Raw genomic sequence first — 170,376 nt, 5'->3', positions numbered from 1 at the left:
CACGCCGGAATTCGGGAGGGTGCTGCCTTCGGGTTGCTTTCTTCTTTCCTGCCTTTTCTGTCATGGTTCACCTCTGTAGCGTAGCTTACTCGCTTAGCAGGGTGTCCATCATTGGTGGGCAGGATCATCCGGCTGGCTCATTGCCGTCCTTTCTTTACTTATTCAAACAAGGCTTTGGAACATACGTTTAGAAGATATTGATGTCAAGCTGGTATAAAGCCTCACCTCACCTGCAAGCACGCCGTCAACGGGAATCAAGAACACAAAAACAGGGAGCCAGACCCGATGATTCATCTGATATGAAAGAGTACTTTAGCGTCAATTTTTTAGACTGTTTTATTATCTGCCCGACTGTCTGAATAGCCCTGCGGAGTAAGCTTCGTGAACAATTTACCGACGACTTTAAAAACACCTTTGAAATTAATACGTTAGCTCTCCCCCATAAATCGGATGAAATACAACCAGATTGAGTTACTTTTACAGACTAAAATGACAGGCTTTCAACCCCCTCTTCAAGAAGGTATGTTTTGATCATAACCAATAAATTTTATTCACCCATTATCCAGACAAAGACCAAACACAACATCAAGGTTTTGAAATCACAATAGAAAATTAATCAAGACTCAGAAAACGGAAGGTAACACCACATGGCCACTACAAGCCCAAGTTCGCGCGCCATTATCGGGGAATGGTATCAGGATATCGTCGAAAATCTGTATTTTGAGGTTGTTGCTCTCGACACCCGATCAGGGACGGTCGAATTACAGTATCTCGACGGTGAAGTTGGCGAAGTTGATTTGGACACCTGGTCTGAAATGTCTTTGATTCCGGCATCTCCCCCCGAAGATGCCAGTGCCGCCTTTGAAATGTCCATGCCAAACAGCTGGAACGACGAATCGAATCTGAACCCTTGTAACTGGAACGACCCTTTAAACCAGATTGAACCCGATCTGTTTCAGGGTTCGGACGAGCTTTAAGGGTCTGCGTGACCTCAAGGCAGTTGTGCCCGGCAAGCCAGATGATCTTTTAGAATATCGCGCACCTCTTGGACACTATCCACCACACTGAAGAGAGCCAACTCTTCCGTGTCGATACACTTCTGCTCAACCATGGCACCCTTCATCCAGCTCAAAAGTCCCTGCCAGTAGTCTCTCCCGAGCAACACAATAGGAAACGGCTCTACTTTTTGAGTCTGCACCAGTGTTAATGCCTCAAATAACTCGTCCATTGTCCCGAAACCTCCGGGAAATATGACGAAACCAACAGCATTTTTCACGAACATGAACTTTCTGACAAAAAAGTATCGAAATGTGAGACTGACATTCTGATAAGGGTTTGCACCCTGCTCTCTCGGGAGAGTGATGTTTAACCCTACTGAGGAGCCATCACGCTCAAAAGCGCCTCGATTTGCACCTTCCATAATGCCCGGGCCGCCTCCGGTTATGACCGGAATCCCTTCTTCTGCCAGTAACTGCCCCAATTCCCGAGCCAGTTGATAATAGTGACTGCCCTCCCTAAATCGGGCACTTCCGAAGACCGTAACTGCCCCCTTGAGCTTGATCAGCTGCTCAATACCATCAACGACTTCCGACTGAATACGCAGCACCCGCCACGCTTCAGGCATTTTTGCATCAAGCATAAAACCTCCTGAACCGAATTTAAATTCTCCTGAAAACAAGGAGTTACGGAGCATTTATCCTAAGTATAGTTAACTTCACCAAAAAAACTTGCACAGTGCCAAACACTGTATATAATCACAGTCACTGTATAAAAAATCAGGAAAGGCAAGTTCTTATGATCAAGCTCACCTCAAGGCAGGAAGAAGTTCTCAATCTGATCAAACGCAATATTGAAGATACCGGCTACCCGCCCACCCGTGCTGAAATCGCAAAAGAGCTTGGGTTTAAATCCGCCAACGCGGCAGAAGAACATCTGAAGGCCCTGGCACGTAAAGGCGCTATCGAAATGGTTGCCGGTGCATCTCGGGGAATTCGCCTGCCAGAAGAAACAACAGGCATTCCTGTTGTGGGTCGTGTCGCTGCCGGTAGTCCAGTATTGGCCACGGAACATATCGAAGAATACTGCAGCATCCCTCATGACTTTTTTTCTCCAAGCGCCGACTTTTTGCTACGTGTTACCGGTGAAAGCATGAAGAACGTGGGCATTATGGACGGCGACCTGCTGGCTGTTCACAAGACCGATCAGGTTCGCAATGGCGATATTGTGGTAGCCCGTATCGAAGATGAAGTCACAGTGAAACGCTACCAGCGCAAACGGGGCTCCCACCTAATTGAGCTTTTCCCCGAAAACGAAGAATTTAACGTCATTGAGGTGGACTTGAAGGATCAGGACTTTGCCATCGAAGGCCTAAGCGTAGGGGTGATCCGGAGGGATTAATCCCTCCGAGCATCCACACTCGGACACCTCGGCGTTATCAAATACCTCTATCAACAGCCGCAAATCACAGACTGGAGAACATAATGCCTACTGCAAGACAACTTCAACCTGCCATAAACGCACAGGAAAATACATCTGCTGCCGGCTCCGGTCATGGTGTGTTTCAACCTGTTGATACTCAGACTCAGGCAACTAACAGCTCCGGAATCACGGAACTGGTACTTACCCAGCACAGCCCTGACGCACAAATGCTGCTACTGCCGATGCTCGCGCACCTGAGTCGCAACGCTGAGCGCTGGATCACCTGGATTGCAGACGCCCCAGTGGACAGAGAGGTGCTTGCGTCTTACGGTGTGGAAACCGACAAGGTACGCATCATTCGAAGCAATTGTGATGAATCGACTCGCTGGATTTTATGGGAAGCACTGAATACAGGTACCAGTCACACAGTGATTGCCTCACTGGATGAGTTGAGTGAAAGCGTGTTTTCTCATTTGGAATCAGCGGCACAAGCGGGTAAGAGCCGGGCATTACTGATCCGGTATCGGTAAATTGAGATTTTGGATGCTTTAAGGTTCTATTTGGCCAGATGTCTTTATATTACCACCAGCCGGAACGAAGAGAAGTCAGCAGGAAACTGCGAAGACAAGTAAGAAACTTAGTGTAACGTACGCTGCTCGGGCTCCAGCTCGAACTCAGCGTAATTTTGCTCAGCCAGATCCCCGACCGTTTCGAGTCCAGCTTCAATCATCGCCTTAACAACATCAAAGCGGGCTTCTTTCAGGAATTCTTCGGCTTCTTTAGAGAATTTGATGCACACCAGCGGCTCACTTTCGTCCTCACCTGCGCGACGCAAACCGACACCTCCGTCAGCTAGCTCGACAATTTCGTACAGGGCGGAAGACATAACAACTCCAAAAGAAGAAAAACATGCCAAAGGAGTTGATCAGCAGGTGTTCCCCTGTCTGCCCAAGCCAATGCAATCAAATAAGAAGGGTGGATTCTAACATTTTTCCGGTACGGAATTCCAATTCGGCCGCCCCCGTGACCTGCAAACTCCCGGTTCGCAGATTATTCTCGTGATCTAAAGCAGCTAAATGACACCTGAATAGGCAGAGGAAAGCCAATAACAGCTCTGATCAGTACTCTTCGAAAGACAGGCGCTGACGTTCAACCAATTGAGACAACTCATTCAAGAATTGCTTTACTCTCTCTATGGTTACCTCTGAAGTACCAACGGCCCTATCAGCAGCAATAATATGAGGCCCTGGAGATGCTGACGGCCCCTGAACTGTAGGGTTAAGAATCTCCCGCTCTGCAGCAAAAAGCGGTGCAATCCATTTCTGCCCCCTCAGTTCCTCAACGCCGGCACCAGCCGGGGCAGCGTCTACCAGATCCAGAACCTGATAAATTCTTTCCGGGGTTGTCACTGACAAGTTGTATGCCAACTCTCTTAAATACAAACGACAGGCAATAGCCAGATGCACCAAAGCTCCCTGAAGCAATGCTTCCTCCTCCTGTCGCCCAACCCTTTCAGAGGCATCGAGCCACTGCAAGCTCATACGGCAATGGGACAATTTCTGCTGCACTCTTGGTTGGTATGGATTACTCATGGCGGACCTTCCATCTCAGACAATACAATGAACATTGTGGGCATACATACGCGGCTCTGAGTCTGTAGGAAAACAATTAACTACAGACAACACTGCGCTACTGACAACGCTCCATTTCAGCTGCCAGAGCATTTGATCCTCTAGCTTTCAATTCAGTTATTACCTTCGCCCTATCCTCTGCTGGGCGGTTCTGGCTGAGTTTGTAAGTACAATGAATATCGCTGATCTTAATTTCAACACCAACGATAGCGTTCAGCATGGCCTTATTATATTCCGGTTCCCATGATTGAGTCAGGCCTGACTCATATTTTCGGGTTAATGTATCAACGACACTTTTAAGCTTATCGGTATCACTAAATACTCTTCCCTCACCATAAAGGCTCAGAGATTGATAGTTCCAGGTAGGGACTCCCGGTGATGTATACCAGCCAGGCGAAATGTAATCGTGAGGCCCCTGAATACTGATCAAAAGCTCTTGCCCTTCAAGCTCAATATGCTGAGGGTTATTTTTAGCTAAATGACCATAGAGCCTGGTTTTATCATCAGAAAGTAAAAATGGCATATGGGTCGAAAACAGTCTGCCATCAACTTTCGAAATCAACTGACCAAAACCATTCGTCTCGATAAAGGCGTACGCTTCTTCCCGATCCGAGACCTGGAAGTATTTAGGGGTGTACATAGCTTTTCCTTAAATGACCAAGCTGTTGACATTGGCCAAAACGAAAAGTGGCGCTCTAAGCGCCACTTATCTTCATTCACTGATTTGGTTGCCGGTCTATATGTTTACGAGGCCTTAGTTGCTTTTTTCTTCTTGGCAGGCGCCTTACTCTTGCTGCCTTTGGTCGTCACAACCCAGCCACCATTTTCATAGAAGGCCTTCCATCCAGTGGCCTTGCCTTCAATCTCGGATTGAACGTACTGCTCCTTGGTTTTACGACTGAAACGAACCAGTGTCGGGTTACCCTCATCATCCTCGGTTGGAGCTGAGAAAAGAAAGCTGTACTTGGGATCGATCTCTGATTTGTGAGGAAGCAACTCGGAAACCAAAGGTGCGCGTGTCTCACGGTTTTTAGGAAATTGACTCGCGGCAAGGAACAAACCCGATGCACCATCTCTTAAGATGTAGTGATCCTCGACTTTCTGGCACTGTAATTCAGGCATCGGAACCGGATCCATTTTCGGCGGCGCGGCCTCACCGTTTTTCAACAGCTTGCGGGTATTCTTACAATCTTCACCGGTACAACCGAAGTATTTACCGAAACGTCCGGTCTTCAGTTGCATCTCCTTACCACACTTGTCGCATTCCAGGGTCGGACCATCATAACCCTTGAGCTTAAAGGAGCCCTTTTCAACTTCAAAACCCGGGCAATCCGGATTGTTACCACAGATATGCAGCTTGCGAGATTCATCCAGCAGATAGCTGTCCATTGCCGTGTTACACAGCTTACAACGACGCTTATTACGTAACTGCTTGGACTCGGCTTCATCGTCCTCATCCGCATTGACCGCCTCATCTCCAGACACGAGATTCATCGTCGATTTACAACGCTCTTTCGGAGGCAATGCATAGCCGGAACATCCCAGGAAGACCCCGGTTGTCCCTGTGCGAATCTGCATTGGTCTGCCGCAAGTGGTACAGGGGATGTCGGTTTCTGTTGGCTCATTCGGGCGCATACCGCCCTCATCATTTTGAGCATTCAGCAGTGTTTCGGAGAAGTCTTTATAGAACCGGTCCAGCAGACTGTGCCATTCGACCTTGCCGTCAGCGACATCATCCAATGACTCTTCCATGTTGGCGGTAAAGCTGTAATCCATTAGATCGGTGAAGCTTTCAGTCAAGCGTTCGGTGACGATATCACCCATTTTATCCGCATAAAAACGACGTTTGTCCACATGCGCATAACCACGATCCTGAATTGTGGAAATAATGGAAGCGTAAGTGGAAGGGCGACCAATACCACGCTTTTCAAGCTCTTTTACCAAACTGGCCTCGGAATAACGCGCAGGCGGCTTGGTGAAATGCTGATTCGGATCTATCTCTTTCAGTGTCATGGTATCGCCAACCGCCAGCTCTGGCAGGACCACATCTTCGTCCTTTTTACCCGCAGGCGGCTGTACCTTAAGAAAACCATCAAAACGAATAACACGACCGCGGGTCTTCAACTCGTAATCACCGGCGGTTACTGTCAGAGAGGTACTGGTAAATTCAGCGGGCGTCATTTGACAGGCTACAAATTGTTGCCAGATGAGGGTGTACAAGCGTTCAGCATCACGCTCCATACCCTTGAGCTGGGTAGGCTTGGTTGTTACAGAAGAAGGACGAATAGCTTCGTGCGCTTCCTGTGCGCCCTCTTTGCTGGAGTAACTGTTAGCAGACTCTGGCAAATAAGGTTTTCCGAATTGCTCGAGAATAAACTCACGGCAGGATTCGACGGCCTCTTTACTCAAATTGGTTGAGTCCGTACGCATATAAGTAATATAACCAGCCTCATACAAGCGCTGCGCAAGCATCATGGTTTTCTTGACACTGAAACCCAACCGGGTACTCGCTGCTTGCTGTAAGGTCGATGTGATATACGGTGCTCCGGGCTTGGACTTGGTAGGCTTGTCTTCCCGAGCGCTGATGCTGTAAGCGGCTTTCTTCAGCGCCTCAACGGCAGCCATGGCGTCTTTTTCGCTCAGGGGTTTGAAGGCTTCCCCTTTGCAGCGTTTAACTTCAAAGCGAACATCATCGCCACCGGCAGACTTAAGGTCGGCAAAAACATCCCAGTACTCTTCCGGTATAAATGCACGAATTTCACGCTCACGCTCGACCACAAGACGTACTGCAACTGACTGCACCCGACCTGCGGACAAGCCACGCGCAACCTTTTCCCACAATAGCGGAGATACCATATACCCCACCACGCGATCCAGGAAACGTCGGGCTTGTTGAGCGTTTACCCGATTCTGGTCGATGGGTCCCGGCTGCTTAAAAGCTTCCTGGATGGCGCTTTTGGTAATCTCATTAAAAACTACCCGACGGTAACGGGATTCATCACCACCGATTGCCTTCTGCAAGTGCCAGGCAATGGCCTCTCCCTCTCTGTCCAAGTCCGTCGCGAGATAGATTGTGTCTGCTTTTTCTGCGAGTTTTCTTAATTCATCAACAACTTTTTCTTTGCCGGGCAAAATTTCGTAATGGGCTTCCCAACCATTTTCAGGATCGATACCCATACGCTTGATCAGCTGTTCTTTGGCTTTTTTACGTTTATGGATCACCTTTTCTTCAGGTGATAGCTTACGGGTGATAGCAGCTTGACGCGCCCTTTCTTTAGGATCGACTGTGCTTTTTGCTCCACCACTGGTAGGCAAATCCCGGATATGACCGACACTGGACTTAACAATAAAGTCATTGCCGAGGTATTTGTTGATTGTCTTCGCTTTTGCGGGTGATTCAACAATAACTAAGGATTTGCCCATATCTTCCTTCTATTTATACGTACAGTTACCGGCTTTTATGAACCGCTAACCATTAATTCTTTACTACCTGACGCTTACCGATGGTCAGTGCCTGTTCAATAATGCGTCTTGGGAGACGTGGCCAATCTAGCGCCGGCCTCAGGATGCGCATGTATAATTGCTAGCTGCCTGAGGGTCAAGCCATCTTGAGGATTTAAGTGCAAAAAGTCGAAAAAACCAAATTTTTAAGGCCAATTCTTACTTTATCCTTGCCAGACCACACCTTCCCGACTCTCTGAGCTGTTGCTCTTTTTTAGAGATAGCACAGTTTAAGGGCGATTGAAAAGACCTGGCTGCAGTAATAAAAGAGCGACACATCACCCAGCTCCACTAAAGATCCCTGCAATCAGGCCGCTAAATCAGGTATTAGGGACAATTCACTTTCAAGATATCACTATGTCTTCACTGACTTATCTGTTCATTTTCTGCGCACTCGCTACCGGCTCTCTCATTGTCGTCAGCATTGTGAACGAAAAGGAAAATCGTCGGCGAATTGTGCAGCAAAAACTGCGTCAACTCCGCTTTCAGGTACAGGATATGGAAGAAGTTGTGCTTGAAATAGACCGACTTGTCGAAAACCGTCTCATAGCCAAACTGCTTAATGATGAGATACTGGAAAAAGTACTGGCTATGAAACAGGCTCACCCGGACACGGGCTATCTGAATGCCATTCACCAGACCGCTTTGGCCCGTCTTGAACAATACGAAAGCGACCTGGCTACAGCACAAAAGCCTGCTCTGGACAGACGTAAACACAGTGACGCGCAGATTGCTCGCTCGAAAAGAACCGTCGAAGAAGCCGGCCTGATTCTGAGGCGACAACAAAGTAGCGGGAAGATCACACTGGAAGATCTGGAGCCACTGATGTCTGATCTTCGCTGGGCTCACCTGATGATTGATGTGATCTCACACATTGGTCAGGGCTACAAAGCCATGCGACGTCGGGATCTTCTATCAGCACACGCTTTTTATAAAAAAGCGCAACAAATGTTGATTCAGTCTTCCCATCCTGACCCTCGCCGACAGGATTTCATCAAGGAGATTTCGGACGTTCTCAATAACAGACGCAACGGGTTTTCCCCTCGCCTTATGCCGGAAATTCACTCAATCCAGAGCGAAAACTCAGGGTCTGCAAATGATGACGACTCACTTTTTAGTGCATTGAGCACCACATCCATTGCCGGGCCAGAAGAAGAGGAAAGCAACCGCAGCCTTGATAATCTGGATGCCCTGCCAACCTAATCTCTATCTTGCTTACTGTTTTTTCACAACGATCCTCAGAAGCTAGCGGCCAAAACCTGCCAGCTCTCCCGAAGTCCGTTGAAGCCAGGCATTGATCTCATCCACTACGCCCTCTCCCCCCAACTCATTCCAGTAACAACACAGCCCCTGAGGCCCGGAGGCGATGGCAATAATTCGCTCTGGAACAGTATCAAGACTTTGCTCCAAAGCAGTCAGATTCACACCTTCAGCCTTTTTATTCCAATCCCAGCGACCGCTGAAGTGCAGACCATGCTCGTACTTCTTTTTCACCAGCACCCAGGCATGCTGTGCGTCTTTTTTATCAGCCCAAGGCAAGCAGTAACTGGCAATAGTTTTCGTCCTGCCGTCACTCTCGGCCCCTTCAGGGTACTGCTGCAGATGCACTCGCAAGCCATGATCAAGTGCCAATTTGCGTAATTTAGCTTCACGACGCTGAGAGGCCGTCGGCTGCATCAATAAAATCGGACCTAAAAACAAGGCTATTGCAGCCAGACATATTGCGACAGGGATCCACATCGATATCGTACCTTTCCGTAACATCAGAACTCCCGCGGACTGCAGCAAAGTTAAAACACTTGAAACAGTAGGGATATTCTCTAGTTTTTTTTAAAACAAGGGTCTAGTATGAACTTTATCTATAACCTGAAACGTTAATAATAAGGCCATAAGTCGGTTTTGTCGGTGATTACGCGCAACTGTCGTAGCCAAATACAGGAGTTAACCATGACAAATTACACTCACATACTCGTCAGTCTGGACCTCAGCGATGAATCACAGCAGGTGCTGGATAGAGCGGTCACTCTCGCCAAAGCCAACAACGCCAAGCTATCGCTTGTCCATGTCGTTGAACCCCTGACATTCGCCTATGGAGGCGATATTCCCGTGGATCTCACGGATATTCAGGAACAGCTTCAAACACAGGCCACGGAGCAACTGGCCACACTAGCCAAACCCCACAACATCCCTGCTGACGCGCAAAATATTCAGGTGGGACAACCCGTCGCAGAAATCCATGATTTGGCTGATCAGCTGGGCGCAGACCTGATTGTGGTCGGCAGCCACGGCCGAAAAGGTCTGGCCCTGCTGCTCGGTTCAACAGCCAATGGTGTACTCCACGGTGCCAAACGGGATGTTCTGGCTGTCAGAGTACAGGATTAAGTTCAGAATGAACGAACGGAGGCTACATAGCCTCCAGTTCATCCCAGCGGGCATATTTAGCTTCCAGCTCTGTCTGAACATCGGACAGCTTTTGAACAACAGCATCGATCGCCTGATGATCTTGCTCATAAAACCCCGGCTCTGCCATTTCAGCCTCAATTTCGGAAACTCGCTCTTCTAGCGACTCGATTTCAGCCGGTAGAGAATTTAATTCTCGCTGGAGCTTGTAGCTTAACTTGGTCTTGGAAGGTGCCGTTTCAGCAGCGCCCCCCCCTTCATTTATGGACGTTTTTTTGTCTTTTTCCTGAGTGTCGACGGGCTTAGCGTTATCCGCTCCGGCTGTAGCTTGCTCAGAATTCCAGCGCCCCCCCTGTCGGATCCAGTCTTCATAACCACCAACGTATTCACGGACCTTGCCGTTACCCTCAAAGGCAATCGTGCTGGTCACTACGTTATCCAGAAATGCCCGGTCGTGGCTGACCAGTAGAATGGTACCGTCAAACTGCGCCAGGATCTCTTCCAGCAGTTCCAGCGTTTCAACATCCAGATCGTTTGTTGGCTCATCCAAAACCAGCAAATTACTGGGCTTACTGAACAGCTTGGCCAAAAGTACCCGGTTGCGCTCACCACCTGAGAGTGCCTTCAAAGGGGTTCTGGCCCGGTCACCTGTAAACAGAAAGTCACTTAAATAGCTGATGATGTGACGGGTTCTGTCACCAATTGTGATGCTATCGCGGCCTTCAGAAACATTGTCGACGGCGTTTTTTTCCAGGTCGAGCTGATCACGAAGCTGATCAAAATACGCAATTTCGATATTGGTACCGCACTGCACCTTACCTTCTGTCGGTGTCAGCTGGCCCAGTATGATTTTCAACAAGGTACTCTTTCCGGCACCATTGGGGCCAATAAAGCCTATGCGATCTCCCCGAATGACCGTAGATGTAAAACGATCAATGACCCAGGCAGCCTCATCGGAGAAACGATGACTGACATTTTCAAGCTGGGCGACCAATTTGCCAGACAAACCTCCAGCATTGATCTCAATTTTGGCATTACCCTGTCTTTCCCGACGCTCTGAACGCTCCACCCGCATCGCTTTCAGCGCCCGGACACGACCTTCATTGCGGGTTCTGCGCGCCTTGATCCCCTGACGAATCCAGCTTTCTTCCTCGGCAAGACGTTTGTCGAACAAGGCATTATGGCGCTCCTCTTCCAGTAATTGTTGCTCCCGGAACTCCAGAAAACTCTTGTAGTCCCCATGCCAACTGCGGATGTGTCCGCGGTCAAGCTCAACAATATCGGTCGCCAGGCTTTGCAGTAAGGACCTGTCGTGGGTGATAAACACCACTGCACCACGGAACTCCAGCACCTGCTTTTCAAGCCATTCAATGGCCAATACATCCAAGTGGTTGGTAGGTTCATCAAGCAACAATAAATCCGGCTCAATCACCAGGGCTTTTGCCAGAGCCACCCGACGACGCCAGCCTCCGGACAACTCAGCCATAGTCTTGTCTGCCGGCAGATCCAGTTTTGTGATCACCGTTTCGACTCGCTGTTGCAGGCTCCATCCGTCCTGACTGTCGATGCCTTGCTGCACTCTCGCCAGTTTGTCCAGCGCACCTTCTTCTTCGATGTGTGACAACAGGCGGTGATATTCCGCCAATAGTGCCCCAACTTCATTCAGGCCACTGGAAACCACATCGTACACACTCAAGTCATCGGCTTCCGGAAGATCCTGTTCCAAACGAGCCACCTTCAGGGTGGGCTGTCGCCATACACTCCCGTCATCCAAAAGCACATCGCCTGACAACACCTTCAGAAGGCTGGACTTTCCTGCCCCATTACGCCCAATCAAACAGACCCTTTGTCCTTTGTCGATGGACAGATCGATACCGTCCAGCAAAATCCGGGTGCCGTAATGCAAACTGGCTTTTTTCAATTCAATCAAGGACATATTTTGTACTACCTGAAACGTAATAATCGGTGCCTGAACCTGTTCAATTTCTGCTCACTTCAAGGAGCAGACGACATCAGGGACGCCATACTACCTGCAAAGCCACGGCAAAGCACCTGTAGCCCAATGAAGGCAGAAAAATCAACAATCCCACACCCAAAAAGCAGAGCCAAGTGCCAAAAAAGAAGACCCACCCGCTTTTAAAATATTATTGATGAACTTTTTCACACTGACATGGACTATAAAAACGTACTATGCGGCATTACTCGCTGGCGAAGGATACATCTACGGCAGCAAGCCAGTCTTATGACCATAAAAACCTGAAATGAAAACTGACAAGTGCCTTACCAATAACTAACATCTATCATAGGCAATATCTGGTTCACCAATAGCGGCCAGTTAAGCGGCTTTCAACCACGCACGACTCTGAGAATTATAGGTATATGAGTCCATTGAAATACATGAACAGCCATCTGGGCATCCCCACACTCCCGGCAAGCGAAATACCTCATCGCAAACACATTCAGCGAGCCGTACTCATCAGTCTTTGCTCTTTGTTGGGAGCAATGCCGGCATGGAGCGCAGAGGAAACCTCGGCCTCGCAGACCACTGAATCATCATCCACTCAGATTTCAACCACCGAGTCATCCGAGCCCAGTGCGGCAATCCCCAGTCGAACCGAGGCAGAGATTGCTGCAGCTAAACTGGCTTTGGAAAAACAAAGGGCTGATTACAAAAGCGCCCGCATTGCACTACGGCGTGGCCAGTTAACCACGTACAGAGAATACCGCGACCGCCTGAACACCTACCCTCTGGTGGTTTACCTGGATTATTACGAACTGCAGAGAAATCTGGAACGACGCCCATCCGAAGAGGTAAAGCACTTTTTGGATAGCAACCAAAACTCTTACTTAAGTGATCGGCTTCGTACCAACTGGCTAGAAGTATTAGCAAAGCAGTCCCGCTGGACTGAGTTTCAGGAGTTTTATGACCCCCGCATTGCCACCACAGAACTCCAATGCCAGGCACTTCAGTCTCGTCTCACAAAGGGAGACGACAGCGCACTACAGGAAGTAGAACCACTGTGGAATGTCGCCGAGTCACAGCCGAAAGAGTGCGACCATCTGTTTGATCTATGGATGCAAGCCGGAGGCCTGACACAAGAAATCGCCTGGAGCCGCTTCCAGAAAGCACTGGATGCCGGCAAGACGTCACTCGCTCAATACATTTCCAGGAAATTCACCCCCCCATACAACTCTGCCGCTGCCCTGGCCATCGAATTGAGACATGCTCCTCATATCATTCGTCATCATCGTCGATTCCAGGTCAAGAACCCGGCCATGCGTGATGTGATCGTCTACGGCCTGTCCCGTTACGCTCGCCAGAACCCTGTCCGGGCCGTGAAAGAATGGCAGCACTACGACAGACGGCAAGACTTTACGTCCGAGCAACGCCTGAAAGTTCAGGAAAAGCTGGCCATTGAACTGGTAAGAGACGACCAACACGAAGCTGCGGATAAATTGATGGCCAATGTGCCACAAATTACTGACACTTATGTCGCCGAGAGACTGATCCGCGAATCGCTGAAAAGGATGGACTGGGCACAGGTTTATCGTTACCTGGACCAGTTACCAGTTGAGGAACAAAAAACTGAGCGCTGGCAGTACTGGCGAGCCCGTGCTCTTGAGCATATGGATATTAAAGCCGAAGGTAACAACGATCCTCAGCAAATTTACAGTCAGCTTGCTAACGAACGCAGCTTTTATGGATTTCTTGCAGCAGATCAGCTTGAACGCCCCTATAAGCTAAGCGACATTCCTGTCTCACCATCCCCAACGGTTATCGCGGCTGTTGCAAACAATCCCTCTCTGGTCAGGGCAAAAGAGCTGTATGAGATTAAGGATTTCCTTAACTCGAACCGCGAGTGGTATTACATGGGGCAGAATTTCTCGACAAAAGAAGAACATCTCGCGGCAGCCAAGCTGACCGATTCGTGGGGCTGGCACCAGAAAACCATTATTTCCCTGGCAACCGTTAAGGCCTGGGATGACCTCAAACTCAGATTTCCGCTGGCTTACAACAAGCAGTATTTCACTGCGGCCAAAAAGAACCAGGTGTCTCCGCTGCTGTTGTTTGCCATAAGCCGCCAAGAGAGTGCCTTTTATGCCAGAGCCCGCTCACCGGCGGGCGCAATGGGCTTAATGCAACTGATGCCGGCTACCGCAAAGCAAACTGCACGTAAGGCCGGAGTCAGGTACCACAAGAACGACCTCTATCAGCCCGACACCAATATTTTGCTAGGCAGCGCCTATATCACAGAATTACTGGATCGATTTAACGACAACCGGATTTTGGCTACAGCGGCATACAATGCTGGTCCGCATAGAGTGAATCAATGGCTCAAGCGGTCTGACGGCCAACTGCCCTATGATGTGTGGATTGAGGTGATTCCCTTTAAAGAGACCCGAAAGTACGTACAGAACGTACTCGCTTACTCGGTCATCTACGGCTACCGAACCGGTACCGTTCCTCCGATGTTAAGCGCGAAAGAAAATCAAAAAATGCTATAACTCTGACCACCTGCTGACACAGCCTTTGGTATCCACCCAAAAGCCCAAAGGCTGCTGTGATGCTGTCAAACCCAGACAGTGCTTTTATTCAGACCAAACGTCCAGACTGAATCTGTTCACGCAAAAAGTTCTGCACTTTTTGCGCAAGCTCATCAGGCTGGAACTTGGATAGGAAATCGTTACACCCTACTTTTTCGACCATAGCCTGATTGAAACTGCCCGATAATGACGTGTGCAGAATCACGTGCAGGTCTTTTAAAGCCGCATCCGAACGCACTTCATGGGTGAGGCGATATCCGTCCATTTCTGGCATTTCCGCATCTGTCACCAGCATCAGGTATTCACGGGGAATATCCACGCCATTGCGAGCTTGCTCTTTCAGGCGATTTAAAGCTGTTAAACCATCCGGGCAATACTCGGTTTCGATTCCGATATTTGACAAGGTAGCACTGGCCTGCCGATAGGCGGTTAAGGAATCATCCGCCATCAGAATTTTAAGCTCTCTGGACAGCGCAAAATCAACAAGATCACGATCGAGAACATCTTCCGATACGCTGGTTTCATAAGGGACGATATCCGCCAATACTCTTTCAACATCGAGAATCTCAACGATGTCGTCATCCATGCGCGTAATCGCCGTCAGAAAGTGGCTCCGACCGGCCCCTTTTGGTGGCGGCAATACCAGTTCCCAATTAAGGTTAACAATACGATCCACAGCGCCCACCAGAAACGCCTGAATACTGCGATTGTACTCAGTCACAATCAGATTACAGTCTTCGCGATTCCTCAAAGGCGGTCCGCCAATGGCAGCACTGAGATCAATCACCGAAATCGTTTGATTGCGCAGATGGGTGACCCCCACCACATGGGGACAACTGTGCGGCAGAGCTGTTAACTTCGGGAGTTTGACGACTTCTTGAATCTTAAAAACATTCAGCGCAAACAATTGACGTCCGGCTAACCTGAACATCAACAGCTCAAGACGGTTTTCTCCAACCAGCTGGGTACGTTGATCCACCGTTTGCAATATTTTTGACATAGAGCGCGCCTTTGACTTGATTCAAAATAGGACTATCAAGATGCTTTAAACACCTTGTAACGTCATCGGCCAAAGACTGAAAAGCTTAAACAGAAACCTGAAACATCCCAAATCACCTACCGCAGGCTAATCCGCCAGTAACTCAGCTAACTGCTCCTGACTGAACGGCCATCCCAGCTCCTGGCCGGAATCTTCCCTTTGAACCACAGGAATCCGGATCCCGTAGCGTTCTACCAATTGATCGTCATCGGCAATTTCAATCTCGTGCAACCGATAACCAAAATGTTGCATAACGGGCCACGCCAAAGCCTTGGCGTCTTCACACAGGTGGCAGCCCAGGGTTGTATAGAGAAACAGGGTCTTTTGCATAAACGGACAAACGTCGGAAAAGGAAATGTGGATTTTAGCAAAGCCCGCTACTCACACCAACTTAACGTCACTTGAGGCAAAAACTCACCACAGAAAGGTTTCACTCATGGGGAAACGGGTACTGTGGCCAGTGATCAGTCTTGCTTGGCCAGCAAAGACGCTGTCAATTGTTGCAACCTTGCATCTCCATGATCAAAAACCTCGCTGATCCTCACCAGCAACTCTTCCGGCTGCTGAAACACGGAGGCCATCTCCAGCGACTGTTGTAACCCCAGAGCGAAATCGGCCAAAGGCTTCAAACTGTGGCTCATATTCCCGCTGTCTGTGCCCGCAAAGGATTGAACTTGACCATAGGTCTGTTGCAAACGATGGGCAGAAGGATGATTGAGACCCTGAATAAACTGACTGATTTCCTGACGGTCATATCCGAGGGATTGAGCGTACTCAAAGGCCTCCGGCCCACCACTGTGCTGGAATTTTTCTGATATGCCGGAAAACTGATCCAACAGGCTTGCCACTGACGCAAGATCACCTTCAGGCAGAGATTCTGATGCAGAGAGGCTGTATCGATCACGGATTTCGGAGTAATCCAGCAATGCCTCAACGCCCTGCAGTTGATTCAAGATGGATTGGGATAATCCATTTTGGTTACTCAAAACCTGAATGTCCGCTGTGACACCCTCTTTGGTGATCAGAGAAAAACTAAAATCCCGATCCACATTGATCGCAGAGCCAGCACCTGCAGCCCCCTCCACGAACTGATCCTGTAACGCTTCACTTCCGCTTAACAGGTTATCGAAGGTCAGCTGCAACTCTTGATTCAGCTCTGGAGTCATCAGCCCCATCTCTTCCAACTGCTGGCTGGCCTGAGTAAAACCCAGTTTCACACCCTCCAATCCAGCCTGCAGTCGAGAAGCCAATTCCTCGGCCGTAGCACCGTCTTCCATGTCGCGTTTTAACTGAGCCTCAATAAACCCCAGTATGGTATTTGTTGTTTCTTGAATTCTCGCAGTGCTACCGGATAAGGGAGACACTTCCGTATCCGCCCCGGAAACGTTAGTGGATGAATCCACAGCGGATGTCTGCTGAAGGGCTTCATAGCGCTCTGAGCGAATAAAGATGGCGGAAGGAGTGGATACGCCCTGACCGAGCCCTGCCTGAGGCTCTGTCTGCTCAGCGGCAGATTTCACAGGCTGGGCACCTGCCGATGAGTTCAATACCCCAAGGGATACACTGGATGAAACAGGCGTTAACACAAGATCCTCTTCTGTATGAAAATAGGTTTAATACCCTATTAACGGCAGAAGCAGGAATAACTTAATGAGGATTTATCTTTACGGTATCACGGCCTAATTTGACTGATACTGCTCGCCAGTCAGATTAGGCCGTTTTGCCAAGCCAGATAGACACCACCGCCAATGACCACCAGTAAAATCATTCCGGTAAGAATCCCCGCCGACGACGATTTGGCTGTTGGTTCAATTGTTTCTACCGCAGGATCCAGGCTGGGCGATGCTTGACGGCCAGTCTCAGGGCGTCGGACCGTATCAGCCGCACGAGGGCCCTGCGCCGCAGACGATGATTTTGCACCTGAAGCCCCTGTGGGTTTTGGCGGAGACGGACGGGGCCCACCTCTCGGAACAGTCCGCAGAGTGGTTTTATCGAGATCATCAGAAGGACCAATAACACCAAAACTCAGAGTGTCAAACCGCAAGTCATCCCCGCGTTTGACTCTGGACTCGGTCACCCGACGACCATTGACGAAAGTGCCGTTGGAAGATCCGAGATCTTTCACATACATCAGCCCCTCTCTGACAATCAGCTCGGCATGACGGCGGGAAAGATGTGCTGCTGCCAGGGTGATGTCACATTCATTGGAGCGGCCGACTACAGTATTCGACTTTACAGGGAACACACGATTCGCAAGCGCTGAGTGATTTGCCTTGAGCGCCCAGCCCGTTGTTTCCATCTGGCGAGGGATGGTCGGTGTAAGCTGTGTCTCCTGCTTGGGATCGATAATCTGTAATTCGGTATCGCCAATACGAATACCGTATTGTGGTCGCAGAATAACCAGCCGTCCCTTTGGTACTGGTTTGCCGTTAATAAACGTGCTGTCGGAATCGTTCAGTAACAAAAAGTGCAGCTGTTCATAATTTACTCGAATTTCCGCATGAACATCGGCTACTGAAGGATCATCCAACACAAGATCACAGCCGGTATTACGCCCGATTGTCACTTTAGGCTCAACAAGCCACACCGCATTTTGTTTATTATTGGTAAAGCGGAGCTTGAGCATAGACGGTCGTTCCCTAATTACAAATGTCTCAAAATGCGTTCGATAATGCATAAAAGCCTTTAGTCTATCAATAGGTTAGGTGAAATAATTCACTTTATTGCCTGCCAATACCCAGTAATATACGATCTAGGAAACAGGCGGGGTTGCTCTAGTGGTTGGTCATCCTTCGTATCGGTTGAGATTCATATGGGCTCAACAAACTGCCATGTGCAAAATAACAATGCGCGACGATATTTTGACATGCGCCTGAATCACCTTTAGCACGCAAAATGAGCAACACTGAAAAGACCTAACGGACTGATTATGCCGCCATTACAATCCCACTCGGTTACGGACAAGGGACATTACCGAGACAACAACGAGGATTGCTTTCTCAGCAAACCTGAAGAAGGCCTGTGGGCGGTCGCAGATGGCATGGGTGGGCACGAAGCCGGTGAAGTTGCGAGTGCCATTGTCCGACGCACACTCGACGAAGCATCCAGTCGGGGACGCACTCTGGAAAATGCCATTGTCACCTCTCATAAAGCAGTCCTCAAAGCTGCCAGCAAAGGTGAAGGCGTCTCGGGAATGGGGTCTACCGTTGTAGCTCTGAACAGCGACGACAATGATTACCAGGTCTCATGGGTCGGTGACAGCAGAGCTTATTTATGGACAGAAGAACGAGATGGCGGTCGCCTTGAGCAACTCACGGTTGATCACTCCTACGTTCAAATGCTGTTGGCATCCGGTGCCATCGGTGCGGATGAAGTTGACCATCACCCGGACAAAAACATCATTACCCAGTGCATCGGTTCACTGGATACCCCTCAGATCAAAGTGGACACTGTTCGCGGCCAGTGGCAAAAACAGCAATGGATTATTCTCTGCAGTGACGGCCTAACCGATGAAGTGGACAACGCCAGCATTGCCCAGATTCTGTGTCAGGCCCGCAACCCTAGAGAAGCATCACAGGCCCTGCTGAAACAAGCGCTGGATAATGGTGGTCACGACAACATCACCATTCAGGTTATCGAATCTCCTCTGTTTTCACGCAGCCTGCTTTACAAACTGCGCGACTGGTTACCTCGAATCACGGGCCACGACTGGATAGATTTCAGCCTCTATAGCCTGGCACTGTGCAGTGCAGCGCTGATTGGCTACTGGACACTTCGGTAAGTCAGGAAACAAAAAACAAATGCAGATTCCAGGCTATCGAATCATTCGTAAAATCAACCAGGGCGGCATGTCCACCGTCTACCTTGCCATACAACTCAGTGTGGGACGGGAAGTTGCCCTGAAAGTGATGTCCCCTGCCCTCAACGCCGATCCGGTTTTCAGCGAACGGTTTCAGCGCGAGGCCAATATTGTCGGTCAGCTATCACACCCCAACATTGTTTCGATCTACGATATCGGCCGCTATAAAAACCTGAACTACATTGCCATGGATTATCTGGCGGGAGGTTCGGTTCACGACAAGATGAGTTCAGGCCTCAGTGCTACCGAAGCCCTGCGCATTACACAAGAAATAGCCAACGCGCTGGATCACGCCCATGAAAAAGGCTATATCCACCGTGATATCAAGCCGGAAAACATCTTGTTCCGGGAGGATGATACCGCGGTATTGTCCGACTTTGGTGTCGCCAAGACTGTCAGTAGCGCATCAAGAATGACCAACGCCGGTACAGTGGTCGGCACCCCACACTACATGAGCCCGGAACAGGCTCGCGGCAAACCCATTGACGGTCGATCCGATCTCTACAGCCTGGGGGTGGTGTTTTATGAGATGCTTACCGGTAGCGTTCCCTACAAGGCAGAAGAAGCCGTAGCCATTGCCATCAAGCACCTGACTGCGCCCATCCCCAAACTGCCAGCTCAGTATTCGCTGTTTCAACCCCTGCTCAACAAATTGCTGGCTAAAGATCCCGATGATCGCTATCAACGTGGTCGTGAAGTGGTTGAAGCCATTCAAAGCATTCAGGGAAATCGCAACAACACCAACCCTCGATATCTGACTGAGACAGAGCCGACTGCACTGCAAATCATGTCGCTGTTTAAGGCTCTGGTTCTGACCAGTTACGCTGCCATTTCTACCCAGCTGGGCATTTTCGGCCAGTGGTTATTCAGTTGGCGATGGACTCCCCGACGAGGCGTATTTCGGCATCCGAACGTTACGGTGACAGAAATCCGCACCAGTGCTGCCACCGAAGAGGATAACCGTGCAACGGTGGTCTCTACACGGGTTCAAAAAGCAGCACACTACCAATCAATGCAAAATCGCCGCATCGGACAGGTTTTTCGTGGCATTTCCCTGGCCATATTATTAAGCGTCATCTGGGTCGCGATCAGCATGGCCACCACTCGCTTCAACATCCCTTTTAAAGATGCTCTGCCATCAGGGTTTCTTTCAGCAACGGAATTTACTGATTTGTGGGTAAACGGCAAACTGATCGCTCCAGAAGCCGACAGGGCTGCCGACTCAACCACTACGCCCGCAATACCTCAGGCAATTACTCAAACACCGTCAGAAAGCATATTAGCCCCGGATTCTAACGGGATATCTGAAGGCAATGACGTTGAAGCACTACCGGTAACAGAAGCACCGCCTGTTACTCCTGAACCTCCCCGCTATCAGCTGACTGTAGATGCAGCGCCCATAGAAGCACGGGTTCGAATCCTCAACATCCCTGAAGTTTACTATCCAGGGATTCCTCTACTGCCAGGCCGATACCATGTTGAAGTTACCAGCAAGGGTTTCGATCGTTATGAAGAATGGGTAGAACTGACTGACGAAGATAAATCCCTTGAGGTATCCCTGCGAAAAACCCCGGTACCGGGCGCCACCTTCTACAACGATCTGGCTAATGGAAACAAAGGTCCATCAATGGTCATTGTCCCATCGGGAAGCTTTGTTATGGGCAACGCGGGAGACAGCACCACTTCCCCGAGCCACCGAGTACGCTTTAAAAATCCTTTCGCTGTAAGCCAGTATGAAATCACCTTTGCCGATTACGAGCATTTCGCCAAAGCCACAAAGCGCCCTATGCCCAGCGATAATCGCTGGGGCAAAGGCAGTCGCCCGGTAATCAATATTACATGGCAGGACGCCAAGGACTATGTAGCCTGGCTTCGAGATACAACCGGACGCAAGTATCGACTACCAACTGAAGCTGAGTGGGAATACATTGCCCGCGCCAAAACTACAGGCGACTACTGGTGGAGCGGCAGCAGCGAGAAAAAAGCCAACTGTCGCCGTGGCTGTGCGAGTGATTTCAGCAACTTTTTCCGAGCTAAAACAGCCCCTATCGGCACCTATCCCAGCAACCCGTTTTCGGTTTTCGACACCTCGGGAAATGTCGCGGAATGGACTCAGGATTGCTATCAGGATCACTACCTCGGGGCCCCTAAGGATGGCTCAGCGGTTGATCAGGAGAACTGCCAGATGAGAAGTGTCCGCGGCGGTTCCAAAGACAGCAATGTTACCGAGATCAAGAACTACTCGCGGGATAAACGGGACCCTGGGCTCGGGTATGATGACGTCGGGTTCAGAGTGATCGTAGATCTTTATTGATCAAATCACTCCTTGAAAAAGCCTGGTCTTCGGACGGCCGGCGCTTAGGGCTTACCGCCTTCAGACACTTCGTCTCGGTTAAGCCTGCGAAGCCTTTAACTTGCTGATCTGATCCCGCAAACGGGCGGCCTCTTCAAATTCGAGGTTCTTGGCGGCCTGGAACATCTGCTCTTCCAAAGTAGCCACGTGTTTCCAGACATCCCCGGTAGCCAGTTCCGCTTCGTATTTGCCCTGCTTTTCCGCTGCTTTACGGCTATTGCGCTGCGCTCTGGCGCCAGGCACATAGGTGCCTTCCATAATGTCAGTGACGTTTTTACGAATGCCTTGTGGCGTAATACCATGCTTCTCGTTGTGGGCGATTTGCTTGGCCCGGCGACGTTCGGTTTCGTCAATGGAACGACGCATTGACCCTGTAATCTTGTCTGCGTAGAGAATCGCCTTGCCATTGACGTTCCGGGCAGCACGGCCAATGGTTTGTATCAAAGAGCGGTCAGAGCGCAGGAAGCCCTCTTTGTCCGCGTCAAAAATAGCCACCAAAGATACCTCGGGCATATCCAGCCCTTCCCGCAAGAGGTTGATACCCACCAATACGTCAAACTCACCGAGACGCAAATCGCGAATGATTTCTACCCGCTCAACGGTATCGATGTCCGAATGCAAATAGCGCACACGCACACCGTGCTCCTGCAAGTAGTCGGTCAGATCTTCCGCCATGCGCTTGGTCAATACGGTGATCAACACCCGCTCATCCAGTTCGACCCGCTTGTGGATTTCGGACAGCGCATCATCCACCTGAGTGCCGGCTGGACGAACCTCAACTTCAGGGTCGATCAGCCCCGTAGGACGTACCACCTGCTCAACGGTTTGCCCCGCATGTTCTTCCTCATAAGAGCCGGGAGTTGCCGATACAAAAATCGTTTGAGGCGCTAACCGCTCCCACTCATCGAAACGCATGGGACGGTTGTCCAGAGCTGAGGGCAGACGGAAACCGTATTCTACGAGGGTTTCCTTGCGCGAACGGTCACCCTTGTACATTCCGCCAATCTGGGGGACTCCAACGTGAGATTCATCGATCACCAACAAGGCATCTTCCGGCAAATAATCGAATAACGTTGGAGGAGCCTCTCCAGGCGCGCGTCCTGAAAGATAACGTGAGTAGTTTTCGATGCCGGTGCAATAACCCAGCTCCTGCATCATTTCCACATCGTATTTGACTCGCTGTTCGAGACGCTGCGCCTCCACCAGCTTATCGTTATCACGAAGCTGTTTAAGGCGTTCCTTCAACTCCTGCTTGATTTCATCAATGGCATCTACGATGGTTTGCCGCGGTGTAACATAGTGAGATTTCGGGTACACCGTAAACCGGGACAGCCTTTGCGTCACTTCACCTGTCAGCGGATCAAACAGCGACAACTGTTCAATTTCTTCGTCGAACAGCTCAATACGCAGAGCCAGATGGTCAGAGTCCGCCGGGAAAATATCAATAACATCACCGCGCACGCGATAGGTCGCGCGATGGAAATCAATATCATTGCGGGTGTATTGCAGCTCAGCCAAGCGTCTTACCAGCTCGCGCTGATCAATCATGTCGCCCCGAACCAGGTGCAACACCATTTTCAGGTAGGAATCCGGATCACCCAAACCGTAAATGGCGGAAACCGTTGCAACAACAATGGCGTCTTTGCGCTCCATTAGAGCCTTGGTGGCCGAGAGTCGCATTTGCTCGATGTGCTCGTTAACCGACGCGTCTTTTTCGATGAACGTATCCGATGACGGCACATAGGCCTCGGGCTGGTAATAATCGTAATAGGATACGAAGTATTCCACCGCATTATTGGGAAAGAACTCTTTGAATTCACCGTATAACTGGGCCGCCAGAGTTTTATTTGGCGCCATGATCATGGTGGGTCGCTGGATCTGCTCGATGACGTTAGCGATGGTAAAGGTTTTCCCAGAACCGGTAACCCCGAGCAGAGTCTGGTGTGCCAGCCCCGCCTCGATTCCCGCAACCAGGCCCTTGATGGCCGAGGGTTGATCACCGGAAGGCTTGAATGGACTGGATACAGTAAATGGCTTGCTCATGGGTTACATCTTCATCTATCGGGCACAGTGAATCACATATAGTCGCAAGAAACCGGCGACCGGACAAGATCACCTTGCCCGGATCAACCAGCACTGATGGATTTTGACATTGCGCTTAAAATCGGGGTCCAGCGTCTGCTGGGTAATATTTTCCACGGCATAACGCGCTTCGATTTCTTCATCCAGCTTGAAGCTTCTCAAGTTGTTGGAGAACACCAGACAACCACCGGGTAGCAGGATATCCATACAGCGGGTCACCATATCCAGATGATCTCGCTGGATATCCAGCACCCCTTCCATTCGTTTGGAGTTGGAAAAGCTCGGTGGATCCAGCATGATCAAATCGAATCCTTCACGGCAGTCCTGCAACCACTGCAAACAATCCCCCTGCACCAGCTGATGCTTGCTGGTGGAGAGATTATTCGCTTCAAAATTCTTCTCAGCCCAACGCAGATAGGTTTTCGACATATCCACACTGACCGATTCTTTTGCCCCTCCCAGCGCTGCGTGAACACTGGCGGTCGCGGTGTAGCAAAACAGATTGAGGAATCGTTTGCCGCGAGCCATCTGGGCGATGCGCTGGCGCACAGGTCGATGATCCAGAAACAGACCGGTATCCAGATATTCCCAAAGATTAACCAGGAAGGTTGCCGGTCCCTCTTTTACGGAAACCAACGGGTGACGCTCTTCGGTTTGGCGCTGGTATTGCTCTTTGCCACGATTACGACGGCGCTGCTTGAAGCTGACATGTTCATGATCGACACCCAGCGCAGCCGGAACAGCCGCCTGAATCTCTTCAAACCGGGCAATCGCTTTTTCTTCATCAACACTTTTGGGTGCAGCGTACTCCTGCACATGAACATAAAATTCATGGCCACTGCCGTCGTGAACCTTGTCACTGTAGATATCAATGGCGGCAGAATATTCGGGCATGTCGGCATCGTAGAGGCGATAACAACAGATTTCGTTTTTCTTGACCCACTTTGACAGCTGTTTGAGGTTTTTACGCAGACGATTGGCCAGCATTTCTGCCCCGGCAGACAAGGGCTTGGGCTTATTCAACTCAGCCGGTGGCGCATTCACATACTGTGAGGGCTCAATATCGACCATCAACAATTCGCTGGGCAGCGCGCCATTAAAAAGCTTGTACCGCTTTTTCGCACGCAACCCCATGCTCTTGCCCAGATCCGGGTTGCCGGTAAACACACCCAGTTTCCAGCCTTCGAAGTGTTCGCGGCACTTGTCCCCCAGCTGGCGGTAAAGTCCTTTCAGCGCTTCCTGCTCCCCCAATCGCTCGCCGTATGGCGGGTTTGTCAGAATCAGGCCAAAATCCAGGGTTGTGTGGGTTGGCTTAACCAGTTCTTCCAGCGGTTTACACACCACTCTTACGTAATTATCCAACCCGGCCATACTGATGTTGGATTCCGCGGCAAACAGGACTTTGCGATCGGCATCGTATCCACGGATTTCAGGAATTTTGCGCTTCAAGCCTTCACGATAGCGGCTTTGCGCCTCGTGACGCAGTTCTGACCAGGCTTCTTCATCGTGATTTAACCAGCGCTCAAATCCAAACGTGGGACGATCCAGACCCGGCGCGTAATCCAAAGCCATCATGGCTGCTTCAATCAGGATGGTTCCGGAACCACACATGGGGTCGATCAAAGCGCCACCGTGTTTGGCGATTTCCATCCAACCTGCCCGCATCAACAGAGCCGCTGCCAGATTCTCTTTCAGAGGCGCGGCACCCTGCTTGGTTCGGTAGCCCCGACGGTGAAGACTATCGCCACAGAGGTCGATACTGAGGGTCACATGGCCACGATTGAGCCGGGCGTTGATCCGCAGGTCAGGATCTTGTTTGGCCACACTGGGTCTCGCCCCGGCGCTTTCACGAAAGCCATCCACAACGGCATCCTTGATTTTCACCGCGCCAAACTGAGTATTCCGGATCACATTACTGGAACCCGTGAAATCCACCAGCAGTGTGCCTGTAGGGTTCATATGCTCGGACCAATCGATCTTGAGTGCAGCATCGTAGAGATCTTCGGCGCTGTTTACCTCAAATCGACCCAGAGGCAGAAACACCTTGTTGGCAATACGCGACCAAAGGCAGGCACGATATGCCCCTTTCTGGTCGGTGGTGAAATAGACCCCAGCCACGGTTTCTCTCAGCTCTTCGAAGCCAAAAGACCGCAGTTCTGCCATTAATGGGCCTTCCAATCCTTTCGGACAGGTAGCGAAATATTGTTGAATGGTCATTTTGCCCTTTAGAAAGCCTCGATTTTCAATGTGATAAATCCAAGCTTTTCAATTAGTTAAATCATTAATTGAATACATTATCGAGTATCTAGATCACACCCGACTAAACAGCCTCAGGATTATAAGAAATAAATCATTCACAAGACTGTCATTACTTTGTTGTACTGCGAGTTCGTGACTAGGGTTCTTGTCGCCCGGCACGAGCAGTACTTTTTCTCAGGCATTCAGGAACGGATCGCTCGCAGGAATGCGTCCGGTTCAGAAAGCGTAGACAACTCATCAAAAAACTGAGAGGTACCTCTTCTTATGAAAACCCAAAAACGCAGTCAAACTACACGCGCCTTCAGCAAAGGTTATCAAGCTGGTATCGATGGGCGTTCGCGCAGTCTCTGCCCTCACGAAAACGAACTCACACGACAAACATGGCTCAGCGGCTGGAGAGAAGGACGCACAGACCACTGGGACGGTTTCAATCGAGCCGCCAAGGCTCAAAAGCTCAGTAACATGTAATCCGAATTGGCCTTTTTGAACACGGGGGCTCAATTCAGGGCTCCCGGTCAAATCATGACCTGAAGCCAGCTTAATCCCCTCACCTCTACCACCAAATCCTTACCCCAGGCCATCTCACCTATCAGTCAGATCATCACTCAAGAACGGTGTTTTAACCTGGCAATGGCTTTGGCAGATTCTGCGATCAGTTCGGGCCCACGGTAAATAAAGCCGCTGTATACCTGAATCAGGCTGGCGCCGGCTTCAATTTTTTCAGCTGCATCGGCACCGTTCAGGATACCACCTACACCTATAATCGGTAGCTTGCCGCCCAGCGCTTCAGACAAACGGGCAATGACTTCAGTGGACTTGTCACGAACCGGTGCACCACTCAGCCCACCAGCCTCATCGGCATTTTTGGATCCTTCGACGCCTTCACGAGAAATGGTCGTGTTGGTGGCAATCACGCCATCCAGACCGCTATTGATAAGGACCTCAGCAACTTGCTGTATGGCGACTTCATCCATATCAGGCGCAATTTTAACGGCGATCGGGACATAGCGGTTGTGTGCTTTCTCCAGGGCAAGCTGCTCTGCCTTTACCGTCTCAAGCAATGATTTCAGGCTTTCACCAAATTGCAGATCTCGCAGTCCCGGGGTATTCGGAGAGGAAATATTGACAGTAATATAGTCGGCGTACTCATACACTGCCTGCATACAAAGCTGATAATCATCAGCCGCCTTTTCCACCGGAGTATCGAAGTTTTTACCGATATTGATACCCAGGATGCCCGAGTAGCGACGACGTTTCACCTGCTCGACCAGATGGGCAACCCCTTTGTTGTTAAAGCCCATGCGATTAATGATGCCCTGATGTTCAGGCAGGCGGAAAAGACGCGGCTTGGGGTTGCCCGGCTGAGGCCTTGGGGTGATAGTACCAATCTCAACAAAACCAAACCCCAGCTGTCCCAGAGCGTTAAAGCAATCACCGTTTTTATCGAGCCCGGCCGCCATACCTACAGGATTGGGAAACGTCAGCCCCATAACCTCGACTGGGTTGGCCGGAATGGGCTTAACAAAGGGCCGAATCAACCCCAATCGCTCACCAGCACCGAGCATATCCAGTGTGAGTTCATGAGAGGTTTCTGCATCCAGGCAAAACAATGCTTTTCGCGCCAAATTGTACATGAGCGGGATCCTGAGAAGTGATAATTAAGATGGCCGCAAGGATACTGTAAAGCGTAAGCCAATGCGAGGTTGAGCCCCATTATTCAAGGCCTTGAGCGCAACTCTCCCGGCGCGTCCAGAGACAGTGAGCTCAGAGGTTAAAGGCGCTTGATGGATTCAAAGCGGTTATCCGCTGTAAAACGAATCATGAAACGCCCCCTGACCCCGTCCCGAGTCACATAAGGGCGTAAAATATTGGCAGGAAACTGCACCCTTCTGCCATCAACAGATACCGCAGACACATGCTTGGCAGCACCCGCGTACATACGCTGGTACTCTTCCGGAGCAATAGTCAGATTGACGACAAGGGCGGGCATGGCTGGTTTTCTCAAACAAGTAAAACAAGCGCCATGTTGCAAGGGCGGCACGGGAAAATCAAGCCTCCTCTACCGCCCTAAAATCGATTTACTGCCCCAGAACGCACATCATGCTGTCGTCATCCAGGGACGTACAATGCTGGCTGGCTTGCGCCAGATCCAACAGTTCCCTGAGCGCCACTGAAAACATGGCAAAATCAATTCCCGGGGTTGCCTGCAACTCATTCACCATCGAATGCCAGCGTCCTATTAACAGACTGTGCTGAACCATCCAACGATCCAGGGTTGCATTCACATCCATATTGTCGCCGGCGAGCCGAATGATGGAAATGGCCAAAGTACGCATCTGTGACTCAACATCATCCATAAACGTTTCTCTCGCCATGGCCTGCCAGAATGTGTCTACTTTAACTTCAGACATCTGGGTAGCGAACCAATGCAAACCCAGCCTGTCACTCAGGGCAAAATAAACACTGGCCACTACCACTGGATCGGCGTTGGTCACACTCGCAGCCTCAACAACATTCAACGCCGAATACAGGGTTGCCGGCAACGCTGCCCAGGAGGCCAACGACTGGGGTACTCCCTGATCCATCAGCGCTTTTGTATCCCGATCCCAGTCCTCACGGGGAGCGCCACACATCACCGAGGGTAAATTAACCACCAGTTGATCCACCGCGTCAGAGAACTTTTCCACCTCCTGTTCTGGAGACAAAAAGCCTCGACGGTTACGCAAGAACCAGCGCGTTGCCCGACGCATGCGACGCATCATTTTGGCCTGCATTTGATACTGCAGCTCCGAGTCCCGCTTTGAATCCAGCGCCTCCACCGCGGCAAAAAATTCATGCAACTTATAGATATCCCGTACGGTCACGTAGGCTTTGGCGACATCAATGGCAGTGCAACCCGTTGCCTCGACCAGGCGGTGGGAGAAATTAATCCCCATATAGTTGATCATGTCATTTGCCACTTGCGTGGCGACAATCTCCTTACGCAGACGGTGCTGATAAATCTGATCGTGGTATTTTTTACGCAATTCCAGAGGGAACGCAGATTCTACCGCTTTCATCATGTAGGCATCATCCGTCAGCGCATTATCTGCCAAGGCCTCTTTCAACTGTACTTTGGCGTAAGAGATCAAGACTGATAGTTCGGGCCTTGTTAGCGATTTACCTTGCTGCTGACGTTCAACCAGAGCCTCATCCGTTGGCAGGAATTCCAGAGTGCGATCCAGATGTCCGTTGTCTACCATATGATTGATGAAACGACGATATTCTCCAATACGATTGAATACCTGATACTCAGCCAGTGAGATAGCCTGAGTCTGTTTATAGTTATTGCTTAGCACCAGATCTGCAACGGTGTCCGTCATTTTTTCCAATAAAGTGTTACGTTGCTTGACAGTCATATCACCGTTCATCACAACACCATCCAACAGGATTTTGATATTGACCTCGTGGTCCGAGCAATCCACACCGGCAGCATTATCAATAAAGTCCGTATTACAGCGACCGCCATTAAGGCTGTATTCGATACGCCCCAATTGGGTCATGCCCAGGTTTCCGCCCTCACCAAACACCTGACAGCGAAGCTCATCCCCATTGATACGCAAAGCATCGTTGGCTTTATCACCAACATTCGCATGAATCTCCTCGGAACCTTTCACATAGGTACCAATACCGCCATTCCAAATAAGATCCACAGGCATTTTGAGCAGTGCGGTAATGACTTCTGCAGGCGTCAAATGATCGGCTTCTACACCCAGACATTCCTTCATCGCTTTGGACATGGGAATGGATTTTGCCGAGCGGGAGAAAACACCTCCCCCTTCGGAGATCAATGATTTATCGTAATGCTCCCAGGTCACCCCTGGAGTATTGAACATCCGTTGACGTTCCTGAAAGCTCTTGGCGGCATCGGGTTTCGGATCAATAAAGATATGCAGATGGTTGAACGCTGCTACCAGTTGAATATGTTCGGACATTAACATGCCATTGCCGAACACATCGCCGGCCATATCGCCTATTCCAACAACGGTAAAGTCCTCGCTCTGTACATCAATGCCCTTCTCTTTGAAGTGTCTTTGCACAGACACCCAGGCACCACGCGCTGTAATCCCCATTCCTTTATGGTCATACCCCTGACTGCCACCAGAGGCAAAGGCGTCACCCAGCCAGTGGTTGTAATCTTTTGAGATGGCATTGGCTATATCAGAGAAGGTAGCGGTACCCTTATCCGCTGCCACCACCAAATAGGGATCGTCACCATCTCGCCGTACAACCTGCTCAGGCACCACGATCTTGCCATCGACAATATTATCCGTAATGTCGAGCAGACCTTTAATAAAGGTCTGATAACAGGATATGCCTTCTGCCATATAGGCTTCCCGACCGCCACTGGTGGGCAATCTTTTGGCCACGAATCCGCCCTTGGCGCCACTGGGTACAATGACTGCGTTTTTCACCTGCTGGGCTTTTACCAACCCGAGCACCTCTGTACGATAATCCTGCAAGCGATCTGACCACCGCAGACCGCCCCGGGCTACGGCGCCGCCACGCAGATGCACGCCCTCCATTCTTGGAGAGTAGACAAAGATTTCATACATCGGCCGCGGCTCAGGAATGTTGGCAATCGCCCTCGGACTAAACTTGAAGGAAATATAAGTCTTGGGATCGCCATTCTCATCGAATTGATAGAAATTGGTTCGCAAGGTCCCCTGAATGAACTCCAGGTAGCGACGAATGATACGATCTTCACTTAAGTTGCCAACCCGCTCGAGGCTCTCAATAATTTTATTCGTCAATCGGCTGATGCGGGTATTGTCCTTGTCTGACTTTTGATTAACCCGAGGATCAAAGGTTGTCTTGAACAAAGCGACCAGATTGCGAGTGATATCCAGATGGTGCGACAGGGTATTGGCAATATAACTCAGACTGAAATTGAACATTGTCTGCTTCATATAACTGGCATAGGCACGCAACATGGCCACTTCCCGCCAATTCAAACGCGCGCCCAAAACCAGACGATTGAACGCATCGCTGTCGGTCTTTTTGTACCAGGTTGCAGCAAAGGCTTCCTGGAAATTATTTCTCACCGAATGCACGTCCACTTCAGCATTCAGATCAAATCGCAAATTAAAGTCCTGCATCCAGACACAGCGACCGCTTTTGGTCACAATTTTGTAGGGATGCTCACCAATCACTCTCAAGCCCAGGTTTTCAAGCACAGGAATAGCATCTGACAATTCCAGAGGTTTATCCAGATGAAAGACCTTAAAACGCATGTCCTGTTTTTCAGCACCAAACGGCTGATAAAAACTCATTGCCAAAGTGTTGTCTTCATCCAGCCCGGTGGTGATATCAATATCCTGAACCGCCACTCTGGCTTCATAACTCTCTTTGTAACTGGACGAAAAAGCATCTCCATAATCTGAAAACAACCTCGACCCTGCCTCTTCACCGTGACTTTCACACAGGGACTGATACAAACGCTCGGTCCAGGATCGGGTGATATCAACAATCTGATGCTCCAGTTTTTTCACATCAATATCGATATCTTTATCGGGATCAACTTTAAAGACGATGTGAGAGCGGGCCAACACAGAGGCAGAAAAGTAGGTGGTAAATTCGTGTTCTCGGGCGTGGATCGCCTCGCCTATAAGATCCTGAATTTTGACCCGGATCTGAGTACTGAACTCATCCCGTGGCACATAGACGATACAATTGACGAACTTGCCATAAGGATCGCGACGAACAAAAAGCTTCACTTTATGCCGTTCTTTGATTCTCGCCACACCCATAACCGTGTCAAACAGTTCAGACTCACTGCTTTGGAATAACTCGTCCCGGGGGAAAGTATCCAGTATCTGCCTCAAAGCCTTCCCATCATGGGAATTCAAGTCCAGCTCGGAACGCGCCAATACGTTGGAGATCTTTTGCTTGATCAGAGGAATATTACTGGGCGATGCAGTATAGACCGGAGATGTGTACAACCCCATAAACCGACTTTCACCACAGACATCACCGTCCTCACTGAATTGCTTCACCACCACATAATCTGAATAAGAATGGCGATGCACTCTCGACCTCACAGAAGACTTGGTAAATGAGACGATGTCTGAACTGGAGTGAAAGTGGGTCATGCCCGCATTGAAATCGGAGACCTTGACGCTGTCGGGCTTGGTGCCATGCATTCGAAACAACCCCAACCGGGAATCGGTTTTCTCCTGCAACACCCGATTTTTACCCTTGCCGGAAAACTCATACTCCACGTAACCCAAAAGCGTGAAATGGGCATCCGCCATCCATTCCAGAAAGGCATCCGCTTCCTGAGCGTTTTCAAGCAGCGACCCACTTTTGATTTTACTGAGATTATCACGAGAACGGCTCACCTGATCCAACAGAGGCTGGTAATCCGCCACGACCACTTCGACATCGCGCAACACCGAACGCAGGCTATCAGACAGGGATTGCATCGCCGATTCGTTTGTATGGAGGTTGATTTCCAGATAGATCATTGCCTCGTGATGGTACTCACGATTTTTTGACTGACGACTGGTATCGCCTTTAGCTACCAGATCCAGCAGTTTTCCATGCTTGTCTCTGGCAACACTAACGACAGTACTACTAATCGCATGCAGAGCAATGTTGCGACGATTCACTTCGATACGCACTGAATCCACAAGGAAAGGCATATCCCGCTGCAAAACAGACACCACGGTATGGCCACACAACCAGCCATCCTCTTCCAATCCTGGATTAAACACCCTGACTTTGGCCGCCCTTAGCGGCCCATCCTGTATAAAATTCCACCAACCCAGGAGACTGCCAAACACGTCGTTCAGGGATTTACCCTGAAGCTCATCGAGATCTGCCTGACAGTAATATATTTCGGCAAACGATTTCAGCTTGGCCGCTGGCCCGCTGGCTAACTTTTCATCAATACACTCAAACAGCTGTTGCAGGAATGCTTCTTGTGAATCAGCTACTACCGAACTAATACGCACTGTTTACCCCTTATTTTTGCGAAATCACCGTAACTCTCTGACATAAAACGGTGTGAATAGCCTTCCCATAGCATAGACCATGGCATTTGCCTTCACCCTATACGAATTTTTACGATTCATCGGCCGTAACTTCTTCAAAAGTGGAACCGATGCCACACTCTGTGGTCTACTCACACTCAGATAGTGGAAGCACTTGATACACGTTTCTCAAGCGGTAGAATTCCATGTTAATTCAGTGACTTACTTATCAGCGTTTAAGCGTCAAGCAACGCTTTGGAGAGCACCACAACATCATGAATACCCAATCACCACTCAACGCCTTAAAACAGTGGCTTCAATCTCAGATCATTGGTCAAAGCCACCTTGTAGACAGTCTGCTCATCGCCCTTCTCGCTGATGGCCACCTGCTGGTTGAAGGCGCCCCAGGATTGGCCAAGACCAAAGCGATTAAAACCCTGTCGGATGGAATTGAAGCCGACTTCCACCGGATTCAGTTTACGCCCGATTTGCTTCCGTCTGATGTCACCGGTACGGATATTTACCGCCCGGAAAACGGCAGTTTTGAATTCCAGGCCGGTCCTATTTTCCACAATCTGGTACTGGCCGATGAAATCAACAGGGCCCCGGCCAAAGTGCAATCCGCACTGCTTGAAGCTATGGCAGAGCGCCAGATCAGTGTCGGCAGCACGACCTATCCCCTGCCTGAACTGTTTTTGGTTATGGCAACACAGAACCCGATTGAGCAGGAAGGCACCTACCCTCTGCCGGAAGCTCAACTGGATCGCTTTCTGATGCACGTTACCGTGAACTACCCCAACGCCAGTGACGAACGAGACATTCTCCGTCTGGCCAGAAACGAGGCAGCCCACACACCTATTTCCCAGCCGCCAACCCTGTCTCAGGAAGACCTGTTCCGCATGCGTCAGGAAGTGCTCGATCTGCACATGGCCGAAGCTGTTGAGGATTACATTGTCAACCTGACCATCGCCAGCCGCTGGCCCTCCACCTACAGTGAAGAACTCGCCAAATGGATTGAGTTTGGGGTCAGCCCTCGTGGAACTATTGCTCTCGACCGCTGCGCCCGAGCTCGAGCCTGGTTGAATGGCAAAGATTTTGTCAGTCCCGATGATGTGCAGGCAGTACTTCCTGACGTGTTCCGTCACCGTTTGCTGCTTAGCTTTGAGGCCGAAGCCTCTGGCGTAAATGCCAATCAGGTGATTGAAGAGTTGATTCAGCGGGTACCTGTGGCCTGATGAAACAGCTGGACTTTCGCCAACCCGCTCAAGGGGCCTATGTCAGCCTCGATGATTTGCTCGGTCTTCGTTTTGCCGCCCGCGAGTTGCAAATGAAACCTCGAAAGCAAAGCCATTCACAGATGAGTGGCGGTGTCCGCACCCGTTTCCGCGGGCGTGGCATGGAGTTCGAAGAAGTCCGGCACTATCAGGCCGGGGACGATATCCGCAGCATTGACTGGAGGGTTACTGCCCGGACTCAGGTCCCACATACCAAATTGTTTCGTGAAGAGCGTGAACGTCCGGTAATCATCATGCTGGACCAAAGAGCCTCTATGTTTTTTGGGGGACAACACTGCTTTAAATCCGTCGTTGCCGCTCACGCTGCGGCACTCATGGGGTGGGTCGCACTGGATAACAATGATCGCATTGGTGCGCTGGTGTTCAACGACCTTGAGGAGCGCGACATCCGTCCCAAACGGAGTCGTCATACGCTGTTGAGCGTGCTGCAAGCAGTACAGGGATATAATGAGCAACTTCAATCCCCTCTCCCTCCCGCCAATCATATTCCATTGGCCCAGCGGCTGAGTGATTTGCGCCGAATTGCCAAGCCCGGCAGTGCGATCATCATCATCAGTGACTTTAATGACCTTGATGAGGCCTGTGATGAGCAGCTCTACAAACTTGCCCGTCACGGAGACGTTTCTTTATTGAACGTATCGGATCCCCTGGAAATGCACCTGCCTGACAATTTACGTCTTACGGTAAGCGACGGGCAACGTCGACGGACGATTGATACCAGCAACCAAATGTTCAATCGTTCCTTTGAACAAAATTTCAGCAGCCATATGGAACATTTGCACTCCCTGGCAGGTCAATTGGCTTTACCTCTGCTGAATATCAGAACAGACCAGGCTCCACTGTTACAACTGCAAACTCTATTTGGAAAACAGTCATGCCGACGCTAAATTCTCCGCCATCGGCACCTCAACCACAAACTCCGCCAGATCCCCTGGCCGGATTAAGGGATATTCATACTCCTGCAGAAATTTCTGGTCTCCCTATTGCTCCTGGCTGGTGGATTCTTGCTGCCCTGTGCCTGGCAACACTGATACTCGGAGGATATTGGCTGCACCGATGCCGCCAACAAAACCGCTATCGTAAAGAAGGCCTGTATCTGCTCCAACAAACGGTGGAAGACACAGACAGCGACGACTCGAAGCGTTTGCAGAATATCAACAGCCTGCTTAAACGCGTGGCACTTGTAGCATATCCGAACTCCGGCGTGGCCAGTTTTCATGGCGATAGCTGGACACACTTTCTGCAACGGTCAGCACCGGATCTACAGCAACCGCCAGAGTTACCTGAAATTTTGAGCACGGGCCTTTACGCATCACCCTCACAGCAAACAAAGCAGGTCCAGATACTGGAGGCTTACGCCTCAAACTGGATCAAACAGCACCTTAAAGAATCCAAACTGTCTGTTCAAACGGAGACCAGTCATGCTGCAATTTGATTGGCCCTGGATTTTTGTATTATTGCCACTGCCATTATTGATTTACCGTTTTTGGCCTGCTGCCAAGCAGGAAGACGCCGCTTTGCTGGTCCCTTTCTATGACCGCCTGCCAGGCACTGAAGGCTCCGGTGGAACACATCGATTTAACCAGTGGTTTCGTCTGTTACTGCTCAGTCTCATCTGGGTTGCCACCCTGACAGCCACTGCCCGCCCCATGTGGATTGGCGACCCCATAGCCATGCCAGCCAGTGGACGGGACCTGCTTCTGGGGGTGGATATTTCCGGCAGCATGGAAACCCCCGATATGGAATGGCAAGGCGAAAACTACGACCGCCTGAGCATCGTTAAAGCCGTCGTCGGTGACTTCGTCAAGCGACGACAAAGCGATCGCCTGGGACTGGTTCTGTTTGGCACCCGTGCATATCTGCAGGCGCCTCTCACCTTTGACAGAACCACCGTCAACCAGCTCTTGCAGGAAGCTCAATTGGGTTTCGCCGGGGAGAAAACCGCCATTGGCGATGCGATAGGATTGGGTGTTAAACGCCTGCGTGACCGCCCCAAAGATAGCCGCGTGATGATTCTCCTCACCGATGGTGCCAACACCGCCGGGCAGGTTACGCCTTTGAAAGCGGCTGAACTGGCAGCCAAGGCCAATGTCAAAATCTACACCATCGGGATTGGCGCTGACGAAATGATTACCCCGGGCTTGTTTGGCAGCTCCTTCGGTGCGCGACGGGTCAATCCATCGGCCGACCTGGATGAAACAACGCTTAAAAAGATTGCCAAACAAACAGGCGGCCAATATTTTCGCGCCCGCTCACCTGAAGACTTACAGCTGATCTATGAACAACTGGATCAGCTGGAGCCAATAGAGCAGGAAGCAGAAGTGTTCCGCCCAACGCAATCCCTCTTTTATTGGGCACTCGGCTTCGCACTGGCTCTGTGCGCACTGATGTTTGTACAACGGCTGTTACTGGATGCAATGAACCGATTATCAAGCTCTCCGACCACGGCACAGGCTAACGTCCAGCAGAGCACCTCCCATCAGGAGGACAGCTCTAATGCCTGATCTGGATTTCGCTACTCTGCAATCGCAATTTCACTGGCTGCGCCCTCTTTGGCTGCTAGGAATTCCAGTTGCATTGTTGATTGGTGCTTACCTGCTACGTGGCCGGGCACACAACAGTCAGTGGAGTAAGTTCATCAACCCACAGTTACTTCCCTATCTATTGCAGGGAAAAATCAGCAAGCAACAACGCTGGCCGCTGTTCATGCTGACTTTTGCGCTGATTCTGGCCAGCCTCGCTATGGCTGGCCCAAGCTGGGAAAAACTGCCACAACCAATTCATAAAACCGAAAGTGCACTGGTGATACTCTATGATATGTCACCATCCATGATGGCCGAAGATCTGAAACCTTCACGTCTTGTCCGATCGCGGTTAAAACTCATCGATTTGCTCAAGCAGCGACAAGAGGGACTCACAGCGTTGATTGCCTATGCCGGCGAAGCTCACACCGTGACACCATTGACTGACGATACCGACACCATCAGCAGCCTGCTCCCCTCATTGTCTCCCAATGTTATGCCAATGAGTGGCAGCAATACTGAAATGGCCTTTGATCAGGCCCTGACCCTGTTCAGGGATAGCGGCCTCACACAGGGAGATATTCTTCTGGTTACGGACGGTGTTGCCATTGATGCCCAGCAATACATCCGCAGAAAACTCCCTGTGGGCTTCCGCCTTTCCATACTCGGCGTCGGCACTGAAGCTGGGGCCCCGATTCCAGTCAACATTGGCGGCTTCGCCAAGGATCGCAATGGCGGCATCGTATTGGCCCGCCTGAATGAAGGAGAACTTTCTGAGCTGGCGACCAAAAGTGGTGGCAAATACCGCACACTGAGTCATGACGACAGTGATATTGAAGCACTGAATCCAAAGCCCGAATTACTGGACAATCAGACCCGTGAACTGGAGCGGGAATTTGATTCCTGGCTCGATCGCGGTGCCTGGCTGGCCTTACTGCTGATTCCCTTTGTCGCTTTTAGTTTCAGACGTGGCTGGCTTTTGGTTTTGCCTTTAATCCTGATACTTCCCGAGCGCAGCTACGCTTTCGAGTGGAAAGACCTTTGGCAAACAAAAGACCAGCAGGCTCAGGAACTGTTGCGACAAAACAAGGCCAGCGAAGCTGCTGAAACCTTCACCCGCGAGGACTGGAAAGCCACAGCCCAGTATCGCGCCCAACAATACGAACAAGCCGCAGAAACCTTTGCCCGACAAGAGACGGCCGATGGGCATTACAATGCCGGTAATGCCCTTGCCAGAGCCGGAAAGCTGAAAGAAGCCATCGAAGCCTATAACCAGGCACTTTCGCAACAACCGGATTTTGAGGACGCCAAGGCAAATAAGGATCTGGTTGAGAAACTGCTGGAACAACAGCAGCAAAACCCTCAACAAAACTCCTCTGACAATCAGAACCAACAAGGCGATCAGCAGGACTCACAGGGTGATAATTCACAAAACCAGCAAAACTCTGGACAGCAAAATCAGGACTCAGGTGATCAGGAGTCGCAGCAAGAGAACCAACAGCAGTCTCAAAACAATGACTCTGAGGGACAACAGAACGACGGATCTCAAAATCAACCGAACCCGGAGCCCTCGGATGATTCAGAACAATCGGATGGTTCACAACAGGACGGCTCGCAGCAGGAAAGCTCCGGCGATAATGATAAGGAGCGCACTGGCGACAGCCCTACTCCACCAGCCCATGAAAACACGGATCAAGAACAGCCATCTCAACAGGCCGAGCCCCAGGGCAATGGCGATGAACAAGGCAAAGATTCCGAACAATCTGCACAAGGCATGCAGGCTGCCGAAGAGGACGGACTGCAGGATGAAGAAAAACAGGCTATGGAGCAATGGCTCCGAAAGATTCCGGATGACCCCAGCGGCTTAATGCGCAAAAAGTTTGAATATCAGTATCGACAGCGTCGCCTGCAGAACCAACAAGAAAACTGGCAACTACCCGGCGGCCAATCTGAACAGCGCTGGTAATCAGGCGAAAGCGATCAACCAAACAATGACTGTGCTCAAAACATGACAATGACTTTTAAGACACAAACCATGAAACACTATTGCAACTATCTTCTGAAAACGTCTCTAGGCACATTATTAATGCTGACGCTGTCAGTTTTTGCAATCACAGCTCACGCACAGAGTGTCTTAACCGCAACCGTTGACCGATCACAAGTGAGTCTTGAAGAAACCTTGAAGTTGCAGGTCAAATTCAACGAGCAGGTCATGTTTGGCGAACCTGACTTTTCCGAGCTGGAACAGAACTTTGACATTCTGGGAAACAGCCGAAGCAACCAATATCGAAGCATCAACGGCAAAGTAGAATCATGGACACAGTGGACGCTGACACTGGCGCCCAAACGCGAAGGGAAATTACTGATTCCATCGTTCAAATACGAAGGCAGCTTCAGTGATGCCATTGAGATTACCGTCACCAAGACACCCGCCGCTGCATCAGCCAGTGACAAGCCTGTGTATATCGAAGCAGAACTGGACAAGCAGCAAGGTTATGTCCAGGAACAATTTTTGTACACCATTCGACTGTTTACATCTGTGGATCTGAATGGACTCGACCGGGGTGAATTAAAGATCAAAAATGCCCTGGTTAAACCCGTTTCAGAAAGTCAATTCCAGCGCACCATAAAAGGCGTACCTTATGGGGTAGTTGAAACCACCTACGCCATATTTCCACAACAAAGCGGCTCGCTTGAAATACCTTCAACCATCTGGACCGTGTCTGTCCAAAACCGCCGCGGTTACTCCTACGATCCATTCTTAAGGCAAGGCGGCCAGCAGCTGCGCCTGAGAACCTCCCCTGAAGTTATTCAGATTGATGCCAAGCCGGGCAATTACCCAGCCGATGAATGGCTGCCAGCCAGGAATATTCAGCTCACGCAAAGCTGGAGCCAGTCCCCGGATGACTTCAAGGTCGGCGAACCCATCACTCGCAGTATCACCATTCGGGCAGAGGGTCTGATGGCATCGCAGCTTCCGCCTCTGGAATTGCAGGATCTCAGTGATGTTAAATACTATCCGGATAAACCTCAGTCGGATGAAAGCATCGCCTCCGATGGCGTAACCACCACCAAAACCGAAAGTTACGCGATTGTCCCCAGTCAAGCAGGAAAGATTACCCTGCCTGCCATCACCCTGCATTGGTGGGATACTCAGGCCAAACAGGTCCGGGAAGCCAGCGTGCCCGCCCAAACGATCATCGTTACTGATCCGCTTGCAGGCCAATCTCCATCAGAGTCTAACCTATCTGAGGGCAGTGCATTTCCAGACGTGGCTCAGGATGTCCAGCCAACTACCACCGGCGGGACCTCATCCCTTTCGGGTCAACCCCTGTCTCAGGATGACCGCTGGTTTTACATCTCCATGGCCCTGCTGGTAACCAATCTGATGTTGTTGGTTTTGTGGTTACAAGCGCGCAAACCTCCTTCATCGACCAACCCCAAGCCTGAGCCTAAGAAAGACCAGCCCAGCGAAAAACAGGCCTATAAAAGTCTGAAAAGCGCATTGCAGAAACAGGATCCAGCTGCCATACGGTCGGCACTATTAATCTGGGCACGTATTTACGAGAACGATCCGAGCCTGTCCTCATTGCAGCAATTGGCAGAGACATTGCCGCCCTTGGCAGCACCTATCCGCCAGATTGAAGCCGGGATCTATGGACAAAATGAGACTCAGATTGACACCGAGAGCCTCCAACAAGCTCTCGTAGACTTGCGTCGCAATGGTTACACTCCTGCGTCGGCCAATAAGGCATCAAATTTGCCGCCGCTGTATTCCTGAATCATCAGTGTGACCAAAGCTAAAACAGGATGTCTGACAAGTTGTTAAAAAAATGAATCTTACAATGGAGAAATTATCCAATAACACACAATAAATTAGACACCTACTCAAGAGTTTCTATAGTTATGGGTGGGCGTTTTAATTATCCGGCTTACAAATATCAGGGACAGTGAAACACTATCAGCGGGGATGCTATGAGTTCGTTCAATGGGTGGTTCAGAAAGTATTTGCTTTTTTGTGGTGCCGCCGTAAACGCAATATTCATTGCCCTGCTGATCTTCAAACCCAGCTGGCTATGGAAGGCTTCGGACATTCTCTTTACAAAAGTAATGCCAGACAGGCATCACTCTCAGCCGGTGGTCGATCAGGATCATATAAAAAAGGAATTAGCCGCCAACTTTCCTCCCTGGCAGCCGCTTCAATCGCCCACCGCCAGCCTTTCCAACAAGGTAATCAGCTCTGACCAGTTTCCGTCACTGCAGGCGGCCGCCAACGCCCTTAACGATGGTGATATTCTGCGTATAAGCCCCGGAATCTACAACGAAGCGTTCACGCTAAAAGCAAACAATGTTGTCATTGAAGGCCTGGGACACGTCGTTCTCGAAGGTAAGGCTGCCGGAGGCAAAGCCGCGATAGTCAACATCGGAAATTTTAACCAGATAAGAAACATTGAATGCAGAAACATTAAAGTATCTGCCGGAAATGGCGCCTGCATACGCCACCAGGGCTCTAACCTTAAATTGGTTCATGTGTATTTTCACGACAGTCAACAGGGCATTCTCACCGTGAAAAAGCCTGGGCTGGTAGAAATCGAAGACAGTCGCTTCGAAAATTTGGGTCATCGGGGGCAGGCGCACGGAGTCTACGTAAACGGCGGCCAATTGAGAATCAGCAACAGCCTGATGCTGGCCGCCAAAAGCGAGGGTCACGAAGTCAAATCACGTGCTGCCATGACATTTATTGAGGACACGATCATTGCGTCTCTGTCTTCTAAAGACAGTCGACTGGTTGATGTACCTAACGGTGGAGTTCTGGTTATAACCCGCTCGATACTCCAGCAAGGGCCACGTTCATCAAATCAGGACGTGATTGGTTATGGACTCGAAGGCTTAAAGCATGCTGAAAACAAAGTCACCTTGAGCGAGAACATCTTTTTGCTCGAACGCCAGGGCGTCAACAACCTGTTCCACACTCGAGAATCCAATGCCGAAATCATGACAGACAAAAATATCATTATTGCCGAGCGTGACCCTGAACTTACAGGCATGAACCTATTTTTTGATTCAAGATCCAAAGCCGGGCTGGAGGACTTCCCGATGCTCCCAAAACTCGCAAAATAACCACAAACTATCTGTGGGAAAATGGCAGTTTTTACTACGCCGTCCGATCATGGTGTACAATCCCAGCGCTTAGCGAAAGACAAAGACAAAGACAAAGACAAAGACAAAGATTCTTATATCGATATCGCATAGCACGTAGCACGTAGCACGTAGCACGATGTAACTTAGCGCAATCCGCAACATAGTGAATACCTGTATCTTACCCGACACTCACTCCATCTGGCCGTCACATAAGTTTAACAATACCCACCAGCCCTTCACTTCAAAATGACTGCAACTCTTGGCATATGAGCCCGTAGAAAAATATTGGCGCCGTTATCATCACCCACAGCCAAATCAAGCCGTTAAGCCGAAGTATTTGACACATCCACTCTTTTTTTTAGATATAATTGAGCAGCCGTTATATAACTAATCAGAGTTAAAAATCGAGAAATAACAACCACTCATCTTCAGGCAGAGGCTTTGGCCCAGGTTGACTGATTAATGCTAAAACAGCGCGTAAGCTTGCTTCACAAACCCTTTTATTCTGCAGCGCCGGCGTCAGCCTCAACAGCAGCAACAATTCGCGCCGGACTCAAAGGCCTCCCCTTCCGAACCGGAGCATTTCTCAGCGCCTGCGCTCTTGTCCTGTTTGGGGCCAGTACGGCATACGCCAATGAAACAGAGGCACGCAATATCGCCGAAGAGATGAGCACACTGGTGGTTGCTGCCAATACCACAGGCGACATCGAAACAGTTGAAACCGGACCTGGTGCACGCCAAACCACCTCTCAAAAAATTGAGTCTGTTAGCGCCTCAACTGCAGCACAGGACAGTATTCAAAACTTTTCTGACAACAGCACATCTCATTCAGACACGTCTGCAGAAGATCACCCCGAACAACTGATTGCCTCTTCAGAAAGCAACAGCATTCCTAAAGCCAAGAGTGTCGATCTGGCTCAACCTATTTCCAACAATGAACTCAATGCGGTAGAAGAACCCGCCGCCACAAAAGCAGAAACTACAGAGGAAGCGGTAACGGATCCCACCGAAGAACCGAAAGAAATCGATTCTGACACTCAGACAAAAGCAAAGGCAAAGGCAAAACCAGAGCCACAAGAAACCGTACAAGCGAGTGAAGAGAGTCCAGAAGCAGACACTGAAAAAGCGATCGGTACTGACGGCTCTGCGGAAACAACCTCAGTGACATCTCAACCATCCGTTGAAGACAGCAATGCACTTTCGCAGGATGATACTGACACGCCAGAGCCTGCTGCCACTGAAGAGGCTGAATCGCTGCTGATCCTGGGAACCAAGGTTCCACCGGCAACCTCCACCCGCCTCGCCTGGTCGCCCAGTCAGTCATTTGAAGGACTGTCTTTGCCAACCCCCGTGCTCGTGGTCAACGGCGCAGAGAATGGCCCAACCCTGTGTTTGACCGCGGCGGTACACGGTGATGAGCTTAACGGTATCGAAATTGTACGTCGTGTGCTTTACGGGCTGGACCCTGACAAACTGAGCGGCGCGGTTATTGGTGTGCCCATCGTTAACCTTCAAGGGTTCCGTCGTAACTCCCGTTACCTTGCGGATCGACGCGATCTGAATCGTTATTTCCCAGGAAACCCTAATGGCAGCTCTGCATCCCGTATTGCCTACTCATTTTTCAACAGTGTCATCAGTCATTGTGATGCACTAGTTGATCTTCACACAGGCTCCTTTGACCGAATCAACTTGCCGCAACTCAGAGCCGATTTGCGAGATAAAGAGATCGCCAAACTGACACATAACTTTGGCGCAACCGTCGTATTACACAGCGCCGGTGCACCGGGGACATTGCGCAGGGCAGCAGCCGAAAGCGGCATACCTGCGGCCACATTGGAAGCTGGCGGGCCATTGCGTCTGGAAGAAGACAGTGTCAGTCACGGTGTTGCTGGCATTCAAACTCTGCTCAACAGCATGGGCATGATCAAAAAGTTCAGTTTTTGGGGCAAGCCGGAACCCGTGTATTACCAATCCAGCTGGATTCGGGTAAACCATGGCGGAATTCTTTTCAGCAACGTTGAGCTGGGTAAAAAAATCAAGGCTGGTGATGTTCTGGGAACAGTGACAGACCCCATCACCAATGTTCGCCATGAAATCGTTTCACCTCACGAAGGTCGAATTATAGGAATGGCGTTGAACCAGGTCATGCTGCCAGGCTTTGCAGCCTACCACATTGGCATTGCCGCAAAAGACGAATCCAAAGTGGTACCGGAAGATGAAGAAAATCCACTGACGAACGATTCCGACCTTTCTCAGGGTGACCCGGAAGACCCGGATGAGCCAGGAGCCAGCGCCCCCAAGTCGGTGCCATCGTCATCGCCCTCGACAGTAATGCCGACGGAGAATGCTGAGGAAGATACCCGCCTCAGCAATGCCCAAACCCAAAAAACTCAGCCCATCGTCGAGTCCGAAGAGTAATCTGCAGCATCAGCCTTAAGACTCCCCACCCATTTATTTACTAGTGAATAAATGGGGTCGCACGCTCAATGATGGCTTTGCAATCGATGCCTTCAGGCAGGGTCCCATAAACCCAGCCTGAAGTATTCTTACCCAGTCTTGAACGGCAAAAGGCATCGGCCACTATCTCGTTGCCAAACTGCAATAAAGTGGATGCCTGAATGGCCAGTGCCATCTTTCCAACGATAGTACGGGCACGGTATTCCATGTTTTCCTGCGACTTAAACTCCTGAATCAAATCAGACACGGCCGGTGCCATCTGTGGATGAAGATCCTTCGCTTTGCTGATCTCCTGAATAAAAGCCTCAAGTGATCCCGGGGTTTTGGACATTGCCCGCAACATATCCAGACACTGAACATTACCACTGCCCTCCCAAATGGTATTGATCGGCGCTTCACGGTAAAGACGAGGCATTATGCCATCCTCCATAACACCCATACCGCCAATACATTCCATCGCCTCATAGGCGTGGCCCGGTGTGCGCTTGCAGATCCAGTATTTACCCACCGCAGTCCCCATTCGCACCAACAGCTTTTCCTGCTCGTCATGAGCACTGTTATCCAGAGCCCGTCCTATGCGCATGGTCAGAGCCAGCGCGGCTTCCTGCTCGACAATCAAGTCCGCCAGCACATTTTGCATAAGTGGCTGCTCTGTCAGCAACTTGCCAAAAGCCACCCGCTGCGAGCAATGATGGGTAATCTGCGCCACCGCCTGACGCATGCCCGCGGAAGAACCAATCATGCAGTCAAAGCGGGTCATCGCAACCATTTCCAGAATGGTTGCAATACCACGCCCCTCTTCACCAACCATCCAGCCCAGAGCGCCACGCAGCTCGGTTTCACTAGATGCGTTGGAAACATTGCCCATTTTGTTTTTCAGTTTCTGAATCTGTATCGGATTTTTGCTGCCATCAGGACGCCAGCGAGGTACCAGGAAACAAGAAACGCCAGACTCCGTTTGAGCCAGTACCAAAAACGCATCACTCATGGGAGCCGACACAAAATACTTGTGGCCTACCAGCTCATATTCTTTTCCGGGGCCGGGCTCGTTTACAGGATAAGCACGGGTGCTATTGGTTCTGACATCTGAGCCCCCTTGCTTTTCCGTCATCGCCATACCAATGGTCAGACCAGCCTTTTCGCCATCGGGCACATTGCGAGGATCGTACTCCGAAGACAGGATTTTGGGAGCCCACAGTTCAAATAAATCCGGCTGATGCTTGAGCGCCGGTATTGCCGCCGAGGTCATGGTGATCGGGCAGCCGTGCCCTGCCTCTACCTGACTGATCAGGTAGGACTTTGCTGCGCGAACCACATGCCCAGCGGGACGGGTTTCTGTCCAATGCAGTGAGTGAATGCCTTCTTTAACGGATAAATTCATCAACTGGTGGTAAGCCGGGTGAAACCTTACTTCATCAACACGTGCACCATGACGATTATGGGTGTGTAAGACAGGCTTGTTCTCGTTCGCCTGAAATCCCCACTCAATCACTTCTGCAGAGCCGGTTATCGCCCCAAAGTGTTCAAGATCGGCTTGCGCCCATTCCCCGCCCTGAGCAACGAGACTCTCCTGCAGCCCTGCATCACTGGTGAAGGCGTTGTAATTCTCCAAAGCCGGCGGCTGGTTTTCAACTTCGTGAGTTTCAGCCCAGTAGCGGGTACTGGGAGTAAAGTCAGCATTCTTGGCCATATGGCACCTCATTGAAGAATTATCAACACATAAAATGAATCGGAATTCACACCTTCTATAAAGTGAATCATGATTCACACTTATAGTCAACGAACACCACACCCGTTAGAATAGACCAACCAAACCACCAATCAGACTGAAGCCAGGGACCATAATGGCCTACCGCCCTACTGAGAAAACAAAAGCCCGCCGCGCAGCCCAGCATGAGCATTTGTTGAGAACGGCTCTGGCTATTGTTGCGAAAGAAGGTTTTCAGGGGCTCACCATCAGCGCGGTAGCACAGGAAGCCAATGTGGCCACAGGAACCCTGTACAAGTATTTTGATTCCAAGGCAGCGCTCTGTACTGAAGTATTTAAATTAGCCACAGAGAAAGAGGTGAACAAAGTACAGCAAGCTGCATTTCCGGCGCCGACAAGCCAGCCATTACCTTGCCGGCAGCGCCTGATAAACGCCATCACGACCTTTGCCCAACGCGCCATTCAGGCAAGAAAACTGGCCTATGCCCTTATCGCTGAGCCAGTAGACCCGATGGTAGACACCCAGCGCCTTGTCTATCGTCAGGCTTACGCTGATATTTATTCCGAGTTGATCGCTGAAGGGATAAAAGCAAAGGAATTCCCTATGCAATCGCCTGCGGTCAGCTCTGCGGCACTGGTGGGTGTGATTGCTGAAACCCTCATAGCCCCCTTGGGGCGAGACCAGCAACCCCCTTTAGATATGGAGGGCGAACAAAAACTGATCAATGACATCAAACAGTTCTGCCTTCGGGCCGTAACAGGTCTGCCAACCTGAATTGGCATGCAGGCTTCCGTTTTTGTTTCTGACTAGTCGCCGCACCTGCTTTCAACTTCACTGGCATACAATTCCAGCTTCTTTTTAAGCGTTTGCTTGGCGCTTGCCTTTAACCATGTGCGTCGCTGAACGTCATATCGCGTTTCTGCATCAGCCAACTTCTGCCGCGCTCTCTGACAGCCCTGATGTTTTTTGTCGCTAGCACGAGCTAACCTGGCCTGCTGTTTTGCTCGACGAGCTTCTTCGGCCCTACGCTCTTTGGAACGCTGCTGAAACCAGCGCCTGTTTTCTTCCAGCCGTTGCTGGCTTTCGGCGGAATGTTCAAGTATGGGAAGCCTCTCGATCTCAATGGCTTCAACATCCTTACTCCCCTGAACAGGCTGATCAGTGAAATGCGACCGCCCCTTTTCATCTACCCAGCGGTAGACTTTTTCCGCGCTGACTGGCTTATAGACACCGCTCATCAACAAAAACACAGAAATACATCCAACTCTCTTCCATGGATTACTCCGCATACAGCCACCACTCCTTGGTATGAAAATTTGCAGACACTCTCAGAATAACCACCAATGGCCTGCACTCCCACCCCATCTTGCACCCAAGGGCTGGTACAATGTCCGGCTCATACACTAATTGCATACGAAAGAATGACTTCTGACGCCGCCCTGGCCTTGCTCCAAAATACTTACGGCTATGACTCGTTTCGCGGCCAGCAATCATTGGCCATTGAGTCCGCACTGAACGGGCAAGACAGCCTGGTACTGATGCCAACGGGTGGTGGCAAGTCACTCTGCTATCAGATCCCGGCGCAATTACGTGAAGGCACAGGGATTGTGATTTCTCCACTGATTGCGCTCATGCAAGATCAGGTGACAGCACTGAAAGAACTCGGCATCAATGCGGCCTACCTCAACTCGACGCTATCGCCGGACGAACAGAGAAAAGTCACCCGGCAATTTGCCGCCGGGGAACTGCAGATGCTGTACATTGCTCCAGAACGTCTGCTCAAACCCAAGACCCTGGCCTATTTATCCAGTCAGCCCATTTCTCTGATTGCAGTGGATGAAGCACACTGTGTGTCGCAGTGGGGTCACGACTTTCGCCAGGACTATCTGGGCCTTAGCATCCTAAAGGAGCATTTCCCCAACACGCCCCTTATGGCATTGACCGCCACTGCGGATCAAAGAACACAACATGAAATTGAACATCGCCTGCAACTGCAATCGCCGGTAAAGCTCAATGCCAGTTTCGACCGCCCCAACATTCGCTACCACGTCAGCATCCGCCAGGATGCGCGCAAGCAACTGATCAAGTTTCTGGCACAGCACAAACAGGAAGCCGGGATTGTTTATTGCCTGTCCCGCAAAAAAGTCGAGAGTACCGCCGAGTGGCTTGTCAGCCGTGGTGTTAATGCACTGCCCTATCACGCTGGTCTGCCTGCCGCCATGCGCGAAACTCACCAACAGCGTTTTTTGCGGGAAGACGATGTTGTGATGGTAGCAACGATTGCGTTTGGCATGGGTATCGACAAACCCGATGTGCGCTTTGTCTTTCATATGGATTTGCCCAAAAGTCTCGAAGCTTACTACCAGGAAACCGGTCGCGCTGGCCGAGATGGCGCGGCATCAGAAGCACATATGGTGTACGGTCTACAGGATGTTGTGCGTCTCAATCAGATGCTGACTGAGTCACAAATGAGTGAACAACAGAAACAGGTCGAGCGACACAAGTTGAATGCCTTGCTTGGATGGTGTGAGATCACTCATTGCCGACGACAAGGCCTGCTTAACTATTTTGAAGAAGCAGCACCAACTTTTTGCGGCAACTGTGACATTTGCCTGTCACCACCAAAGACTGTCGAAGCCACAATTGAGGCACAGAAGTTTCTATCGACCGTTTATCGGACGGGTCAACGTTTTGGTACGTCCCATATCGTCGATGTACTGCGGGGGCTTGAAACCGAAAAAGTACAACAGCACGGTCATCACACGTTAAGTACATTTGGCATAGGCAAGGAGCTCAGTGCCGCGCACTGGCAATCCATTGCTCGTCAACTGCTGGTACAAGGATATTTAAGCAATGACTTTGAGCGTTTTGGAGCCCTGACCCTGACAGAACACAGCCGTGCCTTGCTGAGAAGCGAAAAAACATTCCACTACCGGGAACAACTGGCTGAACCACAGGAGCGCAAAAAAGCTTCAATACGCAATGGTGTTTCGGAGGCGGATCGAGCTCTGTGGGAAGCTCTGCGAGAATGTCGAAAGCAGTTGGCCAACGAGCACGACCTGGCGCCTTATATGATTTTCCACGATGCCACACTGATGCAAATGATGGAGGAGCGCCCACAGGACACCCATGCGCTCAGTTTCATTCACGGGGTTGGAACCAGCAAGCTGGAAAAGTATGGTGATGCGTTTTTGGAAGTCATTGAACAATTCAATGACTAACACCCTGGGAATGAGATTGCGTAAATCATGCCAGCCATTGCGGTAAACCGCGACTAGCCACGAATTCCGGTTCCGGCAACTTCCACTCGATTACGCCCCTGATTTTTCGCTTTGAACAAGGCTTCATCCGCTCTGGCGATCAAGCTGTCTTGTGTTTCATTCTCTTTAAGTTCTGCAACCCCCAGTGACAAGGTCACGGATACGTCCTGACCATCCACATTGATGGTCTGATCTTCCAGCATTTGCCGTATATGCTCCGCGACCCTTGCAGACTGCTTCAAATTACAGTCAGGTAACAAAATCAAAAACTCTTCTCCGCCCCAGCGGCATAACACATCCGCTTCGCGGGTTAATTCTTTCATCAAAATGGCTACCGATCGAATTACCCGGTCACCTACAGGGTGTCCATAGGTATCGTTAACCCGTTTAAAATGATCAATATCCGCCATAATCAGAGACAAGGGCAAATGATGCCGTTTACTGGTCCTGGCTACCTGCTGGTATAACCGGTCCATCACTTGCCGGCTCACCAACCCCGTCAACTTATCGGTTGAGGCCATTTCTTCCAGTCTTCTCTGATAACGACCCAGGGTTATCCAGGCAATAAAGAGAACCACAGCAGAAACCATCAATGAGACCAGAATATTGTTGATCAGGGTCTGGTAAATCCGTAAATCTGATGGATTCTCCACCTGCCGCACCACCAAAATCCAGTTAAGTTCAGGTACCAGGCGTGTACTCAGAAAAACCATTTTTCCATCCCAGTCAAAATGGAATGAAGTACTTGGAGAAGTGAGGATCCGGGTCGCATAGACAGCCGTTTCCGGATTGTCTCTGAGACTTTTTCTCCCAGTGTAGGAAGCCCCATGCAAAGCCACATCACCTTGACGATCGATAAAATAAATCTCCCGGTTGTATCGGGTTTGATAATCTTCAATCAGGCTCTTGAGCATGACAGTCGATAACCCGACCCCAGTGGCTCCTAGCAGCTCGCCTTCATAATCGTACATTTTGTAATTAATGAAGACCGTCACGGCATCTTTGATAGCCGTGTCTGTATCCACATTAACTTCATAATCTTCAATCCCCTGACGCAGCCGGAAATACCATTCATCCTGAGGATCGTCACGAGACAATGTTTTAATGATACCGCGAGGGTGATAATACTTAAGTGTTGCTTCAGACACATAAAAGCTCGTTACCGTGTCGTAACGCTCTTTGAATTCTTTCAAATAATGAGTGACTTTTTCAGGCGTTTTTTCACCAGCAATAACCCAGTCACGCAGGAACGTGTCATGAGCCATCAAAGAGGAAATAAACAGCGGTTTCAAAAGATCCCGCTGAATTTCTGAGTAAATATTATCGCTGGTAAGAGGTAGAGTATTCTCTTCAATTTCTTTCGACAGGGATTCCCGAGCAGCCCAATAGCTCAGGACACTGGTACTGATAAATCCAATTAACAAGATTGCGCTCAGCCCGAGCATTATTCGGGTTTTGTTGCTCACGGGAATCCTCTTTTCCTTTATTCTTCAGGCAGTTCTGCCAGCCCTGCCATCTTTGTACTGCCATTTTTATCGAGATTCTATTGAATCAGCCTCATCAATTTATGAAGCAGTTTTACCACCAGATTGACCACCGGCACCACTAGGCTTACGTCGAGGCGATCTTCTGCGTCCCGGTGTTGCCGGCTTGTGCCCTCGCGCATTCTCTCCTGAGCGCTGACCATCGTGATGTTCTTTCGGCTTTTTCGGTTTTTTCGGCTTGCGCGGACGAGTGTCCAATCGAGACTCTGGCAACTTGTGAACCGGAGCAAAACCTTCCAGCTCCCGTCGTTCCAGTAATTGATTCGTTAAACGTTCAATGGCCGACAAGAGTTTAAACTCTTCAGCCGTAACCAGAGAAACCGCCTGACCCACTGCTCCCGCTCGACCTGTACGTCCGATTCGGTGCACATAGTCCTCAGCAACATTTGGTAAATCATAGTTGACTACCTGTGGCAGCTGGTCAATATCCAATCCCCTGGCGGCAATATCCGTCGCCACCAACACTCGAATTGACTTGTCTTTAAAGTCAGCCAGGGCTCTTGTACGTGCGCCCTGACTTTTATTGCCATGAATGGCAGCAGCAGTGATTCCTTTGGAATCCAGCTGTTTGGTCAAGCGGTTGGCGCCATGCTTGGTTTTGGTAAACACCAGCACCTGCTCCCACTGATTGTCCTCAATCAATTGAGTAAGAGCCGCAGCCTTCTGATTTTTATCGACGCCATAGATCCATTGGCTGACACTTTCTGCTGTGGTGTTGCGCTTGGCCACCGATATCTCTACAGGATCATTAACCAGCCCTTTGGCCAAGCTGCGTATTTCATCGGAAAACGTCGCGGAAAACATCAGGTTTTGCCGCTGCTTCGGCAAAACTGCCAGAATCTTTTTGATATCGTGAATAAAGCCCATGTCCAGCATGCGGTCAGCCTCATCCAAAACCAGGACTTCCAGCTGCTGAAACCGTACGGCATTCTGCTGATACAAATCCAGCAAGCGCCCCGGTGTTGCCACCAAAACATCAACACCTTTGCGCAAACGCATCATTTGTGCGTTGATCTTTACTCCACCGAACACCACGGTCGAAGTCAGGGGAAGGAATTTGCCATAAGTGTCGACACTTTCCGCTACTTGCGCTGCCAGCTCACGAGTAGGAGTGAGAACCAGTGCCCGTACTTGATTTGGCTTGACCTTGTCACCTTTCGACAACAATTCCAGTAATGGCAGAGTAAAACCGGCGGTTTTCCCTGTTCCTGTCTGGGCGGCGGCCATGACATCACGACCACCCAATACGGCCGGAATGGCCTGCTCCTGAATCGGCGAAGGAGTGTCATAACCTTGACCTTCTACCGCTTTTAAAATGGACGCTGACAAACCGAGGGAATCAAAACTCATAGGGAGGGGAACTCTTCAAAATACATCTGGGGAATGCAGTTTCATGAAAAGCCAGTCAATACTGCCCGTCAACACTAATAGCCGCCGCATTCGTCAAGCCGTGCAGCTTACAGTAAAGCAGCCCTAACCGCCACGTTTCAAGGGCTCTCCAGCCTGGTCATGGCACGGGAGATGTAAAGGATTAGGTCAGATTCAGACGCAGATTATTGTTAATTTCTTCCTTGAATCCCTCAAACACGTCCGCAGTCTCGGCATAATGTGCCCACTCTGAAACCACCTCAGTCACCTGAGCAATGATTCTTTTTGCCTCCTGACGAAAATTGCCAATCAACGAAGCAATTGCCAGCAAGTCTTCATGCTCAAAGCTATCTCGCTTACCATTCAGGGAAAGTTGATGGCTATTTACCCAGGGCGAATCCGCCTTATAGCTGTACGCCACATCAAAAGCTGGCGCCAAACGCCAGGCATCGTTAGGTGAAGCCAGGATAAAACCAAAGTTTTTGCTGTGATCGTCATGATTTCGGGCAACGACATTAAACACCATACGCCGGAATATCTCGACGGCATCCTCACGAGGCAACCTCAAGCGCCGCGCCAGTGTCAGCATTTCTTCATAACTGTAGCTACCGGGGCGTTTGTAATCTGCATGATCCATGGCACATAAAGAAGAGTAGTGCAGCTTTCTATTGCCTTCTCGATCAAATCGCCGGGTCATAAAATGGGCCCGCTTCCCTTCCATTAACAGCTCTGACGGGGACATATTCAAACCCGCATCACAGGCCATCAGATAATAGGCATATTCCATACGCCCAAACCCCTGAGGATCGCCAAAGACCTCGCTATCCACCTTATGCTCTTCGACTCCATCGAACTTCAACAGGTAGTGCTCAAAGCCTTCCGGGGCATCGAGCTGTCCAGACCGGATTTCTGTGCGCTCGCGGTTAATGGCTATCACGGCTTTTGGCCTGGCACCACCCGCAGAGGTACCCACCTGCAAGATCGCAGACATGCTCTGTGAGTCCTGTTTTTGCAGGGCGGGACTCAAACTCACATCCAGATTGGCTCGTTGATCCAATACTGCCTGCGCCATGGCCACAAGCGATGACAATTCCAGCGAACTTTGGGGGGCATCTTGCCCGGCGCGTATGGCCGGGGCATATTCCAGTGCCCCCATACCTCTTTGACCGCTATACAGTAAGCGCTCCAGAGGGGAAAAACTTTCACTGCTACGACCATTACGCGCCAACCACGCATTGATGACGGCATTGCCAAAATCATCTGGCAAGGTATCAGCAAACACTGCCGGCAACCCTTTGTAAGTGTCAGGATTCAAACCGGGGAACTGAAATTTACCCCTGGACAGCGGCATATGAATCGGGGCGATCTCCACGCCTTTCGCCAACCACTCAGGCGAATACTCAAATAATGCCGTCCGGGTTTTGGGATCGAAGACTAAAGCTCCTACCTGCTGTTGCCACAACCGCACTTCCGCGAGATTTTGCATTTACCAGTCCAACTCCTGCTTGCCATCCCCAGACACACCCTCTGTGCCACTCTGATCTCCTGCCGTATCAGCTGGTCTGGCACGTTGGCGCTGCCTGCCTTTTAAGCGTAGCAATTCCATGGGACTAAAACCCACCTCTGGTACAAAGTGTTCCACCAGCTCCAATGCATCCAAGGCCCGTAAAACGGCAATCACATTGGTAAACTTCCCCTGCCCTCGGACCAGCTTGCCATAACTCACTCGGGACAAGCCCACGGCATCTGCAACCTGCTGTTGCGTGAGGTTTTTTTCCAGCCTCATCTGCTCAATACGTGCACCGATTTCGGCGGCAATTGCCTCATCAGTCATTGTCCGAAAGCTCATTTTCACCTCTTAGAAAGCTACAGCGCGACCACAAAGATAACTTTTCTTTATATAATAGCCAAAAAAGTCAATAAAGATAAGATTTCTAATCAGATGTTAGTCTTCAAACACTAAAGTGACAAGATTTTTTAACACTAAGAAAATAAAAGGCATTAGTGATCACTTTTGTTATCACTAAAAAGGCTTCAGCAAACAGAGATTGTCAAACGCTGAACTTCAGCTGCCGTCAACGACCTGGATCGCCCCTGGGGTAAGGAGGAATCCAGCGTCAAATCGCCTATGGCCTCTCGATGCAAATCCACCACCTTATTATTGAAATGGCCAAACATTCTTTTGATTTGATGGTAGCGTCCTTCTTCCAGCACCACTTTCACCTCAAAAGGACTGATGATCTTGAGAGAGGCTGGTCGAGTGGTGACGCCCTCATAAGCAAAGTAAATCCCATTGGCAAACGCCTCAATATAATCATCTGTCACCGGTCTCTCCAACCATACACGGTAGTGCTTGGGAACCTTGGTTTCCGGTTGGGTTAAACGGCGGGACCAATGGCCGTCATTGGTCAGTAGCACCAGGCCCGTTGTATTAAAATCGAGCCGACCAACAAGGTGTAAATCGTCATTGTTATTGCCCGGTAAAAGATCAATCACGGTCGTGTGGTGATCATCCCGGGTAGCGCTAACCACGCCCTTGGGCTTATTGAGCATGATATAACGGGGGGCATCTGCTGAAAGCAGCCGACCATCAAACTCAACCCGGGAAAATTTGTCCACTACCTGATGGATTGACTTTGCCACCTCACCATTAACCATGACCCGCCCCTGTGCCAGGATCAAACGCATATTTCCACGAGGAATCTCAAGCTGTTGACTTAAATAACGGTCTAAACGGGTACGGAAAGTAATCATATGGCAGTGATGTGGTGACAATAAATTAAATGGTGTTCTGCTGAAGAACAGGCTACCACAGAAAAAGTTAAGACGACGAAACGGCTACGAAAAAAACAGGCGGCTCAAGGCCGCCTGAAGAGGACTGATTCACAGAGAAGCCAGATTAAGTACTCACAGGTTCATTGGTCGCCCATTCCTGTGGGAAATGTCTGCGCCAGGCCGGACTGGTTAACCGCAAAGTAAAGGACAGCGCCAATGCCAGAATCAATCCGACAAATACCATCCACGCAGTTTTTGGCCCCAACTCCAGCACGATGATAACCACATACTGAGCAACCACCATCAGCCAGTGAAGCAAAACTGAGGTCACCATCAACCAGCGAGTGTCCCCTGCTCCACGAAGCACACCACCAGACACCAAAATAACAGCATCTGCCATCACGTAGCTGGCCATGCCAATCATCATCCAGCTGGCCAACTGATTGATCGCCTCGCCGTCAGTTGCCGATGTGATAAAGACACCCACCAGCTGCTCACGAAATACAATAAACAGCAGCGCCAAGGTTCCAGAATAAGTCAGCCCCAGCAGGAACCCTGAGCTAATGACCGAATTGAGCCGCTGATGATCCTGCGCACCAATACAGCGTCCAACAAGACTGATAACCGCTATATTCAAACCCACCATAGGAACGAAAGACAACAGGTCCCAGTTAAGGACAATCGCTGCCGAAGCCCCTGCTGCAACACCATATGACTGGAACAGCAAAATAAAAGCGTTAAATGCTGCCACATTCAGAAACAATTCAAGCCCTGAGGGAAATCCCAAACGCCAATAACGTTTGAACAGCGTTTTATCAAAAACAAACGAGCCAGCTACTGAATATTCACGATTGTTTTTAGCCGCACGATAAAACGCAAAGAACAATACCATCGCGATCAGATTACTTAGTACTGTTCCCCATGCTGCACCGGCAATACCCAATTCAGGCAGTCCCCAGACGCCAAATATCAGCCCGTAAGATAATGGGATATTTAGAAACACACCTAAAACATCCACAACCATGACCACTCTAGTGTTGCCAATGCCTGCAAAAAATGAAGAGAAGCAGGTTTTGATCAAAGCCAGAAAACCACAAGCCAAAAGTATCTTGAAATACTGTTTTTCCAAAACCAGCTGGACCGGATCATGCCCCAATGCATCAAAACCAACGTAGACACCATAACCCATGAGCCAAAGCAACGGCGTACACAGCGCTGTAATCAACAACCCTTGAGTCACAACTTTGGAGCATAAGGCTTTTTGTCCCGCCCCAAGAAACTGTGCGACCAGAGCATTACCGTAGGACAGCAAACCAATCCACAGGGACATACACATAAAAGCCGCAACACCACCACCCAAACTGGCAGCCACATGAGTAGGACCAATCAGGGACATGAAAAAGCGGTCAGTGAAAATCATGGCCGCAAAAGTTCCCTGAGAAATAATCATTGGCAAAGCAATGGCTATCAGTAATTTTAAAGTTTGTTTGTCAGTACGAATAAATGACAGCATAGATCCATCCTCATGCGACACCGCATGAACAGAGTCTGTTTTACCCTCCGTCCCGGAGGCTTTAGTTGTTGCTTAATATGGCAACTTGGTCGATATCATCATCATGCTCCATCATCCCTCTCCTTTTTGAACATTAAATTAAAAGCCCGGACACTCATCAGGGCATAAAATTCAGACATAAAAAAACCCGGTAGATCCAAGACCTACCGGGTTTTCCAGAGAAACTAACCGGGAGGCCCTAACGCCTCCCACATATGAGAGACGTTATACAATCACGATACGCACCAGCGCAAAACACGGTTTTGAACCGTGGCGCGTAGCTGCGACAGCATTCATTGCTGCAGATTGTTTGGTCTCAATCATGTTCATGATCAGTTTCTTCGTATCTGTAAAGGTTTGTTTAATAAAAAAACGAACTGCAAGATTATAGATTACCGATAGAAAGTCAACCAGTTTTCTATCGATAATTTTGTGTGTCGGTAAAAAACACAACAACGAACTAAGTGGTATACATCTGACACTTACATCAATCTGACATCTATCTAATAGCCACAAAAAATGCCAGCGACAGGCTGGCATTTTTAACGTTCAATCAGACAACCAATATCTATTTGGTCAAGTACTGTATCCCTTTATCCAACCCCTCCAGCGTCAACGGATACATTTTTCCATCCATCAACTTGCGGGTCATATCAATAGTCTGGGTATGATTCCAGTATTTCTCTGGCGTCGGATTCAGCCAAATTACTTTATTGAAGGTCTCCGTCAAACGTTGCATCCAAACGTAGCCCGGCTCCTCGTTCATATATTCCACACATCCGTATTGAGTACTGATTTCATAAGGTGCCATTGAGGCATCCCCCACAAAGATCACCTTATAATCACTCGAGTAGGTGTGCAGAACATCAAATAATTTAGTGGTATCCGTGGTCCGGCGACGATTATCTTTCCACAAATACTCGTAAATGAAATTGTGAAAATAGAAGTACTCCATATGCTTGAATTCTGTTTTGCAGGCAGAAAACAGCTCTTCACATACTCGTACATAAGGGTCCATAGAACCACCCACGTCAAAAAACAGCAGAATCTTTACGGCATTATGACGTTCAGGCACCATTTTAATGTCAAGAAAACCAGCATTATTGGCTGTTGAGCGAATCGTATCATCCAGATCCAGCTCATCCGCGGCCCCGGTTCGGGCAAACTTGCGCAACTTGCGCAGTGCAACCTTGATGTTGCGCGTCCCCAGCTCGACATCATCAGCCAGGTTTTTAAACTCGCGCTTATCCCACACTTTGGCCGCGGATTTGTTTTTGCTTTCACCGCCGACCCGAATCCCTTCCGGGTTGTAGCCACTGTTGCCAAACGGTGAAGTACCGCCGGTGCCGATCCATTTATTGCCTCCCTGGTGGCGTTTTTTCTGCTCTTCAAGGCGTTTATTAAACTCCTCGATCAGCTTCTCCAACCCACCCAGAGATTCAATTTTGGCCTTCTCTTCGTCACTTAGGCTCTTCATGAATTCGGCACGGGTCCATTCATCGGGAATCAGAGCCTCGACGATCCCGTCGAGATTCTCCAAACCTTTGAAATAAGCGCCAAATGCACGATCGAACTTATCAAAGTATTTTTCATCTTTGATCAAACAGGTACGGGCCAGCAGGTAAAACTCGTCCACGCTACCAAACGCCAATTGCTTTTCCATTGCTTCTAACAGCACCAGTAACTCCTTGAGGGAGACTGGCACTTCAGCCTTGCGCAGGCCGTAGAAAAAATTGACTAGCATTGAATACTCCTTTTAAGAGTCTGTTTGAGTTTTGCTCACAAACTTAAACAGACCGGTGATCAGGCGTTTTTACGGCGAGTCATAAAGGCCAGACGATCCAAAAGATGCACGTCCTGCTCGTTTTTCAGCAAAGCGCCATACAGGGGTGGAATAGCCTGTCTGGTATCGCCACTTTTGAGGACTTCATCAGGAATATCATCCGCCATCAGCAACTTGAGCCAATCGACCAGCTCTGAGGTAGAGGGCTTTTTCTTCAGGCCAGGAACCTGACGTACGTCAAAGAAGATATCCAGGGCGTCACGTACCAGGTCGGCCTTGATTGACGGGAAGTGGACATCGATGATCTTCATCATGGTGTCTCGGTCAGGGAAGCTGATGTAATGAAAGAAGCAGCGGCGCAGGAAGGCGTCCGGAAGCTCCTTCTCATTGTTACTGGTGATGATGACAATGGGACGGTGTTTGGCTTTAATCACCTCACCGGTCTCGTAAACAAAGAACTCCATCTTGTCGATTTCCACCAGCAGATCATTCGGGAACTCTATGTCGGCTTTGTCAATTTCATCAATCAGCAGAACCACCTGCTCGTCAGATTCAAAAGCCTCCCAAAGCTTCCCTTTTTTCAGGTAGTTGGAAATGTCGTTAACCTTGTCGTTACCCAGCTGAGAATCACGCAGACGCGACACAGCATCGTACTCGTAGAGGCCTTGCTGAGCCTTTGTGGTCGATTTGATGTGCCATTGGATCAGGCGCATGCCCATGGAATCAGCAACCTGCTCTGCCAGCATGGTCTTACCGGTTCCAGGCTCCCCTTTGACCAATAGCGGACGCTGCAGGGCAACGGCCGCATCGACAGCCATTCTCAAATCATCTGTTGCGACGTAATTCTGTGTACCTTCAAATTTCATCAATCTCTTCCTCGGGTTTTCAATGCCCCGAGTCTACCACAGCCCCCAGAGAGTCCATCCTCTCCAGCCCGGCAGAGCCGCAGATTGCGCGAAAATGAACAGCAAATCGGCCATTTTGTCCTTTTTTGCTACATTGAAAGGGCAGATTTGCCAATTTCTCATCAGGAAAACAGCAAATCTCGTCCCCCAGGAAACGGCACTGACATCACCGCAACTGCTGGGGAAAACTGGAATTTTCAGAGGGAATACTGGAATTTTCAGAGGGAATATAGAGGAGTTAAGGGCTACTAAGCCCCTCTAACATCGCTTCCATATTGATACTGCGGCTTAACAGGGATTTGCCATTGAGATCATAGGCTCTAAAGTAGGTCACCACCTTGTCGTCTGGATCTACATAGCAATAGAGCTTCGCCTGCTCGTTTTGCTGATAATCGCCAATCGTGCCATTCAACAAGACCAGATAAGTTTGCTTTTTCGCCTCGAAACGGGTGGAACGCCAATCGGTATCGGTACGGACAAGCCTTTCGCCAAATTTACTCTCAGCTTTCTCTTCACAAAGCCTGACCGCATCCTGCTGATCAAAAGGAATTTTATGATAATAGGTAGCTTCCTGTTCATCCGCAGAAAACCATGCGAAGACATTGGCGCCGAGTAATGTGAGCAAAGAAGTCAGTGTGGCAATGATGAATATCGCCAAAGCGTACTGCAGCGTTACCTGAAGAGTGGATTTCTTGGGAATTTTTTCAGGCATCAAGCCGACCTTATTTCGGTAACCGTTCGACCCGGGAAAGAAACATCCAGCTCTAATGGTGAAAGAACTGGTCGTTAGCACTGCGGGCACTGGCTTTGCGTCCCGGAATTACTCCCGGTTTGCCGTTTCGTTTAATCAGACTTCTGTTCGAACGCCAAACCTACAGGATTTGGCGATAAGCTGGGTATCAAGTGTTTATTACTTACCATGACAGTAAGGGAGTTTGCCACGCGTTACCAGGCGGGTCAATGTAACGCAGAACAGCTATTTGCTGGCTATGTGGCTCATCACTGCGGGATAATCCTGCAAGATCCAGGCGAAATATCCCCCACGGAAGTAATAGACCTGGCGAAAACCCCAATAAACAGAGACGGCAACAGCATAAGCACTGCGCAAACAATTTGAGCTGTTGCAGTAAATAACAATGGGGGTATCGCGTGAGACATACTCTGAGTTATAAAGTTTGGAAAAGTCCTTTTGAAAGTCCATATGGAGTGCGCCATCAATATGCCCAATGGTCCATTCTTCATCACTCCGAACATCGATAAACACTGCGCCTCGGTCATAGAGCTCTTTGGCTTTAAAAACGTTGATTGTTGTGGCACCAGACACACCCAAGGGTGTCTCATCCGCTTTTGCCGACAGAGTGAAAAACACGCACAAACACAATATAAAGTAACGTTTATAGCCGTTTAAAAAGCCCATAGTGCCCTCCAAACCCACATAACTTTAAAAAGTGTAGGTGAGGAAAGACCTGAGCCTTAGTGTCTTTTTAACTAAAAAGGCACTGGAAGGTTGAGCAAAAGGGAACAAGCAGAAAAAGTAATCAGGCCAAGAATGAATCAGGCGCTTGGGGGAGAATATCCCCAATAACTGTCAAGCTGCCACAGATTGCTGTGCATGAGTCCGCATGAGTTTCATCAATGAGGCCTCAGCCTTTGAAATCCCACAACGTCGGGCCACCTCTTCCGGTGGCAGCCCGGCATTCAGCAACGAAAGCGCATCTTTCAGGCTCTCATCCAAAACTACGTTTGAAGATGGATCAGGCGTCTCTCGGGAAGCAGCACTACTGCCCTGCTCCACCGCCAACAACTGTTTTTCGAGAGCGACCAAGCGCTTGCCAAGGCGGACTGTGTTGCTGTTGCTCATTTGTTGGCTTTTCTCCAGCTTTTGGAAAAGTTGAATATTGGCTGCGGCCTGTTTCCGCAGCAGAGAAAAGCACAATAGCGCAGCCGCCAGAGAAATCACGCTGATACCCAGCGCCGAAATCAAGAGTACATCCACCAATAAGCTGTCGGACACTATCACTGTATTCTCCGCTCAATAAGTTCCATCAATCACCAACACAGTTTTCTGAAGCCCAGCAACCAGGACTGTATGCGCTTGTTGCTGTTAAACGTTCTCGATCTCGGCCCACTCTTCGTCGGTCAGTAATTTGTCGAGTTCTACCAATATCAGAAGTTCATCATTTTTATGACACACACCCTGAATGAACTTCGCACTTTCTTCATTACCGACATTCGGTGCGGTTTCAATTTCTGACTGCTTCAGATAAACCACTTCTGCAACACTATCCACCAATATACCGACAACATGATTATCAGCTTCAATGATTACAATTCGGGTATTGTCTGTCAGCTCTCCATCTTCAAGGCCGAATCTGTGGCGGGTATCAATAACCGTAACCACATTACCACGCAGATTGATAATCCCCAGTACATACGACGGTGCGCCGGGAACAGGAGCAATTTCCGAGTAACGGAGAACTTCCTGTACCTGCATGACGTTAATGCCGTAGGTTTCTCCAGCCAATTTGAAAGTGACCCACTGCAAAATCGGATCATCACTGGTTTTACTCATTGCAGCGTTGTTTGCCATAAATCAGTCCTCAAAGGATCTTGTCGTGTTGTGTCTTATGCTGCGCAGCTCCTGCCCGCCTCTGGCAAAACCAATGCCAGGAAGCAAACACCGGGAAGCGTCAAAAAAACATCAATTTCACACGGTTGCAGTATAAGATTGCAGCTTCTATGCCAGCATATCGGCCAGCAGGAAAAATAATTGAACAAGAAAACGTTCTTTCAGTGCTTAAGTTTTCAGCGGATCTTGTGAAGACTTTTTACGGTCAGCTGCATTGAGCAACATCCCCATCGCCGGAATATCCAGCAAAGCGCACATATGCTGCTTTACCGTACCCGCCAACCAGGGCCGTTTACTCCGCTCACCACGCCACTTCACATCTTCCGGTTGCAGGGTAATAGGCTGGTTAACTGCGTCCACAGCCAGACCCCAGGGCAAACCATCGATAGAAACCACGTATTTGGCGTTATCGGCAAACTTCTCTTCATAGCGCTCGGGCATGACAAAACGGGCCGTATTGATCGTACGAATTTTGCCAACCGGTGTCGGCTGCAACCCCATAAACCACTCTGCCTGGCCAAATAATGGGGTCAATTCATCTGTCAGAGGCTGAATTTGCCCGAGAGATATCAAAGGAACAGCCAATGTCAGACCAGCCACTTCAAACAGGAGGACTTCAAATCGATCCTGAGCCCAGGACGGGCGGCCGTTTTCCATCCATTGAATGGTGGGTTCGTCCTGCTCAGCGTGGGTTTCTTCTACCTGGTCCTGGATTACAGCGGCACTGACCGGCTCGGCGACCTCCTCGATAGATGATGGCCGAGCGACAACCTGAGCTGTCGTTGGGCTTTCGTCTATTGAGGTGGTTTCAAGAACAACAGACTCCGCAGCCACCTCTTCCACCACCGGAACATCAAGGTGTTCGGTGGATTCAGCAACGGTCAGAGGTGATGATGCCAGTAATTTGGCCAGTTTCTCCCGTGCCAGATCCTGTTCATTGGGCTCAACGACCGATTCACGGGATAAAATGGCCGTTTTGATTCTGGCTGCGGGCTCGTGACGAATATCAAGATCATTGGGTTCAGACGTCAACAAATCGTCGAAATACCCTTGCAAGACATCATGGGACACATTACTCACGACACAACCCCATCAGCAGAGGCTTCAACTGGACGCATTGATGCTCGACGGGACAGTTGCCATTTAAGCAATGAACGATAGGCATCTACAGCCCGGCTATCAGGCTGAAACAGGTGAGGCGGAACCCCCGCCTTGCTGGCATCCCGTAATTTGGTATCGACAGGGATTTTGCCTGGCCAGACATTTGACTCGTAGTTATTGCGTATAGAACGGAGACTCACCACAGAGGCCTGAGTCCGTCGGTCAAACATGGTCGGCACGATACTGTATTGCAGAGGATGCTTGCGGGATTTGCTCATCATATCCAGGGTTTGAGTCATTCGCTCAAGCCCCTTCAGGGCCAAAAACTCTGTCTGCACCGGTATCAAAAGTTGCTGACACGCAGCCAGAGCATTAATCATCAAAATACCCAGCAATGGCGGGCAATCAATCAGTACAATATCGAATTCGCCCTTGATAGCGGCTAACGCGCGACTGATGACCAGCCCCATCCCGTCCTGACTGATAGCCTGACGCTCCAGTGTGGCCAGCGCCATCGACGAAGGTATCAGGCCAATGTTTTGATAGCCTGTTTCGACGATACACTCACGAACAAGATCAATAGACAGCTCTTTGCGTTTCTGAAACAGGGTAAACGTGCTGTTTACAACCTGGTCTGGCTCATGCTTGAAATAGCTGCTTAATGAGCCATGAGGATCCAGATCCAACAACAACACTCGTTTACCCTGTTCGGCACAAAGCCCTGCCAGAGCAACCGTAGTGGTTGTTTTACCAACACCGCCTTTTTGATTGGCTATAGTCCACGCAAGCACGTGACACCCTCTCAACTGTAAACAGTTAGCTTAAAATTAGTTTGGCAAACGAGGGAGTTCAGGGTTACTGCTGAACAACCACCCGCCCCCATTGGTTTCTACCGGCTCAATTTGTTCATCCGTGGACGACCTCTCAACCGATGAAGTAACGTTTTTCAGGCGTTCCCTCTGCCCCTCACGGGCGATCATCAAGACCACACGTCGGTTGGCAGCTCGTCCCTGCTCAGTCGTGTTGTCTGCAATGGGCCGATGAGAACCGTAACCAACAGCTGACAACCGATGAGGCTTAATCCCGGATTCTGCCAACAATTTGACCACCGTAACCGCCCGCGCTGAAGACAATTCCCAATTACTGGGAAATTTATGTGTCGCTATGGGGAGGTTATCGGTAAATCCCTCTACCCGAATCTCATTATCGTAACCCTGCAGTAGCGTCGCCATATCCCTGAAAATTTCAAGAGCCCGGGAACTGGGAACTGCATCTGCTGAATCAAACAAAATGTTCGACTTCAGCTCTACTTCCAACCAGAGTTCATTGCCCTGTATCAGAATCAATTCCTGATCTATCAGATCCGGAAACTCCTGCCCAAGCCGTTCAGACAATGAATCCATCACAGCATCATTCATACTCGCTGCGGGCTGAGGTAAAGCAGTTTCAGCGGCATCCCCTGAATCATCGCTCACTATTCCCGGGCTGGAATGTCTTTCAGGGTGCCCCACCTGAATCGGCTTCAATGTCAGAGGTACCTTATTGGCCTCCGAAGAATGCGTAAAAGCCGAGTTCAGTGTTTCAGATAAAACCCGATACTTTCCTTCATTGACCTGCGATATTGAATACATCACAACAAAGAAAGCAAATAACAGCGTGATGAAGTCCGAATAGGAAACCAGCCAGCGTTCGTGATTCACCTCTTCCTGAAGACGTCTCCTGGGCATGCATTAAACCTGCGGCAGGAAGCTTTCCAACTTCGTCTGGATCGAGCGCGGATGCTCACCCTCCGCGATAGCCACAATGCCCTCAGTGATCAACTCCTGATATTGGGATTGTTGATACACACAGTTTTTGATCTTGTTGGCTACAGGCAGCAAAAACAGGTTGGCAAAAGTCACACCGTAAATCGTCGCGACAAACGCGATAGCAATACCTGAACCCAACTGATCAGGATCGGCCAGATTCCTCATCACGTGAATCAGGCCCATTACCGCGCCTATAATACCTACCGTAGGAGCATAGCCCCCCATCGCTTCAAAAAATTTGGCCGCATCCAGGTTTCGTTGTTCATTGAGCACCATATCCGTTTCAAGAGTCCTGCGAATCGCTTCCCGCTCCTGCCCATCAATCAACAACTGTAGACCTTTGCGGGCGAAAAGATCCGTTTCCGTTTCGGTATAATGCTCAAGCCCCAGCAGGCCTCGTTTACGAGCGGTATCAGCCCAGCCGACGACGGATTGCAGGCCGGCTTTATAGGGTGTTTGCGGCGGGTAAAATACCCAGGGAAAGATCGATAACGCTCGACGAACCTGCAACCAGGGGAATTGCAAAAGGGCCGCTGCCAGGGTCCCGCCGATGACAATCAGAGCCGCAGGGCCATTTACTAACGCCTGCCAGCTTCCACCTTCCAGAAAATTACCGCCGATCAGGGCAATTAACCCCAGTAGCAATCCCAGCAAACTCAGGATATCCATGGCTGACTAAAATTCCTTAGCCAACACTGAACCTATGTCACGCAGAGGTAACACCCGATCAGTAAGCTGTGCTCTGGCGACCGCCATGGGCATGCCATAAATAACGCAGCTGTCTTCGTCCTGACTCCAGATTGCACTGCCTTTCTGTTTCAACAGTCGTGCACCTTCACAACCGTCCGAGCCCATTCCCGTCAAAATCACACCCAGCGCCTGATTACCAAACGCATTGGCTGCTGAACCAAAGGTTACATCGAGGCAGGGTTTATAGTTCACCCGGCTATCACCCTCCAGAACCCTGACAGTTCCTGAACCCCGTTTGTCAATCATTAGCTGTTTGCCTCCGGGAGCCAACAGTGCCAGTCCGGGCTTTAAGGAATCACCATCCTGAGCCTCTCGAACTTCAATTTTGCATTGTCGATTCAAACGATCTGCAAAGGCTTTGGTGAAGTTCTCAGGCATATGCTGAACAAGGACAATAGGCAGAGGAAAACGCTCAGGCAACTTGCTTAACACGTCTGCAAGAGCAACCGGACCACCAGTAGAAGCACCAATAAGCAGTAATTTCACTTTACCTTTCAGGTCGGGAGCGGGAGTGTTACGAACCGCGCCACGTGAACTGGATGACAAAGAAATCACACTTCGGTTAACACTATCAACTGGCTTGGTGTCTGCGTAACTGGCTTGTCTTGTCGGTCTTGATAAAGATGATTTGGCCTGAGATGCTATCGCCAACAAACGACTGTGTAGCCTCTGTTTCAGTGAAGCAGAGTCTTTGGATATCTCGGCAAAGTTCTTGGGCAGGAAGTCCACGGCCCCTGCCTCAAGAGCATCCAGCGTGGTGCGGGCACCCTCATAAGTCAAAGACGAAAACATCAGAATGGGAGTCGGCTGCTCGGACATGATCTGCCGGACAGCACTAACGCCATCCATTATAGGCATTTCGTAGTCCATGGTTATAACATCAGGACGTAAACTCCTGGTCTTTTCCACAGCCTCTCGCCCATTAGCGGCCAGCCCTATGACCTCTAGCTTAGGATGCTCATTCAACATCTCTTTCAAGCGGTGCTGAAAAAAATTGGAATCGTCGACCACCAGAACCTTCAGGCTCATAACTCTCTCACTGGCCAAGTACTAAACGATGGAGACTGCAGTTGCATTATGCCAACCCTACATAGCGATCCAGCATGCTGGGAACATCCAAAATCAAAGCAATAGTGCCATCGCCAGTAATAGTCGCTCCGGCCATGCCGGGAGTTCCGTGTAACATTTTTCCAAGGGGTTTAATGACCACCTCTTCCTGACCGATCAGTTGATCAACCACAAAACCGACCCGTTGCGTGCCCACAGACACAATAACAACGTGAGACTCTTCCAGATGCTCATCGTTAACCGCACCCCGAACCAACCAGCGTTTCAGGTGGAAAATGGGGACCGCTTTATCGCGAACCGTAACGCACTCCTGGCCATCTACAACATGGGTCTGTGTCAGGTCCATGTGGAATATTTCATTAACACTGACCAGCGGCAAAGCGAATGTCTGCTGACCAAGCATAATCATTAATGTCGGCATGATGGCCAGCGTCAAAGGCACCTTGATACTGATTCGGGTTCCCTCTCCCATGACAGAATCAATATCAATGGAGCCATTAAGCTGGGTGATTTTTGTCTTTACAACATCCATCCCCACACCACGACCTGACACATCTGAGATTTCTTTCTTGGTCGAAAATCCAGGAGCAAAGATCAAAGAAAAAGCTTCTGAATCCGGCAACCGTGCAGCGGCGTCCTCATCCATCAAACCTTTTTCTACAGCGATGCTACGTAACTTGTTGGGATCCATACCGCCGCCGTCATCAGTGATGGATAACAGAATATGATCACCTTCCTGCTCGGCTGCGAGTATTACTTTACCTACGCGCGGCTTGCCTTTGGCTTCACGATCATCCGGCAATTCAATGCCATGGTCGACTGAGTTTCGAACCAGGTGAACCAGCGGGTCGGCCAGTGCTTCAACCAGGTTTTTATCGAGATCAGTATCTTCACCCTGAAGCTCCAGGTTAATCTCTTTTTTCAAACTCCTGGCAAGATCACGCACCACCCGAGGGAAGCGGCCAAAAACCTTTTTGATTGGCTGCATGCGGGTTTTCATGACCGAAGTTTGCAAGTCGGCAGTGACTACATCCAGATTGCCAACGGCCTTGGACAGCACTTCATCATTCGCTTTTAACCCCAGACGAACCAACCGATTGCGAACCAGTACCAGCTCGCCCACCATATTCATGATGTCATCGAGGCGCTGGGTATCAACACGCACTGTCGTTTCACCAGCAGGAGCAGTTTCCCGTGCCACCGGAGCTGTTTTTGGAGCAGGCTGGGGAGCTGTACTCGATGTAGGTGCTACTGTTTTCGCAGATTCTGCCTTATCGCTGCTGATGCTGGCAGTACTTTGGGCAGAGTTATTGACCACAGGCGTCGGTGACCCACCCTTACCATGCAAATCATCCAGCAACTTTTCAAATTCATCATCGGTAATCAAATCACCACCGGATGATGTTGATACTGCTGCCTGCTTAGGTACATTATTCTGCACCTCACCGCCATTTGCACCGGGCCCCTTACCCTTGCCGTGCAGCTGATCGAGCAATGCATCAAATTCATCATCGGTTATATCATCATTCGATGATGTGCCTTGTTTGAGCGTGATATCCTGGGCAGCCACTACTGAAGCTTCTGTCCCTGGGCCTTTACCGGCACCATGGAGCTGATCCAGCAACGCCTCAAACTCATCATCAGTAATGTCATCACTCGATTGAGCAGGGCTGGATTCACCCTCAGCTTTAGATGCTTTTTCCAAAGCGGTGGATTCACTAACGAATGAGTCGCCTTGAGAAATGGCGTCTAACAATTCCTCAAATTCCGCGTCAGTGATATCACCACTCCCCTGACCTGATCCAAGCGTAGAAGACGCTTGTACCGCTGAACTTTGCAGTTCAGGATCAGACTCTGATGAAGGAGCGGCTGCAGTGGCTTCAGAGAGGTCTTCGCAGGAAACCAAACGCTCGAGAGCGACCAATAATTCTGGCGCAGCGGGATCGGCTTCGACTCCTTGCGATATTTGTGAGAATTGGCTATTCACCGTATCCAGAGCCTGGAGTACAACATCCATCAGTTCGGAGGTCACAGCACGTTTGCCGGTTCGCAGAATGTCGAACAAGTTCTCGGTTACGTGGCAACAGTCCACCATGGCATTCAACTGAAGAAAGCCTGCGCCACCTTTAACCGTATGAAAACCACGGAAAATAGCATTCAATAAATCGGTATCGTCTGGGCGCTGCTCCAAATCCACCAATTGCTCAGAGAGAAGATCCAGGATCTCTCCTGCTTCAACCAGAAAATCTTGAAGAATTTCTTCGTCTTCACCGAAACTCATTCACCAGCTCCTCAGAACTTAAATCAGAAACCCAGACTTGATAATAAGTCATCTACTTCATCTTGCCCGGAGACCACGTCTTCACGTATATCACTGTGAATTTGAGGGCCTTCAGCTTCGACAGCTTTTTGTTGGGCGGTCATTTTCTGCTCTACTTCTGAAAATGTACTCAACCCGGTAATGTCTTCTACCTGGCTCGCGATACGAACCAGATCGACCAAATTTTCTTCAACATCGCAAATCAGGCCAATCACACGCTTGAGCACCTGACCGGTGAGGTCCTGAAACCCTTGCTCAAGAACGATATCCTGCAAATTTTTATTCAGTTCGCTGGTGCCATCGCGCATGTCGCCGAGAAAACCATCAATACGAACATACAGCTCACGAAATTCATCTGCCGTCATTTCACGACGTCTCAGACGTGCCCACTCTTCATGGAGTGACGCGGCTTCTTCCCCGAGGTTTAATGCGATAGGCGCTGATGCTTCAACCATATCCATGGTCTTGTCTGCAGCATTCTGCGTCATTTCGATGACGTAATTCAGGCGATCAGATGCATCCTGAATTTCAGAGGACTCAATATCAGGTGGATCTGCGTTCAGATCACCGTCCACATGAAAGTTGACAATGGCACTGTGAAGACCTCTGGTCAGTTTACCGACCGCTTTATACATATTGTCATCACGAACCCGAACGAGTTGTTCGATCAACTGTGACGCGCCTTCAATGTCATCGCTACTGAGCTTGTCAGAAAGTTGCTTGGCACAATCCTGAAGTTCTTTGATAAATACATCATTCGTGTGCGGTTTGGGTTGCATTTCCATCATTCAACCTTTCTGGTTATTTATTAACTACCCACACGTACGAAGATTTTTTCAATCTTTTCTTTCAGTGCTGCTGCAGTAAAGGGTTTAACCACATAACCATTAACACCGGCCTGGGCTGCCTCGATAATCTGATCACGCTTGGCTTCTGCCGTTACCATCAACACTGGTAAAGAGGACAGTTTTTCATCAGCCCGCACGGCTTTTAACAGGTCTATCCCGCTCATGCCGGGCATATTCCAGTCCGTTACCAGAAAGTCATAATCGCCACTTTTCAGCATTGGCAATGCTGTCAGGCCATCATCTGCCTCTTGGGTATTTGAAAAACCCAGGTCCCGTAGCAGATTCTTGATAATCCGACGCATTGTCGAGAAATCGTCGACAATCAGAATCTTCATGTTTTTGTCCAATGCAACCTCCATCGTCCCCGGCATGGGATTTACTTTAAGTTCTGTCACTGAGGTGAATCATCACCATCAGCTGTATTTCCGTGTCGATTTTTTGTACAAACCCTATGTACGTTATTCCGCTTTTTCCTGCCAATCGGCCAATTTGGTACGCAACCTCAAGGCTGCTTGCGAGTGAATCTGACTGACTCTGGACTCGCTTACACCAATAATTTGACCAATCTCTTTCAGGTTAAGCTCTTCATCGTAGTAGAGCGCCAACACCAGCCTTTCTCTTTCCGGCAATTGGGTTATCGCCTGCGAAAGCGATTGCTTTAGCGATTCTCTTTGAAAATCTTCCTGAGGGGGGATAAAAGGCATGCTGATACTGTCACTACCGAAGCCAGAATCGTCATCCCCATAGCTCTCTTCAAAGCTGAAAAGTCGACTTGAGGCCGTGTCGTTCAGCATGGCATGGTACTCATTGACATCCACACCCAGCTCTTCGGCGACTTCCCGATCCGTAGCGTCACGGCCTTTTCTGGCCTCAACATTACTGATGGCTTCACTTACCCGACGTCCGTTGCGGTGAACCGAGCGGGGAGCCCAATCGCCTCTGCGCATTTCATCGACTATCGATCCGCGAATACGGATTCCGGCATAGGTCTCGAAGCTGGCTCCTTTCGAAGCATCATACTTCTGAGCGGCTTCCAGCAATCCCAGCATACCGGCCTGGATAAGGTCCTCAACCTGCACACAGGCCGGCATCCTCATCATCATATGATGTGCGATGCGCTTCACCAGATGTGCGTATTCTTCTACCTGAATGGTTGTCAGGCCGCGTTGTGTTTCATCATACATAGCTAAGCCATCTGCTGCTGGCATGGTGTCAGTCCTGTTTGCTTTATACCCGGAACGTTACAGGCAAGCCCTTTGGGGAGCCGTCTGCAAGAGCCGTTCAACAAAGAATTCCAGATGCCCTCTTGCACTGCTGGGTAGAGGCCACTGATCCACTTGATCCGCAATCTTCCGCACAGCGATCGCCGCCTTGGACTGGGGAGCATATTTGAGTAGCGGCTGTTGCTGCTGCACCGCTTTACGCACGTTTTCGTCAAACGGGACATTCCCCAAATACTGCAGGGACACATCCAGAAAACGCTCACATACCACATTCAATTTATTGAATAGTCCCTGGCCTTCCTGAACACTTCGGGTCATATTCGCAATCACCCGGAAACGGAAGAGTCCATGTTCTTTATTCAGTAGTTTTATCAGCGCATAGGCATCCGTTATTGAGGAAGGTTCGTCACACACAACGACCACAACCTCTTGAGATGCCCGTACAAAACTGACCACGGTATCGGAAATACCCGCTGCCGTATCGACCACCAAAACATCCAGCTGATTGCTTAATTCACTGAAAGCATGAATCAAAGCGGCGTGCTGCTGAGGCCCCAACGCGGCCATTTGCTGCACACCTGATGTAGCTGGAACCACTTTAATACCAGACGGTCCGGTGACCAGAATGTCCGAGAGGCTGCACTCTCCACTCAAAACATCAGCCAGGTTTTTGTCTGCCTTTAAACCCAGCAAGACATCAATGTTCGCCAGCCCCAGGTCTGCATCCAACAGCACTACCCGACGGCGCATTTCCGCTAATGCAATGCTCAGGTTGAGGGAGATATTGCTCTTTCCTACGCCACCTTTACCGCCTGTTACGGCAATCACTTGTACTGGTCGTGTTGAACTCATTTAAGTTCACTCTCCTAGCTAAATTTGTTTTCGTTTTATGCCGAAAACGTAATCAATATCCGGGTAAATACCTGACAACAGCTAAATGCCCGCCGGATTAATATCTGTCAAAAGCCCCTTGGGCTTCATTTGCCGATGCCTGACTGCCCATACCGGTTTTCATCAAAGCGACGGCCTTTGCGACCAGTTTGTGTCCTTTGGCAACCTCAATATCCTGCGGGATTTCCTGTCCATTGGTGGTGTACTGGACAGCCAGCTTGTGCTCGAGAAGCACACTCATGGCTTCACCCAGACTGCTGCTTTCATCCAGTTTTGTCAGTACACAACCTTGCAGTCGGGCACTCTGATGGGCATGAACGGTCGCTTTCATCATTTGCAGCTGGGAGTTACAGGCCATGACCAGTAACGTCTGGATTTCTGGAATTGAATCCAGCGCCTGCAACTGCTCTTTTAATTGAGCGTCACCCAATCGGAAACCGGCGGTATCTATCAACACCAGCGGACAGCCTTTAAGACTTCTCAACACTGCAGGCAGATCATTGTGATCTTCCACCACCTTGACCTGAACATTCAGAATTTTGCCCAGAGAACGCAACTGATCATGTGCTGCGATACGGTATGTATCGGTTGTAATCAATGCGACATTTTCGGCTCCGTGCTCCAGCACATAGCGAGCGGCCAGCTTGGCAATTGTGGTGGTTTTGCCCACGCCGGTTGGACCAACAAAGGCAAAGACACCGCCATCCATCACCCTATCATCTGCCGATGCCGGCAAAAATCGAGACAGAGTAGCCAGAGTATCCGCCCAGGCTTCCTGAATGGTGCTGTGCTTTTTGATACGCTTCACAATGGCTTCTGCTGGACGATCACTCAACCCCATATGCTTTAAACGGCGCATCAAGCCTGAGTGTAAGGGTGTCGACATTTGCGGCGTATTGGCCATACGGGTCAACTGCTCTTCCAGCAACAGGCGCATATCCGCTAATTCTGACTGCAATGCCTGAAGCTGCATTTGCTGTTCTTGCTGTTGCTGATTTTGTGGATGAGACTGTTGCTGCGGGGTTTCACGAACACGGTCATACCCATAGTCACGCTGTGACTCGTATGACTCCTGTGGCCGATGAGATTGCAGTTGCTGTTTGCTTCTTGCATCCTCATAAAAACGGCCATCTGCATGGCTCGGGTTTCTTGAATAACTTTCGGGTGCTTCTTCATGCTGACGCCCGATCATCTGGCCAATGGGCAGGTCCGCCTGCTCTTGTTGCTTTCTGGCTGCCAGCATTTTCATACGAGCTTGTTCGATCTCATCGGCCAGCTCCGCAGGCGTTTTGCCCGAAGCACTGCCACGGAAAGCGGGAGTCGTTGTATTGGGAGTAAATTGTTGTGCCCGGAACTCTGGAGCACTGAGAGAAGACTCCAATGCCGGCTGGCTGTTGCGCAAGGGATCGTGACGATTAATCACTTCATCCATCGCCAACTGGTCTCGCCAGGCGCCATCGCTGCCCATGGGAATGTCGCTGCCTGCAGCCACATCAGCAAAACGTCCATTGATTGAGGACACTGATGACACGTTCTCCGCCTGCGGTTGAGCACTGGTCAATATTTCGACACCCTGTTTCACCCTTCTGCTGGACAAGATAATGGCTTCCGGTCCCATCTCCTGACGAACCAGTTCCAGCGCCCGGCGCATATCGCTAGCAACAAAACGTTTTACTGACATAAGTTTTCCCCATCACTCTCGTCGCTGATGATTGCGAAGAGCTGGCCTTAAACGCCTGACCACTGACTGCCGTCAATGGTCAATTACTGATCTACACCTACAGAGGCTTCAATCGTTACTTGTTTGTTATCCGGTATCTCTGTGTAAGCCAGCACCGACATGTCGGGCAAACTGAAGCGAACAAACTTCGCCATCACATTTCGAATCGGTGCAGCGACCAACAGAACGACCGGTTTTCCTTTCATTTCCTGCTTCTGCGCTGCGTCAATCAATGAGCGCTGAAGTTTTTCTGCCAGTTGTGGTTCTATGAAAGCACCGCCACCGCCAGATTTTTGTGACTGCTGAATGGACTGTAGCAATAACTGTTCCAGACCTGCTTCCAGTGTTACTACAGGGACCTCAGGGTCTTGTCCCACAATGGATTGCACGATTTGACGGGAAAGTGCGACACGGACCACAGAAATCAAAGCGTCGGGATCTTGACTCGCACCGCCGGCTGACGCCAAAGCTTCGGCTATCGTTCTCATGTCACGAATGGACACCCGCTCATGCAACAAGCCTTGTAAAACCTTCAACAGAACATTGAGATTGACCGCCCCCGGGACCAACTGCTCTACCAGCTTTGGCGAGGACTCTTCCAGCTTGTCGAGCAACTTCTGAACTTCTTCATGCCCCAGCAACTCGTAGCTGTGTTTGTGCAAAATATGATTGATTTGCGTGGCCACTACGGTACTGGCATCCACCACCGTGTACCCCAGAGTTTGCGCTTTGTCTTTTTTATCCGGATCAATCCAGACAGCTTCAAGCCCAAATGCAGGATCCGTGGTATTGATACCATCGATCTGACCAAACACCTGACCGGGGTTAATCGCAAGTTCCTTTTCCGGATAGACTTCTGCCTCCCCCAAAGTCACGCCCATCAGACTGATTCGGTAACCATTCGGCATAAGGTCGAGGTTATCCCGGATGTGGACCGACGGAACCAGAAAGCCCAGATCTTGCGAGAGTTTCTTGCGAACGCCTTTAATGCGTCCCAACAACTCACCACCCTGGTTTTTATCCACCATGGGGATCAGTCGATAGCCAACCTCAAGTCCTACAATGTCCACCGGCTGGACATCATCCCAACCGATATCAGCGGATTCTTTCTGCCCACCGTCGTTATCCAGAGTCACAGGACCACCCTGCTGGGATACTTGAGCCGGCACCTGTCCATTTGCAACATTTGACTTAACGGCTGGCAAGCCGGATTGCGAACCTGCTGCTATTTCGGCCTGGTGCTGTCGGTAATACAAATACAAAGCCAGGCCTGCGGCCAAAAAGGCCAGCCCCAGAAAGGACACATGCGGCATTCCGGGTATAGCCCCCATAATGAACAGTACGATAGAGGCGACCCCCAAAGCCTTGGGTGAGTCAAACATCTGCCGCATCACCTGATTGCGCATATCCTCCGAGCTGTTTACCCGGGTAACCATGATTGCCGCAGCGGTTGAGAGCAACAGAGAGGGAACCTGTGCAACCAGACCATCACCAATGGTCAACAGGATGTATTTCTCCAGCGCATCCTGAAACTCCAGCTGGTGCTGAACCATTCCGACAATCAGGCCACCAAATATATTGAGCACCAGAATCAGAATGCCCGCCATGGCGTCGCCACGGACAAATTTACTGGCACCGTCCATCGCCCCGTAGAAATCAGCCTCTGAAGCAACATCTTCACGGCGCTGGCGGGCTTCGTCCTGATCAATAAGACCTGCGTTCAGATCCGCATCGATGGCCATTTGCTTACCGGGCATGGCATCCAGGGTAAAACGCGCACTGACTTCAGAAATACGACCCGCACCTTTGGTCACAACCACAAAGTTGATGATCATTAAAATAATGAAGATGATGATACCGACAGCATAATTACCACCAATAACCACTTCGCCGAAGGCCTGAATCACTTTACCGGCAGCATCACCGCCTTCGTGCCCTTCCAGCAAAACCACCCGGGTTGACGCCACATTCAAAGCCAGACGCAGCAGCGTTGCCACAAGCAGAATGGTTGGAAATGCGGCAAAGTCCAAAGGCCTCAAGCTATAAACACCAACCAGCAGAACGACGATAGACAGCGCAATATTGAACGAGAAGAACATGTCCAACAGGAAAGGTGGCAGCGGCAAGGTCATCATGCCCAGCAGCATCAACAGCAGGATAGGAATACCCAGGTTGCCCTGCCCCACACTGAGAACATGGTTGAAGGCTTTTTGCGATCAATGCCACGGGCAAATTGGCGGAATTCTGTCAGTTGTTGTGAGGCCATGGAAAACGGTTTCTTGACGTTGCGTGTGGTTTTTTAAACACATCGCAAGAAGCGTACCTATTTGAACTGATTCACAAAAAAACTGATTTGGCGAGAAAAAAGTCAGATCTTTGCTAGCGGTTTTATTCGACCCACGACAAAGGACAAGAAATGATCAGGGGTCGAACTGCATATCTTTTGGCACGGTAATGTTACGAGGGAAGTCAGGCTGTTCCGCCTGCCCTTTACGGTAATTACGCAACTGGAATACGTAGGCCAGGACTTGAGCCACCGCCATATATAAGCCCGCCGGGATTTCCTGATCGACCTCGGTGGTGTGATAGATAGCCCGCGCCAATACTGGCGACTCCATGATTTGAACATCATTGGCTTTGGCTACCTCACGGATCTTCAGAGCAAAGAAATCCACCCCTTTGGCGATGACTATGGGGGTCTCCATGGTTTCCGGGTCATATTTGACGGCTATCGCGAAGTGAGTCGGGTTAGTGATGACCACATCCGCCTGAGGCACCTCGGCCAGTTGACGATTATTAGCCATTTCCCGTTGCAACTGACGGATTCGCCCTTTCACTTCGGGCTTGCCTTCGGAGTCCTTCATCTCATCCTTGATGTCCTGCAAAGACATCTTGAGCTTGCGATTGTTATCCCAGATCTGGAATGGCACATCCACGATGACAATTAAAATCGTTACTGCCGACAAAATAATGGCAGCCCAGCCGGTGAGCGTCATGGAATCCATTATCGACGGAATTACAGCCTGATTGGAAAGTTCCAACATATCCTGCTGCATCGCCAACAACAAAAGAATGGCTACCCCCAGGATAACCAGGACCTTCGCCAAAGATTTGACCAGTTCCACCAGTCCTTTAACACCGAACATCCGCTTTAGACCTTCAGCGGGATTCATCCTGTTGGGCTTTGGCGCCATGCCTTTGGGATTCCACAACCATCCACCCAAGGCAATAGGCCCGACAATGGAGGCGATCGCCAATACCGCAAACAAAGGCAACAGGAACATGATGGCATCGGCAAAGGAGCTGCCCAGGTGTGAAAACATCAATTCGGTATCAAAAGCTACTTCACGCTCGAGGGTAAAATTAAAGCGCAGGATATCCATCAGGCGCTGGGACATGAAAGGTGCCCAGACGAACAAGCCTATGCTGCCAATGATCAGAATCGCAGAAGTCGTCAGCTCCCTTGATCGCGGAACCTGCCCGTCCTCACGGGCTTTTTCTAACCGTTTCGGCGTGGGTTCTTCTGTTTTTTCCTGACTGCTGTCATCCGCCATCAGGGAATCCTCAAGATGTTGTAAAGCACATTAAAGCCTTCATCCATGAATCGTTGATAATTCGGGAAGAAGCTGGGCATGCTGAACCAGATGATGATCAGACCAAAAACCAGAGTAATCGGGAAACCCACGGCAAACACGTTCATTTGCGGAGCTGCACGGCTCATCACACCGAACGCCAAATTGACAACCAAAAGAGAAGTCAGTACCGGCAATGCAATCAACAATGCCCTGCTGAACATCCAGCTGCCACTGGTGGCTATCTGTAAAAATACATCTGCACTTATCCCTGTTGCAGATATCGGCATGGTGGTAAAACTTTCAACCAGCATCTGGAACACCACCAGGTGACCGTTCATGCTCAAAAACAATAAAGTCGTCAGGATCATGTAATACTGGGATAGCACAGTGACTGAAACCCCACTGGCGGGGTCATTCATCGCGGCAAAGCCCAAGCCCATTTTCATTGCCATAAATTGCCCGGCAAGGACAAATATCTGAAAGACAACCTGCAGGAAAAAACCAATGGTGATACCAATGATCAGTTGCTGCACGATAATCACCAGACTACCCAGCGACAGAGGTGGCACAGCTGGCATTGGTGGTAATAAGGGGACAATCAGAATGGTCAAACTGAAAGCCAGAACAATGCGAATTCGGGCTGCAACAATGCGTGTTCCCAAAATCGGCATGGTCATAAATACCGCAGAAATACGGAATAGCGGCCAGAGATATCGCCCCACAAACTCCATAATTTGACTGTCAGTCAGGTAGAACACCGAAGGCTACCCAATCAACTGTGGAATTTGTGTAATCAAGCCACGAAACAAGTCCATAAACTGGGTCAACAGCCAACTGCCTGCCACCATGATGGTCCCAAGCGTAATCAGCAGACGCGGTAAAAAACTGAGTGTCTGTTCGTTAATCTGTGTGGCAGCCTGAAACATGCTGACCAATAGGCCCACAGCCAAACTTGGGCCCACAATCAAGGCCACAATAGTCACGGTCAGCAAAAAGGCATCTGCCAACAAATCCATTACCACTTCAGGTGTCATAACGGTGACCTTTACCCATTAGGAATTTGATAACACGGTCAACCATAGCTGGCAGCCAGTGTCCCTATGATTAATGCCCAGCCATCCACAAGAACGAACAGCATGATTTTAAAAGGCAGTGAGATAATCAACGGCGAAAGCATCATCATCCCCATCGCCATCAATACACTCGCTACCACAATATCAATCACCAGAAATGGAATAAAAATGACAAACCCGATCTGGAAAGCGGTTTTTAATTCGGAAGTAACGAATGCCGGTACCAGAATGTGTAACGGCAAATCCTGAGGCGTTTGGATATCCGTCTCATTGGCAATCTCCATAAACAGACTGATATCCGTCTCACGGGTTTGCGCCAACATGAACTCATGAAATGGCCGGGTGGCTTTATCAAAAGCATCCCGGGCAGTGATTTGCTCAGCGATGTACGGCTGCAGGGCCTCTTCGTTAACCTTGTTAAATACGGGCGCCATAATGAACATCGTTAAAAACAAGGTTAAGCCAATCAGAATCTGGTTTGACGGTGACTGCTGTAAACCCAGTGCCTGTCGTAAAATCGCAAACACGATGATGATCCGGGTAAAAGAGGTCATCATCATCAGCAATGCTGGCAACAGAGACAAAATTGTCATAATTGCCAGGATTTGCAGGGTTACTGTGTAGTCCTGAGTTCCATCGGGATTTGTCTGCACAGTAACGGCGGGCAAGCCTGGAATACCTTTCATACTCGCCACGGGAACATTACTGCCGCTGGCAGTTGTCGTTGCTGACGACGCAGCAGGAACTGTACTCGCCGGAGCTTCGGCCTGCGCAAAAACTGCTGACGACACAAGCATCAAACACAGACAAAACACCCACCTCAGAAGCGCAAAATAACGATCCGATAGAATATTGAGGCCAGAATCCTTATTTCTGCACTGTATCATTTGGGCTTCACCATGCTTTTTGCCATAACTTCACGTATTTTGCTGGCAAAATCTGAGGATCCTGGACTGTTGTCCTGACTGATCACCGGCTCGTCGAAGGCGTGCAGTGTATTGATAGACGTTGGCGTTATTCCCAATAGCAACTGTTGCCCACCGACATCAACCACAGCAATTCTTTCCCGTGTTCCCATCGGTAAGGTGGCAACAATTTTCATATGGCTGTTGCCTGTCAATCCGCCCTGTCCTACACGTTTCAACAACCAGGCGGAGGCAAACACCAGCGCCAATACAAACATCAAACCCAACAGGACCTGCAGCAAATAACTCCCCTGATCCGGCATTGAAGTTGCCGCTTTACCTACCTGAACAACCCCACCCTCAGATTTCTCCGCCGCCTGGAGTGTGGCAGAGAACAAGCACCCTAGACCCGTTAATAATTTCACGGGCAGGCCATGGAGTTCACGGCGCTCAAACTTTCCCCGAAAAACCTGAAATGAAGCCATCGCAGATACCATGGCTTTCAGCGCAGACGCTTGATGCGTTCGGCCGGACTGATCACGTCCGTCATACGAATACCGAACTTTTCGTTCACGACCACAACCTCACCGTGGGCAATCAGAGTACCGTTCACCAGTACATCCAGAGGCTCACCGGCCAGACGATCCAGCTCAATGACAGACCCCTGATTCAGCTGCAAAAGGTTACGGATGGTGATCGATGTAGAACCCACTTCCATCGAAATGGTGACCGGAATATCCAGAATCACATCGAGGTCCGGGCTTTGATCTCCGATGGAAGGTGTGGCCTGATCGGTGAACTCACTCAGTTCCATTTGGCTGACATCGTCATCAGATTGGCTTGCAGCTTCTGCTTCGGCCATAGCTGCCGCCCACTCGTCTGCCATAGCATCCTGATTCACATCGCCGCCCTCTTCTAACAACTCGTCCTGCATAAGATCATCGTTACTCATTACTATCCCCTGACCTGGCGTCCAGGTTGTTGGTATTCTGAAAAATTGAACGGTCTATCAATTCATTCACTCTTAAAGCCAGATTGCCATTGGATTGCCCGATTTTGCTTCGAAACATAGGCACTTTATTGGCGGTGACAATCTGAAACTCGCCCATCTCAATCGGTACCACATCGCCTGCTTTCATATTGACGATGTCCCGCAAAGTGATTTCCCGACGAGCAAGCTCACACTCCAGATCCACTTTGGCTTCCATCACATCGTTTCGCAGCGCAGTGATCCATCGATCGTCACGCTCATCAGTATCTGACTGCAAACCGGCATCGAGCATTTCGCGGATAGGCTCGATCATGGAATAAGGAATGGTGATGTGCAGATCGCCACCCCCACCGTCCAGCTCGACATGAAATGTGCTAACCACTACCACTTCACTGGGGCTGACGATATTGGCCATTGAGGGATTGACTTCGGAGTTGATGAATTCAAACTCGATGGGCATTACAGCCTTCCAGGCTTCGGCCAAATCCACAAAGGCCTGATCCAACACCATCTGTACAACGCGCAGTTCTGTTGGCGTAAATTCCCGACCTTCGATTTTGGCGTGTCGGCCGTCACCACCAAAAAAGTTATCCACCAATTTAAACACCAGCTTGGCATCCAGGATAACCAGTGCAGTACCTCGCAGGGGGCGGAACTTCACCATGTTCAAACTGGTTGGCACGTACAGCGTATGGACGTACTCACCGAACTTCTGGATCTGCACACCGCCGGAGGACACATCTGCCGATCTGCGAAGCAGGTTGAACATACTGATTCGGGTATAGCGGGCAAAACGCTCATTAATCATTTCGAGCGTGGGCATGCGACCGCGAACAATCCGATCCTGACTGGTTAAATCATAGGACTTGACCGCACCCGGATCGTCATCGCTACTGGTATCAACATCACCGTCGTCGACCCCGTGAAGCAGCGCATCAATTTCGTCTTGTGAAAGTAAATCCTGCACACATCTGTCCTGTGTTAGTTCTTTCGATTATCCGAACATTCGGTAATTCGATCTTTCTGGTGTCCGTTATAAATCACTGCATCACAAAGGCTGTAAATAGCACCTGTTCGACACTGGGCTTGCCAGTTTCCTGTTCCAGCAGCTTCTGAATCTCACCCAGAGACTGCTGACGCAGCAATTCCTTCCCTTCAGGTGTTTGCAGTTCGCCATAGTCCTGACCGCTGAACAACATCAACAGTCCGTTTTGCAGCAGAGCGCTGTGCTCTTCAATATCGGCCAACGCGGATTTGTCTCTGGTCATCAGGCTAATTTCAGCCTGCAAGTAACGTTGCCGACCACGAACATTGAAGCTCACAATCATCGCGGGCTTCATGGGGTAGTAAATTGCCGGCTTTTTGACTTCAGCCTGAGTCTCTGTATTGCCATCCACTCCCTGTTCGCCCTCAGCAGCTGCAGATACTTCCGGCTCCCCTGACAACATCCCCAGAGCCATCAAGGTGCCTCCGGCAGACAACCCCATCAGCACTACACCAATAACGACCATAATGAGGATCTTTTTCTTGCTGGTGCCCATATCCTCGATATCTTCGTTGTCTTCTGCCATGTCAAAAACCTGTCGCTATTACGAGATAATCATAAGACAGCAAGAGCCATGCCACACACTTCCAGCGGTGGGATTGACGGGATGATGGGGTCGGGATAATGGGGTCGGGATGGATAAATCCGGAGATGGGGATCGAACTACATAAAACATCGAACTACATAAAACGAGGCCCTTCAGAACAACCGGAGCTGCTCTAAAAGGCTAATTGGACGGTCGAGGCAGGTTTTAGCAGATAAGACCTGAAAGCAACTCACTATACGAAGTGATCAACCAGGCCCACAGAACGCTGGGCCATCACCGGCTCAGCGGAAACTTCCTCTGAGCCAATAACCCCACCTTCTGCTGATGAATTCTCGTGATGCTGTCTCTGCTGCTGGAAAGACTGGTCAGACACGTCGACATCGACCAAATTGAGGCCCTCAGCGTCAAACATCTCTCTCAATCTGACGGCTGTCTGATCAAGAGCCTCGCGAACAACGGCGTGCTGGCTGGCAAAACTGACGCTGGCCTGATCCTGATTCAGCGTCACGCGAACCTGCAGCTGCCCCAGTTCTGGAGGGTCCAGCTGAATTTCAGCAGATGAAAGGTTCTTGGTCGCCATGACCGCCACCTTTTCAGCAACGGTGTTATGCCATTCCGGCTGTCCCAGCTCGCCTTTGCTGGTTGGAACCGTAAACTGCACTGTGCCCTGAGACACTGCCGCTGAACGGCCCTCACTGCGCTGGGCAGCTGCGAACAAGCCTCCGTCTCCATTACGCCCACCCTCCCGGAGAAGCTCGACGGCAGAGCCTTCCTTACTTCCAGCTTCAGATGCGTCCAGGGCCTGGCCAACGGCCAGGGACTGAAGCCGGGTAACAGATGAGGACTGCTGGGGAGTCACAACTGCGCCTGGCAATACACCTGCAGCGGATATCGGACTGGGCTGTGCCGGACTGTCACCGGCAGCGGCTTTCCCCGCATTTGCCTCCATCATATTTCTGAAAGACTGCGGATCAGTACCCGGGAAAGCACCTCCCAAGCCCCCTCCAGGCATTCCATAGGCGCCCCCTGAAGCACCTGTAAAGGATCGGGTATTCCAGCTACCAGCCGCCGAAGCATCTCCGGAGGCCACATCCCCCAACCCCGTGAAAGCAGCTACCGCGTTAGCCAGCTCCTCCAATGAGATTTGTCGCGGTTCGGAGCCGGGCCGGGTCATCTCTGAAACATCCAGTTTCTGAGCTCCGCTGTCGTCCACCCGAGAGTCGCCTTTTTGACGCCTGGCGCCAAAAGGATCAGAAACCACGGTATCTGGCGTTAACGACGGATCTTCAACGGGTTCGTCAGGCTTTCCAGCCGCCAGAGAAGCATCCACAGGTTGAGATTCCACCTGACTCTCTGCCTTCTCAGTCAGAGCGGTATTTTCTGTGATGCCGCCCTCATCTTTTGACGCATTTACATCACTGCCTGTGAGTACCGGTGATGAGTCGGAGCTATCCTCCTTCTTGTAAAGATCTGAAACCTCATCTCCAGAGGTGTAAAGCCTTTCCTGCTCCTGCTCTTCAAGTCCTTGCTGCTCTTCCCGTTGGCGCTCCAGCTGTTGTTTCTCAAGCTGTTGTTTCTCAAGCTGACGGGCTTCCTGCAGCTGCTCTGTCTGACGTTTCTCCTCCAGTTGCCGGGATTGAGCTTGCTTTTCACTATTCTGACGCTCGTCAGCCTTACGAGCCGCGCTCTTTTCCTCTGACGCTTGTGCCAGCATGCGCTTGAAGTCTGCCTTGGAGTCTGAGGAAACCGATGCAATCGCCTGAGCGCCTTCTGCACGTACACTGATAGCCTGCTTGGAAGCCCCCGGGCTTTTCCCCCAGAAATCTGCAGCAGCTGATGACACGCTGGTGTGTGAATTCATGATTCTCTCTCAATAGATACACAGTGCTCAATAAACAAACTGAGCTCGCCAAAACACAGCCAGAGCGGCAAGGTCTTACCGCTTTTGAGCCTGTTTTTCGTTATTGATGAGAAATGCAAGGTCAGTGCCAAAAGCTATTTGGCACGCACAAAGCAAGGGAGATTGGGGATTAGCAGTCAACTAAATGGTCTGTAGCGCTAGCGCCACCCGTTCAAATTCAGACTCGACCTGCTGCAGGATGCCAGCCAAGTCCTCCAGCTGTTGCTGTTTGGCTTTCTGTTCTATCTGAAAACACAACTCGGACAGTTTGATCGCTCCCAGATTGCTGCTGCTGCCTTTGAGACTATGGGCTGATTGCCTGAGTCCCTCAGAATCGCCTGACGCCAACTGCTCTTGTAAAAGGGGAATACGCTCGCGACTGTCATTGAGAAAGGTATCGAGGAGCTCCTGAAAATCCTCCTCCATAACCTCTTTCAACATAACGATGATGTCTTTATCAATTGAATCGCTCATAGGCTGCCCATGCTGTAGTACGGTTTTGTTATTTTAATCGTCCGAATTCCAATGGAAAGTCACTTCGACTTCGTTACCGCTATCACTGTATTGAACTGTGTCACAAAGGGAGCGCAGCAGTGCAATACCACGCCCACTGTATTCCTGAGTCTCAAACTCGCTATTAAAGTTGTCTTTATGCTCAAACCCCGATCCTGAATCACGAACCCTGATGGTCAATATGCCCCCTTCAGCCTGTAGTTCGTGGTCGAGATCGAACTGAATAACGCCTTCCTCAAGGGCCAGAACCCGCTTTTCACGTTCGAGGTAATAACGCTCAAAGCCTTCCGGTGTTTTTTTCCAGGATGAAGGCAGCTCCAATACGCCATGTTCCAGAGCATTTGAATAGAGTTCTGCCAGAATGGTATAGAGCGTTCCGCTGTGCGTTCGCAACCCTGGTACATCGATCAAAACATTCAACAACAGAGGTAGAGGGTCAAACATCCTGAGGGTTGAGGGCTTGAGTTCCATACTGAGGGACCACTCCAACAACCCGCCATAGCGATGACTGGCCAGCTCCTGCGTCTGTTGCCGAGTGCGCTCTGGATGGTCCATGGTTAACTCAATCAACGACAGATCATCATCGCGCTCACCTTCGGCATATTCGTGCACTGCGTTGAGGATTTTCTCGAAAATGCCATTGGATACCGCATCAGACTGCTGTTGTTCCCGGACATGATTCGTGAACAACTGCATCAACCGCTCTTCACCAAACATTTCCCCCTGACTGTTACGGGATTCAATAATGCCATCTGACCACATATACAAACGGTCACCCGGGGCCATTTCAAACCGTACACAATCGTCTTTGAAGGCCATATCATCCAGGACGCCCAACGGCAGATGGGTAGAGCGGACGGTATCGACCACCCCGCTCTCAGCCCGGTAGATGTAACACTCCGGCAGTCCACCATTCCAGATCTTGATCGAGCCCTTGGCAAAGTTCATATCCACAATGGTTGCGCAGCAAAACACCCCCACAGGCAGAATTTGTTTCAGTTTCAGATTAATTTCCCGCAGCACATCCACTAACGAGAAACCTTTCTGAACCATACCGTAGAAAATCGAGGCCAAAGGCATGGCACCAATCGCAGCCGGCAAACCATGGCCGGTAAAATCCCCCAGCAAAACCATCATGCTGCCCGAGGGTCTGACTGCCGCCACAATCACATCACCATTAAACACCGCCAGAGGGGACAAAAAGTACTTAACATTAGGGGCGTCCATACAACCGGTATGAGCGATGTTGTCGAACACCTGTTTGGCAACCACCTGCTCCTGCATTAACTGGTCGTTATGGCGCGAAATCTGATCCCGTTGCTCCTGTACGACCCGGTGCATCTCTCTCATTCGGGAAAAGGACTTGATCTTGGCTTGCAGGATCACACGGTTGTAGGGTTTGGAAAGAAAATCATCACCACCGGCATCCAGGCATTGCACCAGAGATTCGGTATCGGAAAGTGACGTCAGAAAAATGATAGGGACCAACTCTTGCCCTGCAAGAGCCTTGATTTGACGTGCCGCCTCAAAGCCGTCCAGGCGAGGCATCATGGCATCCAGTAATACCAAATCCGGTCGGTGTTCACGGTAGGCATCCACCGCCTCTTGACCATCACAGACACTAATGACCTGATGGCCTTCCTTTTTAACAATTGTCTCAAGAATCAGCCGGTCAGAATCGGTATCATCGGCAATCAGTATGGTTTGTCTTCCGAGGTCCGGCATAGGTTTGCAGCCACCTTTACTGGATATTAAAGAGCTGCTCAAAATTTGAGATGGCTAAAATCTTTTTTACATCAGTGCTGCAATTAACAATTTTAATATCAGCGTCATTGCCACTGGCGTGATCGCGCAGCAACAACAGCATGCCCAGAGCCGAGCTGTCCAGATAGGTTGCCTCAGCCAGGTCCACTAGATATCGGGAAGGTTGTTCTGTCAGAGACTCATAGCTGCCTCTGAACTCCTGATGCGCACTAAAGTCAAAGCGCCCCTGGATCGATATCCGCAGCTCCTGTCCATCCTCAGATACGCTGGATTGAATGCCCATAGTTTCTTTTATCCCTCCACCAAACCTGGCCGCCACTTGTCTATATTCCTTTCTGAAACGAAATACCTCAAACAATATCTTTATAGATTAAGGTAATATCGTAACAGCCAACTGCTGAACTTCTGTAATACTAGACTAATATCAAACACCCTACCGAATCCAGCCTTATCCTGCGTCAGGTATCAAATTTTATGGCCTCTCAATGCAGCCAGCTTGAAGAATCCGGCGCCCAAAGACAATAACAGGTGACACATCAACACTGCCCTGGCTCTTAGCCAGTCAAAATGCAGGTCGGGATCAAAACTTAGCGAGAGCGAGCAAGCAGTGACGAAGACAACTCATCCAGCTCTTTTTGCAGCTGTTTCTCCATGGCCAGGTTTTCACCTTGTTTGAGTTTTTCGATTAACTGCTCAATATTCCGACGCAGCTGATAGCACTGCTGCCAGTTGTGCAAGCTATTGTCTTCATTTTGACGCAGCTTTTCGATTTGACCGGCCTGGGTTCGGCAGACAAAACTTAGCTGCTCGAGAAATTGCCGATCATTGATCATGCTGTAAGCACTTTGTCCACTTTTGGGACGATTTAAAGCGTCGATGTAACCCTGTTGGTAGTCTTCCACCTGTTGTAATTGCTGCTGAGCCTGAGATAACTGCTGACGACTCTGCTCCAGCTGGGCAGCAGCGCCCTCTTCTGCGCGTACAGCCATCTGTAAAACCACGCCCATCCTTTGGGATCGTTTAACTGCCATACTCTTGCCCTACCTATGGTTTTGCAGCGGGAGCTGTCATCACCGGCGCCATCAGAGCCTGCAATTGCTGACAGGCCTCATCAAACATTACGGAAGTCCCGAGATCCTGGCGCACGAACTGCTTCATATGAGGATTACGCTCGATGGCCCTGTCGATAGCCGGGTCAGTACCAGCTCTATAGGCACCAATATTGATAAGGTCCTTGTTGTCCTGATACAAGGATTGGGTCTGTTTGAAGAGCTGCATCTTCTGCAAGTGCTCCTTAGGTACAATATTCGGCATCGCCCGACTGATTGAGGCCTCTACATCAATGGCCGGATAGGTACCTTCTTCAGCCAATCTTCTGGACAAAACGATGTGGCCATCAAGAATCGCGCGGGCGGCGTCAGCGATAGGGTCTTGTAAATCATCCCCTTCCGTGAGAACCGTGTAAAACGCAGTAATAGAACCCTCCCCTTCTGCCGCGTTACCTGCGCGTTCAACCAACTGCGGAATCTTGGCAAAAACAGAAGGTGGGTAGCCTTTGGTGGCTGGCGGCTCACCTATAGCCAAGGAAATTTCCCGCTGCGCCTGGGCATACCGGGTTAAAGAGTCCATCAACAACAAAACATTTTTACCCTGATCCCGGTAGTACTCGGCAATTCGGGTACACAGCTGGGAAGCTCTCAAACGCATCAAAGGAGCATCATCCGCAGGAGATGCCACCACAACAGAGCGACTGAGCCCTTCTTCACCCAGGGTATGATCGATGAACTCTTTCACTTCTCGACCACGCTCACCGATCAACCCCACCACAACGACATCGGCAGTCGTGAAGCGAGTCATCATCCCCAGGAGCATACTTTTACCAACGCCACTGCCGGCAAACAGGCCCAACCGCTGGCCTCTCCCCACGGTGAGGAGTGCATTGATGGCTCGAATGCCCACATCCAGAGGTTCACTGATCGGGTGACGATGCAGGGGGTTAATGGTGTGAGGCGCAAAATCCAGGAAGTCGTCCCCCTGCCATAAGGTCTTGCCATCCAGAGGCTGTCCCAATCCATTGATGACACGGCCTAACAATTGCGGCCCAATCCGAATGCCATTATTCGATCCCAAAGGCCTGACCACGGCCCCGGGCTGTACACCTTCGACGTGCTGAATTGGCATGAGATAGACTTTGTTGCCGGAAAACCCGACAACCTCGGCTTCAATCCGACGTCCGTCTCCAGTGATCACTTCACACTGATGCCCTACAGAGATATTCAGACCAACAGCTTCCAGTGTCATTCCAACCAGACGTACCAGGCGCCCTTCAGCCTGAGGGGTATAGTCAAATGTCCGTTGAGGTCGATACTCCTTTAGCTGATCAAGCAGGCTCACAGGCTGTGCTCCGCTTCAGCATCGGCAGCTACATCATCCCTGTCTTCTTGCCTTGCAGCTTCGGACGCTTCGACGGCTTGTGGGGATGATTCCTGCTGATCCCATTCGGCTTCCTGGCCAACCAACTGCTTATCCAGAAATTGACTGAACATCGCTTTCATGCGTGATTCCACACTGAAATCCACCAGACTTTCGGCGCTTTCAATACGACAGCCACCGGGCAATAACTGGCCATCCCCTTTGAAGATCCAGGGTTCACCTTGCTCTTCGGCATAGGTTTCTACCAGCGCCAGATCATCCGGATTCACCACGACTTTAATGTTGTCAGCACCAACCGGCAGTGCCTGTATCGCACGCTGGACCACAGAGAGAATGTGGGAAGAGTCCTGCTGCAACTCACGCTCAATCACCTGCTCGGTCAATGTCGTCACGTAGCGTAACAGCAATTTCTGGAGTTGCTCTTCCTGACTCTGGATGGGTTCGACCAGCGCTTCGGCCACCTGCAGCAACTGACTCACCTGAGTGGTTAACTGTTCCCGGATCTCTGCCTGTGCCTGCGCCAGTCCTTCTTCATAACCCTGCTTTTTACCTTCAGCGATGCCTTTGACAACGCCTTCACCATAACCGAGATCAAAACCTTCTTTCTCGGCAGCGTCGGCCATTTCCTGCAGCTGGTCAGCGGTTAACGGAGAATAGGAAAGCTGTTCATCATCGACATCCTCAATCACTTCTCCATGACAGTCTGTCTCGACACGTTCGGAATCTGGCGTATTTTCTGACAGCTTCTGAGCTTGCCTTTCAGTCTCAAGACGCTGACGTTTTTTGGTCTCGGCAGACAGGATATTTGCACCTTTTCCCACTTCGGGAAGACTCCAGGTATTACAGTTCTGGAGGTCTTCAGAGGCAATCAGGTTAGGAAGTTTGGCACTCATAACTTAACAGTTATCCATTGGCAAAGGTTTCGGGGCGTATGCGCAATGCCATCAGAGCATCTGCTCGCCACTGCCACCCAGCATGATTTCACCGGCATCAGCCATACGACGGGCAATGCCCAGGATTTCTTTCTGCGCACCCTCCACTTCGGAAAGCTTCACCGGCCCTTTTGCTTCGAGATCATCTTTCAACAGTTCGGCGGCACGTTTGGACATGTTTTTAAAGATTTTGTCCTGCAGGGTATCGTCTGCGCCCTTGAGGGCCACAATGAGAATATCGGATGATACTTCACGCAACAGCGCCTGAATGCCCCTGTCGTCGACATCCTTGAGGTTGTCGAAGACAAACATCAGATCCTGAATCTGGTTACCCATATCCTCATCGACATCTTTGATCGACTCCATCAGATCAGCTTCAATGACACTCTCGAGGTGGTTCATGATCTCGGCAGCCACTTTGTAGCCACCCATGGCCTTGGTTTGTGAAGCCGCATTGCCAGAGAACTGTTTCTCAAGAATGTCATTCAGCTCCTGCAGTGCTCCCGGTTGCACGGTATCCAGTGACGCGACACGCATCATGATGTCGAGACGCACCTTTTCAGTGAAATACGCCAGAATTTCGGCAGACTGATCCGGGTCGAGATAGGCAATCACAATGGCCTGAATCTGCGGGTGTTCATTACGGATGATGTCAGCTACAGAACGAGACTCCATCCACTTCAGGGTATCTAGCCCCGTGGTATTACCACCCAGCAAAATGCGATCAATCAAGCCATTGGCTTTATCTTCACCCAATGCCGTCACCAGCATATTGCGAATGTAACTGTCCGCCCCCATTCCGAGCCCCGTCAAGGTTCTGACTTCATCCAGAAAGCCCCCCAATACCGCTTCAACCGTACCTTGCTGGACGTTGGAAAGTTGAGACATGGCGGTACCAAGCCGCTGAACCTCTTTGGGCCCCATATGTTTGAGGATTTCTGCAGCATCCGCCTCGCCCATACTCATCAACAGAATTGCAGCCTGTTCGACTTTGGAGATTTTCAGAGCCGGAAATGCATTGCCCTGCTCTGCCGCTACACCTTGCGCTTCACTCATATCCAGACATCACTCTTCTTCGTTGACCCAGCGTTTGATCACTTGCGCCACTCGACCGGGGTCTTCAGCCACCAGACCTTTGATCGCATTCAACTGTTGCTCGTAATTCTCTTCCGGACTGGGAAGCGCCAGTGCCTCCCCGCCGGTTAAAGTGACTGTCTCATCTGACAGACCTTCGAAATTATTAAGACCGGACGACTCTAGAGCCGCCAACTCTTTTGCTCTCTCTTCGTCTTTGGATTGAGCACCGGCACTGGACAGACTTTTCAGTACCGGCCTCAGTAAGCCGAGAACCAGAGCCACAATAATGAGCAAACCGACAATTTGTTTGGCCAATGACGCAAACCAGGCCTCTTCCCAGAAAGGCACTTCGGCAATAGTAATATCCTGTTGCCCCACAAAAGGGGAATTCAATACATTGACGCTGTCTCCCCGCGCCTCTGAATAGCCAACGGCATTGCGTACAATGATGGACAGACGATCCAGCTCCTGATCCGTCCAGGGCTGACGAACCTGATCTCCCGTGGCAGGATCAATAACTACTCGGTCATCAACTACCACAGCAACCGTCAGGCGACGCAGGCTGCCTTTTTGATGCTTGGTATAACTGACCGTACGATCGAGCTCATAATTACGCGTAGCTTCTTTACGGGTGTTTTTTAAGCGTTCAGCTGCCTGAATATCCTGCGCATCCATGGCCACTTCCGGCGCCTCTCCTTCGAGCGGAGGCTGATTACTGAGGGCTCCGGGAATACCGGCAATTCTGTTATTACCGAGATTGGCTTCTTCCAGGGTCTGTTCGCTGCGAACTGCTGGCACTTCGGGGTTAAAGCTTTCGTTGGCCTGCTCCATCTCGGTAAAATCAATATCGGCACTGACCTCAGCCCTGAATTTGCCGGATCCCACCACCGGCTCAAGAATACTGTTGATTCGCTGAACAATATCCCCCTCAATTTTACGGCTGTAGTCGCGCTGCTTACCGGCTGCGATCATCGATTGGTCTTCTTCCCCGGTAGAAAGCAGGTTCCCCTTCTGATCGACAACGGTCACATTTTCCAGCGTCAGCTCAGGAATACTGGAAGCGACCAGATTAGCAATGGCCTTAACCTGTTCAGGCTTAATTCCACGGCCAGGGTACAGCTCAACAAACACCGATGCGGAAGGTCTGCGCGGATCACGGACAAAGACAGAGCGTTTGGGAATCGCTAAATGCACACGGGCATTGCGAACAGAATTGATGCTGACAATGGTTCGAGCCAACTCACCTTCAAGACTGCGATGGTAGCGGGCTCCCTCCATAAACTGGCTGGTACCCAGTGGCTGCTCCTGATCCAGCAATTCAAAACCTACGGATTTATCACCGGGGACACCTGCAGCTGCCAACTTCAACCGTGCCTTGTGAATATCGGCATCGGCCACCAGCATGACACCACTGACATCGTCCATTTTGAACTTGATGTCATTCGATTCGAGAATCTGAATAACTTCTGAAGAGTCCAGATGATCCAGACTGCCATACAGAGGCCGATAATCCTCACCCTGAGTCCATAAAACCACGGCAAACCCGATGGCCACACTGGCCGCCAATGCCACCATAAGCCCAACCTGACGAATCAGGTTCAGATTATTGAACCCTTCAATCAGATCATTGCTCGATGAAGCCTGAGCTCCTGAGGTCATTTCAGGATTTGTCGTATCTGCAGTAGCCATGGATGGGGTCTTATTCCGTGTCAGAAATTAGTAACCGTTTAAATAAACCGAAAAATTTATGTCGATGTTAAACCGGCATGTTCATGACGTCCCGATAGGCATCAATCAACTTGTTACGCACCTGAACCATAGACTGAAACGATACACTGGCTTTTTGCGACGCCACCATGACGTCAGTGATATCGACATTGGGATCACCCAGCTCGTAGGCTTTGGCCAGACTGCTGGAAGTTTGCTGGACGTTGTTCACTTTATTGACAGCCTGATCCAGCATTTGGCCAAACGAGGGAACGTCCTGAGGCCTGGATACATTAAGCCCCTGACCAGCCACACCAGCGACGTCTTTTGCGGACAGATTTTCAGGGCGTTGAAAGGCCTGTGCCTGGCTTTTCATTGATCGCATTTCGACCAGAAGACGGTTGATATCCACTCGATCTGTCATAATATTTTCTCTACGACCTCACTTCAGGTTAACCCGTCGCTACAGACTCCTGCAGCGACAAAACTTTGGCAGTTTGTCCGTAAAAACGGCTCTTAAAGACTCTTTCCAAGATAAAAGCACAAAACAGGCCAACATTTGCCGCAGGCAGGTAATTGCCGCTTCGAGCCTCCCCCTGGCCCCTCTCTTCCTGCCCCCTAAATGCCAACGACATCAATTCGTCATACATAATTCACCAAATCATCACGTTGAAAGCTTGACCCTCATGAACAAATCAGTATATTTTTCACCCAGACCTGAAAAATAAGTACATAAGAAAACCACCAAGCCACAGATATCGACACGGAGGAATTTCGATATGAGCAGTGAGGTCCTAACCGCAAACAATTCAACCAAAACCACCGCCAAAAGCCGACGCAAAAGCAGTTCCGAGTCTCAAAACCAGACCCTGGATGCACGTCGCAAACTGGAGGAGCGCCTGGAAGACATGAGACTCAGAAAGGAAACCATCGAGTTCGACTTTGACTTCGCTTAAACCAGAAATCTCCACATAATCATTTGCAGTCTCTTCAACCACAGAGGCTACTGACTTGAAATAAAAAAGGCCGGACTGTTAAGTCCGGCCTTTTTTTGTGTTCTGATCACTTGAGTATCTGATGAGATCAGGCACCCTGTGCCTGACCAATATCCAGCCCCAACTCTTTAAGGCGAGCAATCTTGTAGCGCAACGTCCTTGGGCTGATTCCCAACCTCTCCGCGGTGTTTTTCTTGCTTCCCCGCTCCTGACGCAAGGTACTGACGATGATTTCAAACTCCCGTTGCTTTAAGTCATCTCCCAGAACACCGGCATCATCTGCACTTGCGGTGGTCGAAGCCTCCTGAGCAAAAGGAGCAGCATTGGACATCGCCGAAGGCATGGAAAAGCCCGTCAAATTTTCGCCATGTCGATAATCCTGTTGGGACGCTGGAACTACTCCCGCGGAACCAGCAGGCGAAGCTTTTTGCGCAGAGTTTCTTTCAACAGAAGCTACATTTTGAGACCAGTCCGACGCAGCCATCAGGCTGGGTTTTTCACTGTATTGGGCAGTTTGGATCAAGCCAAGATCATGAGCCGAAATGGTGGCCCCGGGCTGTAGAATCAGCGCTCTTTGCATTACGTTGTCCAACTCACGAACATTGCCCGGCCACGGATATTGTTGCAAGGTTTGTTGTGCCTGTTGATCCAGTCGCACCCCCTTGCGATATTGCTTGCTGGCATGTTTAGCCAGCAGGCTTTCAGCCAGAGGTAAAATATCCGCAGGGCGATCTCGCAACGGAGCCCACTGCAGAGGCAATACACTCAAACGGAAATACAAATCTTCACGGAATTTGCCTTCAGAAACATGACGGCGCATATCTCTGTTGGAGGTTGCAATCACACGAACATCCAGCTGAATGGTCTTGCGGCCACCCAGCCTCTCTACTTCTTTCTCCTGCAGTACACGCAACAGCTTGGCCTGCAAGCCCAGTTCCATCTCAGAGATTTCGTCGAGCAACAAGGTACCGCCATTGGCTTGTTCAAACTTACCGGGCGCACTACTGTAAGCGCCGGTAAACGCTCCCTTTTCGTGGCCAAACAGCATTGCTTCCAGCATGTTTTCCGGAATGGCAGCACAGTTGATGGCGACAAACGGCTTGTCTGCCCGCGGCGAATGGGCATGAATATAACGAGCCAAAACTTCTTTACCGGTACCGGATTCACCAATAATCAATGCTGTAGAGTCTGATTCCGCAACCCTTTTGGCCAGCTGCAGTAACTGCTGACTGGAAGGATCCTGTGCGATTGGAGCATCATCGCCGGGCTTTAATGACTCACCGGTATACCGGGCCACAGTATCAACCAGCACCTGGGGAGCAAAAGGCTTGACCAGATAATCCACCGCGCCTTCACGCATGGCCTTGACGGAACGGTCAATGCTGCCATAGGCGGTGTTCAGTATAACGGGCAGGTGTGGATAGGAAGCTTTGATCTCTTTCAACAGTTGATGGCCATCCATTCCCCCCATATTGACGTCAGATATGACGCAGTGAATGTCCGGATTTTGACTTAGCACTACCAGTGCTGCTTCGCCACTGTCAGCGGTAATAACACTGTATCCCGCGAGCTGCAGGGTATCTTCGACGGCTTCACGCAGATCCAGATCGTCTTCGACGATCAATATTCTGATCCCGGCTTTACTGTTAGTCGACGTTTTCTTGTTACCGATGGCCTGAGTCATACCATATTCCGTTTAGCGTTTCTGATTACTGTCTTGGATAAGTCGGCACAGCTTACTTAAAAGGCTGTACGGGTAAACTGGGTAAATTCTGCAAGCGGCAGAAGCAATCTTGCACAGGTGCCCTTGCCCTGTTCTGAATGCAGCAAAAACTTTCCTCCATGGCGCTTGGCAACCGTATCGACCACAGATAAGCCCAACCCGGTTCCCTGAGCCTTGGTTGTCACGAAGACATCTTTAACCGATTTCAGAAGCTCGGCATTAATGCCCGGTCCGTTATCGGTAACCGACAGGCACACATCGCCGCGATCTGTCAGCGTCATGGCCAGGGCAATGCGTACATTACTGCCACCCGCCTGGACGGCGTTATTGATCAAATTCAAGACCGCTCCGATAAGGGCGTCTTTATGACAGCGCAATAAGTGTGTCGGGCATTCGTTGATCCACTGGCAGTGAACACCGTGGGTCGTGAGCAGAACTTCAGTTTCTTCTTCGATACCTTGCTGCAGCTCTGCACAGGTAATTTCATCATTCAAAGGCATATCGCCTTTGACAAAGACCAGCATATCCTGCACTTGTCGCTCCATATGATTGAGGCGCTTAAGCAGTTTTTCGGAAAAGGTTTGTTGCTGGTCTTTGGACAGCTCACCTTCACAGAGGTGACCTGCATACAGCATTGCTGCTGATAACGGCGTGCGAATCTGATGCGCCAGGGCAGAAACCATCCGCCCTAACGCCGACAAACGCTCATGCCGGCTCAATTCACTTTGTAAACGGCGTGTCTCTGTCTGGTCGGTCAGCAGGATAATCTGACCATCCTCAGCCAAAGAGCGAGTCGCAATACTGACTCTGCGACCATCTTTGGTCGAAACCTCGTGCCCATCATCATCCTGGGGAGAAAAACTTCTCTGAATAACCTCGAACCAACGAAGGCCTTCCAACGGCTCACCAAGCATTTCCCGCGCTGCGGGATTGGCCTGTGTGATAAAACCCCGCGCATCAAGTACAACCACCCCACCCGGCAATACATTGAGCAGGCTTTCCAGACGCTCAGCGATGTTTTCTTTTTCAGCCAACTCCTCCATACGCTTGGCTGAAACCGCATTCAACTCAGCCGTCAAATCCGCGACGCGCGTCTCCAGATGCTGATAGGATTCAGACAGTTGCTGCGACATTTGATTAAACATTTCAAATGCAGCGCGAAGATCCTCTTTTCCAGATTCGCCGGGAAGGGATTCAGCCAAGGAGGCGCGAGTCAAAGCTTTGTCATCTAACGCTGAAAGCTGTTGAGCCGGACGCATGGAAACATCCAGCAGTTCGGGCTTAACTTTGACACTTTGCTGCTCAGTTACCTGTGCTGCATAACTCATGGCCTGCTCCTGATCGGTATTCTGCGTAAAGCGTCAAAGAGTTAACGCTTTAGCGTGTATATCAGGGTTATTGCAAACGTAATGCCAAGTTATTGATTAGCGGAATATATTGATTCTACTGTTGGTTTTTTTGCCACAACAAAAACAAAAAAAACCGCAGTAATCAGCTGCGGCTTTTGGGGTATCACTTTAGGAACATCAGGGTAAAAAAGCAGTAACACTAACCTCTTTGCAGCTCGTATTTACGCATTTTCTCCACCAGAGTCGTGCGACGAATGGACAGACGCTCGGCCGCTCTGGCTACAATGCCACCGCAATCATCCAGAGCCTGCTGAATAAGACTGCGCTCCAGACTGGTCAGATATTCTTTCAAATCAATCCCCTGATCAGGCAACAGAGTGGTATCCGTCATACTGACCACGGTAGGGTGAGCGGCACCGCCGGCCTCGGCCAACACCTGAAACTCATCCTCATCCAGCATGTCCACGTGACGGTATTTCTGTGGCAGGTTTTGCACACCAATGACACCGTAAGGATGCATGATAGCCATTCATTCAACCAAATTGGCCAGCTCTCTGACATTACCGGACCACTCGTGCTGGCAGAGAGACATAATAGCCGCAGAGTTGAAACGAATTGAGCCACGGTTTTCACTTTCCAGACGTGAAACCAGCTCACTCAATAACAGTGGAATATCCTCCGTCCTCTCCCGGAGTGAAGGCATTTCAATGGGGAATACATTCAGGCGGTAATACAGATCTTCCCGGAAAGTCCCTTCGGTAATCATTTCTTCAAGATTACGGTGTGTTGCGGCAATAACCCTGACATTAACAGGCTGGGACTTGTTAGCCCCTACCCGCTCAAAGCAGCGCTCTTGCAACACACGCAGGATTTTAACCTGCATATTCAAGGGCATATCGCCGATTTCATCCAAGAACAGGGTGCCCCCCTCGGCCATTTCAAAACGACCGGCACGGGAGTTGATCGCTCCGGTGAATGCACCTTTTTCGTGGCCAAACAGCTCACTTTCCAGCAACTCGGCAGGAATCGCGCCACAGTTAACAGGTACAAAAGGACCTTCACGACGATCTGAATGGTAATGAAGATTGCGAGCGACCACTTCTTTGCCGGTACCAGACTCACCGGTAATCAGCACAGTGACATCCTTGTTGGCCACCTGAGTCATCATCTCGCGAACACCCTGAATTTCACGACTGGTCCCTACCAGACTGCGGAAAAGGTGGCTTGGCCGAGTCCCTTGTGTGCGACGACTGAGCTCCTGTGCTTCACGATAACGTTGCGCACGGTGAATGGTGTCCAACAGCTTGTTGTAACCAGGGGGAACATCCAGAGTGGCAATGACCATATGCTTGAGATAGGGGTTGGCATCCTCTGGCAAAACTTGCTGCTCGCCCAGCAGGATAACGGGAACCACCGGATTCCAGTCACGAATAGCTTCCAGACGCTGTTCGAGAGGCTTGTCGTTACAGCTGTCTCCCAGAATCAGAGCCAGGTAGTCAGCATCAGGTGTATCCGAGCCGGTCTTTACAGACTGATTAGCAACCTCGAGCCAGGTATCGCAGCATGCTTCGACCGTCGGCTCCCCCAAAAAATCCAATACGACTTTGAGATTGTGTCGGCGTTGAATATCATCGTCGACAACAAGTACTTTTAATTCGCGCCACATAGCGTAATACCTTTTACAACGGCGAAGATAGCTTCGTTATATGACTCTTAATCTGGTCATCGGTTTTTTTACAGCTGGTAAATCTGACCACCCCCTCGCGCTATTTCTGCGACATGAAGCACACACTTTTTGTGACGCACTTCACAAAGGTCAAATTTATGGCGTTATAGTATAGAAACCGCTCGAATAAGGAAAGTATGCCTTTAGATCTAAATGCTATATTTTTTTGAGAGCCTATGACGCAATTGTGAGGGATGCAGTTCTTTCAGCTTTTGACTTATATTTGGGTAATAATTCACTTAAGCGAACGCCCTCTTCGAGAGACTTTTAATTCAACAGCTGATGTTTTAATGGAAAATAATGGCGCCGAAGCACTCAAAAAAAGGATGGACACTTAGTCAATTTTCTGTAACCCCTGATTTTTCCTGACAACATTTTGATCAGAAATCCCAAAAAAGAGACGGAAAGATTGTAAAGCAGGCAAAAATGATGGGACACCATCATGAAGACGCCCAGAAAGGAAATGACTGATGATATAGAAACAACTGAATTGCTGATGCCTGCTACAAAGGCATAAAACCAGAGAAAACACTGAAACTACACACTGAAGTCAGGCATACACCTCAGCTTATGCTTCTCTAAAAACAGAGAAGACGATCAAAAATCAACCATCGGAGTTTGCTGACAAGGCCTGAACATTAATATCGCATTGTGCCAGGATATCCCGATACAAGCCCACGACCTCACGCAGCTCCTTAAGTAAGGTAGCCATATCTTTAGAAGGATCGTCTGCCGCATTGGATACAGCCTCCATCATGCGGAGGTCACCATGCTTGACAGCGTGCCAGTCTCTATCGGAAAGCGCTTCAGCCAGTTGCTTTTTCTCTCGCCCCAGAACCATCTGAGTATTTGGGATAAGCGTCATACCCACTCCAGTTATTAATCTCTACTGAAGTATATAACGGCAGAACAGGCAATTAACTTAGAATGATTAAGAGAAAGTCTGCAATTGAGCCCCTTTTAAAAGACCCGACGAAAGATTAAGCCTCAATGGCATCCCATCCGGACTTCAGCTCCGCCAGCATCTTACTGGATTCAGCCAGAATCAATTCACCTGTATCCGCCTCAGCCTCTTCCAGACGCTGGATAACATAACCGTATAAACGATCCAGTCTGATTGCCATATCGCCGCCCAGCTCAAAGTCCAGGCTTTCACGCAGGCCATTAATAATGCCAATGGCTTTATGCATCAACTGCCCGGCCTGATCTTCACGGCCACAGCGTAACTGCAATGCGGCCTGATCCAGACGCTCCAGAGCGCCATCAAGTAATAATTGAATCACCGCGTGGGGTGTTAAGTTTTCGGCGTTTTGTTCCATCTGAACGGCGGCCTGAGTCACTGCAATTGACATAGTCATCTCCTCTCAACAGGAAAAATCCGGAAGTGGCAGTTTTTTGCCACCTGATCGTTTCTCTGTGGAATAAAGCACAGACTGTGCCAATCAAAGATCGAGGGTAATATTAAGATTAGAATAAAGAAAGGGAAGAATAAGACAAAAGTAAAAAAAAGGCCCCTATACTCAGGGGCCTTCAGCAAACGTGGCTGAAATCAAGAAATCTCGGCCCAGGCTCCGGTAATCGGCAAAAGCAGATCACGACATTCATCGAACTTGGATTCGTCATTTTTCATATGCGCCTGCATCAGACTGCGTTGTATATAGTCGTAAAGTGAATCCAGATTTTGAGCCAGCTCACCACCGGTGTTCACATCCAGGAATTCACGCAAACCCATAAGGATATTCATAGCTTCGGAAACTTTTTTACCTTTGGTTTCAATATCCTTCTGCAACAAAGCTCCTTTGGCTTGAGCAATTCGTGTCAGCAAACCTTCATACAGCATACCAATCAGGCGATGGGAACTGGCATCTTCTACACCAGCATTAACCTGTACCTGTCCGTAGCTTTGCATTGCGGCACGTGCGTTCACTTTGTTCTCCTGTTACCGATAGTTGCGATCAGTTATGTCTATAAATTATTACGGCGACTCAAGACAAAACTTTAACGGTTTTCGAAATCTCTGCGATCATGAGCCATACTGAGCGCTTAATTATTTTGCGCGGTAAACGGCAAACTGTTTGCGAGATTATCCAGGGCGCTGCCAGAACTGTTTAAACTGTTAATTATATTTTCCATAGCCATAAACTGAGAGAGTAAACGCTCATAGTACGCACTCATTCGCGTATCGAGCTTTTCCTGCTCCACATCCAGTGACTCCAGCTTGTCATTCAGCCCCGTTTCTCGCTGAGCAAGAATGCCATTGCTTTCAAGATATCCGTCAATGATCTGGCTAAGTTCTGAACCAAAGCCCCTGGAAAAATTAACACTTCCTGTAGTCGCGCCAGGCTGAACGATCAAGCTGATGCCATAAGCCTCACTTCCCAGAGCTGGCAATAAAGCTTCTCCCAGACCGAAGCCTGCTTCACCATTAATCGTACCGGCAACATTCTGGCCCGCCTGACTTACCCCGGTATCCAGCCCAAGATCAGAGGCATTAGCACCGATGGCCGTCACACTGACATTGGATTTACTGCCGTAAGAACGCGAGTTCACTTCGAAATGATCACCATTCCACGCCACATCCACATCCGCGCCTGCGGCCTTCAGAGTGCTGTCATTGTTGATCTGGGATTGCAGGTATGTGGCAAGTTCTTCATGACTGGAATAATTACCAGGAACCAAAGATATCGTTCCGGATTTCACACCATCAACGGTAATAGAGAAATCATAATCACCTTCAACCGGCCCGGAGCCTTGGGTGGTTGTGGCTGCACTCAGACCAAATTCACCCGGTACATTCTCCAGAACATTGGATATAGCAACCGAAGAGGCTGAACCTGCCGTGCGAGATGTCACGACAAATTCTGTACCGTTATAAACAATGTCGGCGCCGACGTTTTGGTTATCAAACTCTGCCTGTAAAGCAGCCGCTATAGCAGATTCATCCGCATAGTCAGCAATTGGCAACTGAATACTGACAGCACCACCACCGTCAACGGCAATATCAAACCCATAATCACCCGCTACAGCACCACGGGTTGCCAAATCAGTTCCGGTAAAAGCGCTGGGTGATCCTGTCGCGCTACCGAAAGTGGGGCTGGCCGCCAAATCGGTTAACAATCCAGCAGAAGCAGCAGAGCCAGTGAGCCCGCCTTTTTGAGGCTCTTGTGTAATCACAACATCATAGGATCCCGGAGTTGCTTCCGGACGTGTACTGTTGACGATAATTTTGTCGGAGCTACTGTCAGCCGTTGTATTAAACAGATCTTTAATCAAGTCATAGTTATTATCAAAAGCCTTTTTAAAGTCCTCTTCGTCAATACTTAAGGTTCCATCAATCTCAGTACGTATCCCCACATTGGTTAACGCAGTAAACCCCTCTTCTATCCCGGGAACGCCGGCACTAATGAGGCCACGGATTTGAGATTGGATCGATTTGGCAGTGGGATCCTTCTTTAGACTTCCCTCTTCTTCGTTTTCGCTGTCATAACCAATCGCTGGTTCAATGGCTTCCAAAAACGCATTGAATGTATCGACAAAATCACGAACTGCCTGTTCGCCGCCTGCCTTATCCTCAGTGATTGAAACATTAACCACATTGCCGGGGTCGGCTTTGGCCAGGGTAAAACTGAATCCATCCAACACATCGTCAATATTATTAGAGCTTCTGGAGACCTCCAGACCATTAATTTTCAATAGCGCATCTTTGCCGCTTTGGGCCTGAGTCATATTCATGGAGCTTTCATTGAAATTGAAAGCCGACAAGCCTTCTGCCCCGGCCTCTTCTGTGGCGCTGATCTGAAGCTGATTTGACGCGCCAGACTCAGCCGTCAGCAATAAGCGATACCCATTACCATCATTAACCACACTGGCTGTTACACCCGCGTCAGCTTCATTGATGGCATCCCTGAGTCCATTTAGAGAATTGTTGGTGTCATCAATAGTGATGATTAATGAATCCTTGTCATCATTGTTTGTGAAAGTAGTGGGTGGTTCAGCCGTGTCCCAGCTGCCAAAATCCAGAGTAATAGTGCCTTTACCAATAGCATCGGTGGGCGCGGCAAAAGTGGCGCCAGTTGCAAGAGATTGTGAACGTGCCACATCCAGCACTTCGAACGAGTAGCTACCAACCGGTGCTTCTTCATCCAGAGACACAGGAATAAATGCGCTGCTTTCACCAAAGCTGGCAGACTTACTGTTAAAGGTTGCGGAATCGGTTAATACATCCGCAGCGTCCTGCAAAGTCGACAGCGCACTTCTGATCAAACCGAAATCTGAAATCTGAGATTCAATGGTTTCTTTTTTGGTGTCGATTTGTGCCTGCTTGGGGGCTCGTTCGACTTCAGTCAACTGATCGACCAGTGAGGTTGAGTTCAACCCCGAACCTGCGCCCAAGCTGCTGATAATATTACCGCCAATGGAATCCATCAATTAAGCCTCTGAACATCTCATCATTACACTGCCAAACAGACTATTACTCACTCTCGCTATCGGCAGCGACTCTGATATCTTTACCCGAAACAATATCAAACAGACAAAATGCAAAAAGCACGCCATTGGCGTGCTTTTTAGAGGTTAGATACAAGCTGTATCAAAGAGATTGATTATCCCTGCATACTGATCAACTGCAGCGGTTCGTTTTCACGAGCTTTTGCAGCCAGATCCAGAACGACTTCATGAGGGATTTGACGAATTAAATCCCCGCTGGAGCGGTCTATAACGCGAACAATCATATCCCCCGTTCCCTCATCCAAACTGAACATTAAATCCCTTTGTTCGTTTTGGACATAACTATTTAGCTCTGCAATAGCCTGATTGACACCACTTTCGGTAACGGGGAAATCAGTTTCCGTGGGCTCGGCGGAAATACCTTGCGGCAAAGATTGGCCGCTGCTCACGGAAACCGATCCCCTATTGCCGCTACCTGAAACCGGGGTAATACTGGCGACGACGTCTTGCTTAAACTGAGGAAATCCAATATCACTCATAGGGCTTACTCCTTAACTTTATTGAGAGCCTTTGATTCCTCAAAGACTCTCGCCAAAATTAATACTGTTTATGCTTATCTCAGCAGTGACAGTACCTGTTGTGGAGCTGCATTTGCCTGAGCCAGCATCGCCTGAGAGGCTTGCTGCAGAACCTGAGCACGGGACAGGTTAGCAGTTTCTGCCGCGAAGTCCGCATCCTGAATACGTGAGCGTGCAGCTGCAGTATTCTCAGATACGTTCATCAGGTTGCTTACAGTGAAGTCCAGGCGGTTGTTTACCGCACCCAGATCTGCACGCTGGGCGTTAACCTGCTCCAGAGCGGAATCGATGATATCGATGGCTTTTTGAGCGCCCGCCTGAGTTGAAATATCAACAGAAGCAATGGAGCCAGTGCCGCCAACAGCATTACGCTCCTGCAAACCAGTATCTGTGGCAATGGATGACGCAGCATTTTCACCGTATTCAATACTCAACTGACCATTAGTAGATTTTAAAGCGATACCATCGGTTTGCTCACCTGCAAAGGCAACCACTCCAGTCTGATCACTGATCTTGTTGATAGCATCAATCAGGTTATTCATCTGACCCGTAGCATCAGCTCCGGCATCAACCTCGCCCACCGCAATACCATTGATTATCAGGTCACCTTCTTTCAAGGCATTTTGTGTGGTGGTTGTAGCACCTTGCAAGCGGCCTTCATCATCCTGGACATCAAGACCCAGAGCAGCAACCAAAGTCATAGTCCCAGCGGTAGCTGCAACATCGTCACCGCCTTCAATTTTCACGCCAGCACCAGTCCCACTGGTATCGTTGAAGACCAGACGGAAATTGCTGTCAGTTTCAGAGCCATCAAAACCAGCCGCATCGTTGGCAGCTGTACCTGAACCACCCACTGAGATGGAAGTTACTCCTTCCTGGCTCAGAACCAGTTTTCCGGATTCTGAAAGACTGGCAGTAATGGAGGTATCAGAGTTGATCTTATCAACCAGTTCTTCCATGTTGTTAGTGCCGGTAATGTCGTAAGCCTGAGTGTTGCCATCACCATCCACCACGGTCAAAGTTAACTTGTCAGTACCCGCCACAAGCACACCGTTACCGGTTAAATTAGCTTCGCTCTCAACCAAAGCACTAGCTTCCGCGCCCTTTCCATCAAGATCTGAATTAATGGATGCGATTTTATCATTCAAGGTTGTACCGGCAGCCGCATCAGCCAAGCTGCTGAGGGCAACGTCATTGACGTAGAGTGTGGTATTTGCGTCAGCACCGGTAAATGCACTCAAATCACTCAAACCATTAGCGGTTGCTTCACCCACAACATCTCCAGAAGTACCTCCCAGCTCTCTGGCACCGAAGGCTTCCAGGCTGATATCAATCGTCTGGTTGGCTTCGGCACCTACCTGCAGAGATATCTGTGAGCTACTGCCATCCAGGATATTTTTACCGTTGAAAGAAGTCGTTTCTGCGATCCGATCAATTTCAGCTTTCAGCTGTTCTACTTCTGCGTTCAAAGTGGAGCGGTCGGCATCAGAATAGATTCCGTTGGCAGACTGAACTGAAAGTTCACGCATACGCTGGAGAATATTTGTGCTTTCGTCCAGTGCCCCTTCTGCAGTTTGAATCAGTGAAATACCGTCGTTGGCGTTAGCCACTGCACGGTCCAAACCTTTAATTTGCGCAGTTTGACGGTTGGTGATCGCCAGACCGGCTGCATCATCAGCCGCGCTGTTAATACGCTTACCAGAGGACAAACGCTCCATGGCTTGTGCCATATCGCTACCGGACTGAACCAACTGGCGCTGTGAACTTAATGAAGAAATATTACTGTTAATTACTAAAGCCATTGTATGCTCCCATAAGTATTCATTACCAACGCCAGCCTGTGTGACCAGTCGTTTTTTGGCTTGTGAAACGCGTCACAAACAAACTGTTTCTAGCGCTTCTGAAACTCTTATCGGCACCACACGATCTAACTTTAATGATCAACCCACTTGAAAAACAAAGCTGAAGACAGTGACCAAAATCCTAAAATACTCCTTTTATATCATATAGTTACGAAACTATCGGGCATTAAAAATGCCCAACCACTGTCACCAGCAATTGGGCATTCAAGAAAAAAATCAACAAATTTTTTAGAACTTCTGGTGCTGATTATCCGTTCAGAAGTTGCAAAACCTGCTGTGGTTTTGCATTCGCCTGAGCCAGCATGGCCTGGGATGCTTGTTGCAAAACCTGCGCTCTCGAAAGATTGGCCGTTTCCGCAGCGAAGTCCGCATCCATAATCCGTGAGCGGGAAGCTGAAGTATTTTCGGACACATTCATCAGGTTGGAGATGGTGAAATCCAGACGGTTATTGGCTGCACCCAAATCTGCGCGTGTGGCGTTAATCTGCTCCAAGGCACGATCGACAATTTCGATTGCCTTCTGAGCACCTTCAGCCGTCGCAATGCTTACACTGGCAATGGACCCAACACCGGACAAGGCATTTTGCTCAGTAAGGCCGATGGAGGTGAACAACTGCGCTGCAGTCAGACCATTACCAGCTTCGATGGAGAACTCAGTCCCATCGGCTGAACGCAATGCAATTGAATCGGCGGCTGTACCCGCGTAGGCCACGATGCCTGTTTGTTCAGAAATCTCATTAATCGCATCGATGGTTGCTGTTGCCTTGGCTGTCGCAGTTGCTGCAGCCGGGACAATTGCTCCGACCGGTACGCCATTCAAAATCAGATCACCTTCGGTCAGAGCGTTGGCATCAACCGTAGCTCCCTGAAGCGCACCGCCGTCGTCCTGAACGTTCAGACCTAATGCCGCCATTTCAGCAGCCGTGGTGGTTGCTGCAATTTCAACCTTGATGCCCTTCTTATCTGCACTCGTGTCTGTCAGCACCAACGAAAAGTTGGTGGTCGCATCTGCAAGACCACTGGCATTGTTATCTGGATTGGTGGTGCTATCGACAATTGTGATACTTTGCACATTTTCCTGAGACAGAACCAGCTTGCCATCTTCGTTAATGCTGGCCTCAACACTGGTTTCGGCATTGATTTTTGCCACCAGATCTTTCATATCTTCAGTGTCGGAGATGACATAGGCCTGGGTATTACCATCACCATCAATCACACTAATAGACAAAGTGTCCGTTCCGCCTCGCAGAAGACCAGTACCCACGGAGGTCGCTTCCACACTCACCAGAGTAGAAACCTCAACCCCTTTACCGTCCAGATCTTCATTCATGGAAGCCAGGATTTCATTGATGGTATCGGTTTCAGGTGCGGTATGATCGATGGCGGTAATTGCTGTGTCATTGATGGTAATATCACCGGTTGCGGTGAAAGCAGTTGTCAGATCTGCCAACCCATTCACGGCTGATGAACCAACAATATCACCAGAGCTGCCACCCAAAGAGCTGGTACTGAACGAACCAATCTCCATGGTCACAACCTGATTTGCCATTGCACCGACTTGCAGATCAACATCTTTCAGGGAACCATCCAACAGCGGTTGTCCATTGAAAGAAGTGGTTTCAGCGATACGATCCAGCTCGGTTTTCAGCTGCTGAACTTCAGCATCCAGAGTCGAGCGATCGGCGTCAGAATAAATTCCGTTCGCAGACTGAATGGAAAGCTCACGCATACGCTGCAGAATGTTTGTGGTTTCATCCAGCGCACCTTCTGCGGTTTGAATCATGGAAATACCGTCGTTGGCATTTCGTACGGCCTGATCCAGACCTTTAATCTGTGATGTCATACGGTTGGCAATCGCCAGGCCAGCGGCATCGTCTGCTGCTGAGTTAACACGCTTACCTGATGACAGACGTTCCATAGCCTGAGCCATATCATCGCCTGATTTAACCAACTGCCGCTGAGAGTTCAGCGCTGCCACATTCGTATTGATGACTAATGGCATAATAATTCTCCTGTTTACTGAAGAGCTCGCCAATTCTTAGCATTGGCCAAATGATCATTCTGGTAACAGCGGCCTGTGCTTGCCGGTTTTACCGCGAAAGTTTTTTCACACCAGAGATATAGCAATGGCTGTGCCAAAATCTAAAAAAAACTGTAACTCACTGAAAACAAAGGATTAAAAATATTCCTTGCCTATTATTAAGTGAGGAGTTTCAAGCAAAGCGGCAAGAGTCTTCCTCCCCTTGCCGCCTCAAGTTATTCATTTTTCCTTTAATATTTATGGCTGAGGCAATACCATGCCTGTTTTACACCATGTAGATATGAAGAAGGCTCGAACATGACGGACAACTCAACAGAATTTAAAAACCTTCTGGATAAGGTCGCGTCAATTGTTGAGAAACTCGAGGCTGAATTTGAGCGAGAGAATTGGGAGAACGTTGAACGCCTGATAAAAGACCGTAACCAGGCAGTCAGTGATACGTTTACAGAAGATCTGCCTGCAGATCTTCACTCATACGCAAAACGCCTGTTCGATCAAGTACGAAATCAGGATCAACGTCTTTTGGAAAACGCCAAGGAACTGAAGAAACAGTCCCAGGAAGAATTAATGAAACTCAATAAGGCGAAGCAATCCATCAACGCCTATCAACAACAATAACGAGAAGAGCAGACAGTCTATTACATACGACTGAATAAGGTTAACTGACTGACTCTCATGAAGCTCGCCTGGGCAGCATCAAGAATTAAAGATTGGGCCGACAAACGCGTGGCCGCTTCGGCGTAATCCAGATCGCGAATCTCACCAAGAACTTCCTGAGTATACAGCTGTGTATCCAGGTGCTGCTCTCTCATACTGTCGAGCGTATTGAAACGCGCCCCAAGCGTTGCAGTCGTCTGAGATAAGACTTCCTGCGTGTTATCCAGATTATCCAACGTATTGCCTACCACGGTAGTCAATGCGGTTTTACTGTCTTCAGAGCCGTCATAGTTACTCATCGCTTCACTGAAGCGACTCAAGGTCGTCAATATGTCCTGATTGGGAGAAGAGTCGATAAAAAACTGATCGCCGTCATCAGGCTGCCCTGTCATTCTCACACTGACGCCATGCACTTCTATATCCGTACCCGGAGTGTAAGGAATGCCCGTCATTGGCAGACCGCTGACAGGATCTGTCACCGGCAAGCCGGTAGAACGTTCTGTGAACGACAGGCTGTCTGTCCCCTGATCATAAGTAATGATCATATCTTCAGGGTAAAAAGCATCGTACGCCTCCTGATCTACGATCTGTCCCACGCTGATTTTAGCGGCAGGATCCGCAGTGTTGACGCTGCTGGCAGACGTTCGCATTGAGTTTTCAGCGGCCGGGATATTCCAAAAAATATCTTTACCCGAATCACTGACTTGGACAGAAGTGGATTCAGAGACCTTGATGTTAAGCCCGCCCTCACTGCCCAAAAACTCAAAGCCAGCCTGTGCATTACCGGTAAACGGCGCCTCGCCGCCTTTATAACCTGCAAAAATATAATCGCCAGCAGCATTTTGAGCATTCATCAATTCTTTCAACTCGTCGATGCGTGCGTTAATCTCACTGGCAATGTTCTGATAGTCTTGTGGCGTGTGTGTTGCTGTGTTGCCCGCCTTTACTGCAAGCTCCCGAACACGCTGAATCAGGTTTGAGACGCTGTCGAGGGTTGTTTCTTCCAGCGACAGGCTGTTTTCAGCCAGATCAATATTCTTCCCGTATTGCTCAATACGTGACAGATTATGCTCTAACTCCAATACCTTGGCTGCACCCACTGGATCATCAGAGGCGGTCAAAATACGTTGCCCTGTAGACAACTGCTCCTGAGTCTTGGCAATAGCATTGCTTGAATCACGAATACTGTTATTGGCAATATTAAAGATCTGTATGGTTGAAATTCTCATAGGTCAATGCCTGTCAAAAACTAAATCCGCAATCAGAAGATGCTGGTCAAGCGATCAAACAAGTCGCGAGCCACAGAAATCACCTGAGCATTGGCGTTATACAACTGCTCATATTGAATCAGGTTAGCGGCCTCTTCATCCAGGTTCACCCCGGAAACGGAGTCCCGCAAACTCTGTGTTTGTGTCAGTATTTGCTGACTGGCCTCCAAATTGATATTCGATGCATTTGCCTGGCTGCCCACTGTTTGCACCAGCTGGCTGTATGCATCGCTGAGGGCTGTCTGGCCATCGTCCAACACATTAGAGTGAGTCACACCAATCAGGCTTAAGGCATTTCGATTATCTGTCGAGGCATTGTCATTGAAGCTGAGAGTAAAACGGTCACCGGTTGCCGGGGCACCATCGATACTCACCGATATTCCAAAATCCTCAAGCGGTAGCGTGTTGCTGGCCCCCGGATTGAATGTCTGATTGGTAATGGGTGGCGTTAACGCCACCGGGTTACCCGGGTCACTGTTGTCCAGAATGTCGTAGGTGGTCGCTGAGGTGAACTGAACCACCAACGGTGGAGTCATCGTGCCACTGGTTGAGAAAAACGAAGGATTGCCATTGATGTCCGTCAGACTGGTCACTGAACCCGCACTGATACTGGCAGCTCCTACATTACCGCTGTCAGTGGCTGTTTCAAGAGGGCTTGCCAGTGCCAGCTGTGCGGGTTGGGAAATAACGGTATCTATGTCTCGAGCCCCGGTTTTGGTAGGCTGAATCAAAAAACGATCTCCGGCATTCAACGTTCCGGAAATATCCAGAACCACACCATCGAACTCTATCGGCAAAGTACTATCCGCAAATACCACCTTTCCGTCGGATTCGCGAGTGACCTGATAGCTCACACCATCGGGGGATACTTCCATCACATAGTCACTGGTGGTCAATTGGGTGACATCAGTGATTTCGACAGTCACCTGACCACTGGACAGGGAATTGCGACTGTCCGCCAGTGCCCTGCTACTCGTCAGGCTGGCATTGTTAACATCCTTAAAAAAGTTACCGCCCAGCTGGCCATTTAAATCAATGCCGAGACTGTGTGCACTATTAATGGAATCACTGAGACCAATGGCCAGCCGCCCAAGCTCGTTATAAGCTCCAGCCAGGGTTTCACTGTTAAACTCCATCAAGCCGCCTAACTGCCCGCCATTGATGTATCGGGAAATCACCTGGGATTGGGTACCGTCGACATAAGCAATATCTTTTTTCTGGGGATCCGGGTTGCCATTCACTACTGCAATTTCACGAGAGGAGTTGCCGACGACCAGCGCTTGTCCAGAGCCGACATTCACATTAATCATGCCATCGCCCTGATCGACCACATCCACATTGACCAGCTCAGACATTTGTCGCAACAGCTCATCGCGCTTATCGAGCAAATCATTGGGCATATGACCGCTTTCTCCAGCAGCCTTGGTAATACTCAGATTCAGTTCAGCAATGGATTTGGACAAAACGTTAATCTGATCGACCGCTGCGATCATATTTTGACTGACGCCCTGCTCCAGGGTTTCAAGATTGTCATAAAGAGTGTTAAAACGACCCGCAAGGTTTTCTGCCTGACTGATCAACTGCTGACGGGATGCGATTGATCCCGGGTCATCGGCTGCATTTTCCATGGCGGCATAAAACTGATTCAGGCTTCCCGACAACCCGGTTGTTGAATCAGACAACAAATTATCCAGCTGGCCAATTTGCTCATTGAACGCATTGAGGCCTGCCGACAGTGATGTCTCACCTCGTAACTGCGATATCAAAAACTGGTCAACGGCTCGCTCAATCGTAGTAACACTGGCGCCGTTCCCAATAAATCCACTTCCGGTAAATTGCCCGGTATTGCTGGCAACCTCTACTTTTTGCCTGCTGTAGCCTACGGTATTGGCATTGGCAATATTGTGACCCGTCGTCTGCAAAGCATTTTGACTGACCTTCAAACCTGAAATGGCGGAACTTAATAATCCGGCCATGATACTTAACCTCTATCCGCCAGTTGTTTCGGGAAATGCTGCTCGACGATTCCCATAATCTTGTCAGCATACTTGGGGTCTGTTGCGTAGCCTGCCTGTTGCAAGCCATTTAAATACTTGCTGGCATCTGCCCCGGACTTGAGTGCATCCTGATAACGGCTGTGGCTTTGTATAAAGGATACGTAATCTCTAAAACTCTCTTCGTAGGAGTTATAAGAGCGAAAACTGGCCTTTTCCTGAGCGGGGATACCATCACGATATTCCAGAGTTGAAACCACGGCCGTATCCCCCTGCCAACCACTGTCTGCTTTAATGCCAAACAGGTTATAGCTGTTGCGACCATCCTGATCTTTAATCATATGTCGACCCCAACCAGTTTCTAACGCCGCCTGGGAAAGAATAACACCGGCATCCACACCCAGTGCTTTTGCCGCTTTGCGGGCCAAAGGTAACAGATGCTCCTTAAATGTTTCCAGTGTCAGGCTTTCTTCAGAGTTCCGTAAGGTCTTTTGATCACTGGTCGGGGTGCTGGTTACCGGGCTCTGGCCAGCATCATCCACAACACTGCTAACCACTTTCTCGATCACGTTTTTGAAGTAGTTATTCATGTCAGAGCCGTCTGTTACTGGCGAAGTCACAGAAGGTATTTCACTGGTCGACACGCCCTGCTTCAATTGTCTTACCATCGCCTCGGCAATACCGACACCCTTGTTTGAGAGACTTAATGTTAATTGCTGATCAAACATTTGCTGATAAAACTTCATTTCACTGGAACCAGACATTTCATCATCTTCAAATGCTTTATTGGCATCTCGCATTGATTTCATCATCATGCCGAGAAATACAGATTCAAACTGTTGTGCAACTTGTTCCAGAGCCTGATCCCGATCCTCGGTACTGCCTTTATTCAATTGCTTGATTTTCTGCAGTCCCGTCAAATCTGTATAGACACTGGCGTCTGTACCCAGACCGGGCGGCATTGCGCTGTATTGATCAAGACTCATAAAAGGTTCCAAACTGATGACTGATTGAAGTGGATTAACTTGTGATTCTGATTAAGCAATTAGGTTTATATAACAATCAGGTCGGCTTTCAATGCGCCTGCCTGTTTCATAGCCTCAAGAATTGCCATTAAATCACTGGGCGCTGCACCGACAAGGTTGACGGCTCTCACAATACTTTCGAGACTGGTTCCGGCTTCCAGTTTAAACATGGGGTTGATTTCTTCTTCCGCAGACACTTCATTGGTCTGAGGCGTAACCACCGTCTCTCCACCAGACAACGCCCCAGGCTGACTGACCTGAATGCTTTCCGATACACTCACGGTCAAGCTGCCGTGAGTTACCGCTACTGGCTCAACACGCACGTCCTGCCCAACAACGATGGTTCCTGTACGGGAATTAATCACAACCCGTGCGGGTGCCCGACCGGTTTTGACTTCGATATTTTCGAGCAGCGACAGGAAATTCACTTTTTGTGCAGGGTCCAGAGGAGCACTGACCATAATGGAGGCTGCATCCAATGGCTTCGCCACATCGGGGCCCAGCATGTCATTAATCGCCTTGGCAATGTATTTTGCGGTGGTGAAATCTGATTGATGCAGATTAAAAACAATGGGAGAACCATCATTAAAATCATTGGGTGAGCTGCGCTCTACCATAGCGCCATTAGGAATACGGCCGGCACTGGGAATATTGACCGTTAACTTAGAGCCATCATTGCCTTCAGCACCAAAGCCCCCTACCAACAAATTGCCCTGAGCAACTGCATAGACATTCCCGTCGAGAGCCTTTAAGGGTGTCATTAAAAGCGTTCCGCCACGAAGACTTTTGGAGTCTCCGATGGACGAAACTGTGACATCAATTTTTTTGCCAGGCTTGGCAAAGGCAGGTAATTCTGCACTGACCATGACTGCAGCCACATTCTTCAGGTTATAACGCGTACCGGCAGGAATATTAATGCCGAACTGCTTAACCATGCTGTTAAAAGACTGGGTCGTAAAAGGCGCCTGATTGGTTTTATCACCGGTACCATCCAGACCAACCACCAATCCGTAACCCAACAGTTTATTCGAGCGGATACCGGCAATGTCGGCCAGGTCTTTAATGCGCTCGGCACTGGCCGGGGAAGAACCTGTTGTTACCGTTACTGTGACCATTACTACACAAACAATCGCCAAAAGAGGCCTGATTGCAGCTTGTAACTTAAGTGATAATGTTTTCATCAGATGTATATCCGGTAGAGAGCTTAAAGTGGCCAGAGCGGGCTGTTAAAAAACTGGCTCAACCAGCCCATTTGATTACTGTTGGCCAGGTCACCTGTGCCGCTGTAAGAAATTCGGGCATTCGCCAGACGATTGGATAGCACGGTGTTTTCAGGAGTCACATCATCCGGTCGCACGATGCCACTGATACGTATGTATTCATCCCCGCGGTTCAGAGTCATCCACTTTTCACCACGCACAATCAGATTGCCGTTGGCCAACACTTCGGCAACTGTCACGGTAATATTGCCTTCCAGCCGGTTACTTTGGTCGGCATCGGACTCTCCGGAGAAATCCCGATTCTGACTGATATCAGTGTCCAGACTCAGATTTTTATAGGTCGGCAAAGTGCCCAACACGGGACCGGCATTGAGGGAGTTATCACTCTCTTTGGCAATAGAGACATTACTGCTCTTCTGAGATACGGTTCGCTCGTTTAAAACGATGGTAATCACGTCTCCAACCCGATGGGCCTTGCTGTCTGAAAACAACTCCAACCCATACCCCTGACGGTACAGAGAACCGGAGGATTGCTGAACCTGCTGCTGAGTCTGCCCCAGTACCGGCGCGTAAGCCGGATCACCTGGTTGCACGGTGTTGTAGACGGTACAACCGGACATGAAGACCATTAAAACAGACATCAGAAGTACTGGCTTAGCCACGACTTGAGAGACAGTTTTTGTTTTCACCACAGAAAGCATGACGCTACCTATCGTTTTGCACTATTCGTGTAATTACAGATTCTGGCTGATGTACTGCAGCATCTGATCTGCCGTTGAAACCACTTTGGAATTCAATTCGTAAACCCGTTGCGTGGTAATCATGTTGACCATTTCTTCCACGATATCCACGTTAGAGTTTTCCAGAGCGCCCTGTTTAACCGAGCCCATACCATCCAGACCGGCAATACCGGTAACCGGATCACCACTGGCAGCCGTCTGACGAAAAATGTTGCCACCCACTGCCTGCAGACCAGCCGGATTGATGAAATCCGCCAATTCAATCTGACCCAGTTCCTGTGGATCGGTCTGGCCACTCACGGTCGCACTGACCATACCGTCATCACCAATGGTCAGCTGCATGGTACCCTCCGGAACCACAATGCCAGGCTGCAGCGGCAGCCCCGCCGCGTTGACGATCTCCCCTTCAGCGCTGAGGTGAAATTCGCCATTACGGGTATAAGCCAGCTCTCCATCCGCACCCAGTACCTGAAAAAATCCACGGCCGTTGATGGCCACATCCAGACTGTTGCCAGTCACCTGCATACTGCCAGAAGTAAACTCTTTCTGAGTTCCGACAATACGGGTACCGGTACCTACCTGCAGACCCGATGGCAGTTGAGTGTCCTGGCTGGACTGCGCCCCAGGCTGTCTCTGCACCTGATAGAACAGATCTTCAAACACGGCCCGCTCACGCTTGAACCCCACCGTTGAAGCATTAGCCAGGTTGTTCGAGATAGTACTGAGTTGTGTATCCTGCGCGCTCAGGCCTGTTTTACTGATATATAGAGCTGGAATCATACGGTTACCTATTCTTCATTCATTCTTTTATCGGATGGTGGCTGGTGGTATTTCGTCACTCCGCCACGCCCGCTTGCATATATGACAAAATGCTGACGCTAATTCGCTCTGCCGTTAACTCTGCAATAACCGCGCCGAAGCTTCAGAATTACCTTCAACGGTCTTCATCATCTTGATGCTGAGTTCATATTGGCGGGATAACGACAACACTTCGGTAAACTCGGTAATCGTGTTTACGTTACTGCCCTCCACAAATCCGGACTGCAGACGCACACTGCCATCCACGGGAGCCTGAGCGCCGTTTTTCTGACGAAAAAGACCATCTTCACTTTTGACCATTTGCGCCATATCGGGCTTGACCAGACGCAGACGATCAAGCTGAGCCTGATCCAGCGGCGTATCACCGGTTGTGGTAATCGTGCCGTCAGCACCGATATCCACTTTGCTGTTGGGCGGGATAAACACCGGACCACCATCGCCCAACACCGGAAAACCATTGCCGGTCAGGAGTTGGCCCTGTGGGGTGATTTGCAGACTGGCTGAACGGGTATAGGCTTCCTGACCATCCATCCCCTGAACGGCAATGAAGCCTTCACCTTCAATGGCAAAATCCAGATCGTTACCGGTCTGAATCATCGGCCCCTGAGAAAAATCTGTACTGGGGTTTTCCGTCAGGGCGTAAGCACGGGTGGGATAACCTTCGCCGTTGTATACCGGCATGCTCCGCGCCTGAGCAAAGTCAGCACGGAAGCCATTGGTATTGGCGTTGGCCAGATTATTGGCATGAACACCTTGCGCCATCATATTGTGTTTGGCGCCGGTCATGGATATGTATAGAGCCTTGTCCACTGCAAATCTCCTCTTAAACATTTCCCCCAGTGCGACAAAGTTTGCCGCTTTTGGGGTTCTGTCAGAGATATTGCAAGGAGCAGGCCAATTTTAAATCGGCAGGAAAAGTAAAGGGGAAACCGATGAACAGTTACCCCTCTTTAGACCAAATAGATTTAGATGTTGAGGATTGTCTGGGTCACTTGGTCTGCAGTCTCAATGGTCTTGGCATTGGATTGGTAGTTGCGTTGCGCAATAATCAGATTGACCAACTCTTCTGACAAATCCACATTGGAATCCTCAAGAGCACCGGACTGAATCAATCCCAGAGCCGCTGTTTGCGGGGCTCCAACCAAAGGTGTGCCTGACTCAAAGGTTTCTGTCCAACCCGTAGCTCCCTGAGGCTGCAAGCCCTGTTCATTATTAAAGCCTGCCAGCGCTACCTGACCCAGAACCTGAGCCTGACCATTAGTGAAACGGGCAAATACCACACCGCCATCATCAATACTGACACCAGACAGACGGCCCGTGGTGTAACCGTCCTGATCCACATCATTCACACCAAAATCAGAGCCGTACTGTGTAGAGCCGCCAATATTGATGACAAAATTTGAAGACGCTGCGGGAGTTGGAAGCGGCAAGGTTGCGCCGGGGGCAGACGGCAAGGCACCGTTGTAATTGCCGTTTTCGTCCAGCGGGGTCCAGTTATCAATAACAAAAGACTGATCAGACGTCGGATGCAAACTGCCATCACTGCTGAAGCGCATGGCAAACCCGGTAGAATCGCCAGCGGCATCCACAGGGCCTACGTTTTCGCCGTCAATCTGGATATACATGGTCCAGTTATTGGAAGTAGTCGCCACACTGGTAGCCGCATCGGTGGTTTCGTCCGCAGATTCCGTACGACCTTTCACGAAATACTGAGTCATGACATGAGGGTTACCCAGACTGTCATAAATAGTGACCGAAGTAGCCGAGTTGTAAGTATCCGGATCAGTTGGATCAAATTGCGCAGAACGGCTGTCTACGGTGAGGATCTCACCGGCATCGACAACATCATCGCCATTCACATCATTACTCAAAACCAGGCCATCACCCAGAGTTACTGAGACGGTCGAGTTGACGGTATCCGCCGTTGCGATAATATCCAGCCCCAGCTCGGTACCCTTGGTATTTAAGGCATCCGCAACGCTGAGAGCAGAAGTGAGATCCACCCCGGCCAGCAGAGCATCCAGATCCATACTCCCCGTTGTCGTATGCAATTCCAATCCTGCCAAACTGGCCGCCAGATTAGCCGAGCTCAAGGTTTGGGTAATTTTTTCCGGAGCCTGCTCTGTTGAGTCCAGATTGAAGTTTGAGTTTACTTCGGTGGTTAATTTGGGCGCCTGGGTACTGGCATCAATCTGCAGGTCGGTAAGCACACCATTAATGATATTGCCTTCCTCATCTGCGCCATACCCTTGCAAACGAAAACCGGAGTTGTTGACCACATACCCCTGATTATCGGTAGAGAACATGCCTGAACGGGTGTAACTGATGTCCCCGCCATCGCTCATGATGAAGAAGCCACTGCCATCGATAGACAGATCCAGCACATTGTCAGTAAACGTGATATTACCCTGAGTAAACTGCTGGGCAATGTCCGCCAACATCACGCCACTCCCAGCAGCGTTATTGGCTGTACCAACAATGGAACTGGCATACACATCACCAAACTCAGTGCGCGACCGCTTAAAACCGGTGGTGCTGGCGTTCGCAATATTGTTGCCCGTTACCCGTAAATCGTTATCTGCTGCACGAATACCCGTCAATCCGATATTAAACGACATTGCCTGTCCTCACTTGATGCTGTTGCGCTGCTGCGCTGTCATTTTTTACACGCCGACCACTGCCTGGCGTTTCCATTCCTTCAGCCGGCTTCAGAGCCAGTCTTGACCGTTACTGCATGATTGTTTGTACATCATCCAGAGACACCTTGCCCAGACCTGCAAGATTCAAGGTCGGAGAAGATCCGGCACTACCCAGAGTCACACTGTTGACATTAGCGCCCAACAGAGTGCTTACCTGATACATCTCACCATCAAAACGCGCTTCAGCTTTCACGGTGTACAATCCGGACGGTAAAGCCTCGCCGTCGTTATTTAATCCGTCCCAAACCAGATCATGATTACCTGCTGTCTGACTGCCCAGATCCACATTGCGCACCAGTTGGCCGGCAGAATCATAAATACTGACCTTCACTTCCGGACTGCTGACCGGCAGCTCTACCACACCGCGGAAGGCCTCACCTTCCTGCATCCAGGCAGTATCAGTACGCACCTGCACTTGGCGTCCAACCAGCGCTGTAGCCTCCAGCGCGGCACTGGATTGATAGCTGCTGACAAAACCATCAACGGTGTCATTCAGGTTATCGATACCTTCCAGCGAACTGAACTGAGCCAATTGGGCAATAAACTCACCGTTATCCTGTGGCTCCAGTGGGTTTTGATTGTTCATCTGGGTCACCAACAGGGTCAGGAACTCGTCTTTACCCAACTCATTGCTTTTGGCCTCCTCCGAAGCTCTGGAGGAGGAAAGCTGACTCAGGACACTGCTGCTTGTTGCATTTACATCCATTTCACTCGCCCTCTATCGCCTTACTGACCCAGAGTCAGTACACGCTGAACCATTTGCTTGGCAGAATTCATCACCTCAACATTCGCCTGAAACGAACGCGATGCCGAAATCATATTGGTCATTTCTTCAACCACATTCACATTGGGGTAAAACACATAGCCCTCCTGATCAGCCTCAGGATGATTGGGTTCGTAACGACGTTGCAGAGGCGCATCGCTCTCAACAATTCCCATCACCTGTACACCCGCCTGTGACTGAGGGTTGGTCTTGTCAGTCACATCGCCCGCTGCATCACGGTAAATTGCACTGAAAACCGGTTGGCGACTGCGATACACCTGATCACTGCTGGAGCTGGCCGACTGCGCATTCGCAAGGTTACTGGCGGTAGTGTTCAACCGGACGCTCTGCGCCGTCATTCCTGAACCCGCGATATCAAATACGTTGCCTAACGCCATGATGAATTCTCCTCTGATTACCGCTGTAATTAGTCGCCGCGGATGGCTGTGGTTAAGCCTTTAAATTTGCTGTTCAAAAAGGTAAACGTCGCCTGAAAATCCAGAGAGTTTTCCATGTACTTGGCATGCTCAACATGCTCTTCAACGGTATTACCATCAATGCTGGGCTGAGTCGGGATTCGATATTGAGCCCCGCCATCACCCAATGACATGCTCACACCGTGCTGATGCCCTGAATTTGTAGCAGCCATTTCCAGTGATGCTGAAGAACCCGATGCAGCCTTGGCCAGAGCCGACTTGAAGTCGATATCCCGAGCCTTGTAGTTGGGGGTATCCAGGTTGGCGAGATTGTTCGCGAGAATGGATGATCTCTGACTGCGAAAACGCAATGCATCATCATGAATCCCTAACGCCTGATCAAAACCAATAGCCATTTGTCACCTCAACTCTTTGAATACCCTGCTGATCTTTGCCTCAAACCGGCAATCAACAGTTCTCTTCACAGTAGATAGCAATAGCTGTGCCAAATTTAAAATATCAGACACCCCCCTTTAAAACAGGGGGCTACAGGACGATTCCCATTCAATAAGACCGCATAAAATGGTCTAACAACAGAATCGAGAAACCAAAGCGGCAAACCTTTACCGCAAAACGGCAAAGGCTATGACAGGCAAAAAAGAAGGGATATTCCACAAACGGATGGCAACGAGGAAATAGAAGCGAAGCAGGGTCCAATCTGAACTCAACGGGCCCGATACATGATTCCCGGCTTGCAGTGAACCATTTCAAACAGATCTGAAGCCCCCCCAAGCCCCTCAGAAGATCCGAGCACCAACACCCCGTTGGGTTTGAGGGAGGCATGCAAACGCTGAAGGATATTCTGCTTGAGCTCACCGGTGAAATAGATCAAAACATTACGGCAAAAGATGACATCGAAACGACCAAGGCCACCATAAGAATCCAGCAAATTCAGTGACCTGAACTGCACACGACTGCGAACAAAGGGCTTAACCCGCCATACTTCATCCGACAGCTGGTCAAAAAACATCTCCCGCCGCTCCGAAGACAGACCACGCAGGACAGACATTTTATCGTATTCTGCAGCCTGAGCCTGCTGCAGCATACTGGCAGACAAATCAGTAGCAACAATTTCAACCGGGCGAGCCGAAGACAGACGATTCAGTCGACGACTTTCCTCTACGGTCATACTGATTGAATAAGGCTCCTGCCCCGACGAACAGGCAGCGGACCAGATACGAATCGGCCCCGACTCTGGCTTTTGCTGTATTTCGGCCAACAATGTCGACTGCAGATAGTCGTAGGGATGCACATCACGAAACCAAAAGGTTTCATTAGTCGTCATGGCATCCACTACCTGCTCACGAAGCTTGGAGTGGCGGCTTCGACGTAGCTGATCCACCAGAGCACTCAGACTTTCGAGCTTATTATCCTGCAGAATTTTGCGAATGCGGGTGGTCACCAGGTACTGCTTGTTTTCCGCCAGATGAATACCGCAAGCGTCCTGCAAAAATTGCCGAAAACTTTCAAACTCACCGGAATCCATAGTGGGGCTCACCAGGCGTGGCTGGGGTGCCGTAAAACCACTGTCAGTCATGCGTATTGTCGCCCTAAAGTCCAAGAGTTTGTCAGCCTTCTATTTTTGCCCGAAGGGCAAATAAAGTACAGTCAAGATAGTGAAGCAGGTCTAAGTCTAGCCCACCGCTTCCAGCGGTTCTTCCAGTAAACTTTCGCCGCTGATTTGCAGCACCCGATCATTAACCCGACGAGCCAGTTCATCCGGGTTAAATTTGGCCATAAAGTCATCCGCACCCACTTTTTTCACCATGGATTCGTTGAATACGCCGCTGAGCGATGTATGCAAAACCACGGTCAAATCCTTGAGCGCCGGATTACTGCGCACTTCGGCAGTAAAGGTGTAACCATCCATTTCCGGCATTTCTATGTCTGAAATGACCATGATCAATTCGCTATTGGGATCCAATCCCTCTTCCAGCATGCTGTTGAGATATTGAATGGCTTCGCGGCCATCCTTTTTCAGGGTTGTCTTGATCCCCATGGACTCCACCACTCGCTGTACCTGCTTACGGGCAATAGCGGAGTCATCCACAATCAGTACATGTTTCTGCACAATACGCTCGGCAATGCCATCTTCAATAATGCCAGGACTGACCTCCTCACTGATCGGCGAGACCTCAGCCAGAATCTTTTCGACATCGATGATCTCCACCAATTGCCCGTCAACCTCTGTCACTGCTGTCAGATAGTTATCCTTGCCGGCGCCTGTTGGTGGCGGATGAATCTCTTCCCAGTGCATATTGACGATACGTTCAACACCACGGACCAGGAACCCCTGAGTAGACCGATTGTATTCCGTGATAATCACAAAGCAGTTTTCAATATCATCCAGCGGCTTGCGCCCAATGGAAAGATTCATATCAATAATGGAAACCGTATTGCCACGAATATGAGCGACCCCGCGAACCACGCGGTTACGCTGCGGGATCGCATTCAGGGAGGGACACTGCAGAACCTCCTTCACTTTAAATACATTAATACCGTACAGCTGCTGTCCGCCGAGACGGAAAAGCAACAACTCAAGCCGGTTTTGTCCCACCAGCTGTGTACGTTGGTTCACGCTATCCATAACTCCAGCCATGACGTCTCCTCAAAGCCTGTTTGTAACGGTTTCGGTAATGCTGCTAAAAATCGGCACGGTGCTTGCTAAGTCTGTTATCAGCATCACGGCAAATCCGTCGTCCCTTTGGTCCGGGACTGACTGCAGCTTGATCAATAGCTATAGCGGCAGGCGCGGTAAAGCCTTTAACAGAGCTCAGCCATCACGACGAAATTAACAAGAGAAAGCCATGAAATTTGGAGGTCTACAATTCGCCTTAAGCCTTTGCATAGCCTTTGCTACGGCGTCTCAGGCCAGTCAATGGCAAGAAATGTCTGACATTCCGGCAGCGGCGAAGCAATACCTGACTCAGGTATTACAGGATGGTTTTCCACATGACCAGATCAGCGTTGATGTGAGTTCGATTGACACTCGGTTAAGACTGAAGGCCTGTGACAAACCTTTGACATATGACCTGCATGGCAGACAACTGAGCGCCAGCAATGTGACACTCAGGGTTCAATGCCCCGGATCTTCGACCTGGTCGTTCTACCTGACGGCCCAGGTCGATCGCCTTCGTCACATTCTGGTAGCCACGCGCAATATAGGTCGTGGAGAAAGTCTGTCAGAGGATGATGTCTCTCTGGAGCTGCGCAGTGTCAGCAGTCTGGGTAACGGAACTATATCCGACCCGGCCAGAATCAGCGGCAAGGTTGCCAAGCGCCCTATTAATCTGGGTGACAGCATCAGAACCTCCAGTGTCACGGCACCAGAGGTTATTCAAAGAGGTGACACCGTAAATGTCACAGCGGTCAGTGGCGGAATTGCTGTGTCTACCTCGGGTATCGCAATGAATGATGGCAAGGTAGGACAGCAGATACGCGTCCAGAACCTGAAGAGTGAGCGCATCATTAAAGCCCGGGTGACCGCCAAAGGCCAGGTTCAGGTCATTATGTGACAACAGCTCTTATAACCAAACTTGAGGGTAATTACTCTTAACCCTCCACAGAAAGAGCCAAAACCCCGTAAAAGCGGGATTGAAATGAGACGCAGAGCACAAAAGTTCAATTTTTTGACCCTTATGCACGGGTTTTAAAAAAAAGAAGTAAAAAAGATAAGGTTTTGACTAAAGTTATCCCGGCAACGGCCGAAACCCTCAGCAAGGACAGCTTTGGTCAAAAAACCCAAAGATGACAGCACCACAACACAATGGGAATTGCAGCAATGGTTATTGATTCAAATAACACCAACATCCTTTCTTCAGGCAACAGCGCCAAAGGACGGATAGATGCGGGTACCGGCAACAAAAGCAATACTGCCGAAACACCCTCTCAAAGCGTACAAAAGCCAGAAGTCTCGCTCAGCTCACAAGCTCAAAGCCTGAACCAGCTGGAAAGTAAAATTCACGCGACGCCGGACGTAGACACCCAGCGAGTGGCCGAAATCAAACAGGCCCTTGCCGAAGGCACCTATGAAATCAATCCAGAGCGCATTGCTGAACGCATGTTGGCTCAGGATCGACTGTTTTAAAACTGCGTGATCTAAAGTCTCACTGAAAAGGCTTGTCAACAAGCCCCAAAGACGACCGCATGACGAACAACACCGAATTCCACGCTGCAATTCCCGGCTGTGCGTGCTTGATTCTTTAAGACTCGTTATGCAATTTTGACCATTTCCAATTCTGATTAAGTGGAAGGTAGCCATGTCCGTTACAACACCGTCAAACACCGCTTCCGCCAATGTATCGGCACCTGCGGTACAGCAACTCCTCAGTCAGGACATTCAGACTGCTGGCTCCCTTCTCGTCCTCCTGAAAGAAGAACATCAGATTCTCCAACAACGAGATCACACACGTCTCGGGACTTTGGTCGGCGAAAAACAGGTGCTCATGGCCAAACTGGAACAAAGCACCAGACAACGCAGTGCCTGGGTCAATTTTTTGGTACAGCGCACCGGTATGTCCAATGAAGTCTGCTGGAATCGCCTGTTAAACGAACTTGATCCGGTTCAACTGCCACCTCTTTGGAACGAGCTTCAGGCCTTGATCAATGAGTGTAAGCAACATAACGACCTCAATGGCAAAATGATCGCCCGAGGCCAGAAAACCCTGCAAAAACTGATGGGTTTAATGCGAGGTCAAATGATAGAACCAGCCAATCTCTATACTGCCAAGGGCTCTACCCAGACACACAGCAACAGCCATACCGTGGTGAAGGCTTAACCGTAAAACAGGGTGGCGGCTTTTAGATCAAGAGAACGCTGTGTAAAAGCCCTCACCTAAAGCGACTTGAGAATGGCAGGCTAAATGGCCCGCCCTAGTGGATTCGAACCACTGGCCTTCCCCTTAGGAGGGGGACGCTCTATCCAGCTGAGCTAAGGGCGGAAAGACCGACTGACGTGACATCAATCGTAAAGAGAAAGGGATTCTAGCGATTTCCGCTCCATCTCTCAACCGGTCGACCTCCTCTTCGCCACACACTGATATCTGTGCATTCACTCCTCACTTGCGGGATAATGGCTGCCTGTTCAACACCATGAAGCCCAATGAATCTTTTACTGCTCTCCCAATCTGACTTTATCACCCCCACCACCGTCAAGCTGGCTGACAGACGGCGTGACCATCTACTCAACGTCCACAAAGTTGAAGTCGGTGATCGCGTGCGCGTGGGTTTAATCAACAACCAGCAGGGAGAAGCACAAGTCACCGAGATCTGCCCAAAAGACATTCTCCTGGAAGTTACTCTGAACAAAGAGCCTCCAGCAGGTTTACCGCTTACCCTGATAATTGCCCTGCCCAGACCTAAAATGCTGAAACGAATTTTTCAGACTATTGCCACCATGGGTGTTAAAGAACTGATTCTGATCAATAGCTACCGGGTAGAGAAAAGTTACTGGCAGACTCCCTGGCTCAACGAGGAGAACATTCGGGAGCAGTTGATTCTCGGACTGGAACAGGGCGTGGACACAGTTTTACCGACCGTACGTCTGATAAAGCGCTTCAAACCGTTCGTAGAAGATGAACTGCCACAGCTCTGTGAGGGAAGGCGCGCACTGGTCGCTCATCCAAAACAAGCTATTCCCTGCCCTGCAGCCAGTGATGAGGACACGCTTCTGGTTATTGGGCCTGAAGGCGGATTCATAGATTATGAGATTGAAAAACTGAATCAGGCTGGCTGCCAAACGATTCATTTAGGTTCCCGGATTTTGCGGGTTGAAACCGCAGTACCGGTATTGCTGGCGAGATTATTTCCTGTCTAGATGCCCCCCTGACCCGCAAACTCCGTCGACTGATCGCGCCGCAGCAATTGCTTGAACTCCTCCAGAGGAACCGGACGACTGAAGTAATACCCCTGATAGCAATCACAGCCAAATCCCGCCAGGATATCCAGTTGCTGTTCGTTTTCTACACCTTCGGCGACTACCAATAGATCCAGCAATTGCCCCATGGTAACAATGGTTTCCACCAGAACACGGTCGTTGCGATCTTCTACAATATCCCTGACGAAACTGTAATCAATTTTCAGTGTAGTCACCGGCAAACGTTTGAGATAACTGATCGAGGAATAGCCGGTACCGAAATCATCGAGAGAAAAATCGATACCCATGGACGAAAGCGCCGTCATAATGGTGATGGTTTCTTCCACACTTTGAATCACCACCCCTTCGGTTAACTCAAGTTCGAGACTTTTAGGAGGAATCGGTGTTTCTTCCAAAGTTCTGGCCATGTTTTCTACGAAACTCTGCCCACGAAACTGCCGCGGGCTAATGTTCAGACTGAGGCGCATACCCTGTTCCCAAAGGCCGGCCCGAGCCAGGTGGCTCAACGTTCGACAACCTTCCTCGATCACCCACTGCCCCACTTCAATCATTAAACCGGATGCTTCCAGCACAGGAATGAATTCTCCAGGTGAGATCATCCCCCGCTCTGGATGATTCCAGCGGAGCAAGGCTTCCCCGCCCAGGATTCGGCCGCTGGTAACACCCACCTTGGGCTGAAAATACAGTTCAAACTGATTTTCTTTCAGCGCCTTGTGTAATTCACTCTCAAGTTTAAGTTGATGACTGACTTTATCTGCCATACCCAAATTGAAAAACTCAATGGCATTACGCCCCTTGGCCTTCACCTGGTACATGGCAGTATCGGCAAAACGCAGAAGTTCATGCACAGAACTTTCATTATCCGAATACACCACAATGCCGATACTGCAGGACACATGGAGAGTGATGTCATCGTAGGGATAAGGCTCGGAAATACTTTTACGGATTTTTTCGGCCACTTCACCGGCCTTGAGGCCAGCCATGTCCAGCTCCTGATCCAAAACCGTGAGCACTACTACGAATTCATCACCACTCAGGCGAGCGACCAAATCCTCTTCCCGCACTGAATGTTGCAGGCGCTGAGCCACTTGTTTGAGAACAATATCCCCCACTGGATGCCCCAGCGAATCATTGATATTTTTGAAGTGATCCAGATCGATAAACAGAACTGCACCATAATAATGATGGCGGCGGGCCCTGCGGATTTCATTTTCCAGACGTTCCACCAAATGCATCCGGTTAGGCAAGTTGGTGAGTGCATCGTGATACGCCATGTACTCCATTTTTTCTTCCGTTTCCTTACGCTCACTGATGTCATTCATCACCATCAACAGTAAGGTTTCACCATGAAGAACAATGGGCTTCACATTGCCCTGCAGGTATCTTCGCTCGCCATTGGCTCCTTTGAAATAGCCTTCAAACGCCCCTTCTACCACATTTCCCCGATCACTTTGTCCATCAAGCTCGTGGGATTCAACATCGACTATCAGATGAGAATCAAGAACATTCAGCCCGCTGATGGTATCCACATCCCGCCCAAAGAAACTGGCCATATTTTCATTGGCAAACTCGAGGCGGCCATCCAGATGCCTGACACCCACCATCGCTGGCAACTCATTGATAATCTGTCGTATGGCCTCCTCACTGTCTCGAAGGTCTTGTTCTATTTCCAGACGCTTGGCGAAAGTTTCCTCAATGGCATCGAGCATATGATTACTGGACAACGCCAACTGGGTTAATTCATCGTTTTTATCCGGATGCGGGACAGTAATACGTTTTGCCCCCGGCATGTCGAGCCGTATTGATCGAAACTCTCTGGACATCTGGATCAGTGGGCGGGCCAAAAGGTAATAAAAGGCAAAAAACAGCAGCAGAACCAACAGAATATTACGCAGCATCCCGCTCAGAACGACAAGAGTGGAACGCTGATAAAAGGTACTCAAGGCAGCATTCAAATCAACTTTGAAGATAATGGAACCGAAAGTCTCCTGCTCATATCCGGGCAGGAGCAGTTTGGCAGAATAGGTTTTGCTATCGGCGATAACTTTCTCTGTTAACCAGCCCACAGGGTGTTTGACTCGCGGCTTAGTCGCGTCTGCCAACACATTACCCAGCTCATCCAGGATCATCACGTCGTAAATAAAGTCATATGCCAGCATGCCATTGACCACTTCTGAAGCAAGATCATCATCCAGGGTATGTACAGCACGTGTTGCCGGTGGCCCAGCCACTTCAACAACCCGGTCAATCAGCTGATCAACTTCGCTCTCTTGTGAGACAAAATCCAGATATAACTGGATAGAACTCATCAGGATTCCCAGAGCAAAGGCTAATATGACCCCTACAGAAGCCAGGCGGTAGGATATCCCTTGGAAAAATGAATGCACTAATGAGCTCTCTTACGTTTATCAGGCTAATTTCAGACAGGTCCGATCAACCCTGTAATAATGATCTTATTCACATGACCTGACATCAGACAAAACCAGGACCGAAACACAAATGATTTACACTTTCAAACTGGAGTGTCCGTAAAAGTCATTAACATCGCCACTGACCGGTGAAATGTAAAGTAAGACTGGCTTCATATTTCGCACGAGTCAATTTTCACGCCACTCAAGGACCAAAGACTTAAAAGGATGTCGGCCGATTTACCAATTCGTTGAATCAGTCTGTAATCTTACCGCCCAAACCGCAAAGCACGACCCCTGCGTCGCCAAATTCTACACCAAAACATACAAACAAAAAAAAGCCGGCTAGAAGCCGGCTAAAAAGGTGTGCTTTATCCGCGGGAAAACGGATTGAGGGCATCTCCTCAACAGAGAACATTCGAGAGGAATGTCCATGAGAGACTCATGTCTGATTCTGAATAAAGTGTTTTCCGTTATTTCACAGACGCTACAGCGGCCTGCGACAGCTCAGGGGCCAAACCCAACAGCGCTGCTGGTGGTACATATTCTGCGTTCAAGGCCTCGGCAACTGGCTGACAGGTTATTTTGCCCTTGTAGACATTCAAGCCAGCCAACAGGTGAGGGTTAGCGGCTACTGCCTGCTCAACACCTTTATCGGCCAAAGCCAGCACAAACGGCAAGGTAGCGTTGGTCAGAGCCATAGTGGATGTACGAGCCACGGCGCCAGGCATGTTGGCTACACAGTAGTGAATAACACCATCCACTACATAAGTTGGCTCCTGGTGAGTTGTTGCCTTGGAGGTCTCAAAGCACCCACCCTGATCAATAGCAACATCAACAACCACCGAGCCGCGCTTCATACGGGAAATCAAATCACGGGACAGAAGCTTTGGAGCCGCCGCTCCCGGGATCAAAACGGCACCAATGACCAGATCGGCTTCCAGTGCATAGGTTTCAATCGACTCTGAGCTGGAGTACACACACTTCACCCGGCCAGCAAACTCAGTATCCAGCTGACGCAGACGCGGCAAAGAGCGATCCAGCAAAGTCACTTCGGCGCCAAGGCCAACGGCCATGGTCGCAGCCTGAGTACCGACAACACCGCCACCGATGATCAGAACTTTGGCTGGGGCAACACCAGGAACACCGCCCAACAGAGCGCCCATACCACCCTGAGCCTTCTGCAGGTGATAAGCGCCAGCCTGTACTGACAAGCGACCCGCTACTTCTGACATTGGAGCCAGCAGAGGCAGGCCATTGGCAGCATCAGTAACCGTCTCGTAAGCCACACAGCTTGCACCCGAAGCAGCCAGCAGCTCAGCTTGTTCGGCGTCTGCAGCGAGGTGTAAATAGGTAAACAACAACTGACCTTCGCGCAGTTGACGACATTCATGTGGCTGAGGTTCCTTAACCTTGACCACCATGTCTGCCTTGGCAAAAATCTCTTCTGGCGTGTCGACGATAGTCGCTCCTGCCGCCTGATAGTCTGCATCTTCAAAGCCAATTTCCACGGCACCATTGGTTTCTACAATGACACTGTGGCCACGCTCAACCAGCTCCCTGACACTTGCAGGAGTCAGGCCTATACGGTATTCGTGGTTCTTAATTTCTTTAGGTACGCCAATCAACATGCTGCTTCTCCAATTATTATTTACCCGGATATCACTTCCTGCGGCGCCTCAACCGTCAGGACTGTATACCAACATTCAAACTTTCATTTAAGCTCGAACTGAGTGTTATATTAATAAGCTCGACTCACATAATTCGCTTTATAATTTAATTTTTTTAGCCGAATCGACTAGAATAAGTGGCGAAACAATAACTTTTGGCTTCTTCCATGGAAAAACTTAATACCCTTGATAAGAATATTATTCGCGCACTGCAAAAAAACGGCCGAATGAGCTATGCCGAGCTGTCTCGCAAAGTTGGCCTTAGCGCTACCCCCTGCAAGGAGCGGGTCAAACGACTGGAGCGGGACAAGGTGATTAAAGGCTACACAGCACTGATCAACCCCGACTATCTTTCGGCCGGTCTGGTGGTGTTTGTACAAATCAGCTTATCCCGCACCGCCCAGGATACGTTTGAAGCCTTTCGCGAAGCCGCTATCGCCCTTCCCGAAATTCAGGAATGCTATCTTGTGAGTGGCAGCTTCGATTACCTGATAAAGGCGCGAGTGGCCGACATGAGCTCCTATCGCACGTTTTATGGCGAGACCCTGCTGACACTGCCGGGGGTGCAGGACTGTACGAGCTATGTGGTTATGGAAGAAGTGAAAGATACGACGGAAATCCCCGTGCACTATAATCGCTAGATATAACGTTTAAACGACCTGGCCTGGAAATCACGAAATAACCCGATCTGAACATCACGAGTGGTTTAGGCTTATGGCCATTACTTTTTAACCCATGGAAGAAGGTGACCTATGCCTGTGGATGAATTTCTTGTTAAGTCCCACCTGCCGATCATTAAAGACTGGCCCAAGCCAGGGGTGAATTTTCGCGATATCACCCCGCTGTTCTGCAACCCCAGAGCCGCGCGTCATATCACTGATGAGCTGGTCCTGCGTTACATGGATAGCGACATAACACATATAGCCGCCCTGGAAGCCCGAGGTTTCTTACTTGGATCCAATCTGGCTTACGCGCTGAACAAGCCTCTGGTTCTGATTCGCAAGGCGGGCAAGCTCCCGGGTGAGGTGGATCATCAGGATTACACCTGTGAATACTCTGATGACCGTCTGGAACTGAAGAAAAACTCTTTCAAATCCGGCGACAGGGTTTTGATTGTGGATGACGTGCTGGCAACCGGACAAACCCTGTATGCCGCGGCTCAGCTGGTTAACAAGCAAGGGGCTTCCATTTCTGAAATCGCCACTATTGTGGATCTCAGCTCTCTCGGAGGACGCGAACACCTGACCGATTCGGATCTGCCAACATTCAGCCTGCTCATTCTGGACGATTAACCCACCCAGATCTGCATTCCCTCTCTACGCGACATACCGTTTCCGACCTTTAGACCGAGCTGAAGCAACTGGCACACATAACAACAAAGGAATGTTTTTGATGCCAGTTCGAACACCAGTTAACTCAATAACGTACCAAAGAGCCTTAAGAAGGTAATCTAAGCGACTAAAATATCAAGAGAAACTGGAATAGCCTTCGGATAACAGCTACTACTTAATTCAGCACTCATTGAGTTTTATCTGATCGGGTTTATCGGTCACCTGACCCAGCCGGTAACGACACACTCAAGGAGAGCAGCAGAACCATCAATAAGTACCACTGAATTAAGAGCAAGACCAAACGATCAGAACCAATAAAAGCCACCCTTGAGAGGTAAGACCATGGGTATTTGTGCTGAAGAATTGCGTACTTTCGTTATCCGGCCAACGCTGGAACTGCTTGAACATCGTTCCGACGCCGCCGAGGAATTGTTGTTGGGTACCGCAGCTCGCGAATCCGGCCTGGGATTTCATCTGACAGACAACCACCGAAAGAGGCTCCACTGTCGGCAGGGGCTCGGGATTTTCCGCATTCGCCCCTACACCCACCGAAAGATCTGGGACCAGTTCCTGATCAACCATCCCAATCTGGCTTCAACGATACGGGGACTCGCCAGTCAACATGACTTTTTGATCAACCCACATGGAGAGCTGGCAACAAACCTGCGTTATGCCACCGCAATTGCCTGGTTGATTTATTACAGAAACTTCAAGCCACTGCCAGATGCGCATGACCTGGAAGGGCTGGCGAGATTCTGGAAGCGCCACTACCAGCGACATCCAAACCCCAGCCGGGAAGAGTTTATCAGGCACTACAGAGAGTATGTCAGCGGCTGCCCGCAAGTGTCAGCCGCTTAACCAAAGGTGTTTGGTCAGGTTTTTGACTGATAAGGTTTCTGGCGCTTGAACGGTTCGGGAGACACAGTACAAGAGGAAAAGACCGGTAATTACCCGAACCGGTACTGGTCTAGTGTCTTTTATCCATGCTACGGCGCCCTATCCCCATTCTGCGATCTGGCTGAATAGCAGAGCCACGGTAATGGTCACGGCGATCCATCAGAGCCCGGCGTTTACTGCCACGTCTTTCGTGATAGAGGCCATCCGGAGAGCTTTCCTGAATCCAGCAAACCCCACCTGAGCGCTTGATTGCCTCTTCAAATTTGCAGGCTTCCTCGTAGGAAATGCCTTTCTTGACCACGACCGGAGTACCGCTGGCCATGATGTCCAATTTGCGATCACTGAGTTGAAAACGCTCTTTAAGGCTTATCCGTGCTAAGTCTGCCTCAATGGCATCAGAGAATTTATCGATGTAAACCACTTCGTAGGTTTTAACCATAGCCGCGTTCACCATAGTCTCTCTCATTACCACCTCTTCTTATGCGACAAGCGCTATCCATGTGCTGCTATCGTCTCAGAAAGGTTCCGCGGCTTTCCATGATCGATTTAGCATTCCCGACTCACTTTGAAGCGCACAAATTGTCTAATTATGAGCCACTTCACGTCTTCAAAGCCATTTCCAAAAACACGCTACATCTGGCTGTTTCTCTTGGAGCAACAAGGTACCTGGAGCACGTTGCTTACCCCATTAAGAAGAAATAGCAGCCACAACCAGGATTTACAAAGAACCAAAAGTTGGCAATTCTGAAATATCTATAACTGGCTTGACGCTAGAGTCCCTGTACAACCTCTTACACCATAGGCGGAAAAGTCACACAAGGCCACAACCAATACAAGAATTGATTTAGGGAAGCTGAATCGCCTCAACGATTTGAACGCCATTCGGGATAGCTGAACCGGTTCTTTCAACATTGGAAGCCCCGATGGTAGCTTCGTCGTAATCGTATTCGGCGCGATCACCGGAGCGATCTAACGGCAGGTTGGCGAAATCAAACAGGTCACGATCGGCCAGCTGGCTGGGAGAAACATTCTGGATGGATTTGAAAATACGCTCAACACGACTGACATCGTCCTTTTCCCATTGCTGCAACATGGCTTTGATGGCTTGCCGCTGAAGATTCTCCTGAGACCCGCACAGGTTGCAGGGAATGATCGGAAACTTCTTGTGATCAGCAAACGCTATCAGATCCGACTCCCGGCAATAGGCCAGTGGACGAATAACCACATTGCGCTGATCGTCCGAGCGCAATTTAGGAGGCATGGCTTTGAGCCGGCTACCATGGAACATATTCAAGAATAGTGTTTCCACGATATCATCCATGTGGTGCCCAAGTGCCAATTTGGTAGCCCCGATTTTTTCAGCAAAGGCGTAAAGAGTCCCCCTGCGCAGACGGGAACATAGTCCACAGGTTTTCTGACCTTCCGGGATTTTCTCACGCACAACACTGTATGTGTCCTTATCGACAATGTAATAAGGGACATCAATCGACTCAAAGTATTCCGGCAACACATGCTCAGGGAAACCCGGCTGCTTCTGGTCCATGTTCACCGCAATCACCTGAAACTTTACCGGCGCGGTCTTTTGCAGATTCAGCAAAATATCAAGCATGGCAAAACTGTCCTTACCACCACTGATACATGCCATAACCACATCACCATCCTCGATCATGTTGTAATCCACAATGGCATTACCCACATTACGGCGCAGGCGTTTCTGCAATTTGTTGAACTCGAGCTGCTGCTTGCGATCAAGGGTTTCTGGAGCAGTAACATCGGACATAATAAAACCTGGGGCACGGTGCTTGTTGAGAAAAGGCGGCCATTGTACGGATTTTAAGCGATACAGGGAATACGCTTTCACACTTCCTGAAGCACTATCTACTCACAATGGTGTTCCCGCATATTCCGTTTGCCGCAAAAGCGGCAGCCTCCTGCCACCGCCCTTGGTAATGCGGCAAACAGCCACTCAAAAACGGCAATCCTTTTTGTCCTAATCCAGCCACAAACCATGCCCTGATTTCCGTGGCACCACGTCATCTCTGGGCTGCAGTCCAATGAAGTCCAGAACCTGGGAATCAGACAGGATTTGGCACACCCTTTGCTGTTATGTGAATTAAACGAGGTACCGGGCAATGAGGTATCGCAAGCAAACTCTCACAATCGCGGTGAGAACAGATCAGGAGTCTCTTACCTATGGCCATTTTGCAATCCGTACTGCAAAAATTCAGCCGTAAGCCACCCGTCACCGAACTGGCAGAGCCCGCCCGACGCCTGGCCAGGAAAATTGAGCATTACGCCCCCCTGTTTGCGCTGCAAGAGAAACGCCAGCTGATCGAAGTCACCAGTGAGCGAACCGGCGAAACTTACCAAAGTATGATTCTGGCCATTGACCTGAACAGGCAAACTCTGGAGCTGGACGAGTTATTTCCTCAACCTGCCAGCCATATCTACCGTCCGGGCGATATATTCACCCTGAAACACCACCATCAGGGACAAATCCTGACCGTGTCAACGCCACTGGAATCGATTCTAGTCAGCCTTAACAGTCCGGTTTATTGCCTGAGACTGCCCGATGAGGTGAGCTATCAACACCGGCGCAAACACCCACGCATCAGCCTCAGCCGACAGCAACCACTTTCTGTTCGCCTGCAGTCTCCGTGGCGAACCCCGTGGTATGCCACAGCGAATAACATTTCCACAGGCGGCATGCGTCTGGTCGTCGGCGGTAATGTGGTGGATCAACTGGCTCGGGACAGCGTGCTGCCAGAATGTGAATTCAAATTTCACGAAAACTTTCAAATCCGCTGCCAGGCAACGGTTAAAGCATTTCGCTTTGTCCGCCGCCCCTATCGTCGCACTGAAATCAGTATCGAATTTAAGGATCTCGGACCACAACAGAGCCTTCAGTTACATCAGTTAATTAGCGCATTACAAGCCCCGGCAAAGGCTGCCTGATGGGCTTATAGCCCACTACACTAACCAATGGCTGAAAGCAAGCAATAAATTCTGTTCACACCACTGAACTAACACTACAGAACTAACCCATTCGGCCGTTATACCCACAAAGAGACAAGGGCTTTCATTGAAGTCCTTACTAACCAGTCCTTGACACATTTTTCGATTCGGACAAAAGCTATGCGAAACAACGGCCCCACCACTGGTAAAGAAGTCGTCCTAAAACCTGACGATGAGCTGGTATCCGCAACTGATACCAGCAGCCATATCACATTCAGCAATGACAAATTCTGCGAGATCGCCGGTTTCAGCCGCGAGGAGCTTTTAACCCAACCCCACAACATAGTTCGCCACCCGGATATGCCTGAAGCAGCATTTGCGGATATGTGGAACAACCTGAAAAACGGCCGGCCGTGGATGGGCATAGTGAAGAACCGCTGTAAGAATGGTGATCATTACTGGGTTGATGCCTACGTTACTCCTCTCAAAGAACGAGGCACCATCACTGGGTATGAATCGGTTCGGGTAAAGGCCGACAGCAAAGTGATTCAAAGAGCTGAAGAAACCTACAAGCGGCTCAGCACCAAGCAGTCAGCAATCCCCCTTGCATCGCGCTGGAAACATCCGGCGATTGAGATCACCGGTTATACCGGTGCCACCTTTGTAGCTTTACTGGCCTGCTTACTGATTACCGGCAATCTGGATTCCCTGTCTTTGCTTCACAGCGCCTGGGTCTCACTGATTGCAGGCTTTGGCTTCCGCTGGATTGCCAAACAATATCGCAAACAAGCACTTTCTGCGGCCCACACAGTGATTTGTAATCCCATGGCGGCTTATATCTATACTGGAAGATCTGACGAGATCGGAGAGCTTGAACTGGCTCAGATTGCGCAATCCGCTCGTCTGCGTACGGCTCTGGGTCGTTTTATCGAATCTTCGAAAGAGGTGAAACAACGCTCGGAGATGTCACTGGAGCAAGCTCGTTGCAGCCATAACGGCATGACAGCACAGCAGCTGGAGACCGAGAAGGTTGCCTTTTCCATGCAGCAAATGTCACAAGCGGTACAAGAAGTTGCTGCCGGTGCCAGTCAGGCTTCTGTGGCAACTCAGGAAGCTCTCGAACAGGTATCTCAGGGTGGCGACGTTCTGCAGGGGGCCAGCAATGCGATTCAGGGACTTTCCGATAATGTGGCCAACCTTGGCGCCGTGGTGAATCGTCTCTCGGAGGACAGCGATCAGATTTCCACCGTGATTGATGTCATTCGGGGCATCGCTGAGCAAACCAATTTGCTGGCACTGAACGCCGCTATTGAGGCTGCTCGGGCTGGAGAACAGGGACGCGGCTTCGCGGTGGTAGCCGATGAAGTGCGCACTCTGGCACAACGAACTCAGGAATCGACCCAGCATATTCAAGACATTATTGAAAAACTCAGCTCTGCGACCAGTGATGCCGCCAACAATATGGACAGCTGTCAAACTCTGGCAGACAAGAGTGTCGAAGAAATGGGTAATGTACGTGGTGCTCTGGATGCCATTTCTGCGTCAGTAAACTCCATCGACCAAATGTCGCAACACATTGCCGCTGCCGCTGAAGAACAATCTGCCACTGCGGTTGAAATTGAACAAAACACTCAGTCGATTTCCGAAATTTCCAACCGAACTCAGCAGGAGTCAGAGGCTGCCGCCCGCATCAATCAGGAAATGACTGAACTGGCGGAAAAACAACACCAGCTGGTTGAACGTTTCCAGTAAGTTCACAATACACACTACTTTCAGGGCGCTTGTCAGATAATAGCGATAGAGCTAAGGATAAGTGCCCCGTCAAAGCCTCACTTTCTTACGCCCCTCCTCTGCTGCCCTTCTTCACGCCTTGCGTTCAGCCTGCATACGCCTACAATGACGCCCTATTATCAGCTCACCACAGCGACAGGGGTTATTCATGAGCATTTCCGAAAAAGAGATCATCAATATCGATCAAACTCACGTCTGGCACCCCTATGCCTCGTTCATTGATGCGCCTCCCGTATACCCGGTGGAATCCGCCCAGGGTTGCACCCTGACGTTAACCGATGGCCGCCAATTGCTGGACGGCATGTCTTCCTGGTGGTGTACGATTCACGGCTACAATCACGAGGTCCTTAATCAGGCGGCCAAAGCCCAGCTGGACAAGATGTCTCATGTGATGTTCGGTGGCCTCACTCATCAACCTGCGGCAGAGTTGGCACAGTTACTTGTCGATATCACCCCAAAAAGTCTGAATAAAGTGTTCTTTTCGGATTCGGGGTCAGTCGCTGTTGAAGTCGCCATGAAAATGGCCATCCAGTTTTGGCACAGCCAGGGCAAACCACAAAAAAATAAAATGCTGTGTCTGCGTAACGGTTATCACGGCGATACGTTTGGCGCGATGTCAGTGTGTGATCCGGTGACCGGCATGCACCACCTGTTTAATGACAACCTGATACAGCATTTTTTCGCCGATGCTCCAGTCAGTGGTTACAACATCGAATGGGATGATCGCTACATAGCCAATTTCAAATCGTTGATGGAAGACAACCACCAACAGCTCGCAGCAGTGATTTTAGAGCCCATTGTTCAGGGTGCAGGCGGCATGCGCTTTTACCCACCTGAGTATTTACGCCAGGTACGTCAATTGTGTGACCAGCACGGTGTATTACTGATCGCCGATGAAATTGCCACAGGTTTTGGCCGCACAGGAAAACTGTTCGCCTGTGAACACGCAGACATCGAGCCCGACATTCTCTGTCTCGGCAAAGCCCTGACCGGTGGCTACATGACCATGGCCGCAACCTTGTGCAACGATCGTATCAGCGATGGCATCTGTCGCGGGGAGGCAGGCGTCTTTATGCACGGTCCCACCTTTATGGGTAACCCTCTGGCCGCAGCTACGGCTCTGGCCTCGACACGCCTGTTATTGAGTCAGGACTGGCAAGCCAATATCCAGCGTATTGAATCGCAACTTGAACGCGGCCTGGCCCCCTGCAAGGACTACCCCCATGTAGAAGATGTACGCGTAATGGGCGCAATTGGTGTGGTTGAGATGAAAGCGCCGGTGGTTATGGCCGAGATACAAAAAGCTTTCATGGAAGAAGGTGTCTGGATTCGCCCCTTTGGCAAGCTGGTATACGTCATGCCGCCTTATGTGATGACCCCAGACGAACTCGACACACTGACTTCAGCCATGTCGCGCGTACTGTCACGCCCGGAATTGTTTCAGAGCTAATCTATTCAGAGTTGAGAGTTTTAGCCTTCACAAAAAAAAGCCCCGTTTCAGGGGCTTTTTTGAATACGGACGGTTTTAACATTAAACCAAGTGGTTTATTTAACCAATCGGACGTAGCCCCACCGCTTTACGGCACTTGGTCATCAACGGAGCACTGAAAGAGCGTGCTTTCTCAGCGCCCTCTTGCAGTTTTTCTTCGATGAAACCTGGATTCGCCATAAGCTCGTTATAACGCTCCCGAGCCTCGGACAACTCACCATTGACCAGTTCGAACAATTGCTTTTTGGCTTCGCCCCAAGCGATACCATCAAGGAACGCCTGTCGCATCTCGGCGGTCTGCTCTTCTGAAGCAAAAGCTTGCCAGATCTGAAAGACTGTGGAGGTATCAGGATCTTTGGGCTCACCCGGCTCGAGCAAATTGGTCTTGATCTTGTTGATATGCTTTTTCAGTTGCTTTTCAGTCAAAAACAGAGGGATGGTATTGCCGTAACTTTTACTCATTTTACGGCCATCCAACCCTTGTAGCACAGCAACCTTGTCATCGACTACGGCTTCGGGCAACGTGAAGTGCTCGCCATAATGGTGATTGAAGCGAGCAGCAATATCACGGGCCATTTCTACGTGCTGGATCTGATCTTTACCAACAGGGACTTTGTTCGCATTAAACATCAAAATATCTGCAGCCATCAAAACCGGATAGCTGTAGAGACCCATAGTGACACCGTAATCCGGATCTTCACCCGCCTCCTGATTAGCCGCAACTGCCGCCTTATAGGCGTGAGCACGATTCATCAGACCCTTGGCCGCCATACAGGTCAGCATCCAGCTTAACTCGGTGATTTCAGGCACATCAGACTGACGGTAAAACACCACATTATCCGTATTCAACCCCAGTGCAAGCCAGGTGGCCGCAATCTCAGTGGTAGAACGATGAACCATCTCTGGATCCTGACATTTAATCAGAGCGTGATAATTTGCCAGAAAATAAAAGGACAGGTTGTCAGCGCTTTGGCTGGCTTCAATCGCCGGACGAATTGCACCAACATAATTGCCCAAATGAGGGGTACCTGTTGTGGTAATACCCGTAAGAATGCGTGTCTTGGCCATAATACTCTTTAACTGCTTAGTGGGTTATCGACAGGAACAGCCGATCAACCGATATTCTGTTCGTAACCTTTGACGATAATAATGACACCATCAGAGGTCACAGGAGGCGGTATCATACCAATCCCTCCAGCAATTGACGATAAGCCTCTTGCTGCCTTTCCCAGCTCCACCAGGAAACATCCACTCCAAAGACACGATTGTTCGCTTTTCCGCTTGCAGGCAAATCCGGAATGAACGACATCAATCGGTCCACGGCTGCCTGAGCCTGATCAACCAGATGTTCGGAACTGATGTCGTACAAAAAATCATCAGCTACCATTTCGGGATATGACAAGCGGTTAGGCAACAGGGGGATACATCCCGCAGCCATTGCTTCCAGAACCGCCAATCCCTGAAACTCATGCAGCGCAGTGGACAAGACCACATCAGCGGACGCCAGCCATTGCTGATAACGCAGAGAGTCCGGCTCATGGCCAAACTGCACCAACTCACCAGTAAAGTCCTGCCGGATAATTTCAAACTCCGGCGGCGAACGCCGAAAGCTTTGCCCCAGTAAACATAACTGGAAATCAATATTCCGCTCGCGAAGCGAGCGCAGGATAGCCAGCAGTAATTCAGGACCTTTATCGTATTCCCAGCGAGCAGCCCAAAGCAGGCGCAGGGGGCGAGCTTCTCCCGGGACTTTGAGAGGCCACATGGCCAGTTGTTCACTTACCGGACTACAAACCGGCTCAAAACATGAAGCCTCCAGAGGCACAGGAAGAACCGATGCTCGTCCGGAAAGTTGAGACACGACATCTTTCGGAACGTGGTCCGGCAGGCGACGAAGCAGCTCCTCCACTCCATTCAAAAAAGTCTGTCGATTGTAATCCGTATTAAAGACGATGGCATCGGCACAGAGTGCGGTATAGAGGTTTAGAATCTGCGGCTCTACGGACTTATGCGCATTATCGCTGCTGGGGTAGGCAAATTGGTTTTCGTGAAAATAGACCACAGTAGGAATAGCAGCCAAAGCCGGAACAAACCCCCTTAACGCCGAGAGATCCGTCATGGAAGTCGCAACCATCAGGTCATAGGGCTCTTCAAGAAGCTGCCTGTGTTCAAAACTCCAACTTAAGCTGTTACCGCGTATGCGCCAACTGAAATAACGTGGCGGCAGGGTCAACAAGGTCCATTGGTATTCAGGGAAATGAGATCTGAGGCCCTTATGCCAACGCTTGTGGCTATCAGCATCATAGGCAGAGAGTAAGAGAATACGCAAAGCAGTTGAACCCCGGAAAGCTTAATCCGGAGCACAATAACACAATCAACAAATTAACGGCGATCCCAGAAGGGACAAAGGCACAGTACCCTCTACTATCCTTACCCGGCCCTCTGCTGAGTTGCTGAGTTCGCTTCATAAGTCTCTTCAGAGTTCTGCAGTATCCAGGCATCATAACCTGCCTGACACAGTAAATACGCTGCCAATTGGCTGCGACGACCGGCGTTGTCTGCAATGGCGTATTGAGTGTCTGTGTCCAGCTCGTAAAACCGGTTACGAAGGGATGACAGAGGAATATTCTTACTGCCTTCCATATGCTGGAAACGAAACTCCAGCGGCATGCGTACATCGAGTAATACACACTTATCTTTCGCTTGTTCGTATTCAGAAAAGGACAGGGTTTTCTGCACCGGCTCATGCAACAGTTTTGTGAAGTCCTCTTTACCCAGGCGCATCAACAAGCCATCGGTGAGCATGGTCACTGTGGCATTACGGGGTGTTTCCGCCACCAGCGCTTCTTCACCGAAGTACTGTCCGGTTTCCAGTTTCACATTCACCTGACCGGTTACATTTTTTACCTGAGCCTGACCACGATCGATCACGTAAAAATAATCACCTGTCTCCCCTTCTTTCACAATATTTTGACCCGCTTTGACTTCAATGGCTTCAAAACAGGTAAAAAGCTGGCGGATGTGCGCTGGCGGCACACGGGAGAATAACAGGGAGGAAAACAAACCCGACATCCAGTCACCGTGGCTTTCTTCAACTTCCACGTGAGCCTTGGAAAGATTCAGCCCCGAGAGAGGGTCATCATTTGAAAACAAGTCAGACTTGGCCAGAGGTGCCGTTAAATTAGCCTCTTCCTCCTCTTCAGGAGTCGCCTGACTCCAAACCAGCGCCAGATCGAGAAAGTCCGCCTCAACCATCAACAGTTTGACCTCTGATTTGGCCACCGCGGATACCTGAGTCGGGGAAGTATCGGTTAACGTCTGAGAAGCTCTTTCATCCCCGGCAACAACACTTTCCGTTGCGAAGTTTGCACCGACCAGATCCACCGTCCCCTCTAGCAGGTAATAACGTGAATCGGCTTTCTTGCCTCGCCGAAACAACAGCTTGCCCTTTTCCTCAGTAATGATCTTACTGTGGTCAGCGACCTGCTGAACATATTGATCATCAAGTGTATTGAATGGACTGAACTGTTTAAGCTGGGCAATAAGTGCTGGGTTGGACATGATACCACTCGACTTTAGACGAAAAAGCTATAAATAAGACCTGTTTTGGACGAGTCGCTGCCGCCCGTTGTCCATTATACCGTTATGATCAACCTCACACTGTGACTTGAATCACCGTGGAGTCTCTAGAAATGTGGCAGAGGAAGAAAAGAAATGCCCCAGTACTCGATAGAGTCCCTGGGCATCTTCGACACCGGCCAGTTCGCGGATAGAGTGCATGGCAAATGTTGGCACCCCGACATCCAGAGTTCGGACTCCCACCTCTGCCGCAGTAATTGGCCCAATAGTACTGCCACAAGCCATGTCTGTACGCACAACAAACGCCTGTACCGGAACATTCGCCTGCTCACACCAGTGACGAAACGCCGATGAGGTTTCACTGTTGGTGGCGTAGCTCTGGTTTGCATTAATTTTAATCACCGGCCCCTTGTTCAGAATCGGTCCGTGGTTACTGTCGTGACGATCGCTGTAATTAGGGTGAATACCATGAGCATTATCAGCCGAGATCATCAACGACTGTGTCAGACAACGTAGCCTTGTCTCTGAGTCTGGCAAGAGACGAGTCAGGAAATCTTCCAGCATGGGGCCCTGGGCACCACACGCCGAGCGACTGCCAACCTCTTCATGATCATTACAGACCAGCAGTGCGGACTGGGTGCCATCAGCCTCGAGCAGTCCCTGCAAACCGATGAAGCAGCTGAGCAGGTTATCCAGACGGGCGCTGGCGATAAAATCCTCTTTAAGCCCGACAAGCGCAGGCTCTTGGGTATCATAAAAGCTCAGCTCGTAATCCAGAACACTGTCCAGATTTTCGACGCCATCCTCCGTTAACACTTTACCCAACAACTCACGGAAATCCGGCTTATCAGATCCATCAACCTGCATCAGCACTGGCGGAATATCCTGCTGGGCATTCACTGCCCCATTCTGGTTTGCCTCACGATTTAAATGAATCGCCAGACTGGGTATGACAGCTACTGGCCTTATGAAATCCAATAAACGGCTGGCAACGGTGCCCTGCCGGGTACGGTAAGTGACCCGACCTGCAATGGAGAGGTCCCGATCAAACCAGGGATGCAGCAAGACGCCACCGTAGGTCTCAACACCCAACTGAAAATAGCCCTGCTTTACCATTTCAGGTTGCGGCTTCACCTTCAGGCAAGGACTATCGGTGTGCGCACCAACCATGCGAATACCTTCCTCGGCCAGCGGCTGGGAACCGTAGACAAATGCAATAATGGAAGAGTCATTGCGGCAGAAGTAATAACGCTCACCCGGCGTCAAAGACCAGCTTTCCGATTCCAGCAACCGGCTAAAACCTTTAGCCTCAAGGCGTGACGACATCGCTCGAACAGCGTGGAAAGGAGTTGGGGACTCTGAGAGAAAATCGAGCAATTGCTGATTAAATTCAATCGTATTCTGTGTCATATCTCGTGTTGTACCTGCGCACACCTGAATTCATCTGAACGAACGGTCAGTTTACTGCTATGAACCGTCCGATTTGATAGCAAGCCACTCCAACGAAGTGGCCTCTGAAAAGATACCGTTAGCCTTTTTTCGGCTGGCTGGACCTAGCCTTTAATCTTGCAAGCAAGCTGGAAGTATCCCAACGCTGACCGCCCAGCGCCTGAACATCACCGTAAAACTGATCGACCAGTGCCGTGACCGGTAACGAAGCTCCATTTTGCCGGGCTTCATCGAGCACTATCGCCAGATCTTTTCGCATCCAGTCTACAGCGAAACCATGCTCATACTCGCCGGCCAACATGGTTTCATGACGATTCTCCATCTGCCAGGATTGGGCTGCGCCCTTACTGATGACATCAATGACCTTTTTGCCATCCAGTCCAGCCTGCTCTGCAAAGTGTAATCCTTCTGCCAACCCCTGCACCAGACCCGCGATACACACCTGATTCACCATCTTGCACAGCTGACCACTGCCTACCGGCCCCATCAACTGCACTGAACGCGCCATCACATCAATTACAGGTTTCGCCATTTCGAATACGTTTGCGTCCCCCCCAACCATAACCGTCAGCGCCGCATTTTGAGCCCCCTGCTGCCCACCTGATACAGGAGCATCCAGAAAATGACATCCTTTGGCTTCGATGACCGCTGCTAATTCTCTCGCCACCAAAGCCGAGGCAGTCGTATGGTCAACAACAATGGCACTGGGCTTCAAACCATGGAGAATACCATCAGATCCGGTCATTACCTGCCGCAAATCATCATCGTTGCCAACACAGGAAAAGACCACATCAGCTCCCGCAGCAGCCAACCCGGGAGTTAACGCAAAGTCGCCTCCAAACTCCTTGGCCCACTGCTCGGCTTTGACTGTAGTACGGTTGTACACAGTGACCTCAAAACCCGCTTTCTGTAAGTGTCCAGCCATGGGATAACCCATAACTCCCAACCCAATAAAGGCAACCTTTTTCATAATTATCCCCTGCAGAACCTCTTTGGCAGTATTTAGACGCCTGAATTAACCAAATGCTATCAATAAGAGAATGACACCGAGTATCAGGCGATACACGACAAATGGCCACATGCCGATGCGGTCAATTAATTTCAAAAAGAAGTGGATACACAAGGCAGCACTTACCGCAGAAATAGTGATCCCCCAAAACAAGTCAGACCAGTCGATGGTGGAATCTTCAAGCAACCCTAATGCTTCATATCCGCCACTTAACACGATCAGAGGAATTGACAGCAAGAACGAAAAACGGGCAGCGGCTTGCCGCTCCAGCCCCAAAGCCAGAGCCATGGTGATTGTTACTCCGGAACGAGAAGTGCCTGGAATTAACGCCAAAGCCTGAGCGCAACCAATCAATAGACCTTGCTTTAAGGTCATCTGTTCCAGCGGTGTGGTGCGCTTTCCTTTCCAGTCTGCCATCCCCAAAGCCACACCGAAAATCATGGTCGTTGCCGCGATTACCAACACACTTCTCAGGTGTTCTTCAATAAAACCACTGAAAATCAAGCCACAAAGCCCGGCGGGTATGGTTGCCCAGATCACATACCAGGCTAATCGACTATCAGAGGTCTGCCCGCCTTTAAAGCTTACAAACCAAGCTGTCACAAGATGAACAATGTCTTTTCTGAAGTAACCTACGACGGCAATCAGAGTGCCTACATGGACAGCCACATCAAAAGCCAGACCTTGATCGGGCCAGTTTAATACCTCACTGGGTAAAATCAGATGGGCAGAACTGGAAATGGGGAGAAATTCGGTAAGCCCCTGAATCAGGGCAAGTATGACGAGGTGCAACGTATCCATATTATCCTTTCATCCACGGCGGCCAGAAAATTGTCGTCACATAACTATCTATCGGATGCGTTGTCGCTTTTTCCAGGCGACGCTATCCCTCAGATAAACCGGCTGAGAATTTTCAGCCATATGAACCTGACCTTCTTTAAGCGCATACTGTGCCAATCCGAGCATATGCTCTGCTCTCGGTAGCAATTCCCGGATTTCACTGGCTGCATCAATTCCCTCAAGCGCAGGATAATGGCAACCGGCTCCAACTTTGATTAAATTTTGCGCCGCAACAAAACCCAGATCCCCATGGCCGGGCACATCACTGGGCGAACAAACAAACTCTTCAGTCACGGGTACAGCTTGACCATCTTGTAACCGGTACAGAGACCAGTACACCTCTTCCATACGAGCGTCCAGAGCCACCAATATTAAATCCTGATCTTTGGCCAAACCGGTGTTTACAGCTCCAACAGCCATGGTATGTAAGGTAGAGACGGGAATAACGGGTAAATCCACCGAAAACGCCAATCCCTGAACAACACTCAGGCAAATTCGCAATCCGGTAAATGAGCCGGGGCCTCTTCCGTAAGCTATTGCATCCAGATCAGAAAGGTCCACCGAGTGCTTCTTGAGTAAAGCATCAATCATCGGCAGTAAACGTTGAGAATGTTGCCTGGGTGCCTGTATAAACTCGGCATACACCTGCCCGTCCTTCAACAATGCGATCGAACATGCATCACATGAGGTATCCACAGCCAAAATTGTGCTCATTCCAAACAACCTTTAACCAATCTAAGGGAAAAATCCCCCAAAAGCGGGCGCCGATCAACGTCTTAGCAATCCCACACAGACTTACGGTGGCATTTTCTCAGATTTCAGAGAGTGGAAACAGGTAGCAGATACAAAAAATCCCCACCATGAGGACATGGAGGGGATTTTTTTGAAGCTTTAACAGCTTCGAACCTTCGCCAGGCTAACAAACAGCGTTTAGCCCTGAAACAGAATTACTTCTTGGCGGCAGTTTTCTTCTTGGCAGCAGCTTTTTTGCGCTTTGGAGCTGCTTTTTTGGCAGCTGGCTTGCGCTTAGGCTTAGGAGCAGCTTTTTTCTTGGCTGCAGCAGCTGCTTTCTTCTCAGCGGCTTTAGCCTTGGCGGCGGCCTTCTTCTCGGCAGCTTTGGCTTTAGCAGCAGCTTTCTTCTCTGCGGCTTTTGCCTTTGCAGCGGCCTTTTTAGCGGCTACTTTAGCTTTGGCGGCAGCTTTCTTCTCTGCGGCTTTCGCTTTGTCAGCAGCTTTCTTGGCTACTGCCTTGGCTTTAGCCATGGCTTTCTTCTTGGCTGCAGCTACTTTCTTGGCGTCTGCAGAGGCACGTTGCTTCTTCCACTTGGCCTCAAAAGCTTTAACGGCTTTAGCCAGATCAGCATCGGCTTTGGCAGACAAGTCTGAAGCCATACCGTCGATTTTGGCTATAACAGCGTCTTCAGCAGCTTTAGCCGCCGCAACACTCTTGGCTTTTGCCAGAGCCAGCTTGGCTTCAGCAGCTTTTGCACGCAGAGCTTTCACTTTGTCGCCCAATTTAGCAGCTTGGTTAGAAGCTGAAACAGCAGAACGCTTGTCAGCAGCTTTTTTAGACTTCGCAGCTTTAGCTTTCGCAGTAGCAGCTTTTTTACGAGCGGCTGCCTGGGCAGTAGCCTGGGCTTTGATGTCTTTTTGCAGTTTGCTCAAAGCATCTTGAGCTTTGACAACAGCGGATGACTCAACTTTTTTTGCTGTTGCCGCTTTTTTAGCTGGAGCACGACGTTTTGCCGGCGCCTTTTTAGCTTTCGCTTTTGCTACTCTTGCCATCCTTAATTCTCCTCATCATTAAAAGATGCAGTACCACTAACACATTGAACCATAGCACAAATATTAAACGTCAAAGACGTCGACTGGAATATTATTTAAAAAACTCAGCTTTTGCACCCTTTCGCCCTGTTTTTTTCCATAAAAATTGATTTTTTTACTGATTTTTTTACTTTTGAGGTCGTCAAAAAGTATTTTCCTGAGTTTTTAAAGAACAAACCAAAGAAAAGGCTGCTGACCACAGTTTTTTGATTAACTTCAGCAAAGGTTCTCGCCTGGACGTCACAAAGAAATTTTAAAACACTACCTGACTTGATGGGTCGTATCTGAGTCACCTCAGATAATAAATTGCAGAGGGTCCCGAAAACGAAAAAATCGTTTCAAAAAGACCCTTTCAAAGACTAAATGCGGTATTCCGTAACAATTTTTTCGAGTAGATCTATGTGATCGACGGAATCGTTGAGGCAGGGAATGTATTCGAACCTTTTACCACCAGAAGACAGAAAGATTTCGCGGTTTTCTTTATCAATTTCTTCCACGGTCTCGAGGCAATCGGAAGCAAAAGCCGGACAAAGCACATCTACACTCTCAACACCTTCCCTGCCCCAGCTTTCCAGCAAAAGATCGGTATAGGGCTTAAGCCACTCGGCTTTACCCAGGCGAGACTGAAAACTGATTGCCCATTGTGACTCTACCAACCCTAACTCCTCGGCAACCAGCTGGGCTGTTTTCCTACTCTGCAACTCATAGGGATCCCCTTTATCGACACAGCGTTTTGGTATGCCATGAAAAGAAAACAAAAGCTTTTCTGACTGTTCACCAGCCTCCCAATGGCGGCGAACCGAGTTGGCCAAGGCAATAATGTAGTCTCTCCGACTGTAATACTCTTTATGAATCGTGACATTACTGATATTTCGCTGTCTGACAATCAACTTCGCGAACTGATCATAAATAGCCGCAGTCGTCGTGGCTGAGTATTGAGGGTATAAAGGAAGGACAACGATTTTATCAACGCCGGACGATTCCAGCTCGGAAATTCGCTGCTCCAGTTTGGGTGCACCATAGGTCATGGCATAGGTAACTTGAACATCACCAGAAGAGAAACGGGACTGCAAAGCATCTACCTGTTTTTCGGTAATGACTTTTAACGGTGACCCTTCCGGCAGCCAGATTTCTTTGTATAACCTGGCCACTTTCGGTGAACGAAATGGCAGAATAATACCGTAGAGAATCGGCCACCAAATCAGTCGGGGTATTTCAACAACCCGACGATCCCCCAGAAATTCCTCCAGAAATTGACGAACCGCTTTAGGGGTTGGCTCTACCGGCGTGCCCAAATTCATCAATACGACACCAAGCCTGGTGTTTTTATCCGATTTCATCGTGCATTTCCTTTATGACAGGCAAAAAAATAGGCTCCTATAAAGGAGCCCATTCTACATGCTTTTAGCGTCGGGAATCATTCACACTCAGTCAAGAGCAGCAAAGACCTTGGCTTTAATATCTTCCAGACTGCCAACACCGGCAATGCGGGAATACTGAGGTGCTTTTTCCCCAGATTCAGCCAGAGACTGGTAAAAACCAACCAGTGGCTCAGTCTGCTCATGGTAAACGGCCAAACGCTTGCGCACGGTTTCTTCCTGATCGTCTTCACGCTGAACCAGTTCTTCACCGGTTTCGTCATCCTTACCTTCAACTTTAGGTGGATTGAAAATCACATGGTAAGTACGGCCAGAAGCTGGGTGAACCCGGCGACCACTCATACGCTTTACGATTTCTTCATCTTCTACGTGAATTTCCAATACGTGGTCGATGTCTACACCGGCCTCTTGCAGAGCTTCCGCCTGGGGAATGGTACGAGGAAAACCATCAAACAGGAATCCTGCTGCACAGTCATCCTGGGCAATACGATCTTTCACCAAAGCAATGATCAAGTCATCTGATACCAGACCACCAGAAGCCATAATATCTTTTGCTTTAAGTCCCAGAGGGGTACCGGCTTTTACCGCTGCACGCAGCATGTCTCCGGTAGAGATTTGCGGAATGCCGTATTTCTCCGTAATAAACTGAGCCTGAGTGCCTTTACCTGCGCCAGGCGCGCCTAATAAGATGATACGCATATGGGATTAACTCCTGTTTAGCCGACATTTCTGGGACGCCCGATACAAATGCCACTGCCAAAACGGCCAGACACAATATCTCCAAGGGTACTGATCAGAAAGAAGGGATCTAAAAAAGGGGCTACAATACACGCTGAACCCCTTAATCTCAAGTTCACGTCCCGACCTATACCTATCAGGCCTCTCTAACTGTTTGTTTTTACATAATATTTTCAGCCAACCCCATGAGTATGGTCTCTGACACAGGGTAAATTGGTCATCAAGCTGAAATTATCACGCGAATTTCCCCTTAACCTGCTACAGGTGGGCTATAACTATTGTTAGGAGGAACTATAGGACACCTCCTTTTGGCGGCCTATAGGACGATGGTCTAAAGGACACGCAGTGACTCAGGAACAGTCGCATGTTTGCAAGATCAAGCCGACACCCGAAATCCTCCGAAACACTGACCTTTAAACCAACAGAGACGTGATATTTGCAGTGTTTTTTACCGAGTGCTTTTAAAGAGAGGTTATTATGAGCGCCCACCATTTAATGGACGAATTAAAAACACCTTCAACGACGCCAACAATTGAGTGCTGCCACACTCCACTCCCCCTGGATGACGCCGCAAAACTTGCCGCACTCAGCGAACTCTACCCGCAACACACCACCGAAAGCCTGATTACCGCGCTGCTCCACCACGCTTTAACCGTCATAGAAAAGCCTGGCGAAAGTTGATGAATCCAGACCTCACTTTCATGCCCACTCTTGGGCGTTCATCTAACCAGAGGCCCTGACACAGGGTTAAACAAGATTGAATCGGGAGACTTATGGAACCATTCAGTGACCTGACGCAAAAGTGGAGCCGGTTCGGCCAGGGTGAAATAACCCCTGAGTCCTATCGGATTGCATTATCCGCTGCAGACAAGAGCATTCTGGACAGCCTCTGTCAGCGTTATCCCCGGTTAAGCACTGATGAAATCATCAGAGACTTACTGTCGGCGGCTTTGCGAGACATGGAACAGTCTATTCCCTATGAAAAAGGCAGCAAGGTGATCGCGACTGATGAATGGGGTGATGAAATCTATGAAGATTCCGGCCTGACACCGCGTTTTTTAAGTCTGGCCAAGCAATATCAGGCCAAATTGCGAAACGAAAGCGGAATTGAGAGCCGGAATACGGCAACTTAGCAACCGGCAACGTCAAAATAGAGCGCTGCTCTCTTTGGACGGTTAAACGTTCTTTAGCGGTTAAAACCTTGCGCTATCCCAACCGTTGTTTGGCTTCATCCCAAAGATGATCCATTCGCTCCAACGAAGCTTCTTGCGGAGTTTCTCCCTGCTCCGCAAGCTTTCTTTCGATATATTGAAACCGCCGCTCAAACTTTTTATTAGCACCACGCGTTGCGGTTTCCGGATCGACTTTGGCGTGACGACAGGCGTTCACAACAGAAAAAATCAAATCTCCCAACTCTTCCTGCACGGCCTCCATATCACCACTTTGAACCGCTCCCCTGACTTCTGCCAGCTCTTCTTCGACCTGCTCTAGCACCCCATCCATTGAAGGCCAATCAAATCCCGCAGATGAAGCTCGCTTCTGCAATTTTGCTGCCCGGGTCATCGCCGGAAGCGTTACGGGAACATCGTCCAACAGCCCCACCTGGCCCTTGGCTTCGCGCTCTTCCTGTTTTAATGCCTCCCAGCGACGTTTGATATTTGCTTCATCGTTTTCTGTGCGCTCTCCTGAAATCCGGCTCTCGAGGGTATTGTCCGGAAACACATGGGGATGACGACGAATCAGTTTGCTGACCAACCCGGAAACCACGTCGTCAAACTGGAAAAGTTCTTCCTCCGAAGCAATTTCGCTGTAGAAAATAATCTGGAACAGTAAATCGCCCAACTCTTCTTGGAGATGCTTGTAGTCATGCCTTTCAATGGCATCCACCACCTCATAGGCTTCTTCGATGGTAGAGGGAGCAATCGATTGATAAGTCTGCTCAACATCCCAGGGGCAACCTGTTTCAGGCTCTCGAAGACGACGCATGAGCTCTTTCAAGTCTTCTAAAGAATAGTGTCGGGATTCAGTCACAGGGACTCCTTGAACGTTCGCCTGAAGAAAAAAGCCGAGCACCAATCGATACTGGCCCTCGGCTTTTATGACATGTTTCGCTTAATGTCGTTTAAGCACGGAACTTTAACTGTGTTTACGCCGCGCCGAAGCTACGTTTGGCAGTTGATTCAAACGACTCAACACCCGGCTCAACTCGGTAAAACTGCTGATTTCGATCGTTACCAGCATATCCACGGTGTTTTTCCGCTTATCCGACAGAGTTTGCATCGCACTGATGTTAATGTGCTCGGCATCCAACAGCGCAGTGATATCACGCAACAGACCATGACGGTCAAACGCCTCAATCATCACATCAACAGAATAAACACTTTGTGGTGCCTCACCCCAGTCAACTTTGATAATGCGTTCAGGCTCATCCGTCTGTAGCTGAAGAATATTGTGACAATCCTGTCTGTGGATGGAAACACCGCGACCAAGGGTGATGTAGCCCATGATCGCATCACCGGGCACCGGATGACAGCAGCCGGCAATGTGGGTCAACAGGTTACCAACACCATCAATAAACAAATCAGCGTCGTTATGCTGATGGGATGCACGCCCTACCAGACTGATGACAGGCTCGGATGTGGAGTCTTTGGCCAACATTTTCTGGGCCGCATGCACCACCTGTCCAACGCCCAGATCACTGGCACCGACGGCGGCATACAAGTCTTCCAGACCAACCAGATTCAGTTTGCGGGCCAGAGCGTCGTAATCCAGTTCATCCATGGCCAGACGACGGAATTCTTTATCCAGCACCGCACGGCCTTCAGCGATATTCTGATCTCTGGCCTGCAATTTGAACCATTGCTGCACTTTTGCCCGTGCGCGCCCGGTTTTCAGATAACCCAGTGCCGGCGACATCCAGTCACGGCTGGGAGATTCATGCTTACCCGTGAGAATCTCAACCTCATCGGCGGTTTTTAACGCGTAATTCAACGGCACAATCCGGCCATTCACCTTGGCACCCCGGCAGCGGTGTCCAATTTCAGTGTGTACTCGGTAGGCAAAGTCCAGCGGGGTTGCCCCCTGCGGAAAGTCGATAATGTGTCCGTCGGGAGTGAACACGTAAACCCGGTCCTGCTCAATACCCGCAGAGAGATCATCTTCCAGCGGGTGGCCACCGAGCTCTTCGTGCCACTCGAGAACCTGACGCAGCCAGGCAATCTTTTGTTCGTAACTGTCCGCACTGCCTTCCTGATCTGTTCCTTTATAGCGCCAGTGTGCACAGACGCCATATTCAGCTTCTTCGTGCATCGCGCGGGTACGAATCTGCACCTCAAGAACCTTTCGATCCGGCCCAATAACGGCCGTGTGCAAGGATCGGTAACCATTCTCTTTTGGCGAGGCGATGTAATCGTCAAACTCATTGGGGATGTTACGCCACAAGCTGTGCACAATCCCCAACACCGAATAACAATCCCGAACCGTCGGCACCAGGATTCTGACGGCTCTGATATCGTAAACCTGGGAAAAGCCTATATCCTTGCGCCGCATCTTTCGCCAGATACTGTAAATGTGCTTGGCTCGACCGCTGATATCGGCATCGATGTGAGCGGCTTTCATTTCACTTTCGAGAATGTCGATCACATTTTCAATGAAATTCTGACGGTCCAGCCGGCGTTCATCCAACAGCCGCGCGATACTCATATAGTCGTCAGGTTCAAGATACCGGAAAGACAGGTCTTCCAGTTCCCACTTGATGTGACCAATACCCAAACGGTGCGCCAGTGGCGCATAGATGTCCGCAACTTCCCGTGCCACACGCCGACGCTTGCTGTCGTCAATATTTTTCACGGCCCGAATGGCACAGGTACGTTCCGCCAGTTTAATCAGCGCAATACGAACGTCATCCACCATGGCGACCAGCATTTTGCGAACGTTGTCGGATTGCTCCTGCGATGGAGACCCCAGCACACTCTCTTCAGAATCATTGCGCTGTGTACTGATTGCCGCCATGCGAATGACGCCTTTAATCAATTTGGCCACGGTTTCGCCAAACTGCGCTTCGACATCCTTTAGGGGAATTTTGTTTTCGCGGACCGCACGGTAGAGAATCGCGGCCTGCAGTGTTTCGCCATCCAGCTGCAGATCCGCCAGAATTTCAGCCATTTCCAAACCGGTGTGGAAACTGCTTGCGCCTTCAGCCCAGATATTATCATTGGCAATGGCGGTTTCTTCAGCTTTGAGACTCAGCTCGCAAGCCTTCTGTAGCGGGGAAAGTTCAATATCTTTCAAGGAGTGAGTTTCAATAAGACGGTGTAACCACGCCTCAATATCTACCCTGCCGTCATCCTTTACCGGATGATCTTCTCTTACTTTAACCATAGTGTTTTAGAGCCAATACCTTTCAACAGACCAAATGTGCGTATCCATGCGGACGGCCTACACACGCACAAATAGTGCCATTGTTTCCATGTGAGCAGTTTGTGGGAACATATCCAGCACCCTCAACTCTGTCAGTTTATAGCCGACCCCCACTAAAATAGCCGCATCACGGGCAAAACTGGCAGGGTTACAGGAGACATAAACCAGCCTTTCGACCTCGGATTCAGCCATTTGTTCACAGACAAATTTTGCGCCAGCCCGAGGGGGATCCAATAAGAGCTTATTGACTTTTTCTCGGCGCATCAAAGCCCCCAATGCCTGACTGTTCAAATCCAGGGCCAAAAATGTGCTGTTTTGGAGGTCGTTTTGTGCGCCATTCTCCTGGCCACGCACCACCATGGACTCCACCCCTTCAATGCCGATCACTTTTGAAGCGCTCAGAGCCATCGGCAGAGTGAAGTTCCCAATACCACAAAACAGATCCACCACCCGGTCGGATGAAGACAGTTCCAGCCAAGTCAGCGCCTGCCTTACCATCAGCGGATTTACCTGAGCGTTAACCTGAGTAAAATCCTGCGGATGAAACCCTAAACGAATCGGTTTCTGGAGTGAACTGTCTTCTCCCAGTTCAAAATACATCCGCGGGTCAACAATGGCTCCCGTAAGACCCTGCAAAGCACCATTCTTCTCAGACTGAAACCAACACTTAAAGACACCCTGAGGGGTGGTCACAGCGGAAACATCCTGTTTAAAAGCATCTGATAAAGGTTTTACATGACGAATAATGACACCTGTGACAACCTCTCCAGAAAGCTCATATCCTGCCACTAACTCGATATGGCTGACCCCGGATTTGGGTGGCAAACTGTCCAGCCAGGCTTGGAGCTGAGGCAATACGGCTGCCAGAGACGGCTGAAGTACAGAGCACTCTCCAATTGGAACCAGCTTGTCGCTGTGCTGCTCGCGAAACGCAAGCCTTTGCTGTGCATCCACACCCAGTCGTACGCGCGATCGGTACCCATAGGGTGAAGAGAAGATTGGCTCCAATACCTTTCCCACATCAACCTCTTGTTGACGCTTCAGAAGTGACAATAAATTCTGCTGTTTGAAATACAGCTGCTTTTCCGGGGATAAATGCTGTAGCTGACAGCCACCACAGGCTTCATAGTGGGGACACAGTGGCTCAACCCTGTCTGCCGAAAGCTGAGAAATGTTACGGGATTCACATTCGCTGAAGCGTTTCTGACGACGGTAATGTGCTACTTGCACTTTTTCCCCAGGTAAGGCCCCAGCGACAAAGACAGTTTTACCTTCATGGCGAGCGACTCCCCTGCCATCGTGAGACAAGTCTTCAATGGTCAAGTCAGAGGGCGTTGACTCACTGGACGGACGCTTGCCCGCCTGAGCCTTGAAAATGCGCGGCTTAAAAAGACGAGCCATAATCAGCTATACAAGCCGGATGACAGATAACGATCTCCACGATCGCAAATAATGGCCACAATCACCGCGTTTTCTACCTGCTGACTTAAACGCAGCGCACCGGCTACAGCACCACCACTGGATACACCACAAAATATGCCTTCACGCTGAGCCAGAGCCCTCATGGTCTCTTCGGCTTCTGATTGCCCCATGTTTATAACCCGATCGACACGGGTTTCATCAAAAATACTGGGCAGATATTCTTTCGGCCATCGGCGAATGCCCGGAATACTCGCGCCATCCTCGGGTTGCAGGCCAATGATTTCAATGGCTGGATTCTGCTCTTTCAAATACTGGGAAGTCCCCATAATCGTGCCAGTTGTTCCCATGGAACTGACAAAGTGGGTGATTTCACCTCCGGTTTGCTGCCAGATCTCGGGGCCGGTTGAGTAATAGTGAGCCAGAGGGTTATCACCATTGCCAAACTGGTCAAGCACCTTCCCTTTACCCTCAGCTTCCATGGTCTTGGCCAGATCCCGGGCACCTTCCATACCCTGCTTCTGAGTAACAAGTATCAGCTCAGCACCATAAGCCGTCATGGCGGCTTTTCGCTCAGAGGTCATGTTATCCGGCATGATCAATACCATACGATACCCCTTGATCGCGGCAACCATAGCCAGCGCAATGCCAGTATTGCCACTGGTAGCCTCAATCAGCGTATCTCCGGGACGAATATCCCCCCTCTGCTCAGCACGCTCTATCATGGACAGTGCAGGACGGTCTTTGACGGAACCCGCCGGATTATTGCCCTCCAGCTTAACTAAAATTGTGTTGGAGGTATTGCCTGGCAGGCGCTGCAAACGCACCAGTGGTGTTTGTCCGATGCAAGATTCGACGGTGGGGTAATCCATAATATCCTTCAAGCCGTAAAACGGCCGGTAACTGTGTGACGCGGCGGTCTATTTTAGCGCCGAATATGGTATGGTGGAACCTGCAATTAAAACGCACTCAGGGCAAAGCAAAGGATCCAGCACCCTCTGAGCCCAATATAGTAATAATTTACAGTTGGTAGCCGTCAAACGACGAAAAATCGCCCTACAGGAGTTTTCAGGTGCATTTGCCCATTTCCCCCAAAAGTTTAGCGTTCAAGATACAGCAGCTAAGCGTTTTACCTGTACTGATTTGCATCACCCTCGCGGGCATTGGCTATGCATTACTACAAATCCAAGACAGCGAAAACCTCAGCCACAAACGAACTGAGATGGCTATCCGCTGGCTGGAGAGCCTCACACAGCACTCAATTTCCACCAATAACACCCAGCATATCACCGAAACCTTTGGCGACCTGTTGGAAATGCCCAATGTGCGTGGCGTTTATCTGTTCGATCCCCAGGGGCAGCCAACTATCCAACTGGGTAAACGTCCTGATAAAGATATTTTTCCCAACCTGACCGACAAGCCACATCACTGGCGTCATGGTGAAACCTACTTTTACAGCGTACCGGTACTCGACTACAAGAACGCGAACCAGGTTATCCAGCTGGGCTGGCTGGTTGTGTCGTTGAACAAAAGTAACCTCAATATTCGGCACTACAAAAACGCCGCAATCATACTATTTGGCATTCTGGCCACCTCCATCGTTCTCATGATTCTCTCCTGGAGACTGACTCGTGAAATTGAAATACCGCTGCATAACGCCCAGCGAGCGCTACAGGACTTCAATCGACAAAAGTATGAAAGTCGCACGCTGGTTTCCGGCTGTATTGAACTGCAGAACCTGGCCAACGGAATCAATGAACTCGGCAAGTCACTGCAACAGACCCAGAGTAACATCCGTCAACAGGTGGACCAGGCCACTTCAGATTTGCAAGAAACCCTGGAAACTGTAGAGATACAGAGCATTGAACTCGATATTGCCCGCAAGAATGCGGTAGCCGCCAACCGTGCAAAATCCGAATTTCTGGCCAACACCACCCATGAAATTCGCACTCCAATCAACGGTATTCTGGGCTTCACCAACCTGCTGCTGAAAAGTCCGCTAACAACACAGCAACGAGAGTATCTGCGTACCATTGCCCATTCATCGCAGGGACTTTTGACGATCATTAACGACATCCTCGATTTTTCCAGACTGGAAGAAGACGAACTGTCTCTGGATTACACCCCTTTCACCTTACGACAAGTCATTGAAGAGACATTACAGATCCTTGCCCCTGGCGCCAGCGAAAAACAGCTGTACCTGATTGCCACCAGCGATAAAGACGTGCCCCAACATCTGCTGGGAGACGCGCTGCGCATTAAACAGATCCTGATCAATCTTGTCAGTAATGCCATCAAGTTTTCAGACAGTGGCGACATTGTTGTTCATTCACATTTAATAGAAGACTCAGAACAAACTGCCCGGATTAAAATCAGCGTCAAGGATTCCGGCATCGGCATTGACCCCAATCAGCGGGAACTTCTCTTCGAACCCTTTAAGCAGGCGGACGCCTCAGACAGCCGTGCACGTGGCGGAACAGGCCTTGGCCTTGCCATTGCCAAGGGACTGGTTGAAAAAATGGGCGGCACTATCCGCATAGACAGCAGACCTGCGGAAGGTACGATTGTTTGGTTTACCCTGCCACTTTCGAAACAACAGACGCTAATTGCCTCTCGCCAAACCGAACTCAAGGGCAAGCGTGCGTTTATCCATGTCGACAACCCCCGGATAGAACAACAGCTTGAAGAATACTTCTCACTCTGGGGGGTTGAAAGCCGCAGTTTTGAGTCAACCGACGCCCTCAGGAACTATTACTGTGCCCTGAACGACAGCAGTCAGAATGTCGAGATTGGCGATAGCCCTGCTGACTTTGTCTTTGTTATGGCTCGCGAAGGCAGTGTCACATCCGGTGACCTGAACCTGCTCAATAAAAACAGCAAAGTGCCTCCAACCATTCTTGCCGTTTTGCCTGATAGCCCTATGGCGTACGACGACACCCTCCAGAATACCGGCGCTGATCTATTATTTCTCCCGCTGTCTTACGAGCACCTTTACCAAGTGCTTTGCGATACACTCAAAACCACCCCAACAAACATTGATACCAAACCGGCTCGTCACACATCCGCATCGGTTCTGGTCGTAGATGACAACCCGGCAAACCTGCAGTTAGTCAGTACGTTTTTAAGCAGCCTAGGGGTGTCTGTACATGAAGCCACAAATGGCAGGGAAGCTATCGAAATTATTGATAATCATGCGGTTAATCTGGTTTTTATGGATGTTCAAATGCCCGGAATGGATGGCATGGAAACCACTCGCCGCATTCGCGACAAGGAACACTCAAGCCAGCATGTTCCGATCATTGCTCTGACCGCACACAATATCAACGAGCAAAAGACCAAGATTCTCGAAGCAGGAATGGATGACTGCATTAGCAAACCTGTGAGTGAAGATCAGCTTATCCATGCACTCAAGCACTGGCTGCATATCACTCCGGGTTCTTCTTCGGATGCCAATTACGACATTGCCAACCTGGTTTCTAAAAACCACATCCCCCAAAGCTCGATCATGAACCTGCAGGAAGCCTTACACCTGTGCAATGGTAAAAATGATCTCGCCCGGGACATGCTGAGCAAACTTGCTGAGGGCCTGCCAGAAGACAGTGAGGCCATAACTGAGTTATACCAGCAGGAAAACTGGAATGAGCTCCAGGAAAGAGTACACAGACTGTATGGAGGCTGTTGTTATTGCGGTGTCCCTGAACTCAGAAAAGCCTGCGCAACCCTGGACAACCTCTTAATCAAAGGCGAGTATGATTCACTCAATGCTGAGCTAAATCAGGTCCTGAAAGCCATCCAGCGGCTACGCGAATGGGTTGACGAACATGACCTGGAAATTCTGTTTGATATTGAAACTGTGGAATAACTCCTGAGTCACAACATTTCCTCTGCGGGTTCTTCCTGTTGAATCCGCCACAATCGAGCATAATGGCCATTATGTCGCAGCAACTCTTCATGACGGCCCTGCTCTACCACCCGCCCCTGATCGAGCACCACAATATTGTCTGCATCCACAATCGTCGACAAGCGGTGAGCAATCACCAGACTGGTCTGCTGGCGAGAGATTTCTGCGATAGCCTGTAAAATGATCCGCTCTGAACGGCTGTCCAGTGACGAAGTGGCCTCATCAAACACCATGATTGGAGGTCTCTTCAAGAGGGTTCTTGCAATCGCTACCCGCTGTTTTTCGCCTCCAGACAATTTCAGCCCTCTCTCACCCACAATGGTGTCAGCGCCATTTGGCAATTGCTTTACAAACTCTTCCAGATGAGCCATGCGGATCGCTTCCCACACCTCGACATCTGAAGCATCAACCTTGCCGTAACGCACATTTTCAAAAATCGAAACATTAAATAAAACGGTATCCTGTGGTACAACACCTATCGCCTGACGCAGGGATTTCTGGGTGACAGACCGTATATCCTGACCATCGATCAAAACCGCCCCTCTTTCCACGTCATAAAAACGAAACAGTATTTTTGCCAAAGTGGATTTGCCCGCCCCGCTACTACCGACAACCGCCACTTTGCTTTTGGCCGGGATTTTGAAACTCACTCCAGTGAGTATGGGGCGTTCATTGTGATAACGAAAAGAGACATCCTTGAACTCCACCTCCCCACCAATGACTTCAAGCCCAACTGCTTGCGGGCGGTCCGTCACCTTGGGAGCAACATCCATCAAGCGAAACATATTCTCGATGTTTGCCATTGATCCCTTCATTTCCCGGTAGACAAACCCCAGAAAGTTTAAAGGCATAAAAATTTGCATCATAAACGCGTTGATCAGGACAAAATCGCCAAGAGTCATAGCCCCCAGAGAGACGTCTCTGGCAGCCAGAACCATTGCCGAAGTCATGGCTGCAGCAATAACAAAAGCCTGACCGCCGTTTAAGGCAAATAGAGACAGGCGATTCTTGCGACGCGCCTGCTCCCAATCAGCCAACTCAGAATCGTAATGTCTGGCCTCGTACTCTTCGTTAGTAAAGTACTTGACAGTTTCATAGTTCAGCAAACTGTCGATGGCGCGAGTACTGGTTTGGGACTCTGCCTGATTGGCCTCCCTTACAAAACGGGTACGCCACTCGGTGGCCATTATCGAATAGGCCACATAGCACACCACTGCCACCCCTACGATGACGGCATACCACACCTGATAATTCCAGAGTAATAATCCAATCACCATCCCGATTTCCAGAAGTGTGGGGACAATATTGAACACCATAAAACGAAGCAGGAAGGCTATTCCGTTTGTACCTCGCTCAATATCACGGGACAAACCTCCAGTGCGGCGATTGAGATGAAAGTCCAGATCCAGTGAATGGAGGTGGTTGAACACTTTTAGCCCAATCCGGCGCATGGCACGCTCGGTGACCCGTCCAAACAGGGTATCCCTTAACTCACCAAACAAGACATTGGAAAAACGAACCAGTCCATAAGCCAGCAGCAACCCCAGAGGGATGGCCACTACTGTCCCCAGCTCGGAAATATGGTCCAGATCATCGACGATATGCTTCAAGATAAATGGCAGTCCGACACTGGCCACTTTAGCCAGAACCAGGCATAACAGAGCTGCCGCCATGCGCTGTTTGAACTCAGTGAGAAAAGGAATCAGGGATTTGAGGGTTGTCCAACTTACATCGCCGATGGCGACGTCGGTTCTCATACTACGCATAGATGTGGGGCCGGTTCCATAGCGCCAGGAACTGATAACCACAGTACTGACACAATTACATTTGAATACAGCCCGTCAGAATAACACGCCACCCCACAGAAACAGAATCCCAAAAAAATTGCCGATTCGACACCTTCCCTGATGTCGACATGAAGCAATGTGTTGCCTGCGGGCCTTTAATCTATTTGATTATGAACAGGCAGTGCTGCCAGAACTCCGTTGCCCAACTGATGGTAAAACTTACCAGTATACGTCCGGAATCCGGTCAGTAACCTGTTTGGGGAGTGTGATAAGCGGGACGCTGGCCGGTTCAGCCTGCAACGCCTTAGCCTGGCAACGCTCGGCAATATCCTCTTGAAAACTGCCTTTAAAGTACGGAATTTCCTGCAAACTGCCATTATTATCCAACTGAAAGAAAATCTGATCCGTTTCAGGAGGATAGGCTTTTAGGACTCCACGTTCCTGAACACCGGGGACTCCATGCTGAAAATCTTTAAATTGCAGATAAATTTCTTCATAACTGTTGCCTTCGAGGGTCAGTTCACACTCTGTTGTAAACCGAAATGTCATGCTTAACATATTCCGCTCCTGTCTGGATGCATAAGCAGCGATCAAATGGGCGCTGCATACCTAGAGTGTAACCAACTGACCGAACACCAATTTAGAACGATTACCTCTAAACCAATGCATGCTTAGCGTCGGTACTTATGAGATGAATTTGGGATTAGCCCATGGATGTACTATTGTTGAAGTAGTCGCTGCAACTGTGTTTCTTATATTGGCGGTGACCTATTTCAAGCGATAGAGGCTTACAGTTCAGTCATGACCAGAACCCTTTTCACATTCCCGTTTCCCCTCTCCGGTTTTCTGCGTAATCGCCGGGTATCAGTGCTTTCATTGATTTGCTTTGTATTCGCCCTGGTGTTCAGCCAGGCGCAAGCTGATGAGCAGAAAATAACCACAACCACCGTAAAACCCAAACCCTCACTGGAAACAGATGTTCTTCAGCCAACCGTTGGTCATCAGGAAGGTAAAACGGGGGCCCGAATCGAGTCTGTCGAGCAAATGGAAGATGGAAAAACGGTAAAAATCCACGTTTCCCTGCCCGATGGAGCAAACTCAGATATCGAAGAAGTGATCGTGATGGGGCGTCCGGACAAAAAGCCCAAAAAAGAGTCTACTTTACTGCAAAAGCAAAAGTTTGAAGTGGTTAACAACCTTGATGAGGGGCGAAGTGGCATTGTTATCTATCTCGGCAAACAGGAAGACTTCATGCTTAGGCTCAACTACACGGAACCCAGACCCGATGTAGAGCCGGATGTGTTTAACCGCGATTAAGGCTTACTTGTCACTCTCGGTCAAAGATACCAAGCTACACCTTCAATTGAGTCCACATAGCCATTAACATAGCCCGACCTAACGCAAGGAAAGGCTATGTCTTCTATCACACACTTTACCGACAACTACCTGGATAAAATCAACCCCATCTTGTCGGAGTGCGCCCACGTAAGACTGAGTAACAGTCAAGCATTGTATCCTGATCGTCAAAATGAAGACGCCCTGCCTTTACTTGTGGTCAAAAACGATCAGTGCATTGCCTCCATCGCGTTTCAAGGGGCACAACTGCTCACCTTCAGCTCTCTGTCTGCCAGGGGGCTGCCAGCCACAGATCTTCTCTGGCTGAGCCCAACAGCAATTTTCAAGAACGGAAAGGCCATCAGGGGCGGGATTCCACTTTGTCTGCCATGGTTTGGCCCGCACGCATCCGACGCTGCCAAACCCCAGCATGGGTTTGCCAGAAATCGGCTCTGGTCTCTGATTGACGCCAAAGCCATCCATTCTGGTTGCACACAGCTCACCTGGGAACTGGACTATCCGTCTTCATCTCTTGATCAGAAACCTCTTCTTTTCGAAGGCAGTTTCACGGCTCAACTGATCATGACACTGAGCGATACGATTGATATTCAGCTTAGGGTTAACAATACCGGCCGCGACAGTTTCCCTCTGAGCTGGGCCCTGCACAGCTATCATCCAGTAGCCAATGTAGCCTCTGCAGAGGTAACCGGGCTGGATCAATGTGAATATCTGGACAATACAGATCTGGAAGACTCTGAAAGCTACCCCACTCATAAGCGCCGCAAACTTCAGTTGGGTAATCTTTTTTTTACCGGCGAGGTGGATCGGGTGTATGTCTCGGTTCCATCAACACAGCAATTGTCTTGCGAAGGACATCAACTCACCGTCGAAGCGGACAACTGCCACAGCGCCATTGTTTGGAATCCAGGTAAAGAGCTGGCGACAAACATGGCCGATATTGGCGCAGAACATTACACAGGCTTTGTGTGCGTAGAGAGGGGTAATACCGCCGATAACACATTGCAGCTGGCACCTGGCGAAGAGCACACTGCCAGTATCCGAATCAAAGCCAAAACAGGAAAATAACTGCAGATGACGCTGCCTCTGGTCTATCACCCTGAATACAGCTTTGATTTCCCGCATAAGCACCGCTTCCCCATGGCGAAATTCCGACTCCTGCATCAGCGCCTGCAGGAAAGCGGACTTGCCACCGAGCAAAATACCTTCCGCCCTGGCCGGGCCCGACAATCCTTGCTGGAACTGGCACATTGCCCTGATTATCTGGATCGGTTTATTCACAATAAACAGAGCCCACAAGAGATTCGCCGTATGGGTTTGCCGTGGTCACCTGCGCTCATGCGGCGAACACTGATTGCGCCTAACGGCACCCTGCTCACAGCCAGCCTGGCGTTACAACATGGCATCGCCTGTCACCTTGCCGGAGGCACGCATCACGCCCACAGAACTGAAGCCTCAGGCTTCTGTATTCTGAATGATCTGGCAGTGGCCTCTCTTGGAATCCTTCATTCACAGCGTCAGTCACAGCTGGCCCGCCCTTCCATCCTGATTTTTGACTGCGATGTCCATCAGGGTGATGGAACGGCAAACATTCTGAAACATGAGTCCCGGGTTTTTACCTGCTCAGTTCATTGCGACAAGAACTTTCCAGCCCGCAAAGCCACCAGCGATATGGATGTAGAAGTACCCAAAGGAACGGAAGACGACACCTATCTGGAAATTGTAAAACAGGCCTTTCTGACAGCTATTGATAAAGCCAAACCAGCTTTGGTTTTTTACGATGCGGGCGTGGATGTTTACGAGGGAGACCCTTTAGGGTTGCTCAATATCAGCCTCGACGGAATACGCCAAAGAGAACGAACCATTCTGGAGATATGTCATGAAAAGGGACTGCCGGTTGCCACGGTGATTGGCGGCGGGTATGACAATGACCGGAAAGCACTGGCTATGCGGCACAGCATGGTGGTAGAGGAAGCCTTTGCTGTTTACGAAAAGTGACGGTTTAGTCCACAGGCAGCCATCCACCGGTTGCCTGGAGAGGCGCAGGATCACTGCCCTGACTAACCCAAAAGACAGCAGCTGACTTGCCGTGAAAATCCGTTTCGGGCATGGGAATATTCCACATTCCCGAGTTAGAGTTAAAGGACTTGTACTCTAGCACCACAAAATCCTGTGGTAATCTCATGCCTTTATTTTCCCCCTGCCCGACATCCGTCACAATACCAAAGCCCAACAGAGCAACATTTAACACCAACCCGCGATTGTCTTTATCGCGGATAAACTTTGCCTGCAGTTCATCGCCGCTAACTTTGACGGTTAGCTGACCCGCAATCTCTTTAGGAAACTCTGGTAAAGAGCGGGTACGGAACCAATCGGTCCATTCTTTTCCTGAAAGTATAAAACCGGGTGTGTACACGGCCTTTGTGTGTCCATGCAACTGATACATACGCTGCCGCTGAGAATGTCTCAAACTGGCATAGGGATCTTTCCAGCCCAGATAATCCCAGTAATCCACATGGAAAACCAACGGGATGAACTCTTCCCAAAGGCGCTTATCCGACTTGAGAAGAGATATCCACTGTTCTGCGGGGGGGCAGCTACTGCATCCCTGAGAGCTGTAGAGCTCGAGTAAATTGACCTGTTGCGTTCCGCTGTCGAAGATCATGACCGATGATGAAGAGTCACGTTCTTCACCCGCTATTGCCCAGGCTGCCCCGAGAAACAGAATCATCAACCAGCTCGCAGTCAAGAAGTCTCTAAACGGCCACTTGTTCGCAGAAACTTTAATGCTCATAGTCACCTGAAGATCATCAACCACTTCGTGACTATTTAGGTAGGCAACTCCGCATTAAGTTCAATAACTGCCTGATGCAGGCTTTGACCTGAACTATCTGGCCTTAAACAACACCTGATCCATTAACTCTTCAGTGGACCTATATACCTGCACAGACTCCCCCAGACTGGACAGAATCCCTGCCGAGCCGCACAGATACAGGCTTTTATCCTCCGCAACTTGCTCCAGAATGTCCTCATCAGCCGGACTAAATCGACCGTCCTGCAAAAAGATCGAAAGGTCAGCCCCTGAAGACTGGATCAACGTGACACTGGCTTCGACACTGCAGGGTTGGTTAACAAAAAAGACGCCAAAACCGGAATCAACGAACTGTAAGCCCGTCATGGCCAGGCGCCAGCCTTCACTCTGTTCACCAAACACCAGTAACACGCTCTGACCATTTGTCGATTTATGCCCTTCCAGCCTCAGTAACGCGTAGCGAATCAACTCGCTTTGCAGCAGAGCCCTGGCGGCTCCAGATGCTGCCATGCCAGCCCTCCCGGCTCGTCGCTCCTGCAGCCTTTCCATCACAGGCGCCAGCCAAAGGCTGACACACAACTGAATCGGATACTGAATCAGAACATCCTGTAAAAGGTGTTGTATTCGGCCGCTGTTTACTTGCTCAACGGCCAGAACCAGCTGATCAATCAAGGCCTCCCAATGTGGGTCCACCTCTTCCGACTCCGCTCGAGAGGCGCTCGCTAGAGCAGAAGATGAATCCGTATCCAGCAGGCTTTTCACCTGTCCCACCGAAACGCCGCGGTTGATCCAGGCCAGAATTTGCCGGACTCTCGACACATCCGCACTGGTGTAAAGTCGGTGTCCTTTACCTGTTCTCATGGGTTTTAAAAGGCCATAACGGCGTTCCCAGGCTCTGAGAGTCACCGTATTGACTTGTGTTTTCTCACTTAAAACCCGTATTGGGAAGGTTTCTGTATCGGGTTCAGCCGGTTTATCCACAGTCATTGTCGTATTTTCGTCGTTTCATCAGTTTCTCAATTTGGTGTAAGCATTTGATTTTGCTTTAAAAATACCGCTTACCCATCACTTACACCACCAGCCAAGACAATTGTTATACAAAAATAATATTTGCACAACCAAAAAAGTTGTACAAAAATAGAAAACGTATAGCAATGAGCCGGAGGCATCAGCATGACAAATCAACGCACTGCATCTTCAAATACTCCACAGGGCACCTCTAACCATCCATCGGAGAAGCCTACATCTGACATTTTGGTCGGTTTAAGTGCTTGTCTGGCAGGTCAGAGCGTTCGTTATAACGGCGGTCATAGTCAATCCAGCCTGTGCCTCAAAGGCTTGAGTCCGTATTTTCAGTTTGTGACTTTCTGTCCAGAAGTCAGTGCCGGTTTCGGTACCCCGCGCCCTACGATGAGACTGGCTGGCGATCCCAAACAACCGGACCTGATTTACAGCGATGGCGACAGTTCTCAATCGCTGACCGAACAGCTGATCAACGGTTTCCAGCATAAGATGGAAAGCTTCAGTGAACTGGACGGCTACATTCTGATGAAAAACTCTCCATCCTGTGGACTGGAACGAGTCAAAGTCTATCAAGACAACGGTTACCCACATAACGAAAAAGGCCAGGGAATTTTCGCTCGTGCCCTGCAACAGCGGTACCCTCAACTTCCAATGGAAGAAGAAGGACGTCTGCACGATCCACATCTACTGGAAAACTTTATCTTGCGGGTTTATGCCCACCACCGTTTCCGCCACACGGTACAGAGCAACCCCACAATGAGCTCACTCGTTGATTTTCATAGCCGCTATAAGTATTTAATCATGGCTCACAATCAACAAGAGTACCGCAAGCTTGGAAGACTGGTCGCCAACGCAGAAAAGCAACCCGTTGAGCAAGTGATTAATCTGTATTTTGTACGGATGATGGAAACTCTGGCGGTTCCAGCCCGTCGGGCTGGCCACTGCAATGTACTGCAGCATCTGCTCGGGTATCTGAAAAAATCTGTCAACAGTTCAGCGAGACAAAACATTGTCTCGACCATTCTCCGTTATCGGGAAGGAAAGCTTCCTCTGATTACCCCTGTGACCTTGCTGCAGCATTACATTGAACAATTCGGAGGTCCCGAAAACAGGCACGAAACCCTCCCACAAGATAGTGGCAAAAAACACCGTCAGGGGCGTCCTTTGGAGCATTACCTGAAATCTCAGTATTATTGGCATCCCTATCCTGATGATCTGGGGCTAAGAAACAATATATAAGACCACTGCAGAAATTTGACACATAAAAAGACATCAGGTTACTCATGAATTTAGTTTGGTTACGTACAGATTTAAGATTGTTTGACAACCCGGCCTTGTACCTTGCCTGCCAGACGGGGCAAGGTACAAGAGTGGTCTACTGTGCAACACCTCAGCAATGGCAGGAACACCACGAAGCACCTGCCAAGCTGGGGCTTCGTAGCCAGCTGCTTACCAATATTCAACAGCGCTTACACCAGTTGGGAATTTCCTTCGAAGTTATTCGAGCAGATCGATTCAACGATCTTCCTGAATTAATCTTTGAATATTGTCAAAAACACCAAATCAGTGACCTCTGGTTCAACAGCGAAATCCCTCACAATGAACGGTTAAGAGATCAACAAATAACTCAACACCTTCACACAGCTGACATTGTCTGCCATCCCTGCGAGAACGAGTTTATTGTTCCCCAAGCGCAGCTAAGAACTCAGCAAGGTGGTGTCTACAAGGTCTTTACCCCTTGGTATCGATTATGGCTGAATCGTCTGGCACAACATCCAGTTGAACTGTTTCCCGAGCCCGCTGCTCAAGGTGCTCCGATAGCCTCACCTACCCACCCTATCGAGCTGCCTGGAAGTGACACGTACAGGCACGATTTATGGCCAGGTACAGAATCTGCCGCATTTGAGTGTTTGCAAAAGTTTTGCAATGAACGCCTCCACCACTACATTGAGCGAAGAGACTTTCCAGGAATACACGGCACCAGCATACTGTCACCCTATTTGGCCAGTGGCGCTATCAGTCCTCGTCATTGCGTGCAATTGATCCAGGAAACGCACGCACATTACGGTACTGACTGGTTGGAAGACCCATGGTTAAGAGAATTAGCATGGCGTGAGTTCTATCGTTACCTTATGCTGAATTTTCCTTCTCTGAGTAGAGATCAACCTTTTAAACCAGAAACACGGTTTTTACTCTGGGAAGATAATGCTCAATTGGTCGAGGCCTGGAAGCTGGGTAAAACCGGATTTCCGATTATAGATGCAGCAATGCGCCAGCTGCATCAGACAGGATGGATGCACAATCGACTCAGAATGCTAACAGCGAGCTTTTTCACCAAGCTGTTACTGGAAGATTGGCATATAGGTGAGAGTTACTTTATGAGTCAGTTGATTGATGGAGACTTTCCGTCAAACAATGGGGGCTGGCAGTGGAGCGCATCGACCGGGTGTGACGCATCACCTTGGTTCAGAGTATTCAACCCTGTTCGGCAATCGGAAAAGTTTGACTCTGATGGATCATTCATTCGGAAATTTGTCCCCGAACTCGGCGAACTTGACTCTAAATCGATCCATAACCCGCCGGAAAAACTGCGCAAATGCTTGGGCTACCCTCAGCCGATCATTGATTACAAGGATGCCCGAGAGCGGGTTTTAACACGTTTTGAGAACTTAAAAGCCATGAACCTCACATAAGGGACTTAGCTTTGATACCTTAACCTGCAAATAGCTCAGCCATCACTGAGATGAAGCTGAGCCCAGTTATACGCCTGAATACGATTCTTGACATCGATTTTTTTGAATACATTATAAAGATGACTCTTGATAGTGTATTCGCTCACCTCAAGTACTTCAGCAATTTGCAGGTTAGTGGAGCCATCCAATAACATCTTCAGAATTTGTTGCTCTCTGCGAGTCAATTTGACATTGTTTCGTGGACGCTTGGGCGCACTACGATACTCATCGATCAACCTTTGCATGACATGACGAGGCAGCCAATCTCCACCGTTTAAGAGAACCTTTAAGCCAGATATCAACACATCCTGCTTAACCGTCTCATAAAACATACCTTTTACCTGCGGCCAGAGTGCCAGCTTTTCGTAGTCCTCGTTGGTCTGTACATTAATCAACGCAACCCGACTGCTATCGCTACACTTACTGTCAAAAAACAAATCAATATCGTCCAGAGGTACATACTTGCAATCCACCAGGGTGAGCTGACCAAGTATCATATCCTGATAGCTTTCAGAGTTACTGTAAGACTGTATTTCACAGCGCATATTGAGTTCATTATTGATCAATGTAGATAAAAAATTGGTCTGCATATCCTTGTAACCAAGCAGAGTCACATCCACAACATCATCCTTGATCAAACCTTCTGGCGTTAGAATTGCCTGAGTATTCATAATCCATTTTCCTGTCATTCACTGTCTGACCAGACAAAATCGATACTGGTCAGACCCACTCTTTGTTAAAGAGTCTGTTAATCTTCAGTCAGTGTTTTTTTATCTTTATCGACATCACCAGAAGCACTGGCAATGGCTCCAGCTGCAATCAGCTCACCTGCGACCAACTTGTACTCTGGAGAATTTACTGAGTTGGCGCCTATACTGTACGAACTGACCTCACTGAAGATCGCCGGATCAACTTGAGTAAATTCTACCACCCCGTTCTGAACCGCACTTTTCAAGCCTTGAGACGCTATCGCACCAGACAGAGATTCCAAGCGGTCACCCGTTGCATTCAAAGTCGGTGCGCCATTCACAAACTCTGGATCCACATAGCTCAGAGATACAATATTGACACTGTTTCCCACCTCCATTCGCAAAGGATTTAACTGCTCACCTATAGCAGCCCACCGAGACAATTCTGTCCCGAGATTCACAACATTCGCTGTCAGGTGTGTAACACCACGAGTTTCTGCGGTTAATTCTCCAAGCCCCATGGAGGATAACGAGATAGTTCCTGCAGTTCCGGCATAAACCTGACCGATCATCAGATCGTCTGCTTCCTGGATATCAACATTGATGGAGCGTCCCCCCGAAGCCTGTACATTCAACGTATTGATATCAGTTTCCAGATTAATATCCGAAGCACTGGTAATCTCCAGAGAGTCGGCAGACACAGAACCACTGATAGCTGTTCCGCCAAGATAACTGCTGGTAAACAGGATTTCCCCTGACGCTGAGAACCCCAGATTCATGCCCGACCCGGTAAATGAAACGCGGTTCGTATTAAATACAGCGGCAATAGCGGAATCTACAATGACTTGATTGGTACCGTTCATCAAATTCTCGAAGCCGGTAAACGCATAATCACCAACATAATTGGTCTGACTGACATCTCCGGTAATTTTCCAGGTCAAATCACTGACATTGGAAGTCAATAAATCTGTCCCTGAGCCACCATTAAGAATGGTGGCTGATGAAGTGCTACTGTTGATAAAGACCTGATCCGATCCCTCTTCAAGATACAATCCAGCAACCGAACCGCCATTCAAATTGACAATATCATTGCCGGCACCGGTATGAATGTCACCACTTGTTCCACTATTGAACGTGAAAACATCATTGCCAGAGCCAGCCCGAACAGAATCAATACCGGTAAAATTGAGATGCTGTGTACTTCCGGACTGACCATTAACTGTCCAGGTGGTATCCAGATTTAGGCCATACAACGTATCGTTGCCAGAACCTGCATTCAGTGTCGTCACACCATCCAAACTGATTCCACCCAAAGTCAGAGTGTTGACATCGGTCAAGGTATAATCTGCACCTATTGATGGCCCAGTGTAGGTACCTACATTCAAGACCTCTTCAACATTGGCAAACAACACCCAGACACTGTTCACTTCTGCCTCAATGCTGTTGTTCACCTGGCTTCCGCCTTGTTCCACTGCTTGCCAGTTATTTACAGCACCACTATCGACTGTATCTGCACCGCCACCAGCATCTACGGCTCCTATATGATCGAAAGTAATACCGGAGACTGTAGTTGTATTATTGGCCGTATCCAGTACAAATAACTCATCACTCGATGAACCGGTTATTAGACTGGTCTGTGAGGTACCATTTTTTGCACCTGCAGACTCGATATCTGAGAATTGGACACTATTTACTGTTACGCCGCCACTAACACCGGTTAACACCCAGTTTTCTGAGGCATCACTCAATACGGAATCGTTACCTAAACCAGCCTCTACAGAAGAAGTCTGAGTAAATTGGATATCATTTCCAGTAATAATATTATTTTGTGCATCTGAGGCATCAAAAGAATCATCGAGAGATGAACCAATCAACTTTGACATTCCAGTTATGGCGGCATCGAATTCTGCAAACTCAATCTCCGAAAAGGTGATTGCTGCAGCCTGCAATTCTTTACTGTTACCGGTTAAGGTCCAGTCCCGAAGACTATTGGACTGTACAATGTCACCAGAACTGCTACCCCCATCAACATTCGATACTGTGTTAAATATCAGACCGTTTACTTCCACACTCTGATCAGTAAGTCCTATTTCAAAGGTTTCATTAGTATCATCCTGCCCGAGGATAGTAGCATCTGTAGCATCCGCCACTTCCATATTGGAGTAAGTAATGCCATCTTCACTCAGTTGATTGTCGACACCGGTTAACGTCCAGGTATGACCATCACTGGCCGTCAAGGTGTCTATTCCGGTACCCGCGTCCACCAAAGTGATGTTGCTATACGTCAAACCTTTCTGACTGACCTTTCCAGCTTCGCCACTGGCAGCAAAGGTATCATCACCGGTAGTACCCAGCACACTGCTGCCGGCTGCACCGTTCGCTTCTTCCAAGCCAC

Annotated in this window: 144 protein-coding genes, 1 tRNA gene, 2 pseudogenes and 1 riboswitch; of the genes and pseudogenes, 39 read left to right on the top strand and 108 right to left on the bottom strand. The window is 49.7% G+C overall.

Annotation, left to right across the window (positions count from 1 at the left end):
- Nucleotides 1–647 precede the first annotated feature (647 nt).
- Nucleotides 648–977, top strand: a complete 330-nt coding sequence (locus tag KOI40_RS15600) for a DUF6763 family protein (protein ID WP_216098461.1) — start codon at nucleotides 648–650, stop codon at nucleotides 975–977.
- Nucleotides 978–991: 14 nt separating this feature from the next.
- Here KOI40_RS15600 and KOI40_RS15595 read toward each other — a convergent pair whose 3' ends face one another.
- Nucleotides 992–1,639: an LOG family protein gene (locus KOI40_RS15595; RefSeq protein ID WP_216098460.1), complete on the bottom strand. Its 648-nt coding sequence runs from the start codon at nucleotides 1,637–1,639 to the stop codon at nucleotides 992–994.
- A 155-nt stretch (nucleotides 1,640–1,794) separates the two neighbouring features.
- Between KOI40_RS15595 and lexA the strand changes: the two genes are divergently transcribed.
- Nucleotides 1,795–2,397, top strand: coding sequence for a transcriptional repressor LexA (gene lexA / locus KOI40_RS15590; protein WP_216098459.1), 603 nt, complete (start codon nucleotides 1,795–1,797; stop codon nucleotides 2,395–2,397).
- Nucleotides 2,398–2,480: 83 nt separating this feature from the next.
- Nucleotides 2,481–2,948 carry a cell division inhibitor SulA gene (locus KOI40_RS15585; RefSeq protein WP_216098458.1) on the top strand — a complete coding sequence of 156 codons (468 nt, stop codon included), beginning with the start codon at nucleotides 2,481–2,483 and terminating at the stop codon, nucleotides 2,946–2,948.
- A 107-nt stretch (nucleotides 2,949–3,055) separates the two neighbouring features.
- On the opposite strand, the gene KOI40_RS15580 is transcribed toward KOI40_RS15585, so the two are convergent.
- The 4 genes from KOI40_RS15580 to topA form a co-directional block, all read right to left on the bottom strand.
- Entirely contained in the window at nucleotides 3,056–3,304 is a 249-nt protein-coding gene (locus KOI40_RS15580) for a hypothetical protein (RefSeq protein ID WP_216098457.1), read from the bottom strand.
- Nucleotides 3,305–3,536: 232 nt separating this feature from the next.
- Nucleotides 3,537–4,010, bottom strand: a complete 474-nt coding sequence (locus KOI40_RS15575) for a DUF6586 family protein (protein WP_216098456.1) — start codon at nucleotides 4,008–4,010, stop codon at nucleotides 3,537–3,539.
- Nucleotides 4,011–4,107: 97 nt separating this feature from the next.
- A complete protein-coding gene (locus KOI40_RS15570; protein WP_216098455.1) occupies nucleotides 4,108–4,689 on the bottom strand; it encodes an FMN-binding negative transcriptional regulator in 582 nt (193 codons plus the stop codon).
- Between the two features lie 104 nt (nucleotides 4,690–4,793).
- Nucleotides 4,794–7,472: a type I DNA topoisomerase gene (gene topA / locus KOI40_RS15565; RefSeq protein ID WP_216098454.1), complete on the bottom strand. Its 2,679-nt coding sequence runs from the start codon at nucleotides 7,470–7,472 to the stop codon at nucleotides 4,794–4,796.
- A 435-nt stretch (nucleotides 7,473–7,907) separates the two neighbouring features.
- Here topA and KOI40_RS15560 point away from each other — a divergent pair, with 435 nt between their 5' ends.
- Nucleotides 7,908–8,753 carry a hypothetical protein gene (locus KOI40_RS15560; RefSeq protein WP_216098453.1) on the top strand — a complete coding sequence of 282 codons (846 nt, stop codon included), beginning with the start codon at nucleotides 7,908–7,910 and terminating at the stop codon, nucleotides 8,751–8,753.
- Between the two features lie 42 nt (nucleotides 8,754–8,795).
- Here the strand turns inward: KOI40_RS15560 and KOI40_RS15555 are convergent, their stop codons facing one another.
- The gene (locus tag KOI40_RS15555) at nucleotides 8,796–9,290 is read right to left on the bottom strand and encodes a hypothetical protein (RefSeq protein WP_216098452.1); all 495 of its coding nucleotides are present in this window, start codon (nucleotides 9,288–9,290) and stop codon (nucleotides 8,796–8,798) included.
- Between the two features lie 207 nt (nucleotides 9,291–9,497).
- Here KOI40_RS15555 and KOI40_RS15550 point away from each other — a divergent pair, with 207 nt between their 5' ends.
- A complete protein-coding gene (locus KOI40_RS15550; protein ID WP_216098451.1) occupies nucleotides 9,498–9,932 on the top strand; it encodes a universal stress protein in 435 nt (144 codons plus the stop codon).
- Nucleotides 9,933–9,954: 22 nt separating this feature from the next.
- Here the strand turns inward: KOI40_RS15550 and KOI40_RS15545 are convergent, their stop codons facing one another.
- Nucleotides 9,955–11,886: an ATP-binding cassette domain-containing protein gene (locus KOI40_RS15545; protein WP_216098450.1), complete on the bottom strand. Its 1,932-nt coding sequence runs from the start codon at nucleotides 11,884–11,886 to the stop codon at nucleotides 9,955–9,957.
- Between the two features lie 443 nt (nucleotides 11,887–12,329).
- Between KOI40_RS15545 and KOI40_RS15540 the strand changes: the two genes are divergently transcribed.
- Nucleotides 12,330–14,456 carry a transglycosylase SLT domain-containing protein gene (locus KOI40_RS15540; RefSeq protein ID WP_216098449.1) on the top strand — a complete coding sequence of 709 codons (2,127 nt, stop codon included), beginning with the start codon at nucleotides 12,330–12,332 and terminating at the stop codon, nucleotides 14,454–14,456.
- Nucleotides 14,457–14,544: 88 nt separating this feature from the next.
- On the opposite strand, the gene KOI40_RS15535 is transcribed toward KOI40_RS15540, so the two are convergent.
- The 4 genes from KOI40_RS15535 to KOI40_RS15520 form a co-directional block, all read right to left on the bottom strand.
- Entirely contained in the window at nucleotides 14,545–15,495 is a 951-nt protein-coding gene (locus KOI40_RS15535; RefSeq protein ID WP_216098448.1) for a chemotaxis protein, read from the bottom strand.
- A 126-nt stretch (nucleotides 15,496–15,621) separates the two neighbouring features.
- Nucleotides 15,622–15,864, bottom strand: a complete 243-nt coding sequence (locus KOI40_RS15530) for a glutaredoxin family protein (protein WP_216098447.1) — start codon at nucleotides 15,862–15,864, stop codon at nucleotides 15,622–15,624.
- A gap of 134 nt (nucleotides 15,865–15,998) precedes the next feature.
- On the bottom strand, nucleotides 15,999–17,054 hold the full coding sequence (locus KOI40_RS15525; RefSeq protein ID WP_216098446.1) for a DUF5610 domain-containing protein: 1,056 nt from the start codon (nucleotides 17,052–17,054) through the stop codon (nucleotides 15,999–16,001).
- A gap of 185 nt (nucleotides 17,055–17,239) precedes the next feature.
- Nucleotides 17,240–18,160 (bottom strand): FHA domain-containing protein, encoded by a 921-nt coding sequence (locus KOI40_RS15520; RefSeq protein ID WP_216098445.1) that lies wholly within the window; start codon nucleotides 18,158–18,160, stop codon nucleotides 17,240–17,242.
- A gap of 303 nt (nucleotides 18,161–18,463) precedes the next feature.
- Here KOI40_RS15520 and KOI40_RS15515 point away from each other — a divergent pair, with 303 nt between their 5' ends.
- Nucleotides 18,464–19,315, top strand: a complete 852-nt coding sequence (locus KOI40_RS15515; protein ID WP_216098444.1) for a PP2C family protein-serine/threonine phosphatase — start codon at nucleotides 18,464–18,466, stop codon at nucleotides 19,313–19,315.
- A gap of 19 nt (nucleotides 19,316–19,334) precedes the next feature.
- Entirely contained in the window at nucleotides 19,335–21,707 is a 2,373-nt protein-coding gene (locus KOI40_RS15510; RefSeq protein ID WP_216098443.1) for a bifunctional serine/threonine-protein kinase/formylglycine-generating enzyme family protein, read from the top strand.
- 78 nt (nucleotides 21,708–21,785) lie between these two features.
- Here KOI40_RS15510 and uvrB read toward each other — a convergent pair whose 3' ends face one another.
- Both uvrB and rlmKL read right to left on the bottom strand, forming a co-directional pair.
- A complete protein-coding gene (gene uvrB / locus KOI40_RS15505) occupies nucleotides 21,786–23,789 on the bottom strand; it encodes an excinuclease ABC subunit UvrB (protein WP_216098442.1) in 2,004 nt (667 codons plus the stop codon).
- A gap of 69 nt (nucleotides 23,790–23,858) precedes the next feature.
- The gene (gene rlmKL, locus KOI40_RS15500; RefSeq protein WP_216098441.1) at nucleotides 23,859–26,045 is read right to left on the bottom strand and encodes a bifunctional 23S rRNA (guanine(2069)-N(7))-methyltransferase RlmK/23S rRNA (guanine(2445)-N(2))-methyltransferase RlmL; all 2,187 of its coding nucleotides are present in this window, start codon (nucleotides 26,043–26,045) and stop codon (nucleotides 23,859–23,861) included.
- 306 nt (nucleotides 26,046–26,351) lie between these two features.
- On the opposite strand from rlmKL, the gene rmf reads away from it, so the two are divergent.
- A complete protein-coding gene (gene rmf, locus KOI40_RS15495) occupies nucleotides 26,352–26,555 on the top strand; it encodes a ribosome modulation factor (protein ID WP_216098440.1) in 204 nt (67 codons plus the stop codon).
- 137 nt (nucleotides 26,556–26,692) lie between these two features.
- On the opposite strand, the gene KOI40_RS15490 is transcribed toward rmf, so the two are convergent.
- The 3 genes from KOI40_RS15490 to KOI40_RS15480 form a co-directional block, all read right to left on the bottom strand.
- Nucleotides 26,693–27,721, bottom strand: a complete 1,029-nt coding sequence (locus KOI40_RS15490) for a quinone-dependent dihydroorotate dehydrogenase (protein ID WP_216098439.1) — start codon at nucleotides 27,719–27,721, stop codon at nucleotides 26,693–26,695.
- Between the two features lie 137 nt (nucleotides 27,722–27,858).
- Nucleotides 27,859–28,077, bottom strand: a complete 219-nt coding sequence (locus KOI40_RS15485) for a DUF2835 domain-containing protein (RefSeq protein WP_216098438.1) — start codon at nucleotides 28,075–28,077, stop codon at nucleotides 27,859–27,861.
- 88 nt (nucleotides 28,078–28,165) lie between these two features.
- Nucleotides 28,166–33,082, bottom strand: coding sequence for an NAD-glutamate dehydrogenase (locus tag KOI40_RS15480; RefSeq protein WP_216098437.1), 4,917 nt, complete (start codon nucleotides 33,080–33,082; stop codon nucleotides 28,166–28,168).
- A 293-nt stretch (nucleotides 33,083–33,375) separates the two neighbouring features.
- Between KOI40_RS15480 and KOI40_RS15475 the strand changes: the two genes are divergently transcribed.
- The 8 genes from KOI40_RS15475 (at nucleotide 33,376) to KOI40_RS15440 (ending at nucleotide 44,477) form a co-directional block, all read left to right on the top strand.
- Nucleotides 33,376–34,335 carry an AAA family ATPase gene (locus KOI40_RS15475; protein ID WP_216098436.1) on the top strand — a complete coding sequence of 320 codons (960 nt, stop codon included), beginning with the start codon at nucleotides 33,376–33,378 and terminating at the stop codon, nucleotides 34,333–34,335.
- A complete protein-coding gene (locus KOI40_RS15470; protein ID WP_216098435.1) occupies nucleotides 34,335–35,282 on the top strand; it encodes a DUF58 domain-containing protein in 948 nt (315 codons plus the stop codon). Before KOI40_RS15475 ends, KOI40_RS15470 begins: the two co-directional genes overlap by 1 nt.
- Complete coding sequence (locus tag KOI40_RS15465; protein WP_216098434.1) at nucleotides 35,270–35,830, top strand: DUF4381 domain-containing protein; 561 nt, start codon at nucleotides 35,270–35,272, stop codon at nucleotides 35,828–35,830. The genes KOI40_RS15470 and KOI40_RS15465 overlap by 13 nt, the downstream gene beginning before the upstream one ends.
- Nucleotides 35,817–36,899: a VWA domain-containing protein gene (locus KOI40_RS15460; protein ID WP_216098433.1), complete on the top strand. Its 1,083-nt coding sequence runs from the start codon at nucleotides 35,817–35,819 to the stop codon at nucleotides 36,897–36,899. Before KOI40_RS15465 ends, KOI40_RS15460 begins: the two co-directional genes overlap by 14 nt.
- Nucleotides 36,892–38,883 (top strand): vWA domain-containing protein, encoded by a 1,992-nt coding sequence (locus KOI40_RS15455; protein WP_216098432.1) that lies wholly within the window; start codon nucleotides 36,892–36,894, stop codon nucleotides 38,881–38,883. Before KOI40_RS15460 ends, KOI40_RS15455 begins: the two co-directional genes overlap by 8 nt.
- Before the next feature lie 120 nt (nucleotides 38,884–39,003).
- Complete coding sequence (locus KOI40_RS15450; RefSeq protein WP_216098431.1) at nucleotides 39,004–40,698, top strand: BatD family protein; 1,695 nt, start codon at nucleotides 39,004–39,006, stop codon at nucleotides 40,696–40,698.
- Nucleotides 40,699–40,892: 194 nt separating this feature from the next.
- Nucleotides 40,893–42,038 carry a right-handed parallel beta-helix repeat-containing protein gene (locus KOI40_RS15445; RefSeq protein ID WP_216098430.1) on the top strand — a complete coding sequence of 382 codons (1,146 nt, stop codon included), beginning with the start codon at nucleotides 40,893–40,895 and terminating at the stop codon, nucleotides 42,036–42,038.
- 483 nt (nucleotides 42,039–42,521) lie between these two features.
- Entirely contained in the window at nucleotides 42,522–44,477 is a 1,956-nt protein-coding gene (locus KOI40_RS15440; RefSeq protein WP_216098429.1) for a succinylglutamate desuccinylase/aspartoacylase family protein, read from the top strand.
- 40 nt (nucleotides 44,478–44,517) lie between these two features.
- Here KOI40_RS15440 and KOI40_RS15435 read toward each other — a convergent pair whose 3' ends face one another.
- Nucleotides 44,518–46,206, bottom strand: a complete 1,689-nt coding sequence (locus KOI40_RS15435; protein WP_233710318.1) for an acyl-CoA dehydrogenase family protein — start codon at nucleotides 46,204–46,206, stop codon at nucleotides 44,518–44,520.
- Between the two features lie 154 nt (nucleotides 46,207–46,360).
- Here KOI40_RS15435 and KOI40_RS15430 point away from each other — a divergent pair, with 154 nt between their 5' ends.
- Nucleotides 46,361–46,999 carry a TetR/AcrR family transcriptional regulator gene (locus tag KOI40_RS15430; RefSeq protein WP_216098427.1) on the top strand — a complete coding sequence of 213 codons (639 nt, stop codon included), beginning with the start codon at nucleotides 46,361–46,363 and terminating at the stop codon, nucleotides 46,997–46,999.
- A gap of 32 nt (nucleotides 47,000–47,031) precedes the next feature.
- On the opposite strand, the gene KOI40_RS15425 is transcribed toward KOI40_RS15430, so the two are convergent.
- Nucleotides 47,032–47,514 carry a DUF4124 domain-containing protein gene (locus KOI40_RS15425; RefSeq protein WP_216098426.1) on the bottom strand — a complete coding sequence of 161 codons (483 nt, stop codon included), beginning with the start codon at nucleotides 47,512–47,514 and terminating at the stop codon, nucleotides 47,032–47,034.
- 132 nt (nucleotides 47,515–47,646) lie between these two features.
- Here KOI40_RS15425 and recQ point away from each other — a divergent pair, with 132 nt between their 5' ends.
- Nucleotides 47,647–49,446 carry a DNA helicase RecQ gene (recQ, locus tag KOI40_RS15420; protein ID WP_216098425.1) on the top strand — a complete coding sequence of 600 codons (1,800 nt, stop codon included), beginning with the start codon at nucleotides 47,647–47,649 and terminating at the stop codon, nucleotides 49,444–49,446.
- A gap of 53 nt (nucleotides 49,447–49,499) precedes the next feature.
- Here the strand turns inward: recQ and KOI40_RS15415 are convergent, their stop codons facing one another.
- The 42 genes from KOI40_RS15415 to fliE form a co-directional block, all read right to left on the bottom strand.
- Entirely contained in the window at nucleotides 49,500–50,951 is a 1,452-nt protein-coding gene (locus KOI40_RS15415; protein ID WP_369413198.1) for a sensor domain-containing diguanylate cyclase, read from the bottom strand.
- 99 nt (nucleotides 50,952–51,050) lie between these two features.
- Complete coding sequence (locus KOI40_RS15410; protein WP_216098424.1) at nucleotides 51,051–52,379, bottom strand: DEAD/DEAH box helicase; 1,329 nt, start codon at nucleotides 52,377–52,379, stop codon at nucleotides 51,051–51,053.
- 181 nt (nucleotides 52,380–52,560) lie between these two features.
- Complete coding sequence (locus KOI40_RS15405; RefSeq protein ID WP_216098423.1) at nucleotides 52,561–53,883, bottom strand: type II toxin-antitoxin system HipA family toxin; 1,323 nt, start codon at nucleotides 53,881–53,883, stop codon at nucleotides 52,561–52,563.
- On the bottom strand, nucleotides 53,884–54,246 hold the full coding sequence (locus KOI40_RS15400) for a helix-turn-helix domain-containing protein (RefSeq protein ID WP_216098422.1): 363 nt from the start codon (nucleotides 54,244–54,246) through the stop codon (nucleotides 53,884–53,886).
- 185 nt (nucleotides 54,247–54,431) lie between these two features.
- A complete protein-coding gene (locus tag KOI40_RS15395; protein ID WP_216098421.1) occupies nucleotides 54,432–55,151 on the bottom strand; it encodes a pseudouridine synthase in 720 nt (239 codons plus the stop codon).
- Between the two features lie 145 nt (nucleotides 55,152–55,296).
- A complete protein-coding gene (locus tag KOI40_RS15390; RefSeq protein ID WP_216098420.1) occupies nucleotides 55,297–56,685 on the bottom strand; it encodes an MATE family efflux transporter in 1,389 nt (462 codons plus the stop codon).
- Between the two features lie 607 nt (nucleotides 56,686–57,292).
- Nucleotides 57,293–58,468 carry a vWA domain-containing protein gene (locus KOI40_RS15385; protein WP_216098419.1) on the bottom strand — a complete coding sequence of 392 codons (1,176 nt, stop codon included), beginning with the start codon at nucleotides 58,466–58,468 and terminating at the stop codon, nucleotides 57,293–57,295.
- Nucleotides 58,469–58,527: 59 nt separating this feature from the next.
- Nucleotides 58,528–59,373: an AAA family ATPase gene (locus tag KOI40_RS15380; protein WP_216098418.1), complete on the bottom strand. Its 846-nt coding sequence runs from the start codon at nucleotides 59,371–59,373 to the stop codon at nucleotides 58,528–58,530.
- Nucleotides 59,374–59,650: 277 nt separating this feature from the next.
- Entirely contained in the window at nucleotides 59,651–60,124 is a 474-nt protein-coding gene (locus tag KOI40_RS15375) for a hypothetical protein (RefSeq protein WP_216098417.1), read from the bottom strand.
- A 14-nt stretch (nucleotides 60,125–60,138) separates the two neighbouring features.
- Nucleotides 60,139–60,258: riboswitch (cyclic di-GMP riboswitch) on the bottom strand.
- 130 nt (nucleotides 60,259–60,388) lie between these two features.
- Nucleotides 60,389–60,829: a rhodanese-like domain-containing protein gene (locus tag KOI40_RS15370; protein ID WP_216098416.1), complete on the bottom strand. Its 441-nt coding sequence runs from the start codon at nucleotides 60,827–60,829 to the stop codon at nucleotides 60,389–60,391.
- 171 nt (nucleotides 60,830–61,000) lie between these two features.
- Nucleotides 61,001–61,426 carry a DUF2802 domain-containing protein gene (locus KOI40_RS18925; protein WP_216098415.1) on the bottom strand — a complete coding sequence of 142 codons (426 nt, stop codon included), beginning with the start codon at nucleotides 61,424–61,426 and terminating at the stop codon, nucleotides 61,001–61,003.
- A 90-nt stretch (nucleotides 61,427–61,516) separates the two neighbouring features.
- On the bottom strand, nucleotides 61,517–62,002 hold the full coding sequence (locus KOI40_RS15360) for a chemotaxis protein CheW (RefSeq protein ID WP_216098414.1): 486 nt from the start codon (nucleotides 62,000–62,002) through the stop codon (nucleotides 61,517–61,519).
- Nucleotides 62,003–62,209: 207 nt separating this feature from the next.
- Nucleotides 62,210–63,121 (bottom strand): chemotaxis protein CheW, encoded by a 912-nt coding sequence (locus KOI40_RS18765; RefSeq protein WP_216098413.1) that lies wholly within the window; start codon nucleotides 63,119–63,121, stop codon nucleotides 62,210–62,212.
- Nucleotides 63,118–63,933, bottom strand: a complete 816-nt coding sequence (locus KOI40_RS15350) for a ParA family protein (RefSeq protein WP_216098412.1) — start codon at nucleotides 63,931–63,933, stop codon at nucleotides 63,118–63,120. Before KOI40_RS15350 ends, KOI40_RS18765 begins: the two co-directional genes overlap by 4 nt.
- 36 nt (nucleotides 63,934–63,969) lie before the next feature.
- The gene (gene motD, locus KOI40_RS15345) at nucleotides 63,970–64,869 is read right to left on the bottom strand and encodes a flagellar motor protein MotD (RefSeq protein WP_216098411.1); all 900 of its coding nucleotides are present in this window, start codon (nucleotides 64,867–64,869) and stop codon (nucleotides 63,970–63,972) included.
- A 3-nt stretch (nucleotides 64,870–64,872) separates the two neighbouring features.
- Nucleotides 64,873–65,619 (bottom strand): flagellar motor protein, encoded by a 747-nt coding sequence (locus KOI40_RS15340; RefSeq protein WP_216098410.1) that lies wholly within the window; start codon nucleotides 65,617–65,619, stop codon nucleotides 64,873–64,875.
- 6 nt (nucleotides 65,620–65,625) lie between these two features.
- Nucleotides 65,626–66,729 (bottom strand): protein-glutamate methylesterase/protein-glutamine glutaminase, encoded by a 1,104-nt coding sequence (locus KOI40_RS15335; RefSeq protein ID WP_216098409.1) that lies wholly within the window; start codon nucleotides 66,727–66,729, stop codon nucleotides 65,626–65,628.
- Between the two features lie 46 nt (nucleotides 66,730–66,775).
- Nucleotides 66,776–69,049, bottom strand: a complete 2,274-nt coding sequence (locus tag KOI40_RS15330) for a chemotaxis protein CheA (protein ID WP_216098408.1) — start codon at nucleotides 69,047–69,049, stop codon at nucleotides 66,776–66,778.
- Between the two features lie 23 nt (nucleotides 69,050–69,072).
- Complete coding sequence (locus KOI40_RS15325; RefSeq protein WP_233710317.1) at nucleotides 69,073–69,876, bottom strand: protein phosphatase CheZ; 804 nt, start codon at nucleotides 69,874–69,876, stop codon at nucleotides 69,073–69,075.
- A 20-nt stretch (nucleotides 69,877–69,896) separates the two neighbouring features.
- Nucleotides 69,897–70,283, bottom strand: a complete 387-nt coding sequence (cheY, locus tag KOI40_RS15320; protein WP_216098471.1) for a chemotaxis response regulator CheY — start codon at nucleotides 70,281–70,283, stop codon at nucleotides 69,897–69,899.
- 111 nt (nucleotides 70,284–70,394) lie between these two features.
- The gene (locus KOI40_RS15315; protein ID WP_216098407.1) at nucleotides 70,395–71,144 is read right to left on the bottom strand and encodes an RNA polymerase sigma factor FliA; all 750 of its coding nucleotides are present in this window, start codon (nucleotides 71,142–71,144) and stop codon (nucleotides 70,395–70,397) included.
- A 33-nt stretch (nucleotides 71,145–71,177) separates the two neighbouring features.
- On the bottom strand, nucleotides 71,178–72,011 hold the full coding sequence (locus KOI40_RS15310) for a MinD/ParA family protein (RefSeq protein WP_216098406.1): 834 nt from the start codon (nucleotides 72,009–72,011) through the stop codon (nucleotides 71,178–71,180).
- 97 nt (nucleotides 72,012–72,108) lie between these two features.
- Nucleotides 72,109–73,731 carry a flagellar biosynthesis GTPase FlhF gene (gene flhF, locus KOI40_RS15305; protein ID WP_216098405.1) on the bottom strand — a complete coding sequence of 541 codons (1,623 nt, stop codon included), beginning with the start codon at nucleotides 73,729–73,731 and terminating at the stop codon, nucleotides 72,109–72,111.
- Nucleotides 73,732–73,814: 83 nt separating this feature from the next.
- The gene (gene flhA / locus KOI40_RS15300) at nucleotides 73,815–75,917 is read right to left on the bottom strand and encodes a flagellar biosynthesis protein FlhA (protein WP_216098470.1); all 2,103 of its coding nucleotides are present in this window, start codon (nucleotides 75,915–75,917) and stop codon (nucleotides 73,815–73,817) included.
- Between the two features lie 273 nt (nucleotides 75,918–76,190).
- Nucleotides 76,191–77,327 carry a flagellar biosynthesis protein FlhB gene (gene flhB, locus KOI40_RS15295; RefSeq protein WP_304504237.1) on the bottom strand — a complete coding sequence of 379 codons (1,137 nt, stop codon included), beginning with the start codon at nucleotides 77,325–77,327 and terminating at the stop codon, nucleotides 76,191–76,193.
- Nucleotides 77,324–78,103 carry a flagellar biosynthetic protein FliR gene (gene fliR / locus KOI40_RS15290; RefSeq protein WP_216098403.1) on the bottom strand — a complete coding sequence of 260 codons (780 nt, stop codon included), beginning with the start codon at nucleotides 78,101–78,103 and terminating at the stop codon, nucleotides 77,324–77,326. The genes flhB and fliR overlap by 4 nt, the downstream gene beginning before the upstream one ends.
- A 6-nt stretch (nucleotides 78,104–78,109) precedes the next feature.
- Complete coding sequence (locus tag KOI40_RS15285) at nucleotides 78,110–78,379, bottom strand: flagellar biosynthetic protein FliQ (protein WP_216098402.1); 270 nt, start codon at nucleotides 78,377–78,379, stop codon at nucleotides 78,110–78,112.
- Nucleotides 78,380–78,417: 38 nt separating this feature from the next.
- Nucleotides 78,418–79,104, bottom strand: coding sequence for a flagellar type III secretion system pore protein FliP (gene fliP / locus KOI40_RS15280; protein WP_216098469.1), 687 nt, complete (start codon nucleotides 79,102–79,104; stop codon nucleotides 78,418–78,420).
- Between the two features lie 197 nt (nucleotides 79,105–79,301).
- Nucleotides 79,302–79,808, bottom strand: coding sequence for a flagellar biosynthetic protein FliO (gene fliO / locus KOI40_RS15275; RefSeq protein ID WP_216098401.1), 507 nt, complete (start codon nucleotides 79,806–79,808; stop codon nucleotides 79,302–79,304).
- A gap of 17 nt (nucleotides 79,809–79,825) precedes the next feature.
- On the bottom strand, nucleotides 79,826–80,275 hold the full coding sequence (fliN, locus tag KOI40_RS15270; protein WP_216098400.1) for a flagellar motor switch protein FliN: 450 nt from the start codon (nucleotides 80,273–80,275) through the stop codon (nucleotides 79,826–79,828).
- Nucleotides 80,268–81,281 carry a flagellar motor switch protein FliM gene (fliM, locus tag KOI40_RS15265; protein ID WP_216098399.1) on the bottom strand — a complete coding sequence of 338 codons (1,014 nt, stop codon included), beginning with the start codon at nucleotides 81,279–81,281 and terminating at the stop codon, nucleotides 80,268–80,270. Before fliM ends, fliN begins: the two co-directional genes overlap by 8 nt.
- 73 nt (nucleotides 81,282–81,354) lie before the next feature.
- The gene (locus tag KOI40_RS15260) at nucleotides 81,355–81,885 is read right to left on the bottom strand and encodes a flagellar basal body-associated FliL family protein (protein ID WP_216098398.1); all 531 of its coding nucleotides are present in this window, start codon (nucleotides 81,883–81,885) and stop codon (nucleotides 81,355–81,357) included.
- A gap of 253 nt (nucleotides 81,886–82,138) precedes the next feature.
- Entirely contained in the window at nucleotides 82,139–83,767 is a 1,629-nt protein-coding gene (locus KOI40_RS15255; RefSeq protein WP_216098397.1) for a flagellar hook-length control protein FliK, read from the bottom strand.
- A 180-nt stretch (nucleotides 83,768–83,947) separates the two neighbouring features.
- On the bottom strand, nucleotides 83,948–84,280 hold the full coding sequence (locus KOI40_RS15250) for an Hpt domain-containing protein (protein ID WP_216098396.1): 333 nt from the start codon (nucleotides 84,278–84,280) through the stop codon (nucleotides 83,948–83,950).
- A gap of 33 nt (nucleotides 84,281–84,313) precedes the next feature.
- Nucleotides 84,314–86,044: an ATP-binding SpoIIE family protein phosphatase gene (locus KOI40_RS15245; RefSeq protein ID WP_216098395.1), complete on the bottom strand. Its 1,731-nt coding sequence runs from the start codon at nucleotides 86,042–86,044 to the stop codon at nucleotides 84,314–84,316.
- Between the two features lie 16 nt (nucleotides 86,045–86,060).
- Complete coding sequence (locus KOI40_RS15240; RefSeq protein WP_216098394.1) at nucleotides 86,061–86,366, bottom strand: STAS domain-containing protein; 306 nt, start codon at nucleotides 86,364–86,366, stop codon at nucleotides 86,061–86,063.
- 304 nt (nucleotides 86,367–86,670) lie between these two features.
- Nucleotides 86,671–87,114 (bottom strand): flagellar export protein FliJ, encoded by a 444-nt coding sequence (gene fliJ, locus KOI40_RS15235; protein WP_216098393.1) that lies wholly within the window; start codon nucleotides 87,112–87,114, stop codon nucleotides 86,671–86,673.
- 13 nt (nucleotides 87,115–87,127) lie between these two features.
- On the bottom strand, nucleotides 87,128–88,471 hold the full coding sequence (gene fliI / locus KOI40_RS15230; protein ID WP_233710322.1) for a flagellar protein export ATPase FliI: 1,344 nt from the start codon (nucleotides 88,469–88,471) through the stop codon (nucleotides 87,128–87,130).
- 2 nt (nucleotides 88,472–88,473) lie between these two features.
- Nucleotides 88,474–89,409: a flagellar assembly protein FliH gene (locus KOI40_RS15225; protein ID WP_216098391.1), complete on the bottom strand. Its 936-nt coding sequence runs from the start codon at nucleotides 89,407–89,409 to the stop codon at nucleotides 88,474–88,476.
- Between the two features lie 51 nt (nucleotides 89,410–89,460).
- A complete protein-coding gene (gene fliG, locus KOI40_RS15220) occupies nucleotides 89,461–90,504 on the bottom strand; it encodes a flagellar motor switch protein FliG (protein WP_216098390.1) in 1,044 nt (347 codons plus the stop codon).
- A gap of 9 nt (nucleotides 90,505–90,513) precedes the next feature.
- Entirely contained in the window at nucleotides 90,514–92,214 is a 1,701-nt protein-coding gene (gene fliF, locus KOI40_RS15215) for a flagellar basal-body MS-ring/collar protein FliF (protein ID WP_216098389.1), read from the bottom strand.
- A gap of 67 nt (nucleotides 92,215–92,281) precedes the next feature.
- Nucleotides 92,282–92,656: a flagellar hook-basal body complex protein FliE gene (gene fliE / locus KOI40_RS15210; RefSeq protein ID WP_233710316.1), complete on the bottom strand. Its 375-nt coding sequence runs from the start codon at nucleotides 92,654–92,656 to the stop codon at nucleotides 92,282–92,284.
- A 355-nt stretch (nucleotides 92,657–93,011) separates the two neighbouring features.
- On the opposite strand from fliE, the gene KOI40_RS15205 reads away from it, so the two are divergent.
- Nucleotides 93,012–93,188, top strand: coding sequence for a PA3496 family putative envelope integrity protein (locus KOI40_RS15205; RefSeq protein WP_216098388.1), 177 nt, complete (start codon nucleotides 93,012–93,014; stop codon nucleotides 93,186–93,188).
- A 127-nt stretch (nucleotides 93,189–93,315) separates the two neighbouring features.
- On the opposite strand, the gene KOI40_RS15200 is transcribed toward KOI40_RS15205, so the two are convergent.
- The 10 genes and pseudogenes from KOI40_RS15200 to KOI40_RS15155 all read right to left on the bottom strand — a co-directional run bounded on the left by KOI40_RS15200 (nucleotide 93,316) and on the right by KOI40_RS15155 (nucleotide 106,913).
- A complete protein-coding gene (locus KOI40_RS15200) occupies nucleotides 93,316–94,911 on the bottom strand; it encodes a sigma-54-dependent transcriptional regulator (RefSeq protein WP_216098387.1) in 1,596 nt (531 codons plus the stop codon).
- Nucleotides 94,912–94,967: 56 nt separating this feature from the next.
- On the bottom strand, nucleotides 94,968–96,278 hold the full coding sequence (locus KOI40_RS15195) for a sensor histidine kinase (protein ID WP_233710315.1): 1,311 nt from the start codon (nucleotides 96,276–96,278) through the stop codon (nucleotides 94,968–94,970).
- 220 nt (nucleotides 96,279–96,498) lie between these two features.
- Nucleotides 96,499–97,965 (bottom strand): annotated as a pseudogene (locus tag KOI40_RS15190) (sigma-54 dependent transcriptional regulator).
- A 664-nt stretch (nucleotides 97,966–98,629) separates the two neighbouring features.
- On the bottom strand, nucleotides 98,630–98,890 hold the full coding sequence (locus KOI40_RS15185; protein WP_216098386.1) for a hypothetical protein: 261 nt from the start codon (nucleotides 98,888–98,890) through the stop codon (nucleotides 98,630–98,632).
- 115 nt (nucleotides 98,891–99,005) lie between these two features.
- Nucleotides 99,006–99,377: a flagellar export chaperone FliS gene (locus tag KOI40_RS15180; protein WP_233710314.1), complete on the bottom strand. Its 372-nt coding sequence runs from the start codon at nucleotides 99,375–99,377 to the stop codon at nucleotides 99,006–99,008.
- 197 nt (nucleotides 99,378–99,574) lie between these two features.
- A complete protein-coding gene (fliS, locus tag KOI40_RS15175) occupies nucleotides 99,575–99,952 on the bottom strand; it encodes a flagellar export chaperone FliS (protein WP_369413196.1) in 378 nt (125 codons plus the stop codon).
- Nucleotides 99,953–100,068: 116 nt separating this feature from the next.
- Nucleotides 100,069–102,450 (bottom strand): flagellar filament capping protein FliD, encoded by a 2,382-nt coding sequence (fliD, locus tag KOI40_RS15170; protein ID WP_216098384.1) that lies wholly within the window; start codon nucleotides 102,448–102,450, stop codon nucleotides 100,069–100,071.
- A gap of 176 nt (nucleotides 102,451–102,626) precedes the next feature.
- Nucleotides 102,627–103,010 (bottom strand): flagellar protein FlaG, encoded by a 384-nt coding sequence (locus tag KOI40_RS15165; RefSeq protein WP_216098383.1) that lies wholly within the window; start codon nucleotides 103,008–103,010, stop codon nucleotides 102,627–102,629.
- A 74-nt stretch (nucleotides 103,011–103,084) separates the two neighbouring features.
- Nucleotides 103,085–104,851, bottom strand: coding sequence for a flagellin N-terminal helical domain-containing protein (locus tag KOI40_RS15160; RefSeq protein WP_216098382.1), 1,767 nt, complete (start codon nucleotides 104,849–104,851; stop codon nucleotides 103,085–103,087).
- A gap of 307 nt (nucleotides 104,852–105,158) precedes the next feature.
- Entirely contained in the window at nucleotides 105,159–106,913 is a 1,755-nt protein-coding gene (locus tag KOI40_RS15155; protein ID WP_216098381.1) for a flagellin N-terminal helical domain-containing protein, read from the bottom strand.
- A 336-nt stretch (nucleotides 106,914–107,249) separates the two neighbouring features.
- Between KOI40_RS15155 and KOI40_RS15150 the strand changes: the two genes are divergently transcribed.
- On the top strand, nucleotides 107,250–107,570 hold the full coding sequence (locus tag KOI40_RS15150) for a hypothetical protein (protein WP_216098380.1): 321 nt from the start codon (nucleotides 107,250–107,252) through the stop codon (nucleotides 107,568–107,570).
- Between the two features lie 20 nt (nucleotides 107,571–107,590).
- Here KOI40_RS15150 and flgL read toward each other — a convergent pair whose 3' ends face one another.
- The 13 genes from flgL to KOI40_RS15085 form a co-directional block, all read right to left on the bottom strand.
- Nucleotides 107,591–108,838 carry a flagellar hook-associated protein FlgL gene (flgL, locus tag KOI40_RS15145; protein WP_216098379.1) on the bottom strand — a complete coding sequence of 416 codons (1,248 nt, stop codon included), beginning with the start codon at nucleotides 108,836–108,838 and terminating at the stop codon, nucleotides 107,591–107,593.
- Between the two features lie 32 nt (nucleotides 108,839–108,870).
- The gene (gene flgK / locus KOI40_RS15140; protein ID WP_216098378.1) at nucleotides 108,871–110,853 is read right to left on the bottom strand and encodes a flagellar hook-associated protein FlgK; all 1,983 of its coding nucleotides are present in this window, start codon (nucleotides 110,851–110,853) and stop codon (nucleotides 108,871–108,873) included.
- A 5-nt stretch (nucleotides 110,854–110,858) separates the two neighbouring features.
- On the bottom strand, nucleotides 110,859–111,857 hold the full coding sequence (gene flgJ, locus KOI40_RS15135; protein ID WP_216098377.1) for a flagellar assembly peptidoglycan hydrolase FlgJ: 999 nt from the start codon (nucleotides 111,855–111,857) through the stop codon (nucleotides 110,859–110,861).
- 65 nt (nucleotides 111,858–111,922) lie between these two features.
- Nucleotides 111,923–113,011 (bottom strand): flagellar basal body P-ring protein FlgI, encoded by a 1,089-nt coding sequence (locus KOI40_RS15130; RefSeq protein ID WP_216098465.1) that lies wholly within the window; start codon nucleotides 113,009–113,011, stop codon nucleotides 111,923–111,925.
- Between the two features lie 89 nt (nucleotides 113,012–113,100).
- Nucleotides 113,101–113,757, bottom strand: a complete 657-nt coding sequence (gene flgH / locus KOI40_RS15125; RefSeq protein ID WP_216098376.1) for a flagellar basal body L-ring protein FlgH — start codon at nucleotides 113,755–113,757, stop codon at nucleotides 113,101–113,103.
- A 93-nt stretch (nucleotides 113,758–113,850) separates the two neighbouring features.
- On the bottom strand, nucleotides 113,851–114,636 hold the full coding sequence (flgG, locus tag KOI40_RS15120) for a flagellar basal-body rod protein FlgG (RefSeq protein WP_216098375.1): 786 nt from the start codon (nucleotides 114,634–114,636) through the stop codon (nucleotides 113,851–113,853).
- A 114-nt stretch (nucleotides 114,637–114,750) separates the two neighbouring features.
- Nucleotides 114,751–115,485: a flagellar basal-body rod protein FlgF gene (gene flgF / locus KOI40_RS15115; protein WP_216098374.1), complete on the bottom strand. Its 735-nt coding sequence runs from the start codon at nucleotides 115,483–115,485 to the stop codon at nucleotides 114,751–114,753.
- Between the two features lie 155 nt (nucleotides 115,486–115,640).
- Nucleotides 115,641–117,293, bottom strand: coding sequence for a flagellar hook protein FlgE (locus tag KOI40_RS15110; RefSeq protein ID WP_216098373.1), 1,653 nt, complete (start codon nucleotides 117,291–117,293; stop codon nucleotides 115,641–115,643).
- A gap of 109 nt (nucleotides 117,294–117,402) precedes the next feature.
- Nucleotides 117,403–118,080, bottom strand: a complete 678-nt coding sequence (locus KOI40_RS15105) for a flagellar hook assembly protein FlgD (protein WP_216098372.1) — start codon at nucleotides 118,078–118,080, stop codon at nucleotides 117,403–117,405.
- Between the two features lie 20 nt (nucleotides 118,081–118,100).
- A complete protein-coding gene (gene flgC / locus KOI40_RS15100) occupies nucleotides 118,101–118,535 on the bottom strand; it encodes a flagellar basal body rod protein FlgC (protein ID WP_216098371.1) in 435 nt (144 codons plus the stop codon).
- A gap of 29 nt (nucleotides 118,536–118,564) precedes the next feature.
- Nucleotides 118,565–118,969 carry a flagellar basal body rod protein FlgB gene (gene flgB / locus KOI40_RS15095; protein WP_216098370.1) on the bottom strand — a complete coding sequence of 135 codons (405 nt, stop codon included), beginning with the start codon at nucleotides 118,967–118,969 and terminating at the stop codon, nucleotides 118,565–118,567.
- Nucleotides 118,970–119,277: 308 nt separating this feature from the next.
- A complete protein-coding gene (locus KOI40_RS15090) occupies nucleotides 119,278–120,150 on the bottom strand; it encodes a CheR family methyltransferase (RefSeq protein ID WP_233710313.1) in 873 nt (290 codons plus the stop codon).
- Between the two features lie 96 nt (nucleotides 120,151–120,246).
- On the bottom strand, nucleotides 120,247–121,212 hold the full coding sequence (locus tag KOI40_RS15085; protein WP_216098369.1) for a chemotaxis protein CheV: 966 nt from the start codon (nucleotides 121,210–121,212) through the stop codon (nucleotides 120,247–120,249).
- A gap of 208 nt (nucleotides 121,213–121,420) precedes the next feature.
- On the opposite strand from KOI40_RS15085, the gene flgA reads away from it, so the two are divergent.
- From flgA to KOI40_RS15070, 3 genes are all read left to right on the top strand, one after another.
- Complete coding sequence (flgA, locus tag KOI40_RS15080; protein ID WP_216098368.1) at nucleotides 121,421–122,128, top strand: flagellar basal body P-ring formation chaperone FlgA; 708 nt, start codon at nucleotides 121,421–121,423, stop codon at nucleotides 122,126–122,128.
- A 266-nt stretch (nucleotides 122,129–122,394) separates the two neighbouring features.
- Complete coding sequence (gene flgM / locus KOI40_RS15075; RefSeq protein ID WP_216098367.1) at nucleotides 122,395–122,700, top strand: flagellar biosynthesis anti-sigma factor FlgM; 306 nt, start codon at nucleotides 122,395–122,397, stop codon at nucleotides 122,698–122,700.
- Nucleotides 122,701–122,872: 172 nt separating this feature from the next.
- Nucleotides 122,873–123,391: a flagella synthesis protein FlgN gene (locus tag KOI40_RS15070; protein WP_216098366.1), complete on the top strand. Its 519-nt coding sequence runs from the start codon at nucleotides 122,873–122,875 to the stop codon at nucleotides 123,389–123,391.
- Between the two features lie 85 nt (nucleotides 123,392–123,476).
- On the opposite strand, the gene KOI40_RS15065 is transcribed toward KOI40_RS15070, so the two are convergent.
- Nucleotides 123,477–123,553, bottom strand: a tRNA-Arg gene (locus KOI40_RS15065).
- Nucleotides 123,554–123,714: 161 nt separating this feature from the next.
- Here KOI40_RS15065 and KOI40_RS15060 point away from each other — a divergent pair.
- Entirely contained in the window at nucleotides 123,715–124,428 is a 714-nt protein-coding gene (locus KOI40_RS15060; protein WP_216098365.1) for a 16S rRNA (uracil(1498)-N(3))-methyltransferase, read from the top strand.
- On the opposite strand, the gene KOI40_RS15055 is transcribed toward KOI40_RS15060, so the two are convergent.
- Nucleotides 124,425–126,797: a putative bifunctional diguanylate cyclase/phosphodiesterase gene (locus KOI40_RS15055; protein ID WP_216098364.1), complete on the bottom strand. Its 2,373-nt coding sequence runs from the start codon at nucleotides 126,795–126,797 to the stop codon at nucleotides 124,425–124,427. The genes KOI40_RS15060 and KOI40_RS15055 overlap by 4 nt on opposite strands.
- A gap of 572 nt (nucleotides 126,798–127,369) precedes the next feature.
- Entirely contained in the window at nucleotides 127,370–128,527 is a 1,158-nt protein-coding gene (ald, locus tag KOI40_RS15050) for an alanine dehydrogenase (protein WP_216098363.1), read from the bottom strand.
- A gap of 206 nt (nucleotides 128,528–128,733) precedes the next feature.
- Between ald and KOI40_RS15045 the strand changes: the two genes are divergently transcribed.
- The 3 genes from KOI40_RS15045 to KOI40_RS15035 all read left to right on the top strand — a co-directional run bounded on the left by KOI40_RS15045 (nucleotide 128,734) and on the right by KOI40_RS15035 (nucleotide 130,755).
- Nucleotides 128,734–129,207, top strand: a complete 474-nt coding sequence (locus tag KOI40_RS15045) for an Lrp/AsnC ligand binding domain-containing protein (protein WP_216098362.1) — start codon at nucleotides 128,734–128,736, stop codon at nucleotides 129,205–129,207.
- A gap of 111 nt (nucleotides 129,208–129,318) precedes the next feature.
- Nucleotides 129,319–129,858 (top strand): adenine phosphoribosyltransferase, encoded by a 540-nt coding sequence (locus KOI40_RS15040; protein WP_216098361.1) that lies wholly within the window; start codon nucleotides 129,319–129,321, stop codon nucleotides 129,856–129,858.
- 381 nt (nucleotides 129,859–130,239) lie between these two features.
- Entirely contained in the window at nucleotides 130,240–130,755 is a 516-nt protein-coding gene (locus tag KOI40_RS15035; RefSeq protein ID WP_216098360.1) for a hypothetical protein, read from the top strand.
- Between the two features lie 109 nt (nucleotides 130,756–130,864).
- Here KOI40_RS15035 and KOI40_RS15030 read toward each other — a convergent pair whose 3' ends face one another.
- Nucleotides 130,865–131,260, bottom strand: coding sequence for a hypothetical protein (locus KOI40_RS15030; protein WP_216098359.1), 396 nt, complete (start codon nucleotides 131,258–131,260; stop codon nucleotides 130,865–130,867).
- Nucleotides 131,261–131,638: 378 nt separating this feature from the next.
- The gene (gene ttcA / locus KOI40_RS15025) at nucleotides 131,639–132,574 is read right to left on the bottom strand and encodes a tRNA 2-thiocytidine(32) synthetase TtcA (protein ID WP_216098358.1); all 936 of its coding nucleotides are present in this window, start codon (nucleotides 132,572–132,574) and stop codon (nucleotides 131,639–131,641) included.
- A gap of 413 nt (nucleotides 132,575–132,987) precedes the next feature.
- Between ttcA and KOI40_RS15020 the strand changes: the two genes are divergently transcribed.
- The 3 genes from KOI40_RS15020 to bioA all read left to right on the top strand — a co-directional run bounded on the left by KOI40_RS15020 (nucleotide 132,988) and on the right by bioA (nucleotide 136,990).
- Nucleotides 132,988–133,749, top strand: coding sequence for a flagellar brake protein (locus KOI40_RS15020; protein ID WP_216098357.1), 762 nt, complete (start codon nucleotides 132,988–132,990; stop codon nucleotides 133,747–133,749).
- A gap of 180 nt (nucleotides 133,750–133,929) precedes the next feature.
- Nucleotides 133,930–135,501: a methyl-accepting chemotaxis protein gene (locus KOI40_RS15015; protein ID WP_216098356.1), complete on the top strand. Its 1,572-nt coding sequence runs from the start codon at nucleotides 133,930–133,932 to the stop codon at nucleotides 135,499–135,501.
- A gap of 187 nt (nucleotides 135,502–135,688) precedes the next feature.
- Nucleotides 135,689–136,990, top strand: a complete 1,302-nt coding sequence (gene bioA / locus KOI40_RS15010; RefSeq protein WP_216098355.1) for an adenosylmethionine--8-amino-7-oxononanoate transaminase — start codon at nucleotides 135,689–135,691, stop codon at nucleotides 136,988–136,990.
- Nucleotides 136,991–137,089: 99 nt separating this feature from the next.
- On the opposite strand, the gene KOI40_RS15005 is transcribed toward bioA, so the two are convergent.
- The 10 genes and pseudogenes from KOI40_RS15005 to adk form a co-directional block, all read right to left on the bottom strand.
- Complete coding sequence (locus KOI40_RS15005; protein ID WP_216098354.1) at nucleotides 137,090–138,097, bottom strand: tryptophan--tRNA ligase; 1,008 nt, start codon at nucleotides 138,095–138,097, stop codon at nucleotides 137,090–137,092.
- A 112-nt stretch (nucleotides 138,098–138,209) separates the two neighbouring features.
- Nucleotides 138,210–139,358 carry a tRNA-queuosine alpha-mannosyltransferase domain-containing protein gene (locus KOI40_RS15000; protein ID WP_216098353.1) on the bottom strand — a complete coding sequence of 383 codons (1,149 nt, stop codon included), beginning with the start codon at nucleotides 139,356–139,358 and terminating at the stop codon, nucleotides 138,210–138,212.
- 101 nt (nucleotides 139,359–139,459) lie between these two features.
- Nucleotides 139,460–140,590, bottom strand: coding sequence for a cyclic nucleotide-binding domain-containing protein (locus KOI40_RS14995; RefSeq protein ID WP_216098352.1), 1,131 nt, complete (start codon nucleotides 140,588–140,590; stop codon nucleotides 139,460–139,462).
- A 111-nt stretch (nucleotides 140,591–140,701) separates the two neighbouring features.
- The gene (locus KOI40_RS14990; protein ID WP_216098351.1) at nucleotides 140,702–142,018 is read right to left on the bottom strand and encodes a M18 family aminopeptidase; all 1,317 of its coding nucleotides are present in this window, start codon (nucleotides 142,016–142,018) and stop codon (nucleotides 140,702–140,704) included.
- 118 nt (nucleotides 142,019–142,136) lie between these two features.
- Nucleotides 142,137–143,045 (bottom strand): annotated as a pseudogene (locus tag KOI40_RS14985) (NAD(P)-dependent oxidoreductase); the annotation flags it as partial.
- Between the two features lie 27 nt (nucleotides 143,046–143,072).
- Nucleotides 143,073–143,867, bottom strand: coding sequence for an undecaprenyl-diphosphate phosphatase (locus KOI40_RS14980; RefSeq protein ID WP_216098350.1), 795 nt, complete (start codon nucleotides 143,865–143,867; stop codon nucleotides 143,073–143,075).
- Between the two features lie 48 nt (nucleotides 143,868–143,915).
- Nucleotides 143,916–144,620, bottom strand: a complete 705-nt coding sequence (gene tsaB, locus KOI40_RS14975) for a tRNA (adenosine(37)-N6)-threonylcarbamoyltransferase complex dimerization subunit type 1 TsaB (RefSeq protein ID WP_216098349.1) — start codon at nucleotides 144,618–144,620, stop codon at nucleotides 143,916–143,918.
- Nucleotides 144,621–144,853: 233 nt separating this feature from the next.
- Nucleotides 144,854–145,690 (bottom strand): hypothetical protein, encoded by an 837-nt coding sequence (locus KOI40_RS14970; RefSeq protein WP_216098348.1) that lies wholly within the window; start codon nucleotides 145,688–145,690, stop codon nucleotides 144,854–144,856.
- Between the two features lie 398 nt (nucleotides 145,691–146,088).
- Nucleotides 146,089–147,069, bottom strand: a complete 981-nt coding sequence (gene hemH / locus KOI40_RS14965; protein ID WP_216098347.1) for a ferrochelatase — start codon at nucleotides 147,067–147,069, stop codon at nucleotides 146,089–146,091.
- 87 nt (nucleotides 147,070–147,156) lie between these two features.
- Nucleotides 147,157–147,807: an adenylate kinase gene (adk, locus tag KOI40_RS14960; RefSeq protein ID WP_216098346.1), complete on the bottom strand. Its 651-nt coding sequence runs from the start codon at nucleotides 147,805–147,807 to the stop codon at nucleotides 147,157–147,159.
- 516 nt (nucleotides 147,808–148,323) lie between these two features.
- Between adk and KOI40_RS14955 the strand changes: the two genes are divergently transcribed.
- Nucleotides 148,324–148,527 carry a hypothetical protein gene (locus KOI40_RS14955; protein ID WP_216098345.1) on the top strand — a complete coding sequence of 68 codons (204 nt, stop codon included), beginning with the start codon at nucleotides 148,324–148,326 and terminating at the stop codon, nucleotides 148,525–148,527.
- A gap of 92 nt (nucleotides 148,528–148,619) precedes the next feature.
- Nucleotides 148,620–148,979 carry a pilin assembly protein gene (locus KOI40_RS14950; RefSeq protein WP_216098344.1) on the top strand — a complete coding sequence of 120 codons (360 nt, stop codon included), beginning with the start codon at nucleotides 148,620–148,622 and terminating at the stop codon, nucleotides 148,977–148,979.
- A 73-nt stretch (nucleotides 148,980–149,052) separates the two neighbouring features.
- On the opposite strand, the gene mazG is transcribed toward KOI40_RS14950, so the two are convergent.
- From mazG to cysM, 4 genes are all read right to left on the bottom strand, one after another.
- Nucleotides 149,053–149,877 carry a nucleoside triphosphate pyrophosphohydrolase gene (gene mazG / locus KOI40_RS14945; RefSeq protein ID WP_369413195.1) on the bottom strand — a complete coding sequence of 275 codons (825 nt, stop codon included), beginning with the start codon at nucleotides 149,875–149,877 and terminating at the stop codon, nucleotides 149,053–149,055.
- A 105-nt stretch (nucleotides 149,878–149,982) separates the two neighbouring features.
- Nucleotides 149,983–152,226 carry a GTP diphosphokinase gene (gene relA / locus KOI40_RS14940; protein WP_216098343.1) on the bottom strand — a complete coding sequence of 748 codons (2,244 nt, stop codon included), beginning with the start codon at nucleotides 152,224–152,226 and terminating at the stop codon, nucleotides 149,983–149,985.
- A 57-nt stretch (nucleotides 152,227–152,283) separates the two neighbouring features.
- Nucleotides 152,284–153,666 carry a 23S rRNA (uracil(1939)-C(5))-methyltransferase RlmD gene (rlmD, locus tag KOI40_RS14935; RefSeq protein WP_216098342.1) on the bottom strand — a complete coding sequence of 461 codons (1,383 nt, stop codon included), beginning with the start codon at nucleotides 153,664–153,666 and terminating at the stop codon, nucleotides 152,284–152,286.
- A gap of 2 nt (nucleotides 153,667–153,668) precedes the next feature.
- Nucleotides 153,669–154,556 carry a cysteine synthase CysM gene (gene cysM, locus KOI40_RS14930; protein ID WP_216098341.1) on the bottom strand — a complete coding sequence of 296 codons (888 nt, stop codon included), beginning with the start codon at nucleotides 154,554–154,556 and terminating at the stop codon, nucleotides 153,669–153,671.
- Nucleotides 154,557–154,756: 200 nt separating this feature from the next.
- Here cysM and KOI40_RS14925 point away from each other — a divergent pair, with 200 nt between their 5' ends.
- Complete coding sequence (locus tag KOI40_RS14925; protein WP_216098340.1) at nucleotides 154,757–157,546, top strand: response regulator; 2,790 nt, start codon at nucleotides 154,757–154,759, stop codon at nucleotides 157,544–157,546.
- Between the two features lie 8 nt (nucleotides 157,547–157,554).
- On the opposite strand, the gene KOI40_RS14920 is transcribed toward KOI40_RS14925, so the two are convergent.
- Together KOI40_RS14920 and KOI40_RS14915 are read right to left on the bottom strand one after the other, a co-directional pair.
- Nucleotides 157,555–159,351: an ABCB family ABC transporter ATP-binding protein/permease gene (locus KOI40_RS14920; RefSeq protein WP_216098339.1), complete on the bottom strand. Its 1,797-nt coding sequence runs from the start codon at nucleotides 159,349–159,351 to the stop codon at nucleotides 157,555–157,557.
- Between the two features lie 240 nt (nucleotides 159,352–159,591).
- Nucleotides 159,592–159,930 carry a hypothetical protein gene (locus KOI40_RS14915; protein WP_216098338.1) on the bottom strand — a complete coding sequence of 113 codons (339 nt, stop codon included), beginning with the start codon at nucleotides 159,928–159,930 and terminating at the stop codon, nucleotides 159,592–159,594.
- A gap of 243 nt (nucleotides 159,931–160,173) precedes the next feature.
- Between KOI40_RS14915 and KOI40_RS14910 the strand changes: the two genes are divergently transcribed.
- The 3 genes from KOI40_RS14910 to KOI40_RS14900 all read left to right on the top strand — a co-directional run bounded on the left by KOI40_RS14910 (nucleotide 160,174) and on the right by KOI40_RS14900 (nucleotide 162,723).
- Nucleotides 160,174–160,689 (top strand): hypothetical protein, encoded by a 516-nt coding sequence (locus tag KOI40_RS14910; protein WP_216098337.1) that lies wholly within the window; start codon nucleotides 160,174–160,176, stop codon nucleotides 160,687–160,689.
- A 96-nt stretch (nucleotides 160,690–160,785) separates the two neighbouring features.
- Nucleotides 160,786–161,793 (top strand): D-hexose-6-phosphate mutarotase, encoded by a 1,008-nt coding sequence (locus KOI40_RS14905; protein WP_216098336.1) that lies wholly within the window; start codon nucleotides 160,786–160,788, stop codon nucleotides 161,791–161,793.
- A gap of 6 nt (nucleotides 161,794–161,799) precedes the next feature.
- Nucleotides 161,800–162,723 (top strand): histone deacetylase family protein, encoded by a 924-nt coding sequence (locus KOI40_RS14900; RefSeq protein WP_216098335.1) that lies wholly within the window; start codon nucleotides 161,800–161,802, stop codon nucleotides 162,721–162,723.
- A gap of 4 nt (nucleotides 162,724–162,727) precedes the next feature.
- Here the strand turns inward: KOI40_RS14900 and KOI40_RS14895 are convergent, their stop codons facing one another.
- Together KOI40_RS14895 and KOI40_RS14890 are read right to left on the bottom strand one after the other, a co-directional pair.
- The gene (locus KOI40_RS14895; protein WP_216098334.1) at nucleotides 162,728–163,519 is read right to left on the bottom strand and encodes a DUF1223 domain-containing protein; all 792 of its coding nucleotides are present in this window, start codon (nucleotides 163,517–163,519) and stop codon (nucleotides 162,728–162,730) included.
- 93 nt (nucleotides 163,520–163,612) lie between these two features.
- On the bottom strand, nucleotides 163,613–164,524 hold the full coding sequence (locus tag KOI40_RS14890; RefSeq protein ID WP_216098333.1) for a MerR family transcriptional regulator: 912 nt from the start codon (nucleotides 164,522–164,524) through the stop codon (nucleotides 163,613–163,615).
- 186 nt (nucleotides 164,525–164,710) lie between these two features.
- Here KOI40_RS14890 and KOI40_RS14885 point away from each other — a divergent pair, with 186 nt between their 5' ends.
- Together KOI40_RS14885 and phrB are read left to right on the top strand one after the other, a co-directional pair.
- Complete coding sequence (locus KOI40_RS14885) at nucleotides 164,711–165,799, top strand: YbgA family protein (RefSeq protein ID WP_216098332.1); 1,089 nt, start codon at nucleotides 164,711–164,713, stop codon at nucleotides 165,797–165,799.
- Nucleotides 165,800–165,843: 44 nt separating this feature from the next.
- Nucleotides 165,844–167,253 carry a deoxyribodipyrimidine photo-lyase gene (gene phrB, locus KOI40_RS14880; protein WP_216098331.1) on the top strand — a complete coding sequence of 470 codons (1,410 nt, stop codon included), beginning with the start codon at nucleotides 165,844–165,846 and terminating at the stop codon, nucleotides 167,251–167,253.
- 35 nt (nucleotides 167,254–167,288) lie between these two features.
- Here the strand turns inward: phrB and KOI40_RS14875 are convergent, their stop codons facing one another.
- The gene (locus KOI40_RS14875) at nucleotides 167,289–167,963 is read right to left on the bottom strand and encodes a LuxR C-terminal-related transcriptional regulator (RefSeq protein ID WP_216098330.1); all 675 of its coding nucleotides are present in this window, start codon (nucleotides 167,961–167,963) and stop codon (nucleotides 167,289–167,291) included.
- 77 nt (nucleotides 167,964–168,040) lie between these two features.
- Nucleotides 168,041–170,376 (bottom strand): beta strand repeat-containing protein (locus tag KOI40_RS14870; RefSeq protein WP_216098329.1); only part of this gene is annotated, 2,336 nt, incomplete at its 5' end.

The organism is Pseudomaricurvus albidus, assembly GCF_018863235.1.
In the GTDB taxonomy this organism is placed as follows: Bacteria; Pseudomonadota; Gammaproteobacteria; order Pseudomonadales; family Cellvibrionaceae; genus Pseudomaricurvus; species Pseudomaricurvus albidus.
This window is presented reverse-complemented; position numbering and strand designations above follow the sequence as displayed.

Excerpts from the sequence above, each read along its gene's own strand:
- KOI40_RS15315 (WP_216098407.1), bottom strand. The coding sequence starts at position 71,144 with ATGCCAGCAGCAGATGGCTTAGCTATGTATGATGAAACACAACGCGGC.
- KOI40_RS15530 (WP_216098447.1), bottom strand. The coding sequence starts at position 15,864 with ATGCAAAAGACCCTGTTTCTCTATACAACCCTGGGCTGCCACCTGTGT.
- bioA (WP_216098355.1), top strand. The coding sequence starts at position 135,689 with ATGAGCATTTCCGAAAAAGAGATCATCAATATCGATCAAACTCACGTC.
- KOI40_RS15600 (WP_216098461.1), top strand. The coding sequence starts at position 648 with ATGGCCACTACAAGCCCAAGTTCGCGCGCCATTATCGGGGAATGGTAT.
- KOI40_RS15580 (WP_216098457.1), bottom strand. The coding sequence starts at position 3,304 with ATGTCTTCCGCCCTGTACGAAATTGTCGAGCTAGCTGACGGAGGTGTC.
- flgL (WP_216098379.1), bottom strand. The coding sequence starts at position 108,838 with ATGAGAATTTCAACCATACAGATCTTTAATATTGCCAATAACAGTATT.
- KOI40_RS14970 (WP_216098348.1), bottom strand. The coding sequence starts at position 145,690 with ATGGCAAGAGTAGCAAAAGCGAAAGCTAAAAAGGCGCCGGCAAAACGT.
- KOI40_RS15400 (WP_216098422.1), bottom strand. The coding sequence starts at position 54,246 with ATGAGCTTTCGGACAATGACTGATGAGGCAATTGCCGCCGAAATCGGT.
- KOI40_RS15460 (WP_216098433.1), top strand. The coding sequence starts at position 35,817 with ATGCTGCAATTTGATTGGCCCTGGATTTTTGTATTATTGCCACTGCCA.
- KOI40_RS15450 (WP_216098431.1), top strand. The coding sequence starts at position 39,004 with ATGCTGACGCTGTCAGTTTTTGCAATCACAGCTCACGCACAGAGTGTC.
- cysM (WP_216098341.1), bottom strand. The coding sequence starts at position 154,556 with ATGGATTACCCCACCGTCGAATCTTGCATCGGACAAACACCACTGGTG.
- KOI40_RS15240 (WP_216098394.1), bottom strand. The coding sequence starts at position 86,366 with ATGGGCATTCAATCCAGCGTATCTGAGGATGGACAGGAGCTGCGGATA.
- recQ (WP_216098425.1), top strand. The coding sequence starts at position 47,647 with ATGACTTCTGACGCCGCCCTGGCCTTGCTCCAAAATACTTACGGCTAT.
- KOI40_RS15255 (WP_216098397.1), bottom strand. The coding sequence starts at position 83,767 with ATGAATTCACACACCAGCGTGTCATCAGCTGCTGCAGATTTCTGGGGG.
- KOI40_RS14990 (WP_216098351.1), bottom strand. The coding sequence starts at position 142,018 with ATGACACAGAATACGATTGAATTTAATCAGCAATTGCTCGATTTTCTC.
- tsaB (WP_216098349.1), bottom strand. The coding sequence starts at position 144,620 with ATGAGCACAATTTTGGCTGTGGATACCTCATGTGATGCATGTTCGATC.
- KOI40_RS14900 (WP_216098335.1), top strand. The coding sequence starts at position 161,800 with ATGACGCTGCCTCTGGTCTATCACCCTGAATACAGCTTTGATTTCCCG.
- lexA (WP_216098459.1), top strand. The coding sequence starts at position 1,795 with ATGATCAAGCTCACCTCAAGGCAGGAAGAAGTTCTCAATCTGATCAAA.
- KOI40_RS15165 (WP_216098383.1), bottom strand. The coding sequence starts at position 103,010 with ATGAGTGATATTGGATTTCCTCAGTTTAAGCAAGACGTCGTCGCCAGT.
- KOI40_RS15445 (WP_216098430.1), top strand. The coding sequence starts at position 40,893 with ATGAGTTCGTTCAATGGGTGGTTCAGAAAGTATTTGCTTTTTTGTGGT.
- KOI40_RS14995 (WP_216098352.1), bottom strand. The coding sequence starts at position 140,590 with ATGTCCAACCCAGCACTTATTGCCCAGCTTAAACAGTTCAGTCCATTC.
- KOI40_RS15070 (WP_216098366.1), top strand. The coding sequence starts at position 122,873 with ATGTCCGTTACAACACCGTCAAACACCGCTTCCGCCAATGTATCGGCA.
- adk (WP_216098346.1), bottom strand. The coding sequence starts at position 147,807 with ATGCGTATCATCTTATTAGGCGCGCCTGGCGCAGGTAAAGGCACTCAG.
- ttcA (WP_216098358.1), bottom strand. The coding sequence starts at position 132,574 with ATGTCCGATGTTACTGCTCCAGAAACCCTTGATCGCAAGCAGCAGCTC.
- KOI40_RS15130 (WP_216098465.1), bottom strand. The coding sequence starts at position 113,011 with ATGGTCACAGTAACGGTAACAACAGGTTCTTCCCCGGCCAGTGCCGAG.
- relA (WP_216098343.1), bottom strand. The coding sequence starts at position 152,226 with ATGGTTAAAGTAAGAGAAGATCATCCGGTAAAGGATGACGGCAGGGTA.
- KOI40_RS15030 (WP_216098359.1), bottom strand. The coding sequence starts at position 131,260 with ATGAGAGAGACTATGGTGAACGCGGCTATGGTTAAAACCTACGAAGTG.
- KOI40_RS15205 (WP_216098388.1), top strand. The coding sequence starts at position 93,012 with ATGAGCAGTGAGGTCCTAACCGCAAACAATTCAACCAAAACCACCGCC.
- flgM (WP_216098367.1), top strand. The coding sequence starts at position 122,395 with ATGGTTATTGATTCAAATAACACCAACATCCTTTCTTCAGGCAACAGC.
- KOI40_RS14980 (WP_216098350.1), bottom strand. The coding sequence starts at position 143,867 with ATGGATACGTTGCACCTCGTCATACTTGCCCTGATTCAGGGGCTTACC.
- KOI40_RS15225 (WP_216098391.1), bottom strand. The coding sequence starts at position 89,409 with ATGAGTGCCAAACTTCCTAACCTGATTGCCTCTGAAGACCTCCAGAAC.
- flhA (WP_216098470.1), bottom strand. The coding sequence starts at position 75,917 with ATGCTGCTGGGCATGATGACCTTGCCGCTGCCACCTTTCCTGTTGGAC.
- rmf (WP_216098440.1), top strand. The coding sequence starts at position 26,352 with ATGAAAACCCAAAAACGCAGTCAAACTACACGCGCCTTCAGCAAAGGT.
- fliE (WP_233710316.1), bottom strand. The coding sequence starts at position 92,656 with ATGACAGATCGAGTGGATATCAACCGTCTTCTGGTCGAAATGCGATCA.
- KOI40_RS15195 (WP_233710315.1), bottom strand. The coding sequence starts at position 96,278 with ATGAGTTATGCAGCACAGGTAACTGAGCAGCAAAGTGTCAAAGTTAAG.
- fliN (WP_216098400.1), bottom strand. The coding sequence starts at position 80,275 with ATGAGTAACGATGATCTTATGCAGGACGAGTTGTTAGAAGAGGGCGGC.
- KOI40_RS15465 (WP_216098434.1), top strand. The coding sequence starts at position 35,270 with ATGCCGACGCTAAATTCTCCGCCATCGGCACCTCAACCACAAACTCCG.
- fliF (WP_216098389.1), bottom strand. The coding sequence starts at position 92,214 with ATGGCTACTGCAGATACGACAAATCCTGAAATGACCTCAGGAGCTCAG.
- KOI40_RS14890 (WP_216098333.1), bottom strand. The coding sequence starts at position 164,524 with ATGACTGTGGATAAACCGGCTGAACCCGATACAGAAACCTTCCCAATA.
- KOI40_RS14955 (WP_216098345.1), top strand. The coding sequence starts at position 148,324 with ATGAGCGCCCACCATTTAATGGACGAATTAAAAACACCTTCAACGACG.
- KOI40_RS15040 (WP_216098361.1), top strand. The coding sequence starts at position 129,319 with ATGCCTGTGGATGAATTTCTTGTTAAGTCCCACCTGCCGATCATTAAA.
- KOI40_RS15515 (WP_216098444.1), top strand. The coding sequence starts at position 18,464 with ATGCCGCCATTACAATCCCACTCGGTTACGGACAAGGGACATTACCGA.
- flgA (WP_216098368.1), top strand. The coding sequence starts at position 121,421 with ATGAAATTTGGAGGTCTACAATTCGCCTTAAGCCTTTGCATAGCCTTT.
- KOI40_RS15375 (WP_216098417.1), bottom strand. The coding sequence starts at position 60,124 with ATGCCTGAAAAAATTCCCAAGAAATCCACTCTTCAGGTAACGCTGCAG.
- flgK (WP_216098378.1), bottom strand. The coding sequence starts at position 110,853 with ATGGCCGGATTATTAAGTTCCGCCATTTCAGGTTTGAAGGTCAGTCAA.
- KOI40_RS15245 (WP_216098395.1), bottom strand. The coding sequence starts at position 86,044 with ATGCCGGACCTCGGAAGACAAACCATACTGATTGCCGATGATACCGAT.
- fliJ (WP_216098393.1), bottom strand. The coding sequence starts at position 87,114 with ATGGCAGTTAAACGATCCCAAAGGATGGGCGTGGTTTTACAGATGGCT.
- KOI40_RS15200 (WP_216098387.1), bottom strand. The coding sequence starts at position 94,911 with ATGACTCAGGCCATCGGTAACAAGAAAACGTCGACTAACAGTAAAGCC.
- hemH (WP_216098347.1), bottom strand. The coding sequence starts at position 147,069 with ATGAAATCGGATAAAAACACCAGGCTTGGTGTCGTATTGATGAATTTG.
- KOI40_RS15110 (WP_216098373.1), bottom strand. The coding sequence starts at position 117,293 with ATGTCGTTTAATATCGGATTGACGGGTATTCGTGCAGCAGATAACGAT.
- KOI40_RS15335 (WP_216098409.1), bottom strand. The coding sequence starts at position 66,729 with ATGAGCCTGAAGGTTCTGGTGGTCGACGATTCCAATTTTTTTCAGCAC.
- KOI40_RS14920 (WP_216098339.1), bottom strand. The coding sequence starts at position 159,351 with ATGCGTAGTATGAGAACCGACGTCGCCATCGGCGATGTAAGTTGGACA.
- KOI40_RS15150 (WP_216098380.1), top strand. The coding sequence starts at position 107,250 with ATGACGGACAACTCAACAGAATTTAAAAACCTTCTGGATAAGGTCGCG.
- KOI40_RS14875 (WP_216098330.1), bottom strand. The coding sequence starts at position 167,963 with ATGAATACTCAGGCAATTCTAACGCCAGAAGGTTTGATCAAGGATGAT.
- rlmKL (WP_216098441.1), bottom strand. The coding sequence starts at position 26,045 with ATGACCATTCAACAATATTTCGCTACCTGTCCGAAAGGATTGGAAGGC.
- ald (WP_216098363.1), bottom strand. The coding sequence starts at position 128,527 with ATGTTGATTGGCGTACCTAAAGAAATTAAGAACCACGAATACCGTATA.
- KOI40_RS15250 (WP_216098396.1), bottom strand. The coding sequence starts at position 84,280 with ATGAGCGATTCAATTGATAAAGACATCATCGTTATGTTGAAAGAGGTT.
- KOI40_RS15555 (WP_216098452.1), bottom strand. The coding sequence starts at position 9,290 with ATGTGGATCCCTGTCGCAATATGTCTGGCTGCAATAGCCTTGTTTTTA.
- KOI40_RS15015 (WP_216098356.1), top strand. The coding sequence starts at position 133,930 with ATGCGAAACAACGGCCCCACCACTGGTAAAGAAGTCGTCCTAAAACCT.
- fliP (WP_216098469.1), bottom strand. The coding sequence starts at position 79,104 with ATGAAAGGTATTCCAGGCTTGCCCGCCGTTACTGTGCAGACAAATCCC.
- KOI40_RS15470 (WP_216098435.1), top strand. The coding sequence starts at position 34,335 with ATGAAACAGCTGGACTTTCGCCAACCCGCTCAAGGGGCCTATGTCAGC.
- KOI40_RS15180 (WP_233710314.1), bottom strand. The coding sequence starts at position 99,377 with ATGTCAATTGCAGTGACTCAGGCCGCCGTTCAGATGGAACAAAACGCC.
- topA (WP_216098454.1), bottom strand. The coding sequence starts at position 7,472 with ATGGGCAAATCCTTAGTTATTGTTGAATCACCCGCAAAAGCGAAGACA.
- KOI40_RS15535 (WP_216098448.1), bottom strand. The coding sequence starts at position 15,495 with ATGTCAAAAATATTGCAAACGGTGGATCAACGTACCCAGCTGGTTGGA.
- KOI40_RS15570 (WP_216098455.1), bottom strand. The coding sequence starts at position 4,689 with ATGTACACCCCTAAATACTTCCAGGTCTCGGATCGGGAAGAAGCGTAC.
- KOI40_RS15045 (WP_216098362.1), top strand. The coding sequence starts at position 128,734 with ATGGAAAAACTTAATACCCTTGATAAGAATATTATTCGCGCACTGCAA.
- KOI40_RS15260 (WP_216098398.1), bottom strand. The coding sequence starts at position 81,885 with ATGGCAGAAGACAACGAAGATATCGAGGATATGGGCACCAGCAAGAAA.
- KOI40_RS15485 (WP_216098438.1), bottom strand. The coding sequence starts at position 28,077 with ATGCCCGCCCTTGTCGTCAATCTGACTATTGCTCCGGAAGAGTACCAG.
- flhF (WP_216098405.1), bottom strand. The coding sequence starts at position 73,731 with ATGTCAGTAAAACGTTTTGTTGCTAGCGATATGCGCCGGGCGCTGGAA.
- KOI40_RS15185 (WP_216098386.1), bottom strand. The coding sequence starts at position 98,890 with ATGACGCTTATCCCAAATACTCAGATGGTTCTGGGGCGAGAGAAAAAG.
- KOI40_RS15340 (WP_216098410.1), bottom strand. The coding sequence starts at position 65,619 with ATGGATATCCTGAGTTTGCTGGGATTGCTACTGGGGTTAATTGCCCTG.
- KOI40_RS14905 (WP_216098336.1), top strand. The coding sequence starts at position 160,786 with ATGTCTTCTATCACACACTTTACCGACAACTACCTGGATAAAATCAAC.
- uvrB (WP_216098442.1), bottom strand. The coding sequence starts at position 23,789 with ATGAGCAAGCCATTTACTGTATCCAGTCCATTCAAGCCTTCCGGTGAT.
- KOI40_RS15395 (WP_216098421.1), bottom strand. The coding sequence starts at position 55,151 with ATGATTACTTTCCGTACCCGTTTAGACCGTTATTTAAGTCAACAGCTT.
- KOI40_RS15285 (WP_216098402.1), bottom strand. The coding sequence starts at position 78,379 with ATGACACCTGAAGTGGTAATGGATTTGTTGGCAGATGCCTTTTTGCTG.
- KOI40_RS15325 (WP_233710317.1), bottom strand. The coding sequence starts at position 69,876 with ATGATGGAAATGCAACCCAAACCGCACACGAATGATGTATTTATCAAA.
- motD (WP_216098411.1), bottom strand. The coding sequence starts at position 64,869 with ATGCCCAGGAGACGTCTTCAGGAAGAGGTGAATCACGAACGCTGGCTG.
- KOI40_RS15520 (WP_216098445.1), bottom strand. The coding sequence starts at position 18,160 with ATGCTCAAGCTCCGCTTTACCAATAATAAACAAAATGCGGTGTGGCTT.
- KOI40_RS15005 (WP_216098354.1), bottom strand. The coding sequence starts at position 138,097 with ATGGCCAAGACACGCATTCTTACGGGTATTACCACAACAGGTACCCCT.
- KOI40_RS15560 (WP_216098453.1), top strand. The coding sequence starts at position 7,908 with ATGTCTTCACTGACTTATCTGTTCATTTTCTGCGCACTCGCTACCGGC.
- KOI40_RS15385 (WP_216098419.1), bottom strand. The coding sequence starts at position 58,468 with ATGCTAGTCAATTTTTTCTACGGCCTGCGCAAGGCTGAAGTGCCAGTC.
- KOI40_RS15020 (WP_216098357.1), top strand. The coding sequence starts at position 132,988 with ATGGCCATTTTGCAATCCGTACTGCAAAAATTCAGCCGTAAGCCACCC.
- KOI40_RS15405 (WP_216098423.1), bottom strand. The coding sequence starts at position 53,883 with ATGCAAAATCTCGCGGAAGTGCGGTTGTGGCAACAGCAGGTAGGAGCT.
- KOI40_RS15510 (WP_216098443.1), top strand. The coding sequence starts at position 19,335 with ATGCAGATTCCAGGCTATCGAATCATTCGTAAAATCAACCAGGGCGGC.
- KOI40_RS14910 (WP_216098337.1), top strand. The coding sequence starts at position 160,174 with ATGACCAGAACCCTTTTCACATTCCCGTTTCCCCTCTCCGGTTTTCTG.
- KOI40_RS15430 (WP_216098427.1), top strand. The coding sequence starts at position 46,361 with ATGGCCTACCGCCCTACTGAGAAAACAAAAGCCCGCCGCGCAGCCCAG.
- KOI40_RS15455 (WP_216098432.1), top strand. The coding sequence starts at position 36,892 with ATGCCTGATCTGGATTTCGCTACTCTGCAATCGCAATTTCACTGGCTG.
- KOI40_RS15425 (WP_216098426.1), bottom strand. The coding sequence starts at position 47,514 with ATGCGGAGTAATCCATGGAAGAGAGTTGGATGTATTTCTGTGTTTTTG.
- KOI40_RS15575 (WP_216098456.1), bottom strand. The coding sequence starts at position 4,010 with ATGAGTAATCCATACCAACCAAGAGTGCAGCAGAAATTGTCCCATTGC.
- KOI40_RS15160 (WP_216098382.1), bottom strand. The coding sequence starts at position 104,851 with ATGGCTTTAGTAATTAACAGTAATATTTCTTCATTAAGTTCACAGCGC.
- fliG (WP_216098390.1), bottom strand. The coding sequence starts at position 90,504 with ATGAGTGAAGCGCAAGGTGTAGCGGCAGAGCAGGGCAATGCATTTCCG.
- KOI40_RS15390 (WP_216098420.1), bottom strand. The coding sequence starts at position 56,685 with ATGCTGTCATTTATTCGTACTGACAAACAAACTTTAAAATTACTGATA.
- KOI40_RS15410 (WP_216098424.1), bottom strand. The coding sequence starts at position 52,379 with ATGAGTTTTGATTCCCTCGGTTTGTCAGCGTCCATTTTAAAAGCGGTA.
- KOI40_RS15540 (WP_216098449.1), top strand. The coding sequence starts at position 12,330 with ATGAGTCCATTGAAATACATGAACAGCCATCTGGGCATCCCCACACTC.
- KOI40_RS15060 (WP_216098365.1), top strand. The coding sequence starts at position 123,715 with ATGAATCTTTTACTGCTCTCCCAATCTGACTTTATCACCCCCACCACC.
- KOI40_RS15330 (WP_216098408.1), bottom strand. The coding sequence starts at position 69,049 with ATGAGTTTCGGTGAAGACGAAGAAATTCTTCAAGATTTTCTGGTTGAA.
- KOI40_RS15475 (WP_216098436.1), top strand. The coding sequence starts at position 33,376 with ATGAATACCCAATCACCACTCAACGCCTTAAAACAGTGGCTTCAATCT.
- KOI40_RS15545 (WP_216098450.1), bottom strand. The coding sequence starts at position 11,886 with ATGTCCTTGATTGAATTGAAAAAAGCCAGTTTGCATTACGGCACCCGG.
- KOI40_RS14885 (WP_216098332.1), top strand. The coding sequence starts at position 164,711 with ATGACAAATCAACGCACTGCATCTTCAAATACTCCACAGGGCACCTCT.
- KOI40_RS15105 (WP_216098372.1), bottom strand. The coding sequence starts at position 118,080 with ATGGATGTAAATGCAACAAGCAGCAGTGTCCTGAGTCAGCTTTCCTCC.
- KOI40_RS15380 (WP_216098418.1), bottom strand. The coding sequence starts at position 59,373 with ATGAAATTTGAAGGTACACAGAATTACGTCGCAACAGATGATTTGAGA.
- flgJ (WP_216098377.1), bottom strand. The coding sequence starts at position 111,857 with ATGAGTCTTGATCAATACAGCGCAATGCCGCCCGGTCTGGGTACAGAC.
- KOI40_RS15490 (WP_216098439.1), bottom strand. The coding sequence starts at position 27,721 with ATGTACAATTTGGCGCGAAAAGCATTGTTTTGCCTGGATGCAGAAACC.
- KOI40_RS15055 (WP_216098364.1), bottom strand. The coding sequence starts at position 126,797 with ATGAGTTCTATCCAGTTATATCTGGATTTTGTCTCACAAGAGAGCGAA.
- KOI40_RS15370 (WP_216098416.1), bottom strand. The coding sequence starts at position 60,829 with ATGGGCTTTTTAAACGGCTATAAACGTTACTTTATATTGTGTTTGTGC.
- fliO (WP_216098401.1), bottom strand. The coding sequence starts at position 79,808 with ATGGCTTCATTTCAGGTTTTTCGGGGAAAGTTTGAGCGCCGTGAACTC.
- KOI40_RS15155 (WP_216098381.1), bottom strand. The coding sequence starts at position 106,913 with ATGCCATTAGTCATCAATACGAATGTGGCAGCGCTGAACTCTCAGCGG.
- flgC (WP_216098371.1), bottom strand. The coding sequence starts at position 118,535 with ATGGCGTTAGGCAACGTATTTGATATCGCGGGTTCAGGAATGACGGCG.
- flgG (WP_216098375.1), bottom strand. The coding sequence starts at position 114,636 with ATGATTCCAGCTCTATATATCAGTAAAACAGGCCTGAGCGCGCAGGAT.
- KOI40_RS15550 (WP_216098451.1), top strand. The coding sequence starts at position 9,498 with ATGACAAATTACACTCACATACTCGTCAGTCTGGACCTCAGCGATGAA.
- flgH (WP_216098376.1), bottom strand. The coding sequence starts at position 113,757 with ATGTCTGTTTTAATGGTCTTCATGTCCGGTTGTACCGTCTACAACACC.
- KOI40_RS14950 (WP_216098344.1), top strand. The coding sequence starts at position 148,620 with ATGGAACCATTCAGTGACCTGACGCAAAAGTGGAGCCGGTTCGGCCAG.
- phrB (WP_216098331.1), top strand. The coding sequence starts at position 165,844 with ATGAATTTAGTTTGGTTACGTACAGATTTAAGATTGTTTGACAACCCG.
- KOI40_RS15440 (WP_216098429.1), top strand. The coding sequence starts at position 42,522 with ATGCTAAAACAGCGCGTAAGCTTGCTTCACAAACCCTTTTATTCTGCA.
- KOI40_RS15085 (WP_216098369.1), bottom strand. The coding sequence starts at position 121,212 with ATGGCTGGAGTTATGGATAGCGTGAACCAACGTACACAGCTGGTGGGA.
- KOI40_RS14915 (WP_216098338.1), bottom strand. The coding sequence starts at position 159,930 with ATGTTAAGCATGACATTTCGGTTTACAACAGAGTGTGAACTGACCCTC.
- fliD (WP_216098384.1), bottom strand. The coding sequence starts at position 102,450 with ATGGATTCCATTGGCGGTAATATTATCAGCAGCTTGGGCGCAGGTTCG.
- KOI40_RS14895 (WP_216098334.1), bottom strand. The coding sequence starts at position 163,519 with ATGAGCATTAAAGTTTCTGCGAACAAGTGGCCGTTTAGAGACTTCTTG.
- rlmD (WP_216098342.1), bottom strand. The coding sequence starts at position 153,666 with ATGGCTCGTCTTTTTAAGCCGCGCATTTTCAAGGCTCAGGCGGGCAAG.
- flgB (WP_216098370.1), bottom strand. The coding sequence starts at position 118,969 with ATGGCTATTGGTTTTGATCAGGCGTTAGGGATTCATGATGATGCATTG.
- KOI40_RS15310 (WP_216098406.1), bottom strand. The coding sequence starts at position 72,011 with ATGAGTTCAACACGACCAGTACAAGTGATTGCCGTAACAGGCGGTAAA.
- KOI40_RS15090 (WP_233710313.1), bottom strand. The coding sequence starts at position 120,150 with ATGACTGACAGTGGTTTTACGGCACCCCAGCCACGCCTGGTGAGCCCC.
- KOI40_RS15435 (WP_233710318.1), bottom strand. The coding sequence starts at position 46,206 with ATGGCCAAGAATGCTGACTTTACTCCCAGTACCCGCTACTGGGCTGAA.
- KOI40_RS15585 (WP_216098458.1), top strand. The coding sequence starts at position 2,481 with ATGCCTACTGCAAGACAACTTCAACCTGCCATAAACGCACAGGAAAAT.
- KOI40_RS15360 (WP_216098414.1), bottom strand. The coding sequence starts at position 62,002 with ATGGCAAACAACGCTGCAATGAGTAAAACCAGTGATGATCCGATTTTG.
- KOI40_RS15595 (WP_216098460.1), bottom strand. The coding sequence starts at position 1,639 with ATGCTTGATGCAAAAATGCCTGAAGCGTGGCGGGTGCTGCGTATTCAG.
- KOI40_RS15035 (WP_216098360.1), top strand. The coding sequence starts at position 130,240 with ATGGGTATTTGTGCTGAAGAATTGCGTACTTTCGTTATCCGGCCAACG.